Source organism: Paeniglutamicibacter kerguelensis (assembly GCF_017876535.1).
GTDB lineage: Bacteria > Actinomycetota > Actinomycetes > Actinomycetales > Micrococcaceae > Paeniglutamicibacter > Paeniglutamicibacter kerguelensis.
This window is the reverse complement of sequence record NZ_JAGIOF010000004.1, coordinates 171,557-402,242: the sequence shown is the minus strand read 5'-3', so window position 1 is coordinate 402,242 and position 230,686 is coordinate 171,557. Positions and strand designations below refer to the sequence as shown.

At 64.1% G+C, this 230,686-nt stretch carries 184 protein-coding genes, 1 tRNA gene, 1 other RNA gene, 2 pseudogenes and 6 riboswitches (2 of these 194 cut by a window edge); of the genes and pseudogenes, 104 read left to right on the top strand and 84 right to left on the bottom strand.

All coding sequences use genetic code 11. The features are described 5' to 3' along the window. The 7 genes and pseudogenes from JOF47_RS21145 to JOF47_RS21115 all read left to right on the top strand — a co-directional run. Positions 1–304: the 3' portion of a hypothetical protein gene (locus tag JOF47_RS21145; protein ID WP_210002618.1), read on the top strand. Its footprint begins 101 nt before the window's first position; only the last 304 of its 405 coding nucleotides appear in the window; its start codon lies off the left edge, out of view; it ends in the stop codon at positions 302–304. A gap of 184 nt (positions 305–488) precedes the next feature. Then, entirely contained in the window at positions 489–845 is a 357-nt protein-coding gene (locus tag JOF47_RS21140; protein WP_210002880.1) for a hypothetical protein, read from the top strand. 13 nt (positions 846–858) lie between these two features. Then, a pseudogene (gene ureA / locus JOF47_RS21135) lies at positions 859–1,240 on the top strand (urease subunit gamma). Then, positions 1,206–1,385, top strand: a complete 180-nt coding sequence (locus JOF47_RS22415) for an urease subunit beta (protein ID WP_342592889.1) — start codon at positions 1,206–1,208, stop codon at positions 1,383–1,385. Before ureA ends, JOF47_RS22415 begins: the two are co-directional and overlap by 35 nt. 177 nt (positions 1,386–1,562) lie before the next feature. Then, positions 1,563–1,877: an ArsR/SmtB family transcription factor gene (locus JOF47_RS21125; protein WP_245357097.1), complete on the top strand. Its 315-nt coding sequence runs from the start codon at positions 1,563–1,565 to the stop codon at positions 1,875–1,877. A 289-nt stretch (positions 1,878–2,166) separates the two neighbouring features. After that, positions 2,167–3,375, top strand: coding sequence for an amidohydrolase family protein (locus JOF47_RS21120; protein ID WP_210002616.1), 1,209 nt, complete (start codon positions 2,167–2,169; stop codon positions 3,373–3,375). A gap of 169 nt (positions 3,376–3,544) precedes the next feature. After that, complete coding sequence (locus JOF47_RS21115) at positions 3,545–4,099, top strand: sunset domain-containing protein (RefSeq protein WP_210002614.1); 555 nt, start codon at positions 3,545–3,547, stop codon at positions 4,097–4,099. A gap of 63 nt (positions 4,100–4,162) precedes the next feature. Here JOF47_RS21115 and JOF47_RS21110 read toward each other — a convergent pair whose 3' ends face one another. From JOF47_RS21110 to corA, 4 genes are all read right to left on the bottom strand, one after another. After that, positions 4,163–5,002, bottom strand: coding sequence for an IS3 family transposase (locus tag JOF47_RS21110; protein ID WP_342592888.1), 840 nt, complete (start codon positions 5,000–5,002; stop codon positions 4,163–4,165). A gap of 11 nt (positions 5,003–5,013) precedes the next feature. Next, the gene (locus JOF47_RS22110; RefSeq protein ID WP_245356220.1) at positions 5,014–5,505 is read right to left on the bottom strand and encodes a helix-turn-helix domain-containing protein; all 492 of its coding nucleotides are present in this window, start codon (positions 5,503–5,505) and stop codon (positions 5,014–5,016) included. A 115-nt stretch (positions 5,506–5,620) separates the two neighbouring features. Then, a complete protein-coding gene (locus JOF47_RS21105) occupies positions 5,621–6,415 on the bottom strand; it encodes an HAD-IIA family hydrolase (protein WP_210002864.1) in 795 nt (264 codons plus the stop codon). Between the two features lie 127 nt (positions 6,416–6,542). After that, entirely contained in the window at positions 6,543–7,550 is a 1,008-nt protein-coding gene (gene corA, locus JOF47_RS21100; RefSeq protein ID WP_210002613.1) for a magnesium/cobalt transporter CorA, read from the bottom strand. Between the two features lie 215 nt (positions 7,551–7,765). Between corA and JOF47_RS21095 the strand changes: the two genes are divergently transcribed. From JOF47_RS21095 to JOF47_RS22250, 5 genes are all read left to right on the top strand, one after another. Then, entirely contained in the window at positions 7,766–8,443 is a 678-nt protein-coding gene (locus JOF47_RS21095; protein WP_210002611.1) for a TrmH family RNA methyltransferase, read from the top strand. Positions 8,444–8,650: 207 nt separating this feature from the next. Next, positions 8,651–10,195 carry a M23 family metallopeptidase gene (locus JOF47_RS21090; RefSeq protein ID WP_210002609.1) on the top strand — a complete coding sequence of 515 codons (1,545 nt, stop codon included), beginning with the start codon at positions 8,651–8,653 and terminating at the stop codon, positions 10,193–10,195. 168 nt (positions 10,196–10,363) lie between these two features. Continuing rightward, positions 10,364–11,386 carry a class II fructose-bisphosphate aldolase gene (gene fbaA / locus JOF47_RS21085; protein WP_210002607.1) on the top strand — a complete coding sequence of 341 codons (1,023 nt, stop codon included), beginning with the start codon at positions 10,364–10,366 and terminating at the stop codon, positions 11,384–11,386. Positions 11,387–11,388: 2 nt separating this feature from the next. Beyond that, a complete protein-coding gene (locus tag JOF47_RS21080) occupies positions 11,389–11,808 on the top strand; it encodes a DUF3151 domain-containing protein (RefSeq protein WP_210002604.1) in 420 nt (139 codons plus the stop codon). 217 nt (positions 11,809–12,025) lie between these two features. Beyond that, entirely contained in the window at positions 12,026–13,996 is a 1,971-nt protein-coding gene (locus JOF47_RS22250) for a serine/threonine-protein kinase (RefSeq protein WP_210002602.1), read from the top strand. Positions 13,997–14,042: 46 nt separating this feature from the next. On the opposite strand, the gene JOF47_RS21070 is transcribed toward JOF47_RS22250, so the two are convergent. From JOF47_RS21070 to JOF47_RS21060, 3 genes are read right to left on the bottom strand one after another with little or no spacing between them, the layout of a single operon-like run. After that, entirely contained in the window at positions 14,043–18,359 is a 4,317-nt protein-coding gene (locus tag JOF47_RS21070) for a type VII secretion EssC family protein (protein WP_210002599.1), read from the bottom strand. Positions 18,360–18,414: 55 nt separating this feature from the next. Continuing rightward, a complete protein-coding gene (locus tag JOF47_RS21065) occupies positions 18,415–19,755 on the bottom strand; it encodes a type 1 periplasmic-binding domain-containing protein (RefSeq protein WP_210002597.1) in 1,341 nt (446 codons plus the stop codon). Further along, positions 19,752–22,385, bottom strand: a complete 2,634-nt coding sequence (locus JOF47_RS21060) for a hypothetical protein (RefSeq protein WP_342592887.1) — start codon at positions 22,383–22,385, stop codon at positions 19,752–19,754. The genes JOF47_RS21065 and JOF47_RS21060 overlap by 4 nt, the downstream gene beginning before the upstream one ends. Before the next feature lie 418 nt (positions 22,386–22,803). On the opposite strand from JOF47_RS21060, the gene JOF47_RS21055 reads away from it, so the two are divergent. The 5 genes from JOF47_RS21055 (at position 22,804) to JOF47_RS21035 (ending at position 30,743) form a co-directional block, all read left to right on the top strand. Next, positions 22,804–23,085 carry a pyrophosphorylase gene (locus JOF47_RS21055; protein WP_210002594.1) on the top strand — a complete coding sequence of 94 codons (282 nt, stop codon included), beginning with the start codon at positions 22,804–22,806 and terminating at the stop codon, positions 23,083–23,085. A 146-nt stretch (positions 23,086–23,231) separates the two neighbouring features. Then, entirely contained in the window at positions 23,232–28,733 is a 5,502-nt protein-coding gene (locus JOF47_RS22245; RefSeq protein ID WP_210002593.1) for a DUF6531 domain-containing protein, read from the top strand. A 28-nt stretch (positions 28,734–28,761) separates the two neighbouring features. Next, positions 28,762–29,544, top strand: a complete 783-nt coding sequence (locus JOF47_RS21045; RefSeq protein ID WP_210002591.1) for a hypothetical protein — start codon at positions 28,762–28,764, stop codon at positions 29,542–29,544. After that, positions 29,541–30,323, top strand: coding sequence for a hypothetical protein (locus tag JOF47_RS21040; RefSeq protein ID WP_210002589.1), 783 nt, complete (start codon positions 29,541–29,543; stop codon positions 30,321–30,323). Before JOF47_RS21045 ends, JOF47_RS21040 begins: the two co-directional genes overlap by 4 nt. A gap of 111 nt (positions 30,324–30,434) precedes the next feature. Then, positions 30,435–30,743, top strand: coding sequence for a DUF6966 domain-containing protein (locus tag JOF47_RS21035; protein WP_210002587.1), 309 nt, complete (start codon positions 30,435–30,437; stop codon positions 30,741–30,743). A gap of 490 nt (positions 30,744–31,233) precedes the next feature. Here JOF47_RS21035 and JOF47_RS21030 read toward each other — a convergent pair whose 3' ends face one another. Beyond that, on the bottom strand, positions 31,234–31,392 hold the full coding sequence (locus tag JOF47_RS21030; RefSeq protein ID WP_210002585.1) for a hypothetical protein: 159 nt from the start codon (positions 31,390–31,392) through the stop codon (positions 31,234–31,236). 484 nt (positions 31,393–31,876) lie between these two features. Here JOF47_RS21030 and JOF47_RS21025 point away from each other — a divergent pair, with 484 nt between their 5' ends. The 4 genes from JOF47_RS21025 to JOF47_RS21015 all read left to right on the top strand — a co-directional run bounded on the left by JOF47_RS21025 (position 31,877) and on the right by JOF47_RS21015 (position 34,156). Further along, entirely contained in the window at positions 31,877–32,593 is a 717-nt protein-coding gene (locus JOF47_RS21025) for a hypothetical protein (protein ID WP_210002583.1), read from the top strand. 34 nt (positions 32,594–32,627) lie between these two features. Beyond that, positions 32,628–32,984 carry a hypothetical protein gene (locus JOF47_RS21020; protein WP_210002581.1) on the top strand — a complete coding sequence of 119 codons (357 nt, stop codon included), beginning with the start codon at positions 32,628–32,630 and terminating at the stop codon, positions 32,982–32,984. 193 nt (positions 32,985–33,177) lie between these two features. Beyond that, a complete protein-coding gene (locus JOF47_RS22240) occupies positions 33,178–33,306 on the top strand; it encodes a hypothetical protein (RefSeq protein ID WP_281070325.1) in 129 nt (42 codons plus the stop codon). Between the two features lie 418 nt (positions 33,307–33,724). Continuing rightward, positions 33,725–34,156 carry an SRPBCC family protein gene (locus JOF47_RS21015; RefSeq protein ID WP_210002579.1) on the top strand — a complete coding sequence of 144 codons (432 nt, stop codon included), beginning with the start codon at positions 33,725–33,727 and terminating at the stop codon, positions 34,154–34,156. A 34-nt stretch (positions 34,157–34,190) separates the two neighbouring features. Here the strand turns inward: JOF47_RS21015 and JOF47_RS21010 are convergent, their stop codons facing one another. Further along, positions 34,191–34,826: an Lrp/AsnC family transcriptional regulator gene (locus JOF47_RS21010; protein WP_245357095.1), complete on the bottom strand. Its 636-nt coding sequence runs from the start codon at positions 34,824–34,826 to the stop codon at positions 34,191–34,193. On the opposite strand from JOF47_RS21010, the gene kynU reads away from it, so the two are divergent. From kynU to JOF47_RS20995, 3 genes are all read left to right on the top strand, one after another. After that, complete coding sequence (kynU, locus tag JOF47_RS21005) at positions 34,825–36,114, top strand: kynureninase (protein WP_210002578.1); 1,290 nt, start codon at positions 34,825–34,827, stop codon at positions 36,112–36,114. The two genes, JOF47_RS21010 and kynU, sit on opposite strands and share 2 nt — an antisense overlap. Before the next feature lie 200 nt (positions 36,115–36,314). Further along, complete coding sequence (locus JOF47_RS21000) at positions 36,315–37,691, top strand: amino acid permease (RefSeq protein WP_245357144.1); 1,377 nt, start codon at positions 36,315–36,317, stop codon at positions 37,689–37,691. A gap of 176 nt (positions 37,692–37,867) precedes the next feature. Continuing rightward, the gene (locus JOF47_RS20995; RefSeq protein ID WP_210002574.1) at positions 37,868–38,494 is read left to right on the top strand and encodes a thymidine kinase; all 627 of its coding nucleotides are present in this window, start codon (positions 37,868–37,870) and stop codon (positions 38,492–38,494) included. Here JOF47_RS20995 and JOF47_RS20990 read toward each other — a convergent pair. Next, on the bottom strand, positions 38,491–39,066 hold the full coding sequence (locus JOF47_RS20990) for a TetR family transcriptional regulator (protein ID WP_210002572.1): 576 nt from the start codon (positions 39,064–39,066) through the stop codon (positions 38,491–38,493). The genes JOF47_RS20995 and JOF47_RS20990 overlap by 4 nt on opposite strands. 142 nt (positions 39,067–39,208) lie before the next feature. On the opposite strand from JOF47_RS20990, the gene JOF47_RS20985 reads away from it, so the two are divergent. The 4 genes from JOF47_RS20985 (at position 39,209) to JOF47_RS20970 (ending at position 44,049) form a co-directional block, all read left to right on the top strand. Further along, positions 39,209–39,607: a hypothetical protein gene (locus tag JOF47_RS20985; protein ID WP_210002571.1), complete on the top strand. Its 399-nt coding sequence runs from the start codon at positions 39,209–39,211 to the stop codon at positions 39,605–39,607. A 178-nt stretch (positions 39,608–39,785) separates the two neighbouring features. Next, on the top strand, positions 39,786–41,075 hold the full coding sequence (locus JOF47_RS20980; RefSeq protein ID WP_210002569.1) for an adenylosuccinate synthase: 1,290 nt from the start codon (positions 39,786–39,788) through the stop codon (positions 41,073–41,075). Positions 41,076–41,122: 47 nt separating this feature from the next. Further along, positions 41,123–42,415: an AAA family ATPase gene (locus JOF47_RS20975; protein ID WP_210002567.1), complete on the top strand. Its 1,293-nt coding sequence runs from the start codon at positions 41,123–41,125 to the stop codon at positions 42,413–42,415. 14 nt (positions 42,416–42,429) lie between these two features. Next, entirely contained in the window at positions 42,430–44,049 is a 1,620-nt protein-coding gene (locus JOF47_RS20970; RefSeq protein WP_210002565.1) for a tetratricopeptide repeat protein, read from the top strand. Here JOF47_RS20970 and JOF47_RS20965 read toward each other — a convergent pair. Further along, entirely contained in the window at positions 44,046–45,704 is a 1,659-nt protein-coding gene (locus JOF47_RS20965) for a DHA2 family efflux MFS transporter permease subunit (RefSeq protein WP_210002563.1), read from the bottom strand. The genes JOF47_RS20970 and JOF47_RS20965 overlap by 4 nt on opposite strands. A gap of 99 nt (positions 45,705–45,803) precedes the next feature. Here JOF47_RS20965 and JOF47_RS20960 point away from each other — a divergent pair, with 99 nt between their 5' ends. Both JOF47_RS20960 and JOF47_RS20955 read left to right on the top strand, forming a co-directional pair. Beyond that, entirely contained in the window at positions 45,804–46,583 is a 780-nt protein-coding gene (locus JOF47_RS20960; RefSeq protein ID WP_210002562.1) for a carbon-nitrogen hydrolase family protein, read from the top strand. A gap of 189 nt (positions 46,584–46,772) precedes the next feature. Further along, positions 46,773–47,162, top strand: coding sequence for a hypothetical protein (locus tag JOF47_RS20955; RefSeq protein WP_210002560.1), 390 nt, complete (start codon positions 46,773–46,775; stop codon positions 47,160–47,162). 19 nt (positions 47,163–47,181) lie between these two features. On the opposite strand, the gene JOF47_RS20950 is transcribed toward JOF47_RS20955, so the two are convergent. Next, entirely contained in the window at positions 47,182–48,516 is a 1,335-nt protein-coding gene (locus JOF47_RS20950; RefSeq protein WP_210002558.1) for an MFS transporter, read from the bottom strand. A gap of 80 nt (positions 48,517–48,596) precedes the next feature. Here JOF47_RS20950 and JOF47_RS20945 point away from each other — a divergent pair, with 80 nt between their 5' ends. Next, the gene (locus tag JOF47_RS20945) at positions 48,597–49,220 is read left to right on the top strand and encodes an ArsR/SmtB family transcription factor (RefSeq protein ID WP_210002556.1); all 624 of its coding nucleotides are present in this window, start codon (positions 48,597–48,599) and stop codon (positions 49,218–49,220) included. A 56-nt stretch (positions 49,221–49,276) separates the two neighbouring features. Here the strand turns inward: JOF47_RS20945 and JOF47_RS20940 are convergent, their stop codons facing one another. Continuing rightward, a complete protein-coding gene (locus tag JOF47_RS20940; protein WP_210002554.1) occupies positions 49,277–49,774 on the bottom strand; it encodes a CoA-binding protein in 498 nt (165 codons plus the stop codon). Beyond that, on the bottom strand, positions 49,774–51,147 hold the full coding sequence (locus JOF47_RS20935) for an O-acetylhomoserine aminocarboxypropyltransferase/cysteine synthase family protein (protein ID WP_210002553.1): 1,374 nt from the start codon (positions 51,145–51,147) through the stop codon (positions 49,774–49,776). Before JOF47_RS20935 ends, JOF47_RS20940 begins: the two co-directional genes overlap by 1 nt. Before the next feature lie 171 nt (positions 51,148–51,318). Further along, a riboswitch (SAM riboswitch) is annotated at positions 51,319–51,414 on the bottom strand. A 130-nt stretch (positions 51,415–51,544) separates the two neighbouring features. On the opposite strand from JOF47_RS20935, the gene JOF47_RS20930 reads away from it, so the two are divergent. Both JOF47_RS20930 and JOF47_RS20925 read left to right on the top strand, forming a co-directional pair. Next, positions 51,545–52,096, top strand: coding sequence for a histidine phosphatase family protein (locus JOF47_RS20930; RefSeq protein ID WP_210002550.1), 552 nt, complete (start codon positions 51,545–51,547; stop codon positions 52,094–52,096). Between the two features lie 33 nt (positions 52,097–52,129). After that, positions 52,130–52,777: a class I SAM-dependent methyltransferase gene (locus tag JOF47_RS20925; protein WP_210002549.1), complete on the top strand. Its 648-nt coding sequence runs from the start codon at positions 52,130–52,132 to the stop codon at positions 52,775–52,777. Here the strand turns inward: JOF47_RS20925 and JOF47_RS20920 are convergent. From JOF47_RS20920 to JOF47_RS20885, 8 genes are all read right to left on the bottom strand, one after another. Further along, positions 52,774–53,247, bottom strand: coding sequence for a MarR family winged helix-turn-helix transcriptional regulator (locus JOF47_RS20920; protein ID WP_210002547.1), 474 nt, complete (start codon positions 53,245–53,247; stop codon positions 52,774–52,776). The two genes, JOF47_RS20925 and JOF47_RS20920, sit on opposite strands and share 4 nt — an antisense overlap. Before the next feature lie 4 nt (positions 53,248–53,251). Continuing rightward, a complete protein-coding gene (locus JOF47_RS20915; RefSeq protein ID WP_210002544.1) occupies positions 53,252–53,995 on the bottom strand; it encodes an SDR family NAD(P)-dependent oxidoreductase in 744 nt (247 codons plus the stop codon). A gap of 127 nt (positions 53,996–54,122) precedes the next feature. Continuing rightward, positions 54,123–56,111 (bottom strand): acetate--CoA ligase, encoded by a 1,989-nt coding sequence (gene acs, locus JOF47_RS20910; protein WP_210002542.1) that lies wholly within the window; start codon positions 56,109–56,111, stop codon positions 54,123–54,125. Then, a riboswitch (SAM riboswitch) is annotated at positions 56,105–56,206 on the bottom strand. Its footprint overlaps the gene before it by 7 nt. A gap of 29 nt (positions 56,207–56,235) precedes the next feature. Continuing rightward, entirely contained in the window at positions 56,236–57,897 is a 1,662-nt protein-coding gene (locus JOF47_RS20905; RefSeq protein WP_210002540.1) for a sodium:solute symporter family protein, read from the bottom strand. Next, positions 57,894–58,481 carry an OsmC family protein gene (locus JOF47_RS20900; RefSeq protein ID WP_210002538.1) on the bottom strand — a complete coding sequence of 196 codons (588 nt, stop codon included), beginning with the start codon at positions 58,479–58,481 and terminating at the stop codon, positions 57,894–57,896. Before JOF47_RS20900 ends, JOF47_RS20905 begins: the two co-directional genes overlap by 4 nt. 4 nt (positions 58,482–58,485) lie before the next feature. Further along, positions 58,486–58,575, bottom strand: a riboswitch (SAM riboswitch). Positions 58,576–58,767: 192 nt separating this feature from the next. Next, positions 58,768–60,024 carry a formamidase gene (gene fmdA / locus JOF47_RS20895; protein WP_210002536.1) on the bottom strand — a complete coding sequence of 419 codons (1,257 nt, stop codon included), beginning with the start codon at positions 60,022–60,024 and terminating at the stop codon, positions 58,768–58,770. Between the two features lie 51 nt (positions 60,025–60,075). Then, a complete protein-coding gene (locus JOF47_RS20890; RefSeq protein WP_210002534.1) occupies positions 60,076–60,360 on the bottom strand; it encodes an FmdB family zinc ribbon protein in 285 nt (94 codons plus the stop codon). Between the two features lie 27 nt (positions 60,361–60,387). Beyond that, positions 60,388–61,026, bottom strand: a complete 639-nt coding sequence (locus tag JOF47_RS20885) for an AmiS/UreI family transporter (protein ID WP_210002533.1) — start codon at positions 61,024–61,026, stop codon at positions 60,388–60,390. A 282-nt stretch (positions 61,027–61,308) separates the two neighbouring features. Between JOF47_RS20885 and JOF47_RS20880 the strand changes: the two genes are divergently transcribed. The 4 genes from JOF47_RS20880 (at position 61,309) to JOF47_RS20865 (ending at position 65,522) form a co-directional block, all read left to right on the top strand. Continuing rightward, positions 61,309–62,085: a hypothetical protein gene (locus tag JOF47_RS20880; protein WP_210002531.1), complete on the top strand. Its 777-nt coding sequence runs from the start codon at positions 61,309–61,311 to the stop codon at positions 62,083–62,085. Then, the gene (locus tag JOF47_RS20875; RefSeq protein ID WP_210002529.1) at positions 62,054–62,440 is read left to right on the top strand and encodes a hypothetical protein; all 387 of its coding nucleotides are present in this window, start codon (positions 62,054–62,056) and stop codon (positions 62,438–62,440) included. The genes JOF47_RS20880 and JOF47_RS20875 overlap by 32 nt, the downstream gene beginning before the upstream one ends. Positions 62,441–62,595: 155 nt before the next feature. Continuing rightward, a riboswitch (SAM riboswitch) is annotated at positions 62,596–62,692 on the top strand. 7 nt (positions 62,693–62,699) lie between these two features. Next, a complete protein-coding gene (locus JOF47_RS20870) occupies positions 62,700–64,037 on the top strand; it encodes an acyl-CoA dehydrogenase family protein (RefSeq protein ID WP_210002527.1) in 1,338 nt (445 codons plus the stop codon). Between the two features lie 81 nt (positions 64,038–64,118). Next, complete coding sequence (locus tag JOF47_RS20865) at positions 64,119–65,522, top strand: LLM class flavin-dependent oxidoreductase (protein WP_210002524.1); 1,404 nt, start codon at positions 64,119–64,121, stop codon at positions 65,520–65,522. Between the two features lie 144 nt (positions 65,523–65,666). Here the strand turns inward: JOF47_RS20865 and JOF47_RS20860 are convergent, their stop codons facing one another. After that, complete coding sequence (locus JOF47_RS20860) at positions 65,667–66,317, bottom strand: DUF1345 domain-containing protein (RefSeq protein ID WP_210002522.1); 651 nt, start codon at positions 66,315–66,317, stop codon at positions 65,667–65,669. Between the two features lie 319 nt (positions 66,318–66,636). Further along, positions 66,637–66,731: riboswitch (SAM riboswitch) on the top strand. Between the two features lie 99 nt (positions 66,732–66,830). On the opposite strand from JOF47_RS20860, the gene JOF47_RS20855 reads away from it, so the two are divergent. The 11 genes from JOF47_RS20855 (at position 66,831) to JOF47_RS20805 (ending at position 83,616) form a co-directional block, all read left to right on the top strand. Next, entirely contained in the window at positions 66,831–67,655 is an 825-nt protein-coding gene (locus tag JOF47_RS20855) for a methionine ABC transporter ATP-binding protein (RefSeq protein ID WP_210002520.1), read from the top strand. After that, positions 67,648–68,382 carry a methionine ABC transporter permease gene (locus tag JOF47_RS20850; protein WP_210002518.1) on the top strand — a complete coding sequence of 245 codons (735 nt, stop codon included), beginning with the start codon at positions 67,648–67,650 and terminating at the stop codon, positions 68,380–68,382. The genes JOF47_RS20855 and JOF47_RS20850 overlap by 8 nt, the downstream gene beginning before the upstream one ends. Before the next feature lie 37 nt (positions 68,383–68,419). Beyond that, complete coding sequence (locus JOF47_RS20845) at positions 68,420–69,838, top strand: NtaA/DmoA family FMN-dependent monooxygenase (RefSeq protein ID WP_210002516.1); 1,419 nt, start codon at positions 68,420–68,422, stop codon at positions 69,836–69,838. Positions 69,839–69,849: 11 nt separating this feature from the next. Then, a complete protein-coding gene (locus tag JOF47_RS20840; RefSeq protein ID WP_210002514.1) occupies positions 69,850–71,115 on the top strand; it encodes an acyl-CoA dehydrogenase family protein in 1,266 nt (421 codons plus the stop codon). 92 nt (positions 71,116–71,207) lie between these two features. Continuing rightward, positions 71,208–72,074 (top strand): MetQ/NlpA family ABC transporter substrate-binding protein, encoded by an 867-nt coding sequence (locus tag JOF47_RS20835; protein WP_210002512.1) that lies wholly within the window; start codon positions 71,208–71,210, stop codon positions 72,072–72,074. A 73-nt stretch (positions 72,075–72,147) separates the two neighbouring features. Further along, on the top strand, positions 72,148–73,023 hold the full coding sequence (locus tag JOF47_RS20830; RefSeq protein WP_210002510.1) for a MetQ/NlpA family ABC transporter substrate-binding protein: 876 nt from the start codon (positions 72,148–72,150) through the stop codon (positions 73,021–73,023). A 126-nt stretch (positions 73,024–73,149) separates the two neighbouring features. Then, positions 73,150–73,578, top strand: a complete 429-nt coding sequence (locus JOF47_RS20825; protein ID WP_210002507.1) for a CoA-binding protein — start codon at positions 73,150–73,152, stop codon at positions 73,576–73,578. A 345-nt stretch (positions 73,579–73,923) separates the two neighbouring features. Then, positions 73,924–81,282: a DUF7927 domain-containing protein gene (locus JOF47_RS20820; RefSeq protein ID WP_210002506.1), complete on the top strand. Its 7,359-nt coding sequence runs from the start codon at positions 73,924–73,926 to the stop codon at positions 81,280–81,282. A 185-nt stretch (positions 81,283–81,467) separates the two neighbouring features. Then, positions 81,468–81,854 carry an MmcQ/YjbR family DNA-binding protein gene (locus JOF47_RS20815; protein WP_342592886.1) on the top strand — a complete coding sequence of 129 codons (387 nt, stop codon included), beginning with the start codon at positions 81,468–81,470 and terminating at the stop codon, positions 81,852–81,854. A gap of 23 nt (positions 81,855–81,877) precedes the next feature. Next, on the top strand, positions 81,878–82,201 hold the full coding sequence (locus JOF47_RS20810; RefSeq protein ID WP_210002503.1) for a putative quinol monooxygenase: 324 nt from the start codon (positions 81,878–81,880) through the stop codon (positions 82,199–82,201). Between the two features lie 8 nt (positions 82,202–82,209). Next, positions 82,210–83,616: a DUF1990 family protein gene (locus tag JOF47_RS20805; protein WP_210002501.1), complete on the top strand. Its 1,407-nt coding sequence runs from the start codon at positions 82,210–82,212 to the stop codon at positions 83,614–83,616. A 7-nt stretch (positions 83,617–83,623) separates the two neighbouring features. Here the strand turns inward: JOF47_RS20805 and JOF47_RS20800 are convergent, their stop codons facing one another. Further along, positions 83,624–85,384, bottom strand: coding sequence for a lipase family protein (locus JOF47_RS20800; protein ID WP_210002499.1), 1,761 nt, complete (start codon positions 85,382–85,384; stop codon positions 83,624–83,626). A 295-nt stretch (positions 85,385–85,679) separates the two neighbouring features. On the opposite strand from JOF47_RS20800, the gene JOF47_RS20795 reads away from it, so the two are divergent. Further along, the gene (locus tag JOF47_RS20795) at positions 85,680–86,306 is read left to right on the top strand and encodes a dihydrofolate reductase family protein (protein ID WP_210002497.1); all 627 of its coding nucleotides are present in this window, start codon (positions 85,680–85,682) and stop codon (positions 86,304–86,306) included. An 85-nt stretch (positions 86,307–86,391) separates the two neighbouring features. Here JOF47_RS20795 and purL read toward each other — a convergent pair whose 3' ends face one another. From purL to purS, 3 genes are read right to left on the bottom strand one after another with little or no spacing between them, the layout of a single operon-like run. Continuing rightward, on the bottom strand, positions 86,392–88,677 hold the full coding sequence (gene purL / locus JOF47_RS20790; RefSeq protein WP_245357139.1) for a phosphoribosylformylglycinamidine synthase subunit PurL: 2,286 nt from the start codon (positions 88,675–88,677) through the stop codon (positions 86,392–86,394). Positions 88,678–88,703: 26 nt separating this feature from the next. After that, positions 88,704–89,459: a phosphoribosylformylglycinamidine synthase subunit PurQ gene (gene purQ / locus JOF47_RS20785; RefSeq protein WP_210002493.1), complete on the bottom strand. Its 756-nt coding sequence runs from the start codon at positions 89,457–89,459 to the stop codon at positions 88,704–88,706. Beyond that, a complete protein-coding gene (gene purS, locus JOF47_RS20780) occupies positions 89,459–89,710 on the bottom strand; it encodes a phosphoribosylformylglycinamidine synthase subunit PurS (RefSeq protein ID WP_210002491.1) in 252 nt (83 codons plus the stop codon). Before purS ends, purQ begins: the two co-directional genes overlap by 1 nt. Before the next feature lie 201 nt (positions 89,711–89,911). On the opposite strand from purS, the gene JOF47_RS20775 reads away from it, so the two are divergent. The 3 genes from JOF47_RS20775 (at position 89,912) to JOF47_RS20765 (ending at position 93,177) form a co-directional block, all read left to right on the top strand. Next, positions 89,912–90,313, top strand: coding sequence for a YchJ family protein (locus JOF47_RS20775; RefSeq protein ID WP_210002489.1), 402 nt, complete (start codon positions 89,912–89,914; stop codon positions 90,311–90,313). A 113-nt stretch (positions 90,314–90,426) separates the two neighbouring features. After that, positions 90,427–91,353, top strand: coding sequence for an NADP-dependent oxidoreductase (locus JOF47_RS20770; RefSeq protein ID WP_210002859.1), 927 nt, complete (start codon positions 90,427–90,429; stop codon positions 91,351–91,353). Positions 91,354–91,668: 315 nt separating this feature from the next. Further along, positions 91,669–93,177, top strand: a complete 1,509-nt coding sequence (locus JOF47_RS20765) for a bifunctional phosphatase PAP2/diacylglycerol kinase family protein (protein ID WP_210002487.1) — start codon at positions 91,669–91,671, stop codon at positions 93,175–93,177. On the opposite strand, the gene JOF47_RS20760 is transcribed toward JOF47_RS20765, so the two are convergent. The 3 genes from JOF47_RS20760 to JOF47_RS20750 form a co-directional block, all read right to left on the bottom strand. Then, a complete protein-coding gene (locus JOF47_RS20760; protein WP_210002486.1) occupies positions 93,174–94,268 on the bottom strand; it encodes a hypothetical protein in 1,095 nt (364 codons plus the stop codon). The genes JOF47_RS20765 and JOF47_RS20760 overlap by 4 nt on opposite strands. A gap of 312 nt (positions 94,269–94,580) precedes the next feature. Then, the gene (locus JOF47_RS20755; protein WP_210002484.1) at positions 94,581–94,808 is read right to left on the bottom strand and encodes a helix-turn-helix domain-containing protein; all 228 of its coding nucleotides are present in this window, start codon (positions 94,806–94,808) and stop codon (positions 94,581–94,583) included. Between the two features lie 562 nt (positions 94,809–95,370). Next, a complete protein-coding gene (locus tag JOF47_RS20750) occupies positions 95,371–96,885 on the bottom strand; it encodes an FAD-dependent oxidoreductase (RefSeq protein ID WP_210002482.1) in 1,515 nt (504 codons plus the stop codon). Between the two features lie 511 nt (positions 96,886–97,396). Between JOF47_RS20750 and JOF47_RS20745 the strand changes: the two genes are divergently transcribed. From JOF47_RS20745 to JOF47_RS20730, 4 genes are all read left to right on the top strand, one after another. Further along, a complete protein-coding gene (locus JOF47_RS20745) occupies positions 97,397–97,990 on the top strand; it encodes a TetR/AcrR family transcriptional regulator (RefSeq protein WP_210002480.1) in 594 nt (197 codons plus the stop codon). A gap of 394 nt (positions 97,991–98,384) precedes the next feature. After that, the gene (locus tag JOF47_RS20740) at positions 98,385–99,908 is read left to right on the top strand and encodes a purine-cytosine permease family protein (RefSeq protein ID WP_210002478.1); all 1,524 of its coding nucleotides are present in this window, start codon (positions 98,385–98,387) and stop codon (positions 99,906–99,908) included. Next, positions 99,905–100,939 (top strand): agmatine deiminase family protein, encoded by a 1,035-nt coding sequence (locus JOF47_RS20735; protein ID WP_210002476.1) that lies wholly within the window; start codon positions 99,905–99,907, stop codon positions 100,937–100,939. Before JOF47_RS20740 ends, JOF47_RS20735 begins: the two co-directional genes overlap by 4 nt. Then, entirely contained in the window at positions 100,936–102,648 is a 1,713-nt protein-coding gene (locus tag JOF47_RS20730; RefSeq protein WP_210002474.1) for an amidase, read from the top strand. Before JOF47_RS20735 ends, JOF47_RS20730 begins: the two co-directional genes overlap by 4 nt. Before the next feature lie 104 nt (positions 102,649–102,752). On the opposite strand, the gene JOF47_RS20725 is transcribed toward JOF47_RS20730, so the two are convergent. The 5 genes from JOF47_RS20725 to JOF47_RS20705 all read right to left on the bottom strand — a co-directional run bounded on the left by JOF47_RS20725 (position 102,753) and on the right by JOF47_RS20705 (position 107,061). Next, positions 102,753–103,799, bottom strand: a complete 1,047-nt coding sequence (locus JOF47_RS20725; protein ID WP_210002472.1) for a sulfate/molybdate ABC transporter ATP-binding protein — start codon at positions 103,797–103,799, stop codon at positions 102,753–102,755. After that, positions 103,796–104,647, bottom strand: a complete 852-nt coding sequence (locus JOF47_RS20720; RefSeq protein WP_210002470.1) for an ABC transporter permease — start codon at positions 104,645–104,647, stop codon at positions 103,796–103,798. Before JOF47_RS20720 ends, JOF47_RS20725 begins: the two co-directional genes overlap by 4 nt. Further along, positions 104,625–105,434, bottom strand: coding sequence for a molybdate ABC transporter substrate-binding protein (gene modA / locus JOF47_RS20715; RefSeq protein WP_210002468.1), 810 nt, complete (start codon positions 105,432–105,434; stop codon positions 104,625–104,627). The genes JOF47_RS20720 and modA overlap by 23 nt, the downstream gene beginning before the upstream one ends. Beyond that, entirely contained in the window at positions 105,431–105,841 is a 411-nt protein-coding gene (locus JOF47_RS20710; RefSeq protein WP_210002467.1) for a TOBE domain-containing protein, read from the bottom strand. Before JOF47_RS20710 ends, modA begins: the two co-directional genes overlap by 4 nt. Before the next feature lie 137 nt (positions 105,842–105,978). Further along, positions 105,979–107,061, bottom strand: a complete 1,083-nt coding sequence (locus JOF47_RS20705; RefSeq protein WP_210002466.1) for a carboxylate-amine ligase — start codon at positions 107,059–107,061, stop codon at positions 105,979–105,981. Positions 107,062–107,823: 762 nt separating this feature from the next. Here JOF47_RS20705 and JOF47_RS20700 point away from each other — a divergent pair. After that, on the top strand, positions 107,824–107,982 hold the full coding sequence (locus JOF47_RS20700) for a hypothetical protein (protein ID WP_210002878.1): 159 nt from the start codon (positions 107,824–107,826) through the stop codon (positions 107,980–107,982). Between the two features lie 174 nt (positions 107,983–108,156). Here the strand turns inward: JOF47_RS20700 and JOF47_RS20695 are convergent. The 5 genes and pseudogenes from JOF47_RS20695 to JOF47_RS20675 form a co-directional block, all read right to left on the bottom strand. Then, positions 108,157–108,393 (bottom strand): annotated as a pseudogene (locus tag JOF47_RS20695) (YetF domain-containing protein); the annotation flags it as partial. 15 nt (positions 108,394–108,408) lie between these two features. Continuing rightward, on the bottom strand, positions 108,409–108,645 hold the full coding sequence (locus tag JOF47_RS20690; protein WP_210002460.1) for a DUF421 domain-containing protein: 237 nt from the start codon (positions 108,643–108,645) through the stop codon (positions 108,409–108,411). Next, entirely contained in the window at positions 108,645–109,193 is a 549-nt protein-coding gene (locus tag JOF47_RS20685; RefSeq protein ID WP_210002458.1) for a hypothetical protein, read from the bottom strand. Before JOF47_RS20685 ends, JOF47_RS20690 begins: the two co-directional genes overlap by 1 nt. Positions 109,194–109,388: 195 nt before the next feature. Continuing rightward, positions 109,389–109,574 carry a CsbD family protein gene (locus JOF47_RS20680; protein ID WP_210002456.1) on the bottom strand — a complete coding sequence of 62 codons (186 nt, stop codon included), beginning with the start codon at positions 109,572–109,574 and terminating at the stop codon, positions 109,389–109,391. Positions 109,575–109,751: 177 nt separating this feature from the next. Next, positions 109,752–110,408, bottom strand: a complete 657-nt coding sequence (locus tag JOF47_RS20675) for a PRC-barrel domain-containing protein (protein ID WP_210002454.1) — start codon at positions 110,406–110,408, stop codon at positions 109,752–109,754. Positions 110,409–110,838: 430 nt separating this feature from the next. Between JOF47_RS20675 and JOF47_RS20670 the strand changes: the two genes are divergently transcribed. From JOF47_RS20670 to JOF47_RS20655, 4 genes are all read left to right on the top strand, one after another. Next, entirely contained in the window at positions 110,839–111,336 is a 498-nt protein-coding gene (locus JOF47_RS20670; protein ID WP_210002451.1) for a universal stress protein, read from the top strand. Between the two features lie 172 nt (positions 111,337–111,508). Further along, positions 111,509–111,970, top strand: a complete 462-nt coding sequence (locus JOF47_RS20665) for a hypothetical protein (RefSeq protein ID WP_210002449.1) — start codon at positions 111,509–111,511, stop codon at positions 111,968–111,970. Between the two features lie 187 nt (positions 111,971–112,157). Continuing rightward, entirely contained in the window at positions 112,158–112,424 is a 267-nt protein-coding gene (locus tag JOF47_RS20660; RefSeq protein ID WP_210002447.1) for a DUF7218 family protein, read from the top strand. Positions 112,425–113,053: 629 nt separating this feature from the next. After that, positions 113,054–113,263: a hypothetical protein gene (locus tag JOF47_RS20655; protein WP_210002445.1), complete on the top strand. Its 210-nt coding sequence runs from the start codon at positions 113,054–113,056 to the stop codon at positions 113,261–113,263. A gap of 302 nt (positions 113,264–113,565) precedes the next feature. Here JOF47_RS20655 and JOF47_RS20650 read toward each other — a convergent pair whose 3' ends face one another. Next, positions 113,566–113,772, bottom strand: a complete 207-nt coding sequence (locus tag JOF47_RS20650) for a hypothetical protein (protein ID WP_210002443.1) — start codon at positions 113,770–113,772, stop codon at positions 113,566–113,568. A gap of 402 nt (positions 113,773–114,174) precedes the next feature. On the opposite strand from JOF47_RS20650, the gene JOF47_RS20645 reads away from it, so the two are divergent. Next, positions 114,175–115,215: a zinc-binding dehydrogenase gene (locus JOF47_RS20645; RefSeq protein ID WP_210002441.1), complete on the top strand. Its 1,041-nt coding sequence runs from the start codon at positions 114,175–114,177 to the stop codon at positions 115,213–115,215. A gap of 145 nt (positions 115,216–115,360) precedes the next feature. Further along, positions 115,361–115,786, top strand: a complete 426-nt coding sequence (locus tag JOF47_RS20640; RefSeq protein ID WP_210002439.1) for a (R)-mandelonitrile lyase — start codon at positions 115,361–115,363, stop codon at positions 115,784–115,786. Between the two features lie 60 nt (positions 115,787–115,846). On the opposite strand, the gene JOF47_RS20635 is transcribed toward JOF47_RS20640, so the two are convergent. The 5 genes from JOF47_RS20635 to JOF47_RS20615 all read right to left on the bottom strand — a co-directional run bounded on the left by JOF47_RS20635 (position 115,847) and on the right by JOF47_RS20615 (position 121,966). Beyond that, positions 115,847–116,755: a helix-turn-helix transcriptional regulator gene (locus tag JOF47_RS20635; RefSeq protein WP_245357092.1), complete on the bottom strand. Its 909-nt coding sequence runs from the start codon at positions 116,753–116,755 to the stop codon at positions 115,847–115,849. Between the two features lie 48 nt (positions 116,756–116,803). Further along, entirely contained in the window at positions 116,804–117,820 is a 1,017-nt protein-coding gene (locus JOF47_RS20630; RefSeq protein WP_210002438.1) for a helix-turn-helix domain-containing protein, read from the bottom strand. Positions 117,821–117,887: 67 nt separating this feature from the next. Beyond that, entirely contained in the window at positions 117,888–118,850 is a 963-nt protein-coding gene (locus JOF47_RS20625; protein ID WP_210002436.1) for an alpha/beta hydrolase, read from the bottom strand. Positions 118,851–119,198: 348 nt separating this feature from the next. Beyond that, positions 119,199–120,212: a DUF389 domain-containing protein gene (locus tag JOF47_RS20620; protein WP_210002433.1), complete on the bottom strand. Its 1,014-nt coding sequence runs from the start codon at positions 120,210–120,212 to the stop codon at positions 119,199–119,201. Between the two features lie 182 nt (positions 120,213–120,394). Beyond that, complete coding sequence (locus tag JOF47_RS20615; RefSeq protein WP_210002431.1) at positions 120,395–121,966, bottom strand: Na+/H+ antiporter; 1,572 nt, start codon at positions 121,964–121,966, stop codon at positions 120,395–120,397. Positions 121,967–122,108: 142 nt separating this feature from the next. Between JOF47_RS20615 and JOF47_RS20610 the strand changes: the two genes are divergently transcribed. Continuing rightward, entirely contained in the window at positions 122,109–123,785 is a 1,677-nt protein-coding gene (locus tag JOF47_RS20610; protein WP_342592885.1) for an amidohydrolase, read from the top strand. Positions 123,786–123,929: 144 nt separating this feature from the next. Here the strand turns inward: JOF47_RS20610 and JOF47_RS20605 are convergent, their stop codons facing one another. Continuing rightward, the gene (locus JOF47_RS20605) at positions 123,930–125,366 is read right to left on the bottom strand and encodes a CitMHS family transporter (RefSeq protein ID WP_210002429.1); all 1,437 of its coding nucleotides are present in this window, start codon (positions 125,364–125,366) and stop codon (positions 123,930–123,932) included. A gap of 190 nt (positions 125,367–125,556) precedes the next feature. Between JOF47_RS20605 and JOF47_RS20600 the strand changes: the two genes are divergently transcribed. Next, a complete protein-coding gene (locus JOF47_RS20600; RefSeq protein ID WP_210002428.1) occupies positions 125,557–127,275 on the top strand; it encodes a sensor histidine kinase in 1,719 nt (572 codons plus the stop codon). Continuing rightward, the gene (locus tag JOF47_RS20595) at positions 127,272–127,946 is read left to right on the top strand and encodes a response regulator (RefSeq protein WP_425354922.1); all 675 of its coding nucleotides are present in this window, start codon (positions 127,272–127,274) and stop codon (positions 127,944–127,946) included. Before JOF47_RS20600 ends, JOF47_RS20595 begins: the two co-directional genes overlap by 4 nt. 28 nt (positions 127,947–127,974) lie before the next feature. On the opposite strand, the gene JOF47_RS20590 is transcribed toward JOF47_RS20595, so the two are convergent. From JOF47_RS20590 to JOF47_RS20580, 3 genes are all read right to left on the bottom strand, one after another. Further along, positions 127,975–128,439: a subtilase-type protease inhibitor gene (locus JOF47_RS20590; RefSeq protein WP_210002427.1), complete on the bottom strand. Its 465-nt coding sequence runs from the start codon at positions 128,437–128,439 to the stop codon at positions 127,975–127,977. Between the two features lie 50 nt (positions 128,440–128,489). Next, positions 128,490–129,395 carry a 3-methyladenine DNA glycosylase gene (locus JOF47_RS20585; RefSeq protein WP_210002425.1) on the bottom strand — a complete coding sequence of 302 codons (906 nt, stop codon included), beginning with the start codon at positions 129,393–129,395 and terminating at the stop codon, positions 128,490–128,492. A 105-nt stretch (positions 129,396–129,500) separates the two neighbouring features. After that, positions 129,501–130,787: an aspartate kinase gene (locus JOF47_RS20580; RefSeq protein ID WP_210002423.1), complete on the bottom strand. Its 1,287-nt coding sequence runs from the start codon at positions 130,785–130,787 to the stop codon at positions 129,501–129,503. 310 nt (positions 130,788–131,097) lie between these two features. Here JOF47_RS20580 and JOF47_RS20575 point away from each other — a divergent pair, with 310 nt between their 5' ends. From JOF47_RS20575 to JOF47_RS20565, 3 genes are all read left to right on the top strand, one after another. After that, a complete protein-coding gene (locus JOF47_RS20575) occupies positions 131,098–132,078 on the top strand; it encodes an ABC transporter ATP-binding protein (protein WP_210002422.1) in 981 nt (326 codons plus the stop codon). Next, positions 132,075–133,175, top strand: coding sequence for an ABC transporter permease (locus JOF47_RS20570; protein WP_210002420.1), 1,101 nt, complete (start codon positions 132,075–132,077; stop codon positions 133,173–133,175). The genes JOF47_RS20575 and JOF47_RS20570 overlap by 4 nt, the downstream gene beginning before the upstream one ends. Before the next feature lie 180 nt (positions 133,176–133,355). After that, positions 133,356–134,165 (top strand): IclR family transcriptional regulator, encoded by an 810-nt coding sequence (locus tag JOF47_RS20565; RefSeq protein ID WP_210002418.1) that lies wholly within the window; start codon positions 133,356–133,358, stop codon positions 134,163–134,165. A gap of 107 nt (positions 134,166–134,272) precedes the next feature. Here the strand turns inward: JOF47_RS20565 and JOF47_RS20560 are convergent, their stop codons facing one another. Continuing rightward, a complete protein-coding gene (locus tag JOF47_RS20560) occupies positions 134,273–135,688 on the bottom strand; it encodes a ferredoxin reductase (RefSeq protein WP_210002416.1) in 1,416 nt (471 codons plus the stop codon). Continuing rightward, positions 135,685–136,989 (bottom strand): aromatic ring-hydroxylating oxygenase subunit alpha, encoded by a 1,305-nt coding sequence (locus JOF47_RS20555; RefSeq protein WP_210002414.1) that lies wholly within the window; start codon positions 136,987–136,989, stop codon positions 135,685–135,687. Before JOF47_RS20555 ends, JOF47_RS20560 begins: the two co-directional genes overlap by 4 nt. Before the next feature lie 161 nt (positions 136,990–137,150). On the opposite strand from JOF47_RS20555, the gene JOF47_RS20550 reads away from it, so the two are divergent. The 4 genes from JOF47_RS20550 (at position 137,151) to JOF47_RS20535 (ending at position 144,437) form a co-directional block, all read left to right on the top strand. Continuing rightward, positions 137,151–138,083, top strand: a complete 933-nt coding sequence (locus JOF47_RS20550) for a LysR family transcriptional regulator (RefSeq protein WP_210002412.1) — start codon at positions 137,151–137,153, stop codon at positions 138,081–138,083. A gap of 978 nt (positions 138,084–139,061) precedes the next feature. After that, the gene (locus JOF47_RS20545; RefSeq protein ID WP_210002410.1) at positions 139,062–140,942 is read left to right on the top strand and encodes a BCCT family transporter; all 1,881 of its coding nucleotides are present in this window, start codon (positions 139,062–139,064) and stop codon (positions 140,940–140,942) included. Between the two features lie 83 nt (positions 140,943–141,025). Further along, positions 141,026–141,919 (top strand): formyltetrahydrofolate deformylase, encoded by an 894-nt coding sequence (purU, locus tag JOF47_RS20540; protein ID WP_210002851.1) that lies wholly within the window; start codon positions 141,026–141,028, stop codon positions 141,917–141,919. 25 nt (positions 141,920–141,944) lie between these two features. Next, complete coding sequence (locus tag JOF47_RS20535; protein WP_210002408.1) at positions 141,945–144,437, top strand: GcvT family protein; 2,493 nt, start codon at positions 141,945–141,947, stop codon at positions 144,435–144,437. 145 nt (positions 144,438–144,582) lie between these two features. Here JOF47_RS20535 and recR read toward each other — a convergent pair whose 3' ends face one another. The 5 genes from recR to JOF47_RS20510 form a co-directional block, all read right to left on the bottom strand. Continuing rightward, positions 144,583–145,308, bottom strand: coding sequence for a recombination mediator RecR (gene recR, locus JOF47_RS20530; RefSeq protein ID WP_210002406.1), 726 nt, complete (start codon positions 145,306–145,308; stop codon positions 144,583–144,585). Between the two features lie 96 nt (positions 145,309–145,404). Next, complete coding sequence (locus tag JOF47_RS20525; RefSeq protein ID WP_342592884.1) at positions 145,405–149,004, bottom strand: DNA polymerase III subunit gamma and tau; 3,600 nt, start codon at positions 149,002–149,004, stop codon at positions 145,405–145,407. A gap of 10 nt (positions 149,005–149,014) precedes the next feature. Then, a complete protein-coding gene (gene gluQRS, locus JOF47_RS20520; protein ID WP_210002402.1) occupies positions 149,015–149,935 on the bottom strand; it encodes a tRNA glutamyl-Q(34) synthetase GluQRS in 921 nt (306 codons plus the stop codon). A gap of 49 nt (positions 149,936–149,984) precedes the next feature. Beyond that, an RNA gene (gene ffs / locus JOF47_RS20515) (signal recognition particle sRNA small type) lies at positions 149,985–150,081 on the bottom strand. A gap of 40 nt (positions 150,082–150,121) precedes the next feature. Continuing rightward, entirely contained in the window at positions 150,122–151,672 is a 1,551-nt protein-coding gene (locus JOF47_RS20510) for an HNH endonuclease signature motif containing protein (RefSeq protein ID WP_210002400.1), read from the bottom strand. 196 nt (positions 151,673–151,868) lie between these two features. Here JOF47_RS20510 and JOF47_RS20505 point away from each other — a divergent pair. Then, positions 151,869–151,953, top strand: a tRNA-Ser gene (locus JOF47_RS20505). A gap of 138 nt (positions 151,954–152,091) precedes the next feature. Here JOF47_RS20505 and JOF47_RS20500 read toward each other — a convergent pair. Together JOF47_RS20500 and JOF47_RS20495 are read right to left on the bottom strand one after the other, a co-directional pair. Further along, the gene (locus tag JOF47_RS20500) at positions 152,092–152,958 is read right to left on the bottom strand and encodes a DUF4097 family beta strand repeat-containing protein (RefSeq protein ID WP_210002398.1); all 867 of its coding nucleotides are present in this window, start codon (positions 152,956–152,958) and stop codon (positions 152,092–152,094) included. A gap of 58 nt (positions 152,959–153,016) precedes the next feature. Beyond that, positions 153,017–153,541, bottom strand: a complete 525-nt coding sequence (locus JOF47_RS20495) for a hypothetical protein (protein ID WP_210002396.1) — start codon at positions 153,539–153,541, stop codon at positions 153,017–153,019. A gap of 314 nt (positions 153,542–153,855) precedes the next feature. Between JOF47_RS20495 and JOF47_RS20490 the strand changes: the two genes are divergently transcribed. Continuing rightward, a complete protein-coding gene (locus JOF47_RS20490; RefSeq protein WP_210002395.1) occupies positions 153,856–154,635 on the top strand; it encodes a response regulator transcription factor in 780 nt (259 codons plus the stop codon). A 30-nt stretch (positions 154,636–154,665) separates the two neighbouring features. On the opposite strand, the gene JOF47_RS20485 is transcribed toward JOF47_RS20490, so the two are convergent. The 3 genes from JOF47_RS20485 to JOF47_RS20475 all read right to left on the bottom strand — a co-directional run bounded on the left by JOF47_RS20485 (position 154,666) and on the right by JOF47_RS20475 (position 158,496). Then, the gene (locus JOF47_RS20485) at positions 154,666–155,043 is read right to left on the bottom strand and encodes an Hpt domain-containing protein (protein WP_210002393.1); all 378 of its coding nucleotides are present in this window, start codon (positions 155,041–155,043) and stop codon (positions 154,666–154,668) included. A gap of 301 nt (positions 155,044–155,344) precedes the next feature. Further along, positions 155,345–157,108, bottom strand: coding sequence for a sensor histidine kinase (locus tag JOF47_RS20480; RefSeq protein ID WP_210002391.1), 1,764 nt, complete (start codon positions 157,106–157,108; stop codon positions 155,345–155,347). Positions 157,109–157,470: 362 nt separating this feature from the next. Further along, positions 157,471–158,496 (bottom strand): isopenicillin N synthase family dioxygenase, encoded by a 1,026-nt coding sequence (locus JOF47_RS20475; RefSeq protein WP_210002389.1) that lies wholly within the window; start codon positions 158,494–158,496, stop codon positions 157,471–157,473. Between the two features lie 181 nt (positions 158,497–158,677). Between JOF47_RS20475 and JOF47_RS20470 the strand changes: the two genes are divergently transcribed. Together JOF47_RS20470 and JOF47_RS20465 are read left to right on the top strand one after the other, a co-directional pair. Further along, positions 158,678–158,977 (top strand): type II toxin-antitoxin system VapB family antitoxin, encoded by a 300-nt coding sequence (locus tag JOF47_RS20470; protein WP_210002387.1) that lies wholly within the window; start codon positions 158,678–158,680, stop codon positions 158,975–158,977. Positions 158,978–158,983: 6 nt separating this feature from the next. Further along, entirely contained in the window at positions 158,984–159,652 is a 669-nt protein-coding gene (locus JOF47_RS20465; protein ID WP_210002385.1) for a LytR C-terminal domain-containing protein, read from the top strand. A gap of 9 nt (positions 159,653–159,661) precedes the next feature. Here JOF47_RS20465 and JOF47_RS20460 read toward each other — a convergent pair whose 3' ends face one another. From JOF47_RS20460 to JOF47_RS20450, 3 genes are all read right to left on the bottom strand, one after another. Beyond that, positions 159,662–160,384, bottom strand: coding sequence for a DsbA family oxidoreductase (locus tag JOF47_RS20460; protein WP_210002383.1), 723 nt, complete (start codon positions 160,382–160,384; stop codon positions 159,662–159,664). Positions 160,385–160,588: 204 nt separating this feature from the next. Beyond that, positions 160,589–161,953 (bottom strand): amino acid permease, encoded by a 1,365-nt coding sequence (locus JOF47_RS20455; RefSeq protein WP_245357131.1) that lies wholly within the window; start codon positions 161,951–161,953, stop codon positions 160,589–160,591. A 317-nt stretch (positions 161,954–162,270) separates the two neighbouring features. Beyond that, positions 162,271–163,479 carry an MFS transporter gene (locus JOF47_RS20450; protein ID WP_342592883.1) on the bottom strand — a complete coding sequence of 403 codons (1,209 nt, stop codon included), beginning with the start codon at positions 163,477–163,479 and terminating at the stop codon, positions 162,271–162,273. Positions 163,480–164,036: 557 nt separating this feature from the next. On the opposite strand from JOF47_RS20450, the gene JOF47_RS20445 reads away from it, so the two are divergent. The 5 genes from JOF47_RS20445 to JOF47_RS20425 all read left to right on the top strand — a co-directional run bounded on the left by JOF47_RS20445 (position 164,037) and on the right by JOF47_RS20425 (position 174,275). Then, positions 164,037–169,535, top strand: coding sequence for an Ig-like domain-containing protein (locus tag JOF47_RS20445; RefSeq protein WP_342592882.1), 5,499 nt, complete (start codon positions 164,037–164,039; stop codon positions 169,533–169,535). An 873-nt stretch (positions 169,536–170,408) separates the two neighbouring features. Then, positions 170,409–171,296: an ABC transporter permease gene (locus JOF47_RS20440; protein ID WP_210002375.1), complete on the top strand. Its 888-nt coding sequence runs from the start codon at positions 170,409–170,411 to the stop codon at positions 171,294–171,296. 50 nt (positions 171,297–171,346) lie between these two features. Then, complete coding sequence (locus tag JOF47_RS20435; protein ID WP_210002373.1) at positions 171,347–172,408, top strand: taurine ABC transporter substrate-binding protein; 1,062 nt, start codon at positions 171,347–171,349, stop codon at positions 172,406–172,408. Beyond that, positions 172,405–173,253, top strand: a complete 849-nt coding sequence (locus JOF47_RS20430; RefSeq protein ID WP_210002371.1) for an ABC transporter ATP-binding protein — start codon at positions 172,405–172,407, stop codon at positions 173,251–173,253. The genes JOF47_RS20435 and JOF47_RS20430 overlap by 4 nt, the downstream gene beginning before the upstream one ends. A gap of 557 nt (positions 173,254–173,810) precedes the next feature. Beyond that, positions 173,811–174,275, top strand: a complete 465-nt coding sequence (locus JOF47_RS20425) for a hypothetical protein (RefSeq protein ID WP_210002368.1) — start codon at positions 173,811–173,813, stop codon at positions 174,273–174,275. A gap of 851 nt (positions 174,276–175,126) precedes the next feature. On the opposite strand, the gene aceB is transcribed toward JOF47_RS20425, so the two are convergent. From aceB to JOF47_RS20410, 3 genes are all read right to left on the bottom strand, one after another. Beyond that, positions 175,127–176,764 (bottom strand): malate synthase A, encoded by a 1,638-nt coding sequence (gene aceB, locus JOF47_RS20420; RefSeq protein ID WP_210002366.1) that lies wholly within the window; start codon positions 176,762–176,764, stop codon positions 175,127–175,129. 138 nt (positions 176,765–176,902) lie between these two features. Further along, positions 176,903–178,204 carry an isocitrate lyase gene (gene aceA / locus JOF47_RS20415; RefSeq protein ID WP_210002364.1) on the bottom strand — a complete coding sequence of 434 codons (1,302 nt, stop codon included), beginning with the start codon at positions 178,202–178,204 and terminating at the stop codon, positions 176,903–176,905. Positions 178,205–178,646: 442 nt separating this feature from the next. Further along, positions 178,647–179,309 carry a dTMP kinase gene (locus JOF47_RS20410; protein WP_245357090.1) on the bottom strand — a complete coding sequence of 221 codons (663 nt, stop codon included), beginning with the start codon at positions 179,307–179,309 and terminating at the stop codon, positions 178,647–178,649. A gap of 487 nt (positions 179,310–179,796) precedes the next feature. Next, positions 179,797–179,894, top strand: a riboswitch (glycine riboswitch). 416 nt (positions 179,895–180,310) lie between these two features. Here JOF47_RS20410 and cycA point away from each other — a divergent pair. Next, positions 180,311–181,795 carry a D-serine/D-alanine/glycine transporter gene (gene cycA / locus JOF47_RS20405; RefSeq protein WP_210002362.1) on the top strand — a complete coding sequence of 495 codons (1,485 nt, stop codon included), beginning with the start codon at positions 180,311–180,313 and terminating at the stop codon, positions 181,793–181,795. 278 nt (positions 181,796–182,073) lie between these two features. On the opposite strand, the gene JOF47_RS20400 is transcribed toward cycA, so the two are convergent. Further along, the gene (locus tag JOF47_RS20400; RefSeq protein WP_210002360.1) at positions 182,074–182,448 is read right to left on the bottom strand and encodes a PH domain-containing protein; all 375 of its coding nucleotides are present in this window, start codon (positions 182,446–182,448) and stop codon (positions 182,074–182,076) included. 541 nt (positions 182,449–182,989) lie between these two features. On the opposite strand from JOF47_RS20400, the gene JOF47_RS20395 reads away from it, so the two are divergent. From JOF47_RS20395 to JOF47_RS20360, 8 genes are all read left to right on the top strand, one after another. Beyond that, positions 182,990–184,516, top strand: coding sequence for a helix-turn-helix domain-containing protein (locus JOF47_RS20395; protein ID WP_210002847.1), 1,527 nt, complete (start codon positions 182,990–182,992; stop codon positions 184,514–184,516). A 121-nt stretch (positions 184,517–184,637) separates the two neighbouring features. Continuing rightward, positions 184,638–185,534 carry a universal stress protein gene (locus tag JOF47_RS20390; RefSeq protein ID WP_210002358.1) on the top strand — a complete coding sequence of 299 codons (897 nt, stop codon included), beginning with the start codon at positions 184,638–184,640 and terminating at the stop codon, positions 185,532–185,534. Between the two features lie 17 nt (positions 185,535–185,551). Continuing rightward, positions 185,552–187,060 carry a MocR-like pyridoxine biosynthesis transcription factor PdxR gene (gene pdxR, locus JOF47_RS20385; RefSeq protein WP_210002356.1) on the top strand — a complete coding sequence of 503 codons (1,509 nt, stop codon included), beginning with the start codon at positions 185,552–185,554 and terminating at the stop codon, positions 187,058–187,060. Positions 187,061–187,235: 175 nt separating this feature from the next. Next, the gene (gene alr / locus JOF47_RS20380; RefSeq protein WP_342592881.1) at positions 187,236–188,417 is read left to right on the top strand and encodes an alanine racemase; all 1,182 of its coding nucleotides are present in this window, start codon (positions 187,236–187,238) and stop codon (positions 188,415–188,417) included. Between the two features lie 160 nt (positions 188,418–188,577). Next, positions 188,578–189,969, top strand: coding sequence for an aspartate aminotransferase family protein (locus JOF47_RS20375; protein ID WP_210002354.1), 1,392 nt, complete (start codon positions 188,578–188,580; stop codon positions 189,967–189,969). A 25-nt stretch (positions 189,970–189,994) separates the two neighbouring features. Continuing rightward, the gene (locus JOF47_RS20370) at positions 189,995–191,008 is read left to right on the top strand and encodes a phosphotransacetylase (protein WP_245357088.1); all 1,014 of its coding nucleotides are present in this window, start codon (positions 189,995–189,997) and stop codon (positions 191,006–191,008) included. A gap of 73 nt (positions 191,009–191,081) precedes the next feature. Beyond that, a complete protein-coding gene (locus JOF47_RS20365) occupies positions 191,082–192,632 on the top strand; it encodes an APC family permease (RefSeq protein ID WP_210002353.1) in 1,551 nt (516 codons plus the stop codon). Positions 192,633–192,919: 287 nt separating this feature from the next. Next, positions 192,920–193,312 carry a hypothetical protein gene (locus tag JOF47_RS20360; protein ID WP_210002351.1) on the top strand — a complete coding sequence of 131 codons (393 nt, stop codon included), beginning with the start codon at positions 192,920–192,922 and terminating at the stop codon, positions 193,310–193,312. 50 nt (positions 193,313–193,362) lie between these two features. Here JOF47_RS20360 and JOF47_RS22410 read toward each other — a convergent pair whose 3' ends face one another. Genes JOF47_RS22410 through JOF47_RS20345 form a run of 3 tightly spaced genes read right to left on the bottom strand, consistent with a single transcriptional unit; the run spans position 193,363 to position 196,916 of the window. Continuing rightward, entirely contained in the window at positions 193,363–195,090 is a 1,728-nt protein-coding gene (locus JOF47_RS22410; protein WP_210002349.1) for a cobaltochelatase CobT-related protein, read from the bottom strand. Positions 195,091–195,094: 4 nt separating this feature from the next. After that, complete coding sequence (locus JOF47_RS20350) at positions 195,095–196,072, bottom strand: AAA family ATPase (RefSeq protein ID WP_210002348.1); 978 nt, start codon at positions 196,070–196,072, stop codon at positions 195,095–195,097. A gap of 4 nt (positions 196,073–196,076) precedes the next feature. Next, positions 196,077–196,916: an IclR family transcriptional regulator gene (locus JOF47_RS20345; RefSeq protein WP_210002346.1), complete on the bottom strand. Its 840-nt coding sequence runs from the start codon at positions 196,914–196,916 to the stop codon at positions 196,077–196,079. Positions 196,917–197,108: 192 nt separating this feature from the next. Between JOF47_RS20345 and xsc the strand changes: the two genes are divergently transcribed. Continuing rightward, positions 197,109–198,914 (top strand): sulfoacetaldehyde acetyltransferase, encoded by a 1,806-nt coding sequence (xsc, locus tag JOF47_RS20340; RefSeq protein ID WP_210002344.1) that lies wholly within the window; start codon positions 197,109–197,111, stop codon positions 198,912–198,914. Positions 198,915–199,067: 153 nt separating this feature from the next. Further along, a complete protein-coding gene (locus JOF47_RS20335; protein ID WP_210002342.1) occupies positions 199,068–200,408 on the top strand; it encodes an NAD(P)/FAD-dependent oxidoreductase in 1,341 nt (446 codons plus the stop codon). 473 nt (positions 200,409–200,881) lie between these two features. Here the strand turns inward: JOF47_RS20335 and JOF47_RS20330 are convergent, their stop codons facing one another. Together JOF47_RS20330 and JOF47_RS20325 are read right to left on the bottom strand one after the other, a co-directional pair. Beyond that, positions 200,882–202,096, bottom strand: a complete 1,215-nt coding sequence (locus JOF47_RS20330) for a M20 family metallopeptidase (protein WP_210002340.1) — start codon at positions 202,094–202,096, stop codon at positions 200,882–200,884. Beyond that, positions 202,093–203,514, bottom strand: a complete 1,422-nt coding sequence (locus JOF47_RS20325) for an MFS transporter (protein WP_210002337.1) — start codon at positions 203,512–203,514, stop codon at positions 202,093–202,095. Before JOF47_RS20325 ends, JOF47_RS20330 begins: the two co-directional genes overlap by 4 nt. Positions 203,515–203,641: 127 nt before the next feature. Between JOF47_RS20325 and JOF47_RS20320 the strand changes: the two genes are divergently transcribed. The 3 genes from JOF47_RS20320 (at position 203,642) to JOF47_RS20310 (ending at position 207,248) form a co-directional block, all read left to right on the top strand. Further along, a complete protein-coding gene (locus tag JOF47_RS20320; RefSeq protein WP_210002335.1) occupies positions 203,642–204,643 on the top strand; it encodes an Lrp/AsnC family transcriptional regulator in 1,002 nt (333 codons plus the stop codon). A gap of 395 nt (positions 204,644–205,038) precedes the next feature. Continuing rightward, positions 205,039–206,688 (top strand): sialidase family protein, encoded by a 1,650-nt coding sequence (locus JOF47_RS20315; protein WP_210002334.1) that lies wholly within the window; start codon positions 205,039–205,041, stop codon positions 206,686–206,688. Beyond that, positions 206,685–207,248 carry a histidine phosphatase family protein gene (locus JOF47_RS20310; RefSeq protein WP_210002332.1) on the top strand — a complete coding sequence of 188 codons (564 nt, stop codon included), beginning with the start codon at positions 206,685–206,687 and terminating at the stop codon, positions 207,246–207,248. Before JOF47_RS20315 ends, JOF47_RS20310 begins: the two co-directional genes overlap by 4 nt. An 81-nt stretch (positions 207,249–207,329) precedes the next feature. Here the strand turns inward: JOF47_RS20310 and JOF47_RS20305 are convergent, their stop codons facing one another. Continuing rightward, positions 207,330–209,741, bottom strand: coding sequence for a TOTE conflict system archaeo-eukaryotic primase domain-containing protein (locus tag JOF47_RS20305; RefSeq protein ID WP_342592880.1), 2,412 nt, complete (start codon positions 209,739–209,741; stop codon positions 207,330–207,332). A gap of 359 nt (positions 209,742–210,100) precedes the next feature. Here JOF47_RS20305 and JOF47_RS20300 point away from each other — a divergent pair, with 359 nt between their 5' ends. Then, entirely contained in the window at positions 210,101–211,789 is a 1,689-nt protein-coding gene (locus JOF47_RS20300; protein WP_210002327.1) for a long-chain-fatty-acid--CoA ligase, read from the top strand. 22 nt (positions 211,790–211,811) lie between these two features. Here JOF47_RS20300 and JOF47_RS20295 read toward each other — a convergent pair whose 3' ends face one another. The 4 genes from JOF47_RS20295 to JOF47_RS20280 form a co-directional block, all read right to left on the bottom strand. Beyond that, positions 211,812–212,477, bottom strand: a complete 666-nt coding sequence (locus JOF47_RS20295) for an alpha/beta hydrolase family protein (protein WP_210002325.1) — start codon at positions 212,475–212,477, stop codon at positions 211,812–211,814. A 133-nt stretch (positions 212,478–212,610) separates the two neighbouring features. Then, positions 212,611–214,137, bottom strand: coding sequence for a putative bifunctional diguanylate cyclase/phosphodiesterase (locus JOF47_RS20290; protein WP_210002323.1), 1,527 nt, complete (start codon positions 214,135–214,137; stop codon positions 212,611–212,613). Continuing rightward, complete coding sequence (locus JOF47_RS20285) at positions 214,130–214,603, bottom strand: hypothetical protein (RefSeq protein WP_210002322.1); 474 nt, start codon at positions 214,601–214,603, stop codon at positions 214,130–214,132. Before JOF47_RS20285 ends, JOF47_RS20290 begins: the two co-directional genes overlap by 8 nt. Beyond that, entirely contained in the window at positions 214,572–216,602 is a 2,031-nt protein-coding gene (locus tag JOF47_RS20280) for a glycosyltransferase family 2 protein (RefSeq protein WP_245357125.1), read from the bottom strand. The genes JOF47_RS20285 and JOF47_RS20280 overlap by 32 nt, the downstream gene beginning before the upstream one ends. Before the next feature lie 574 nt (positions 216,603–217,176). Here JOF47_RS20280 and JOF47_RS20275 point away from each other — a divergent pair. Further along, on the top strand, positions 217,177–218,742 hold the full coding sequence (locus JOF47_RS20275; protein WP_210002319.1) for a chitinase: 1,566 nt from the start codon (positions 217,177–217,179) through the stop codon (positions 218,740–218,742). A 9-nt stretch (positions 218,743–218,751) separates the two neighbouring features. On the opposite strand, the gene JOF47_RS20270 is transcribed toward JOF47_RS20275, so the two are convergent. Further along, positions 218,752–219,744: a hypothetical protein gene (locus JOF47_RS20270; RefSeq protein WP_210002317.1), complete on the bottom strand. Its 993-nt coding sequence runs from the start codon at positions 219,742–219,744 to the stop codon at positions 218,752–218,754. Positions 219,745–219,992: 248 nt separating this feature from the next. On the opposite strand from JOF47_RS20270, the gene JOF47_RS20265 reads away from it, so the two are divergent. After that, the gene (locus tag JOF47_RS20265) at positions 219,993–220,157 is read left to right on the top strand and encodes a hypothetical protein (protein WP_210002316.1); all 165 of its coding nucleotides are present in this window, start codon (positions 219,993–219,995) and stop codon (positions 220,155–220,157) included. A 124-nt stretch (positions 220,158–220,281) separates the two neighbouring features. Here the strand turns inward: JOF47_RS20265 and JOF47_RS20260 are convergent, their stop codons facing one another. From JOF47_RS20260 to JOF47_RS20245, 4 genes are all read right to left on the bottom strand, one after another. Next, a complete protein-coding gene (locus JOF47_RS20260) occupies positions 220,282–220,935 on the bottom strand; it encodes a response regulator (protein WP_210002314.1) in 654 nt (217 codons plus the stop codon). Between the two features lie 36 nt (positions 220,936–220,971). Beyond that, complete coding sequence (locus JOF47_RS20255; RefSeq protein WP_210002312.1) at positions 220,972–222,246, bottom strand: sensor histidine kinase; 1,275 nt, start codon at positions 222,244–222,246, stop codon at positions 220,972–220,974. Positions 222,247–222,384: 138 nt separating this feature from the next. Further along, positions 222,385–223,404 carry an alpha/beta hydrolase gene (locus JOF47_RS20250; RefSeq protein ID WP_210002310.1) on the bottom strand — a complete coding sequence of 340 codons (1,020 nt, stop codon included), beginning with the start codon at positions 223,402–223,404 and terminating at the stop codon, positions 222,385–222,387. Between the two features lie 235 nt (positions 223,405–223,639). Continuing rightward, a complete protein-coding gene (locus tag JOF47_RS20245; protein WP_210002308.1) occupies positions 223,640–224,872 on the bottom strand; it encodes a hypothetical protein in 1,233 nt (410 codons plus the stop codon). A gap of 466 nt (positions 224,873–225,338) precedes the next feature. Between JOF47_RS20245 and JOF47_RS20240 the strand changes: the two genes are divergently transcribed. From JOF47_RS20240 to JOF47_RS20220, 5 genes are all read left to right on the top strand, one after another. Continuing rightward, positions 225,339–226,253 (top strand): LysR family transcriptional regulator, encoded by a 915-nt coding sequence (locus tag JOF47_RS20240; protein WP_210002307.1) that lies wholly within the window; start codon positions 225,339–225,341, stop codon positions 226,251–226,253. Between the two features lie 165 nt (positions 226,254–226,418). Then, entirely contained in the window at positions 226,419–227,750 is a 1,332-nt protein-coding gene (locus JOF47_RS20235) for an MFS transporter (RefSeq protein ID WP_245357086.1), read from the top strand. Between the two features lie 56 nt (positions 227,751–227,806). Next, complete coding sequence (locus JOF47_RS20230; protein ID WP_210002305.1) at positions 227,807–229,084, top strand: M20 family metallo-hydrolase; 1,278 nt, start codon at positions 227,807–227,809, stop codon at positions 229,082–229,084. Next, the gene (locus JOF47_RS20225) at positions 229,081–230,541 is read left to right on the top strand and encodes an amidase (RefSeq protein ID WP_210002304.1); all 1,461 of its coding nucleotides are present in this window, start codon (positions 229,081–229,083) and stop codon (positions 230,539–230,541) included. The genes JOF47_RS20230 and JOF47_RS20225 overlap by 4 nt, the downstream gene beginning before the upstream one ends. A gap of 79 nt (positions 230,542–230,620) precedes the next feature. After that, positions 230,621–230,686, top strand: partial view of an APC family permease gene (locus JOF47_RS20220; protein ID WP_210002302.1) — the beginning only. The gene runs 1,215 nt beyond the window's last position; only the first 66 of its 1,281 coding nucleotides appear in the window; it begins with the start codon at positions 230,621–230,623; its stop codon lies beyond the right edge, outside the window.

Below are 230,686 nucleotides of genomic sequence, written 5' to 3'. Positions count from 1 at the left end.
TAAGCAGCAACTGGGCAAGCTATTCCGGCTGATTTCCGCGGCCCCATACGGGACGAGGCCGCCCGAAGGGCACTGGGGCGGGGAGATCAAGGAACACCACGAGGGCGCACTCTGCGCCCACACTGCATGCATAGGCGCCATGCGGGCCGCGGATCTCATTGCGATCCCTTGGAATGTCCTCAAGAACGCCTACCCCAGAATCTTTCCGACCGAGCTGCCTGAGATTATTGAACGGCTGGGGGAGAACTACCAACGCGCGCCAAAGAACTGGGATAAGACGATTCCCAACGGGGGTGATATTTGACGGGGGGGGTGGGCAAACGCCGGCACCCACGGGTGGCGGCACTGTAACCACTTGCTTTTCACCCTGCATTGGAGCAAGCTGCGCGAGCGGGCGGCGCTATTTGCGGCCGCGCCAGGGCTGGCAACAATCACCCTGCCTCGTCTGTTTGATGTGGAAGTCAGGCCCTCGCTCGGGGGCGGCGGCGATGGATTTCCAGATTGATCCGGGTAGTGAAGACCGCATTGATCGGCAGGTCTTGGCACCGGTTCGGAATTGCATCTGGACACCCGAATTCGTCGCGGATGGAATTGCCCGTTTCCTGGCGAACCACACCAGCGACTTCCGGTTGCGGCGGGTCACCCGGCTTGAATCATTGCTTGCGTGGAACCCGCCAAAACATGACGGCTTTCATCGTTGGTTCTTCCCCGTGCCGTTGCGGCAAAGATGGGCGAGCGAAAAGTCGGACGATGCGCGGGCCAATTCGTCGACTGCTGGAACTTTTCCTCTGCTATTTTTGCCGTGTTCAAGGGCCTCCCGGCTTGATTCGCCCGGTCGCAGGTAACGGATGGCACCCTATGCAACCGCTGTGTGGACCAAGGCCCCTCGATTCATTTGGCCCCGTTGAACACGAAAAAATCAGGGTGGTTGTCGCCGCAGATCTCGCGCGCAGAAGCCAGGCCAGTGGGTTGTTGGTCAACCACCCAGAAGCGGCAGCAATTCTTACTTACGAACCCATCGAAGGGGCACGGGACGGACTCACCGTCGCCGAACTGTTGAGCTTCGGCACGACTGTTCTCTTCTGGAAACACGTCATACGAGGGCATTCCGGCGGCGATCCGCGACGGTCGGGTCAATGCGATGTTTCCGGACGATACCAAGGTCGTCACATTCCACAGTCCACAGTCCCAATCGTTAACGAGGCGTGACCACAAGGCCCGGAGAATACCTCCTCCGTGACGAACCCGTTGTCTGCAATGAGGAGCTTGATACCCGGACCCTGAACCTGGTGAACCGGGATGACAGGTCCATGCAGGCCAATTCCCACTACCGTTTTGCCGAAATCAATCCGCAGCTGGAGCCGGACAGAGTGGTGGCCGGTTGATTCAGTCTGGGCATCATCCCGGCCCCGTCGTGCGCTTCGAACAAGACGACGCGCGGACCGTGCATCTGTCCGGCTGAACATATGACAGTGATTTCGTGCCGTACTGACGCATGCAGGAACTGCCAACGGGGTGGGAAAATACCCGAACCCGAACACAGCAAGATCGGGGCCAAGGCTATGGCCCAGTCCGAGGAATCGATGCCCGAGTGGATCGACGTCTTTGCCCTGTGTGCCGATGCGACCCGGATGAAGATCCTGATGGCGATGCATGCGGCACTGGATTCCTCGGTGAGCCAGTTGGCTGCGGCGACCTCACTGGGCGCGAACACCGTGACCCAGGCGCTGGCAACCCTCCACAAGGCCGGCGTCGTGGAGGTACGGGCCGACGGCCGCTACCGCCGCTGGACCCTCACTTACCCGGGAGTGCACCGGTTGCCGCACCAGATGAGCGCACCGCATTCACCGCTACACCCCGAACACTCGCAGCACTAAGGCCGTAGGGAGGAACGATTGTCGGCGGCCGGCGAGGCCGGCACGCGTTATCGTCGTACAGGCCGGCAAGCCGGCAGGCAGGCGAGTCCGGTCGGGACATGACAGACGATTGAAAAGGGCCGCAAAACCCGCTTTCTTATGCCATGTCAGCGTGGAAGAGTTGGGACTCAACGCGCGACAAGGGAGTGCGATCTCGCACCCGCGCGCTCCATGGGATCGCCCATCGAAGTGGCCGCGGTGTCAGGTCGCCACCAAACATGTGGTTGCAGACGAGACGAAGGAATGCATAGTGCGAATCACCAACGTACGGCCATGGGGCCAGTCCCCGGTGGACATCGAGATCACCGACGGCCTGATCAGCCACGTTGTTCCACACGTACCTGCGCTCGCCAGAATTGGCGACGTCGATGGCCGTGGACGCCTGGGGCTGCCCTCGTTCTCCGATGTACACGTCCACCTCGATTCCACCCGGATCGGACTGCCCTTTCGCGAACACACCGGCGCACCGGGCGTCTGGGGCATGATGCTCAATGACCGAAACAACTGGCGGGACGCCGAAACCTCGCTGCCGGACCGGGTGGTGGGGACGCTGGAGCGCATGATTGCCCATGGCACCACGCGGGTGCGCAGCTACGCCCAGATCGACGCGGACTGCAAACTTGAAAAGTTTGAGGCGGTGCTGGCAGCCAAGGAAAAATTCGCCGCAAGCGCCGACGTCCAGATCATGGCTTTCCCGCAGGCCGGGCTGCTGCTCGAACCTGGCACGGTGCAATACCTGGAAGAGTCGCTGAAGCTTGGCGCCACCGTCATGGGCGGCATCGATCCATGCCAGCTGGACCGGGACCCGGTCAGGCACCTGGACATCGTTTTTGGCCTGGCCGACAAGCACCAGGTGGATATCGACATCCACCTGCACGAGCCCGGCCACTTGGCGCATTTCAGCACCGAACTCATCATGGAACGCACCCGGGCGCTGGGGATGGAGGGGAGGGTCACGCTCTCGCACGCCTACGAACTGGGCAATGTCTCCGACGCCGCCACCGAGCGGGTCATGGACGGCATGAGCGCACTGGATATTTCGTGGGCGACGGTTGCCCCGGCGACCTCGGGGAAGCAGTTCAACCTCGCCGCCATGACCCAGGCGGGCATCCGTGTGGGTCTGGGCGAGGATGGCCAGCGCGATTACTGGAGCCCCTATGGGGATTGCGACCTCCTCTCGCGCACCTGGCAGCTGGCCTTCACCCACGGGCTGCGGCAGGACGAACTGATCGAACACGCCGCGGCCATTGCGACCTGGGGCGGTGCCACGATCATGAACCGCGGACTGACCCGACTGGGCTCCACCGGCGACCGCCCGGGATTGCGGGTGGGGGACCCCGCAGATCTGGTGCTGCTGGCGGGTGAGACCGTGACCAGCACGGTGATGGACCGCGGGAACGACCGGACCGTCATCCACGACGGCCTTGTGGTCGCGGACCAGCTGGAACTGGTGCTCTGAGCCGAGCCCTCCTGAACTTCACCGGAAGCGCCGACGCCCCAGTCACATAGCACGGCGGAGGTGCCAGTGATGATAGCTTGTAATTTCGCTATCAATTTTTCGAAATAGGAGAATTTTGAAGACTTCATGGGGGCGCGGCCTGGCCGCACTAATCGCAGCTTAATCACTGGTGCTGGGCGGCAGCGTTGCCGCAACCGCCTCACCGCTGCCAACGACCGTCGGCAGCGTGGCGGTCAGCGCCGCGAAGAAGGCGCCGGTCCTGGTCACGATCAGGAAGATCCCGACCAAGACCGTCAAGGCCGGAGCCAAGGCAACCATCAAGCCGCTGGTCACCAAAAAGAAGAGCACCAAGGTCACGTCTCAGGTGCTCACGGTCAAGCAGGGCAAGAAGACCATTGCCAAGAACAAGAAGTCGGTTGGGCTGAAGGCTGGCAAGTACAGGGTCACCACGACCGTCAAGTACACGGTGCTTGGAAATGAATCCACCAAGACCTTGGTCAAGAGCCAGGATTTGGTGGTCAAGACGAAGACGAAGACGAAGCCAAGCTGGGTCTACAGCAACGCAAGCTGGAAATGCCCTTCGGGCTACCCGATCAAGGGAAATGCCAGCAGCAAGATCTACCACGTGCCGGGTGGCGCCTTCTACGGCCGGACCAACCCTGAAGAATGCTTTGCAAGTGCCTCGGCAGCACGCGCCAAGGGTTACCGCGCTTCCAAACGCTAAATAAGTAAAATGAGTGGCGGGTCGTGAACTGGCCCCCGAAAGTTGGACTCGGTAAGCAAAAGTCTACGCAGCGAGTGCCTGGGCCCGATATTCCATCGGGCTCAGGCACTCGAGCGTTAACGAGATGCGCTCGGTGTTGTACCAGCGGATGTAGTCCTTCAGGTCGGTGGTGAACGCCTCGATGCCGGCGTGCTCGTGGTGGTGGAACATTTCTTCCTTCAGGTGCCCGAAGAAGTTCTCCATCACCGCGTTGTCCAGGCAGTTGCCCTTGCGCGACATGGACTGGGCCATCCCGGCGTCGCTGAGGAGCTTCTGCCAGCTGGAGTGCTGGTACTGGAATCCCTGGTCCGAGTGCACCATCGGGGCCTCGCCGGCGGCCAGGGTCTCGATGGCCCCGATGAGTGATTGGTTGGTGAAGGCGACGGTCGGCGACTCCGAAACCGAGTAGGAAACGATCGAACGGTCAAAGAGGTCCATGACGGGCGAGAGGTAGACCTTGCGGTCCGCGACCTTGAACTCGGTCACGTCGGTCACCCACTTCAGGTTCGGCGCCGCGGTGTCGAACTCGCGCTTGAGCTTGTTCTCGGCGATCTTGCCGACCTGGCCCTTGTCGGAGGAGTAGCGGCGGCGGCTGCGGACCGTGCAGGCCAGGTTTTCCTCGCGCATCAGTTTCAGCACGGTCTTGCGGGCCACGTGCCGTCCGTCGCGGGCCAGGGTGGCGTGGATGCGCCGGTGCCCGTAGCGGCCCTTGGCCTCGGTGAAGATCCCGTGGATCCGGGTGCGGAGTTCCGCGTGCCGGTCAGGGGTCTTGAGTGCTGCCTGGCGGTGGAAGAACGTGGAACGGGGCAGCCCTGCCGCGGCCAGGAGCAGGGGCAGGGGGTGGGATGCCTTGAGGGCGATCACCGCGCTGATCTTCAGCGCGGTGGGTGGTTCCTCAAGGCCCGCACTTTTTTTAGGTAGGCGTTCTCGGCCTGCAGGCGCTGGTTCTCGCGGCGCAGCTTCTCGAGCTCTGTGAGTTCGGTCGGCTCGGGACTGGATGCCGCCCTCGGTCGGCCCTTGGGCTTGGGGCGCAGTCCGTCCTCGCCCTGTTCCCGGTATATTTTCGCCCAGTTGCGGACCTGGGCCGGGGAATTCAGCTGGTGCTTGAGGGCAAGGTCCATCGCGGTCGCCTCGCCGGAGAGGTACCGGCGGACGAGCTCGAGCTTGAACTCGAAGGAATACACCTGCTTGGTCGGTTTGCCTTCCAACGCTGCCCTACCCCAAATCCTGAAACGTTCCCCGAGCTTCTCAACGGCACCGGCGCTGACTCCAAGTCTTGAGGATACCGCGACATGCCCGAATCCTTCCTCGAAGAGATCGACGGCGGCCAGCCGTTGCTCGGCGGTCAATGAACTATGTGGATACATGAAAAACTCCCCGGAAGTATGGAACTGAATTATTCAGTCCAACTTCCGGGGAGCAGTTCAGTCGGGGGATTCCCCGGCCCGCCACTCATTTGGAAACTGAACCCGGGGGGTTTCCCTAGTCTTCGTTGGATCCCTCGACGAAGCCGGATCCGTCTTCATTGGTGCCCTGGATCAGTTCAGCGTGAATTTCGGCCACGGACGGGTATTCCAGATCCGCGCGGAACGGGAATGACGCAACATCTTCCGGCTGGGTGATTCCGGTGTGCACCAAGATGGTCAGCAGTCCGGCCTCCATACCCGCGATGATATCGGTGTCCATGCGGTCGCCTATCATGGCGGTGGTTTCCGAATGCGCATCGATGCGGTTCAACGCTGAGCGGAACATCATCGGATTGGGCTTGCCCACCACATAGGGAACGCGTGAGGTCGCCTGCGTAATCAGTGCGGCCACGGCGCCGGTGGCCGGAAGCAACCCTTCGGGGGATGGCCCCGTGGCGTCCGGGTTGGTGGTGATAAACCGAGCTCCGTCGCTGATCAGACGAATCGCCTTGGTGATCGCTTCGAAGGAGTAGGTGCGGGTTTCACCCAGCACCACATAGTCGGGTTCCTGGTCGGTCAGGATGAAGCCCGCATCATGCAACGCGGTGGTCAGTCCGGCCTCGCCGATCACAAAGGCTCGGCCTCCCGGACGCTGGCGGCGCAGGAACTCCGCGGTCGCCATGGCAGAAGTCCAGATGTTCTTTTCCGGAACGTCCAGCCCCGAAGACAACAGCCGCGCCCGCAGGTCGCGCGGGGTGTAGATCGAATTATTGGTCAGCACCAGGAATCGCTTGCCTGTCGCGACCCAATGCCCGATCATTTCAGAGGCTCCCGGGATGGCCCGGTTTTCGTGTACCAGCACCCCATCCATATCCGTGAGCCAGCAGTTGATGTCATTCACGGTTCGTGGTTCATGCGTTGGCACGTTAGGGGTCCTTTCGGGGAATACCTGAGGTGATAAGTCTTTCAGGTTCAAACGGTGTGGTGAAGCGGGTAGGTCACAACCAGTTGTTTTTCTTGAAAACTATGTACAAGGTCAGGCTCAACGCCACCATGAGGCCCAGTGCGGCGGGATATCCCCACGAATAATGCAATTCCGGCATTTCGGAAAAGTTCATCCCGTATATGCTGCCGATCAAACTCGGTGCGAACAGGATCGCTGCCCAGGACGAGATCTTTTTCATTTGTTCGTTCTGCGTTACCCCGGCTTCCGTGGCCTGCTGGGACGCGAGGGTTGCGGAAAGCGAGAGCGCGTTGGCCAGCAGGGCCCTGAAGGATGCCACACGCTCGGCCAAACGAATGGCGTGGTCCTGCACGTCGATGAATTTCCTGTCCAGTTCCACGGCGTCTTCGGGGGCCAAATCCGTAAGTTTGATGTCCTTGCGCAGCCGCTCGATCACCGAATCGAGCGGGGCAACGGCCCGCTGGAATTCAATGACTTCCCGGGACAGTTCATAAATGCGCCGGGAAACATTGCTCTGGCCGGAAAACAACTGTTCCTCGATCTCGTCGATGTCGTTGCCCAGACCCGCTGCAACAGGTTCATATTCATCGACGACTTGGTCGATCACCGCATAGAGAACGGCTTCGGGCCCCATGGCCAGGAGCCCTTGTTCCTCTTCCATGCGTTTGCGGACTTCCCCGATCTTTGGTGATTCGGCGTGCCGAACAGTCACGACAAAATCGGCCCCGACATATACGTGAAGTTCCCCAAACTCCACTTTTTCAACGTCATCGAGGTAGCGTGCGGGACGCAATACGACAAAGAGGTGGTCCCCGTAGTGGTCAAGCTTCGGGCGTTGGTGGCCGGCAAGGGTGTCCTCGACCGCAAGTTCATGAAGGCCAAGCTCTTCGGAAACCTCATGCATCTCCTGGGCGTTCGGCCGGTAAAGCCCGAGCCAGCCCATTCCGCCGGTTTCCTTCATGGATTCAAAGGTTGAGCTCAAATCCGGTGGATGGATGACCCGTTTCCCATGCACGTAGATCGCGTTGTCAATGATGGGCATGGATCCTCCGGGTGCGGTGGCCGGATGGATGTCCGGCACAAAATTTGGTGCTGTCGTCAGTTTGCCACCATGGCGTCGAAAACTCCCACTGGCGGCATGACGCCCGGGTGTTGTCCGTGGACTTGGCATCACAGGGACGTGCGGCAGGAGGCACCCTGGCGTTCGTCTCACTTGGGCGATGCTGGGGGCGGCGTGTGAACGACTACCCTTGAGTGGTGACTTCTGCCCCTGAAACGAACGCATCCGTACCCGTCGAAACCGCTCCCGAATTCGAGGAGCGTCCCGAAGTTGGCGTCGGCCCGTGGGAAGGCGAGTGGCCGGCCGAAGAGCACTACGATCACGAACTTCTGGAGTCGGGAGACCGGCGAAACGTCGCCGACAAATATCGCTACTGGACCATGGACGCGATCATCGCCGACCTGGACGAGCGCCGCCACGACTTCCACATTGCCATCGAGAATTGGCAGCACGACATGAACATCGGCACCGTGGTGCGCACGGCCAACGCCTTCCTGGCCAAGGAAGTCCACATTATCGGTCGCCGCCGCTGGAACCGCCGAGGTGCCATGGTGACCGACCGCTACCAGCACGTCCGCCACCACCCCACTGTCGAAGATTTCGTGGCGTGGGCCAAGGAGGAAGGGCTGGCGATCATCGGGATCGATATCTTCCCGGATTCCGTGCAGCTTGAGACCTACGAATTGCCGCGCAACTGCGTGCTTGTCTTCGGGCAGGAAGGCCCGGGACTCAGCGAGGAAGTCCACCAGTCGGCCGAGGCCACGCTTTCCATTGAGCAGTTTGGCTCCACCCGTTCCATCAACGCGGCGTCTGCCGCGGGCATCGCCATGCACGCCTGGATCCGGCGCCACGTATTCAACCAAAAAGTCGGGTAGACCTTGGGAAAACCTTGTTCTTCCATCGAAGCGCAAAAGAGTTGCCTGCCAGCTATTCTCTCCATCTTGCACGTCGGCTACGGTGATGCCTAAGTGTTCAGTCCTTGGGGTAACTGGATCTAATGGCTGGTTCCGACCGGTGATCCATCCTCTGTATTCGCGTTGCAATTGAGCAAGTGGTTTCACATCAGGATGGGAGAGCTCGCCGTGAAGAAGCACCAAGTGAATCGTGCCCGTGGCGTTCGCCCGAAAAATCACCAACGAAACAGGCTCTCCAAGGTTTCAGTCCTGGGCATGGTCGTTGCCGCAGCGTTTACGCTTTCGGGCGTACCCGGGTTGGGCTTGGCTGATGAGCCGTTGGAAGCTGGGGCGTCGTCGAACAACGTAATTGCCCCGGCCATATTCGTTCAACCGGTAAGCGTTTCGCTACTTAGCGGTGTTGACGCCATCAGTTGGGATTCGCTGGAATTCACAAGCGCCCCGATGGATCGGGGACTGGCTGGAGTGCCAAATGCGGCCGCAGCCATCAACGGCTCAACGGAGAACCTGGGCCTCGGAACCGGTGGGCAAAGTGCCCTCATGCTGGCGGGACAACGCCTGGGTGTGCGGGGCGTACTGCCCGGACAGCTTCAATTGATCCACCCGGTCATTTCAAGGCACATCACCAGCCCGTACGGGTGGCGCCACAACCCGACGGGAGCCGGCACCCAGGTCCACATTGGCCAGGACTACGCGATCTCTTGCGGTTCCCCTGTTTACGCGACAGCGGACGGCACAGTGGTTCAATCCGCCTGGGCAGGCCATTCCGGCATGCGAGTGACCATCGACCACGGGAATTCCGTGAGGACCGGCTACAGCCACAACTCTCGGTTGATCGCCCAGGTTGGCGATCAAGTCAAGCAAGGCCAACTCATTGCGTTGAGCGGAACAACCGGGAACTCCACGGGTTGCCACGTGCACTTCGAAGTCATCATAAATGGCCAATGGAATGATCCCCGGAATTTCCTGCCCGGTATCCCGGGGCAACCCAACCCGTTATTTGATTCGCATGACACAAGGATCACGGCCGAGCCGATCCGCGATTCCGGTGCACCGCGTTTCGGTATCGAGAACGGCCACGACCTGGAAATTGATTTGCCTTCGGAACCCGTTGAGCACGAGCCGTCCAAGAAACCTCACAAGGCTTCACCAGACGCCGGGTCCAAGCCAAAACCGCCGGCAAAAGACCATGTGAAGTCCCCGGTCAAGAAGCCGGCCAAGAAGCCTGACGCCAAGCCGGCGCCCAAGCCCAGCACCAAGCCGACGGAAAGCCCCAAGCCCAGCACCAAGCCGACGGAAAGCCCCAAGCCCAGCACCAAGCCGACGGAAAGCCCCAAACCCAGCACCAAGCCGACGGAAAGCCCCAAACCCACGACGCCTTCGAAGCCGACGACAAGCCCGACCCCGCCACCGGCTTCACCCGCTCCGACGCAGCCGGGTGCCGACGCCAGTACCAAGCCGACGCCTCCATCCACGGAAGCCGCAGTGGAACCACCTGCCAAGCCAAAGCCGCCGGCAGACGAGAAACCGGCAGAAGTCGTTGTAGAACCCGATGCCAAACCAGCGGATCCGAACGACGCGGAAGCCGCCGAAATCGCCGCGCTTTCCGATGCGGAAATCGCCGCGCTCCTGGCAGCACGGGACAAGCTCTCGGCCGCGAAACTTGCCGCGCTCCTGGAGGAATCGGCCAGGCGCGCAGCCAAGTCCAACTAGCCGACGGCGGGCCGGGAACGGACCGAAGTCGCCTCGGGGCGACGGCTCTGCGCGACACCGACGGGGCCCAACCCGTCATGTCGCAGGCGATCAAGGTCACGTGTCGATAGGATGGGTGTAGCCAACGAGGTCTACTCCCCACAATTCCTTATCAACACAGGAGTCAGTATGCCCATCGCAACCCCGGAACAGTACAACGCCATGATTGACTCCGCCAAGGCTGGCGGATACGCCTTCCCGGCTGTCAACGTGACGTCGTCGCAGACCCTGAACGCCGCCATCCGCGGCTTCGCGGAAGCCGAATCCGACGGAATTATTCAGGTCTCCACCGGTGGCGCAGCCTACTGGTCGGGTGCCTCCATCAAGAACATGGTCACCGGTTCGCTGGCCTTCGCCGCCTTCGCGCGCGAAGTGGCCAAGAGCTACGGCGTGAACATCGCCCTGCACACGGACCACTGCCCTGCGGACAAGCTCGACGAGTTCGTGCTCCCGCTGCTTGCCGCATCCGAGGCAGAGGTCGCGGCCGGCCGCAACCCGTTCTTCAACTCCCACATGTGGGACGGCTCCGCCGAAACCCTTGAAGAGAACCTGCGCATCGCCGCAGAGCTGCTGCCGCGCACCGCTGCTGCCAAGCAGATCCTCGAAGTCGAAATCGGCGCGGTCGGCGGCGAAGAAGACGGCGTCGAGAACGCCATCAACGACAAGCTGTACTCGACCGTTGAAGATGCACTTGCCACTGTTGCCGCTCTCGGCTCCGGCGAGAACGGCCGGTACATCACCGCGCTGACCTTCGGAAACGTGCACGGCGTGTACAAGCCGGGCAACGTGAAGCTGCGCCCGGAGATCCTCAAGGACATCCAGGAGCAGGTCGGCGCCAAGCTTGGCAAGGCCAACCCGTTCGACCTGGTCTTCCACGGCGGCTCGGGTTCCAGCGACAAGGAAATCGCCGACGCGGTTGCCTATGGCGTCATCAAGATGAACATCGACACCGACACCCAGTACGCCTTCACCCGCCCGGTGGCCGGCCACATGCTCGCCAACTACGACGGTGTGCTGAAGGTCGACGGCGAAATCGGCAACAAGAAGACCTACGACCCGCGCGTCTGGGGTGCCAAGGCAGAAGAGTCGATGGCGTCCCGCATCGCAGCTGCCGCAGTGCAGCTCGGCTCGGCCGGAAAGAGCTTGAAGTAACCATGGCCGATCTTGGAGCAAACCTGCTGGGCATTCCGGAAACCCTGCTGCCCGAAGAGGTAGAGGTCAACGCACGCCTGGTCGCCGGCGACGAGGCAGTGGACATCGCTGCGGCCTTCCCGTCTTCTTCGCTGGGCTGGGCCCTGCTGGCCGACGAGGCACACGCGGAGGGCCGCTATGTCGAGTCCTACGCGTACTCGCGTGTTGGCTACCACCGCGGCCTCGACGCGCTGCGCAAGTCCGGATGGCGCGGCCAGGGTCCGGTGCCTTGGCGCCACGTACCCAACCGCGGCTTCCTGCGCTCGCTGTACGCCCTGCAGCGTGCGGCGGCCGCCATCGGCGAAACCGAGGAAGTCGACCGCATCGGCCGTTTCCTCAACGACTCGGATCCCTTGGCGGTTGCCGCCATCGAGGCCGAGTAACCCCGCAAGTCCTGGATTGACTTGATCGATGATTGTTCGTGCCGACCCCGGGTCGGCACGAACAATTTTCGTTTAACGGGCACCGCGGAGGCGGAACGGCGGCTGGGAGAAGCCAAACCCGCTCAACTAAACTGGTGGAGGTCCGTGCACCTCTTCGTCGCCCACGGAGGGACTCTGTCGACGGCCGTTTGTGGCGTCGCAGGAACAAAGGAAAACAATGGCACACGTGCAGTCCGGTGATGCGCTTGGCGCCTCCTACCGTCTTGAGGAACCCCTTGGTTCCGGTGCGGTCGGCGAGGTGTGGCGGGTCAGCTCCGCCTCCGGCGGGCCGGACCTCGCGGCGAAGCTGCTTCGCCCGGAACACGCGCAGGACCCCACCCTCGTCGAACGTTTCGTGAGGGAACGCTCGGTGTTGCTCGCCCTGCGGCATCCGAACATCGTTGCGGTCAGGGACCTCGTCGTCGAGGGCGACAGGCTCGCGATCGTCATGGACTACGTGACCGGCGGATCGGTGCGCGACCTGCTGGAATCCCGGCTGACGCTTCCCGCGGGCGAGGCGCTGGCGCTCTGCGCCGAGGTGCTCGACGCGCTGGCCAGTGCCCACGCCGGATCGGCCACGCACCGGGACATCAAGCCGGACAACGTGCTGCTGGCCGAATCGTGGCGCCCGGGCCTGCAGGGCGCGGTGAAGGTCTCCGACTTCGGGATCGCCTCCGTGATCGGGGAACGGACCAGGCACACCACGGGAATGGTGGGCACCCCGCAGTACATGCCGCCCGAACTGCTCAGCCAGGGCGAGATCGGCCCCGCGGCCGACATCTACGCCACGGGCATCATGCTTTACGAGCTGGTCGCCGGGCGGACGCCGTTTGCCGGAGCAGGCACCGACTTCACGCTTGCCTACCGCCACGTGACTACGCTTCCGCCCCGGCTGGACCTGCCCGAGGAGCTCTGGGCGGCGCTGGAAAAGACGCTGTCCAAGAACCCGCGGGAACGGCCCGGCGCCGCGCAGGCGGCCGCGCAATTCCGCAGGTTGGCCCGGGAATTCGCGGACCTTCCGGCGCTGTCGCGTTCCGTGGAGCCCGAGGACTTCCAGGCCGTGGACCGCCCGGCAACGGTGCTGCGCGGAGCCCCGGCGGAGCCGGAGGCCGGGCCGACGGTGGTTGCCCGGACGCCGGAATCGCCGCAACCCGAGCTGGGCCCGGCGGGCTCCCGCACCATCGTGAGGCCGATGCCCCGCCGCGACCCTGCCCGTCCCGTCGAACCCGTCGAGCCGGAAAACACCGCAAGCAAATGGTCGGCCTGGCTGACCAGGAAGGTCCTTGTGCTGGGTGCCGTGGGGTTGGTCCTGGTGGTCGGCCTGGTCTTCGGAATCGTCCTGACGCTTCCCCAAAGTTCCCCAGCCGTGGGGCCACGGGCGGCCGACGCCACCGCCACCCAACAGGACGTCCCGCTGCCCAGCGGCCTGTCGGTCAGCCGCGCGGCGAGCTACGACGCGGCGGCCGGCGAAGTGAAGCTCACCATCACGTACTCGGCCCAGAAGGCGCCCCTGCGCGGGCCGTTCCTCGAGGTGCTCCCCGGCGCCGCGGGTTCCCCGGCATGCCCGCCGGTGACCTGGGAGAACGCGGCTGCCACGCGCAACAAGCCCAGCCTTTCCGGCGTGTCTGCGAACTGCGGCTGGAGCGTCGACGGCGTCCGCATCCCGGCGCAGGGAAGCGTTGAGGTCGGCGCAACGATACCCGTGGCGCTGGCGGGGGAGAACGCCCTTGACGAATGGCTCGATGCCGCCGCCGCGGCGACGACCGAGGCCACCGCGGACGACAGCGTCGAGGGTTCCGCCTACCCTGTGCAGCGGCTGCGCGGGATCCAGGTCCAGACCCCGGCACGCACGGTGAGCCAGACGGCCCTGCCCGTCACGCTGGTTCCGGTCTGGCCCAGCGGGCCGGACGTGCTCGGCCCGCTCTACAAGAGCCCCGCGACCGGCAAGCCCTCCGAAATGCTGACCGCCATTGCCGGGGGCGAAAAGGGCGTCCGGTTCTCCGACGGGTGCTCCGGCGGCCTGGCCGTCTCGTCCGACGGGCTTGTGGTGACGGCCCTTGCCGTGGCCCCGAGCTGCGTCCTGCGCGCGGTGGTCGGCAACTTCACCGACCTGGCCAGCGAGCCGTTCGGCATCACCACCCGCGAGTAAGTGCGGTAGGGGCCAGAGCCAGGTCGGCGCCGGGCCCTGCAGTCAGCTACTTGTCGATCTCCGGGCTCATGGTCTGGACGAAGGCGCCCGCGCCGCCGACGCACAGGTAGCCGCGTCCCGGGGTGACAGCCACCGGCGCGCGGCGCGGCAGCGTGATGCCCAGCAGCTCCCCGTCGTAGTCGACGTCGGGCTGCAGCAGCACGCCGCAGCGGGACTTGCGCACGGTCTTGGTCCAGTGCGCGTACAGTCCGCGCAGGTCCGCCGAGCGACCCGCGGCGATGACGCGCAGCTGCCCGTTTCCGCTGGCCAGCAGGCCGGCCAGCGACTGGTCGGAGTCCTCGAAGCGTTCGGCGTCGTCGACCAGCAGCACCACCGGGCCGCGTTCCAGCCTGATGCCCGCCAGCAGTGCCGGCAGGTCCTCGGGGCCGACCGCCAACCGGTCGAGGTCCGCGCCGGCCAGCGGCGACCGCCTGTCGCAGGCGCCCCAGATGGCCACGGGGTTCCCCGCCGCCGAGGCCGCGCGCAGGGATTCGACCAGGGCCAGCAGCAGCGTCGACTTTCCGCTGCGGGCGGGCCCGGCGATGAGCACGTGTTCGCCCTCGTAGACCTCCAGCAGGGCCGGGGCCAGGTCCTCCTCGCGCAGGCCCACGGGAAGGTGCCACGGTTCGGCGCCCAGCGTGGCAACGGCGCCGACCTCGCCCACGCCGAGGTCCTCGGGAAGGCGTCCGATGGCTGCCGCCTTTTCGGCGCCCAGCGGCCAGCGCGCCGCGACGCGGCCCACCGCGGCGGGCAGGTCCGTGGCCGGGGAGGCGATGTGCATCTGGCGCAGTGTTCCGGCATCGACGCACCTGCCCGGCACGGGCGCGGGGATGTTCTGCCCGCGGACCCCCAGCGCCGAGTAGTCGTAGGGGTCGGCCAGCCGGTAGAGCCACTTCTGGGTGGTGACCTCGTCCATGGCAGAGGGCACCGCCTTGGCGCGGGTGGTGGACACGGCGAACCAGAGGTTCAGGGCCGGGCCGTCCGCGTAGGCCCGGTAGAGGGCATCGAGCAGGGCCAGACCGTCGTAGTCCTGGAACTCGTCGCGCAACGTGGCCAGGCCGTCGATCAATACCAGGGTCGGACGCCTGTCGGCCTGATCGGCGCGGCGCTTGTCCAGCTCGGTGCGCAGGTGCCGCAGGAACCTGGCTTGCTGTTCCGCCGCCCCGGGGCCGGAGCCGACGTAGGCGAGGGTGTGCGGCAGGTCCGCGAGCGGGGCGAGGGCGCGCGAGCCCAGGTCCAGCACCAGCAGGTCGAGCGCGTCCGGGCTGGTTTCCGCGGTGATGGCCAGCGCGATCGAGGCCAGCGTGGTGCTGGTGCCGCTTCCGGTGATGCCCAGCAGCATGAGGTTTCCCTGGGCCAGGTCCCAGCCGGCGGCGGATTGCCGCTGCAGCTCGGGCTCGTCGGCCAGCGCCACCCGGATGGTGCTGCCGTGCACGCCACCGACGCCCGGCCGGTTGGCGTCCGGCTGCCCGGCCGTCGCGGGGGTTTCCGCGTCGGCATCGGCCTCCGCGGCGAAGCCGGCGAGGTCCACGCGCGCACCGAGGGCCTCCGGCCAGATGCGCCGCGGGGCGCCGAAACCGGCGTCCGCGTGGGCCTCGCGGATGGCGTCGATGAGCAGGTCGAGGTCGCTGACGTCGGACTCGGGTCCGCGGGCCGCGCGGCGGCGCTGCACGGGCATGCCCAGCGGGCCGACCTCCAGCAACTCCAGCGCGCTGGCCTCCTGGTGGGAGGCGCGGCCCGTGACGAGGGCCGTCTGCACCGGGGTGATGTCGTCCTGGCCCAGCTTGATGAAGGCGCGACCGGTCTGGGCACGCCCGATCCCGGCCGCGGCAGGCACCCCGATCACGTTGGCGGAATCGTCGCGGCTCTGCACACGCAGTGCCACCCGCAGGTTGGTGTTGGCCAGGATGTCGTCGTTCACGACGCCGGCCGGGCGCTGGGTCGCCAGGATCATGTGCACGCCGAGCGTGCGGCCCACCGCGGCGACGGACACCAGCGAGGAGAGCACCTCGGGGAAGTCCTTGGCGAGCATCGCGAACTCGTCCACCACCAGCAACAGGCGCGGCATGGGTTCGGCCGGGTTGGTGGCCAGGTAGGCGTCGAGGTTGTCGATGTCCTCGCCCGCCGCGGCAAAGACCCGCTGGCGGCGCTGCATCTCCGCCTCGAGCGAGCGCAGCGCCCGGTCGGCCAGCTGTTCGTCGAGGTTGGAGATGGTGCCGATGGTGTGCGGCAGGCGTTCGCAAGCCTGGAACGCGGCGCCGCCCTTGAAGTCGATGAGGATGAAGTTCAGCCGGGTCGGGTCGTTGCGGGCCGCGAGGCCGGCGACCAGGGAACGCAGGAACTCGCTCTTGCCCGAGCCCGTGGTGCCTCCGACCAGGCCGTGCGGGCCGTCGGCCACCAGGTCCAGGGTCAGCGGGCCGGACTCGGAGGTGCCGATCGGGGTGGAGAAACCCCTGGCGGAGGACCACAGCGAGCGGATCGACGCACCGTCCGGCGTGCCCAGGCCCAGCAGGTCCGGGAGCCTGACCAGCGGCGGCAGGGCCGCGCCGGGCACGGTGAGCTCCGGGTCCTCGAAGCGGGCCAGGTCCATGGCGCAGCGTTCGGCAAGGCCCGGGCCGATGCCGGCAACCACCACGTCGTCGACGTGGGACAGGTCGCCCGGTTCGTGCACGGTTGCGGCTGCATCCTCGCCCAGGTGGATCACCGTGGTGCAGGAGGCCGGAAGCTGCTCCTCGGAGCCGGCGATGACGATGCCGGAGACTCCGACGCGCTGGATTGTTGCGTGTGCCGAGCTGCCCTCGGGGGTTCGTCCGTGGCCCAGCAGTGCACGGGCCGGTGCGTCGCGGCCCTCGGTGAGGACCTCCGAGTCGAGCACCAGCAGCACCGCGGGCGTCGGGTGCCCGTCGATGTTCTCGCGCAGGGTGCGCAGCATCGCGGAACTGCGTGTCCGGTCATCGGAGACCCAGCGTTCCCCGGTGCTCGAGCCCGGCTGCCGGGTGTGCGGCAGCCAGGAGGTCCACGCCCATTCGGCGGCTCGCCCGGCATCGCAGAAGACGCCCAGCGTGAGGTCGGCGGGTCCGGCGTGCACCGTCGCCTGGGCGACAAGGCTGCGGGCCACCGCCAGGGCGGCCTCCCGGTTGCCGACGATGCCCACCACGCCCGCATTGCCCAGGTCCACGAGCACGGGGGCCGCGGGCAGCACGCTCGCCTCGAGCACCTCGCGCACCCGGCCGTCGAGTGTGGTGCCGGCCCGGTCGTCCAGTTCCGGGCGCCACGGCACGTCCCCGACTCCCGCGTTGAGCGCCAAGAATCCCTCGGTGCCGGCCCGCCGCTGCCACAGCAGGGTGGTGGGCATCGCGGCCCGGCGCAGCACCGTGGCGGGGTCGGGGATCTCGGTGCGCCGGCGGTCGACCTCGGCCGCGGCGGCCTCCGCGACGTCGGCGGCGAAATCGTCGATCGCCGACTCGAAGCGGGCCTCCTCTTCCTTGAGGTTCCTGGCCCGCCGGTGTTTCTGCTCGAACCACATGCCGATCGCCATCACCGGGCTCAGCGCGGCAAACATGGCAAAGCGGGCGTCGCCCAGGATCATCACCATGGCGCCGGCGAGCACCAGCGGGGCCAGCACCGTGATGAAGCTGAACTTGGAGGCCGGCGGGACGTCCTTGCGGGTCGGGGCCCCCACCGGATCCGCGGCCGGCGGCCATCCGGGACGCGGCGGCCTGTTGAAGGGGGCGGTTCCCGCGGGCGTGAGGTTGTTCAGCGACCCGGGCTTAGGCGCCCGGCTCTCGGGCACGACCGGGCGCACCAGCAGCGTGGTCCCGCCGATCACCAGGGTGCCGGGGGCCGTGGCAAGGGTTCCGTCCATGTCGACAGGAACCCCGTCGAGCAGCGTGCCGTTGGTTGATTGGGCGTCGCGAATGCGGATGCCCTCGCCCTCCAGCTCGATGCTGGCATGGTTCCAGGAAGCGCTTTCGGTGCCCAGCACCACGTCCGCCTGGGGGGAACGGCCGATGACCAGCGGCCGGTGGGCCGGAATCGGGTGGACGGCCCCGGCCTCGAGGCCTCCGGAGACCGTGACGCTCCACTGCCGCAGCGCGTGAGGCGGCTCGACGGGGGACAGCGAAATGCTGCTTCCCTCCAGCAACAGCAGCTCGCCCAGCGGGGTGTCGGCATGCGCGGCGGTCTCGTCGACGTACAGGGTGGTTCCGGCCGCGGGCAGCGGGGCGCCGGCTGCGGCCAGCAGCTGGCCCAGCGTCGTGGCGGGAGCGTGGCTTTCGATCTCCCGGTCAAATCGCTGGTCGCCCAGCTGGATCAGCACGCGCACCGCGCGCTCCTTTCGTCGAAGTTCGCGCGGCGCGCGTGGCCAGTGAAGGCCAAGGTCAGCTGGACGGGTTTCCCGCGAACCAGGTGGCCGTTGTGGAGACGCTGGCCTTGTTTTCGGTGGCCGGTCGCAACCCGAGGTCCTGCAGCGAGCTGTTCAGCTGGACCGGCTCGCCGGTCAGCGCCTCGCGCCTGGAAAAGTCCAGCACGGGGCCGGCGATCCCGTCGGCGGGGCCGACCTTCAGGGTTTCGAGCGCGGCGCCCACCAGCTTCGGGTCGTTGCTGCCCGCCGCCGATGCGGCGCGCACCAGTGCAACTATTGCATCATGGCTGCGCGAATCGGCGGACCCTGCCACTGCCGCGAACTCCCTGTCGCCGGTGAGGTTCTGGGCCTGCGGATCGCTGGCGAGCACGCGGAGCCCGGCCAGGAAGGCCGACATTCCGCGGCCCGAGGCGTCCGAGCGCAGGGCCACCGCGTCGCCGGTGTCGGCTCCCACGGTGAGCAGCCGGCCCGAAAGCGTGCCGCCGGCCTTCTGCAGGGAAACGGCGAACACGGGGCTTGTCGCCCCGGGGGTCAACACGATCGGAACCGTGACGTTGGCCGATTGCAGGGCCTGGACCGCGATTCCCTGCTGCCAGGCGGTGCCGCTGAGCAGGATCGCGTCGGCGGGGTTCTTCACGGGCTTTGCCGGCTTGCCGTCCTTGCCGTCCTTGGTGGACGGCGTGCCGGTGAGGCGGGCGGCCTCCGCGGCAACCGCGGCGGCGTCGCCACCCGGGGCGACTTCCAAGGTTGAAGCGACGCGGACACCGTCGGGGGAGCCGCCGCCGGCATCGATCAACAGGGTCCGCTCCGACTGCGCAAGCGCGGTGGTGAGCGCGGCGGACATCTGGGCGGGGGTCGGCGCGATGCTCCAGGCCTTGGCCGAGGTCTCGAGATCCCCGGAGAGGTAGGGCAGGATCAGTGGCATGCCCGCGTCGGTTGCCGCCTCGAGGGCGCCACTGACGTGCTTGCCGTCGGTTGCCACGACGATTCCCGCGACGCCTTCCGCGATGAGTTCCTCCACGGCCGCGCGGGCACCGTCGACGGTGCCCTTGTCGTTGCGCGTGGCGATGGCGATCGGCGTGCCGCCCATGTCAAAGCGGCGTGCGGCGACGGCGGCTCCCTGCGCCGCGTCCTTCCATTGCGCGCCGTCACCGGTTTCCGCGCCGAGCGTCACCACGACCCCGATGAGCGTGTCGGCGGGAACGTCCTTGGCGGACAGTGCCACCGGGATGGTGGTTGCCACCGGATCGGCCGGCGTGGGCGCGCCGGGACGCACGACGAAGACGACCAGCGCAATGATTGCAGCGATCGCAACGACGGCACCCGCGCCCAGGGTCACGGCCTTGCGGCGGTTCACTTCTGGGCTCCGATCCGGAAGGCGTAGAGCGTCTGCGACGCGGCTCCGGAGGGGACCTCGAGGTGGAAGCTCGGCAGGGTGGTTGCGGCCTCGAGCGAGGCCTTGAACTGCGCCTGGCGCTGCAGGATCCCGGCAACGTCCTCGGCGCGGATGTTCGCGTAGCCCTGTGCGTTTTGGGTGGCCAGCGCCAGCTGGTAGTCGGCGGTGTCGGCCTTGGCGGCGCTGGTGGCCATCGAGCCGAGCAGGCCCGAACCGTTCACCGTGCGATCCCCGAGGTCGAGCATGACCTTGTTGAGGTCCGCCGCCAGAAGGGTCGAGGCGCCCTCGACATCGCGGGTCGAGGCGGAGGTGCTCTGCTCGATCCCCTCAAGGGAGGTCGCCGTCTGTGCGCTGATCGTGGTGGCCAGCGCGTCGCCCTCCTTGGCAAGTGCCTTGTGCTGGGCGTCCACGGTTTCCTTGGCGCCCTCCGCCACGTCCGCTGCCGTGGTGGCCAGGCCGGCGACGGAGCGGTCGAAGGAATCGACCACGGCTGTTGTGCCCTGGGCTGCCTGATCGGCTACCACCCGGATCTGGCTGTCGATGAGATCGGTGATGTCCGAAGCCGCCTCTGCGGTGGTGTTGCGCAGCGCATCCTTGATGCCGGTCTCGAGATCGTCCTGCTGCTTCTCGAGGGCCAGAAGTCCTTCACCCATCGCGTCGCGGTTCTCTTGTGCGGTCGCTGCCAGGGCCTTGAGTTCGGCGATGCCCTTCCCGACGTTGCCGTTGTCGCCCTTCACGGCATCTTCCAGGTCGTCGACCTTGCCACCGATAGTCTTCAGGCTCGCTTCGGCATCCGTGATGGCTGCGTGCACCGGGGCGTCGGGGATAGAGATGTCCGCCAGGGACGCGACCTCGTCCCAGACTGCCGCCTGATCCTGCAAGCGCTCGTCCATCGGAGCGGGGAATTCCCCAAGGGATGCGGGGACTCCGGCCGGCTCGGTTTCTTCGTCGATGGCGCACGGAACATCGGTCATGTAGCGAAGTACCTTTTCGGCGTCCTTGAGTTCAATTTTCTTGTCTTCAACGAGTTTGCACAGGTCGTCGGCAAGTTTGGCGTTTTGCTTGGCCAGTGATCCGCGGGTGCCCTTGTCGCCGATCGTCTTGCTGTTTTTGGCGGCGAGCCCGTGGATTGAATCGAAGTTGTCCTGCAGGTCTTCCAGGGTCTTGTCGATCTCTGTGCGCAGGCTTTTCAGCGGGGTCCTGGCTTCGCTGATCGATGTCCGGAGCGTGCCGATTGCCTTGTTGACGTCGTCCGCTGACGCAGTCTTGTCCAGCTCGTCCAGCTTGGCGGCCAACTCGTCGATGCCGGCGGAGACATCTTCGTGGCGTGCCAGTGCGCCCGCAAGGATTTCCGGTTTCAGGGCGGCGACCAGTTCGTCGCCCTGCTGGACGAGGCTGACGAGCGCTCCAACGACGGAAACCGAGGAGACGTAGAACGCGCAAGTCATCGAAGGTTCGGTGCAGGTTTCCGCAGTCGGCTTCTCGGGTCCGACTGTGCGTTTCAGCGAATCGGCGACCTCATCGCGGCAGCTTGCCGTCGACTGGGCAAACCCGTCGAGCTGGGCCGACATGAGCACCAGGCTCGAATAGACGGTGGAGGACTTGTCCGACGGGGCGACAACCGTGGAGCAGCCGCTGCCGTTGAGCACCGGACGCGGCGGGGCCGCCTTGGTGTCACCGAGCATGGCGTCGACGGTGCCGACGGTTTGGCTCAACTGCGCGATGGTGGTTGATTCGGTGCCCGATACCGTAGCGTCCAGGTCGGTCTTGAGCGACCCGAGCTGGTCCTTCAAGCCTGACATGGTTCCGGCGAGCGAGTCGGTGCTTTCCTTGAGGTGCGCTGCGGTGCTGACGCCGAGGGTCTTCGACGTGCTCTCGAGGTTGGTGCGTACGTCCGTGATGGTGGCGCCGGCGCGGCCGAGCACGTCGTTGACGTCCGCAATGAGGTCAATGGTCCGGCGCTGGAGCGCGAGCTCCGAGGTCGGGCTGCTGTTGAATGCCGAGTCCAGAACGCCGTCGACGGAGAGGTCGGTGGACATGCCGGGCTGCACCGCAAGGTCGATTCTCGGGGTGTCGAAGTCGGTGACGTCGGCGACGAGACGCAGCGTGGTGCTGGCAGCGGAGGTCGGGGGTGCCAGGAGCGTGGCCCACTGGATGATGGTCTCACCCTCGGGCGAGGCGCTGACAATGCCGTTGGTGCCTGCGGTTTCATCGTCCGATTCGCCGATGATCCGGCTGGGTGCAACGTTGGGGAGGACCGTGGAGGCGGCGATGCTCATGGGTGCGCCCACGAGGGTCGGCGCGGTCCGCGACTGCCCCGCCACGTCAAAGGTCAAGTCCTGCGAGGACACGGTGAGGTTTTCGACGGTCAGTTCGATTTCGACCCTGCCGTTGTAGCCGGCCAGATCATTGAGGTTCGAGCCGGTCTTCTCCGCCGTGCGGTACTGGGTGCTCACACGGACGGGGAGGTCGTTGGCCACCTTGTCCGGTTCATAGGCGGTGTCGACGCTGGAGGAGTTCCCCGTTGCATCATCAACAGAGATGGCAGTCCCGTTGACGGTGGCGATTGCACCGTCGGATGCAAGTGACACATTGACCGATTGAAGGACGCGCGAGGGCGCCCCGATTCCCTCGGGGTCATTCGTGCACGACGTTGTGAACGCCAGGGCTGCAACTGCGAGGATCACGCCTGCGGTGCGGGTTAAGTACGGACTCCGCGTCCGTCGAACTGCATTGTGCTGGCGTGAGCGCGTGCTGGCCACTGATTCCCCTGTCGTGTTCAAATATCCCTTTGAATAATAGGGGGAGCCGCGCGCGAATTGAAAAACAACCCTTGGTTTGGCACGATGAAGGCCACCCCCGCGCGTGATGCTGATCACCGACTGCGAGTTGAAATGGCCGTCATTGAATCTTTGTGTGGGCCTAGTCATGTTGTTAGGGTTATTCGGTTCGAGTCCCTCGGGAGTGCGTTAGCGCGGGGGCCATATCAAGATTCCTGGAGGATTTTTCATGTCTCGTGTTTTATCAACGGAGCAGGCGAAGACGGCTATTCAGCAGATGCAGGCGATCATCAACGGTGGTTTCACCGATCAGATCAGCCAGCTTGACGCCCAGGGCCGGGTCCTGTCCGACCCCAACGTTTGGGACGGCCCGCTGGCTGCCCAGTTCCGCGGTGCGACCTGGCCCGAGACGAAGGTTGCGCTGGACAAGGCGCGGACCGAGTTGGAGCAGCTGCGCACCCAGTTGAACCAGATTTCGCAGAACATCTTCTCCGCGGGCGGCGGAAACTAATCTTGTCCTGAATCGCCCCCGTTGTCGCCGGCGTGGCGTCGGTCTAACGACGGGGGCGGTTTTGTTTGTTCCGAGACCTTCTGGGTTCTCGGATGGCTTTTTGCGAGGATCGACAGGTCCTTGAGGTTGATGAGGGAGATACACGCGTGGCCGATCTGGGACCCTATAACGAGATTGTTAAGTTCGATTATGGGACTGCGGACGCCCTGATTTCGGCGTTCACTGCTGCGGCGGCGGCAATCGAGGCCCAGGCGGGTTCGCGGTCGTCATTCGTGGCGACGGCGGGAACCGAATTCAAGGGTCGTTTCTCGCAGCTGTTCGCGGACAACGCCCGGGTGGCTTCGGCCGACGCCATGGAGCTTTCGGACAGATTGCGCGAAGTGGCCACGGGTGCCCGCAGGCTGAAGGAAGAGGCCCACGCAGAAAGCGAACGGCGCCGGCTGGCCAGGGAATGGAAGCAGCGCCGGGACGAACGCGAAGCGAACTGGCTCGATAGCGCTGTTGACTGGTTCATCGGCGCCGAGGACCCACCGGTCGGACCGCCCGCAAACGAAATAAAGATCGTAACCGCCGCGCCGCGTTCAGGCGTGCGCCAGACCCCGGCCCCCGGCAACGGCGGCGGTGGCGGCGGTGGAGTGTCGGCTGCTCGTCCCAGCGATTTGAGGTCCTTCGCCACCGGCTCGGCGACCCTGAACGCGGAACTCTCCGGCAAACCCGGTGCCTTGCGCGGAAACCTCGCCGACTTCGCGGCACGCTGCACACACGGATCCCTCAGTGCCGACGGTGTGGTGACCGGATTCGAAAGATGGCTGACCGCCAACGACCAGGATGTCTCCTGGGCAAAAACCATCGCCGATGCCTTCGCTGCGGCGGGCGGCGAAGGGAACGTCTCCCAGGTCTCGGACGCGGCGCTGCTTGCGGCCCTGGCCTCGCAGGGAATCGGCGCGGAGCGCCAGGATCTCACGATCGACCTGCCGCAGACCCTTGGCGCGCCTCCAACCACCGGTTACTCAAACGACCCGGTGAACACCTCCACCGGAAACTTCCTGGAAACCGAGGTTGACCTTGGCTTTGCCGGCGCGGCGTCGTCGCTGTCGGCCGCCCGCACCTACAACTCCATGGACGAGCGCGTGGGCGTCTTCGGTCCGGGCTGGGCCTCGGTATTTGAAACCCGTCTGGAGCTCGACGACGAGGGCGCTTCCCTCGTCCTGGCCGACGGGCGCCATGTGCGGTTCCCGCGGCTCGGTGCCGGATGGGACCGCGCAGCCGGCGAAAGCTTCTGGCTGAACAGCGAGACCCCGGCCGGCTCCGGCCCAAGCGACGAGGCGGGCCAGAACGCTTCCGCTTTGTCCGAGGTCTTGGTGGCGAGCAACAACGCCGGATCACGCTGGGTGTTCACTCCGGCGGGAACCTGGCTCTCGGCTGACGCCGGGCCCGGCACCTCGGTATCCGTCCACCGGGATGCCGCTGGTGCCGTCGCCGAGCTGGTTCACGAACACGGCCGCCGGGTGCGTGCCGAATGGTCGGGGGAGCGGATCGTGGTCCTCGCGGCCTCGGATGGACGCCGCGTCGAGTTCGAGTACGACGAGCGCGGTCAGCTGGTTTCGGTCGCGGGACCCGGCGGTGTGCGCAGGTACGGCTGGAACTGCGACGGCCTGATCGATGTAGTCACCGACGCGGCCGGCGTCAACGAGGCGGTCAACACCTACGACGACCACCGCCGGGTGTACACGCAGGTCTCGGCCTTCGGCCGGGTCACCCGCTTCGCCTACCTTCCGAACCGCCTGACGGTCATCTCCGACCAGGACGGAACCCGGTCCAACACGTGGGTTGCCGACGCAAAGGGCCGGCTGGTCGGGATCGTCGACGCCGACGACAACCGGCAGAACATGAGCTACGACAGGCACGGCAACCTGGTCTCCGTCACGGAACGCGACGGCGCCGTCACGGTCCACGCCTACGACCAGCGCGGACGCAAGATCCGCACGGTGACCCCCGCCGGCGCGGACATCAGCTACGGATATGACGACGCCGACCGCCCGGTGACCGTGGTGACCGAGTCCGGCGGGGTCGTGCAGTACGAATACGCCGACGACGCATCGCGGAACCCCTCGCTCATCATCGACCCGGAGGGCGGGCGCACCGAACTCACCTGGCAGGATTGCCGGCTCACCGAGGTCGTCGACCCCGTCGGCGTGCGCGTGCGCTTCGGCTACGACGCCTTCGGCGACCTGGTCACCATCACCAACGCCCTGGGCAACACCGCGACCCTGGAGCGCGACGACGCCGGCCGGGTCACCGCGGCCGTGTCCCCGGGCGGGGCCCGCACCACCTACATCTACGACGGCGCCGGACAGCTGCGCTCCCGCCGGGATGCCGACGGCGCCCTGTGGAAATTCGAGTACGCGCCGGGCGGCGCCCTGGCCGTGGTCACCGACCCGCTGGGCGCGCGCACCGAGATGAACTACGGCTCCCACGGCCAGCTCGCCGGCACCGTCGACCCGCTGGGCCGCGCCGTGACACGCACGCTCGACGACTTCGGCAACCTGGCGGGAATCGAGCTTCCGGACGGTGCCCAATGGCGCTTCGCGCACGACGCGCTTTCGCGGCTGACCCGGATCACCGATCCGGCCGGGCACTCCTGGCAGCGCGAATACGGCAGCAACGGCGAGCTCACTGGGACGATGGACCCCACCGGCGTGCGTCAGGCCTACTCGGTCGACGCCGCGGCCGGAACCGCCACGGTGCAGGACGCCTTTGACCGCAGCAGCATGCGCTTCGACGAGTTCGGCCGCCCCGTGGCGACGGAGCGGGCCGACGGCAGCACCGAGCTGGTCACCTATGACAGGTGCGGCCGCCCGGTGGAAATGGTCGACGCCGAGGGCGGGTTGACCCTGCTGAGCCGCGATGCAGCGGGCCGGGTCATCGAACAGCGATCGCCGGGCGGGGCAAGCACGCACTTCGAGTTCGACGCCGCCGGCCGGCCGGCCGCAAGCACCGATCCTTCGGGGGCGCGCACCACGCTTGAATACGACGCCGAGTCCCGCGTCATTGCCCGCGTCTTCCCGGGCGGCGAAACCGAGCGCGTGCGGTACGACGCCGTCGGTCGGGTCGCCTCCCGGTACACCCCCGGGCGCGGCACCTCCAGCTACGAGTACGACCTGGCCGGTCGGATGGTGCGCGCCAAGGACCCGTCCTTCGGGCGGCGCAGCTTCCGCTACGACGCTGCGGGGCAGCTGGTCGAGGCCGTCAACGGCTTGGGCGGGAAGACCCGCTACGGCTACGACGCCCGCGGGCGGGTCAGGAGCATCACCGATCCGCTGGGCGCCACCACTCGCCGGGCCTACAACGACGCCGACCAGGTCATCGCGGAAACCGATCCGCTGGGCCGGACCACCACCGCGGGCTATGACGAGGCCGGGCGCCAGCTGTGGCAGTGCGACCCGGAGGGCCGCCGCAGCGAATGGACCTATGACGAGGCGGGCCGCCAGACCTCCCTGGTGGTCAACGGGCGTGTGCAGATGCGCATGTCCCGGGACGCCCGTTCGCGGACCATGCTGGTCGCGGACCACACGCGCGCCGACGGCGTCGAGGTCGCGCACCTTCTGCGCTTCAACCGCCGCGGCCAGATGGTGCAGCGGCTGCGCAACGGGGTCGGCCCGTCGTGGGAGTACGACGCGGACGGGAACCGCACCGCGATGGTCGATCCGTTGGGAGTGCGCACCGAATTCGGACGCGATGCCGCCGGACGGGTTGTCACCGTCGGCCACCCGGTCTTCGGGCGGATTGCCTACGAGCACGATGAAGCCGGACGCCTGGTGGGCGCCGTCGCCAGCGATACGGTGCAGGGCTGGGACTACGCAGAGGGGGCCCTGGTGCGCCACACGACGACGACCGTCGACGGCGTGGACGAGACGGTGATTCGTCGCGACGAGGACGGGCGCATTGCCGCGATCCTCGCCAACGGCACCGAGACCCGCTTTGCCTATGATTCGGCGTGCCAGCTGGAGCGCTCGCTGCGCGGCGACGCCGAGGCATCGCAGTGGCGCTATGACCTTGCGGGACGCCTGGTGGCCGAGTCCATCGAAGGCGTGGCAACCGAGTTTGCCTACGATGCTGCCGGCCAGTTGCGTTTGCGCACGAGCAATGCCGGGACCACCACCTATGACTATGACGGGTTGGGTCGCCGGACCGCCGTTGAGGAAGCCGATGGTTCGGCTCGGAACTTCGAATGGTCGGACCGGGGCTGGCTGAGCGCCGTCGCCTCGGAGGCTTCCGGTGGGGAAGTATCGCGCAGCGAGTTGTGGGTTGATGCCCTCGGCGAGCTGGGAGACGTCAACGGCACCGAGGTCTGGTGGGATTCGGCCGAGGCCGCCCCGCGCGTGGTGGCATTGGGTGGCAAGTCCGTGGCGGCGTTGCCCGGCGGCGTGACCGCCGTGGGCGAGACGGTGTTGAACGCCGGCTGGCGCAGCGGCCACGCGACTGATCCGGGTAGCCCGTGGGGCATGTCCGCCGGTGCCGTTGCGGGGTTGCCTGCCGGGTTGAGCGTTAGCGCTTCCGGAGGTGTGCAGGTTGCCGGGCTGGATTGGTTTGGGGCCCGCGCCTATGACCCGTTGACGCGTGGGTTCTTGTCGGTTGACCCCTTGGATCCGGTGATTGGTGCCGGTTGGGCGGGCAACCCGTATTCGTATGCCGGCAATGATCCGTTGCATGCGATTGATCCGTTGGGTTTGAGCGCTGTCTCCGAGGCGGATATGCAGGCCTACCGCGACGGCAACAACGGTGCGCTTGCCACAGCCGGGGACTGGATGGCTGACAACTGGGAGTACTTCGCCGGTGGCGCGATGGTTGTCGGCGGCGGCATCCTGATGGCGACCGGCGTCGGCGGGCCCCTGGGGATGGCGCTAATTGCCGGTGGCGCTGATGTCATTCTCCAGAAGGCGACGACTGGCAAAGTAAATTGGGCACAAGCTGCCGGGTCAACTGTTCTTGGTGCTGTCGGTGGGGCTGCGCCGCTTCTGTTGAAAGCCACGAGAGTTGGCGGAATGGCCGCACAGGCCTCCCTGCGCGTTGCTCCCACGGCGAATTTGGTCAAGTCGTTGGCAGCCAATATGGGCGTCAACGGCGGCGTTGGTGCTGTCACCTCTGTGGGATCCCATGTTTTGGGACAAACTATCGGAGGCGAGAAGATTAGTGCCCGAGGCGTAATAGCTTCTTCCATCGGCGGATTCGTTGGTGGCTCAATTGGTGGTTTGGCTGGACCAGCCGGAGGATCCATAGCTGAACACCTCGGGAAACCGGTTTCATCTTTGGCAGCGAAGACGTCCACGTCCCTGGTAGGCGCAGCGGGAAACATTAGCGGCGTAGCTTCGACTAATCTTGTTGCTGGAGAATCAACCGGCTGGGGGGACTTAGCCTTCGCTGGCGTCACCGGGGCGGGCGTACCTTTCATTCCAATGCCAGATCGAATTACACAGAGTAATTTCGACGCTCTTAGGAGAATTCCGCTTCAGCAGCCAAGAACGTTGGGTGGGACCTTCGTACGATTCGAACAACATAACACCACCGCACTATGGGGTTCTGCAGCAGCTGGCGCCGGTATTGGTGCGGGACTAGATCTAAGTTGGAGTTCCTTTGGTAGCGAATAAGCAGGCAAAAGCATGGCGGTATAAGCCGATGAGCCGATCGGATATCCTCTGGCGATGCGTCATCGTTTTTGTTTCCCTTGCTGTTGCTGTAGGTGGATCCTTGCTGAGTGGCCAATCAGATTTGGTGTTGCTGTTCGGAACCATTTTGGGTGCATTGATCTTGGCCGGCATTTTGGGATTCGTATCCTACGGGGCCCCTTTTACTTTGCTGGCTGCGCTACTTCTTGCCCCATTAGCAGTTTCGCGGTTCGTGCCGGGGTTCGGCAGTGTTCTCGCATCGTGGTTCCTCAGCATTTGGTCGGGTTGGACCATTGGTGCGATGCTGCGTTCGGAATGGGATCGGCGACGTGGTTGTGTAGCCCCGAATTCAAAAGCTCTGAAGAACCACGATGGTGATTCGCTGGAGTGGCGCGTTGAGCGAAAAGCCTTTCGCGAGGCCGGGTACTCGGAGGCAGCGCTGGTTGCCAAGATCCGGTCGCTGGACGGCGACCGGCGCACGCTGGTGAGCGCAACGCGTGGTGAGGCATGCTTGACCGTCGCCGGAAATGCGCAGGGCGCGCTGGTCGTCTGCTTCTCTCCCGAGACCTCGAAAGAAGACCAATGGAGCATGCTGACTTCTCCGGGAAGCGATCCCGGCCAGGTCGACGTGAAGATCGGACCAATGGTCATTTCGCATGCGTCCTGGGAGACCACGACGCTGGAGAAGGCGTTGGTTGCGGCGCACTACTTCCATCTCAAGGGCCGGGCTGACCCGCAGTTGACGTGGTTTAGCTCGCCGACGATTGCTGACTGGAGGACGTTGTCCGCATGAAAACCGGAGAGCGTCGATTGACGCCGGTTGCACGTGTGGCGGCACCTACCCCGCTACGTTATTTTCTTGCTTTCTCTGCGGCCGTGGTTGGCCTGGCGATTCCGCTTTTGGCGGGGTCTCTGCCGGTTCTCGTGGTCCTTTTCTCCGCAATAGTCCTACTGCTCTCGTTAATTTCCGGTGCGCGGCAGGACCCCTACAAGCGCATGATGACCTATCCGCTGGTCATCGGTCTCTCCCTGGTGTTGTTGATCAATTTCGGAACGATCACCTGGACGATTACGGCCTTGGTAGGTTTCGCCGTTCTCGGAATGATCCTCGGGCGTGCACGCCGGGCGGCGAGGCAGGGGCCCGAGGTTCTTCCCGAGCCGAAGACGGACCCGATGGCGGTGCCGGCGACGACGGTGGCGACGTGGGCCATCGGCAAGGACCGTTTCGAGGAGCTTGGCCCCAGCGGGGAAAAGATCGATGAGTTGCTTGGGCGGCTCGACGGTCAGTTCTCGGCCCTTACCCTGCGACGTGGCGCGGCCCGGATGGATGCCGTAGGTATCGCACCGGACGCCGTTGAAGTATACGAGACGGATGACCTTGAATCTCCCGCGTGGAACACCCTGGTTGCTTCGGGACGAACGATGTTGGGCAACGAGATGTCCGCTGCCGGTTCGCCGGACCAGACGGACGGTGAATCGTTGCGTCGAGCGCGGGCGGCGGCACGCCACTTTGCGATGACCGGTTCACGTTCGCGTGATCTTGCTTGGTCTGCGAGCCACCGGGACGGCTGACTCAAGCATGCATCGGAGGTCAGTAAGCCCATAAACTACCGTTTGGCAGGATACTGGTGAGCACATGTTGGCGCAGGCGAAGAATGAGAGATTGAAGTCAAGGACGCTGGTTTGAACATCGAGAAAATGGTCGAAATGCTCGAGGAGTTCTCCGAAATCCTTGCGAAGCACGGTCGGCCCGGTTGGTCCAACGTATTCCGGAACAAGACCGAAGCGCTCAGAACTGCGTCAAATTCGCCGGAGATACGCGAAATCTATGCGGGACTCATTCAATCCTTCGCGGGAGGCCCAGGGAGCTTAACCGATCTGGTCCTTCACCGAAACGGGAAGCCATTGAAGACGGAGAACAACCATTTTGATTTCCTGATGCGGTCCATTCTCGATGCTGCGCATCAAGGCTTGGAAGAACTCGACCAGTGAGCGGATCATCGACGGTTTCGAAGTGTTCTCCCCTGTCGGTTCCTCGATACAGGGTTCGTCGGGTCAACAACGGTCTCTCCAATCTGATGAGGGGTCGTATTTACGATGTGGAAGCCACTCCCGCCGGTGCGACGATTCCGGCATTCCGTGTTCGTGAGCAGAGCCCGATCGGGCTTATGAGCGAAACATCGTGGCCTTCGGTTTTGCTGACGAACGAGCCGCGAATGGACGCCCAGGAGGCACGCCGGCTGGTCGCTCGCGCCGATCGTGCGCGCTGGGCCAGAAATGGCGAAGGCCCGCGAGTTGGTGGGTGGGTGGCATCCACGCCAAATGACGATGGACAGCACTGGCCGGTCGAGGGCACCGAAGCCCGGCGTGCCCTGATGGATGTCCAGTGGCTTGCCGAACGGTTTCGGGAAATAGTTCCGGGTCCACCCTGATTCAGGTTTATGCGTTGATCGGTGCGGGTGACCCCCGTTCCGCGTTGGATTCATTGGCTCGAGCGGTTTGTCTCGAGGAAGTCGCGGTACCTCGGAGGCATGCATTTACCCTCGAGCGTCTGGGTAGCCTGCATGGCGTTGACGCCAACGTTCTGGAAGCCGCCTATGAGTGGGTCCCAGAAGACGATCATGCGTGGGCGTGGGCGCATACCCTTAACCTGCCGAAGATCCGTCAGCGATGGCTTACGAAGCAGCAAGGCGAGGGGCATCGGTTCATGGAGGTTGAATGCACGCCTCCGGGGCAGCGATGGCCGGAGTGGACGAAGCGCGTGAACAACAGCCGGGAACTCATTGAGCCGCTCTTGGGAGCAGAGTTTCAGGGTGATCTCAAACGGACGGTTCTCAGGGATTACGACGGAGGCCTGTACAAGTGGCAGTCGCTGTTCACTGAGGACGTCATTTAGCTCATCGGTTCTGCATCGGGGCCGTTCAACGACTGGCGGGCACGCGCGTCGTATAGACCAACTGAAAGCCACCGCAATCGGGGGCTTTGCCGCTTCCGGCGACGGTAAATGGGTGTGCAACTAGATCTAGGTTGGAGTTTTTTTGGTAGCCAACAAGCAGGAAAAGGCATGGCAATATCCGCCATTAAGCCGGTCAGATGTTATCGCGAGGTGCATACTCGTTCCGGTTGTGCTTGCCATCGCAATCGGTGGATCTCTTGTTGGTGGCCAGCAGGACATGATGCTTCTGTTTGGAACCGTTCTTGGATCCATGTTCCTTGCCGCGACCTTGGCATTCATCGCCATCGGCGCACCGTTTACATTGTTTGCAGCCCTTCTTCTGGCGCCTTATGTCGTTTCCATGTTCGTACCCAATTTTTCCCCGGTCTTTCTGACGCGGTTCCTCTGCACGTTTGTTGGATGGGTTTTAGGTTCGATGCTGCGCTCTGAATGGGATCGGCAGCGGGGGCGTGGAGAGCCGGCGTTGAAGCGTTCCTGTCAGGAAGCGGGCGATTCCTTGGAATGGCGCGTTGGCCGAAAGATCTTTCGCGAGGCGGGGTTTTCGGAGCAGGCTCTGGTCGCCAAGATCCGGTCGCTGGTGAGTGCAACGCGTGGTGAGGCCTGTTTGACCGTCGCCGGAAATGCGCAGGGCGCGCTGGTCGTCTGGTTCTCGCCCGAGCCCTCGAAAGAGGACCGATGGGGCATGTTGACGACTCCTGGAAGTGATCTCGGGCAGGTCGACGTGAAGATCGGGCACATGGTTATTTCGCATGCGTCCTGGGAGACCACGACGCTGGAACAGGCGTTGATTGCGGCGCGTTACTTCCATCGGATGGGCCGGGCTGATCCGCAGTTGACGTGGTTTAACTCTCCGACGATTGCTGACTGGAGGACGTTGTCCGCATGAAATCCGTTCCGCCTAGAGAAGTGACACTGGACGAATGACGCCTCAAGTAGATAGAAATTTGCCCGAGGATATTTCCACCAAGATGCTCTCGTTTGCGAACCATCTTTATCAGATAGGTCTACCTGAGGCCGCCGCTGCCTATGAGGATTTTGCGCGCGAGCTTGATGAAGGCGTCACCCGTGACCGGTTGGGGGAGATTTCCGCAGAAGTGTCGATGTCGCTCAGGGCAGGTCCAATGAGTATCAGTGACCGATATGTAACTAACCTTGATGGATCTCCCGATGAATCCGCTAATGAGAGCTACTTCGGCCTCATTCAGGATCTTCGAAAGTTCGCTCGTTCGAATCTTCGTGGAAAAGGTATTTCTCGGTTCTTTGGCGGTTTCCACTGATGAAACATCAGACTGACGCCGTTCGTTGCCTGGTAGCGAGACTGCCGTGGGCGAGCTGGCGCTGAATGCAGGGGGTTGCGGCGCTCACCCGACGGAGAGGAACAGGCCGCGGGGCGTGGCTGCTGGTGTCATCGCCGGTTTGCCTGCAAATTTACGTACCTGAGTCATGGAAGCTAGGCGAGATTAAAGCAAAATGGCCGATCAAGCAGGCAGCAAATCGTTCAAGAACACGGCCCGGCAGATGCGCAGGTTTGCGCAGTACGTCGACGGAATGCGCCAACGTCAAATGGCACAGATGTACGAGGAAACCGCGCAGGCTTGAGAACGGTGTTACGCAGGAGCACCTATACAGAATTTGCAAGGCCGTGTTGGATTCATTCACTGCGCATGCGGACGGACTTCTCGTCATCTATGTGCAAAAGCCCGAGGGGTCCCCGGATCACGATGAAACCGAAAAGTACTATTCCTTGCTCAAGGAATTCCGGGCGTTTGCCCGTCGGAATCTATGGAAGGCGAGGCTCTCGTGGATACTCGGCGGGTTTCGATGGCGACTAGGTCGCTAGTGGCACAAACCGGTGGCGATTGTTCGTCCGTAAAGCCAGCTGGGTTGCTCCTGATTGACAAGCAGAGTGAATCGTTGACGATGGATCCTGTCGACTGATCCATCGCGTGTGCATGAGGCTGAATTCTCGTTTCCCCTAAGCGTTTCATTCCCGGCCGCTTCGTGGCACGATTCGGCCATGACACGATTTCAGGCTTTGGACGTTCAGGAGTCGATTCACGTTCCCGCCACACGGGTTTGGTTCTTGCTCACGGATTGGGTCGCCGCACCGAAATGGATGCCCGGTGTCGACTCGATGGAGGCTGAACAGCTCACGACGATCCCTGGTACGGTACTTGATTACCGCTCCGGAGAGCATGAACGCCAACTCGTCATCACCGAGCTGCAGGATGGGCAATCCATCACGCTGGCGACCGGCAGCGGGGACATCAGAGTTCTTTACAGCTACGAACTTTCGGAGGGATCGGGGCAAACCACGGTTCGTCTCTTGGTGAGTGTTGAAGCAGCGGCCGAACTCGAGGACGAGGTCGGCGAGCTGCTCGCCGCGATTGCCGATTCGGAATCCGGAACACTGAAGGCTCTGAGAATCTACGCGGAGGCCGCGCCGTAAGACTGAGGAGTTTCTGCTTCCCTCTGTGGAACCGTCACCCTTCCGGAGAAAGGTGCTCGAAAACGAGGTTGGTTTGGGTTGAGGCGAATGCAGCCTTGGCCCCGAGATGCTGGGCCACGAAATCCCGCAAGGCTTCGACCGACTGGCAGATGACATGTACAAGGATGTCGGGCGTTCCGCCCAGAACAAAAACGTCCTGCACTTCCGGCAACGCCTGCAAGGCCCGGGCAGCTTCCAGCATTTCGTTCCGAGCATCGGGCCGAACCATGACCGACACCATCGCGGTTACCTGCAATCCCAGTAACCGGGGATTTATGTCCGCATGGAACCCTCGAATGACACCGGCGTCCTGGAGCGCCCGCACCCGACCCAGACACGTCGACGCGGCGATCCCTGCCCGGGAAGCCAACAGGTTGTTTGGGGTCCGTGCGTCCTTGCTGAGTTCCTGAAGGATGATCAGATCGGCGTCGTCGAGCCGAACAGTATTCTGTTGCCGGTGATGGTTCTTGATACTTCCCGAATTCAACACGAAATTCTCCTTGGAATTTGAGCACTTATTCACCACACTACCAATGGTTTGGTGAATAATTCTATGATTAGCCAACAGCATTGAGGGGTTGCGGTTTGAGCCAAGGCCTTTCGATACGTCAAGAAAGGCAACAATCTCCATGAGCACCCCCACCCTTCGAACCGACCGTGCAAGCTTGCAGGCGGCCGACAACAACGACAGCTTGGCTCGTTTCCGCGAGCGATTCTCGCTGCCCGAGGGGTTGATCTACCTTGACGGCAACTCACTGGGCCCGCTGCCGCTGGGGGCCGCCGAGCGTGCAGCCGATGTCATCAACAACGAATGGGCGCACGGACTGATCCGCTCCTGGAACACCGCCGGTTGGTTCGATCTGCCGTCCCGCCTGGGCGACAAGCTGTCGAAGCTCATTGGCGGCAACGACGGCGAAACCGTCGTCACCGACACCACGAGCCTGAACCTCTTCAAGGCACTTGCTTCCGCCGTGCGCATCCAGCAGCAGGATGCCCCGGGACGCCGCGTCATCCTCACCGAACGCGACAACTTCCCGACCGACATCTACATTGCCGAGGGCATCAGCGATTTCCTGAACTCGGTCAAGGCCGAAACCGGCGAACACTATGAAGTTCGCCTGATCGACGAAAACCTCAGCCTCGCAGAGGCACTCGACGATTCGGTTGCCGTCTTGGCGCTTTCCCACGTGAACTACCGCACCGGTGCCATGTGGAACATGAACGAAGTGACCGCCGCGGCCCACGCTGCAGGAGCCTTGGTCATCTGGGACCTCGCACACGCGGCCGGAGCAGTTCCGGTGGACCTCAACGGCGCCAACGCCGACTATGCGGTGGGTTGCACCTACAAGTACCTCAATGGCGGCCCGGGTTCCCCGGCGTTTATCTGGGTCAACGCCCGCCACCAGGGGCGCTTCTGGCAGCCGCTGACCGGCTGGTGGTCCCACGCCGCCCCGTTCGAGATGTCCGACAGCTACACTGCCGCCAACGACGTGCGCCGCTTCCTCTGCGGAACCCAGCCGATCACGTCCATGGCCATGGTCGAATGCGGGCTCGATGTCTCGCTCGAGGCCGACATGGACCAGGTTCGTGCGAAGTCGCTGGCATTGACCGACCTCTTCATTGAGCTGGTCCGGGAACGTTGCGGCGAATTCGGCCTAGAACTGATCACCCCGGAAAACCACGCGGAACGCGGCAGCCACGTCAGCTTCCGCCACCCCGAGGGCTATGCCATCATCCAGGCGCTGATCGGGCGCGGCGTCATCGGCGACTACCGCGAGCCGGAGGTCCTGCGCTTCGGCATCACCCCGCTCTACCTCTCCTACACCGACGTCTGGGACGCGGTGGAGATCCTGCGCGACATTCTTGAAACACGCGCCTGGGATGTCCCGGCCTACAAGTCCCGCAACGCCGTCACCTAGGACCCCTTAGGCCCCTCAGCAACAAATCATTGGATGGCCGCCGGCAACGACCGGCGGCCATCCAAAGGAATCGCCATACCCAAAACCGTTCTGCAACACCCCATACCCACCATCCGAGGTCACCCATGAGTTCGTCACTGGATCGCATTCAAAAAAGAGAAGCAGGCCTTTCTCGGCAGCTGACATCCCGCCAATTGAGCATGATCGCCCTGGGCGGGGCCATCGGCACGGGCCTCTTCCTGGGCAGCAAGTTTGCCATCTCCTTCGCGGGCCCAAGCGTCATCCTCAGCTATGCCATTGGCGGACTCATTGCCGTACTGCTGATGGGAGCCCTGTCTGAAATGACGGTCGCCCACGCGACCACGGGTTCCTTCGGCGCCTTCGCGGAGCACTACATCAACCCCTTCGCCGGGTTCATGATCAAGTACCTGTACTGGTCCTGCATCGTGCTGGCCGTCGGCACCGAGGTCACGGCCGTCGGCGACTACATGCAGATGTGGTTCCCGGCGGTTCCTCCAATCGTCTGGGTCCTGGGTTTCTCGGCGCTTCTCATCGGCGTGAACATGTTCAACGTGAAGGCCTTCGGCACCCTCGAATACTGGTTCTCCGCCACCAAGGTCTTTGCCATCGTCGCGTTCATCCTCGTCGCGGCCGTGCTGATCTTCGGCGGAACCAACCCCGACTTCGGATTCCACAACTACCAGGCGGAGGGCGGATTCTTCATGGGAGGCGCCAAGGGCGTCTGGTTCGCGGTCATCCTGGCGATCTTCTCCTACCTGAGCATCGAAATGATCGCGGTGGCGGCCGGCGAGGCCAAGGACCCCGAGGTCGCGGTCAAGAAGGCCTTCAAGGTCACCCTGGTGCGCCTCTTCCTCTTCTACATCCTGACCCTGTCGTTGATCCTGGCCATCGCCCCGGTGAGCAAGATCCTCGAGGGCGGCAGCCCGTTCGTCACGGTCATGCAGGTCATCGGCATCCCGTACGCCGACTCCATCCTGAACTTCGTGGTCATCATCGCGGCACTGTCCGCCATGAACTCCCAGCTCTACATCTCCACCCGGATGATGTTCTCGCTCTCCCGCGGCGGCCAGGCCCCGCGCATCTTCGGCAAGGTCCGGAAGAACGGCGCCCCCGTGAACGCGCTGCTGCTTTCCGCCGGCGGAATCGCCATCGCCACGCTGATCTACGCGGCCAACCCGGAAACCGGATTCACCGTGATGATGGCACTGTCGATGTTCGGTGCCATGGCCACCTGGATGCTGATCTTCGTCACGCACCTGTTCTTCCGCCGCGCCCACAAGCGCAACGGCGAAAAGCTGAAATACAAGCTGCCGTTCTACCCGCTGGGCTCGCTGATCGGTGCCCTGCTGATGGCGGCCCTGCTCATCACCACCCTGTTCACCAAGGAATTCACCATGACGATGATCTTCGGGGTTCCCTTCGCTCTGGTCGTTGCGGTGCTGTACTTCGTGATGCGCAAGCGCATGGTCCCGGCCGACGAGACCGATGAGGTCGACGAGACCAACGAGGCGGGCGATCGCAGGGGCGACCCGGAGTTGGTCGGCGAATCGGTCTAGCGGCGCAGTCCTTCGGCGGCGAAGCAACCGGGTGATGCCCGGCGGGTGGGCGGAAAACATGCCAAGGCATTTCCCTTCCCCGCCGGGCATTGCCGTGCCTGCAGGCGGTTGCCCGGAACCCTGCCCGGGCGCCAGCGCATAGAATCGTGCACGATGCCCAACACGAAAGGAACGATGTGGCGAAGCTGTATTTCCGCTATGGTGCAATGAATTCGGGCAAGTCGACCGGCTTGTTGCAGACCGCGTTCAACTACGAGGAGCGCGGCCAGCGCGTGCTGTTGGCCAAGCCGGGCATCGACACCAAGGGTGATTCCGGCATCGTTTCGCGACTGGGCATGGACAGGAACGTCGATTTCCTGATTCCGCCGGAGGCCGACGTGCGCGGGCTTTTCGCCTCCCACGCCGCGGGGGACGACCCCGATGCGATCCTGCAGCACGTGGATGCCCCGCCGGTGGCCTGCCTGCTGGTCGACGAAGCGCAGTTCCTGACGGCCAGCCAGGTCGACGACCTGTTCCGCATCGCCGTCATCGACAACGTCCCGGTGCTTGCCTACGGCATACGCTCGGACTTCCGAACCCATGCGTTCCCCGGCTCGCGGCGCCTGCTGGAAATCGCGCACTCGCTCGAGGAACTCAAGACCATCTGCCGTTGCGGGCGCAAGGCGGTGTTCAACACGCGCAGGGTCGGCGACAAGATCATCTTCGATGGTGACCAGGTGGCGATCGACGGGGACGACGTCTGGTACGAATCGCTGTGCGGGGCTTGCTACCTGGAAGCCTCAGGGGGCCGGCTGGGGGACTAGGCCCCGACGGCCGCGTGCTCGAGGGACAACCCCTGCAGGATCACGCGGACACCGTATTCGAAGGCCTCCAGGCCCAGCTCCGCAGTGTTTCCCTCGGCTTCCGGCGTGCCGGCAAGCGCCTGGGATTCCTGATGCGCGGCAATGGATCCGAGCAGGTGGTTGAGCAGCAAGTGCCTGGCGAAGAGCGCCTGCTCCCGGGGGATCCCGGCCAGCTGCAGGAACTCCAGCAGCCAACCCAGCGGGGCCAGCGCATCCGGACGCATGGACTGTGCCAGCTGGATCACCTCGGCCGAGTCCGGAACCGTGATCAGCGCGGTGCGCAATTGCTGCAGCAACGAGGCGATGGCCAACGGAGCCATTGCCGGAACCGGGGTCGCCGGTCGCGGCACGGACCCGAGCAATTTCGCCGCCACATCCACCAGCAGTTCCTGCTTGGATTTCACGTGCCAGTACAGGGCCCCGACCTGCACGTCGAGTTCCCGGGCGAGCCGGCGCATCGAGAGGTCGGCCAGGCCGAACCTGGAAAGCACGTCCACGGCGGTGTCGATGAGTTGTTCACGGGTCAGGGCCATGGGATCCAGTCTAGGGCGGCACCGGAAATAACTCGTTTCCGTCCTGCTGCCGATTTCGTGGCTGCGGGAGAAACGCAAGGCGCTCATCGTCGTACGTGACGCGTAGGGAAACCCCGGGCAAAACACCGTCGAGGAAAAGACCATGTCTCGATCCCTCGACGAAACGACCAAAGGGGGGTTTGATGGGGTCATGAGTATGCAATTTCCTACACCCGAGGCCATGGCAGAGTACCAGCGGATCTCCCGCACGCTGCTCGGCGAAGGGGTGAAGCCCGGAAAAATGTTCGGCAAGGACGCCTTGAAGTTCGAGTCCAAGGCCATTGCATGTCTGCTGGAGGACCGCATGGCGTTCAAGGTCGGCCGCGACAGCAAAGCCATGTCACAGGGGATGGAGTGTCCCGGGGCGGCGCTTTTCGACCCCTCGGGCCAGGGCCGGCCGTTCCGTGATTGGGTGGCGGTTCCCGAAAGTTCGATGGAGCGATGGGAACAGCTGGCCCAGGCCGCATTATCTGCGGCGCTCGAGCCGGAAACCGACTCCTAGGCGCCATAAATCCACTCGACGTTCGTTCTTCGGGTAAACTCGTGACGTAAGAGCCCCTTACTGTTCTTCCTGATCCATGCGTGGACAGTGGAAGAGCGAGGGGCATTTCTGCGCCCGGCACCGCCGGGACCCGGCATAATGTGCCGGCCGCGCTGAATCGAGCAAGGGGGAGGATCCCATGCCAGCAATCGTGATCGTCGGAGCCCAGTGGGGCGACGAAGGCAAGGGTAAGGCCACAGACCTTTTGGGTGGCCAGGTTGACTACGTTGTGAAGCCAAACGGCGGCAACAACGCCGGCCATACGGTCGTCGTCGGCGGTGAAAAGTATGAGCTCAAGCTCCTGCCCGCCGGCATTCTTTCGCCAAACGCCATCCCGATTATCGGTAACGGCTGTGTTGTAAACCTCGAGGCGCTCTTCGAGGAGATCGAGGGACTGCAGGCCCGCGGGGCCGACACCTCGAAACTGCGTGTTTCCGCAAATGCACACCTAGTGGCCCCGTACCACCAGACCATGGACAAGGTCACCGAACGCTTCCTGGGCAAGCGTGCCATCGGCACCACCGGTCGCGGCATCGGCCCGGCCTACATGGACAAGATCGGACGCCTGGGCATCCGCGTGCAGGATGTCTTCGACGAGTCCATCCTGCGCCAGAAGGTCGAGGGGTCGCTGCTCCAGAAGAACCAGCTGCTGGTCAAGGTCTACAACCGCCGCGGCGTCGAGGTCGACGAGATCGTCGAGTACTTCCTGTCCTTCGCCGAGCGCCTGCGCCCGATGGTCATCGACGCCACGCTGGAACTGAACAATGCGTTGGACGCCGGCAAGGTGGTTCTCATGGAGGGCGGCCAGGCCACGTTCCTGGACGTCGACCACGGCACCTACCCGTTCGTCACCTCGTCGAACCCGACCGCCGGCGGCGCGTCGGTGGGCTCGGGCATCGGCCCGACCCGCATCACGCGTTCCGTGGGCATCATCAAGGCCTACACCACCCGCGTGGGCGCAGGCCCGTTCCCGACCGAGCTCTTTGACGAGATGGGCATGTACCTGCAGAAGACCGGTGGTGAATTCGGTGTCAACACCGGCCGTCCGCGCCGCTGCGGCTGGTACGACGCGGTCCTGGCCCGCCACGCCTCGCGCGTGAACGGCTTCACCGACTACTTCGTCACCAAGCTCGACGTGCTCACCAACATCGAGAAGATCCCGGTGTGCGTGGCCTACGAGGTCGACGGTGTGCGCCACGACGAAATGCCGATGACGCAGACCGACTTCCACCACGCCAAGCCGATCTTCGAGTACTTCGACGGCTGGACCGAGGACATCTCCACGGCACGCACCATGGAAGACCTTCCGGAAAATGCACGCAACTACGTGCTGGCGCTTGAAGCCATGAGCGGGACCCGCTTCTCAGCCATCGGCGTTGGACCGGATCGCGAGCAGACCATCGTCCGCCACGATCTGATCAACGACTAACAGTCGAACCCCCGCGCGAGGGCGTGGCACGGGAATGGATGAAGAGCATGAATGAACAACTTCTGACCAGCCTGCGCCACGCCCTTGCGGCGTCTCCGGGCGACAGCGCGCTGCGTCTGCACGTGGCGGAAATGCTGCATGCCGCGGGTCGCAACCCCGAGGCGCTGGCCGAGGTCAACACCGTGATCCAGAAAGAGCCGTCCAACGTGGCGGCACTGGGCATGCTGGGGAAGATCGTCAGCGGGCTCTCGGCCCCGGCGATCCCGGTAGCCCCGGTTGCTGCCGATCCCGTGGGGGTGCCCCCGGCGGCACCCGAGGCGGTGGCTGCCGCGCCGGCCCCGGATCGGGTGCCGGCCGACGGCGGTTTTGACTGGGACAGGGCCAGCAGCGAACTTGGCGAGCAACTGCCCGCCCCCTTCGCCGTCGGCATGGACCAGGAGGAATCGGGGGTTGCGCCGATCGAACCCGAGGCGCCGGTCATCACGCTGGCCGATGTCGGCGGGCTGGATGCCGTCAAGGCGCGGCTGAACGAATCGTTCCTGGCGCCGATGCGCCACAGCGAAATCGCCAAGGCCTTCGGGAAATCCCTGCGCGGCGGCCTGTTGCTGTACGGGCCTCCGGGCTGCGGCAAGACCTTCCTGGCCCGAGCGGTTGCCGGCGAGCTTGGTGCCCGGTTCATGTCCGTGGTCATGACGGACGTGCTTTCCTCCTACATCGGGCAAACCGAAAAGAACCTCAAGGCGGTCTTTGACTCCGCGCGCGCCGAAACACCCACCGTGCTCTTCCTCGACGAGGTCGACGCACTGGGCATGCGCCGCGGATCGCTCACCGGATCCGCCTCCTGGCTGCGCCAGATGGTCAACCAGCTGCTGCTGGAAATGGACTCGATGGCCGGGGACAACGACGGGCTCTACATCCTGGCCGCGACCAACCACCCCTGGGACCTGGACGAGGCGCTGCTGCGCCCCGGACGCCTGGACCGCACGGTGCTTGTCACCCCGCCCGACGCGGCGGCGCGCACGGCGATCCTGCACTACCACCTGAAAAAGCGGCCGATCGCTGGCATCGACCTGCCGGCGCTGACCCGCCGCACCGAAAACCTTTCCGGGGCGGACCTGGAACACCTGTGCGTCACGGCGGCGGAGAAGGCCATGATGGAATCCATCGCGGCCAACGAGATCGTCCCGCTGAACATGGGGCACATGGAACTTGCGCTGGCCGAGGTCAAGGCCTCGACCCTGCCGTGGCTCGAATCGGCGCGCAACGTGGTGCGTTTCAGCAACGACCACGGGCGCTACGACGAGCTTGCCAGCTACCTGCGTTCGCGCAAGATGCTCTGACGGCGCCGACCTCCATGTCCAACCGCATTGATGTCGAGCTTCTGCAGGCCCGGGTCCAGGCGCTGGCAGCCTCGAAGCGGCTGGAGGAGGCCCTTGACCTGGTCGCCGGACAGCTGGAACACCACGGCGAGGACCCCCGATTTTGGGTGGTTTACGGCATGGTGCTGCTCGCAAACGACCGGCAGGAAGCGGCCGAAGCCGCGGGGCGCCGGGCCCTGGAACTGGAGCACGACTCCCTGGGGGCATTGGACCTGCTGATCATGTGCGCCCACCACGCGGGGCAGCGTGAGAAGGCGCTGGCCCTGGCCAGGGTCATGGTCATGGCTGCACCGAACCTGGCCAAGGGACATTTCTGGGTCGGCCTGCTCCTGGTCGGCAACTCGACAAACCGCACCGAACTCGACGAGGCTGCCGCGGCCATGGGCCGGGCGCTGGAGATCGACCCGGAGGACCCCGACCATTTCCGGGTGGCCGCGCTCATCGCCGACCTGGGCGGGAACACCCCCAAGGCGCTGGAATACCTTCGCGCCGGGCTGAACACCGCCCCCAACGACCACGGCTTGCTGCTGGCCTCCGGCGTCATCGACGGCGCGGACGCCGTGGTGGGCGACCGCGGAACGCTGCTGCGTGGAATGCTCGCGGTCAACCCGCTCGATGACACGGTCCAAGCGGACTTTGCCCAACTCTTCCTGGAAAGGCTACGGCCGCTGGGCAGGCTGCCCTGGGTGCATGGCATGTTGGGTGCGCTGGTCGTCGAACGGGGGAGCGGGCTGCCCGGGATCCTTGCCGCGGTGCTGCTGCTCGGCCTGCTGGCGGGGGCCGGCTGGTTGCGGTATCGGCGGGCCGCCAAGCCGCTGCCCGCCGGATACGTGGAAGAGATCTTCAACAGGTTCCCCTCCGCGCGCACCGGCCTGCGGCTTCTCGCGGCCGCCGGGGCGACGGGCCTGGCCGGAACCGTGCTGGGAATCCTGGCCCCGGACCAACGCCCGGGGTTGCTCTTGGTGGGGGGCGGAGCGGTGCTGGGCTTCATCGGCGGAACGCTGCTGGACAAGGCCTCGTGCGCACCGCCGGAAGCCGGGGCGCCGCGCACGGCACTCATTGCGCATTGGCACCGGCGGATCGGGGCGCTGCTCGAGGCCCACTGGGCCCGGTTCCGCATGGGCTGCCTGGGCATTCTTGCCTTGGTGCTCACGCTGCCCGGGATGGGGCCGGCTGCGGGCATGATCGTCCTGATCGGCGCCGGATGGCTGCTGGCCGTCGGCGCGCAGCTGGCGATCCTCGTCCTGCGGCTGGGGCCCGGGGAAAACCCGTGGGTGAAGGGCCGCACGCTGCGCTCGAGCGCCAAGCGTTCCGGGCTTGCCGGCATCGGCGGCCGGATGCAGTCGGTCTTCTACATTGGCTACCACCTGTTCCTGCCCCTGATGTTCCTGTCCCTGGGTGCCTCCATGTTCGCCGGGGGCATTGGACCGGGCGACGGAACCGGGACTCCCGCCACGAAAGACGGAAAGCAACCGCAGATCGACTCGCCTTACCTGCGGCCGACCCCGATTCCGGCTCCGTCCATCACCTTTGAGGTGCCGAGCTTTGCGCCGGTGGAGATCCCGGATTTCTCCAAGGAGGCGGGGTCGGACTAGCCCCGTTCGGCATCCGGTTCCGGCGTCAGTGACTGAGCTGTATCCGGGATCGAGACGGCCCGGGCTGCGCGGCTGACTTGCAGCGAACCGATCCAGCCGATGGCCAGGCAGACCACGGCGGCAACCATGGCCGCCTGGACGCCGCTGGTGAAGGCATCGCCCATAACCCCGGCGACCTGCGCCGCGTGCTCTCCGAAGGCCGCCCCGGCGTTGCCGTGCAGAACCTGCGGAATGAGGCCGCCCGCCGAGTCGCTCAGTCGCTGGGCCCAAGCCGCCGCGTCGAGGCCCGGAAGGCCCAGGGCAGCCAGGGACGTGGTTGCCGCGCGGGTGGTCACCACCGCCAACACGCTGCCGGCGATGGCCGTGCCCAACCCGGATCCGAGCTGGCGCAGGGTGCTTTGCGTTGCCGACCCCTGCCCGGAGGCCTCCGGGGGGATGTCGCGCAGGACCGCGCTGGTCAGCTGCGCCGAGGCCAGCCCCAAACCCAACCCGTAGAGCACCAGAAGCAGGACCAGCGGGAGCAACGGGGCGCCGGCACCGATGACCCAGGCCAGGGCCGCAACGCCCGCGACCTCCAGACCCAGCCCCAGGACCACCACCCGGTCCGCTCCCATGGATGCGGCCAGGTGCCTCGCCATGGCCCCGGACAGGAAGGCGCCGGCCGCCATGGCCGCCAGGATGAGACCGGCGCCCATGGCATCGGCGGCCAGGACGTTGATCAAGTACAGCGGCAGCACCAGAAGCAGCCCGAACTCGCCCATGGCCACCATCGTGGCGGTGGCGTTGCCCCAGGAGAACGTCGCGTGGGAGAAGAGTGAAACGTCCAGCAGGGTGCTCTTGAGCTGCCGGGCGCGCCGCAACTCCCACCGGATGAAGGCAACCAGCGCACCCACGGCGATCGCCCCGAGGATCGGTATCAGCGAAACGGGGGCGTCCGCGCCCCACATCAGCGGCCCCAGGTCGACTGCGGTCCGCGGGGTGAGCCAACCCCAGCTGGGTCCCTCGATCAGGACAAAGACCAGCAGGCCGAACCCGAGCGCGCTGAGCAGGATGCCGACGATGTCCGTCCCGTTCTCCCGGTGTTCGGTGGTGGTTTCGGGGACAAACCGCCGGATCCCGACGAGAACCAACAGGCCCAGAGGCAGGTTGACCCAGAAGATCCAGCGCCAGTCCAGGTAGGTGGTGAATGCGCCGCCCAACAGCGGGCCCAGGGCCGCGGCTCCGGACATGACGGCCCCCCACACTCCGAATGCGGCGGCACGTTCCTTGCCCCGGAAGAGGGAATTGACGCTGGACAGCGTCGCGGGCAGGACCGCGGCCCCGCCGACACCCTGCAGGGCGCGGGCGGCGATGAGCGTCGTCGCGTCGGTGGCAAGGGCCGCGCAGAGGCTGCCGACCACGAAGATGGCCACGCCGATGGCCAGGAGCCTGCGCCGTCCGACCCTGTCGCCAAGGCGCCCCGCCGTCATCAGCAGCGCGGCAAGCACCACCGAGTAGAGCGAGTTCACCCATTGGGCGGAGGCCAGGTCCATGTTGAGGTCCTGGATCATGCTGGGCAGCGAAACCCCGACGATCGTGCCGTCGAGCACGATCATTGCCAACGCGCCGGCCAAAACGACCAGGGCCAACCACTTGTTCTCCCGTTTTATCGTCATATTCCATACGGTACGGCTGACAAGGCGGATCGGGAATCCACCAAAGGGACGATAGTCGCTAGGCTGGTTTTCGGAACGTTGGCAATGAAGGGAATCGTCATGAAGGTCAGTGTCGGACAGTTTGCTCCCACGGGGTCGATCACCGAGAATTTGGGGATCATGGCGCGGCTCGCCGCGCGGGCCAAGGACGAGGGGGCAAGCTTGGTGCTTTTCCCCGAGGAAGCAATGCTTGCCGTGTCCAAGGTGGAAGGCGCCCTGGGCGAGGCCGTTGCCGGGCACTGGGCCGCGTTTGTGCAGCAGCTTTCCTTCATCGCCGCCGAGCACAAGATTGCCATTGTGGCCGGAGGGTACGAGGAAAGCGGCGATGCGCGCCCCTACAACACCCTCGCCGCCGTTGCCGAGGACGGCAGGATCCTTGGCACCTATCGCAAGATCCATCTTTACGATGCCTTCTCCTACCAGGAATCCACCGCCATCACCGCCGGCGCGGTGGAAGCGCTGCCGATCTTTGAGATCGGCGGACTCAAGGTCGGCGTACTGACCTGCTACGACCTTCGCTTCCCCGAGTTGTCCCGCCGACTGGCCGTCAACGGGGCCGACGTCCTGCTGGTGGCGGCCGCGTGGTTCAAGGGCGACCACAAGGTAGAGCACTGGGAAACCCTGCTCAAGGCCCGTGCCATCGAAAACACCGTTTGGGTCGCTGCCGCGGGAACCAGCTCAAGCCACACGATCGGGCACTCTGCGATCCTGGATCCGATGGGCGTGCCCGTGGTTTTCCTGGACGATGACGCCGAGGGATTAGTGACAACCGAGGTCACGCGCCGCCGCATCGACGAGGTGCGTGAGTTCCTGCCGGTGCTGGCCAACCGCCGCCTGTAGGCCAGGGCAGCGGCGCCGGCCGTTCGGGGTGACCCGAAGTGGCCGGCCCCTTCCCGTTTTTCTTGCCGCAGCGGTGGTTTTTGCCGGCGCGTGGGCGGTCCAAATTCACACCCATGGGACATGTACGGTTTGTGCCGTTCACACTATTATTGTTGCGCGAAGAGTCGTCAAACAGGCAAGGTAAAAAGCGTGAGTAATTCCGAAACACAAATGACTGAAGAGATCGTCGAGGAGTGGGCCGAGGCGACCAGCCGTGCCTACAACGATTCGCTAACCGGGTTGGATCTTGCCCGGGTTCCGGCCGCAGTCGAGGCTTTCATCGACCTGTACGGCCAGAGCAAGACGCTGACTTTCAACGCTGATTTTTCCCCGGTGGATTACTTCGAGGAGCACCCCGCCACCGCGATCGCCAGCATCCTGGACTCGCGAGACGCCTTGGAGCTCTTGGACGGCGACCAGGAAGAAGCCCTGGAAGACATCCTGGAATTCACCGAAGCCTGGGCCCAGTTCGATGATAACCAGCAGCCCGACCTCGGGGTCTCCGAAGCCGACGATGACGACGAAATGCCCGAGTGGTAGGCCTGGCCGTTCGCTTCGATTAGCTTGACTGGGATTCCCCCGGATACACGTAAGCCGCTGCGCGCGCTGCCCACCCCTCGGGGCCGGGGAGCGTGCGCAGCGGCTTGTTTGCCAGTGCGATGATCCCCGCCAGCGTGGCGATGGCCGCGCAGAATGCCAGCAGCCCGGTCCAGCCCCAGAGCGGGAAACCGAATCCCGCGATCAGCGGCGCGAGCGGCAGCGCTGCCATGCTCATCAGGGAGGAGGCGCTGGTGGCGCGGCCCAAAAGCTCGGTGGGAACGGCGGCCATGAAATAGCCGCCGATGCCGGCGTTGATTGCCGGTGCCCCAAAAAGTGCAACGGCCAGGACCACGCAAAGTGCCACAACCTGTTCTGTGAACGGCAAGATCCAGAGGGCCGCAATTGCCAGCAGCAGCCCGGCGCAGGTGAGTGCACCGCTGGGAACCCGCTTGATGAGTGCTGGGGCGGCCATGCTGCCCAAGAGCATGCCGGCACCGATCGACGCCGACACCAGGCCGATGGTTGCCGCCGATTCGCCGCGCTGTTGCAGCGCGAAAATGACCGACGTAATGGAGGCGTTGGTTCCAAGGTTGATGATGATGGAAACCAGGAGAACCGCACGCAGGTCCTTCCGCCGCCATAACCACTTAAGGCCTTCGCCGCTCTCCTTGAAGAAGCCGTGCACCCATCCGGTGCGCCCGGCAGGTTCCTGCCGCTTCGTTGCGACTGCGTCTTCTCCCCGGATGTGTGACGGCAGGACCATGAATTTGGCGAACAGCGTTGCTGCTGCGTGAATCATTGCGACGGCTGCCATGGCCACGGTTTGCGAGACCGCGAGCAGGATGCCGCCGAGCGGGCCGCCGGCCAAGGAAACCACGGCGTCGCGGCCCTGGTTTGCGGCAAGAGCCGAACCGAGCTGGGTTTCCGGCAGCAGGTCCTTGAGCGCCGCATCGGACGTCGAGCCGAACAGTCCGTTGCGCACGGACATCAGCAGGTGAAGGGCGAGCAAGCTCCAAAAGGTCAGGTATCCGGTTGCCGCGGCGGCAACCAGGCCGAGCCCGATAACCGTGCCGGCCATGCCGCCGATCATCATGAGCCGTCGGCGGTTGTGCCGGTCTGCCAAGACGCCGCCGGGCAACGTGACGAGCATTCGGCCGAGCATTCCAACTGCGCCGATGATGCCGGCCTGTACCGGGGAATTGGTTGCGATCAAGGCGATGAGGGGGACCGCAAAGGAATGCAAGGCGATTCCGAGGGCCGAGCCGGTGTCTGAACCGAGCCAGAGCAGGTAGTTCCGGTTGCGCCACAGTGCGGGTGCCGGGGTTGCGGCCTTGGCGCTGGTTTTGGTGGTCATGCATCCAAGGCTAGACCCGCAAATTTAGTTGCGCAATAGAATTTGCGCAACTAAATTTGTGGAATCGGTACACTGGTGGCATGGATCCAAAGGAACGGAATTCCACCGAAGAAACAACCATCACCATGACCTCCTCGATGCTTAAGGCCATGGCGAATCCGCTGCGCCGCCGCATTGTCTCGACGCTCTCGGCGATGGACTCCGCACGCGCCACCGATTTGGCCGAACGACTGGATATCCCGGCCAATTCCCTGAGTTTCCACCTCCGGGTGCTGGCCTCGGCAGGGATCGTCGAAGAGGCTCCGGAGCTGGCGCGCGACCGGCGAGATCGAGTCTGGCGAGCGGTGCGGGGGCGATTCAGCGTTGGAAGCCCGGAGGCACCCAGCGCGGCCGATGATGCCCTCGTATTGAAGTCGTATGTGGGGCAGCAGGGCCAGGAGCTGGTGCGCCAACTTCAAGCGGTCTTGGACTGGGGCAATGCGTATGCAACCGGGAGTGAGCCGGATATGCGGGGAGTACTTGACCTTTCAAACCTGATGCTCAATGCCGATGAGGTGAAGGTCCTTGAGAACCGGATCATGGACGTCGTTGGAGAAATCAAGCGGGAAAGCCTGCGAAACTCCGCCGATGGGAGCGACCGCAGGTTGTGGCACCTCACCACCATGATGGCCCGCGAGGATCTTCCGGGGCTTACCGGGGCATAAAAAACCCTCGGGTGTTCACCACAAACGGTGAACACCCGAGGGCAAAGCCAAACGGCCTAGGCCAGAAGCTGGCGCTTGGAGGAAATGACGCCGGTGTTGAATCCGGCCAGGCGCAGGCCGCCGTGGAAGCGGGCGTGCTCGATCTTCACGCAGCGGTCCATGACCACGTCCAGGCCGTTGGCCTCGGCCTTGGCCGCGACTTCCTCGTGCCAGGAACCGAGCTGCAGCCACAGGGTCTTCGCGCCGACGGCGATCGACTCGTCAAGCACACCGGGCAGGTCGTCGTGCTTGCGGAAGACCTCGACCATGTCCGGGGTCTCCGGCAGGTCGGCGAGCGACTTGTAGACGGGCTGGCCCAGGATCTCGTCGAGCACCGGGTTCACGAAATAGACCTTGTACTTGGAGCTCGACAGCAGGTAGGTCGCGACGAAGTAGGAGGCGCGCGAGGGCTTGTTGGAAGCTCCGACGATCGCAATCGACTTCGTGTTCCGCAGGATGTCCAGGCGTTCGGCGGCGTTCGGGCCGACCCAGGTGCGGATATCGGTGGCGGTCATTACTTGGCTCCCGTCGTGGCTGCGGCGCGTGCTGCTTCGATGGAGCATGCGGCCCCGTCGTAGACTTCCTCGGCCGGTGCGTTCAGCACCTGCTGCGAGGCGGTCAAGGCCTGGTCCAGGTCCCAGAGGATGTCTTCGAGGTCCTCGAGTCCCACGGAGAAACGGATCAGGTCCTCCGGTACACCCGCCGCGACCAGCTGGTCAGCGGTGAGCTGCTGGTGGGTGGTGGAGGCCGGGTGCAGCACCAGGGTGCGCACATCGCCGATGTTGGCCAGGTGGCTGGCAAGCTGCAGCGCTTCGATGAAGGCAGTGCCCGCGGCGCGGCCGCCGTTGATGCCGAAGCTGAAGACCGAGCCGACACCCAGCGGCAGCAGTTCCTTGGCGCGCTCGTGGTGCGGGTGGGACGGCAGGCCGGCGTAGTTCACGTAGGAAATGCGCGGGTCGTTTTCCAGCCATTCGGCCACGGCCTTGGCGTTGGAAAGGTGCGAATCCATGCGCTGCGGCAGTGTCTCGACGCCCTGCAGGAGCTGGAACGCGGACTGCGCCGGAAGCGCCGGTCCGATGTCACGCAACTGTTCGCTGCGCAGCTTGGTCAGGAAGCCGTACTCGCCGAAGTTGTCCCACCAGGAGACGTTGCCGTAGGACGCGACGGGTTCGGTCATCGACGGGAACCTGCCGTTGCCCCAGTTGAAGGTGCCGGCTTCCACGACGACGCCGCCGAGGGTGGTGCCGTGCCCGCCGAGGAACTTGGTGGCCGAGTGGATCACGATGTCGGCGCCGTGCTCGATGGGGCGCAGCAGGTACGGGGGAGTCAGCGTGGAGTCCACGACCAGCGGCAGGCCGGCGGCGTGGGCGACCTCGGCCAGGCCCTTGAGGTCGGCGATGTCGCCCGAGGGGTTGGCCACGACCTCGGTGTAGACGGCCTTGGTGTTCTCGCGGATGGCCGCGGCGAATTCGGCCGGATCGGTGGAGTCGACGAACGTCGTCTCGACACCGAAGCGGCGCAGGGTCACGTCGAGCTGGGTGATGGTTCCGCCGTAGAGCTTGGAGGACGCAACAATGTGGTCGCCCGCGCCGGCCAGAGCCGCGAAGGTGATGAACTCGGCTGCCATGCCGGAGCCGGTGGCGACGGCGCCGATGCCGCCCTCGAGCGAGGCGATGCGTTCCTCGAAGGCCGCAACGGTCGGGTTGCCGATGCGCGAGTAGATGTTGCCGTACTTCTGCAGGGCAAAGAGGTTCGCGGCATCGTCGGAGTCCTTGAAGACAAATGACGTGGTCTGGTAGATCGGCACGGCACGGGAACCGTGCTCGGCATCCGGGGTGCCGCCGGCATGCAGTGCGCGCGTGCGGAATCCAAATTGATGTTCGGCCATGAGGGTGGCTGACTCCTTGCGTATGTGGCAACGGCCATCCGGGGTGCGGACGGCCCCCGCCTGTGGGGCTTGGGGTGGTGCTTCTCCCGGGTCAATGCGGCGCTGGGCGCCCCGGGACGGGGCCCGCATGGGGTCCCCTCAGGGGTTCAGCACCGAAGATTGCTTACGCGCTCTCCATCGTTTCTGGCGGTAGCACCTTGTCCACCGGAGTGTGGAAGGTTGCTGCGGCGTCATGGAACCAGATCTCTCGGCCGCTCGGGATGGGGTTTTGCTCCATTGTGGCAAGAAATCGCCCGACAGCCAAAGAATGTGAGCTTAGGTTGCGTATGTTGAGACGAAAATCGAAGAATCTGCACCGCCTCCATGGCCGGGATTTTGCCGGGCTAGGCTTGTGGGCATGAGTGCAACGTTGGTTTTGGTCCGTCACGGGGAAACAGCCTGGAATGCCGAAGGCCGTCTTCAGGGCCAAACGGACATTCCGTTGAACGATGCGGGGCGCGAACAGGCCCATGCTGCCGGCCAGGAATTGGACGGCTCGTGTTGGGATGTCCTTGCGTCGTCGACGCTTGGCCGCGCAGTTGAAACCGCGGAACTCATCGGGCAAAACCTGGGCCTGGCCCTGACCGAAAAAATGGACGGGCTCCGGGAGCGCCACTACGGAAACGCCGAGGGCCGCGTGGTCTACGACCTGCCGCGCGAGGAAATCGACATCTTGCTGCGCTCGGCCGAGCCCGAGGAAGCCGTGGCCGCACGCGGCATCCGGGCACTCTGCGAGCTGCTGGAGCGTCACGAGGGCAAGCGCATCGTCGTGGTGGCCCATGGAACCCTGATCAGGCTGACCCTCGACGCACTGGTTCCGGGACGCAAGACACCCATCATGCGCAACGGGCAGATGCTCGAGGTCGACACCGCCTTGCTGCGGCGCCATGCCGCCGCCCCCACGCACTAGCGCAACCTCCACGCCCGGCCGCACGATGGTGGGATGAGCGAAACCTTCTTTGGGGACCCCGGGTTCTATGCACGCCGGGCCAAGGCCTATGACGCCATGCTTGGTTCCCCGACCTACAACAGGGTCTTCTGGGGGACCCGCCCCGACCAATACGCTGCCTTCGCCGCGCGGGCCCTCGGTGCGGGCGATGGCCCGCTGCTCGAGGTGGCGGTGGGGACGGCCAGGGCCACGGCGCTTTTGCATGTTGCCGGCCGGCGCTCCACGACGCTGGTGGACCTGAGCGCGCCGATGCTTGAGGTGGCCCGCGAGTCAATTCGCCGGGCCGCCGGCGGGGAGGTGCCCGGGCGCATCACCCTTGAGTGCCGGGACATGCTTTCCCCTGTCGACGGGCGGCGCTACGAAACCATTTTGGGTTTGGGCCTGCTGCACCTGGTCCCGGACGTGGGAGCTGTGATTTCCGGATTGGGCAGCCAGCTCCAGGACCACGGGTCGCTGCATCTGGCCTCGCTCATCCGCGGTTCGGCCCGGTCCAACGCCTACCTGAAGCTGCTCAAGGCCCACGGCGACATCGCCGGCATCCGCACGGCCGTCGACCTCTACGATCTGGCGGTTGAGGCAAACGTAGGCAACGTCTCCGTGAGCCATGAAGGTGCCATGGCCTATGTGACCATTTCGCGCTAGGAGTGATCTTGCCTGAATTCCGCGGCCATGCGCTTCGTCTCGACCTCAAAACGGGTCAGCAGGCGCAGTAGGTCGTCGCGATCCCCGGCCGACCATTCGCCGACCAAATCGGAAGCCAGGGAATTTCCCGAACGCACCAACGCGGCGGCAATCTCCGTGCCGGCAACGGTCAGGGCAATCCGTGACGCCCTGGAATCCTTGGGATCCGCCAGTTTTTCCACCAGACCAGCATCCTGCAGGCGCCCGGCGATCTTGGAGATATTTGACGCCCCGGTGACCATGCGGGTGGCCAGCACAGATGGGCGCTGCGGCCCGTGGGAACCTAGGATGGTCACGGCGACAAGCGAGGCGGGATCCAGGCGGATACCCTCCCGGGCGGCGACGGCCGTCATGAAATCGGGAGATGTCCACTGGGACATGATGCTTTGCAGCATGTTGATGAGCGCGGAATTTTCTGAGGCGTTTTCCATGGACCTAGGCCTCGGTCCCGCCATCGACAGGCAATACGACACCGGTGATGAAACTTGCCTGGTCCGAAAGCAAGAATGCGGTCGCGTTGGCTATTTCCTCGGGCTGGCCCAGACGCTTCAACGGGATCTCTGCGGCGTAACCCGCCTTGGCTTCGTCCGGGAGCGAGGCCAGAGCGGCGGTTTCGATCGCGCCTGGAGCGACGGCGTTGACACGGATGCCCAGGGCGGCGTTTTCCTTGGCAACGCTACGGGTCAGTGAAACGACCCCGTGCTTGGCGGCGCCGTAGGGTGTGAGCTGCGGGGTGGCGCTGATCCCGGCCAGCGAGGCGATGTTCACGATCGACCCGCTGCCCTGGGCGGTGAAATGCGCAACCTGGGACTGCAAGGCCAGAAAGGTGCCGCGCAGTGTCACGTTAATGACGCGATCCCATTCGGCCACGGCGACGTCCTGGACCGGCTTGGGCATAGCCCCGACGCCCGCATTGTTGACGGCCAGGTCCAGCCGGCCGAACGATTCCAGGGCGAAGGGGACAAGGGATCCGACCTCGGACACGTCGGCGACGTTGGCATGTTTGTACGCCGCGCGTCCGCCTGCGGCCTCGATGAGCGCAACGGTTTCCGCGCCGGCCTCGTCGTTGACGTCCGAGACGATGATAGCGGCACCGTCTGCCGCGAGGCGCAGGGCGATAGCCCTGCCGATTCCGGCACCTGCCGCCGTCACCAGGGCAACTTGGTCTTCAAAAAGCATGGGCAGTTCTCCTTGTGCTCACTATACTGTCGTAAGGACAGTATATGCCTATGGGCTGCCCGGCAGGAGAAAGGTTGGCTGGATTCCCTGCGGTCCCAGCCAACCTTGTCCCAGCCAACCCCGCGCGCTAGGCCTCGCAGATTTCCTTGATCTGCGCGATGCACGGTTCGTTTTGCAGGCTGGTGGTGTCACCCAGCGCGCTTCCCTCGAAGAGCTGGGTGAGCAGGCGGCGCATGATCTTGCCCGAGCGGGTCTTGGGCACATCGGGCACAAAGACGATGTCGCGCGGCTTGGCGATCGGGCTGATCTGCACGGCGACGTGGTGGCGGAGCTCGGCAAGCAGGGCCTGCTGCCGGGCCAGCGCCTCGTAGGGCAACGAGGTTCCCACGATGCTCTTGTCGAAGGGCACCACGAAGGCGGTGGCCGCGTGCCCGGTTTTCGCGTCGACCGTGGGGCACACCCCCGCCTCCACCACGGCCGGGTGGGTGACAAGCGCGGACTCGATCTCGATGGTGGAAAGCCGGTGCCCGGAAATGTTGATCACGTCGTCGGTGCGCCCCAGGATCCAGATGTCCCCGTCGTCGTCGAAGCGTGCGCCGTCCCCGGCCAGGAACCAGCCCTGCTCGGCGTACTTTTCCCAGTAGGAAGTGTAGTAGCGCTCCGGGTTGCCCCACACGGTGCGGGCCATCGACGGGCCGGTCTTGGTCAGCACGATGAAGCCCTGCACGTTCTTTTCCACGCGCCGCGCCTCGTCGTCGACGATGTCGACCGAAACCCCGGGCAGCGCGCGGGTGCCGCAACCGGGCTTGAACGCAGTGTCGTCCTGGCGCGGGGAAAGGATCGTCGAGCCGGTTTCCGACTGCCACCAGGTGTCGACCATCGGGATGCCGGCGGGGGTGTCGCGGCCGACCTGGCTGCGCAGCCAGCGCCAGGCCTCCGGGTTCACGGCCTCGCCGACGGTTCCGGCCAAGCGGATGGAGGAGAGGTCGTAGTCTGCCGGGACGCCGTCCGGGAACCAGCCCATCAGCGAGCGCACCAGCGTGGGCGCCGTGTAGTAGCTGGTGACCCCGTAGCGCTCGATGATCTCGAAATGACGCCCGGGATGCGGTGCGTTGGGGACACCCTCGTAGATTACCTGGGTGGCGCCGTTGGACAGCGGCCCGTAGATCTCATAGGTGTGCGCGGTGACCCAGGCCAGGTCGGCGGTGCACCAGTGGACGTCGGCGTCGCGCTGCGCCGGGTCCGGGTGGGAGAAGAGGAACTCGTGGCTCCAGGACGCCTGGGTCAGGTAGCCCCCGGTGGTGTGGACCAGGCCCTTGGGCTGTCCGGTGGTGCCGGAGGTGTACATGATGAACAGCGGGGTTTCCGCGTCGAAGGCCTCGGGGGAGTGCTCGGTGCTCGCCGTGTCGACGGTCTCGTGCCACCACACGTCCCGACCCTCCGTCCAGGCGATCCCGGACCCGGTGCGGCGCAGCACCAGCACGTGCTCGATGCTGTCCACCCCGGACACCGCGGCGTCTGCATTGCCCTTCACGGGCACCGCCTTGCCGCGGCGGAACTGCCCGTCGGTGGTGACCAGCAGCTTGGCGCCGGTGTCCTCAACCCGGAACCGCAACGCCTCGGAGGAGAAACCGCCGAAGACCAGCGAGTGCACGGCGCCGATGCGGGCGCAGGCCAGGGTGATGACGACGGTCTCGACGAGGACCGGCAGGTAGATGACCACGCGGTCGCCCTTGCCGATGCCCAGCGCAACCAGGGCGTTGGCCGCCTGCGAGACCCGGTCCTGCAGGTCCTTGTAGGTGATCGTCGCGGTGTCGCCCGGCTCGCCCTCGAAATGCAGGGCAACCTTGTCCCCTCGCCCGGCCTCGACGTGGCGGTCCACGCAGTTGTAGGCCGCGTTGAGCTTGCCGCCGTCGAACCACCGGAGTTTGGGGCCGCGCCGGGCGTCCCGGTCAACACCGGTGTTGCTGTGGATGGTGTGCCATTCCTCGGCCCAGTTCAGGCGCCGGGCTGCGGTGTCCCAGAAGGCCAGGCGCTCGTCCTCGGTCCACTCGTTTTCGTTGAGCAGATCGGGATTGAGCAGGCCGGGGGTTGCGGGGGAAAGCGTTACAGTCATTTTCTTCTCCACTGATTCTGGCTGTAGCACCGGTCCCCGCGGGGTGGTTGCTGCGGCGTCACAGAGCCAGGTCTCTCGGCCGCTCGTAATGGGTGGATGGTTTCTTGCAGGAACCGGCCGCTGCCTAGGCTGCGTGCTCGGGCGTACGTTCGGCCGGCGAAGGCTCCGCGGCCGTGTCCGGTTCGGTGGTGTCCGGGGCCGTTTCGCGGGATTCGGTGCCGAAGAACACCGCCATGGCGGAGCACAGGACGACGATGAACAGGGCCATGGCAATCAGTCCGTAGCCCGCCAGCCATCCTGCACTGAGCGTCAAGAATGCAAGCGCCACAAGTGCGCCAAGGCCGAACTTGACCGCCCTGCGAAGCCGCACCGGGTCGGTGCTCATGCGCCAACGCGCGGTCGCCAGGGTGACCAGGACCAGGGTCGTCACGTTCACGAGCATGCCGACCCATACCGGGTGGGTGCCGAGGAAGAACGACGTGGCGGACCAACCCGCCAGCTGGTTCCACACGATGCCCGCGCCGAAGCCGGCGACCATCGAGGAGTACACCGCGGCGCGGGTCGCCAGCGGCCAGAAGAAGACGGCAAGGACCGGGGCGAGGGTTGCACCGTTGCGCAGCGTCCAGGCGAGGATGTTCCACCAGGCGGACTGCTCGGTGCGCAGGATACTGAAGGTGATCATCAGCGCAGTCAACCCCACCAGCGACCACTGGGTGTATCGGACCAATTGCGCCTCGGTCGCCTTGGGGTTGATGGCGCTACCGACATCGCGGCCCAGGGACGTGGAGCCAGAGAACTGGCACGGACCGGCCCAGCCCATGGCGCATGCCCAGACGCCCAGGAAGAAGACTCCGACCAGCGGGGCCGGCAGGACCTGCTCGATGTAGTGCGGGATCGCGACCAGGGCCAGCTTCTGCGAGGGGACCACGATCGCCGCCGAAGTGCCGATGAGGGCGCCAATGATGATGAACGGAATGCCGAATGCGGCCGCCGTGTAGAGGCCCTTCTGCCCGTCCGCTGGGGTACGGCAGGACATGGTCATCTGGAATGCCGCCTGTGCCAGCGGGACGTTGACGATGAAGGTGCCGAACCAGGCGACGATGAGCGAGATCCCGGCATTTCCCGGGTCAAACATCTGAGGGTTCGATTCGGCGAAGTCCTGCAGTCCGGAGAGCCCCGGCTTCGCCAGGATCGCGTAGGCGCCCACCGCCAGCATGCCGACGAAAACGATGCAGTTCATGGTCTGGTTGAAGGCAACGGATCGCATGCCTCCGCTCCAGAGGAAGGTCAGGAGCAGCAGGGCGGTGACGATGACGGCCAGGTGCAGGCTCAGCCCGGTGAAGGCGGTCAGTGCCGAGGCAAATGCGATCGTCGTGGCCACCGACCACATGGGGAACGTGAATGCTGTGATGACGCCAGCGATGCCCTTGGCAAGGCGCCCGAACCGGTCGCCGATGATTCCGGTGACCGTCACGACCAGCTTCTCGCGCAGCGGCTTGACCAGCAGCAGGGCGATGAGCAGGATCTGTACGGTTTCCGCCACGCCGTACCAGAGTGCAGAAATGCCGGTGCGGTAGCTCAGCTCCATGATGGCGATGTAGGAGGAACCGGAGAAGAGCCCGGTGATGCAGAAGGCAACCGTCCACGGGCTGAAGGTGCGACCGCCGACAAAGAAGCCGCTGGTTTTGCCCACGGCGCTGCGCCGTTGGGACAGCCGTCCCCCAACGATCAGCAGGACCGTATAGGACAAGGCGAGTCCGACGGTCCAGTATCCTGCGGCGCTCATGCGGAGGCTCCTTCAAGTGGCTTGGCGGTGGACGTGCGCGGGGTGTACCCCAAGGCAATGTTGCCGGCGTTGTCGGCGGCGTCAGGGGAAACCTGGCTTGAGAAGACCCAGTTGATGTCGAGGTCGACTCCGGCCGCCTGCACCAGGTTGATGGCCGGGCAGCGGCGGTGGACCTGGGCCGACCACTCTTGTTGAGTGTTCGCATCGTCCAGCGCCGTTTCGACGTGGATCTCCAGTCGGTAGGAGTGGAAGAACGGGGAAACGTCGGCGGTGCCGGCGAATCCGCGGGTGTCTTGGGTGGCGATCGAGTAGGTTTCCAGGGCGGTGAATTCAATGCCCAGTTCCTTGGCGACCTGCTCGACGACCACGCTCACGCAGCCGTTGACCGCGCCGGCAACGAATTCCATGGGGGTCGGCGCGGTGTCGGTGCCGCCGACGCGAACGGGCTCGTCGATGTCGAACGAGAACTCGCGGATGTCGATGGCGGTGCGCATCTGTCCTTGCCAGGATCCCTTGGCGCGGATTCGTTTGTCATGCGTCCCGTTGTTTTCGGGCGCGGTTGGGACAGCAGGGATTGAAGTCATGATCTCTCCATCGGTCCTGGCGGTAGCACCGGCCTCAAGGAGGTGGTTGCTGCGGCGTCATGGAGCCAGATCTCTCAGCCGCTCGGGATGGTTACTGATTCAATGAAAGACGATCGGACGACACATGGCCAAACCGGACGTAACGTGACGGAACGTTCGAAGTAACCTGACAAGTGAGAGGCTGCATCGAATAATCTGCATCAATTGTCCGGTTCTCGCGCAATGCAGAAGGGCGCCCGCGCGAAAGCGTGGGCGCCCTTCTGCATTTGAGCAACTGCGGAGTTATCTACTTGTTTGAGGCCTTGGGTGCTCCCATGCCCGGGTCGATCTGGTGCGGCCCGCTCGCCGACGGCCGGACGTCGAAGTTGAACATTGCCGTGGGCAGGTAGACCGTCGAGCAGGAGTTCGGGATGTCAACGACGCCCGAGAGCCGGCCCTCGATCGGGGCCGCGCCCAGAAGCAGGTAGGCCTGCTCGCGGGAGTACCCGAACTTCGTCAGGTAGTCGATCGCGTGGAGGCACGCGCGCTGGTAGGACAGGTGCGAATCCAGGTAGCGCTGCTCCCCGTCGAGGGTGACCGAGGTACCGGAGAACGCGATCCATTCGCTGAACTGCGGATCGACGCGGCCCGGCATGAAGATGGCATTCTCCGATACGCCGTACGTGTCCATGCCGCCGCGGATGATGTCCACCCGCAGGTCGATGAAGCCGCCCATTTCGATCGCGCCACAGAACGTGATTTCGCCGTCGCCCTGGGAGAAGTGCAGATCGCCCAGGGACAGGTTCGCGCCGTCAACGAACACCGGATAGAAGATCCGCGAACCCTTGGAAAGATTCTTGATGTCCTGGTTTCCGCCGTTTTCACGCGGCGGTGCGGTGCGGGCCGCTTCGGAGCCAACCCGGCCCCATTCGCTGGCCGGAACTCCGCCGAGCACGGCGTGCTCGGCCTCCGGCGGAAGTGCCAGCGGCGGGACTCGGTGGGGATCGGTGGCGATGAGATCGCCCTCCCGCTTGTTCCACTTGGCCAAAAGCGCCGCCGACGGGGCGGTGCCCATCAGGCCCGGGTGGATGAGGCCTTCGAAGGATACTTCCGGAACGTGCCGAGAGGTCGCGACCTGTCCCGTGAAGTCCCAAATTGCCTTGTAGGCGTCGGGGAACTGGTCCGTCAGGAAGCCGCCGCCGTTGTTCTTGGAGAAGATGCCGGTGTAGCCCCACCCTTGGCCGGCCAGCGGTCCGCTGTCCTCCTGTGGAATGGGTCCCACGTCAAGGATGTCGACAATCAAGAGGTCGCCCGGCTTGGCCCCCTCCACGGCGAACGGGCCGGACAGCTTGTGCACGGTCAACAGCGGTGCATCGAGAATGTCCTGGGCGGAGTCATCGTTTTTGATGGCCCCGTCAAACCACTCGCGGCAATCGACGCGGAACACGTCGCCGGCCTTGACGGTGGCCACCGGGGGAATTTCCGGGTGCCAACGGTTGTGGCCGAGTTTTTCCTGATCCTCGAACTTCTTGGTCGAATCGAGCGGAAATATCACTTCTGGCATGGTGCTTCTCCTTAAACGATGTCGTACTTGGGCGGGGGATCCGGCATCCGGTCAGGGGCGCGGAAGCTTTTGGTGCAGGGGATTGTGGGTGTAACGGGTTGCCTGTTTTGTCGCCCCTGTGCGGCCCGTGACCACTTCCGGTTCGTGCGCGCTGCGTTTCGTCGAATCAATGAGTTTGAATTCGGCGGTGTTGGCGATTGAAAGGCGGGGCGAACTCATCTGGCGCCGTGCCTGTTGCCGGCACTCGGGACACGTCGTGGAATCCGGCACCGTTGTCATGGGGAATGCGGATTCAAATACTGTTCCTTCGGGGCAACGGAAGTCGTACAGCGGCATGAAAAGTCCTCTCGATGGGTACCGGAACTAGTGGCCTGCGGAGGTTGCAGGCGCGACCGAACTGTTGGTGCCGTCAGGCATCTTGCGGCGGGATAGTGCGTAGGAGGCCAGGATTGCCAGAACGCCGATCACGGCAAGGCCCACGGCTTCGCCCGGCCCGGTGGTGTAATTCCCGGTCAGCAATAGCAAGGCCGGAATGGTGCCGGTGATATGCGCGACGATAATCGTGAACCAGCCGGTAAAGTCGTTCAGCGAATCCTTTCCCAGGGCCAGAAGCAAGAAGAAAAGGGTCCACAAGATGGCCCAAATAAACCAGATCACTCCGAACAAAGGATCCTCGACCTGGATGAATTGCAAGACTCCAAAGACAACGGCAACGAAGGCGACAAACAGAGAAAACCAGCCCAGCCCCTCGCCGGGAAGGCCAAAGACCTGGTTGAGCCCGACGTATAGATAGGTGAAGCCGAAGAGATACAGGCCCGAGGCTCCGAGGATGACGGCCGGGTCGCCGTTGGCCTGCGACAGGATGATTGTGGGGAAAACGACCTGCATGGCCCCCACGAAGAAGTTCATGACTGCGGCCGATTTGCCGGGGATCTTTCCCAGCAGCATGAGTCCGTTAATGAAGAGAACTGCACCAACGTAGAGCAAGCCAACACTACCCATCGGGTGTCCTTTCGGCGTGGATGAAAAGTGGAGGATCAGGAGGGGAGCAGGGTGAAATACAGCTTGGTGACCTGCTCGTTTCGCTCAGGCTATCTGTGAACCCGGGGTGATTCAAGGGGGCGCGTTGAATCACTGTTCATGCTCGCGAAAACTCTGGCCATCGGTGCGGGCAGCACGGTGGGCTGCGGTGATTAAACAGGGGCTGTTGATGGAAACCCGGCAACAGGTCGTTGGTGGCTTTACCGTCGAGTACGCGAAGGGAACCAAAGCCAGAAGGGGGTGATGCTTTACTACCTGTGCGCGTCGACCGGATCGTCCCGGGCCAACGCCCGCCGACGCCTGGCCGCCGAAGTGCGGAAGCCGGGACGTGCCGCTCCGGTGTCCATTTCCAAGCGGCGGCCCCGAAAATACGGGCCCTCCGCCATCACGCTGCTGGGCCGGATCTGGACGTTCCGCGGGGAACCCTGCGGCAAATACCTGGCACCCATCATGGCCGAGGAACTCGAGCGGCTGGAGCGCTTCGGGGAACTCGGGACGCAGTCCGAGTTGTTCACCGACGAGGTCCGTCGCGATCTGCTGTTCATGTCAGCGGCGAGCATTGACCGGTATCTGAAGCCGCTGCGCGAGCCCCGGTACCCCTCGGTACTGTCCTCCACCCGGCCCGGGGCGCTGCTGCGTTCGGAGATCCCGGTGCGCTGGTCGGGCAAGCCCATGGAGCAGGAACCGGAGTTCTCCGAAATCGACACCGTCGCCCACTGCGGACACAGCCTCAAGGGCGAGTTCCTGTATTCAACCACTCTCACCGATGTGTTCACCGGGTGGACCGTCAACACGTACGTGAAGAACCGCGCGCACCGCAATATCGTGACCGGGATCGACCTGCTGGCCCGGTCGCTGCCCTACCCGATCCGCGGATTGGATGTACAACGGCAGCGAATTCATCATCCGCGAACTGAAAAACTCCTGCGACGAACGCCGGGTCACGTTCACCCGTTCGCGCTCCGGGAACAAGAGCGACGACGCCCACGTGGAGCAGAAGACCTGGTCCCGGGTCCGTGAGCAGGTCGGCTACCTCCGCTATGACATACCGGCCGAATCGGAACTGCTCAACGAGGTCTGGGAACTGGATCGGATCTTCGCCGCCTACCTGCTGCCCCAGCAGAAACTGGTCGAGAAGACGCTCGCCGGCGCGAAGGCCACCCAAGTCCATGACAAACCGGCCACACCGCACAAGTGCGAGATCAGTCATCCCAGGGTGAAGAAGATGCCGGCGATCCGCATGAATGCCACCTTCAAGAGGATCCGGGTCATGGCGCTCTCACGCCAGATCATGGTCCTGACCGGCCGACTGGAAACCCTGTCCGCGGCCAATGGTGGCACCGCAACCAATCACCTCACCCAGACCCGATCATGAAGCAGTCATTTTCCGGAAGTTTTCCTCTGAGGCAACGTATTGATCTTCCCGGAGGTTTTTACATGAAGCAACAATGAGCCCAGGGGTCGATCAAAGTACAAATGTGACGCCATTCATTTGCGCAGTGCTACGCAACCTTGTAGAAATATGAACAACAACCATCCAGAGCGGCCGAGAGATCTGGCTCAATGACGCCGCAGCAACCCCTCCCCTTAATTGGGCGGTAGGTGCTCACGCCAGAGTCGATGGAGAACCAATCATGGTCGCTGAGTCACACCTGCACACCTTCGATGTTGATACTGACCCAAATATTTTTGGGCCCGTTTCACTGGAAGCCCTCGCAAGCAATGCGCCGGCTCGACACCTGCTCAAGCTGACGCCGGGTGTTCCGCGAAGCGGGCACTACGATGAGCTGGCCGCGGTTTTCCGACCGGTGTTTGCCCGGATTGCGGAAGGCGCCAGCGAGCGCGATGCCACTCGGACGCTCCCTTTCGAGCAGGTCGGTTGGCTCAACCGCGAGCGTTTCGGTGCCCTGCGGATTCCGGTCAGCGAGGGCGGCTATGGCGCAAGCCTGAGCGACCTTTTCCGCCTGCTCATCGAACTTGCCGAGGCGGATTCGCAAGTGGCGCACCTATGGCGTGCACACATCGCTTTCGTCGAATCGGCGCTCATGCTGCAGGACGCCGCCGTGCGCAGCCGCTGGACCGAAAGAATCGCCGCGGGCCAGATCGTCGGCAACGCCTACACCGAACGCGGCGGAAACACCTTGGGCTCGCTCAACACCACGCTGGAGCAGCGCGGGGAACGATGGTTCGTGACCGGTGAAAAATACTATTGCACCGGCACCATCTATGCGGACTGGGTTGCAGTGGCAGCCTCCCACCCGAATCTTGCCGGCCGCCAGATTGCCCTGGTTTCCACGCAGCGCTCCGGCGTCAAGATCTACGACGACTGGGACGGGTTCGGCCAACAGCTCACCGGGACGGGCTCCACGACATTCCAGGATGTTCCGGTCGACACATTGTTGCCGGAGGAACAGCAAATCAACGACCCGGAATCCGCGATCTTCCAGCTGGTGCTGCTTGCCGTGCAGGCCGGAATCACGCGTGCGGCGCTGAACGACGTGCGATCGGCGGTGCAGGCGCGGACCCGAACGTTCAGCACCGGAACGGGTGTCCCGATCCGAAACGAACCGCAGGTCCTGCAGCTGGTCGGCGAAATTTCGGCTGCCGCCTTCGCCACGGATTCCATTGTCTTGGCCGCCGTCGCGGAAATTGAAATCGCCCTCGGCGATGATTCGCTCAGCCCGGCCGAGCGCTTCGCGGTGTGCGAACTGGCCGCTGATCGAGCGCAAACGATCGTCCAGCCGATGGCGCTCGCGGCAGCGACCAAACTCTTTGACGGACTTGGGGCCTCGGCAACGGCCAAGGGCTGCAACATGGACCGTCATTGGCGAAACGCACGCACGGTTGCCACCCACAATCCCGCAATCTACAAGGCACGCATCGTTGGCGACTACGAGGTCAACGGAACCGCTCCCAAGCGCCTCAACGCCGTCGGCGACCTCGGCTCAACCACCGGAACAGCCGGCTACTAAGGCCTTTCTGTTTCGACAACCTTCCTTGAATTGGATCGCTTTGGCGACCCGCGATTCCCCCTACCCCTGCAAAGGAACATCATGAGCACGACTTCCGCACAACGCCAGATCCGTTTCAATGCCTTCGACATGAACTGCGTCGGTCACCAATCTCCCGGGCTGTGGAAGCACCCGAAGGACCAGTCCGCACGCTACAAGGACCTGTCCTACTGGACCGATCTTGCCAAGACCCTGGAAAAGGGAAAGTTCGACGGCATCTTCATCGCCGATGTGCTGGGCACCTACGATGTCTTCGGCGGTTCCAACGAGGTGCCGTTGCGTGCCGGAACCCAGGTTCCCGTCAACGATCCAATGATGCTCGTCTCCGCCATGGCCGCCGTGACCGAACACCTGGGATTCGGCGTCACCGCCGGCACCGCCTACGAGCACCCGTACCCGTTTGCCCGTCGCCTGGCCACGCTTGACCACCTCACCAAGGGACGCGTCGGCTGGAACGTCGTCACCGGATACCTGCCCTCCGCGGCACGGAACATGGGCCAGGAAGACCAGCTGGAACACGACGAGCGTTACAACCACGCCGATGAATACATGGAAGTCATCTACAAGCTTCTTGAGGGTTCGTGGGAAGAGGACGCGGTGGTGCGCGACGTCGAACGCGGCATCTTCACCGACCCGACCAAGGTCCATGAGATCAAGCACGAGGGCAAGTACTTCAAGGTCCCCGGCATCGCGATCACCGAGCCGAGCCCGCAGCGCACACCCGTGGTGTTCCAAGCCGGCGCCTCTCCGCGTGGCCTGAAGTTCGCCTCGGAAAACGCTGAGGCAGTCTTCGTGACCTCGCCGACCAAGGAAATCCTCAAGGAAACCGTCACCAAGATCCGCGATGCCGCAGAGGCCGCGGGCCGTGGCCGCTACGACGTGCGCATCTACGCCATGCAGACCATCGTCACCGGCCCCGACAGCGCCAGCGCCGAAGCGAAGTTCGAGGACTACAAGTCCTACGCCGACATAGACGGCGCCCTGGCGCTGATTTCCGGCTGGATGGGTGTCGACCTGTCCACGTACGGTCCCGACGACGTCATCGGCGACAACGTGAAATCAAACGCCATCCAGTCCTCCGTTGCAACGTTCCAGAAGGCCAGCGGCGATGACGGCAACCCCTGGACGATTCGCCAGCTTGCCGAATGGGTGGGCGTCGGCGGCTTCGGCCCGATCACCGTTGGTTCCGGGGCCGAGGTGGCGGAAAAGCTCATCGACTGGGTCGCGGAAACCGACGTCGACGGCTTCAACCTCGCCTATGCCATCACTCCCGGCACGTTCGAGGACGTCGTTGAGTTCGTTGTTCCGGAGCTCCAGGCCCGCGGCGCATACCAGAGCGAATATGTCGAGGGCACGCTGCGCAACAAGCTCTTCGGCAAGGGCGACCGCGTCCAGGAATCGCACAAGGCCGCCAACTACCGGCTCTCCGCCGCAAAGGTCGGCTAGCGGGCACTGCCCCACTGGTTGCCCAGCGCCCGAAGTCCAGCGCAACCAACTGCGTTTCCGACGGGGATCCCAGCCATGCCGGGATCCCCGTCCCGCCAAGTCAAGCGGGATCTTTCAAGGCCCGGACTCGAACCGGGGCACCCGTTACGGGGCCAGGCTGACGACCAGGTTGATGGTGGTGGCCAGGATTCCCGTGCCAAACACAAACGCCAGCAGGCTGTGGCGCAGCGCTGCCGATCGCATCACACGTGAGGTGATGTTTGTGTCCGACACCTGATAAGTCATGCCCATGCTGAACGCCATGTAGGCAAAATCGGTGTATTGCGGCGGTTCCTTCTGGTTGAAGTCGATGCCACCGGGCGCTCCGTCGTAGTAAATCACCGCATAGCGCAGCGTAAACAACGTGTGCACGAGCAGCCACGACATCCCCGTGCAGGTCAAGGCCAGCAGTGCCAGCAGGAACCGTGCATTTCCATCGGCGTTCTTGCTGCCCAACATCACCAGGACGACGGCGGCCAGCGACCCCAGTGCCGCCAAGAGGATCAGAAGGTCCGAGGTGCTGCGGCCGGGGTCCTCTTCCTGGGCATGGGCGGCCGTGCGGACATGATCCATCGGGGTGATGCTCGACCACACCCAGAGGTTGTAGATCAGCGCGGCGAGGCCCCAACCCACTGCCGGCGCATACACCCAGGCGCCAAGAAGCCCTGTCAGCGCGGCTGCGAAACCACCGCCGACAACCATGCCGATGATGCGCAACCGGCGGTGCCGAGTGCGTTCTGAGCGTGCGATCTTCATGTGGCGATCATGCCACGGCCCGCCATCGCGGCGCGGGATGATCAATCGAAACGTTGCATCATGTCAGCGGGCACTTCGCGCTCGAGATCTGGCGAAGCGAGGTTTTCGGCGGATTATCAACATGACGCTGCTATGAAGCAAGCCGATATGAAATTCGCGCGTCACAATCGGTCTTGTGACATTTCTTGAAGAAAAAACGGGCTAAAGACGGAGCTTTTCGAGCGTTTGTTTCATGAGGTGGTCATATTTGTTGGTGCTGTCGAAGAATCTGCGACACACTTGAGTTGTTCCGTCCCGGTGAAATGCCTGGAACGGTACGACACCATCCAGAGCGGCTGAGAGACCTGGCTCGTTGACGCCGCAGCAACCACCCCTATGCGTAGGGGCCGGTGCTACCGCCAGGACCGATGGAGATAGCCAACTCTGTTCCGGTCCACTGGTCGACCCCTAGCGGGAGGCCGGCCGATCGGTCGTGCTGTTGGCGTCCCTCGGGTAAACCGAGAGGAGTTGGACATGATCAACATCAAAGACGTGTCCACAGTTTTCCCGTCAGCGGATAATCCCTTTGTTGCCGTGGACAACGTTTCGCTGGAGATCCCGCGAGGCTCAATCCAAGGAATCATTGGTTTTTCCGGCGCAGGCAAGTCGACCCTGCTGCGCAACATCAACCTGCTTGAGCGACCAACCAGCGGGCAAATCATCGTCGACGGCACGGACCTTACCGCGCTGAACGATGAAGAACTGCGTCGGGCGCGCCACCACATCGGCATGATCTTTCAGCACTTCAACCTCTTGAACAACCGCAATGCCGTTGAGAATGTCGAACTCAGCCTCAAGTTTGCCGGTGTCCCCAAAAAGGACCGCCGGCGCCGGGCACTGGAAGCCCTAGCGATCGTGGACCTGGCGGACAAGACAACTGCTTACCCCGGCCAGCTCTCCGGCGGCCAAAAGCAGCGCGTTGCGATTGCCCGCGCACTGGCCACAGAGCCGAAGGTGCTTCTGTGCGACGAACCGACTTCCGCCGTTGACCCGCGGACCACTGCCTCGGTCCTCCAGTACCTTTCCGACATCAACGCCCAATTGGGTATCACCACGGTCATCGTGACGCACGAAATGAATGTCGTAAAGGCCATTGCGGACAACGTCGCGGTCATGGAGGACGGGGCGGTTGTCGAGCAATTCGACATTGCCTCACTGAAGAACCCGGCGTTCACCCCCGCCACCGCAATCGGCCGATACCTGATCTCAGATGAAATTTCGCTGGATCGAAAGCCAACCACGGCCCCGGCACCCGCGTCGGCTGCAACCGAATCCTTGAAGGAGGAGTCTTATGTCTAATCTTGCATTTGGCATCAACGTCCTGGCGTCCTCCACCAACGGAAGCGGAGCCGCGGCCTTTGACCTCAACCGCATCATCGAATTGTGGCCCGAAATCGCCTTGGCCATCGGCCAGACCCTGGCCATGCTCCTGGTGTCGATTCCGATCGCGATCCTCATTGGAACCCCACTGGGCATCTGGCTCTACTCGATGTCGCCGAACGGCCTGCGCCCGCGCCCGCGCATCCACCGGATCGTTGACGGGCTCGTGAACACCATGCGTTCGTTCCCGTTCCTGATCCTGCTGATTGCCATCATTCCGTTCACGCGATTCGTTGTGGGAACAACCATCGGCACGGCCGCGGTGATCGTCCCGCTGACGATCAACGCCATCCCGTACTTCGCCCGATTCGTTGAGCAGAACCTGACCCAGCTGGGCAGTGGCGTGGTCGAAGCCGCCCGCGCCATGGGTGCCACCCGCGGACAAATTGTCAGGGATGTGCTGCTGGTCGAAGGGCGCCCGGCACTCATCGGCTCGATCACCATCATGACGGTGAGCTTCATCAGCTACTCGGCCATGGCCGGGTTGGTCGGTGGCGGCGGAATCGGCGACTTCGCCATCCGTTACGGCTATTACAGGTATGAAACGGGCATGATGATCGTCGCCATCGTCCTGATGATCCTGATGGTCCAACTGGTCCAGATCTCCGGCACCAGGCTCGCCGCACGCCTGGACAAGCGCCACTAACCCCACCCACCCCGGATACACCCTCTGGAGCCCCCTCATGAGCAATTCCAAACGTCCGCGCCTGCTGTTGAGCGCATTCCTGATGAACACCACCAGCCACATCCTTGGTGGGCAATGGCGTCATCCCGAGGCCCAGCAGCACCGCTTCAACGAGCTCAAGCTCTGGACCGAGCTGGCCAAGGAGCTTGAGGCCGCACGCTTCGACACGATCTTCCTTGCCGACGTCGTCGGACTCTACGGCGACCACGACGGGGGATGGGCATCGCACATCAAGCGCGGCCTGCAGGTTCCGTCCAACGACCCTCTGGTCCTTGCCTCGGCGCTCGCCGCGGTGACCGACGAAATCGGGTTGGCGTTCACCTCCTCGGTGATCCAGTCCGACCCGTTCCAGCTGGCACGCCAGCTCTCCACGCTCGACCACTTGAGCAACGGGCGCGTGGCCTGGAACATCGTCACCAGCGTGCTGGAAAATTCGCACCGCAACTTCGGCGCCGACGGGCTGACCGCGCACGCCGACCGCTATGACTGGGCCGAGGAATACGTCGAGGCCGCCTTCAAGCTCTGGGAAGGTTCCTGGGAAGATGGTGCCCTGCTTGCCGACAAGATCCGCGGCATCCATGCCGATCCGGCGCTGGTGAACAAGATCTACCACCGCGGGGAACGCTACTCGATCGACGGCCCGCACCTGTCCTCGCCAAGCCCGCAACGCACACCGTTCCTCTTCCAAGCCGGAAGCTCCCCGCGGGGCAAGGCCTTTGCCGCCGCCAACGCCGAAGCCACCTTCCTGTTTGCGCCGAACCCGGAAAACGTTCGCAAGAACTCGGGGATCATCCGGCAGCTGGCGGTCGACGCCGGCCGTGAAGCCGGCGACGTGAAGATCTTTGCCGGGCTTTCCTTTGTGGTGGGCAGCACCGAGGCCGAGGTCGCCCGCAAGCAGGCCGAGTACGACGAGTACCTCGACCTGGATGCCGTGGTCGCACACATCGGCGGCGGGCTGGGCATCGACCTGGGCGGGGTTCCACTGGACACCCCGCTGGGCGACGTCGACACCGAGGGCGGCAAGGGAGTCCTCGATGCGATTCGGGCCTCGGTTCCGGGTGGCAATCCGACCATCGGAGACCTGGCCCGTTACCGCGCCAAGGCGATGCAGATCGCCGGAACCCCGGAACAGATCGTTGACCAGCTTGAAATCTGGCAGGATGCCGGAACGGACGGCATCAACATCATCAACCAGATCCTTCCGGGCTCTTACACCGACTTCATCCAGGGTGTGATTCCGGAGCTGCGGGCCCGCGGGCTGGCGCAGAGCGAGTACGCCCCGGGGACGCTGCGCGAAAAGGTGTTCGGCCGTTCGGCAACCCTGGAACCCTCGCACCCCGCAGCCGCATTCCGTGGGGCGTTCGCCGAGCATTCGGCCGCCAACGAAAACCACTCAGCCATCTCCACGCTTTCCTGAAAGACAGAACCATGACGCTGATTCAAGACATCCCCTCGACGGTTGCCTCCGATTACGCGAGCCTGCACGAGCACTTCGCCGAAATCTTCGCACGCATTGCGGAGGGTTCCCGCGAACGCGATTTCGCACGGATCCTCCCTTTCGAACAGGTTGCCTGGCTCAACGAGGCTGGGTTCAGCGCCCTGCGCGTGCCGGTGGAGTTTGGCGGGGCGGGCGTCAGCGTCGAGACCTTCACCCGGTTGCTCATCGACTTGGCGGCAGCGGATTCCAACGTCGCCCACCTGTACCGCTCCCACTTCGGGTTCATCGAGTCCCTCCAGTGGCAGGAAGAACCGGTCGCCCGGCGCTGGTACGAGCTTGCGGCCGCGGGAAAGACCGTCGGAAACGCCTCGACCGAACGCGGGGGCAACGCTCTGGGGAGGCTGAACACCGTCCTGGCCAGGAACGGTGAGGACTGGGTGCTCAACGGCGAAAAGTACTACACCACCGGCACCATCTTCTCCGATTACACCCGTGTTTCGGCCGGGCTGGCCGGTGAAGACGGACGCTTCTTTGCCGTGGTGGACACCAAGGCCGCGGGAGTGAACATCGTCGATGACTGGGACGGCTTCGGGCAGCGGTTGACCGGCACCGGGACCACCACATTCGAGAGCGTGCGGGTCCCCAACGAAGACATCTTTGACCGCATCGCCGGCGGGGCCGAGGCCACCCACGAAGCGGCATTCTTCCAGCTGGTGCTGCTCTCCGTGCTGGCCGGCATCGCTCGGGCCGCGCGCGATGACGCGGCGCAGTCCGTGGCCAAGCGTGCGCGCACCTTCAACACGGGTTCGGGCCTGCCGTTCCGCGAGGATCCGTTGATCCAGGAGACCGTCGGCCGGATCGCGACCAAGGCATTTTCCGCCGAGGCAATTGTCCTGGCCGCCGCCCGCTCGCTGGATGGCGCATTGGAGAAGAGCCTGGCGCAGGAGGTTGACGTTGACGGAAACAGGGCGACAACCCTTGAGGGTCACCTCGCCGAACTTGCCGTCGAGCAGGCCCAGGTCGCCGTCCCCGAACTGGCCATTTCCGCGGCGCAGCAACTCTTTGAGACCGGTGGCGCCTCGGCGACCAGCACCTCCAAGGGCCTGGACCGGCACTGGCGCAATGCTCAGACCGTGGCCACCCACAACCCGATTTCATTCCGTGCGCGTTCAATCGGCGACTACTTCATCAATGGCACCCTGCCCGAGGGATTGAACGCCATCGGGGATGCCACGGCAAAGGCCACGGCCAACTAGTAGCCCGACATCCGTCCGGTCGGACGGCTGCCCAAATACAACACATCACGCAGGGTGCCTTGGTACTTCGCGCCCATTTTCAGGAGATAAACATGCAACGCCGCAAATTCATTGCCGGAGTCGTCAGTCTGGCCGCCATCGTCTCTTTGACGGCCTGCGGCCTGATCGGGGGCGCCGCCGGCGCCGCGGACGACAAGACCATCAAACTGATCGTCACCGAATCCGCACCCACCCAGGAACCGACAAAGATCGCCCAGAAGATCCTCGAGGGGCAGGGCTGGAAGGTAGACGTCAAGTACGTCACCGACATCGTGCAGCCGAACTTCGCCGTGGCCAACGGCGAGTTCGATGCCAACTACTTCCAGCACGCCGCATACCTCGAGCAGTTCACCACCGACAAGGACCTGGACGTGGAAACGGCGTTCTACATGTACGGGTCGCCGGCGGGTGTTTACTCGGCCAAGTACAAGGACATCAACGACTTGCCGGATGGCGCAAAGATCGCGATTCCCGTGGATCCCTCCAACAACGGCCGAGCCCTGGCGTTGCTGCAGACTGCCGGACTGCTCAAGCTCACCGAGGGCAAGAGCCTGATCCACCTTTCGCAGGCCGACATCATCGAGAACCCAAAGAACTTCAGCTTCGTCGAGGTCGACCAGCAGTCGCTGTCCAAGACCCTGCCGGATGTTGACGCAGGCTTCCTGTTCGTTCGTCTCGGTGCCGAAATCGGGTTGAAGCCATCCGACGCGTTGCTCTTCGAAAAGGACGAGGACGCGCTGCCGTTCATCAACCTCGTTGCCGCCAAGCCAGGCTTTGCCGAGACTGAGAAGGGCAAGGCCCTTGAGGCCGCCTACCACTCGGACGAGGTCAAGGAATGGTTCAAGGGATACCTTGACGGTGCCTTGCCCACGCCGTGGGACCGCGACCCGGCAGCCGACCTCAAGGCTTGGAACATCTAAGAGATCCACCGCAGCAACAACACTCATTTTCGCGGGGCAGGAAACGGCCCCGTCTAGCTAGGGAGCACGAAGCATGGAACGTCGTACCTTTATCAGGGGATCGCTGGGTCTCGGTACCCTGGCCGGGCTGGCAGCACTGACCGGTTGCGGTCTGACCGGCCAGGCAACCGCCAGCGGAAATGACAAGACCATCAAGTTGATCGTCACGGAGTCGGCCCCCTACCAGGAGCCGACAAAGCTTGCGCAGAAGGCCCTGGAAGCCGACGGCTGGAAGGTCGAGGTCAAGTACGTCACCGACATCGTGCAGCCAAACTTTGCCGTTGCGAATGGCGAGTTCGACGCCAACTACTTCCAGCATGCGTCTTACCTTGCGCAGTTCACCAAGGACAAGAACCTTGCCGTTGAGCCGGCGTTCTACATGTACGGTTCCCCGGGTGGCATCTATTCGCAGAAGCACAAGTCGATCGACGGTTTGCCGACAGGTGCCAAGATCGCGATTCCGGTCGACCCGTCCAACAACGGACGGGCCCTCGCGATGCTGGCCAAGGCCGGGGTGATTAAGGTCGCCGAAGGTAAGAGCGTCATTCACCTGTCGCAAAACGACATCCTCGAGAACCCCAAGAAGGTCACCTTCGTGGAGGTCGACCAGCAGTCGCTGTCAAAGACGCTTCCGGACGTCGACGCCGGATTCCTCTTTGTACGTCTGGGCGCCGAGTTGGGTCTCACTCCCGAGGACGCACTGCTCTTCGAGGACAACGCCGATGCGTTGCCATTCATCTGCTTGGTTGCTGCCAAGCCTGGCTTTGCCGAAACCGAGAAAGGGAAGGCCCTGGAGAAGGCGTACCATTCGGATGAGGTTCGCAACTGGTTCAAGAACTACATCGGGGGCGTCTTGCCCACTCCATGGGACCGTGATCCTGCCGCCGACCGCAAGGTCTGGGATAGCTAAGCCCTGTTGCCCCCGAAAGTGACCCTCAGCAGTCCGAGTCGAGTCTCGCACTCGCCTCGGACTGCTGTTTAAGCTGCCAGGCGGTTTTTGCGCCTAGGCCCGGATGGCAGTTGTAATGTATCTCGTATGAGCAGCATCGGCAGTCCACGGCATGAGAATGATCCCGAAGTAATCCGTCGGCTGTTGACCACGCCCGCACGCTGGGCCGTTGTCGGGTTGAGTAACAATCCGTTGCGGGTGGCGCCGCGCGTTGCACATTTCCTGCAAACACGTTTGGGCATGGAAATCATCCCGGTTTCACTGCGTGGCGACAGCGTTTTAGGGGAGCCCGGGTACAAGACCCTGGGGGAGATCCCGGGACACGTTGATGTGGTTGATTGCTTCGTGAACTCCCAGAAGGTCGGGGCCGTTGTCGACCAGGCCATTGCCATCGGTGCATCGGCGGTCTGGCTGCAGTTGGGTGTCATCGACGAGGAAGCACTGGCCAGAGCCAAGTCGGCCGGCCTGGACGTCGTCATGGACACCTGCCCCATCATCGAATATGAATACCTTTGAGTGCACTGTTTTAGCGCGACTCCTCAAAGTAATGCAATGTAAGGTATTTGGATTTTCCGGCTATGCTGTCAGCTGCACATGAAACATTGATTGGGTGCTGGGGACCAAATGAATACTGGGGGACGTCCGGACTTGGGGTTTGGGCGGAACTAGGCGGGCTGGATGGGACCGGTCCGCTAGAACAGTGCTTGTTGAGTGTTTGCCGCGCCCCTTGGGGTAATTGGGGTATAAATCGTGTTCGCCAAATCTGGGGATCAAGCCACACGTAGACAAAGGGACCGCCGCGATTCGCGGCGAAGCTCACTCTTGGGCACCATGTGGAGGAACGGCATTGTCCGTTCGACCGTGGGCGCCACCGCAACGACTGCGCTCGTTGCGACCATGATGTTCGGCGGCGGTGGATTCAATCCCGCCGTCGCGGCCCCGGTCGACAACCAGGACTCCGGCGTTGAGCGGCAGCTGCGCGACGCCGTCGAGGGGCCCGAAACAAGCACCGGTTCGAAGGGCACCAAGACCGGCGCCGAGACGGTAGCACCGGAGTCGAAGCCTGAAGAAACGTCCAAGCAGAACACGGCCAAGTCTTCCGACGAACCGGTCACTTTGGCTGTCCCCCCGACGGCGGGCGAAACGGCTGTCATCAACGTAAAGGTTCGAGCTGTACGAGGGGCAAACGGCACGGCGGCAAAGCCGGCCACAGGCAGCGTCAAGCTCGAGCTGCGCAATGGCACGAGCGCTTCCCCGGATAGCCCCGGTTCCCTGGTGGGCAAGCCCTGGAGTGTCTGTACCGTTGATGCCGATGGCGATTGTTCCTTCACCGTTCCGAAAGACGGACTGAGCAAGAGCTACTGGGTAATCCCCAGTTGGACGTCAGACGCCTACTACATCAATGACACGTTGATCACGGGTAACAACACCAACTCCGGTGATGACCGTTTTGCGCAGACTCCCTACGTGTTCCGCACTCCCCAGCTAAAGGCGAAACAGACGGTCCAGTTGCCTTCAACGGCCGGAATGCCCGCGAAATCAAATGTAGGCAACCCGACTCTGAACAACCCTGCGAGCCGCAATACAGCCAATCGCTGGAAGACGAACGGTTTCTTCCCCGTATCCATCAAGAACCCGCGCTTCCAGCCGACTTGCAAGCCGGGTCTCTCCGTCGCCCTGGTGATCGACCTTTCAACATCCATGACCAGTTCCGGCTCCGCCGGACTCAACGGCGCCAAGAAGGCCGCCAATGCGATGTTCAATGCCTTGGCCTCTTCAGGGTCGAACGCAAACGTCAACCTTTTCACCTTCGGTAACGATGCTCCGGTGACCGGGCAGGGCTCCACAAGAACGAACTCGTTCGTAGCGACGCCCGGCAACATCGATGCTTTCGCGGAAAGGATCAAGGCTCTTTCCGTGAGCGGGACTCAATACACGAACTGGGATGCCGGACTCGATTACGTAGCGAAAAACGCGGCCAAAGCGGACGTTGCCATCGTCTTGACCGACGGTAACCCCACGCGCAGCCGTGCGGGCAGCAACAGCACCTGGACGTATTTCGGACAGATGGAAGAAGCAATATTCTCCGCCAATGCGATCAAGGACAATGGCACGCAAATTCTTGCCTTCGGCGTCGGCAGCGGTATTTCTGACACCGTTGGCGGCAACAATTTGGCTGCCGTTTCGGGACAGAAGCAGTGGACCGGCAAGGGCAAGATTGGCGACTCCGACTACGCGATCACCAGCGACTGGGACCTGGTTTCCCAGCAGCTGGCTGCCATGGCCAACGGGTTGGGTTGCGCCGCGTCGATCGCCGTTGAAAAGACGGTGATCGACGCCGAGGGAAACTCGAGCGTAGGCAATGGCTGGGAGTTCGGTGCCACGAAGACCACGTCCGCTGGAACGTTGTCGCCCACCGAAAAGCAGTCGACGGTCAACGGCAAGGCCACCTGGAACGTTTCCTTCCCGGCACCGGGGGACACCGCGAACATCTCCATCAAGGAGACAGCCAAGCCCGACTGGACCATGAAGAGCGCAAGCTGCACCATCAACAACGACCCCATGAGCGCCGGGGTTGACCTGGCCAAGGGCCAGCTCGACCTCACCGGCATCGGCATCGGTGACGACGTGATTTGCAAGGTTGTCAACCAGATCGAGCCCACCTCGTTGACCGTCCAGAAGACGTGGATGATCAACGGAAAGCCAGCCACGGCCGCCGAGGCAAAGGCCTACGGCGCCAGCGCGGCACCAAAGCTGACCCCTGCGCCGAAGGCCGGGCAGCCGTCCTTCGGGCAAGCCGTCGGTGGATACGCACCCGGCACCAAGGTCAACGTCAACGAAACCTTCACCACCGGCGACCGATGCGTGGCTACGTCCCAGACCATCGCCGTGGGCGACGGGGCATCAGTGCCCCTGACTGACAAGGGCCTGGATGTCGTGCTGGCTCGTGGCGGCAACACCGCCACCATCACCAACAAGATCAACTGCGATGCCACGTTGACCCTCGTCAAGACGGTCGACAACAAGGGCGGCAGCGGCGCCACCGCCACGGACTGGAAGCTCTCCGCCATCAAGGCCGGCGGAACCACCAACCTGGAGAACGTAGCAACCGGAACATCCAAGTCTGTGGTTTCGGGTACCTACAAACTCTCCGAGTCCGCGGGCCCGGCGGGCTACGACCTGACCAACCTCGCCTGTGTCAACGGGTCAACCCCGGTTGCCGGCGTTGACCTGAAGAACCCCACCGTTGCCCTTAACCTTGGCGACAACGTCACCTGTACGTTCACCAATACAAAGACCTCATATCTAGACCTCGTGGTCTCCAAGACCGTGGATGCGTCATTCGACCGCGACTATAACTGGACCATCAACAAGAGCGTCGATCCCTCGCAGAAGACTGTTAATTCCGCGACCGGAAACGTCGAGTTCAACTACGGCGTTGAGGTAAGTGCAGGGAAGCCTGCCGACAGCAACTTCAAGGTTTCCGGTTCCATCACGGTAGAGAACCGAAACGCGATCGCATTCAAGGACGTAGCGCTTTCCGACAACCTGCCGGACGCGGTCTGCGCCATCAAGACCACCACCGGCGCGGCCGTCAGCGGTCCTGTGTTGATTCAACCCGGCACCACGACGTTCAACTACACGTGTGCAATGCCTTCGAAGACCACCGCGGCAACCGCGGGAACCAACGTTGCAACCGCAACATGGAATTCGGGCACCTACTTCGGTACCACGGGCAAGGCCAATGGCTCCAAGGCTTTCGACTTCGCCAAGGTTTCGCCGAAGGTGACCGACGGATCGGTAACCGTCACTGATGACCACTTCGACTTGGCTGGTGTTGAAGGCGGAAACGTCGTCACCGTCGGTCAGGCTCCGAAGAAGTTCGAGTATGCCGCGAACTGGCCGGGTGAAACCGGAAAGTGCATTGACTACAAGAACACTGCGAAGTTCATCTCCACCGATGGCGAAAAGGGCCAGGACAGCGAAACCGTCACGCTTTGTGTCGAGAAGCCGCTGACCCTCGATCTGGACGCCAAGGCTGCCTTCGACAGGGACCACGACTGGAAGATCGAGAAGAAGGCCGACAAGTCTTCCTTCAACGTCGACGGTGACGGAAACATCACCGCCGGCTACAAGGTCACTGCCACCGAGGCCGGCCACGCCGATTCGAATTGGAAGCTCGGTGGAACGATCACCGTGAAGAACCCCAACTCCTTCGGTGAGATCACCGCAAGGATCGGCAAGACCCTGAGCCTTAAGGGAGTGGCCTGCACGATCAAGGGAACGGACGCCGACAAGGCCGAAGGCTTCCAGGTCCTGGTTCCTGCCGGTGCGAGCCAGGTCCTCGACTACGACTGCGACGTGGCATCGGGTGTTGACGAGGCAGACTACAAGAACCAGACCAACGTGGCCACCGCCACCTGGGGCAACGGCCGCACCGCAAGCAGCCCGGTGAAGTCGTTTGGCTTCGCGCTGGCCGCCGAGACCGACACCGAGATCACCGTGACCGATGACAAGTACACGGACAACAACCACGTGCTTGGCACGGTGAAGCTGGCAGAATCGCCCAAGGTCTTCTCCTACGACGTTGAGTGGGAAGGAACCGCAGGCAAATGCACCACCTTCACCAACACCGCAACGATCGACGGTGACACCAACCACCCGGCGGGCAACGAATCCTCGGCCGCCATCGACGTCTGCGTCGAAAAGGGCTTGACCGCGGTCAAGACCGTTGATGCGGGCTTCACCCGCGACTACGACTGGAAGATCGCCAAGGAAGCTGAAAAGACTTCCTTCACCGTCGATGAAAACGGCAAGGCAATTGCCAACTACACGGTGAGCGCCACGCAGGAAGGCCACAACGACCGGGACTGGACCATGTCCGGCTCGATCGACGTGTTCAACCCGAACCAGCAGGGAGAGATGAAGGTCGGCGTTGCCGACGTAGCCGGCATCCCCGGCGCAGTGTGCACCGTGGCCGGCGACGGACAGGACGTAACCGTTCCGGCGGCCACGGTGGTTGACGGCAAGGTCCTTCCGGGCAAGGCCACCGTCGCCTACGACTGCGAACTGCCGGACGGCGTCGACGCCTCGAACTACGAGGGCAAGAAGAACACAGCCACCATCACGTGGACCGGGGTGGAGGGCAAGCCGCGCACCGCGGACTTCGCCGCCGACATCGAGTTCACGCAGGCCAAGGGCATCGACGACACCGTAACGATCGTCGATGACAAGACGGTTCCGGGCGACGCCAAGGTGCTCGGCACCGCCACCCGCGGCGAAATCCCCACCGAGTTCACCTACCCGGTCGAGCTCCAGGGTGTCGCCGGCAAGTGCACCACCTTCACCAACACCGCAGTGCTTCAGGAAGAGGCTGGCGCCGATGACAACAACACGGCAACCGCCGACGTCGAGGTCTGCGCCAAGGCCGGCCTGGGAATTTCCAAGACCGCCGAGGCGTCCTTCGACCGCGAATACCTGTGGAAGCTGGCCAAGAAGGCCAACGACCCCACCACGGTCGGGATCGGCCTGGACGGCGAAGCCGCATTCGACTACACGGTCACCGCGACCCCCAACGGCTACAAGGACTCCAACCACGCGTTGGCCGGCGGCATCACGCTGACCAACCCGAACGAGTTCGCTGACGGCGGCATCACCGCCACCGTCACCGACAGCATCGACATCAAGGGGACCACCTGCGACATCGACGCCAAGGACAGCGACCCGGACACCGAGGGCCTGCAGGTCATGGTTCCGGCAGGCTCCGTTGGAGACGAGGCAGTTGTCCTGCCCTACACCTGCACCGGTGTCCCCGAAAACGAGGACTACGAGGGTGTAAACACGGCGACGGCCAGCTGGAAGAACGTTGCCGGCACCACGGTCGACGCAACGGCAACCGCCGCAGTCACGTACGAACAGCAGGGTTCGAAGAACCACGAAGTCCGGGTCCTCGACGACAAGGCCGGAACGGTTGAAGACCCCGAGCTCTTGGGCACCGCCACCTGGAACGCGGAGCGCACCCCCACCGAGTTCACCTACTCGTTGACGTTCAAGAACGACGACGAATTGGCGGCCGACGGAACTTGCAAGGCCTACACCAACACCGCGACGATTCCGGATGCCAAGAAGTCGGCCTCCGAGACCGTCAAGGTCTGCATCCAGGTCGGTGCCCCCACGGTTGAAAAGACCGTCACGGGAACCTCGCAGGGTGCCGACGGCAGCTGGAACATCACCTACAACGTCGTGGTGACGGGCGATGCCTCGCTGCTGGGCCGATACTCCCTGGAAGACACACTGCGCTTCGGCGAAGGAATCAAGGTCAACTCCGCCGCGTGGACCGGACCGGTCAACGGGCACTGGGACGAATTGGATGGTGGATCCCCGAATTACACCGAGGAGCTGGCATCCAACCAGCTGATCGGCGCCATGGCCGTTGACACCTACACCGTGAGTGTCAATGCGACGGTTGCCGCGGATGTCATTGGCTCGGGAGCGGGCAACTGCAAACTGGCCGAGGGCGAGGACGGGACCGGGTTCCTGAACTCGGCGACCATCGCCGCCAACGGCAAGAAGACCGACGTCGAAGCATGCGCCACCCCGGTTGCGCCTGAATTCGACAAGCGGGCCAAGGAATTGGTGCAGCACACCGACGCCGACGGAAACTGGGACGGCACCTGGGACGCAAGCTACGACCTGGTCGTCACCAACCCGGGCACCAAGGGCCAGGCCATGAACTACTCGCTGACCGACACCCCGCAGTTCGCCGCGGGCGTGGTGATCAACGACCGCGTTGTCACTTCCGAAACCGGAACGGCCAACACCGGCTGGAACGGCAAGGATTCGCAGACCGACAAGGTCGCCAACCAGGTGGCACTGGAGGCCGGGACAAAGCACACCTACTCGGTGACGGTCAACGTGTCATTCGGCGCCGACATCGCCAAGGGCGAGCGCGTGTGCGCTGCCGACGGAACCGAAGGCGGCAAGGGCCTGCTGAACTCGGGCACGCTGACAAGCGGCAACGAGTCCATCACCGACCAGGCGTGCCTGGATATCCCGGCGCCCGAGGCCAACGTCGTCAAGACGGCAACCGGCGCCACGGAGAACCCGGACGGCACCTGGGCTATCGGCTACACCGTCGTGGTGAACAACAACTCGGACGTGGCAACCCGCTACGACCTCACCGACACCCTGCGCTTCGGCAAGGGCCTGAACGTCACCGGGGCTTCCTGGGAGCTGAAGGGCACCGAGACGAAGGGTGCCTGGGAAACCCCGGGCACCGAGAAGTCCGAGGCCATGGCGGAGGGGCGCGCCCTTGAGGCACGCTCCAGCGAGACCTACACGGTCACCGTGAACGTCACCCCGGAGGACGGCGCCATCGGTTCGGCCGCCGCCACCTGCGAGACCGAGGTAACCCCTCACGACCGCGGATTCCTCAACGAGGCAACGCTGAAGCACAACGGTTCAACCACCGCGTCGCGCGACTGCACGACCCCGGTCAAGAACCCGCGCAGCTACTCGATGGTGAAGACCTCCGACCCGGCCAGCGGAGAAACCGTGTGGCCCGGCGAGGAGATCAACTACACCGTCACGGTGAAGAACACCGGCGAGTTTGTCTACACTGGCGCCGTGGTCACCGATGAGATGTCCGGCTGGCAGCAGTCCGCGACCCTCAAGGAGGGAAGCCTGAAGGCCTCCGGCGGCGAGACCGCCATCGAGGGCAGCAAGCTGGTCTGGACCGTGGGCGACCTGGCCGTCGGCGAGAGCAAGACCCTCACCTACACCATCACCGTCAACGCCGAGGCCTGGGACCGGATCCTGGTGAATGTGGCCAGCGGCAACGGTGACGTGCCGCCGTCGGTCACCACGCACCCGACCCCGGAGTACCACAAGCTGCCGGAACCGCCGGTTGTCATCGAGCCGCCTGTGGTGGTTCCGCCGGTCGTCGAGCCTCCCATAGTGGTTCCGCCAGTGGTGGAAGAGCCGGCACCGGAGCTGCCGGGCCAGGAAGTCGAGATCCCGGAGACGCCGGGTACGGCGACCGAGGATCCGAGGCTTCCGGGCACGGAGACACAGGTTCCGCCACGCAAGCCGGTGGTGCCGCTGGCCGAGACCGGCGCCTCCAACGCCACGCTGTGGATCGTTGGCAGCGGTGCGCTGGCCATGCTCCTCGGGGCTGGCCTCATGGTTGTCGCCCGTCGACGCAAGGCCGGGGGGAACTAACCACCAACAAAGCCCGTCCGCGGCCGGCCGCCCCTTAGATCTTGGCCGCGGACTTCCGCCCAACCGGCATGAGCCTCACCCCCTCGAGGCGCATGCCGGTTGTTGGTTTAACACCCGGGCCCGGTGCGCTGCTTCGGCACGTGGTTTTGGTGTTTGGAGCCCGATCGCGTGGCTAGGATGGAAACGTGGAATACGAACTGTGGCGCACCCTTTGCCTGGACATGCCGGGGGCCTATGAGGACTTCCCCTTCGGCGAGGAAGCGGCGGTTTACAAGGTCGCGGGCAGGGACCGTTCCAAGTCCAAGATGTTCGGGCTGCTCATGCTTCGGTCCGGTGTCGTGTCGTTGAACCTCAAGTGCGACCCCGCGCTTGCCGAGCAGTTGCGCGCCGCAAACCCGCAGATCAACCCGGGTTACCACATGAACAAAAAGCACTGGAACACCGTGACCCCGGGACTGGACGCGGAGATGATGCGCGACTTGATCGAGGACTCATACGACCTGGTGGTCGCCTCGCTGCCGCGAACCGAACGCGAGGCGCTGGGCTGGAAGGGGCTCGTCGAGCGCGGATAGCGCGGGATCGGTAGGCTTGGGTCATGTACTTCATCGTCGTGAAATTCAAGACCAAGCCCGAATACACCGAGCAGTTCATCGAACTGACTACCCCGTTCACCCAGGCCACCCGCGCCGAGGCCGGAAACCTCTGGTTCGACTGGTCCCGCAGTGTCGAGGATCCCAGCGAGTTTGTCCTCGTCGAGGCGTTCCTGGACGACGACGCGGCCGGAACCCACGTGAACTCCGACCACTTCAAGGCCGGGCTGGAAGCCATGCGCCCCGCACTCGTGTCCACCCCGAAGATCGTCTCCCGCAAGGTCGAGGGTGATTCCTGGGGCGACATGGGCGAACTGCAGATCGACTAGCAGCCGGCATGTTCGAGCCACTCCGGCACAAGCTGCACCAGACCTTTTCCGCCCAGGAAACCTACGATCCCGTCTGGGAGCGTGAGCTGGACCGCGGCGATGACGCCGGCTACTTTGCCCACGATTCGGCGGTCTGGGTGGTCCATGGCGGCATGAGCCCCATGGCTGCGGGCATCCGTGCCCTGCTGACCCAGGCGCTGCACCCCGGGGCGCTGGCCGGAGTGGCCGAACACTCGAACTACCAAAGCGATCCGCTGGCCAGGTTGGCCGGCACCATCCGCTGGATCTTCACGCTCACCTACGGCGACACCCAGGCCGCGCGGGCCGCCTGCCGGTGGGTGCAGCGGCGGCACGTCCCGGTGGCCGGCAGCTACACCTCCGGTGCGGGCGACGAGAAAAGCTATTCGGCCAACGACCCGGATCTGGCCGCCTGGGTCCACATCGCCTTTGCCGACGCGTTCCTGCGCAGCCACGAGGCGTTTTCCGGGCCGGTCCCGCAGGGTGCCGATGCGTATGTGCGCGAGTGGGCCGTCGCCGGTGAACTCATGGGCGTGAAAAACCCTCCACGGAGCGAAGCCGAGCTCAAGGCCGCCATCGCCGGGTACGAACAGCGCGGCGAACTTGCCGGCGGACCCCGGGTGGCCGAGGTCGTTTCCTTCCTGACGAACCCGCCGCTGGACCCGCTGATCCTGCCCGGCTACAAGCTGCTTTTTGCCGCGGTGGTCGGCACCCTGCCCGAAAGCCACCGCAGGATGCTGGGGCTCGAACGCGCCGCGATCGGCCCCGTCCCGCTGCCCAGCCGTTTGGGCGGCAAGGCTGCCCTGGGACTCGCGGGCATCACGCTGGCCAAGAAGGGGCCCGCCGAGCTTGCCGCACGGCGTCGCCTGTTCAGGCTGGGTGTGCTCAACGACCTGAGCTATCCCGAACCCGGCATGACCGAACACGACGAGGTGCCCGGGGGCTACGGCCTCCTGCAGCTGCGCGAACGGGTGGGGGAAGGCCAAGCCGCCTTCGACGCGCTTGCCGAAGGCTTGCTGACCTGGGAACTGCATAGGCGTTCGGGCCTGCGCACGCGGCCCGACACCCCGCGTGTCCAGCTCGGTAGCCGCGTCGAGTTGGGCTTCGGATTCGGTCCGGCACGCATCACCGCACCCTGCCGCGTGGTGCGGCTGATCGAGGAGGTCAGCCGATCCGGCTTTGCCTATGGAACGCTGGCCGGGCACCCCGAAACGGGGGAGGAGTCCTTTGCCGCGGTGCTGGGCCAGGACGGATCGGTGTACCTGGAAATCAGGGCCGTCTCCAAGCACTCCAACCGGTTCTACCGGCTGGTCTCCCCGGCGGCGGAAGCCGCCCAACGGTTCGCCACCAAGCACTACGTCGAGGCGGCGCGCCGGATCGCTGGATCCAGGCCTTGATCCACGGCTAGCGGCACGTGTTGACCGGTGCCTTGCCGTCGAGCCGGTCGTTGGCCCACCGGACCAGCTCCGGGATCAGTGGCGAATCGTCTTCCACCAACGGCATGTGGTCCCTACCTTCGTATTCGCGGTATTCCATGTGCTGCCCGGCGGCACAGCGTTCGGCAACCCAACCGCGCTGCATCCCGGGAAGCACCAGCTGGTCGTCCAGCCCCTGGCCCACAAAGAGCGGGTAGTTGATGTTTTGGTTCACCGAGTTTTCCCGGAGCTTCCCGCCCAGCGGGCCGTTCAAGGCGGAGTCGGGAATCACCGCGTCGAATAGCTGGGTGCCGCCGATGACCGCGGCCAGTGCATCGCGCCCGTCGAAGCAGAGCTCGCCGATGCGCTGGGCGGATCTGGCGTAGCCCGGCGTGATCTGGCTTTCCACGTTGAGCTCCGGGAAGACGTCGTTCCACGACTCGGCGATGTAGGAGGAGACCACCTTGCCGGCGGCCGCGTCCTTCACCCCGAGCGCCAGGTCCACCAGGTTGGTGGCGGGCGCCAGCGCCGCCACGCCAAGGACCTTGATCTCCGGGGCGTAGTCCTTGGCGATGGCCGCGCTCCACAACGCCCCGTGGCCGCCCTGGGAATGGCCCCAGATGAGGGTGTCGTCGCGCAATGAGAATTCCTCGAGCTGGCTGGCCGCGCGAAACGCATCCAGGACGTTCCTGGCCTCGGCCTGGCCCACCAGGTAGGGGTGCGGCCCCTTGGTGCCCAGCCCGACGTAGTCGGTCATGACCCCGGCCCAGCCCTGGCCGATGAGCTCGCGCAGGGCTGCGGCGGGTCCGTCGGAATACGGCACGGAGGACAACGACGGTGCGCAACCCGGAACGATGCCCTTGGTGCCGTGGGCCATGGATACCACCGGAAGTGCCTCTGTTCCGTGATTGGCGGGCACCACCACGGAACCGGAAGCCACCGCGGGGGAACCGTCGGGATGGGTGGTGGTGTAGAGGATCCGCCAAGCGGCTGCATTCTCCGGCACGCCCTGGGACAACGGCTCGACGCGCAGCAGCTGGCCCGGTCCGGCCGGAATGTCGGTGGGCGGGGTGTAGAACGCATCTGGAACCTGGCGTGGATCGCCGGCGTGGATCAAGGGGGTCACCAGGACCATCACAACCGCCGCAAGCAGGGCCACCGCGGAACCGGCGACCTTGCCGAATCCGGCCAGCCTGCGCTTGGCCGGGGTGGACGGATTTTTCCTGCCCCGGGCAAAGAAGTCAATGATCAAGCGCAGGCCAGTGAAGACCAGCCAGCCGCCGAAGAACACCCCGAAGGCCCATACCGTCAGCTTGGGCCAGACCAGCACCAAGGTGCCGGTGGCGATCGAGGCCAGCCCGCCGAGCAAGGAATAGGTTCGGTTGGTGTTCGAGGACCTGAATAGCGAGACCAGAGAGGCCACCCCGGAGAGAAGCAGGAGCAGCGCGACGGCCAGGGCCAACACGGGAAGGGTGGCTCCGCGCCAAACCATTGCGGCGATGCCCATTCCTGCGAGGAGAGTGCCGCTGATGCCGGTGATCCACCGGACTACCGAGCCGTGGTCGGAGCCGTGATCCGCATCCTCGCCGAACGCCTCGATGATCCGGGCGATTCCCACGGCGACCAGCCCCACGGACACCGCGAGCACGAACGCCTGGATCGAAGCCGAAGAGTTCAGCGCCAGGACGGCGCCAAGAACCACCATGGCCAAGCCCAGGAAAGGGCGTACCCACAATGGGATCTTCTTCATGGCTTCGAACATGCATGCTCCCTTGTTCTGCAGGCGTTTCGCCTACACAAGTAAACATTCTGCCGTATGCCCTGCCGTATGCCCTGCCGTAGGTAAGGGCATGCCCCGCGATGAACAGGAACGTCGGCATGGTCGAGGCCACCCACGTACCCACGGTGCGCTTAGTGACGGAATTTTCCGTCGGCCCGCATTCCGTTGCGTCGACGGTTGCATGCTGGCGGTTCCCTTGAGCAGGGTTCCAAGGTCGGGTAGCTTGGCCGCAGGACGTGCCAACCCGACGAGGAAGATCAACCCCATGAAGCTGACATTGACGGAGTTCGTGAGCCTTGACGGCGTATCGCAGGGTCCGGGATCCCCGGATGAAGACACCAGTGGCGGCTTCACCCAGGGCGGGTGGCTGGTTCCGCACATGGATGCGGCATTCATCGACCAGGCGGCGCAGTGGCTGGGTCAGGCCGATGGACTTCTGCTCGGCCGCCGCACCTATGAGGCCTTTGCGCGTGACTGGCCGCAGATCACCGATGCCGACGATCCCTTCACCGCGCTGATGAACAGTCTTCCGAAGTATGTCGCCTCACACACCCTGGAGCGGGGCAGCTGGAACCCGACCACCATTTTGTCCGGGGATGTTGCCGCGCAGGTCGCGGAACTCAAGTCGAGGCCCGGCCGGGAACTCCAGATCCATGGAAGTGCCAGGCTCGCCGGATCGTTGCTGGCCGCGGGGTTGATCGACGAGATGAGGCTCGTCGTTGCGCCCGTCGTCTTGGGCCACGGCCGCCGGTTGTTCCCGGAGGGTGGATCCGCCGCCGGGCTGCGACTGACGGGCAGCACCACCACCCCGGGCGGGCTCGCCCTGCTGACCTATGAGCGGACCGGGGACGCCAGCTACGCAACCTACACGGGCGTGTCCGACGTCCGCTGAGCCGGTTTCGCACGGCCACCTGAACCGTTAACGAAAGCGGGGCCCGGAAGGAAAATCCTTCCGGGCCCCGATTTCTTAGACGTGCTTAGCCGAAGTACTTCGGCAGGGTTGCCTCGTGCGCTTCGCGCAGCTCGGCGAGGTCCAGGTCGAACTGACCCTGGATTTCCAGCGAGGTGGCCGCGGCGTCAACGACACCGAGGCGGACCACGGGGAAGTTGCGTGCGGTGGCCATGTCGTTGAAGCGAACCTCTTCGGAGCGCGGGACCGCAACGATGGCGCGGGCCTGCGACTCGGAGAACAGTGCGGTGAAGGCGTCGAGGCCGTCACGTGCGCACAGGTCGTCCAGGGCCACTCGGGCGCCGACGTTGTAGCGCAGGGCCATTTCGGCCAGTGCCGCGCCGATGCCGCCCTCGGAGATGTCGTGGGCTGAGTCGATCATGCCATCGCGCGAGGCGTTGATCAGGATCGCACCCAGGGTCTTCTCCGCTGCGAGGTCGACCTTCGGCGGCAGGCCGCCGAGGTGTCCGCGGATGTTCGCGAATTCCGAACCGTCGAGCTCGTCGAACGTGGTGCCCAGCAGGTAGATGGCCTGGCCATCTGCATCCGCGCGCCATCCCGAAGGGGTGCGGCGGGCCACGTCGTCCAGCTTGCCGAGCATCGCGACCACGGGGGTCGGGTGGATCGGGGTGTCGCCGGTCTGGTTGTACAGGGACACGTTGCCGCCGGTGACCGGGACGCCGAGTTCCATGCAGGCGTCGGAGAGGCCGCGAATGGCCTCCGCCAGCTGCCACATGACATCGGAATCCTCGGGGGAGCCGAAGTTCAGGCAGTCGGAGACGGCCATCGGCACGGCGCCGGAGGTGGCGACGTTGCGGTAGGCCTCGGAGAGGGCCAGCTGCGCGCCGTGGTACGGATCCAGGAAGGTGTAGCGGCCGTTGGCGTCGGTGGCCAGGGCAACGCCCAGGCCGGTCTTCTCGTCAACGCGGATCACGCCGGCGTCGTCCGGGGCTGCCAGGGCGGTGTTGCCGCCCACGTAGCGGTCGTACTGGTTGGTGATCCAGGACTTGTCGCACATGTTCGGGGAAGCCATCAGCTCAACCAGGGCGGCCTTCAGCTCTTCGCCGGTGGCCGGCAGGTTGGCGCCGGCCTCCGAGGACTTGAAGGTGTCCGCCTGCAGGGCGTCCTGCCATTCCGGGCGGGCGTACGGACGGTCGTAGAGCGGGCCGTCGTGTGCCACGGTGCGCGGGTCGACGTCGACGATGACTTCGCCGTCCCACTTAATGATCAGGCGGCCGGTGTCGGTGACCTCGCCCAGCCAGGAGTACTCCACGGCCCACTTGTCCATGGTCGCCTCGAAGGCTTCGATGTTCTCCGGGGAGACAACGGCCATCATGCGTTCCTGGGACTCGGACATCAGGATCTCGCCCGGGGTCAGCGAGGGATCGCGCAGCAGGACGGAGGTCAGTTCGACCTCCATGCCGCCGTCGCCGTTGGAGGCAAGCTCCGAGGTGGCGCAGGAGATGCCGGCGGCTCCGAGGTCCTGGATGCCCTCGACGAGGGAACCCTTGAACAGCTCGAGGCAGCACTCGATGAGCACCTTTTCCGCGAACGGGTCGCCCACCTGGACGGCCGGGCGCTTGGAGGGCTTGGTGTCGTCGAAGGTCTCCGAGGACAGGATGGAGGCGCCGCCGATGCCGTCGCCGCCGGTGCGTGCGCCGAAGAGCACGACCTTGTTGCCCTTGCCCGACGCGTTGGCCAGGCGGATGTCCTCGTGGCGCATGACGCCAACTGCAAGCGCGTTCACCAGCGGGTTGCCTTGGTAGACGGAGTCGAAGACCATTTCGCCGCCGATGTTCGGCAGGCCCAGCGAGTTGCCGTAGCCGCCGATGCCGGCGACGGCACCGTGGATGACGCGTGCGGTGTCCGGGTGGTCGATCGCGCCGAAGCGCAACGGGTCCATCACGGCGACCGGGCGGGCGCCCATGGAGATGATGTCGCGCACGATGCCGCCGATGCCGGTGGCCGCACCCTGGTACGGTTCGATCATCGTGGGGGAGTTGTGCGATTCGATCTTGAAGGTCACGGCCCAGCCGTCGCCCAGGTTGGTCACGCCGGCGTTTTCGCCGATGCCAACGAGCATGTCCTTCTTCATTTCCTCGGTCACCTTGTCGCCGAACTGGCGCAGGTGGTTCTTCGAGGACTTGTAGGAGCAGTGCTCGGACCACATGACCGAGTACATGGCGAGTTCCGCCGCGGTCGGGCGGCGGCCCAGGACCTTGACGACCTCTTCGAATTCGTTCTGCTTCAGGCCGAGCTCGGCCCACGGAAGTTCGGTGTCGGGAGTCGCGGCGGCATTGGCCACGGTGTCCATGTTGAACTTCTTCTGCTCTTCGACGCTCACTTCTGGCCTCCAACAAGGTGGGTCAGGACGGAGGTGAAGAACCCAAGTCCGTCGGTTCCGGTGTGGTCGGGGCCGAATCCGGCCTCCACTGCGTGCTCCGGGTGCGGCATGAGGCCCACCACGTTGCCCGCGGCATTGGTGATGCCGGCGATGTTGCGGCGGGAACCGTTCGGGTTCCAGCCGACGTAGCTGAAGGCCACGCGGCCCTCGGCCTCGAGGGCGTCAAGGGTCTTCTCGTCGGCGACGTACTGGCCGTCCTGGTTCTTCAGCACGATGGTGATTTCCTCACCCTTGGCGTACTGGTTGGTCCAGGCGGTGGTGTTGTTTTCCACACGCAGGACCTGGTCGCGGCAGAGGAACTTCAGGTGGTCGTTCTTCACCATGGAGCCCGGCAGCAGGTGCGATTCGGTCAGGATCTGGAAGCCGTTGCAAATGCCCAGAACGGGCAGCTTGGCATCGGAGTTCGCGGCGTCGATGATGTTGCCCATCATCGGTGCGAAGCGGGCGATGGCGCCGGCGCGCAGGTAGTCCCCGTAGGAGAAGCCACCCGGGATGACGACTGCGTCGACGTTCTGCAGGTCGTGGTCGGCGTGCCACAGGGACACGGCCTCGGCCCCGGTCAACCGGATGGCGCGAGCTGCGTCGCGGTCATCGAGGGTTCCGGGGAACGTGACGACGCCGATGCGGGCGCCGTTCAGCTCGGTGCTCGGCGTCGAGTAGTCGCCGATCAAGGGGAGTTCGGTTGCACTCATTAGTCTGCGACAACCTCGACGTTGACAACGTCTTCGATGACCGGGTTCGAGAGGAGGGTTTCGGCCGCGGTGCGGGCCTGTGCCAAGATTTCCTCGGTCACCTCGCCGTCGACGGTCAGTTCGAACCGCTTGCCCTGACGGACTTCGCTAAAGGCGGTGAAACCAAGACGGGGCAGTGCTCCGACGATGGCCTTGCCCTGCGGGTCAAGAATCTCGGGCTTGGGCATAACATCAACAACGATCCGGGGCATCCGGGTTCTCCTGTGCGCGAAGGGTGGTTATACGCTTGCGGAGGTGCCGTCTCACGCCAAGGTGTCGGCGCTCCGCGAGCTTGCTCACCAAGTCTACCGGCAAGCCTTGGGTCCGCTGATTCGGGGCGTCAACCCGGTGATGTTTCCCTGTGATAGCTACCGGTGGGTATCTGCGGATCGGCGTGCGCTTAAGCTGTTTAAATGGATAAAGATGAACGCTGCCCATGCAATACAGGGGAAATCTACGGTTCCTGCTGTGGTCGATTTCACACCGGCTATTCCGATCCGCAGGCACCGGCGTGGCCCGCAACTGCAGTTGAGTTGATGCGTTCGCGCTACAGCGCCTTCGCCCTGATGCTTCCCGGCTACCTGCTTGCCACCTGGCATCCGAGCACCCGCCCCACGGAGCTCGATCTTGACGAGACGATCGTGTGGAAGAACCTGGAGATTGTCCGCACCGAGGCCGGTGGCCCCTTCGACCAGACCGGCATCGTCGAGTTTGTCGCACGCTACGGGCTGCTTGGCCAGCGCGAATACCAGCACGAGGTCAGCGAATTCGTGCGCGAGGACGGCCGCTGGTACTACCTGGACGCTGTGGAATAGGACTCATTCGCGAATAATTTGGGTTGTGTACTGGTTGGTACAAATGGAGCAGGTGCTGCTCCGCCCAAAAACTTCCACCACCGAAAGAGGTCGCCACGATGAGTGAACAGACGATGAAAGCCATGGCCTACGCGAGCTACGGAGGCGTCGACAAGCTGGAACAGCTTGAGCTTCCCCGTCCCAAGGTCGGGCCAGGAAGCGTGCTGATCCGCGTCAAGGCTGCGGGCGTGAACCCGGTGGACTGGAAGGTCATGGGCGGTTACCTCGACCCGATCATGGACGTCACCTTCCCCGTCATTCCGGGATGGGACGTTGCGGGCGTGGTGGAAGCCGTCGGCTTCGACACCCCCGAGTTCAAGGTGGGCGACGAGGTCTACGCCTACGGCCGGCGCGACAGCGTGCACTTCGGCTCCTTCGCGGAGTACATGGTGCTTCCCGCCGCCACGGTTGCGCACAAGCCAAACTCCTTGTCATGGGAAGAGGCCGCATCGCTTCCGCTGACCGGCGGCACCGCCCAGCGCACTTTGGACGCGTTGGACCTGAAGCCGGGCCAAACCTTGCTGATTCACAACGGCTCCGGCGGCGTGGGTCAAGCGGCCATCCAGTTGGCGGTCGTTGCGGGCGTACGCGTCCTGGCCACCGGTTCTGAAAAGAACCACGAAACCCTGGCCGCGCTCGGCGCCGAGCCCGTGACCTACGGCGACGGCCTGGTTGAGCGCGTGCGTGCGCTGGCGCCCGAGGGGGTCGACGCCGTCGCGGACTTCCACGGCGGCGCACTCGAATCCACCCTTGCGGTGCTGAAGGATTCCGGAACCCACGCGTCCATCGCCGACGGTTCGGTCATGGGCCACGGCGGCCACTTCATCTGGGTGCGCCCCGACGGCAAGGAACTGGACCGACTCAGCGCACTGGTGGATGACGGCAAGCTCAAGATCAACGTCGTCTCCACGTACCCGATGCAGGAAGCTGCTGCGGCGTTCGGCGAAAGCATGGCGGGACATGCCGGCGGCAAGATCGTGCTGACGGGGTTCACCAACTAGCCTCCACCACTCGGCTTTGCTGCATCGTCCCTAACGGGCGCCGTGCAAGTTGGTTTGATTCGGCCCGGGACCCGCGAAATGTCGCGGGTCCCGGGCCGAACGTTTCTTTGCTGGTTGTTCGGTGATTCATGTTGTTTACAGAAACGGAACCTGCCCTCTGACCGGTTCGCACCTGCTTCGGTGTTCTAGCCGTCGGCGATCAGCACGAACGGGATCTTGCTCTTGCGGCCGGCGCGGATCTTCTGCGGGAAGATGCCGCAGGAAAAGTCGTCCTCAGTGCAGACGCACACCGGATAATTGCCCTACGGTGGTTGAATGCGAGGCATGCTGGGCAAAGGCACGGGGCAGGTGGCGGCAATCGACCGCTTCATTGTCCGCGCCGTCTCGCGGCTGCCGTCCGGTCCGCAGGATACGTTCTTCAGCACCCTCTCCGCGGCAGCCACGAAGGGCAAACTCTGGTTCGCCATCGCCGGCGGCTTCGCCGTGGTTTCCGGCAATCCGCGCAGGGCCGCCGTGCACGGGGTCCTGGCGCTCGGGGTTGCCTCGGTCGTCACCAACCTGATCTTCAAGACCGTGCTTCCCCGGGCCCGGCCCCTACCGGCGGATCTCCCGGTCTTCCGTTTTGTGCATCCGCAGCCCACCAGCTCGTCCCTGCCTTCGGGGCATTCGGCCTCCGCGGCGGCCTTCACGCTGGGTGTCGGGATGGTGTCACCGGCACTGGGTATCGCTCTTGTCCCGGTCGCTGCAGGAGTGGCCTATTCCCGGGTCCATACGGGGGCCCATTGGCCTTCGGATGTGTTGTTGGGCTCCGCTATCGGCGTCGGAGCGGCCATTCTGACGCGGAAGTGGTGGCCTGAGCGGCAGATGGCCCCGCCCGCCTGCCGCGCGTCGGCCGAGGCACCCGCCATCGACGACGGCGAGGGGTTGAGCATCGCGGTCAATGTACTGGGCGGTTCCTACTTGCCAGAGACGGTTGCTCTGATTCGAGAAACCTTCCCCAAAGCGCATATTCACGAAATCAAGGAGGGTGGGGACATCGCCGCCGAGATCCAGGAGGCCGCCGCCCGGACCGGAACCAAGGCCTTGGGTGTGTGGGGCGGCGACGGTACGGTGGGGACCGCCGGCGCGGCCGCTGTCCGGCACTCCCTGCCACTGCTGGTCCTGCCCGGTGGAACGCTTAACCACTTCGCACGTGACGTCGGTGTAGCTACCCTTGGGGAGGCCGCGGCGGCTGCCTCGGCGGGGTCGGCTGTCTCGTCGGATTTCGGGTTTATCTCCGTGGGGCGCGGCATCGAGGGCGCCGACGAAACACTCGAGCTCACCATGCTGAACACGGCAAGCATCGGGGTCTATCCCAACCTGGTCCGGCGCCGCGAACGGCTCCAGCCGGCGCTGGGGAAACCGCTGGCCGGGCTCGTGGCGGGCCTGCGCACCTTCGCCTTGGACTCGCCCACCACACTGAAAATCGACGGAGTGCGGCACAAACTGTGGATCCTGTACCTGGGCCGGGGCCGCTACTACCCGCGTGACATGGCGCCCCTGACGCGGCCGGTGCTCGATGACGGTGTGCTGGACATCCGCATGGTTACCGCCGATGATCCCTTCGCCCGGCTTCGGCTGCTCTGGGCCGTGGTCACGGGAACGGTGGCCTCCGCCAAGGTCACGCACCTAAGCGAGGCGTCCCGGCTCAGCCTCGAGGCGGACGGAGAACCCCTGGTCCTGGCCGTGGACGGCGAACCGTTGACGGGTGTTCGGACGGCGGAGTTCACAGTGCAGCGCGGGAAGCTACGCGTGTACTCGCCCTTGGACGGCGGGAAGAGCTAGGACCCGCAAGCTTGGCGGGCCGTAAACATGGAGCCTCCGACCGTGTGCTTGATTTTCTTGATGTCGGAGGCGGTAGCCTCGCGCCATCCTTGCCCAAGCCGGTCGGTGTCGAACCTCGGATTGGCGGACGTGTCCTTCATCCCCGCCTTGAACTTGGTGTTGTTGCCCCCCGCCTGACTGAGCATGGCGCTTTTGCCGGAGCGGACGCCGTGGAGGCAGACGCCGTCGCTGTTGAGCAACGAATCGAACACCGTCACCTTGCGGCCCTGAACGGAGGTCATGATGACTGAACCCCAGTACGTGTCATATTCCTTGTCGAAGGTGAGGTTGTTGACGTAGGTGCGGTTCTTGACCGCACCTTGCATTTCCTTGGCCGTGCCGACCTCGGACCACGGCAGCAGCACGACGGGGATCCCGCAAGCAGCAGGCCCGATGGAGCGCTTCCCGTAGTGGAACCGGATGCCCTTGGTCGAAACGTCCCAGGCAACTGGTTGTGGGAACTTGCTGGCGGCTGGATCCAGTTGCCTGATGCAGGTGTTTTTGGCGGCCCTGAAATTGTTGGCCACCGCCATCTTGGTGGTGATGTCGTTCAGTGAGACGAAGGCGGACATGCTGACTTTTTTGCCGGTCTTGAGGTCCACCGTGAAGGATCGCGCTTTGCTTGTTGCTGCGGCACCGCACTGGCGTAGCGAGTAGCTCATGGTGACCGAGGCGTAGCGGCCCATGTAGATTCCGGTCCGGCCGGGCCAAGCATCGAAGGCGGCAGTGGCGTCGCCCCGACAGGTGCCCCTGCGTCCGGCATTGAAGGACTTCAGCTCGGCCGCGACGGCTTCGTTCGCGTATTTCGCGACGTTCTTGCGGTTCTTGGCGCTTGAATAGTGCAGAACCGGAAGCTTGACCGTTTGAATCGATTTGTTCGGTTTGTTGGTTCTGGTGGTCTTTTTTGCGCCAACGGCGATCCCTGGCGACTTGGCCCTTGCGGCGGCCACGGAGGCCGGGGCTGTAGCCTGCGGCCGAGCCGCCGGCGGGGCGGCGATTGCTGGTGGTGCCAGAGCCAACGTCGCGAAGACCAAGGCACTTGATGCGAACACGGAGACGATTTTTTTCACGATTCCCCCAAAGCGATTGTGTTTCGGGCAATGCGGCTTGTCATCCGACAATGGATCTCGTGGTCACGCAATGGCGCAAGTCAGTCGGATGAATAATGCCCGGTGAAGAACCCGCCCGATGACACAGGCGGATCCATTAAACGTGCGCTCAAGCCACATCGAGCCCCTCGTTCTCGCGGATCGTGGACGTTCGCCGTGCTGGCCGTGGGTCCACGCATCCACCGGGATGCAGGTGCCCGGGTCTCCGCCGGCCCATCCGGGCCAACGGATCCGGTTGTGGCTAGGCCTTGCCCGTCAGGTGGTCGCGGGGTACTGGGTCGGCGACGTGGCCGCGTGCTGCTCGGCAACCAGGTATTCCTCCACCGCCAGTTCGGGCACGCGGTAGGACCTGCCGAAACGCACGGCGGGCAGCTCCCCGGCATGCACCAACCGGTAGACGGTCATTTTCGACACCCTCATCGACAGGGCCACCTCGGCCACCGTGAGATAGTGCGCGTTCTCGAACCTCTGCAGGTCAACCATTGCATCCCCATCCGTATGTCCGTCGTCCCCACGACGGAGCGGTTAGCATGTGCACCTTCAACCACAGGTGCAACGTTGAGCACATCGTAAACACAAACATCCCGCGGGCACCAGAGTACTTCCCGGAGGTTTAAATCTGAGGCAATGCATTGACTTTTCCGGGGGTATCGACATGCATGGACAGGGAATACTTGCTGGTGTTTTTGTTCTCGGCAGAGCTAGCGGACCTGACTAGGCACCATGCAAATTATCCTCGTGGGCGCCCTCCGAAGTGCCGGCGCACCTGCGCCGCCGGTGGTGGGTGGCACACGGAGGCTACTGGCTGCCGGTGTCTCCGTGGATCTGAACGGGATGACGCTGAGACCGAGGTGTGACCCGGCAGCCAAGAGGGCGCAACCCGATTCCCATGCTTTTGCAGGCTCAGCTATCGTCGGCCGGGCTGTTTCCGGCCCACCTCAGGGCATCATGAAAGGCCGGCTGGGCCGCGCTGATGGCGGGCACCAACCAGTGCGGTCCAGCCAGCTACATGGCCGGCGCGACCGCACCCCTCTTCATCGCCAGTTCAAGGCATCGGCCTGGGCGGGAGGGCGGCGACAGCGGGCCCTTGGATGACGTTGCCGTCGGTGGCGAAGCGGGAGCCGTGGCAGGGGCAGTCCCAGGTGACGTCGGCGGGGTTGAAGTCCACGATGCAGCCCAGGTGCGTGCAGACGGCCGAGACGGCGTGGACCTGCCCTTCCGGGTCTCTGTAAACGGCCGTGCTCTCGCCGCCAACCTCAATGACGGTCCCCTCGCCGGGGGTCAAATCCGCGCGTGCGGGCTGCCCTGCCGGTTTGCCGGTGGCGTCGGGATTCTCCTCATCCGGCCGTTTCGCGCTGTCTGCCGGGGCGCTGCGGTTGCTGTTGAACACCGCGGCCCACTGGTTTTCCCGGCCGGTGAGCGTGGCGGTAAGGATCAGGGCGGCGGCGGTTCCGTTGGTCAGTCCCCATTTGCGCAGGCCCGTGATCACGTACACGTGCTTGGCATCGGGGGACATGAGCCCGACGTATGGCAGGCCGTCGAGCGGGATGCCATCCTGCGTCGACCACCGGTAGGCGACCTCATCCACGCCGAGGCGGTCGCGGGCAAAGGCCGCCAGCCTGCGGTAATGCGCGGCGGTGTCGGTGGCCTCGGATGCGGGGTGGCCTTCGCCCCCGGCGAGCATGTAGCTCTTGCCGTCAATGCCGACCGTCAAGACGGAGCGCATCGGTTCGTCGACGCTGATGAACGTGGCATCCAGCGGCGGGGTGTCCACCCGGCCCGCGACGAGGTAGGAACGGTGCGCGCGGGACCGGGCCTCGAACAGGCCGTGGTCGCCGAACGGAACATTCGTGGCGACGATGACATCGCGCGCCCGGACGCTGCCGTCCTCGAGGCTGACAACGCACGGCGAGCCCTCCTGGATATCCTGTGCACGCGCCCCCTCAAAGACGAAGCTGCCATCCCCATCGACCGCCCGGGCGAGGCCCTGGAGGTACTTCACGGCATGCAGCTGTGCCTGCCCGTCGAACCGGACCGCACCCTTGACCGGAAAGGGCAACGGGACCTCGGTGGTGAACGTTGCGGGAAGGCCAAATTCCGCGGCAAGGTCGGCCTCGGCACGCACACGTGCAAGTGCGTCATCGGATTCGGCGTAGGTGTAGTTCGCGACGCGGCGGAAGTCGCAGTCGATGCCTTCCGTGGCCACCGTGTCCGCGATGTGGCCGAGCGCGGCCTCGTTGGCCTGCCCGTAGGCTCGGGCGGTTTCGGTGCCGTGTCTGTCGCGGAGTTCCGTGTAGGCGAGTCGTTGCAGGGAGGTGACCTTGCCGGTGGTGTGGCCGGTGACGCCGGTTCCCACGCGGGCCGTCTCGACCACCGCAACGGTCCGGCCTGCGCGCTTCAGCGCCAACGCGGCGGTCAGCCCGGCGATGCCGCCGCCGATCACCGCGACGTCCACCTCCACGTCCCCGCGCAGGCCGGGGTATTCGGTGGTTCCGCCGGTGGCAACCCAGAGGGATACGGGTTCACCTGCGAGCCGTTCATTGTTGGATGCGGCACTCATTGCTTCTCCTCCGGATTGCCCAGCACTTTTCGATCGCTTCCAGGCGGCGTCGGGAACGGCTGAACGCAGGGTCGAGCCACAAGGCAACGCGAAATTGGCCATGGGATCGGTCCCTCGCAAAACGGGTAAGGCACCGGGAATTTCGGCTTGGCTTGAAGGTGTGCGGTCGGACGTCGGCACCTCAGTGACAGCTCTGACGAAGAGCTCCAATCGCTCGTGACCATGTGTCGATCATCGCGTTTCGCCCGGGGTTTATCAATGGCACGCGTTACCCGTTCGGCGGGCATCCGGACGTGAGGCTCTGACGTGGTCCGTTGTTTCAATGAAGTGCTTCCAGCGCGGAACTGCTGGTTGGCTTGGTTGCAAAGGACTTCGAAAAAATGAAACCGTTTTCCGCCTGGCATGGTCGCGTCTTCTGTCTGGTCACAGCGTTATTGGATAGTGGATTAACAGAGTTATACCTATAATCACAGGCATGTCCTTGTCTCGACCGGTCGGTCCTCGAATCCGAATGTCGCCCGAAGACAGGCGACGATCCATTGTTGATGCTGCCCGTGAAGTGGCGATCGAGAGCGGCTTGGTGGCGCTGACCCTCAAGTCGGTGGGCCAGCAAGCCAATGCGGCGTCTTCGCTCGTGGCTCACTATTTCCCCGTCATGAACGACCTTGTCATCGAAACTTTCAGCTCCCTCGTGGGGGAAGAACTATCGACGCTTCAGGGAATCCAGGACAGCCAATCGTCCGAACTCGAAAGAATGCAGACGCTGGTCAATTGGCTGCTCGGCGAAGCGCGTCTCGAAGTCACTGCGGTATGGCTCGATGCGCTGGTGCTGGGGCGCAGAAATGAAGACCTTGCGGCAGAGGTCAGGTTGCAGCTCGACAACTGGCAGGTGGCGGTGAGCGCCTCCATCCGGCACGGAATCGCGTCGGGGGAGTTCGAATGTCAAAACCCGGACGCAGTTGCCGCCCATATCCTGAGCCTCATCGACGGGCTCAATGCCCATTCCCTCGTCAACTACGAGGATTCGTCGGGGCTCGGAAACTTCTTGCGGCAGCTCGTGGAGAGCGAGCTTTCCCTGCCGGCAGGCGCGCTGTCTGGTTCATAAATCTATCCGCCGAACCTTCCCGGGAGGGATTGAATGTGGCTGCCCTCGGAGCGCGTTGAGTCGGTGAATTTGATCCATTGCCTCGGGGGGGTGCCCCAGTCGTGCCCGCTTGTGCGACCGGAGATGACGGGCAGCCGGCGATTCCATTCCGGAATGAGAGCAATGTCTTTGGCGTGCGCGGCGCACTCCCAAGTTCGGCAAGCATCCGAAGAATCGGGCCCGTGATTCCGCTGTTCGAGGGGTGCAGTTTAAGTATCCCCGACGGCTTCTGGCGGCCCTGAACGGGCCATTTGAAGACGTCCACATGTTGACAGAGTGACCCGTCCCACATAACGTTGCACATCGTATTGATCGAACGATCAATAAGGTCCGTCTCTCAACGAAGAGGTGCAACATGAATCGGGAATCCGAGGCGTTCGCCCATTCCTCCGCCACGGGCGAAGCCCTTGAAGACACCAACAGGGCCGGCCACATCGAGACCCGGGGGCTGGACTTCATTCCGGGGCCGGAGCGCCTTGGACGCCCGTTCGAGCTGTTCTGGGTCTGGATGGGCGGTAGCGTCAACTACCTGTCGTTTGCCTTTGGCGGTCTGCTGATACTCATCGGCCTTTCGGTGTGGGAAGCCGTCGTCGTCACGATCATCGGGAACCTGTGGTGGATTGCCGTCGGCTGGCTTTCCGTCAGTGGACCGGCCTCCGGAACACCGAGCGTCACCGTCATGCGGGCGATGTTCGGGATCCGAGGCAACAGGGTGTTCGGTGCGGGCCAGGGCTTGGTCATCGGATTGTTTTACGAGGTGATCAACATCGTGGTCGCAACCTTCGCATCGCTGGCGCTACTCGACGTGCTGGGCCTGCCCGTGCCCGCGGGAATCGAGTGGGTCGTGCTTCTGGTTGTTGCGTTCCTTAGCTTCGTGTTGAGCATCTACGGCCACGCCACGATCGTGACGGCCTCGCCGTACTTCTCGGCCGCGCTCGCCGTCGCCTTCGTGGCGCTCGCCGTGTTTGTCATGCAGGCGGCCGATTTCTCCTACGAGCCGACCGAGCTTGCGGCCGCCGAGCGCTGGCCGACGCTCCTCCTGGGCTACGCCATAGTGTCCTCCGGGCCGCTGTCCTGGGGGACCGGCGCCGACTACTCGCGGTACCTTCCGGAAAACGCCTCCAAGCATGGCGTTCTCTGGTGGACCGCGCTTGGCGGCTTCATCCCAACCGTATTCATAAGCCTGATCGGGATTTTCGCGGCGACGGCCATCGATATGACGGACCCCCAGCTGGCCATCGGCCAGATCGTTCCGGGCTGGTTCACCCCGGTTTTCCTCTGCATCGTTGTGGTTGGAAGCATCACCAACAACGCGCTGGTCTCGTATTCCGCTGGCCTGTCGGCGCAAGGGATCGGGGTGCGCGTCCATCGCGTCACCACGGTCATCGTCACCGGCCTCATCGCAACGCTTGCCTCGTTCTGGCTGGCATTCATGTCTCCCGGCTTCCTGGAGACCATGGAGTACGCGCTCGAGCTGACCGTGACGATACTCGGCCCCCTCATTGCGATCTACGCGGTGGACATCCTGCTCCGGCGCAACAACTACAACGGCCTGGCGCTGAACGACGAACGGCGCGGAAGCCCGTTCTGGTACTCGCACGGGGTGTTCTGGCCCGGCGTCTCCGCCCAGGTCATCGGCACCGTGATTGCCATCATGATGTCGAACACCACCCTGTACACGGGTCCCATTGCCGCAGCCATGGGAGGCGCCGACCTTTCCGCAATCCTTGGGCCCGTTATTGGCGGTGCCATCTACGCCTTGCTGTGGTTCACCACGAAACCATTCAAGAACCCCCGACTGCGTCCCGGCGCGGTGCACGACATCCAAATGACGGACGCAACCGCGTCCGCCGACAACACCATGGAGGTAAACCGATGACCTGGCGCATGCCCAGTGAAACCGACCCGCACGAACGCACCTGGATGGCGTTCCCCTGCGAGGGTCCCGCACTCGGCGGAGACGCCGCCAGCCGGGAACTCACCTACGCGACGTGGGCGGCGGTCGCCCACGCCACCGCCGAATTCGAGACGGTCTCGATGCTCGTGGACCCGACCGAAATGGCTCGGGCCCGGCGCATGCTCGGCTCCGAGATCGAGCTGTTCGAAACACCCATCGACGAGTGCTGGATGCGCGACCACGGGCCGACGTTTGTCATCGACGACGACCGCCCGGGCGTGCTCGGCGCGGTGGACTGGGTGTTCAACGGGTGGGGCGCACCGAGCTGGGCCCGCTGGGAGAAATCCGGAAAAAACGCACGCTTCGTGGCCGAGGCGGCCGGCGCGGAACTGGTGAGTTCCATGATGGTCAACGAGGGCGGCGGCATCCACGTCGACGGCGAGGGCACGGTGCTGTTGACCGAGACGGTGCAGCTTGACCCGCGCCGCAATCCCTACGCCGACAAGGAACGCGTCGAAGCCGAGATGGCGCGCACCCTGGGTGCCGCGAAGGCGGTCTGGCTACCGCGCGGACTGACCCGCGACTACGAGGACTACGGGACCAGCGGGCACGTGGACATCGTCGCGACGATCACGGCGCCGGGCAAGCTCCTGCTGCACAGCCAGCTCAATCCCGAACACCCCGACCACCAGGTGACCCGGGACCTGCACGCGCTGCTCTCGGCGGCGACGGATGCCGCGGGCCGCCGCTTCGAGATCACCGAGCTTCCGGCCCCGGAGGTCCTGCGGGACGAGGAAGGCTTCGTGGACTACAGCTACGTCAACCACCTCGTGGTCAACGGCGGCATCATCGCCTGCGGCTTCGGCGAGAAGGAAGCCGACGCCCGCGCCCGCGAGATCCTGGAGGCTGCATACCCGGGCCGCCGCGCAGTGACGGTCGACGCGCGCCCGATCTACGCCGACGGCGGCGGGATCCACTGCATCACCCAACAGCAGCCGAAGGTCACCGCATGAGCCGCTTCGACGTCGTTGAGGCGTCCATCGCCCAGCTCCGTGCCGCCCTCGAATCGGGCGAGGCCACGGCCGTCGAACTCCTGGAGAGCTACCTCGACCGCATCGAGACCTACGATCTCCCCGGCACCGCGACCGCGCTGAATTCCCTGGTGGTCATGAACCCGCGGGCCCGCGCGGACGCCGAGGCCTCGGACGCCCGCCGGGCGAGCGGCCGGGTTCTCGGGCCCTTTGACGGCATTCCCTACACGGCCAAGGACAGCTACCTGGCGCAGGGCCTGACTGGGGCTGCGGGATCGCCCGCGTTTGAGCACCTGGTGGCCCAGCGCGACGCGTTCACCATCGAACGACTGCGGGCCGGCGGGGCCATCCTGATCGGGCTGACCAACATGCCGCCCATGGCCAACGGCGGCATGCAACGAGGGGTCTACGGCCGCGCCGAGAGTCCCTACAACCCCGAATGGCTGACCTCGGCTTTCGGCTCCGGGTCGTCGAACGGCTCGGGCACCGCCACCGCCGCATCATTCGGCGCCTTCGGCCTGGGTGAGGAGACCTGGTCGAGCGGCCGCGCTCCGGCGTCGAACAACGCGCTGTGCGCCTACACGCCCAGCCGCGGCGTGATTTCAACGCGCGGCAACTGGCCGCTGGTGCCGACGATGGACGTCGTCGTTCCGCACACCCGAACCATGGCCGACCTCCTGGAACTGCTGGAACTGATCGTCGTGGATGACGTGGAACCCCGCGGAGACTTCTGGCGTGTCCAGCCCTGGCTCAAGCTGCCCAGAGCATCCGAGCACCGCCCGGAGTCGTACCGGGCGCTGGCCCCGGGACAGGCCGCGGGCATCGAGCTGGAGGGCAAGCGGTTCGGGGTTCCCCGCATGTACATCAACGCCGATGCGGAGGCCGGCGCCGGCAGCGGTCGCGGCATTGGCGGGCCGACCGGACAGCGCATCGATACTCGTGCCTCGGTCATCGAGCTCTGGGAAGCGGCCCGCCGCGACCTGGAGGCCGCCGGCGCCGAGGTTGTGGAGGTCGACTTCCCGATCGTCTCGAACTACGAATCCGACCGTCCCGGCGCCCCGACGATCGGCACCCGCGGACTCGTGAGCCGGGAATTCCTGGACAAGGAACTGGTCGACCTTGCGGCGTGGGCCTGGGAAGACTTCCTGCAGGCAAACAACGATCCGGCGTTCAACACGCTCACGGATGTCGACGGGAACCTGATCTTCCCGGAGCCCGAGGGTGCGCTGCCCGACGCGTACGAGGGGTTCGAGGACAATATCAGCGGCTTCCCGGAACAGGTGCGCACTCATCCGTACGCCTCGCTGACGGAAATCCCCCATCTCGAGTCGGGCCTGCACGGGCTTGAGGAGACCCGCACGCTGGACTTCGACCAGTGGATGAACGAGCTCGGACTCGACGCCGTGCTGTTCCCGGCCGTCGCGGACGTCGGCCCCGCAGACATGGACGTCGACGAGGTATCCGCCGAACTGGGATGGCGCAACGGGGTCTGGGTTGCCAACGGCAACCTCGTCATCCGCCACTTCGGCATCCCGACGGTCACGGTGCCCATGGGCACGATGGCCGACATCGGCATGCCTGTCGGGCTCACTTTCGCCGGGAAACCATACGACGATCCCGCCTTGCTCGCCCTGGCTGCGTCCTTCGAGGCCACGGGGTTGCGTCGCACCCCGCCGCCGCTGACAAGTTAGAAGCCACGGTGTAGCGAAACGCTGGTTGTCGCCGGGAGCCGGGGCTCCCGGCGACAACCAGTTGGAAAATGAGCATCCAACCTTTGAAGTGGCAGCAGCCTTGTTCAGGCAGCGTAGATGGTGACGGCGGTGGCCTTGACCAAGAAATATGCCTTGGTGCCGGGTTCGAGTGCGAGGTCGGCCAGGGCTGCCGGCGTGATGTCGGCAGACAGGTCGCCGGCCCGGATGCGGATGTGGTCGCCGTGGGGCTCAAGGTCGGTGATGGTTGCCTCGAAGGTGTTTCGCGGGCTGCCGTGCGGGGGAGACAGGAACACGGAGACGGCAGACGGCGGGAACACGGCGGTGGCCGATTCCTCCGGGATGAGCTGACCCTCGCTGGTGCCCGAGACATCTCCGTAGGGAGTGGTGATTCCCTCTGCGGTGACCGTTCCGGTGATGAGGTTCAGGCCGGCGAGCCCCGCTGCAAACCGGCTGCGGGGCCGGTTGAGGACCTCCCTGGTCGGGCCGGCCTCTGTGACGTGGCCGTTCTCCATGATGAGCACGTGATCGGCGAGCATGAGGGCGTCAAGGATGTCGTGGGTGATGATGATGGCGTTGCGGCCTTCCAACACGCGCTTGAGCAGCCGGCGCATCTGCGGGGCGGCGTGGATGTCCAAGGCCGCCATGGGCTCATCCAAAAGCAGCAGGTCGGGTCCCGCGGCGAGGGCCCTGGCGACGGCAACCCGCTGTGCCTGGCCGCCGGAGAGCTGGCCGGGACGTCGTGAGGCAAGTTCGCCGGTGTTGGTTGCCGCCAACCAGGTGGATGCCACCTTTCTGGATTCGGCGGGCTTTTCGCCCTTGCTACGGGGGCCGAATGCCACGTTCTCGAGGACGCTGAGGTGGGGGAACAAGAGGGGCTCTTGTGCCAGAAGTGCGGTTCCCCGGGAATGCGGCGCCTCCCAGACGGGCTTGTGCGAGCTGAGGTCGAACAGGGTCCGGTCCCCGATGACTGCCCTTCCGGAATCCGGGCGGAGCAGGCCGGCGATGATGGAAAGGAGCGATGACTTGCCGGCGCCGTTGGGACCCAGCACGGCCAGGGTCTCCCCGGGACCGAGGGCCAGCGAGACGTTGAAGTTTCGGGCATCGAGCGTGGCTTCGAACTGGAACGTCACTGCGCCACCTGCATTGATGCCACGTTCCTTCGCGGGCTGCCGTAGACAAGGCCTACGACCGCGGCCGCCACCGCAACCAGGACCAGGGACAGCGCAACTGCGGCATCGGCATCGGTCTCGCGCTGGAGGTAGATTTCCAGCGGCAGGGTCCGGGTGACACCCTGCAGGCTGCCTGCGAAGGTCAGCGTCGCCCCGAATTCACCCAGGCTGCGGGCGAAGGAGAGCACGGCTCCGGAGGCAAGGCCGGGGAGGACAAGCGGGAGCGTCACCCTGCGCAGGACCGTCGTGGGGCGTGCGCCCAAGGTTGCGGCAACGGCCTCGTATTGGCTGCCCGCGGTGCGCAGGGCGCCTTCCAGACTCACTACAAGAAAGGGAAGCGCGACGAAGGTCTGGGCCATGATGACGGCCGTGGTGGAAAATGCGATCTGGATGCCGGCCAGTTCAAGGCTCTTGCCGAGCAGCCCCTGGCGGCCGAAGGTGTAGAGCAACGCGATGCCGCCGACCACGGGCGGAAGGACCAGCGGCAGCAGGATGAAGGCACGCAACAGCCGCTGGCCCGGGAAATTCCCGCGGGCCAGCACCAGCGCCAGCGGAACACCGAGGACGATGCACAGGGCGGTGCTGACCGTCGAGGTGCGCAAGCTCAGCCCGAGGGCCGTCATGGATGACTCCGAGGTGATCAGCGGGATGAACTGGGACCAATTGACCTTGGCCACCATCGCGACGAGCGGGAGCATGACAAACAAGGCCCCCGCCGTCGCAATGGCATAAACCCATGGCGGCACCGCGGTGTATCCGGTGCCGCCGCGTCGGTGGACGAGGCCCTTACGGAGTGCCGAATCCGGCATCGGTCAGGACCTTCTTTCCTTCGCTGCCCGTCACCGTGTCGATGAATGCCGCGGCGAGTTCTTTGTTCTTGCTGGTCTCAACGGTGGCGATCGGGTAGGTGTTCACGGCCTTGGCCGATTCCTGGAACGGGATTCCCTTGACCTTGTCGCCCGCGCCCTTGACGTCGGTGACGTAGACCAGACCGGCATCGGCCTCGCCGGAAGTCACCTTCCCCAACACGTCGGTGACGGACGCTTCTTCACTGACCGGCTTCAACGTCGTGCCGGAGGCTTCCTCGACGGTTTTCGTCGCTGCACCACAGGGAACCTGCGGGGCGCAGATGACGACCTTGACGCCCGGCTTGGCCAGATCGGCGAAGGATGCGATCGAGGCGGGGTTGGAAGGAGGAACGGCGATCTCAAGGACGTTCGTTGCGAAGTCGACTGGGGTGCCGTCGACCAGTTTCGCGTCGGCGAGTTTGGTCATGTTCTTCGTGTCTGCCGAGGCAAAGACATCGGCCGGGGCGCCCTGGGTGATTTGGGTGACCAGGTCAGAGGATCCTGCGAAGCTCAAGGTGACCTTGGTGCCGGGGTTCTTGGATTCGAAGTCGCTGGCCAACTCGGTAAACGTCGACTTCAGTGAGGCTGCGGCGAACACGGTGATCGATCCGGACAAACCGGTGGACGCACTTGCTCCCGAACCGCTGGGCGAGGGGCTTTCCGTGGTGGTCGTCGAGCAGCCGGCGAGGCCGGCAGCAAAGGCGCCGGCAACGAAGACGGCCGCGATGTTCTTGCGAAGATTTCTCATATGATGCCCTTTCCCTGAGGGGTTTCGATGATGACAGTGGTTGCCTTCACGACGGCCGTGGCGATGGAGCCGAGTTCAAGATTCAGCTCCCGTACGGCCTCGCTGCTCATCAGCGAAACGACCCGGAACGGACCGCATTGAAGCTCGACCTGTGCCATGACGGTGTCGGCGGTGATGCCGGTGACCAGGCCGACAAAGCGGTTGCGGGCCGATGAGACCACCTGCGCCGGGTCGTCCGGGTGCTGGGCTTGCTTGCGTGCAAGGTGCGCCAGTTCCAAGCCGTCGACGGCAAGCCGGCCGGAGCTGTCCTTGTGGGGTTCAAGGGTTCCGTTCTCCGTCCACCGGCGGATGGTGTCGTCACTGACGCCCAGGAAGCGTGCTGCTTCGGAAACTCGAATTTTTGGCATAGCCCAATACTCTCCCAAATGCGGAGAAATATGGTATCAAACTCCGTAAATCGGGATAAATGTTTCTTTGAGATGCGCACGTGCGAGCGCTCGCTCGGCATTCGGCTCGCAGGCGATGTGGGTCCAGAGCGTGTCGGCTAGTTTGCGATGGCAGCGGCTGCTTCGTCCAGCACGGCGTTGAATCCTCCCCGGTGGAAACGGTCCCGCTGGATGCCGGCGCCGGTTCCATGCTCCAGCAGCCGTGCCAGGCCCGCGGCGACGTAGTCGGAGTCCCCGTTCTGCTTCAGGGCGTGCTGGATGTAGCCCATCAGGCTGCGCAGCATCCCGGCGGCGGAGGTCCTTGTCCCGTCGAGGGGATCGAGGTGGTTGCCGTGCAGGCCGAACTTGGCCGCCTGCCACTGGGCCAGGTCCAGGGCCTCGGCCAAGGGCGGAAGGCCGGGCGGTGCACCGTTGATGCTCGTGTCCACCAGCGCCCTGGCGATCAGCGCCAGCAGGACGGTGTTGGAGGCGTTCATCTGGGTGTCGGCCACCCGCACCTCCACGGTGGGGTAGTGCGTGGAAAGCCGCGCACCCCAGCTGATGTGCCCGGGATCCAGCACGACGTCGGAGTCGAGCATGTACTGCATCCGGCGTTCGTAGTCCTGCAGGCCGGCGAAGTGGGGCGGGATTCCCTGGACCGACCACCTGCGGTAGTGGATGTTCCGCCAGGACGCGAAGCCGCTGTCGTTTCCGCGCCAGTAGGGCGAGTTGGAGCCGCAGGCGGTCAGGACCGGGAGCCAGCGGCGCAGTTCGTTCAGCGCGATGATGCCGGATTCCGGGTCCTCGATGCATACGTGCACGTGCAGGCCGGAGACGTAGTGCTCGGTGGCGATCCCTTCGCACAGGGACGTGATGGCCCGGTACCGGTCGGTCGGCGTCACGACGGCCGGGGCGTTGGGGATGCGCGGGGGGGTGCCCAGCGCAACCACCTGGAAGCCCAGGTCGGTCGCCGCCCGCGACAAGGCCGCCCGGTAGCTGCGCACCGTGTCGAGGGCCTCGGCTCGGTCCGTGCAGATCGGGCTGTTGCTTTCCACCTGGCACGCGAGGAATTCACCGACGGTGGTGGTTCCGCCCACCGTGAGTGCCAGCAGCGCGGCCCGCGCCGCTGCCGGAGGTGCACAGGGCAACCCGGTGAGCGGGCTGACGATGAAAAACTCTTCCTCCATGCCAAACGTACGCATGGGACGTACCTGCTTTCGCTCGGCGAGTTCGGGTTCTTTGGAGGCGGCTTGGCTCGGGTGCCTTCGAGCACAGCCGCGTTGCCAAGAGACGCTTGAGGCATCGGGCGACCGCGAACGACGATTTCACAGTGACCGCGTGGGGCTCGGGCGTCTAGAGGCGATGGATCGGCTTTGTGCCGCCGGGAGGGCTCATTCTCGCCAGCACAACTTGGGGATCCTTGGGTGGGCGGATTGTCCGGAAACCATAGAACGTTTCGCACTTGCCGCACCAACAGTCAACATCCCACAAGGTCGGCACACCATCGGCAGGATTTCTCACGGCACGGACGCGCTCATAGACCAAGTACTCGTCCGTCTGGCAGAGATCACAGGTCGGATACGCTCCGTGCATTTGGACGACGGCGCTTGGACGATCGATTAGAGGTGACGCTAGCAGGCCTGGACTGTGTCTAGCCGCGGTGACATGTGAAGCGTTCATGGGCTTGTTCTCGGAGGATTCCTTCGAAAAGAAGAAGTTTTCGGGTGGCGCGAGTATTGCGCATATCAATGATGCGCCATGAATACAGGGGTGTTCAATAGCTAATGGGTGGGCCCGGGGATCCATGCATCCAGCGTCAGACCAGTGTTGGTAAAAGCGCTACATGACCGGGTCTAGGGAGCAAGATTCTTCCAAAAGTCGGGAACGAACAACAGACACCTACTGACAACGGATCTACCATGAGGGTGACGATTTTTTCCGCATTCACCAGAAAGGTGTCCGTCATGTTACCAATCATTATTGCGGTTGTGGCCGTCATTTTGTTGTTCACCGGCGGCTTCGTGCAGTCCCTCCAGTTCTTGCTCTGGGTGGGCATTGTGTGCCTCATCGTCGCGGCGGTCATGTTCATCATGCGATCGATGTCAGGCCACCGGAGCGCTTAGGCTTGAAGATTCCCGGCCGGCACGTGGGCCCGCGTTCCGAGGACGCGCGGCCATCGTGTCGTTGCCGGTCAGAATGGTGTTGCCATTGATGCGTCGTCGGCTCGACTTGAAGAATTCCGCAGGTGTGGTCGCTGACTCCCAAGACATGATTTAGGGGGCTGGCTCTGCGCCGTTTCAGGAGGTGAACCCGCCTGTCGCATCCTCTTGCGCCGATGATGAACCTTCATCCTTGGCGAAGAAGCAAATCTTTCCGTTTGGTTCCAACACCGCAAGGTCGATATCGGAGAAGTTGCGAAAACCCTGACCTCGGGCTGCCGTCATCAGGTCATCGATTCCCATTCGCTCGGAGCGCAGTGCCTTGATGTCTGGCTTTCCCCCATGCAGGATCACGACAGGGGACCCATGGACGAAGCGGCCGAGGCGGGGTCAACGCACATTGACGTAGCCGAGCATGACCGTCAGGAGTGCCATCGTCCCGACCGCGATCAGGCCGCCGGTCACCGAGTGATCTTCCTGCGTCACGCCCTGCTGCACCAGATCACCCATGGTGATAAAGAGCAACAACTCAAAGGAGCTAAGTTCGCCGAGCGTTGAGCGCCCGACGGCTCGGGTGATCAGCCATAGCAGGAAAAAGGTGATGGCTGCGCGGAGAACGATTTCCACTAGGAGGCCTTCCAGGTTTCGAGTTCGACAGTTGAAACCAGCTCGTCCCCGATGTAGACCTTCAACATCCCCGAAGCGTGTATGGAGCTGTCCTCGGCAGAGGTTCCGGCGATGTTCAAGCGGAATTGCTGCGTCTTGGGAGGATCGAATTCCAACAACAGGAACTTCCCGTCGCTGGATTCGGAGGCTGCGGCGGGGGACGCCCCGAATGTCGTGAATGAGCTCAGATAGCTGTGTTCCACGGCGATGGTGATCGGCGCCGTCATGATGCGTGCGGAACTGATCGCCACTTCCACGTTTGCATCCATGCCGGCACGGACTGCCGCCGGTGCCGTGACAGTGACCGAATTGCCGGACTGCCCGGTTGAACTGGTCGACTCGCGTCCGAAAGCCCCGGCCAGAGCCGACACAATGAATAGCGTCAGCACCGCCAAGAACACGCGGCGTCCGGCTCTTGCGGGCCGATCGCGATCGGGGCCCACAACATCCACGAGCGTTGAATCGGAAACCGGGGGATTCACGTCCACTGCCGGAGGATCCTTGTCCATGATTCATCGTAGGACGCTGCGCCGAGGAAGTAAGCTCTTGGAACATCAGCCCAGTTGACTAGACAGCCCAGTTCAGGTGCGCCGGCCGGATGCTGGCCCAGACAGAAAACCGGGGACCACGCCGCGATACGCGAAGGGGCCCCCGGTTCCGTGGGCTTGGTGGGGCCGGGTGATGCCGCGCCCGGTCCATCCGGCCTACTTGCCTGTCACGTCCTTGGCCGCGTCCTTGAGGTGCTCGCCGGCCTGCTTGGCCTTCGCCACGGCCTGGTCCTTGAGCCCCTCGGCCTGCAGGCTCTCGTTGTCGGTGGCGTCCCCGACCTTCTCCTTCACCTTGCCCGTGGCTTCCTTGGCCTTGTTGCCGATCTTGTCTCCGGCGCCCATGGGAATACTCCTTTGATTCGTTGTGCGGGAATGCTTGCCGGTCCATCGACCGCCATGTTGATCAGACACGGCGTGGCAGCCGGGGCCGGCGGGTCGGCAACGGCGTTGCCAACGTCTGAAGGCAGGAGGCTGCGGCGCATGGGGTCCCCCGCCAAGATGTTCATGCCCACGTGCCCACTAGGGGCCCAAATGATCGGTGCGGCCGGATCGCTTGGGCGTGTCTTCCGGATGCTCTTCGATGTCTTCGCCGGGTTCGGGATGCAGGCGTGGAAGCATCGCGTCGTCCACCGAACCGGGTGGGTGTTCCCCCGGCCCGGGGAAGGCGTCCTTCCGCAGGCGCGGGTGCCCGGGGGCAAAGTCGTCGTGGACCACACCGGCAACCCGGATCACATGGCGTTCCCGAACCACGTGGACGGTGTGTTCCCCCGCAGCGGTGGCACCCGGGTCCCCCTGCAGGCCGGGTTCATCTTTTGCTTGCCGGGGGGCAGGATCGGCCATGTCGTGCAGGCCTCCCACGCCGGCCCTGAAGTAGTAGTCGTAGAGGCGCTCCTCGTCCTCTGCGCTCAGGCCGCCGGCGGGGTCGATGTTCGGTGCGTCCTTCACGAAATCCTTGGGGAATTTCACGTAGAGCTGCCCGTTGGATATTTCCGCTTCGTTGAGCGGCACGTAGTTCTCGGTGCTTCCAAGGAATCCCGTATGCACGGCGACGAAGTCGGGGATGCCGGTTCGACCATCGAGATAGATATGGCCGAGGGTTCCGATCTTCTCGCCGTCGGAACCGAAGACCTTGGCGTTGGAATCCAGCAGGCCCTTGAGCTCTTCATGGCTCAGCATGATGGTGCCTTTCGAGAAAATCCCTGGGCGCGCCGATCCATCGGATGGGAGCAGGGAACCGGCACGGGATTACCCTTCCATGACACCACCGGGTCACACACCGATCAAGGGAACCCGGTGGTTTGACCCGATTCTTGCGAACGAGCGATTCCTTGGCAATGCGATTTTCCCAATACTTCATTTCCCTCCATTCATCCGATGCGCCCAAGGGCAACTACAGAGGTATCGACCCGCTTTTCAGCAAATGGCTTGGTGCTTGGTCTGGGTTGGGTGCGAAGCACTCGTGCCATGGCATCCTGGATGCGATTGCTGACAAGGCGCACGGCATGGTCCCTGCCATGTTGCAGACAGGGGGGACTTCCGTCGGTTCGAGTTTTCCGTCATCCTGAAGCTGGAACGGCCAGGGTTGTTCGGTGAAGGAAGGGTAGCCATGTCATTGAATGAGATGGAGCTGCGGGGGCCGCTGATCGTCGGGGTCATCCCCCGGCAACATCCAGAGGTTGTTGCCCAAGCTGCCTTCCTGGCCGAACAGTTAGAAAGGACAATAATTTTCGCCTACGTGGAGCCCAAGAGCTATCTGACGGAAATGAACCTTACGGTCAGGATGACGGATCTGCCGGTTCCCCCGCGGGAGATCGAAGAAGACATGAGTGCCGATGCAGCGGGGATCTTTGCTGCTATCGGGGCCCTGATGGTTGACAGCTCGGCGACGTGGATCTTGCGCATCATGGGCGGGGAACCTTGGGTGGCGCTGGTTCGTCTGGCGGATGAGGCCCGGGGTTCAATGTTTGTCGTGGGGACACGGGAAGCAAATTTTGGGGCCTATGTATCCGAATTCCTGAAAGGCGCCGTTGCCGCCCGGCTGACCGCACACCAGCACCGACCGGTGTTGGTGGTCCCTGCGGCTGCCAGGGTCAGGAATCCTTGATCGAAGATCGTGTGCTGTCCGGCTTCCGACGTGATGGCCAGCTACCTTGAGGCCATTGAATGGAATCATTCCGCTGTAGTGTACGGCCGTAGGCGTTGATGTAGTATCCGTTCTGGTTTTGCGCTTTACTGGTTCTATCCCCGTTATTGCCATCGAAAAGAGGCCAGTAATTATGGATTCGGGCCAGCTAGCATGGACCATCACGATCATCGTTGTCGTTCTTCTGATCCTCGGCTTGGTATTTTTTTTCGGCCGCCGATGGAAGCAGAAGAAGAACCACGAGCGAGCGGAGAATCTCCGCCAGTCGGCGGCTGCCGACGAACTCGATGCCCGGGAACGTGAAGCCAAAGCTGCACGGTCGGCGGCGGAAGCGCAGCAAGCGGAAATTGATGCGGAGCGCCTCCGTGAAGAGGCCCGCAACCAAGTCGAAGAGGCGCAGTCAGCCCGATCGCGGGCCCAGGATCAAGCAACGAAGGCCGAGTCGCTTGATCCGGAAGGCGAAATCAGTGACCGTCAACCCGCCGACGCATCCGACGCACGGCAGGAACACACCACTGATCCCAATCAGCCGGAACAACCCCGCAAAACCGAGGACGAAAGAGGTCCTCGGGATGGTGGGGCTACACAATATTGAATCCGTTGCAGCCATTGAAACCAGTCCACTGGAAGGGTGACGTTCTCCTGAGAGAACACTTACCCTGCTCAAAGCGCTCGGAAGGGTTGGCACATGTCCAGGTTGGCCGCCTCGGGCTAAACGGGCATTCGAAACGGTGGAGCCGAAAGGACACCCTAGGTCGAAGCGAATGTTGGGAGGATCCCGGATGCCAAGGCAAGGAAATTCGCCGATCAAGGACGAAGAGCTCTACGAGACGCTGCAGGATGAGGGAAACTCGAAGCAAAAATCGGCCCGTATCGCCAACACGGCAGCCCGCGGCGGCCGCAAGGCCGTGGCAAAGCGAGGCGGCGAATCCGGAAACTACGAGGACTGGACAGTGCCCGAACTCAAGGAGCGCGCCAAGGAAATCGGCCTGACCGGTTACTCGAAACAACGCAAGACCGAACTGATCCGATCCCTACGCAACTCATAGCGGATTCTCCTACCGGTTGTGGTCTGCACCTAAAACCTCCGACCAGCAGCCTATCTACTCGAGGAAAGGCATATGAGGTCAAGTCCGGGCCTCTGGGGCCGGGATGAGGCACCGGGGAGGGAATTGTCAATGGACCCGGCGATGGTGGATAAGGAGGGTTAGGAGCCAGACCCGGCGGTGGAGCTGGAATGAATAAAAGGGATCCGGCACCGACTCTTGTGCGGGCAGGGTCTCGTCTTCGAGAGTGAATGAGTCGCTTGAATCCTGGGAATACTTCAGTAACACACAGGTACTCCTCGGAGTTGAGAGTTGAGAGTTGAGAGTTGAGAGTTGAGAGTTGAGAGTTGAGAGTTGAGAGTTGGGAGCTAAGCCAGCTTGGTCCGAAATCTAGGGGGGCAGCGGGAGACCACTCCGAGATGCCCCGTGGCCATAGTTACACGTTGCCGCGCAGAAAGGTCTAGACGTATTCCTGAGCACCAGAATTTGACGGTGGCGCAGTAATCCCGAGGTGATCTTCTACTGAAGCCGTTGTCGGGTATGAAGCCAAGCCACGCGCTGGGAGCCGTATCAGGCCAACGGAGGGTGCATCGTTGCCCACGAAGCTTCGATGCCAATGAAAGGGGAGAACGATGAACCAGCTGGATCTGATCCGAGCAGCAGCTGAAGATGTGGCCTCGGCTCGGGTGCTGCTCCGGGAACGAGTAGAGACGCTGGACTCGATCGTGAAGAGCGCTTTGGAACACGGGGTGCCTATCGACCAAATCGACGAAGCGAAAAGCCCATCCTGGAACGCGACCTCCCAGACCTCGGATGAGCATCGAGCGCTGACCTCTTCATAGGCGAAGTGTGCCCCGCCGGAACCCTCGTGGGATTTGGTCGTGGGCGGGCATTCACTTGTACCGTTCGGGGAAATGGGCCCTCCGAATGTGCGGGCAGGCACTTGTGTCCTGTCCCGAGCAATCATCACCGTACCGGCTTTCTCGGGGCCCGGCGAAAATCCGCAGCGCACATGCCGCTGACAGCGGTTTGAATCATGGGCAGGAAGACTCGGAATAGACGTGATGCTTGTATTCAAAGCTCTTTTTGAAGTGGCCTCTCCAACTTTGGCCAGGCTTCTTCATGACTTCACATAGAAGACGTCCTAAATTGCTGAAGCGATCCAGATCACCAAAGCAATGGCCAAAAGAACGCCAACGATTGTCCACACAAGGTTGCTTCCACGCATGAGACTTACTTCCGTTCTCTTCGTTGATACTTCTTCATCATCGGCTGGCGAAACCCCCAGTTCAAGACTGACTGTTCTAAAAACTGCCCCAAACGGTGCGGCTGGGATGGCTTGTTGAATCATGAGCTGGAACGTCCAAAGTCATCGTCTTGAGACGGCTACTGGCAGTGGGCCAGCATCGGCCCACTGCCAAGGAACCGAGCAGACCGATATCCATTGGAGAAAATGACATTTCAACTGTCAGATTTTTGGTGTGGGGTGACTTGCTGGTGGGGGATAGTCAAATGGCCGAACCCATCCTTTGCGACGATGCCGTATTTTCCTCTGTTGGTTCCTTCGCCGTCGAACCAGAGGGCGCATTTGCCGCAGTTGATTTTGTCGACTTGTCTCGACGCACGGACCGAAAGGGGGGTCTGGGAATACCGGTTTCGATAGTCACTGCCTCCCGTGCGCTAAAACGGATGTAATGGGAAATGCCGCGGGGAAAATCGTCCGCGGCTGACCAACCCGGAATCCGAGGACCCCATGAAAGCCACCTATATGTACGGCGCGGGCGACGTGCGCATCGAGAACGTGCCCGACCCGGTCATCCAGCAACCGACCGACGCGATCGTGAGGGTGGTTCGTTCCTGCGTGTGCGGATCCGACCTCCACCCATACCATTCCATGCAGCATTCCGGCGCCGGTAGGCCGATGGGCCACGAGATGATCGGCATCGTCGAGGACCTGGGATCCGCCGTCTCGACGCTGAAACGGGGCGACTTCGTGATCGCCCCGTTCGCGTTCCAGGACAACACGTGCGTGTTCTGCCGCGAGGGGTTCCAGACCTCCTGCATCCACGGCGGTTGGTACGGCAACACCGAGGTCGGGGGACTGCAGGCCGAACTGGCCCGCATCCCGCAGGCCGACGGAAGCCTTGTGTCGGTTCCGGGGATCGACGAGAGAAACGAGCTGCTCCCGTCGCTGCTCACGCTCTCCGACGTTTACCTGACCGGTTTCCACGCGGCCCACATGGGCCAGGTGTCGGCGGGGAAGACCGTCACGGTGATCGGCGACGGGGCAGTGGGCCTCTCCGCAGTCCTCGCATCCCGGCAGCTCGGCGCCGAGCGCATCATCCTGATGGGCCGCCACCGGAGCCGCACGGACCTGGGCATAGAGTTCGGGGCCACCGACGTCGTCGCCGAACGCGGTGAGGGGGGCATCGCAAAGGTCATGGAACTGACCCGCGGCGAGGGCAGCCACGTGGTGCTCGAGGCCGTGGGACACATGCCGGCCTACGAGCAGGCCTATGGCGTGGTGCGGCCCGGCGGCGTGATCTCCCGCGTGGGAGTGCCGCAGTATGAGGAAGCCCCCGTCGGGTTCGGATCGCTGTTCGGCAAGAACGCCACCCTGACCGGTGGACCGGCTCCGGTGCGCGCCTACATGGAACCGGCGATCCAGCAGGTGCTCAACGGTCAGATCAACCCCGGCAGGGTCTTTGACCGCTCCGTGACGATCGATGGCGTGCCGGCCGGCTACCGGGCCATGAACAACCGCGATGCGCTGAAAGTGCTCGTGACCTTCTGATGGGTGCGCTGCGGCAGGTCCTTGAAACCGAGACGGACGCACCGCCCCGCAGGACCGCGATCCTGGCCATGGTCCTGTCCGCCGAACGCCCGGGGCACCCGCGCGGTCGCGCAAAAATACAAGAGTCAAACATTGGAGAGCAACCATGAGCACGCACAAGCGACCCAAGCCCCCGACCGTCAAGGGTCCCGGTGAGTGGTTCACAGGGGACGTCTACTTCAACGCCTATTACGCAGGCCAGACACCCTCCCGGACCCGGCTCAACCTGGTGCGCTTCACCCCGGGCGCGCACACCGCGTGGCACAAGCACGCGGTCGGCCAAACGCTGCACGTCACGGAGGGCCTGGGCTACGTGCAGTCGCGCGGCGAGGAATTGATCGAAATGCACCCGGGCGACACCGTCTACACCCCGCCCGGGGAATGGCACTGGCACGGGGCCACCGCCGACAACTTCATGTGCCACCTGGCCCTGTGGGAAGCGCCGGCGGATGCAGACGAACCCGAAACTGTGTGGGGCGCCAAGCTCACCGATGAAGAATACCCCGACGGCGAGCACCCCGCGGGGCAGTAGCGCACTCGTCGAGCAGACACGAGTACCCGGCACCGATCCATCAGGACCGGTGCCGGGTACTTACTGGTTTCGGCCGCGCCCGACCATCGACGGGTCGGCAAGGGCCGGATTGTCGTGGGTGGCGGCCCAAGAGGCCAGCATCCGCAGGGCGTCGGCCGTGGGCGAGCCCTCCGGCGCCGTGTACACGTTCATGACCAGCCCGGGTTCGCTGGGCAGCTCCATCGACTGGTAGTTCAAGTCGAGGTCGCCGACGACGGGGTGGTGCAGCCGCTTCAGCCCGCTGCGGTGGAAGACGACATCGCGGGAGGCCCAGCGTTCCCTGAACAACTCGCTCTGCGTCGACAGCTCACCGACAAGCCGTATCAACTGTGGATCGTGCGGGTTGCGGCCGGCCTCGAGGCGCAGCATCGCGGCCGCGTCGTTGGCGATTTGGTCGTAGTCGCGCCAAAACTCGCGGGCCGCGGGATTGAGGTAGGTGAACCGGGTGGTGTTCACGGGGCGGCGCGGGTCCTCGAAAACCGGAAGGTAGAGGGCCCTGCCCATCCGGTTGGCGGCCAGGATGTCGTGGCGGCCGTTGCGCACCCAGGCCGGGGCATCGGTCATGGCGTCGAGCACCTGCTGCACCTCGGGGCGCACCACCAGCGCGGGGCTGCGCCTGGTGCGGGCCGGCCCGGCCGCGCGGGCCAGATCGAAGAGGTATTCGCGCTCGGCCTCGTCGAGCCGCAGGGTCCGAGCAATGGCGTCCAAGACGCTCTCGGAGGCGCCAGCCAGGTTGCCGCGCTCCAAGCGCACGTAGTAGTCGACGGAGACGCCGGCAAGCATGGCGACCTCCTCGCGCCGCAGCCCTGGCACGCGGCGGTTGCCGCCGTACGCGGGCAGGCCGGCCTGTTCCGGGGTGACCCGGGCACGCCGGGAACCGAGGAACTCACGAATGTCGGCACGCACGTCATCTCCCATGTTTTCAACCATAGGCTTTCCGTGGCGCGGGCGGGAGGCCCTGTCAGTACCCGTCGCCGGCTATCGTTCGTCGTCGAAACGTACGTGTGCCAGGCGGTGCAGCATGAGCGCGACATCAAGGCGGGTGCGACCCGCCGAAGTCGACGGGTCGTAGCCAAGACTGCCTGGCAGCTTGAGCAGGCGGGCACACATCGTTGAGTGGTGCACCCCCGCCTCTGCCGCGAGAGCGCGTTGGCTGGCGCCGTCAACGAGGGCACGCAGCATTCGCACGGTCCACGGACCCGTGGCCAGATCCTCAATCGCCTGGGCATCGGGGTGTGCCGTGGCACGTTGGTCCTCCGTCTCGGCTAGGGAAAGGAGTGCGCCGAGGTCGGCGGCCCGCATCACGGGGCGTTCGTCGTCGGCGAGCCGCAACGCGATGAGCGCGGAGCGCCACGACTCGCGCAGGTCGCCGGCGGACCGGGCCGCGATGCCGATGCCTGCCCGCGAAGCTGGGGCGCCGTCATCCGGCGCGAGCACGGCGCGGACGATCCCGAACCGCGTCCCGACCATCGCATGCGGCAACGCCCGGTAGAGGGTAGTCGATGCCGGAATCGCCATCGCGTGGGTTCTCGCATGGGCGCCGAAGGAAAGCCGGGCGGCCGCCTCTGCGCGCTCATCGTCCGCCGCATCGCCGGCCAGCAGCACCTCGACCGCGCGCCGGGTGGGTGCCAGGGTGTCGAGCCGCCTCGAGAGGATCGACAACGCAATCGCGACCCGCTCGAGCACCAACGCGTCGTTGGCGTGCGCCGCGTCCCCGCGTTCGAGCCACACGACGGATCCCTCGCCGGCCGGCGCCGACGGCCAGCCGTCGGGCGGTCCGGCATGCAGTTCGGTGCCGTCCGCGGCGAAGCGCCGGCCCGATTCCTGGCCTGCCCGGCGGTGGCCGATCGGCGCCCCGCAGAGCACCGCGGCTCCGCGCAACATGCCCTCGGCCCCGACCCGGCCGTCGATGAGCTTGTCGAAGTAGGTGATGACCTTCAGCGACTCGCTCGCCTCCGGATCGAGGGCGCTGAGCCTGCCCGAAAGTTCCTTCATCGCCCATTCCCCCTTGCGTCGCCGGTGCACCCCATCCTACGTGGACGGGGTGCACCAGGTGCGTGGTTCAGGCCTCGAGCATGCGCGTGAGCCAGCGGTTGCGGGTGTCGACCATCGCGATCGACACCTGGGCCTGCGGGGCAAGGCCGTCGAATCCGTGGAACCCGCCGGGCCAGACGTGCAATTCGGCGGTGCCGCCCGCCGCCCAGATCTGGGAGGCGTACGCGACGCACTCGTCGCGGAACACCTCCGCGCTGCCGACGTCGATGAAGGTCGGCGGCAGGCCGGAGAGGTCCTCGGCACGCGCCGGAGCCGCATAGATCGACACCTCGTCGGTGCCCCGGCGGTCGCCGAGGAGCGCGTTCCACCCGGTGAAGTTGCTGGCGCGGTCCCAGACGCCGATGCCCTGGAACTGGTGGGAGGAGACGGTCTCGTTGCGGTCGTCGAGCATCGGGTAGATGAGCAGTGAGGCACGCAGGGCCGGCCCCTGCCGGTCGCGGGCCAGCAGGGTGACGCCGGCGGACAGGCCGCCGCCGGCGGAGGCGCCGCCGACGATGATCCTGGTCGGATCGATGCCCAGCTCCGCGGCGTTTTCGGCGGTCCAGACGAGCCCCGCGTAGCAGTCCTCCACCGGCACGGGGTCGGGGAACTCGGGGGCGAGCCGGTACTCGACGCTCACGATCACGGCGCCGTGGCTGGCGACGAAGGGGAGGAATGACTGCACGCCCGCGAAGCGGTTGCCGATCACCATGCCGCCGCCGTGGATGTGGTAGATCCCGGGGCCAGCGGTGTCCTGGCCGGGACGGCGGTAGATCGAGACGACGATCTCATCGCCGTTGCAACCGGGGATCGTGCGCTCCTCGTGCACGGCCCCGACGCTGGCGACCAGCTCGTCGAATGCGGGATCGAACGGCATCTCCCGCATGAGCGGGATCATCTCCGGGGTGAACGTGGGCGGGATGATCCCGGCGACGAGGTCAAGGGCGGCGCCGAGCTCGGGATCGAACGGCGGCGCGGTGTAGGTGGGCATGGTGGACCTCCATTGGTTGGATCACCGCGACAGTGCGGCCTGGTTCAATGCTCGCAAAGCCGGCCGAATGCCGCGACCGCCACTCGCGGCCGATTGCGGCATCGGCATCCGCCACGTGGCGGGTCACCGGGCCGTCTGCCTGTCGCTCGTCGAGGATCGGACGCACCAATGGAACGGGAGCAGCGGAGGGCCTTGAGTCTGCGGATTCGCTGGTCTTGCAGGAAATTTGCAACGGAAATCCTTCAAAAATCGGAATGATAGTGTTCCCTCCAATGGTCTCCATGGCGTTGCCGGTTCGCGTGGGTGACGCCCGGTGTCGGGCCTGCTTCGAGGCCGCCGGCGGCGTGCTCAGGGGCCCTCGAGATTTTCCTTGTAGGAAGGGACTAGTTCCAGGTCGATGTTGGAGGTGTCGATTCCGGCCGCCCTGAGCATCTTCTTGAGGGAGGCGGCATCGGGAAGCGGCAGCGGGCCGGTGGCCCGCACTGTCACGCCGTCCAAGCCGGTGTTGACCTGGAGCAGGTCCCATCCGCCGGACTCTGCCCAGGTTTCGGCCACCGATTGAATGGCGCTTTCCTCCAGTGCGTTGCGGCTGTTGCTGATGCTCGAAAGCGTGAGCGGGATTCCGACGATCAACAACATGGCGACGATGGCAAGAGTTGCGTGCCGCCGGTTGACAGGTTTCCCGCCGGCTTGTTTTCCCCCTGCTTGGCCGACGGCCGGAAGGCCCCGGCCAACACCGTAGAAGGCCATCACGGCAATTCCGGTTACAAGGATCGCGGCGACGTTGGTGGTGAACAGCAGCAGCGCCCCGAGCGATTGGGAGTAGGCCCCCGATTCGAGGGTGAGGCCCGCGACGGCCAGGGGCGGGACGAGGGAGATTGCTATGGCGACGCCCGGGAGGGTATCGGAAATGTCGCGGCGGATGAGTGCGATCGACCCGACGACACCTGTTCCGAGTGCCGCGAGCAGATCCATAAGATCGGGGTTCACCCGGCTGGCGACTTGCGAATTGTTGGCGGCCACGACCTCGCTCGCCACGCTCAGGCCGATCAGGTAGCCGATGGTGACCGATGCGGCGGCTCCCGCGATGACAAGCGCGATCGATCGAATCAGGTTTGTTCGATCGCCCAACACCGTCGAGAGCATGATTCCCTGGATGGGCAGCAGCATGGGTGCGACAATCATCGCCCCGATCACCGTCGCCGTTGAGTCCGCGACGACACCTGCGGAAGCGATGATCGTGGAAAGGATGAGCAGGATCCAGAACCGGTCGAGTCGTTGTCTGCGCTCGGGCGGCTCGAACAGGACGGCGTCTCGCATGCTCGCGACACTGTTCCGGATCGACGTGGCGTCGTTGTCCATCGGGCCTCCTGGGAACCTTGGCGCGCTCGCGCAGACGCAACATCGGGGTTCGGGCCCAGATGCGCCTTGCGAGTACCCTAATACGGGTTCACGGCCATCCGGTAGCATCCGGAGCCATCGATTCCCCGACGCGGATCGCGGTGGCCTCCATCAGGAGCATCCCGAACCCCGAATCACCGTGCCTAGTGGTCCAGGGTGACGGTGCGCAGGTCCAGCCGGCGCAACACGCGGTCCACCAGTTCGGGGTCGTTGCCCGGCTCGTTGCGGGCCTTGAGCATTTCCTCGCGGGCCGCATCCAGCGCCTCGCGCTGCACGTCGTCCATGATGGTGAGGATCTGCTTCAGGCGCAGCATCTTTTCCGGGTCCTGCTCGAAGTCGGCTTCCAGGATGGTGTGCAGCGATGACATGCGGCGTGCCAGCGCGTCGCGGCGCTTCTGCGGCAGCGCCGCCGCGGCCGTCGAGCGCTTCATGGTTTCCAGGGCGACCTTTTCCGCGCGGCGGGCCAGCGAGCGCTGCTTGCGTTCCTCCGCGGCATGGTCGTTGGGAAGCTTGAGCGCACGCATCAGCGCCGGCAGCGTCAGGCCGGGAACCACCAGGGTCACGATCAATACGGCGCAGGCCGTGGCGATCACAAAGTTGCGGCCTTCCAGCGGCTCCCCGTTGGCCAGGGTCGTCGGGAGCGCCAGCGCCAGGGCAAGCGTCGCCAGCCCGCGCATGCCGCACCAGGTGAGGACCAGGACCTCCTTGAGCGAGCCCGGCGTGTGGTTCTTGCGCTCGGTTCCGCCCATCTTGAACATCGCCATCATCCACAGGAACCGCACCAGGACAACGGCGATGCAGATCGCTGCGATGCCGGGGATGAACGTGAACAGGTTCCGGCCCTCGTCCTCGATGATGTAACGCATCTCGATGCCCACCAGGCCAAAGGCAACACCTGTGGTCAGCAGCTCCACGACATCCCAGAAAGCGGTCCGGGTCAGGCGTTCCTCGGAGTCCTGCGGACGCGCGCGGCGCCCCAGTTCCAGGGCCGTGACAACCACGGCGACAACGCCGGAGAAATGGACCTCTTCGGCCAGGAGGTAAACGGCGTAGGGCGCCACCAGCGTCGCGGCCGAACGGGCCACCAGGTTGGGTACAAAGCGGTTGAGCGTTCCGACAACCCAGGCCATGGACAGGCCCAGCACCACGGCGCCCGCGGCACCCACCAGGAACTTCGGGACGACTTCCCAGCCGACCTCGCCGCCGCTGAGGGCCGCCGCGACCGCGGCCTGGAAGATCACGATGGCCATCGCGTCGTTGAACAGGCCCTCGGTCTGCAGCACGGTGATCAGCCTGCGCCGCATCTTGACCTTGCTGGCGATGGCCTCAACGGCCACCGGGTCCGGCGGGGCAACGATCGCGCCCAGCGCGATGGCCACCGGGAGGCTCAGCGCCGGGGCAATGAACCAGGCCGCGCCGGCAGCCACGGCGGTTGTGGCAACCACCAGCAAGACCGCCAGCAGCACCAGCGAACGCCAGCGCAGGCGGAAGATCGACCAGGAACTTCGCTGGGCGGCCGCGTAAAGCAAGGGCGGCAGGAAAAGCGGAAGGATGAGCTCGGGGTTGATGTGGACTTCCGGAATGAAGGGCAGGAACGCCGCCCCGGCGGAAAACACGAGCATCAGGATCGGGTAGGGCAGCCGTATTCGCTCGCCAAGGCCCGCAACGAGCACCGTTCCGAACAACAAGCCAACCAACAACAGCAAAAATTCCACGTCTTAACCCCTATCCCGTCAGGCAATTTTTTCATACGCATGTGTCAACGAGGTAAATAGAAGTCGTTTTCTTCCATGGGCGCACCGGCCCGGAGCTGTAGCGTGTCATCCAGACGGCCCCGCGAATGCCCAGGAGTGAAACGTGAACCAGCAAACCGTCATCTACCCGGCCAGGCTTGTCAGGACCATGGATCCGGCCCGGCCGGTGGCCACGGCGATCGCCGTGCGCGACGGACTGGTCCGCGCCGTCGGATCGGTCGAGGAACTCTGCCGGTACCCCGACACGATGATTGACGGGCGCCATGCGGACAAGGTCCTGCTTCCGGGTTTTGTCGAGGCGCACGCCCACGCCGGTTCCGCAAGCGTCTGGGAAGGCCAGGTCTATGTGGGGTATTTCGGCCGCACCGACCCCGACGGCAAGCACTGGCCGGGGTGCACGAACACCAAGGCGGTGCTGGAGCGGTTGCGCGAGGCCGAGGCCGTGCTTGCCGATCCCGGCACGCCGCTGCTGGCCTGGGGCCTGGACAACATCTACTTCCCCGATTCCCGCCTGCTGTCCCGCGAACTCGACGCCATCTCCGCGACCCGCCCGATCAAGGTCGGCCACGCCAACGGCCACGTGGCCGTCGTGAATTCCGCCGTCCTGGCGGCCGCCGGGATCGATACCGCGAGCCGCGTCGAGGGCGTCGAAAGGTACCCGGACGGCACGCCCAACGGAGAATTGCGCGAATTCGCCGCAATGGGCCTGGTGGCGCACCTCTTCGGCGACCACGCCTCCGCCATCACCCCGAGGACCCTGAACCAATTTGCGCAGGACGCCGTCAACCGCGGCGTCACCACCATCACCGACCTCGGATCCACGGGCCTGGACACTGCCGAAGGCCGTGCGCCCTTTGCCGACGTGATCGGCGAAGACTTCCCGGTCCGGCTCTCGGTGTTCCAGCTCGGGGTGGGTCTGGGAACCGGCCCGGCCGCGGCCCGGCTGGCCGAAGAACTGGCGGAGGCCCGCAGACACAACACCGCCAAGCTGCGCTTCGGGCACGTCAAGCTGATGCTCGACGGGTCAATCCAGGGGTTCACCGCCCGGCTGCTGGCCCCGGGATACCTGGGCGGCCAGCCCAACGGCATGTGGAACACCACCCCGGAGGAATTCGAGACCGCTTTCACCGCCTTCCATCGTGCGGGGCTGCTCATCCACGTGCACTGCAACGGCGACGAGGCCAGCGAGCTGTTCCTGGACACGCTCGAGAAGGTGCTCACCAAACACCCTCGCCCCGACCACCGGCACACCATCACCCATTCGCAGCTGACCACCCAGGCCCAATACCGTCGGGCGGCCGCGCTGGGGGCCTGCGCCAACATCTTCTCCAACCACCTGTGGACCTGGGGCGACCAGCACGCCGATGCGATCCTCGGCTGGGACAGGGCCGCGCGCATGAACGCCGCCAGGTCGGCGCTGCGGGCCGGTGTTCCCATCTCGCTGCACTGCGACGTCCCGGTCACCGAGCTGCACCCGTTGAAGACCATGAAGCACGCCGTCACCCGGCTGGCCCCGTCCGGGCGGGTGTTGGGGGAGTTCGAACGCATCACCGCCGAAGAAGCCCTGCACGCCGTGACCCTCGGGGCCGCCTACATGCTGAAGATGGACGGCGAGGTCGGTTCCCTCGAGGCCGGCAAGCGCGCCGACGTGGCGATCCTTGAGCGAGACCCCCTGACGGTCGATCCCGAGGCCCTGGGGGAGATCCGCGTTGCCGGGACCATGGTCGGCGGCCGGCACCATGCCGCCAAGCGAGGCGCTATGGAAAACGAGGCACTGTAGAAAACGAGGCACTGTAGAAAACGAGGCACCGTAGGCGCTGCCCATTCCTGAGCAGGTGCCGCGACACAGGAAAGGCCCGCATCCCGGGAGCCGCCCACCATGGTGGGCGGCTCCCGGGATGCGGGCCGTTGCCTCGGGCGGTCCCTAGCCGATGCCGATGGCTCCGGTCAGCACGCCCACGGCGAGCATCACCAGGGAGACCACGAGTGCGCGCCACAACACCTTCTTGTGGTGTTCGCCCAGGTCGACCTTGGACAGCGAGACCAGCAGCAGGATGGCCGGGACCAGCGGGGACTGCATGTGCACCGGCTGGCCGGTGATCGAGGCGCGGGCCATGTCCACCGGGTCGATACCGTAGTGGGCGCCGGCCTCGGTGAGCACCGGCAGGATGCCGAAGTAGAACGCGTCGTTGCTCATGAAGAACGTCGCCGGGATGGAGATCAACCCGGTGAGCACGGCTAGCAGCGGGCCCATGGAGGACGGGATCACGTCGACCAGCCAGGCGCTCATGGCCTCGACCATGCCGGTGCCGGAGAGCACGCCGGTGAGCACCGCCGCGGCCAGGACCATGGAGACCACGGCGATCACCGAGGATGCGTGGGATGAGATCATCTTGGCCTGGTCGGAGATCTTCGGGAAGTTCACCAGCAGGGCCACGGCGGTGCCGACCATGAACAGGTAGGACAGCGGGACCAGGTCCAGGATCAGCAGCACCATGATGGCCACCGTCATCGACAGGTTGAAGATGAACAGCTTGGGGCGCAGGGTCTCGCGGTTCGGGTCCAGCACGGTGCCGTTCATGGTGGCGGTTTCGGTGCCGTCGCCCAGCACCGCCACCTGTTCCATCAGCGCGGTGCCGCGGCCGCCGACGGACGGGGTGCCGTTGGGAATGCGCGATGCCGGGGGCTTGGGAGTGCCGCCGGAGATGTTCAGGGTCGAACCCACGCCCCAACGCAGGGGATCCTCGCGCTGCAGGCGCTTGCGCTCGGAAATGCCCATGGCCCAGGCGAAGGCGAAGACCGCGATGAGGCCGGCGCCCAGCGCCGGAAGCATCGGAACGAACACCTCGGAGGCGTCAACGTGAAGCGCCGCGGCGGCGCGGGCGGTCGGGCCGCCCCACGGGACGATGTTCAGCGTGCCGTTGGTCAGGCCGGCCACACAGGTCAGCACCACCGGGCTCATGCCCAGGCGCTGGTAGATCGGCAGCAAGGCAGCTGTGACCACGATGAACGTGGTCGACCCATCGCCGTCCAGGGAGATCAGGCCGGTCAACAGGGCGGTGCCGATGACAACCTTGGCCGGGTCGTTGCCGACCAGCTTCAGGATGCCGTCGACCAGCTTGTCGAAGAGGCCCACGTCGATCATGATGCCGAAGTACATGATGGCGAACATGAGCAGCGCCGCGGTTCCGGACATCGACTTCACCGCGTCCATCACCATGTCGCCGATGCCGAGCCCGGCCCCGGCGAAGAGGCCGAAGACCGTGGGCACGATGATCAGCGCCAGCAACGGGGTCATGCGCTTGGTCATGATGAGCGCCATGAAGGTGGCGACCATCAGGAACCCGAGTGCTACCAGCATGGGGGATCTCCTTTGGGTGAAGTGTGTTGGTTGGAGCCGTGCCGGGTGCAGTGCTGCGAACGGTGACAGGCTGTGAGCCACAACGCTACGTGTGCCAGGTCACGTTGGTGCCGTTGTGCGCACAAAGCGGTCTTCTTCCCCTAAAAACCTTTTTGCTCATAAAACTCACCACTGGTTCTAGACTTGGTGCATGTCCCCAGCAACAAAACCAGGCCGCGGTTTTGCAGCCCGCATCATGACCCTGCAGTTCGCGGTGCTCGGCCTGCTGATCGTGGTGGTCACGATCGCGACGATCATTGCGAGCTACAACAGGGTGTTTGAACGGGCGGAGAACACCTCGTTGGCCATCGCCCGCACCGTCGCTGCCACCGGGCAGGTGCGCGAGGAGGTCGCGCGCCACTCGGCACTGGAGACCCTGGACCTGAACGAATTGCGCACCGGGCCGCTGCAGCAACTCGCCGACGACGTGCGCGGCCGGGCCGCGGCCGACTTCGTGTCGATTCTCGAGGACCGCGGGCTGCGCCTGGCCCACCCGAACCCCGATGAAATCGGCAAGCCGGCGTCGACCGAGCCGGTGGCGCTGAGCGGCATCGAAGCCGTCTTGCGTGAACGCGGCTCGTTGGGCGACTCGGTGCGCGCCAAGGTCCCGGTCTATGCGCCCGGTTCCGGCCAGGTCGTCGGCCAGGTCTCGGTGGGGGTGGTCACCGACTCGCTGACCGGGGCGCTGATGGCCTCCATCTCCTGGATCCTGCTCTTTGCGGCACTTGCCGCCGCGGTGGCGATCGTTGCCGGGCGGGTGACGGTGCGCCGGCTCAAGGCCCAGACCCTGGGGCTGGAACCGGCGGAAATGGCGCAACTGCTCCGGGACCAGGATGCGGTGCTTTACGGCGTGGAGGACGGGGTGATCGGCATCGGCAGGGACGGTCGCATCAGCGTGCGCAACAAGGCGGCACGCCTCATGCTGGGCCTTCCGCACCGCCACGAGTCCGCCGACATCGTGGGCCAGCCCTACGCGGAGGCGGGACTGCCCCCGGCGCTGGTCAGCGCCATCGACGCGGGGGAGCCCGGTACGCTCCGCCTGGAAACCGACAAGTCGGCGCTTGTGGCAACCGTGCATCCGGTCCTCCGCGAGAACCACGACCTGGGCAAGGTGGTGCTGCTGCGCGACGTCACCACCATCGAGACCCTCGGTTCCCGGCTGGACGCCGTGGAAACCATGGCCGGCGCCCTGCGCGCCCAGCGCCACGAGTTCGCCAATCGCCTGCACACGATTTCCGGGTTGCTGCGCAACGGGGATGTGGCCGAGGCCCAGGAGTACCTGGGCGAGGTCATTGAATCGGGCCCGGTGCGTGAACCGGTGCAGAACCTCGGGGCCATCGACGACACCTACCTGCGTGCCTTTCTGGGCGCCAAGGGCGTCAGCGCCTACGAGCTTGGCGTGGTGCTGCGCGTCGGCGAGGAAAGCGCGCTCTACGGGCGGCTCAACGACGCCCAGGATGCCACGGCGGTGCTCGGCAACCTCATCGACAACGCGCTGGCCGCCGCCGTCGAAGGCCCCGACCCGCGTTGGGTGGAAGTGGACCTGTTGGGGGAGGGGAACACCCTGCACGTTGCCGTCGCCGATTCCGGGACGGGGGTGCCGGCCGGCATGGACGTCTTCGCCGAGGGCGCGAGCACCGGGGCGGGGATCCCCGCCCAGGAACACGGCCACGGCGTGGGCCTGCCACTGATCCGCCGGTTGGCCAGGACCCGCGGCGGCGACGTATGGATTGCCGATGCTGGCGGAACGCACCCGGATCGCGGCGACCACTCGGCGTCCGGCGACGAATCATCAATCGCCGGCGCGGTGTTTGCCGCCCGCCTGCCCGGGGTGCTCACCCCCGAATCCACGACCACCGAAAGGCCATGATCTCCATGAATCCGACCAACGACCTGCGGGTCCTGGTGGTTGACGACGATTTCAGGGTGGCGGCCCTGCACGCCCGCTACGTGGACGAGGTCCCGGGCTTCACCGCCCTGCCGCCGGTCCACGACGCCCGCATGGTTCCGCGGGCCGTGGCCGAGGAAAAACCCGACCTGCTGCTCCTGGACGTGTACCTGCCGCAGGGCTCGGGCCTGGACCTGCTGGCCACGCTGGATGTCGACGCGTTTGTGCTCTCCGCGGCCACCGAGGTCGATGCCGTGCGCACCGCCATCCGCCGCGGCGCGCTGGGCTACCTGGTCAAGCCGTTCGACCCCAAGGTGCTTGCCACGAGGCTGCGTTCCTACGCCCGCTACCGCAGGCAGCTGGATTCGGCGACGGTGCTGGACCAGGGGGCGATCGACCGGGCGCAGCGCACCCTCCTGGCCGGAGACGAGGGCGGTGCCGTGGCCGCAACGCCCACCGAACAGGCGGTGCTTGCCGCGGTGGCCGCCACCGGGGAACCGGCAACGGTCATGCAGGTGGCCTCGGCCGTGGGCATCTCCCGGGCCACGGCCCAACGCTATCTGGCGACACTCGTCCAGGCGGGTTCGCTGCGCCTGGAACTGACCTACGGCAGCCGGGGCCGGCCCGAACACCGCTACCTGGTCCAGCACTAGCGGCCGGACGCAGTCCCGGGGCGGCCTGTCAGTTTCCGGTGGTCAGTTCCACCAGCAGGGGAAGGGCGTCGTTCCACGCGGAAATGCCGCAACCGTTTTTCAGGTCGAAGTCCCGCTCCACCGACTTGCCGTCAACGGTTCCGGTGATGCTTGCCGTGGCGGGGCCGCCGTATTGCTCGGTGCACATTTGGGTGCCCGGTGCCGGCGCGGGGTCCAGGATCTGCGGGTGCATGGCCAAAAGCGCGCAGGCCTCGTCCGCGCGCGGGTGGTTGCTGGTTTCAAGCGCCGTCGCCCCTGCGCACCGCAGGGAATATACGGCGCTCTGGTTCTGGCCGTCGGCGCGGATGACGATGTCCAGCTCAACCATTGTTTCCTGGCCGGTCGGCGGGGCGGAAGATTGGCCGGGACCCTCGTCGCCGCCGCCGCAGCCTGACAACAGCACCAGGGCCGCGAACAGCGCACCAACTACGGGGAACCGCATGCGGGGACTCATTCTGGTTTCTCGCTCTCCGTCGGGGCAGCCGGGACGTTGGGCCCCGTGCACTAAGTCTGTTCCAGGGGCAGTGCCTGGGCAAGGGCCAGCAATTTGCCCCGCAGGTCCTGCGCCCGGTCCGCGAAGTCCTTCTGCCGGCGCACGTACTCGGCCTTGCCGGCGGGAGTCTCGATGCGGATCGGCTCGTGCCCCCATTCCAGGAGGTCGTACGGGGAGGCCTGCATGTCCATGGTGCGGATGTCCCATGCGAGCTCGAAGCAATCCATCACCAGCTCGCTCGGCACCGCCGGGGCGAGCTTGTACGCCCACTTGTACAGGTCCATGTTGGCGTGCAGGCAGCCGGGCTGTTCCAGGTTGCGCTGGGTCTCGCGGGTTGGCCGCAGCTCGTTCAGCGGTGCGGCCTCGGGGGTGTAGAAGCGATACGCGTCAAAGTGGGTGCAGCGGATCTTGTGTTCCTCCACCACCGCATCGGTGCCCTCGGCGCCCAGGCGCAGCGGCAGGTATTCGTGCCGGATGCCGTTCTGCTCCGACTTGTAGGCCATGGCCCACTCGTGCAGGCCGAAGCAGGCAAAGTTCCCGGGGCGCTGCACGGTGCCGGCAAGGATGATCCGCGCAAAACGGATCGCTTCGAGGCGTGCCGCGGCAAACGCCTCGACGTCCACGGTGTACCCGCGCTCGCCGGTGTCCTCGTTGAGTAGCTCGCGGTAGAACTTCCACTCGGCACGCTCCCGTGCCTGCGCCCCGCCAAGCACCACGCCGGGCCCCGGATGCCAACGGTAGAGCTGTCCGGGCTTCTGCGTGTAGTAGGTGAAGAGGAAGTCCTCAATGGGGTGCTTCTCGCGATTCATGCGCCGCGCGGTGAACGGTTCCCCGAATCGCTTGGAACGTTCCGCGTGGGCGGTCGCCAAGGGCAGCCACTGCTCTTCGGACAGCCAAACCAAGGTGGGGGAATGCATCCTCCCATTATCGCCGGGCGGGACCCAAAGCCTTAAATGCAGTGGTCGGCGGCTTGCGAACCAACGGTCCACAAGCCGCCGACCACTGCGGCGATACTGTTCGGCCTAGCGGCCGGTGCCGCCGTACACGGTTGCTTCGTCATCGGAGTCAAGGTCGAATGCCGCATGGATGGCGCGCACCGCGGTGTCCAGCTTGTTGGCATCCGTGACGATCGAGATGCGGATTTCCGAGGTGGAGATCATGTCGACGTTCACGCCGGCCTGGTGCAGGGCCTCGAAGAAGGTGAAGGAAACGCCCGGGTTGGAGCGCATGCCGGCGCCGATCAGCGACAGCTTGCCAACATTCTCGTTGTAGGAGATGTCCTCGAAGCCGATATCTTCCTGCGCGCCGCCCAGGGCATCCAGCACGACCTTGCCGTCGACCATCGGAAGGGTGAAGGAAATGTCCGTGCGGCCCGACCCCGAGGTCGAAACGTTCTGCACGATCATGTCGATGTTGGCATGGGCGCCGGCAATCACGCCGAAAATCTGGGCTGCCTTGCCCGGAATGTCCGGAACGCCAACGATGGTGACCTTGGCTTCGGAGCGGTCGTGGGCGACACCGGAGATGATGGGCTGTTCCAAGGGTTCTCCTTCTTGAATCTTGATTTGGTCGTCGGGGCTGGGCAGGACCCAGGTTCCTTCATTGCTGCTGAAGGACGAGCGTACATGCAATGGAACCCCAAAGCGGCGTGCATATTCAACGCAGCGCAGGTGCAGGATCTTGGCGCCGGAGGCTGCCATCTCCAGCATTTCCTCGCTGGAAATCGTGTCGATCTTGCGTGCGGTCGGCACCACGCGCGGATCCGCCGTGTAGATGCCGTCCACGTCCGTGTAGATTTCGCAGACATCGGCACCCAGTGCCGCGGCCAGCGCCACCGCGGTGGTGTCGGATCCGCCGCGACCCATGGTGGTGATGTCGTTGGATTCCTTGCTCATGCCCTGGAAGCCGGCGACGATCGCCACGTAGCCGCGCTCGATGGCGCGGCGCACGCGCTGCGGGGAAACCTCGATGACGCGTGCCTTGCCGTGGATTGCGTCGGTCATCACGCCCGCCTGGGAGCCGGTGAATGAAGCCGCCTTGGCGCCCAGGCCGTCGATGGCCATTGCCAGCAACGCCATGGAAATGCGTTCTCCGGCGGAGAGCAGCATGTCCATTTCGCGGGCCGGCGCCTCGTCGGTCAGTTGGTTGGCAAGGTCGAGCAGCTCATCGGTGGTGTCACCCATGGCGGAGACGACGACAACAACTTCGTGGCCGGCGGACTTGGTGTCAATAATCCGACGGGCAACACGTTTGATGCCTTCGGCATCCGAAACGGACGATCCGCCGAATTTCTGGACAATCAGGCTCATGCGTCAGCACACTCCATGGGTGGGGGATTCTCAAATCTGGGTTGAACGCCGCAAGGGCGGCGCGGCTTTAATTTTAGCCATTGTGGTGCACGGACCCGGCATTAGATGACCACGATGGGTCATATTCGACCTGCGAGCTGGTCTGATTGCTTGGTCGAATGTCGCGCGGGTCACCTTTTTGGCGTCGCGGACCCGGTCGGGAACCAATACGTCAATTCGATAACGAAAACCCGACAAGCGCGACGTGACTGGGCCAACTGCGTAGGGTTGGGGACAATGTTCGCGTCTTGAATCGGGGAAGTAGCAACCCATGGAATCCGAAGTCCCAAGCCCCGGCGGGGTGCTGGAAAGCAAACACACCCGAGGAGGCGGCATTGTCGCCACGGGCCTGGCCCGCTCGTTCGGGCCGGTGAAGGCCGTCGAGAACATCGATTTCCGGGCGGCCCCCGGCGAAGTCACGGCCCTGATCGGCCCCAACGGGTCCGGCAAGACCACGCTCCTGCTGATGCTCGCTTCGCTGCTGCGCCCCGATCGCGGCTCGATCTCCGTTGCCGGCGTGGACCCGGCGACGAACCCGCGCGCGGTGCGCGCGGTGCTCGGCTGGATGCCGGACACCCTGGGCGTCTGGGAATCGCTGACCGGCCGGGAAATCCTCACCACCGTGGCGGCGCTCTACGGCATGGACAAGAAGCGTGGGGCGGTGCGCGCGGCGGAATTGCTGGAACTGGTAAGCCTGGGAGACCTGGCCGACACCCCGGCCCGGGTGTTCTCGCGCGGCCAGGCACAAAGGCTGTCGCTGGCCCGCGCGCTGATCAACGACCCCGCCGTGTTGTTGCTCGACGAGCCGGCAAGCGGCCTGGACCCGGGAGCCCGGGTCCAGCTGAGGTTGCTGCTCAGGCAGCTGGCCGACGGCGGGAAGACCGTGGTGATCAGTTCCCACGTGCTGGCGGAGCTTGATGAAATGGCGGACGCCGCGGTGTTCATCTCCAAGGGACACACAGTTCGCAGCCAAACCCTGGCCGAGGCCGGGGCACAAACCCGCGGCTACACCATTGCAACGCTCGATGTCCCGGCACTGCGCCGGGTCCTCGACGAAAACCAGGTCCAGGCGACCTACCAGCACGACCTCGACTCGCCGCGCGGCAACGCCAAGACCCGGCTCGCCGGCGAGGCGGAGGCGGCGGCGCTGCTGAACACGCTCGTCGCGGCCGGCGTTCCCGTCACCGCCTTCGCCCCGTCCTCCGGACTTCTCGAAGAGACCTACCTGAGCCTTGAGGAAGGATCGCCATGAGCGCCCCCGTCACGCAGCGCCCGCCCGAAGCGTCCCCGACCCTGGGTTACCTTGCCGGGATCGGAACGATCTTCAAGCTGGAGATCCTCCAGCGCGTGAGGAGCCGCGGTTGGTACATCATGCTCGCGATCTGGTTCGTGGTGATTGCCGCCGTCGTGGCACTGGCGGCAGCCACCGTCGGGTCCGAGGGATTCGGTGCGGGCCAGGTGATGTTCGAGCTGGTCATCGCGTTCGTCCTGTTCTTCGGAATGCTCATTGCCCCGGCCCTGAGCTCGAACTCCATCACCGGCGACAGAGCAAACGGCACCCTCGCCATCCTGCAAAACACCTTGCTCACGCCGGGGCAATTGCTGATCGGCAAGTGGCTTGCCGCATGGGTTGCCTCCCTGGGGTTCCTGGTGGTGACGATTCCGCTGATCGGCTGGGCCATGACCTATGGGGACGTGTACCTGCCGGGAGTTCCCGTGCTCCTGGGCATGCTGGCCCTGGAACTGGCGATTGTCTGCGCTATCGGCGTCGGCGTTTCGGCCTTGGCCAACCGGACCCTTTTCGCGGTGCTCATCTCCTACCTCTTGGTGGCAATGCTGGGCCTTGGAACGCTGATCGGCTTTGGCCTGAGCATGGAACTGGTCAAGACCGAAGTCATGGTGTCCGAACAAATCTGGCCCGATGAGTACATGAACGGCGACGGAACCGTCGAATGGGACGAGAACAACTACACCTGTGGGACGGCGCTCTACCCCATGACGGCTTACGCGACCGAGCGAAACACCTGGCTGCTGGCGGCCAACCCGTTTGTGGTGGTGGCCGACGCCGTGCCGCGCCCGGCAGTGGATCCAAGCAACCAGTCCTTGGACACGATGGGGCCGATGGGCGGAATCAGCGAGGCCGTGCGCCAGTCGCAGGCCGGGCAGATGGATTTCACCCCGTGCATCAACGGGGTCAAGAATGTCGAGGTGGCGCCCGCAAACGCGACCGCGTTGTGGCCGCTGGGCCTGGGCCTGCAGCTGCTTTTGGCCGCCGTGCTGCTGGTGGCGGGTCGGCGCAAGCTGCATACCCCGGCCGGAAGGCTGGCGACGGGAACCCGCATCGCCTGACATCGATCTTCTTGTGAAATGTTCCTAGCTGCGGGACAGGGCCGGTCGACCGCCCGGCAGTCATGCTCCGGTCCTGCGTGGCAACTGGTGAAAGACCGGGGCGGCAGGAGCGTTGCCGACCAACGCATAAGCCGGCCGGCGTGTAGCTTACTGTAAGGATCATTCGAAGGGACGGAAGCCATGGCAACGGAAGAACCACCGGATCCGGAGGCGGATTACGAGGATGCGGCCCCCGGCGGTGTCCAGTCGGTGGACCGAGCCCTCGCGATCCTGGAAATCCTTGGCCGGGACGGCAGCTCCGGAGTCGGGGAAGTGGCGGAGGAACTGGGCATCCACAAGTCGACGGCGTCCAGGTTGCTCGGTTCGCTGCTGGCCCGGGGAATGGTCCAGCAAAACACGAACCGCGGCAAGTACGAGCTCGGCTTCACCATCCTGCGCCTGGCCAGCACCATCCCGGGCAGGCTCTCGCTGGTGGGGCAAGCGCGCCCGGTCATCGAGGCGCTCGCCGAGGAATACAGGGAAACGGTCAACCTGGCCGTCTTGCGCGAGAAGTACGCGGTGAACGTGGACCAGGCCATGGGCCCCTCGAACCTTGCGACCCACGACTGGCTCGGGAGCCTGACGCCGCTGCATGCCACCTCCAGCGGCAAGGTCCTGTTGGCGGCCCTGGGCGCCGACGAGCGGGGCCGGATCTTGAAGCTCGCGGGGCTTCCGCAGCGCACCATCAACACCATACGAACCCGTGCGGCGCTGGAAAAGGAGCTCCTGCAGGTCGCGAAGAACGGCTATGCGCAGGCCCGTGAGGAGTTCGAGCTGGGCATCAACTCGGTGGCGGTGCCGGTGCGCAACCATCTTGCTGTTGTTGTCGGGGCCATCAGCATCTCCGGACCGACGTTCCGCTTCGATCCCGAAACGATGCCCGGCCTGATTGAGGGGCTCAAACAGGCCGGGCAGCAAGTCAGTGCTTCATTGGGTTACACCGCGGGTTAAAGCCAATGCCGATTGCTTTGGGTGGGCCCGAATCCAGCCTTTAATCGCAATACCGTTTGCTTAGGTCGTTGTTGCGAAGATGCCGAAACCTTCCCGGTCTGCCTCGGTCATGCATCGATCATCAGGTCGGTCCGCGCGGTAGAGCAGCACGGCAGGAACTTGCCGGCCTCGATCTCCCGTGCCCGGATCCCGCCCTGGTGGTTCATTTCCACGTCCCCGGAGAGCTTGACGATCTTGCATGAGCCGCACATGCCTTCCTGGCAGTTCGCGCCGATCCTGACCCCTGCCCGCTTGGCTACGCCGAGGATCTGTTCCTCGGGGTTGATGCGTACGTTGAGGCCGGTGCGCATGAAGGACAGGGTGAGGCTTCCGGTGCCCACGGTGTCGAACGTCGAGGCGTCGGGGGAACCGGCCTCCGGAACCGTGCCCGATCCGTCGCCGGGTGCCTCGGTGCCGGGAGAGCTCGGGTCGGCCGTCTCGAGTGGCAGTCCCGTGGCCTCCAGGGTTCCGTCGGCATCGTAGCCCGGTTCGTAGAGTCCAAGCGTCGCGGGCTGGCTCTCGTAGTACTCCTCGGCGGAAACCGCGATTTCCTCGGCGATCTCTTCGGCGATTTCCCCGGCCAGCGCGATCTCGGCCTCGTACTCCAGGATCGTCTGGCGGTCTCCGGAGAAAAACTCCATGTGGATGGAGGTGTCGTCGACGCCGCCCTCGTTCAGGAGCCCGGTCGCTGTGTTCAGGTAGCCCTCGGGGCCGCAGGCATAGACCTGGCGTCCGTTGGCATCGGGTGCCACCTCATCGAGCATTGCTGCGCTCAGACGCCCGAAAAGACCCTCCCAATCCCCAGGCGCGCTGCGGTCTCCGAGCGAGTAGAAGACCTTGACGCGCGAATCAACGGCGGCAATGTATTCCAGCTCCCGGAAGAAGGCGAAGCCCCCGGGTTCGGCGCCGTGGTAAAGCACCACGACATCGGCATGCCCGGGCAGCGAATGGATGGTCCGCAACATCGACATGATGGGGGTGATGCCGGCGCCCGCGGCGAGTAGGAGGAAGCGCGCCCGCCGGTCGGCATCGGGCAGGTGGAAGGCGCCGACCGGTCCGAGCATGTCCAGCACCATGCCGGGCCTGACGTTTTCGTGCACCCACGGCGAGACCAGACCGGCAGGATCGCGCTTGACAGTGACGCTGAATGTCCACGGTTCGGTGGGCGAACTGGACAGCGAATAGCTGCGGTCCACCGGGTCGCGGTCCTCGCCGTTCACCGGAAAGGCGATGTTGAGGTACTGGCCCGGCCTGAATGCCAGGGGCGCGCCGTCGGCGCGGCGGAACACGAAGGTCATCATGCCGCCGGCCTCGGGAACGGTCTCAACGCACTCGGCCATGAACTCCTGCGGATGCCAGGGACCCAGGGCGCGGGCGGCACCGGCGGGTCCCTCGGTGCTGCCCAGCACCCTGTTCCACGGCATTTCCAGGCCGCGGATGCGCTGCGCCTCCGGAATTGCGGTGGTCGTCATGCTCTCGATCATGCCAAGTGCTCCTGCACGCGCTGCACGTACCAATTGATGAAGGCCTCGACCTGGTATTCGCTCTTCATGTAGGGGCCGGGTTCGTAGGCCGGGCTGTTCGCGCCGGTCTGGCAGAGCTCTACGAACGCCTTGTCCTGCAGGTTGGTTTGCTTCCAGGTGTGGGTGAGCTTCTCAAGGTCGTAGTCGTCGCCTTCTACGGCGTCGTCCGCCACCAGCCAGGTGGTGCGCACGAGGGTCTGGTGCTCATTGATGGGGAATACGGCGAACGTGATGACGTGGTCGCCGAGGAAATGGAACCAGCTGTTGGGCTGCAGGTGCATGGAGCAGCGGCCGAGCCGGAAATCGCGCAAGTCCCCGAGCAACTTCTTGGAGAGCCTGTGTCCGTTGGCCGAGAACGATTCGCCCTCGCCGTCGAGGGGCTCGCGGGAGATGCGGATGCCCGCCACGCGGGTGTCGAGTTCCTCGACGACTTCATAGGGAAGTCCGTAGCGCCGGCAACGCTCTTCGAGCGAAGCCTCGGCTTCCTTGTTGCGGTCCCACACCTCTTCGAGATGTGGTGGGATGAGGCCCTCCGTCAGGCCCCAGGTGGGAAAGAGGGAGCAGGCGAGCTCCGGGTGGCCGTCGCAGTGGTAGCACTCGCGGTTGTTTTCCATGACGAGCTTCCAGTTGCCCTCCTCGATGATGTTCTGCTGGTAGGCGATCTTCGTCTTCGACAGGTCATGGGGTGCGAGGTAGGGCTCGAAGATCTTTGCGGTTTCGTCGAAATCGGCCGGCGGTTCGTCCGCAACGCAGACAAAGACGAGTCCGGCGTAGACGCGGCTGTGGGCGCGCTTGAGGCCGAAGCAGCTCTTGTCGAATTTGGTTTCGCCGGGTGCGGACGCGTGGATCAGGTCGCCGTTGGGCGAGTAGGTCCAGGAGTGGTAGCCGCAGACCAGGTTGCCAGTGGTTCCGGTGGATTCGGTCAAGACCCGCGCGCCGCGGTGGCGGCACACGTTGTGCAAGACGTTGACGCCGCCATCGTCATTGCGCAAGACGATCAAGGAATAGGGGCCGTAGTCGACGGTCACGTAGTCGCCTGGTTCAGGAAGTTCTGCAACGCTTGCTGCGAAGACCCAATGCTGGCCGAAAATGGCCTGCATGTCGATCTTGAAGATCGCCGGATCCGTATAAAACGGCGCGTCGAGGGAATGGCCTTCGAGCCGGTACTCGAACAACTCGGTGATCTCGGCCAGCTGCTCTGCGGGCAATGACGAAGCGAGCTTGCCGCGTGAAGACAGGGGCACGTTCACTGAAGCAGACATGTGTTTACTCCTCGGAGGAATGGGTGGGCATGCGGGGCCGGGGACTACGGAGGGTGATCGCCGTCACTGCAGCTGTCGAAATCGTCGTACTCATGAGGTTAGGGATCCGCGCTCTGCAATAAAAGCGCAAGATTTTGGTGATAATAGTGCAGAATAGGCGCATGATCGATCCACGTCTTACGACGCTTAGGGTGTTTGCGCGATGCGGTACCGTCGGAGCAACTGCGGAGCTCACAGGTTATTCACCATCGGCTGTCTCTGCGCAGCTGCGGGAACTGCAGCGAGCTCTTGGGATGCAGCTGCTGGCGAAGGACGGTCGGGGCGTGCGCTTGACGGCAACCGGCCGATATCTCGTGACGGGCTCGGACACGTTGTTTACGGAATGGGAGCGACTGCGTGCCGCTGCGCTGGAGGCCGGTGACCAGGTGCAATCCCATTTTGGGCTCGGAGGCTTTTCCACCGCGGCCGCACAGCTGCTCGCGCCACTGGCCGCGGCCCTGCGTTCGTCGCGCCCCTTGTTGGAAGTGCAGGTGCTCGAGGCAAATCCGGCCCGATGCTTCGACCTGTTGGTTGCCGAGCGAATCGACCTGGCGGTCATTGTGGCAATGCAGTCCGAGACCCTTGTGGACGAAGATCCGCGTTTTGAGCAGACAACGCTGCTGAACGACCCCCTGGACGTGATCCTTCCGTCCGATCACCGCTTGGCATCGCGTGAAACGGTGACGCTCGAGGAGCTGGCGACGGAACCATGGATCACCGAAGCTCCCGGGTCGACCTATCATGCCCTGTTCACGGCGGCGTTCACGGCGGTCGGTGTGACCCCGCGAATTGCCCATGAGGCCATCGAGTGGGAAACCCAGATCGCCTTCGTCGGCGCGGGAATGGGGGTGGGCCTGCTACCGCGACTGGCGCCTCTGGGAAGCGCGGAAAACGTGACTCGATTGCGCATATCTGGCCAAGGGAAGCCCTCGCGCAGAATCGTCGCTGCCGTACGCCGTGGCAGCATGGATTCGCTGCTTGTCAAGGAATCTCTCGATATCCTGCAGGCCAAGTCCAAGCGAATCCTCATCGACCGGCTGGAAGGCGATCTATGACACCGGGTAAGCATGGACTCGGAGTTTTGGTGGCAATGCGACGCGGCGGCACTGCGTAACCGAGTTCTGCAAGCCTCGGAGGGCGCCATGCCAGCGTTCTGCGACATCCGGTGCAGCTTCCTCCGCGGAAGGAGCAGGGCCTGAATCCGCGTACCTCGGCAGCGGGAATGCCGAACGGGTCTTTGGTCAACCCGCCACTGGTTTCGTCCTCCGAATCCGGTCACGTCCGGTAATGAAGGTGGGGTCAACGGAGCCAATCCGATCTGGTTCACCGGCGTTGATGCCGGAGATTTCTGGGCCCGGATTCCCTCGGTGTCAACCTTCCCCAGCGTGCCTGCCTCAGCCGGGGCCGCGAAAAATATCCGCGCAAATGCTCCGCCCGGCATGGCCTCGGCCTGTGCCCGGTATCTAGTGGGAGCCGCTGGATTGATGCGTCGGTCTCACGTGTTGCCACCGAGCCGGCCGGTATCTTCGCGGGCATTTCTTCATGAGGCACTTGACTCAATCAGCGAGAACCTCCCAATTGGTCGGGTAATACCTCCTTGACTTTCGAATGTGAGGTACGCCACGATTGTTGCTCGAGACGCTTGCTGTTGATCAATGAGAAACATCGTCTCCCCTTTCGTGGCCGGACCAAACCAGAGAAAAGGACTTGACGAGTGAAGCGCAAAGGCTGCACGCACCAGGGTGCCTCACTGGCAGAAGGTGGAACGGAGAGCTGCGAGATCGAATGCCGAAACATGCCTCGACGTTTGATTTGTGGACCGTAGAGGCGGCCCGCAACTAAGTTCCTTGCGCTCGTCCACGCTGTCACCCTCGCCTACTGAATCATCGAGATTGAAGCATCCATTCAGCTGCTAGACCTTCCAGCCGGCATCCACCCCGGATAGCGTCCCCGCAAAGGACGCACCGACTCGTCCCACGGTTCCACCTGGCTCCAAAGACGCAAGTCGCATCCCCCAGTCAAAGGAAACCCTCATGGCAGTGAACACCGACGAAACCACGTCCGAAGAGCCGGACGTACCTGATGCAAACCTGGACGAGGAAATGGAGTCGGCGCCCCAACCGCCGGTTGACACCGTGATCCTGCAGGAGCTGAAGGACAGCGAATCGGAGCGGAATGCGATACGGATGGTTCCGCGCCTGCCCGAGGGGCTGGACAAGGTCACCTTCGGCGTTGCCGGGGCCTTCGCGCTGGCCTTCGTCATCTGGGGGCTGGTCAACACCGCCTCGCTCTCAGCGGCCTCCAACGTGGCGCTGTCCTGGGTCACGGAGAACACCGGCTGGTTTTTTGTCTCGCTGGCCTCGTTCTTCGTGATCTTCGTGCTCTGGCTGGCCCTGGGCCGGTTCGGGAACATCCCGCTGGGACGGGACGGTGAAAAACCGGAGTTCCGCACCATTTCCTGGATCTCCATGATGTTCAGCGCCGGCATGGGAATTGGGCTCGTTTTCTACGGTGTGGCGGAACCTCTCTACCACTACGTGTCCCCGCCCCCGGGAACCGTTGACGGGAGCACCCCCGAAGCCATCCAGACGGCCATGGCCACGTCCATCTTCCACTGGAGCATCCACCCCTGGGCCATGTTTGCGGTGGTCGGTATCGCGATGGCCTACTCGACCTTCCGGTTGGGGCGCCGCCAACTGATCTCCTCCGCATTCACCTCCCTGTTCGGCCCGCGGGTCGAGGGGCCGGCCGGCAAGATCGTGAACATCCTGGCCATCTTCGCCACGCTCTTTGGGACTGCCGCCTCGCTGGGGCTCGGGGCCATGCAGATCGCCAGCGGAATCGAGTTCAACGGCTGGGTCGGCAAGGTCGGCTCCCCGGTGCTGGTCGCTGTCATCACGGTGCTGACCGTCTGCTTCGTGCTCTCCGCCGTCTCAGGGATCTCCCGGGGCATCCAGTGGCTCTCCAACATCAACATGGTCCTGGCCCTGCTGCTGGCGGTACTCGTCTTCGTGCTGGGTCCCACCTTGCTGATCCTGAACCTAGTGCCCTCGGCCATCGGCGACTTCGTCCGCGACCTGCCTTCGATGGCCTCGCGCACCGAGTCGGCCGGTGACGAGTCGGTGCGGGCCTGGATGTCGGGATGGACCATCTTCTACTGGGCCTGGTGGGTCTCCTGGGCGCCGTTCGTGGGCATGTTCATCGCCCGGATCAGCCGCGGTCGCACCATCCGCCAGTTCGTCACCGGCGTACTGCTGGTCCCGTCCCTGGTGTCCGTCATCTGGTTCTCGATCTTCGGCGGTGCAGCCTTCGACGTCCAGCTCAAGGCCGAGGCCTCCAACGGCGCAACCGACTCGATGGTGAGCATGGTCGACGGGGAACCGTCCATCGACTTCCAGGGCGCCATGTTCGACCTGGTCCACCACCTGGGCACGTCCCCGGGAATCACCCTGGCCTTGGCCATTCTTACCATGGTCCTGGTCGGCATCTTCTTCGTCACCGGGGCCGACTCCGCCTCGATCGTGATGGGCTCGCTGAGCACCAACGGGCGTCTGGAACCCTCCAAGCGCGTGATCGTGTTCTGGGGGGTGCTCACCGGGGCAGTTGCCGCCATCATGCTGCTGGCCGGCGGGGACGACCCCGGGCAAGCGCTAAACGGCCTGAAAAACATCACCATCGTCTCCGCACTGCCCTTCGCGGTCGTCATGTTCATCCTGTGCATCGCCCTGGTGAAGGACCTGCGCCGAGACCCGCTGGCGCTGCGCAAGAAACTGGCCGACTCGGTGGTCGAACGGGCCATCCGCAGCGGCGTGGACGAACACGGCGGGGTGCCCTTCGAGCTGGTGACCAGGCACGACTGCACCGACGCCTGTGCCTCCACGGACCGTTGTCCGGGCCGGGGTGCCGACGCCTGATGAACCTCCGCGATCCACACACCACCATCAACCAATATCCATCCACCTTTCAGCGAGCCAAGGGAGCAACCAACGTGACCACCATGACCCACGAGCCGGTACCGACCGCCGATGCCACGCACCCGCGCAGCGTCCGCTTCGTCCTCACACTCTCCTGCCCGGACAAGCCGGGGATCGTGCGGGCCGTGACCGGGTTCCTCGACGATGCCGGCTTCGATATCGCCGAGCACCAGCAATTCGACGACCACGTCGGCGGCCGGCTCTTCCTGCGCACGGCACTGGCCGGCGGGGACCCACGGGAAACCGTCGAGCAGCTGGAAGCTGCGTTCGCAGAGCTGGCGGGGGAGTTCGACATGGACTTCGCGTTCCACGACGGACGGGCCCAGCGGGTGCTGGTCATGGTCTCGAAGTTCGGGCACTGCCTCAACGACCTGATCTACCGCTGGCGGACCGGAACGCTCGGCGCCGAGCTGGTCGGAGTCGTCTCCAACCACGAGGACCTGCGCCCCATGGCCGAGGCCGCCGGGCTGCCGTTCATCCACATCCCGGTCACCGCCGACACCAAGCCCGCCGCCGAGGCCCGGCTCCAGGAGGTCATCGCCGGACACCGGGCGGACGTGGTGGTACTGGCCCGCTACATGCAGGTGCTCTCAAACGAGCTGACCGCCGCGCTGCACGGGCGGGCCATCAACATCCACCACTCGTTCCTGCCCGGGTTCAAGGGCGCCAAGCCCTACCACCAGGCCTACGCCCGCGGCGTGAAGATGGTCGGGGCCACCGCGCACTACGTCACCGAGTCCCTGGACGAGGGACCGATCATCGAACAGGAAGTGTTCCGGGTCGACCACGTCCCGGATGCCGACGCCCTGGCGCGGATCGGCCGAGACGCCGAGGCCCAGGCCTTGGCCCGGGCCATCACCTGGCATTGCCAGCACCGCATCCTGCTGAACAACACCCGCACCGTCGTCTTCCGCTAAACACCCCCCGAAAAGGAGCATTTCCATGAACCAAGCACCCCGCGTCGTCATCATCGGGGCCGGCATCGTCGGCGCGAACCTGGCCGACGAGCTGGCCGTCCGCGGCTGGACCAACACCACCGTCATCGAGCAGGGACCCCTGCACCTGGCCGGCGGATCCACCTCCCATGCCCCGGGACTGGTCTTCCAGACCAACGCCTCGAAGTCGATGACCGAGTTCGCCAGCTACACCGTCGAAAAGCTGCTGTCCCTGACGAAGGACGGCACCTCCTGCTTCAACCAGGTTGGCGGGCTGGAAATAGCCACCACCCCCGAACGCCTGGAAGAGCTCAAGCGCCGGCACGGATTCGCCACCTCCTGGGGGCTCGAATCGCGGCTGATCGACCCCGCCGAATGCAAGCGGCTCTACCCGTTGCTGGAACAGGACACGGTGCTGGGCGGCTTCCTGGTTCCCTCCGACGGGTTGGCGTCCGCGGCGCGGGCGGTGCAGCTGCTCATTGAGAAGTCCACCGCGGCCGGGGTGCGGTTCCTGGGGGACACGACCGTCACCGGGATCGAGCAGGAGGGCGGGAAGGTCACCGGGGTGCGGATCGGGGACGATACGGTCATCGAGGCGGACATCGTGGTTTCCTGCGCCGGGTTCTGGGGACCTGCCATCGGGGACATGATCGGGATGCGCGTGCCGCTGCTGCCGCTGGCCCACCAATACGTCACCAGCGATGCGCTGCCGGAGCTCGCCGGGCGCAACCCCGGGCCCAACGGGGCCTCCCTGCCGATCCTGCGCCACCAGGACAAGGACCTGTACTACCGCGAGCACGGGGATCGGATCGGCATCGGCTCCTACGCCCACCGCCCGATGCCGGTGGACTTGGACTCCCTGGCGAAGGTGCCGGCCGAGCGCATGTCCGAGCACGAGATGCCCTCGCGGCTGGATTTCACCGAAGAGGACTTCCTGCCATCCTGGGAGGATTCGAAGAAGCTGCTCCCTGCTTTGGGCGGCAGGTCGATCGAGGACGGCTTCAACGGGATCTTCTCCTTCACCCCCGACGGCGGCCCGCTGGTGGGTCAGGCCCCCCAGCTGGAGGGCTTCTACGTCGCCGAGGCCGTCTGGGTGACCCACTCGGCCGGCATCGCCCGGGCCGTGGCCGAGCTGCTCATCGACGGACAGCCATCCATCTCCCTGCACGAGGGCGAGGTGACCCGCTTCGAGGCGGTGCAAACCACCAAGGAGTACGTCAGCGAGACGTCCCAGCAGAACTTCGTGGAGATCTACGACATCCGCCACCCGCTGGAGCCGCGCACCTCGCCCCGGGACCTGCGTTCCAGCCCGTTCCGTCGTCGGCAGGACGAGCTCGGTGCCGTCTACCTGGAGTCCGCTGCGTGGGAGCGCCCGCACTGGTTTGAGGCCAACCGGGACCTGCTCGACGAGCTGCCAGAAGCATGGCGGTCCCCGGGACGAGACGAATGGTCAAGCAAGTTCCATTCCCCGATCTCGGCGGCCGAAGCCTGGAAGACGCGCACCGCGGTGGCCATGTACGACATGACCCCGCTCAAGCGCCTCGAGGTCTCCGGGCCCGGGGCCTTGGCCCTGCTGCAGCGGCTGAGCACCGGCAACATCGCCAAGAAGCCGGGCGCGGTGACCTACTGCCTGCTGCTGAATCCCGACGGGGGCATCCGCAGCGACGTGACCATTGCGCGGCTGGGTGAAGAACGCTTCCAGCTGGGCGTGAACTCCAACATCGACCTCGACTACTTCACGGTCCAGGCCCGCCGCCAGGCCGAGGCCGACCCGGCAGCGTGGGCGCACGTCAGTGACATCACCGGTGCCACCTGCTGCATCGGGCTGTGGGGGCCGCTGGCCCGCGAGGTCATGGCCAAGGTCAGCGAGGACGACTTCTCCAACGAGTCGCTGAAGTACTTCCGCAGTGCCGAGGTGGTCATCGGAGGGATCCCGGTCACCGCGATGCGCCTGTCCTACGTGGGAGAGCTCGGATGGGAACTGTACGCCAGCGCCGAGACCGGACAGAAGCTTTGGGACGTGCTCTTCGAGGCCGGGCGCGAGAGCGGGATCATTGCCGCCGGCCGCGGGGCGTTCAATTCCCTGCGCCTGGAAAAAGGCTACCGGCTCTGGGGCACCGATGTGACGCCCGAGCACCACCCGTTCGAATCGGGTCTGGGCTTCTCCATCGCCAAGGACAAGACGGGGTTTGTGGGGGCCGACGCGGTGGATGTGCTGCGCACCAAGCCCTCGGATCGGGCCCTGCGCTGCCTGACCGTCAACGACGGGACCTCCATGGTGCTGGGCAAGGAACCGGTGTTCATCGACGGGAGCCCCGCCGGGTATGTCACGTCCGCCGCCTACGGCTACACGGTCCGCACGCCGCTGGCCTATGCGTGGCTGCCTGCCGCGACTGTGGAGGGCGACCAGGTGGAGATCGAGTACTTCGGCCGCCGGATTCCCGCGACGGTTGCCGCGGATCCGCTCTTCGACCCGAAGATGGAGCGCCTGCGCGGGTAGCTTACGCCCACGTCATCCGGCATGGCACGCGGGGTTTGGACCCGGGTGACATGCCGGGCGGCGCAAGCTGCATACCCCCGCCGGGAAGCTGGCGTCGGGAACCCGCATCGCCTGGCTTCCTGAAGCCGAGAAGCCCGGCGGTGGTCTAGCTGGCGGAGACGGTGTCCGGGGCCTGGGTTTCGGCGGCCGGCGTCTCGGAAACCGGCGCGGTTGTGGGTGCCGGGGCCGGTGCTGCGGCGGGTGCCGAGCGAACCAAGGGGGCCGCCGGAGCGCTCACGGCGGTGGAGCGGCGTCCCTCGATGGCCCGTGCGAGGGTGACCTCGTCCGCGTATTCCAGGTCCCCGCCCACCGGCAGGCCGGAGGCCAGTCGGGTGATCTCGATGCCCAGCGGGCGCAGCGTGCGGGTCAGGAACGTGGCCGTGGCCTCGCCCTCCAGGTTGGGGTCCGTTGCCAGGATGATCTCGGTGATGCGCTCGTCGCCCAGCCGGGCAATGAGCTCGCGGATGTGCAGCTGCTCGGGGCCGACCCCGTTGATGGGATTGATGGCGCCGCCGAGCACGTGGTAGCGGCCGGTGAAGGCACGGGTGCGTTCGATCGCCATGACGTCCTTGGACTCCTCGACCACGCAGATCACCGAGTCGCTGCGGCGTTCGTCGCGGCAGATCCCGCAGGTCTCGGATTCGGAGACGTTGAAGCAGATGCTGCAGAACTTCACACGTTCCTTGACCACGCGAATGGCCTCGGAAAGCCGCTTCATGTCCTCCGGGTCCGCCTCAAGGATGTGGAAGGCGATGCGCTGGGCCGACTTCGGACCGATCCCCGGAAGCCTGCCCAACTCATCAATGAGTTCCTGGACTGCGCCTTCGTACACTTGCGTTCACACTGCCTAATTTTGCTGTTCCCGATAACTGACCGTGGGTGAGACTACACGTCCAACGCGACACTTTATCGAAAGTGCCCGTGAAGACTAGCGAATCCTGTCCGGGCGTTCGATCACATTGCCCTGGGGATCGCGTTCCTCGATAACCCGGCCCTTGAGAATGCGCTCAATGGCCGGCACGCCGAGCAGGGACGAGTCCTCGATGGCGATGTCGTCGTCACTGGGGACGAATTCCGTATCATCCGATTCTACCGGCGTCGGCTGTGCGGGGGCCTGTTGGCTCGGCTCCGGAGTTGGCCGCGGCCGCGCGAAATCTGGCGCATCCGCGGGGTTGCCCCAGGCTCCCGCAGTTGGATCCGTGGGAACCTGCTGCGCGACGACCCTGGCGCCGCCGCCGTCGGTCACGCCCGCGGCGCGGTTCATCAGCCGCTGGTAGCGGCTGAGTTTCCCGTCCGCTGCCGGTGCGTTGGATACCGGGGCTGCGCCGGCGCTTGGAGCAGGTGCGGCGGGTGCAGGCACCGGCATGCCCCACGTGGCAGCCGAGGCGCCGGGTGGCGGGGCGACCGGACGGTCGGCAGCACCCAGTGAGGGGGCGGGCGCGACATAGCCCTTAGGGGTTGCCGGTGGCGGAACCGGGGGGAGCGAGGCGGCTGCCGCGCGGGGTGCCGGGGCCGCGGAATCCGTGCCCCAGGCGGGTTCGGCCGAACCCGTTGCCGTGCTGAGCTCCGCATCCCAATCGGGTACCGGAACGGAGGAAGCGTCCCAGTCCCCGCCTGCGTCGTCCCATGGTTCGGAATCATAGGTGGGTTCCGGTCCGAAGCCCGGGTCGTCATCGCCGAAGGGCGGCGAAGCCTGCTCGGGTGCGGACGCGGGCGACGGCGCGGATGCTGCCGTACGGGGTGCCGGAGCAGCAGACACAGGTGCCGGCGCAGCAAGCGCTGGTGCGACTGGTGCCTGCGCCGCGGGTCCTTGCACGGACGACGGAGCGGCGGAGGCGGCAACCTGCGGTTGGGCCGATTCCTGCGGAGCCGGAGCCTGGGCAGGACGGGGTGCGGCTGGCTGGACAGGCGCAAGTGCTGCTGCCTGCGCTGCTGGCTGAGGGGTTCCCCATCCCGATGAAGCGGGTGCGGGTGCACCGGGGGAGGGAGTGGCGGTGTGCTGCTGTGGTGCGGATTCAGCTGGACTCGAGGTCACCGCCGGCTCGGGCCGGCGATCAACTTTTGGGCCAGAACCACCCGCCGGTGCGGACCCTCCCGCGACGATGGCCAACTCGACCTGAACGCCCAGCACCTTCTGGATGCTCTGGCCAAGGATCGAGATGTGCTCCGGGCGAGCCGTGAACGCGGTCAATGCGCCCGGGTGCGCGAAGCTGACGGTCAGCGTGCGGCCGTCGAAGCCCGTCACCGAGGCATTGGGTGCAACCGTCATCCAGAGGAACCTCTTGGTGCTCTTCAGCTCCTCAAGGATGTCCGGCCATGCGCGGCGGAACATCTCCACGGATCCGGCGCCTCCTGCATGCGCGGGTGCGCCCTGTGCCTGGGGTGCCTGCATTGCGGGAGGCTGTTGGGCCTGTCCCGGATGCTGCTGCGAAGACCCGGCCTGCTGGGCCGGCGCCTGCTGCGAAGGAACGGGCTGCTGTCCAGGGCGCTGCTGCGACGGCGCGGCCTGCTGCGTTGGCGCCTGTTGCCGCTGGAACTGCGGAGCCTGCTGTTGCTGGACCGGCGGCGCCTGCTGCTGGCGTTGCTGCTGCTGCGCGGCGCGCTGCTGGGCCGCACGTTCCTGTTCGGCGGCTTCCTGGGCGGCACGCTGTTCCCGGGCTGCTGCTTCCTGGGCCGCGCGTTCCTGCGCGGCGCGCTGTTCGGCGGCGGCCTTTTCCCGGGAGGCTTGCTCCTGGGCTTCGCGTTCCTTCGCGGCCTTTTCTTCCATGGCGCGCTTGGTGAACTCGGCCATGGCCTGGTTTTGCTGGATCGGTGCGGGCTCCGTGGCGGGCGTAGGGGCGCCTTCCTCGGACTCGGGTTCGCGATCGGGCAGGATGCTGAACGGCGGCACGTCTGCAGGCGGGTTCACCGGGGTGCTCTGCGCGGGCGCCACCGGTTGGGTCACGGGGTTTGCCGGCGCGTCGGGAACGGGTCCCCAGGTGCCTCCCCAGTCGGCGGAGTTTTCCGAATCGTTTGCCGGTGCTGCCGGTGCTGGCGCGGCCGGAGCCGAACCAGCGGGTGCCGAGGAAGCCTGCGCTGGCGTCACAGGTGCAACCGGGGCAGCGGCAGGTGCCTCGGCGGAATCCTGTGCTGCCTGCGGTACGGGGGCCGCCTGCGGTGCGGGCTGCTGCTCGGGTTCAGGGGTCGCCGCAGGAGCCGGGGCGGCGGCGGGGCCGCCCTCCTTTTGGGCTCGTGCGGCGCGAAGTGCTTCACGCACCGCGGCCGCACCCTGGCCCTGGTTTTCCGACTCGTAGCCGGAGGAGGAGTCCGAAGGCTGGCCGGAGTGGCCCGCGTCCGAAGCAGCCGCTGCGGGAATGTCGTCTCCGGCGTAGGCCAGTCGGCGTTCGACCCGGTCCATGCGCGCGTTGAAGCCGCGCTCGCTGGCATCGGAGGCCGGCAGTAGCAAGCGGGCGCACAAAAGCTCAAGGTGCAGGCGCGGCGAGGTGGCGCCGGACATCTCGGTCAGCCCGGCGTTCGTGACGTCGGCCCAGCGGCTGAGCTCGGCCTGGCCAAGCCCCGCGGCCTGGGTCTGCATGCGGTGCAGCTGGTCCTCGGGCAAGCCGCGGATGATTTGCGAGGCGTTCTCGGGGACGGCGCGCACGATGATCAAGTCGCGGAAGCGCTCCAGCAGGTCCTCAACGAAGCGGCGTGGGTCGTGGCCGGTCTGCACCACGCGGTCCACGGCACCGAACACGGTCCCCGCGTCCCCGGCGCCCAGGGCGTCCACGACGTCGTCAAGCAGCGAAGCATGGGTGTAGCCGAGCAGCGACACCGCCAGCTCGTAGTCAAGGCCGTCGGGTCCCGCGCCCGCGATCAGCTGGTCCAACACGGACAGCGAGTCGCGGACCGAGCCGCCGCCGGCGCGGATGACCAGCGAAAGCACGCCCGGGGCCACCGCAACGCCCTCGGCGGTGCACAGGTACTCGAGGTACTTGATCAGGGGCTCGGGCGGAACCAGCCGGAACGGGTAGTGGTGGGTGCGCGAACGGATCGTGCCGATGACCTTGTCCGGCTCGGTCGTCGCGAAGATGAATTTGATGTGCTCCGGCGGCTCCTCGACGATCTTCAGCAGGGCGTTGAAGCCCGCCGAGGTGACCATGTGGGCCTCGTCGATGATGAAGATCTTGTAGCGGTCGCGCACCGGGGCGAACGTGGCACGTTCGCGGAGGTCGCGGGCGTCGTCGACGCCACCGTGGGACGCCGCGTCGATCTCGATGACGTCAAGGGAACCCGGGCCTCCGCTGGCCAGCTCGATGCAGCTGGGGCAGGTGCCGCACGGGGTCGGCGTTGGGCCCTGGGCACAGTTAAGGCAGCGGGCCAGGATGCGGGCGGACGTGGTCTTGCCACAACCGCGCGGACCGGAGAAGAGGTAGGCATGATTGACCCGGTTCTTTTCCAGGGCCGTCATCAGCGGTGTGGTGACATGTTCCTGCCCGATCACGTCCCCGAAATTGTCGGGACGGTAGCGACGGTAAAGAGCTGTACTCACGAGGGCCACCCTATCGGTTTTCCGGTGCCAAGCGCATCCCGCGCTTCTCACCCGGATCGGTTGTGAAGACCCACGGATCCGTGGGTAGAAGTGTTGGGTCAAAGGCCGCCAACGCGGCATCAAGAGACGTGGTCGGCAGTTCCAGGGACGCAAGCATCATGGATCTTGCTTCGCCGGGGCCGACGCCGTGCCCGGCGAGCTGGCCCAGTGTGACGGACCCGTCGCGTTTGGCCAGCCGTTTGCCCTCGGCGTTCAATGCCAGCGGGACGTGCGCGTAGCCCGGCGCGGTGTACCCCAGCAACCCCGCCAGGTACGCCTGCCGGGGTGCCGAGGAGAGCAGATCGTCCCCGCGCACCACTTGGTCGATGCCCTGAATGCCGTCGTCAACTACGACCGCCAGGTTGTAGGCCGGAACTCCGTCGTTGCGCAGCACCACAAAGTCGTCGACGACTCCGGTGAATGGTCCGTGCAGCGCATCCGTGACGGAGAACTCGGTGGTTTCGCTGCGCAGGCGCAGGGCCGCGGGACGCATCGCCCGCTTCGCTTCCCGCTCGGATTCGCTGAGATCGCGGCAGGTGCCGGGATAGGTCCCGGGAGCGGCGTGTGGTGCGCTTCCGGCCTCGGCAATGTCGCGCCGGGTGCAGTAGCACTCAAAGAGCAGGTTGCGTGAACGCAGGTCGTCTATTGCCGCGGAGTACAGGGGCATGCGATCGCTTTGGCGGACGGTCGGCCCGTCCCAGTCAAGGCCGATGGCCCGCAGGTCTGCGAGTTGGAGTTCCTCGGCGCCGGCCCGGGCGCGATCCAGGTCTTCGACGCGCATCAGGAATTCGCGTTGCGTGGAACGGGCGAAAAGCCACGCCAGGATTGCGGTGCGCAGGTTTCCAAGGTGTAGTTCCCCTGAAGGGCTGGGAGCGAATCGTCCGGCACCCATGACTACTCCTTTTCAATCCCTTGAGCAGCAAACGCAACTACGGGCAGACAGTAAAAGCCCCTCATGCACCTGCCAGAGCCCATCTACCCTTGCTACCTTCCGGTCCTGGGGGAGTTCAACAGGATGACACCACATGAGGGGCCGTTAAAAAGTCTACCCGAGGATTGCCCGTGGTCGTAAATCGGCTCAGGAATCCGGCTCGTTTTCGGGGAAACCGGGGATCGGTTCGGTTTCGTCCCAGCACAGGAGGTGCCTGGTCTGCTGGTCAAGGAGGACCATGGGAAGCATGGGTTGCTGCGGCTGGGGGGCTGGGTTCAGCGGGCGCGGGTGGATCAGGCCATCGGGCAATTCCAGCTGGGTGATTCCGTGGGGTGTCCTCCATTGGATCGACCCGTTGCCAAGGTGTACGGCTTCCCAGCCCAGTACGTGCTTGTAGATTTGGTGCCGCTTGCAGAGGTATTCGGCGTTTTGTTCGGAGGTTTCGCCTCCCTTGGCCCAGGCGTCGATGTGGTCGACTTCCGAAAGCAGGGGCGCACGGCGGCATCCGGGAAAACGGCAATGCCCGTCACGAATCCGAAGGAAATCACGGAGGGCCTTGGACGGCTTGTAGCGCTTGCGTCCCAAATCCAGGATCGAACCGGTCCACGGATCGGTCAGGATTAGCTTCAGCGAAGGGGCCTTTGCCGCAAGTTTCAGCGCGACACCCAGTGGGACGGGGCCGTAGCCTTCGAGGTCGGCTATGCCTCGTTCGGGGTTCGTCAGCAGCTCGAGGGCAGGAATCGTCAAGCCCACAAACAGCGCCGATTTCTTTTGCTTGTTCCCCGGCCAGCCGTCGATCAGGCTGTCGCGGAACACATCGGCACGCAGTTGCCCGACGTGGCGCTCTTCCTCGGCCTCCATGAGTCGGCTGGCATGGGTGTTCACGGTGTTGTAGATCGCGAGGACGTCTTCGGCGGGCAAGTATGCCTGGAGAACCGCCATGCCGTCTGCTTCCGGCCACCACATCAATGAACGGCCGCCTTCTGCCCGAGAGCGTCGGTGGAATGCTGGTTCGGGGTGCAAGCGCTCGCGCTGGCGTTTGATGCGCAATGCCATGGAGGAATCCGAGGCGGTCAATGCCGTGGGCAGCACCGATGTTTCAATTTGCTTGGCGGTGCTCGTCGGGATTCCCTGGGTTTGCTTGACCAAGGTGCCGGCCGTGCGGCCGGTGATGCTCCCGCGGCATAGCTCGAAGAGGGTTTGTTCATGGATGTAGCGCAGGCCCTCGGCCGTGGCGAGGCGGTTGAACGTGGATCTTTCGGAGCTCCTGGTGACCATGGCGGCCTCGGCCACAAAGGACGAGCGGTTCAGGTCTTGGTCCATCCGGGACATTGGGTAGCCGTGGTCTTCGATATCCCGTTTGTAGTCAAAGAGTGTCGGGTTTTCTTCCGATAGGGGAGTGGCCAGCCCGCGCTGGACCATCTCACTGGTGTCTGCCAACAGCATCGCCTCAAGCCCGTCGAGCATTGAACGTATCCGGCTGATTTGCCGCAGCTGTTCCAGGCCTTCGGCGGGCGTGCTCGGGCAGGATGTGGATGTGACCTTGGTAACTGCAATTTGCAGCGGTTCCGTGGCGAGGAGCCGTTCGACGCCTGCGGTCCATGTGCCGTCGCTGCCGCAGAATAGGCGCGACCCGGCCGGTGGTATCCCGGCCCTCTCCGGCTCCATGTTCATCTGGTGAGCGGCGAGTTTTCCCATGTTTCATTGCAACATGGCACGTAGGCCAAGGGTCGTTGAATTCCGGGGTTGTGGAAAACGTTGGTGACCCTGCCCGAGGGTTGTCCGGGGCGCGATCCCCGCCCCGGAATCGATGCCCGCGAGGTGGTCGGGGAATCTCGATTCGTCGTCTCCGGAAATGTCCGCTATGCTGGAACCTGCCCGATTAGGGCAAGCTGGAGGATTCGCCTAGCGGCCTATGGCGCACGCCTGGAACGCGTGTTGGGTTCACGCCCTCGGGGGTTCAAATCCCCCATCCTCCGCGGATACGGTATCGGTCTTGACTTGAGAAATCAGGTCAAGGCCGATTTCGTTTTAACCTCTGGTTGCCGAAAGCGGGGCCCGGATATTGGATCAGGCCGTCCAGTCAGGTTTCTTTGGCTTCGTTGTTGTCGTTTCTTTTAAGTATTTGCCGGGGTGCTGCGTTCGATGTAGATGTCGCCCCAAGTGGTGCGGGCATGGACCCTGACCGGGTCGGGCGCCGAACTTGCATCGGGTGATTGGGGCAGCGCGCTCCTGACGCGACCGTGCTGGGAATTCAGGTTGATCCATGCTGCGGTGCCCGTGGGAACCCCCACGCTGATGCCTCCGGTGGCCGTTTGAAGGGTGAGCGTTCCGGAGACCGCCTCCTCGACGCGGATGCTGCCGTGCGAGTTCTTGATTGCAACGTCATCCCTGGATTGTTTGATGTTGACGTCGCCGTTGGCGGTCTTGACGCGCAGCGGCCCGCCGGCCCGGTCGATCGAAATATTTCCGTTGGAACAGGAGACCTCGGCATGGGCGCCCATGGTGCCCAGCCGGATGGTTCCGGAGCTGCTGGTAACGGAGGTGGCACCCGCCACCGATGCGGCGGTGATGTCTCCGAAGGAGGTCTTGAGATCGGCATGACGGGCTGATTCCAGCCGGATGGACCCCATGGCGGTCTTGACGCTGCAATTTCCGACGGGGCCGGAGACCGTGACGTCGCCGAGCGGGGAAGCTGATTCAAAATGGGAGCCGGAGGGAACCAGGATTTCAACTTCGGCCGCACCCGAAGTGCCGAAGAGGGACATGGATCGGCGGCGGCTTGGTGAAGACAGCGTCAGCTTCCCGTCTTCGAAGTCGACGGTGATTGCCTCGGCTGTTTTCTGGTCGCCGGACTTGGCTGCATCGCGCGGGCGGACTGTCACGACCGTGTCGGTTCGTTCGCTGGCGACCAGGTGGACATCGGAAATGACGCTCAGGCCGCTGCGAACGGTGATGGCTGTGGGGGTTGGGAAGGTCGGCATTGGACGTCCTTGGATATGAAGTGCTGTGGGTTTCGGGCAAAATCCGGAGGCGGCGGGCTTATTGAACCCAGCCGGTCAGGCTTTGCCCGGCAGGCGAGTCGCGACGTGAGTTTCGCCGTGGTTGGGGTTCGAGCGCCGCGGAGACAGCCTTGATGAGCCACGAATTGACGGAAACTCCTTCGTTGTTTGCGGCCGCCTCCATGCGTAGTTTCAACGGCTCCGGCAGACGCAGTGTCGTCCGGGCAACCCCGCCGTCATCGGACGCTGCCTGTAGGGGAGCGTCGTAACCCTGTGCCGGTCGATGATCTTGCGTTGTCGATTCGGTGAACGGAGACTCGTGCTCGGGCAGGGTCACAACAAACTCGGGGTCCTGCCCGCGCAGTCTGATGTCAACGCCACCGGGAGCCATCTCGCGGGTGATCTCGTTGGCCGCCGCGGACAGGGACTCAAGAAGTACTAGCCGTGTCGCCGCATTCAACGGTGCCAAGAGGCGAGAAGCGAGTTCTTGGGCCTCAGGACCGCCTGCCGCGGCGGCGATCTCGAGATGCTGCTGTAAGTCGTTCACAAATCGGGTCAAATCCATGACACCAGCATGATGTCAGAGTGGTGTCACATCAATGGTTTTTGGTGTCAATTGTTGTCCCAATCTTCCCGAAAATCACGGATTCCAGACATGTCGCATGGGTCCGCCCGGCGTGAGCGGATTGGAAAAGTGTTGCGAAGGCGTCGTCTCGCCCTCATTAAATACCTTGTGAAGAAGCGGTTTCATGGATCTTCCAGTGAGATCTACGACTCACAATCGTTCGGTTTTGTGTTCATGGGGGCAACTATCAATAGACTTGCGGAAAGCTTGCACCGTCCATGTTCGGTGCATCGACTCCGGGAAAGGTGCATGTGATGAGCGATCGCCGTGTTGCAGTCGTCGTTGAGGATGACGAAGACATTCGAGGGCTTCTCGAAGTGGTCCTGCTGCAGTCGGGATTTGACGTTCACTCCACGGACTCTGGTGTCAAAGGTGTCGAACTGGTGGAATCCCGCCAACCTGATCTGGTGACGCTTGACCTGGGCCTTCCGGATATTGATGGGTTCGAAACGGCGCGCAGGATTCGGACTATTTCCGACGCCCACATCGTCATGTTGACCGCCCGAACCGACGAGATCGATACGATCCTGGGGCTGGAAGCCGGCGCAGACGAGTACGTAACCAAGCCATTCAAGCCACGCGAGCTCCGTGCACGCGTCGATGCCATCATGCGTCGACGCAATAGCCAGACGCAGGCCAAGAACGAAGCCCCTGCGGTTCTCGCGGAAACCCCATCAACAATGCAGCGGGGCCAAGCAGAGGGCGATCATGTACATTCACTGAACGGGCTGATGCTCAATCCATCGACCTACACGGTTGAAGTGGATGGCGAAGCAAAAAACGTTACGCCCACGGAGTTCACGCTGCTGGATGTGCTCTTGGGTTCCAACGGTCACATCCGCACCAAGACGGAGCTGGTTCGGCGGTTGCGTGACGAGGCTTCGGATTCGGGAACCTTTGTGTCGTCGGCTGACGAACGATCCGTTGAGGTTCACATGGGAAATCTGCGCCGTAAATTGGGTGACTCGACCCAGGATCCACGTTGGATTGAAACGGTTCGAGGCGTTGGCTACCGAGCGGCCGCGAAGCGTTAACCGCTTCTGCGGTTTCAATGGTTTGGTGTGCTAGCCAATTTTCATTGTAGAAAGCACTTGAATTGAGCGGAGACCGACTTCGCGAATCATGGCTATCAATTTGCGCTGCACGTCTACAAGCTTGTCCCGAAATGCGCCATGCAACCATTCGGCAAGCTCTGCCAGTTCTCTGGCGCCTACCATTGAGGCCCCTGATTTCAGTGACAATGCTGCATCCTCCCCGGCATCGCTGTTGCAGCTGCGCAAGGCCTCTTCAAGGCGTTTGAGCCGTGTAGGCCACATGGAACAGAACTGCACAACAAATCTCGATGTGTAGTCGGGGCCCAGATCTTCAGAGAGCTTATCTAGGGTCTGTGTACACACCACAGAATCTAGTGAACTCAATGGCATTGTCATGGTCTCAATCATGGATGCTCAAGCTCATGATCCTCCCCTAGATTCCCTCAAGACAACCTCAAGAATTGCCTTATTGAACCTGCGTCATCATTGCGGAAAAGTTGTCCGCACTCTGGTGGAGAACTTGATACTGACACGGAATAGTCGTAGCTAAGCCAGTACAGCGGGAAACCGACTGCATGGGGGAGTCGGACACAATGAGTGAACCGATATGAGCCGAAAAACATTCGCTAGCGTCTTGGGGGCGAGAGCGAATGACGGTTTATAGCGATGCGGGTTAAGGATCTTGGGGATCATTAACCCGCTTCGCTAGTTAACTATGGGTTCCGGTTGTCGACTGGCGCGGGTCAGCGGTGGAAGAAGCATCAAGCTCCACGGCCTTGCGTGGCATGCCTACGGTCATCTTTGTCCCTCGGCCGACTTCGCTTTCCGCGGTGATGGTTCCGCCGTGAGCCATCACCAGTTCGCGCGTGATAGCCAATCCCAATCCGACTCCGGGCAAACCGGACAGCTGTGCGTCGTCGCTTCGGAAGAACCTGACAAATAATTGGCTGAGGTCTGCCTCGGAGATCCCGCGCCCCGTATCGATGATGTGAAGACGAATTTCATCTTCGGTGCAATCCATTTCCACGGTCACTGACCCGCCCCGATCGGTGTACTTGATTGAATTGGAAACAAGGTTGTCCACGACCTGCCCCAGGCGCAACGCGTCACCGAGAACCTGTTCATGGCACAACACCCCTTGGTTCAGTTCGATTCCGGCTGCGGCTGCGCGCGGTGCCATCGATTCAAGGCGAGCCTGGACAACGGCACCGAAATCCATTTCGGAAACACTGATCTGGTGGCGGCCGGCCGCCACGGTCAGTAGATCGTTGACCATGCTCAGGAGCCGGTTGGTATTCCTTGAAATGACATCCAACGATTTCACGGCCCGGGGGGTCATCTGCACATCGTCCTCAAGCAGTTCGAGGTAACCCAGAATTGACGTCAACGGCGTCCGCAACTCGTGGCTGACATTTGCCAGGAACCGGTCCTTGGTTTTCGAGGCCTCGATCATGGGAGTGACGTTCTTGAACATGATCACGGCACCGTCGTAGGCACCCGAATCGTCAAAAAGTGCCCGTGCGGAGGTGGAATGGTAGATCGGATCATGAAGCGGTCCCAGCGCAATCAATTCATCGGTGAATTCTTCTTGGCGAATGGCTCGCAGTACCGGTCGTCGATCACTCGGCATGAGCTCAGGGCTCGCTTCAAAACTCGGGGATACCGACCGCACGAGGAGCTTGTCCTCGGTGGGATCCGGATATTCCGGGGGAATTGCATGGCGATGCTGGAACCGTTGAATATCGTTCATCAACAGGTCGTTTCCGTCGCGGTCGACAACCACGACGCCCACATTCGCGGCGTTGAGGACGGCGTTGAGCAGGTTTGTCTGGCGCCGGCTATTGGCCAACGACTCGCGAAGCATCCGGCTCTTGAGCGATGTGTTGTATTCGACGATCACGGTGGTGCTGGCAAGTGCCAAGATCACCAACGGTATGAGCAAGGGGCGAACCACATTGACCACGGTGAACGGTATGCCGTTGTGCCAGAGCTGCAGCAATGTTGTTGCCAGCGGGAGCACAAAGGAAAGCAGCAATGTCAGCCGGGGCATGGCGCCGGACCAGGCAAACCAAAAAATGGGAAAGGCGATGAGTAGCGTCAGCCCGCTGAGCCAGGAATATGCACCCACTGCTATGAGCGATGCTGCGATCATTCCTGCGGCGGGGATTGCCAGATAGGTGAATTCCCGCCGGAACTTCTGCCATGGCACTACAAATGCAGCGACAGTGTTCAGAAGTACGAGGATGACGCCGATAGTGAAAAGGCTGTCTCCGTAGATTGCCTGTGCATTGGAGAACAACGCAAAGGTGCACGCAAAGAGCACTGCAAAGAACATTGGCAGTTGCGAAATGGCGACCTTGCGCCGTCTGGGCAAGTCCGAGAACGGTTTGCCGCCAGTGACCTTCAGTCCGATGTGATTTAGCAGACCGGTTGATTTCTGGTGCTGTCGATCGACTGGTTGCGTAGCGGTCATGGTCTAAATCATAGTGATTGAAATGCGGAGCGGTTGGCCACGGTCGGTGCAGCAGGCCTGATGGTGCTCGGATTTCTCGAATGGAGGGCATCGTTTGTGGCTTTCCGACGACCCCTGGTTCTTGGCTTTGCACAACATTGCCTTCACGGGTGGAGCGTCCAACCCGGCAGTCGCCTGGCTGGACGGGATGCTGCGAATCGCGTTTGCGCAGATGCCGTGGCCAGGCGGACATTGCTGCCCGAACCGCTCCGCACAAGAGTTTATCCCTGGCCTACGGCCTCCCGGTCAAGGGCGAGATTACCGGTCGTGGTGGCTTGGGTGCCCCGGTGAATTCGCCGGGGCACCCAAGCCATGTGCAGTAGCTACTTCACCAGATTCGGGTAGTGAGCCTTCGCCGTCTGTGGATGCGCGCGCAGCCAGCCCTTGAGCACGTTGGCACCGTACGAAGCCAGCATTGGATTTTCCGGGTCGTCGGAGACTCCGCGGGCCTGTGCCGCGAGTTGGGGCTGCAACGGAACGGCATCGATGACTGAATCCAAACGCGGCGAATAGAAGAAGGGAACAGAGTAACGATCGACTCCGGCCGGTGGCGCAGTGACGCGGTGGATGGTGGCCATCAAGTAGCCGTTGGTTGCGACCTCCAGCATCTCGCCCAGGTTCACCACAAGTGCTCCATCGAGCGGTTTGACGGAGATCCATTCATCGTGGCCGTAGGGCTGGACCTCAAGGCCTCCCACGGAGTCCTGTAGCAGCAGCGTGATGAATCCATAGTCGGCGTGGGCTCCGACCCCTTGGTTGCCTGCAGCGGGAACGATGCCGCCACCGACATAGTGCACAAGCTTGCCCATCCATGCGGGGTTCGGGGTAAAAGCCTGCGCAAAGTAGTCCTCGGGCAACCCCAACCCCACGGAGAGGGCGGCCAGCAATTCGGCGCCCACCTTTTGCATCAGTTCAGACCATTCCATGGCAACCGTCTCGAGCTGGGGGAACGCGACTGGCCACTGGTTAGGGCCCTGCAAGTTCAGGTAGGGCTTGCCGGCGGGCACCTCCGACAGCGGTTCCAGTTCCGGCCCGAAATCGATTTGTTCTCGGGAATCCGCGCGACCGCGGGTGATTTCTGCTCCCAGTCGCGTGTAACCGCGGAACTGCGCCGAAGAACGGTTGTCCAACTCCAACTTTTCTTCGACCGGCCGCGCAAAGAATTCAGCAATTGTGTCAAGCAACTTTTGGGAAGTGCCCGGAGCCGCACCATATCCGGTGATCTGGAAGAAGCCAACATTGTGTGCGGCGTCGCGCAGAGCTTCAATGAAATCTTCATTGAAACTCCCGTCGGTGTGACGAGCAGATGACATATCCAGGACCGGAACCGAGGTAAGAACTGTACTCATGACACAAGAATGCACCCGATTTACTTGGATGTGACAGCTTGCGTTACCTCAGGTTCCGTAGTGTGAATTCATGCGTCGAATCCCTTGACGGGAGCATCAAACATACGTAGAAAACGAACGACTCGAATTATTGTTGGCCGAATCTCGCCACATATCTGAAGAAGTTTCCTAAGCTGGTCAAGTGATCTTCAAATCTGTCGGTGATTCTCGCCCGTACCCGGACCATGGCTACGTGACGCCCAAAGACTGGGCAGTCGTACCTCCCATGCAAGTCCGCCTGGATGAATTGGTGACCACCAAAAGCACATTGGATTTGGCTGCGCTGCTGGCCGAGGACTCAACGTTCTTTGGTGATCTCTTTCCGCACGTTGTTCAATGGCGGGGCACCAGGTATCTCGAGGACGGGCTCCACCGTGCGGTGCGAACCGCGCTGCACCAGCGTTCAATCCTGCACGCCCGCGTACTGGTGATCGAGGACTAAACGACAATGGCGCGCGACTCGAATCCGAATGAATGGCATGGACACCACATCGTCACTGAAGACGAGTTGGCCAGTCTAGAGTTCAGCGCCGATGCCAAGATAAAACGGCATCGAACAATACGCCACGGCATAATTCTTACCCTGGCAGTCTTGTTGCTGGCCGCAGCATTGGTTCTTGCCTACTTGGTAAACACCCGGGCCATTGTCATTGATGCCCTTGAACCCAAACCGGTGGCTGAAGCCCCCGTAGCACCCAAATCCGTATGCCCAAGCGAGCAATTCGACTACGTTGATCCTTCCAAAATGACGGTCAACGTCATGAACGGGACGCAGATTCCCGGGCTTGCCGGAGCCTCCGCCAAGAAACTTGAGAAGCGTGGGTTCAAGATAGGCGATGTGGGCAACGTCCGGCTGTCCAAGGTCAATGTTGTTGGCGCGGTGACCTCGGGCCCCGACGGATATGCGCAGGCGATGACAATACAGCGCCACGTTTCCGGCTTGACCTATGTGTTCGATCCGAAGCGGCCGGGCAAGACGGTAGATCTGGTTATCGGCACCAAATACAAAAACCTGGTCAAGGAAGCGAAGGTAAACACCAAGCCCGGCAAGCTTGGATGCAGCAGCAAAAAGAAAACGACGGCCCCGGCCAAGCCGGAACCGTCGAAGTCATCCTAGAATTCGGAGTTAGTTGCAGCCTTCGGGGCCGCAGACCTCTCCGTCGGCCGTCGGTGCGGCCATCATCTTCAATTCGTTGCCGCCGATTTCTTTCCACACCTGGCTCAGTGCCTGTTCAAATACCTCGGACGACTGGGCGCCGGAAATTCCGTACTTGTTGTCCAGCACGAAGAACGGAACACCGCTGACACCCATTTCGCGTGCACGGGTTCCGTCGGCGCGAACCTCAGCTGCATACTTGTCGCCAGCCAGGACTTCTGCCGTTTCCGCGGCGTTGAGTCCCACTTGTTCGGCGATGCGCTGCAGGGTTTCCTTGTCGCCGGTGTCCAGCCCCTTTTCAAAGTGGGCCGAAAGTAAGGCTTCCTTCATGGCGTCACCCAGGTTGCGGTCCTTGGCCAATGCGAGCAGGCGAAGGGCGGTGAAGGAGTTCGCAGGACGCAGAGTGCCGAAGTCGTACTTCAAGCCTTCTTCCGCGGCCAGGCCGGTCACGTGCTCAAGCATTCCCGCGACCTGGTCTTCGGGCATTCCCTTGGCCTTGACCAGGTAGTCGAGTTCGCTTCCCTCGAAGTGATCCGGCAGGGAGGGGTCCAACTGGAATGCATGCCATTTCACATCGATCTTCTCGCCGAAGGGCAATGCTTGCACCGCTTTTTCAAAGCGGCGCTTGCCAATGAAGCACCATGGGCAGGCGATGTCGGAAAAAATGTCAACGCTGAGGCGGGTTTCAGTCATATTCTGGTCAACAGCCCATGGCTCTAGCGTATTCCCACCTGTTGGAGAGGCAACAATCCGTGCGGGTGCCGGTTCACGCCGTCCTGCCAAAACCATATATTCCGCAGCGGGACTATTTGGCGGAAGGCCGAAAACGCCCACGAGAAAGCGATACCGCCACCGTCGAAAGGCGGTGGCGGCATCGCCGTCGTCATGGTTCGGTGCTTAGCGCAGTTCTTCCAGAACGTACTCGCGTCCGGTTTCATCAACCAGCTCGGCACGTTCGTGGCCCTTGCCGCGGACCCACAGCTTATAGGTCACAAACAGCAACCCGATCCATACCGTTCCCACGATCAAGGCGACCCGGGTTTCCGGCATGATGCCAAGCAGTACGATCACAAAGCCCATGAAGGCCAACGCCGCATAGGAAGCGGCGGGCCACAACGGGGACGGGAACTCGGAGGCCTGCATGTTCTCGCGGGCGATGGCCCGCTTCATCGCAATATGCGACAGCAGGATCATGACCCATACCCACACGGTTGCGAAGGTTGCGATCGAGGCGATGATCAGGAAGAGCGACTCGGGCATGACCGCATTGAGCAACACACCAACCAGCAATACGACGCCCATGACCAGCACCGTCATCCACGGCACGCCGTTGCGGGAGATCTTGGAGAAGGAAGCCGGGGCATGACCCTGCTGGGCCAGGCCGAACATCATGCGGCCAGCGCCGAAGATGTCGGAGTTGATCGCGGAGATGGCGGCCGTGATGACGACGGCATTGAGGATATGTGCCGCTGCCGGAATGCCCAGGTTGTCGAAGATCTGCACGAAGGGGCTGCCCTCGGTGCCGATCTCGTTCCACGGGTAGATCATCATGAGGATGCCGAGCGTGCACACGTAGAAGAGCAGGATGCGCACCGGGACGGTGTTGATTGCCGCGGGGACTACCTTCTTCGGGTTCTCCGCTTCACCCGCGGTGATGCCGATGGTTTCAATGCCGCCGAAGGCGAACATCACGATCGAGAAGGAAGCCAGCAGCCCCCAGAAGCCGTTGGGGAAGAACCCGCCGGCGGCAAGCATCGTGCCGATGCCCGGGTTGGCTTCGGCGGGCAGGCCAAAGCCGAAGATCACGATCATGATGCCGCCGGCGATCATGGCAATGATCGCCGAAACCTTGATCAGGGAAAGCCAGAATTCGGTTTCGCCGAAGACCTTGACCTTCATGGTGTTCAATGCGGCGATGAAGAAGATGATCGCCAGGATCCAGATCCACCGGGGCACATCGGGGAACCAGAACCCCATGTAGATGCCGAACGCAGTGACGTCCGCGATGGCGACGATTGCCATCTCGAAGGCGAAGGTCCAGCCGGTGATGAATCCCGCAAACGGGCCAAGGTACTTCGAGGCGTACTGGCCGAATGAACCGGAGACCGGATGGCGCACGGCCATCTCGCCCAGGGCGCGCATCACCATGAAGACGGCTGCGCCGCCGATCATGTAGGCCAAGAGTACTGCTGGTCCGGCGGCCTGGATGGCCGATGCCGAACCGTAGAACAGGCCGGTTCCGATCGCCGAACCGAGGGCCATGAATCGGACGTGGCGGACGTTGAGTCCGCGGGCTAGCGCCTGGGCAAATTGGGGCACGAAAATAAACCTTTGGGTGGAAGGGGCTTATCCCATGGTAAGTGTGTGGCCCGACTCAAACATTATTCGGTGGCGTGGATCACTTTTTGCATCATTGGTGGTTTCTGGCGCAATTCCACGTGGAATCCGTGGGGACTTGGGCGAAGCGTGCAATCTTGTCGTTTGACCGCCGGTCGATCCGCAGGCCAAGGCATGGGCGGTGTGAGGGGCCTCCGGAACGGCGGACCGTACCCGGAGCCGAGGACTCCCCGCGGGAGCCGTTAGGCAGCAGCGGCCACGGTGCCGGAGCGCCGGCCGTGGACAAGGAAATACAGCCCGATCCCGAGTGCGGCAAGTGCGGCAAGAATGCCGAACATTCCGGTGTATCCCAGAAGCGGAATGACCAGGCCTAGGGCGACCGGGCCGAAGCCGACACCCAGGTCGAGCATGAGGAAAAACGTGGAGGTGGCCACGCCCATGTCGGCCGGGGACACCGCGGAAACCGCAATTGCCTGGGCACAGGGCATTAGTGCACCGAAGCCCAAACCGGTGAGCAATGCCGCCAGGGCCACCGTGAGGGTGCTCGGTTCAAACGCCAACATGGCCATGCCGAGGGCAAAGACCGCCAGTAGGGGGTACATGATCGCGTTGTCTCCGTGGCGGTCCTGGATCCGCCCGGCAAAGAGCCGGGACAGCAGCACCGTGGCCGCATAGAGCAGGAAGAACCAACTGGCGGCCGCGGGCATTGAGCGGGACAGCAGGAACGGTGCCAAGAACGAGATGATGCCCGAATAGGCAACGCCGCACACCAGAATCACCAGCGAGATGGGCAGCGCGGCAGGACTGATGATCGAACGCAGGAAACTTCCGCGGCGTGCGCCGCCTGCCGGGTGTCCGGCGGCTTTGGCGGGTTCGGGCAGGCGCAGCAGGATCCCGATCAGCAACGCCACCGCCGAGGACAGCGCGCAGAAGAGGAATACGGCGGAGTAGTTGCCGCTGGAGGCCAAGACCACGGCAAGCAGCGGTCCGGCGGCAGTAGACAGCGTGCTGGAAAGACTGAAGTATCCGGTGCCTTCGCTGCGCCGTGCGGGAGGTATGAGCGCCTGGATGGCCGTGGCCAGGGCCGTATTGCCCGCGCCGAAGGCCATGCCGTGGACAAAGCGCAACAGCAGTAGCAGCCAGAGTGAGTCGGCCGGTATGTACAGCACTGAAACCAGTACGAATACGGCGAGGGAGACGATCAGCAGTGGCTTGCGCCCGCAGAGAGCCAACAATTTTCCGGCGATGAGCCGTGCCGCGACAGAACCGATGATGAATGCGCTGGAGGCAAGTCCGGCCGCGCTGTCGGAGGCCTGAAAACGGTCAACGGCATAGAGCGCCATCGAGGTCATCAGCAGGTAGAAGACCATGGAGATGAAGAGGTTGGCGACGGCGGCAAGCACAAAATCCCGGGTGAAAAGCTTCGTTGGCGGGTTGTGTTGGCTGCTCACCTGACTCCTTGCGTTACTTCTGCTCGTGCGGGATCCCCGGCGGAGAGCCCGCTTTCCATTATTGACCTGCGCCGCAGCAGGGCTGCCGAAAACGGGACCGAAGCGGCTGTGCGATTGGCGACAGCGGGGTGCTGTTTGCATCACTCGTCTCTGTGCTGCCTGTTCGGACGCCTGCCTCAAAGATTCCATGGCCAAGTGCCACGTTCGTCGATGATGCCCGCCTGCACACGATCCGCTTCCGGTTCCGCGAGCGCAGGATCCTGGCGGTTGAGACGTCCACCCCGGGACTGCGAATGACTGTTGGCCGAGCCATCCGTGCCCGTCCACGGGCAAACCGGAGCCGGCTCCTGCGGGGAATGGCGAAACCTGGAACGGCAGGTGCTCGGGCAAGGTTTTCCCAAGGTATTTGGCAGAGGCTGTGGTCACTCACGCAATTACGCAATTTAATTTATGGGGGAGACGCCATGTCTACACATGCTGTGCATCGCAATCGCCATGACGGGACAAGAAGGGCGAAAAGGGGACACCCGTCCCCGCCTCGCAAGCTTGTCGCGGGAGTGACCGCAATCTTGTTGGGGGCCGGCTTCTTGCCGGTTGTGGGGGCGCCGGCTGCAAGCGCCGCACCCGTCGGCCAGGGCCTGACGCTCAACGCAGGGGACATGCGGTTTATTCTCAAGCAGATCAAGATCGCTGAGAACCACGCCACCAAGGAAGATGCCCAGGGCAACCCCGTGGCCGGCCAGCCGTTGGTGGGATCCGGGCCGAACCAAATCGCAAACGCGCTGCTGCCCTACGGGTTGCGCGCGGTTGACGGATCCGAGAACAACCTCGTTCCCGACCAGGGTCACTTCGGGGCCGCCAGCCTAGCCATGCCGCGCCTTGCGCCGGCACAGTGGCGGACGGCGGAAAAGATCAACCCCGACGGTTCGTCCGCTGGAGAAGGTACTTACGAATCGGTAAATACCAGCTTGAGCGATGCCGAACCGAGGTTCATCAGCAACGTCATCGTGGACCAGACCCCGTCAAACCCCGCGGCAATTGCCGCCGCCGGCAAGGCCCACCGCACCGTCAACGACGGCCCCACGGCTGTTCCCTGCGTCTCCGACAACAATCCGGCGAACTGCGTGCCCGAGGGTGAAACTCTCGACATCCCGAACGTCACCACAGACTTCGGCCTCTCGCCACCGTACAACGGCATGTTCGCGTTGTTCGGCCAGTTCTTCGACCACGGCGTCGATTTCACGAAGAAGACCAAGAACATCGTCATGGTCCCGTTGGCCGCGGACGATCCGCTTGTGGTCGACGGATCCGCCGGCCGGGCGCCGTTCATGATCCTCAACCGGGCCGAGAACCAGCCCGGCCCCGACGGAATCCTGGGCACCGACGACGATGTGCAGGATGCCACGAACACCGACTCGCCATGGGTCGACCAGAGCCAAACCTACGGTTCGCATTCCTCGCAGCAGGTATTCCTGCGCGAGTACGAGGTCGTTGCCGACAAGCCACTTGCCACCGGCGGGCTGATCGAGGGCGCGACCGGCGGCATGGCAACCTGGGCCGACATCAAGACCCAGGCTGCAACGGAGCTTGGCCTGCGGCTGTCCGACGCCGACGTCGCCGACATCCCGATGCTCGCCACCGACCAGTACGGCAGGTTCCTGCGCGGCCCCAACGGGCTGCCCCAGTACCTGACAACCGACCGGACACTTGTTGAAGGCAACCTGGAGAGCCCCGTTGCCCCACCGGCAAACGTCCAGCGCATCGGCATCGCTTTCCTCGACGACATCGCCCACAACGCGAATCCGTTCAACGGACAGACCGGCGCGGCGTTGACCGCCGACACGAACACATCGGCATCGACACCCACCGACGCCCAGCCGGCGGGAACCTATGATGACGAGATGCTCGCCCTGCACTTCATTGCGGGCGACGGCCGAGTCAACGAGAACATCGGTTTGACCGCGATCCACCAGGTATTCCACTCGGAACACAACAGGCTAACCGGATACATGAAGGACCTGTTGACCTCACTGAACCTGGACCTGAACGAATGGAAGCTGGCGTCGGGCGCCTGGAACGGTGAACGCCTCTTCCAGGCGGCACGGTTCGTGACCGAGATGGAATACCAGCACATTGTTTTCGAGGATTTCGCCCGCAAGATCCAGCCGGGCATCAATCCCTTCAACGTGTTCACCCAGTCGGACACAGGCATCAACCCGGCCATCAAGGCAGAGTTCGCACACGCGACCTACCGCTTCGGACACTCGATGCTGACCGACACCGTGGACAGAAAGACCAACGGGGGAACCGACATCGGGCTTCCGCTGCTTGACGCGTTCCTGAACCCGGCCGCCTACTACTCCAGCAGCGCGGGAACCCTGACCCCGGAAAAGGCCGCAGGCGCCATCGCCATGGGCATGTCCGACCAGGTCGGCGCGGAACTCGACGAGTTCGTCACCGACACCCTGCGCAACAACGTGTTGGGTCTCCCACTCGACCTGGCCACGCTGAACATCACCCGTGGCCGTGACACCGGCGTCCCGTCGCTCAACAACTTCCGCAAGGAGATCTACCGCGCCAGCGGCGAGGCCTCGCTGAAGCCGTACGGCAGCTGGGTCGACTTCGGCCAGGCCATGAAGCACCCCGACTCGGTGGTCAACTTCATGGCAGCCTACGGTGCCCACCCCACGATCAAGGACGCCACAAACATCGACGGCAAGCGCGCCGCGGCACAGGTGCTCTTCGACATGAATCCGGCCGATGCGACCACACCTGCCGACGCCTACGACTTCGTCAACAGCTCAGGCACTTGGGCAACCGTGGACGGCGCGTCGAAGACCGGTGTCGACGGAATCGACCTGTGGGTCGGTGGCCTGGCGGAATCGCAGAACCTCTTCGGCGGCCTGCTCGGTTCCACCTTCAACTACATCTTCGAACGCCAGATGACGGACCTGCAGGACGGGGACCGGTTGTACTACCTTTCCCGCACCTCGGGCCTGAACCTGCGCACCCAGCTTGAAGGCAACTCCATGGCCGAGCTGATCATGCGCAACACCGACGCAGCGGCACTGAAGGCAGACGTCTTCGCGGTCGCCGACTGCGAGTTCGAGCTCGGCAACCTCACGTCCGCCGCCGGCAGCAACGCCGTCGCCGACGACCCGACCTCGGTCTGTGACGAGGGTGCGCTGCTGATGCGCATGGCCGACGGCACCATCCGCTACCGCGTCTCGAACACCGTTGACCGCGCGGGCCTCAACGCCCAGTCGACCTACAACGGCACCGCCGTACGCGACAGGGTCTGGGGCGGCATCGACAACGACACCGTCTGGGGCAACGAGGGCGACGACATCATCGAAGGCAACGACGGTGCTGACACCGTCCTTGGCGGCGACGGCAACGACATCATCACCGACTCGTTCGGCGACGACGTGCTCAAGGGCGGTCCCGGCAACGACGCAGTCGACGCCGGCCCGGGCCTGGACATCACCATGACGGGCGACGGCGACGACTTTGCCAACGGCGGCCTGAACGGCAACGAGCACTTCCTCGGTGAAGGAAACGACCTGGTGCTCTCCGGCGACGGACCTGACACGGTCTTCGGCGGCGGCGGCGACGACTGGCAGGAAGGCGGCAACTCCAACGACCTGCTCCAGGGCGATTCCGGCGCACCGTTCTTCGATGACATCAACAACCCGGGCCACGACGTCCTGATTGGCGACAGCGGAGAGGACGACTACGACGCAGAGGGCGGCGACGACATCATGGTCGGCGGCCCCGGCATCGAACGCAACCACGGCGTCTATGGCTTCGACTGGGTCACCCACGCCCGGTCTGCCGAAGCAGGCGACTCCGACATGCGCATGCTGGTCGTGGAGGGCCCCAACGCCCTCCGTGACAGGTTCCTGCTGGTTGAAGGTCTCTCCGGCTGGGACAAGAACGACGTCCTGCGCGGCGAGGACTCCGCACCGTCCAACCCGGGCGAGGACGAGGTGGGCGTACCCGGCCTGACGAACGTGCTTGATGCCGACGGCATCAAGCGCATCAACGGACTGGCCGCCCTGCTGCCGGCAGGCGCTACGGAGTTCGGCGCCGGCGACATCATCATCGGCGGTTCCGGGTCGGACCAGATCTGGGGCAACGGCGCCGATGACATCATCGACGGCGACAAATGGCTCAACGTCAGGTTGAGCGTCCGCACGGATGTCAACAACCCGGCAACCGAGACCAGGTCCGTGAACACGCTCAAGGACCTGCAGGCCGACATCATGGCCGGCAAGGTCGATCCGGGCAAGGTTGCAATCGTGAGGGAGATCCTTTCGACCCCGGGTGCAACCGACGTTGACACCGCGAACTTCTCCGGTGCCAGGTCCGAGTACACCATCACCACGGCGCCCGACGGGGTCACCACCGTGACCCACAACGCCGGCACCGGGGATGACGGAACCGACCGCATCACCAACGTGGAACGCCTGAAGTTCTCGGACGAGACCGTCGAGCTCAATGATACTGTGGCGCCAACGGTGACGGGACGAACGCCGGCCGCGAACGCCGTGAATGTCGCGATCGGCAGCAATGTCACTGCAACCTTCAGTGAGGCGGTGACGGGAGTCAGCGTCGGCACCATGACGCTGACCAATCCCGCCGGCGGCACCATTGCCGCGGCAGTCACCTACGCCAACGGGACAGCAACGCTGAACCCGAATGCCGATCTGGCCAACAATACCCGCTACACAGTGAAGCTGACCAACGGCATCGGAGTTGCCGGTGGAACTGCGCTGGTTGCCACCGAGTGGTCCTTCACCACGGCTGCGGCAACTGTTGATCCGGCCCCGACCGTCACCGGTCGGACGCCGGCCGCCAATGCGACGAACGTCGCGGTCGGCACCAACGTCATGGCGACGTTCACCGAAGCGGTGACGGGAATCAACGGCACCACCGTGCGGTTGACCAGCCCGAGCGGTGCGAATGTGTCTGCCGCGGTGACCTACAACACGGGCACCCGGACGGCAACGCTGAACCCGAATGCCGCCCTGGCTGCGGGCACCCGTTACACGGTGTCGTTGACCAGCGGCATCAGGGACAACGGCGGAACCGCACTGACCGCCACGAGCTGGAGCTTCACCACCGATGCCGCACCAACGGTGACGGGACGGACGCCGGCGTCCAACGCCACGAACGTTTCGCGGAGCGGCAACGTCACGGCGACGTTCAACGAAGCGGTGACGGGAATCAACGGCACCACCGTGCGGTTGACCAGCCCGAGCGGTGCGAATGTGTCTGCCGCGGTGACCTACAACACGGGCACCCGGACGGCAACGCTGAACCCGAATGCCACCCTGGCTGCGGGCACCCGTTACACGGTGCGGCTGTCCAGCGGCATCAGGGACAACGGCGGAAACGCGTTGACCACCACGAGCTGGAGCTTCACCACCGATGCCGCACCAACGGTGACGGGACGGACGCCGGCGTCCAACGCCACGAACGTTTCGCGGAGCGGCAACGTCACGGCGACGTTCAACGAAGCGGTGACGGGAATCAACGGCACCACCGTGCGGTTGACCAGCCCGAGCGGCGCGAACGTATCGGCATCGGTCAGCTATAGCACCTCCTCGCGGACTGCGACGTTGAATCCATCGTCAACCCTGGCTGCAAACACCCGTTACACGGTGCGGCTGTCCAGCGGCATCAGGGACAACGGCGGGAACGCGTTGACCGCCACGTCGTGGAGTTTCACCACCGACGCCGTGCCCACGGTAGCGCAACTGACACCGGGATCCAACGCCACGAACTTCTCGCGGAGCGGCAACGTCACGGTGAAGTTCAGTGAGGCGGTCTCGGGTGTCAACGGAACCAGCGTCCGGTTGACCACCTCGACCGGTGCCAACGTGTCAGCAGTGGTGAGCTATAAGGCCAGCACGCGGATGGCAACCATCAATCCGAAGTCAAAGCTGAAGGCCAACACCCGCTACACGGTGAAGGTGTCCAGCAGCATCAAGGATTCCGGATCCAACAAGCTGTCTTCCAAGTCCTGGAACTTCAGGACGGGAGCCCGCTAACCATCAAGTAGGGGCAAGGGCCTGGCTGCAATCCATGCAGCCAGGCCCCTGCTTTTTGTGTCCCGGACTGTGGGAGTAGTTTGTTGCCTGCCTCCGACTTCGGGAGCCTATGAGTGCTTCGGAAAGATTGCCCCTGCCGAAATCCGGTACCGACGAATCCTGGAGGTAGCCTGCCAAGACCATCGTCCCCCGGTCCTCCATGTGTTCGTTGTCGAAATCTTGGATGCCTGTTTGCCAGCGGGCAGACCAGGGTGCGGTGTTGCAGACCTGAGCGGGTGGAAGAAATGGCCCAGAGTCTTCCCAGCCTGGTCCCTTCCGAGGACGGGGCTGCTATCCGGGATCTCCCCGAACCCTCATGCGCCCTGGGGCAGTCAGTGACTGGGTGGCGCCCATGTAGAGGATTACAGATACCGGTGTTCAAACCTCCTGCGACTGCATTCCCCGTAGCGGCAGAGCCGGCCTCCCACTTGGGTTTGGTCCATCGCAGATGCGGAATTTTTCAAGTCAAGCGGTGCCACGCTGAGTCAGACAGCCGTTAGGTCGCCGCTTTTCGGTGATTTCTTTTGGTTGGTTGATCCATGCCGGCACGGCGAGGGCCAGGATCCTGGGGTCCGTGGTGGTGCTGAACCGGTGCGGATGCTTGCCCCATACCGCTTTCAGCTCTGCCGTCTGTGCAGCTGGCACTTGTAGCCTAAGCGCGGCCAGTGGGCTGGACCCCTTTTTTTGCCTGTCATCTGGGTCTAGGCGCGCTTCGAAGCACTGGCTACGTTTATCCAAACCACCGAAACGTGAGCTTGTTCACATTCGATGCGGTGTGGAGATCTCTGCCACTTCTGTTGTGCCGCTCGAGACGTCAAACTTAGAAGGGTTGCCATGGCTACCGCCACTATCAACGCATCCGATAATCAGCAGCGCATTTCCACCTCCGGCAAGAAGCCGAAGAATCATGCACGGACCGCACGGAGGCGACGGACGGCAATCCGCCTCGTGGTCTTTGCAGCCTTCCTGCTGCTGTGGTGGGGCGTAACGGCTGCAGGCCTGGTAAAACCATTGTTCCTGCCTTCACCCGGGGCCGTCTGGAATGCCGCCGTCCAGGCGAACTCGTGCCGTCCCGTAGCTGCTGGAGCCGAACGCCTCGTCTGCGGCGAGCAGAACTACTTCATGTGGGAGCATTTGATCGCCAGCCTGCAGCGGATCGGTGCCGGCGTGGGCATGGCCATAGCGTTTGGCGTGGCACTGGGCTTCATCATGGGCACGATAAAACCCGTCAACACGGTCATTGAGCCGTATCTGAACTTCCTTCGCTCGCTGCCACCACTGGGCTACATTGGCCTGCTGATCGTCTGGTTCGGCATTGGAGACGTTTCGAAAATCTGGCTGTTGTTCCTCGCCGCGTTCCCGCCGATTGCGATGGCCACCATTTCCGGGGTGGGCGGAATCCGGCAGGACCGGATTCACGCAGCCCAGTCCCTCGGCGCGTCCCGGTGGCAAGTCATGACAAACGTCATCCTCCCTTCCAGTCTGTCGGAAATCTTCAGCGGCATCCGTATCGCCGTCGGCTTTGCGTGGACCACGGTGGTGGCGGCCGAGCTAAACAACGGCATCCCCGGTATCGGCGGTCTGGCGTATATTTCTGGCACCCAGCTGCAGACACCTCTGACCATCGCGTGCATCATCGTCATCGGCATCTCTGCCATCGCCCTGGACGCCCTCATCAAGAACCTCGGGCGCATCCTCGTTCCGTGGCACGGCAAGGCATGACCGTCCCATTCCGTACTTGAACCATCCGCACCTCAAAAGAAAGAGCCATCATGACGAAGCTTCCTTCCGGAACACGTAGCGCCGCCGTCGTTGTCGCCCTACTGGCCATGACCCTGTCCGGCTGCGCCAGCGCGTCGGAGCGCACCGCCGAAACCTCATCCTGCCCGTTTGCACCGGACGAATCCATTACTGCCACAGCACGCATTGCCTATCAGCACATTCCAAACGGGGATCTGATCGTCAAGGACCAGGGCCTGCTCGAAGCCTGCATGCCTAATGCGAAAATTACGTGGAACAAGTATGACTCGGGCGGAGACGTGGTGCAGGCTTTCGGTTCCAACTCCGCGGATTTGGGGCTGATCGGCTCCAGCCCCGCTACGAAGGCACTCTCCGCTCCATTGAACATCGATATGAAGGTGGTTTGGCTCCATGATGTCATTGGAGCCGCAGAGTCCCTCATCGCCAAGGACACCTCCGTCAAATCGATTGCGGATCTAAAAGGCCGGACGATCGCTGTTCCCTTTAGCTCCACAGCCCACTACAGTCTGCTCAACGCTCTGAGGGAAGCGGGACTGGACGCCGCCAAGGATGTCAAAGTCATCAATTTGTCGCCCGACAAGGTGATCGGCGCGTGGCAAAGCGGAGAGGTTGATGCCGCCTGGGTCTGGGATCCGACGCTGACTCAGCTCAAGGCGGAAGGTGCCGTCGTAACAGGCAGCGGTGAGACTGCCGAAGCCGGGTTCCCGACGTTCGATGCAGCGGGCGCCACCAATGCTTTCATAGCAGCGAATCCTGGCTTCATGGACGTGTGGACCAGGAGCCAGAACTACGCTGTGGAACTTATCAACGAGGATCCGAAGGCAGCCGCGGTCTCCGTGGCAGTCGAGTTGGGAATCGCCCCTGAGGAGGTCGAAGAACAGTTCACCGGGTACAAATATTTGACGGCTAAAGAGCAAGGCGGGGCCGAGTACTTCGGCGGTAAGCTCGCAGCTGACTTCCATAAAACAGCTGGGTTCCTCCACGGTGAAGGTGAAATCTCGGCCGTGGGCAACGAACAGGACTATATCGACGGGCTCTACGGCGCTTCGATCTCCAATGTGGGCACCAAATGACAGCGGTGAACGACGGGCCCATTGCGGGCCCTGTACCCGCCGGACGTCGGGTGGTCCTCGACAATATCTCCCAACGCTACACAACCGACAGCGGGGATACGGTGCACGCGGTCTCGGACACCTCCATCACTGTCGAGTCCGGCGAGTTTGTATGCATTGTTGGTCCGTCCGGCTGTGGCAAAAGCACTCTCATGGACATGCTTGCAGGGTTTCTCACCCCTACCCAGGGCACCGTCACCATCGGCGGGGAGAAAGTCTTAGGGCCCGGGCAGGATCGCGGCGTCGTCTTCCAACAGCCAAACTTGTATCCCTGGCTCAGCGTCCGAAAGAACGTGGAACTTGGGTCAAAGTTCCGGAAGATTCCGGCCTCCGTTCGCCATGACGAAGCGAAGCGCTACCTGAAAATGGTAGGGCTGGAGCAGTTCATGGACCGCAAGCCCTATGAGCTCTCCGGCGGCATGCAGCAACGCTGCCAGATTGCGCGCGTTCTCGCCAATGACCCCGAGATCATCCTCATGGATGAGCCGTTCGGCGCCCTGGACGCGCTGACACGTGAGCGTATGCAGGTTGAACTGCTGCAGATCTGGCGAAAAAGTAAGAAGACCGTCTTCTTCATTACGCACAGTGTCGAGGAGGCAATTTTCCTCGGGACTCGGGTACTGGTGATGAGTGCACGTCCAGGACGTATCATCCTCGACGAGGCGATCAACATCAGTGACGAGAACGGTTCCCCTCTAGGCGCAGAGCTGAGATCCGCACCCGAATTTGTCCGCCTCCGGGACAAGGTATCCACCGCCATCTACGAAGCGCAGGGCGTAACAGGGGTTTCTCCCGCTCAGCATTGAAGTCAGTGACCCATCGCAGGCCCGGAAAATCGACTCTTTGCCGACCGTTTTCCTCAGGACAACAACGGTCCACCGGATGGCTGCGGAGGCACGGCCAGGATATTCCCTTCTCGGCCGGCTTGTTACGCTGGCGTGTCTGGCGTTTGGCTTATCACAGCGTTGGCTTGGCGGTCGACGACTTGTGTGAACAGTTGTAGAGATGCCAAGACGAATAGCCCGAGTTGGTACGGGTGTTCCACGTAGGTGGTACCGCTTTTTCACGGACCTGGAACTGGCCGGGAGTTGCCGTTGGCGATTCCCGGCCAGTTCTCTGTGCCTTTGCGGGCGTGCATTCCCAGAACAGTCGGCGGTTGCCCTGGCCTCCTGGCTGCGGAGCCCCCTCTCAGCCAGACTCGTTGGAGACCGCTTCTTGAACGAGAATGGAGGTTGATCCAGGGGGCACTGCGAAGCGTGCCCCCTGCGCCACCCACCAGACTGTTACGACTTAGTGATAAGCCAAGTCAGGGGCAGGGCCTGCGGCTTAGAGGAGATTTTCAGATGAGACATAGGCTGTACCCATGGCTTCTCTTCCCGCGCAGAATCTTGGCAGGCTGTTCTTCCCGCTGCTTGGCATAGCCGTGCTGATAGGCACTGTAGCGGGGACTCTCACGATGACGCTTTTACTGGTGCCCGATGGCTGGAGCGCGGACACTACTCCCTTCGTCCTCTTTTTGGCTGCGGTCTTTGGTGCCTTGGCGTCGATTCCTCCCGTAGTAGGTGCAGCGGTGGCCGTGGGTATCCAAGGAAAAAGGCACCTTCCCTCTTCGGGAAACCGCCAATCACTCGTCGCTGCTCTCGGAGCCACCGTCGGCGCAATTGTCCCGGCACTGACCTGCGTAGCCATCACTTTCAACCAGCCAAACGAAGTCGAAACAAGCCTATGGATCGGCGCGAGCTTCATCCTGGTCTGCTTCTGTTTAGCCCTGGCAACTTTTAGAGGAATGCTGTCCTTCGTCAGTAAAAGGCAGAAGCAACCCGCGTGATCTTAGTCCGTCATCGTGTTAGCCCGGTACCCAACGGAACCAGGCTGGGAGCGGTCGGGCGAGCGAGGACTGATCCCTTGGAACTTGAGCGGGAGGATCCATTTGGGTGGAAACATCTGACTTGGTTTACGCCCTATTTGTAACACGCCGGGAAATTCACGCTTGCGCTTAGCAAGCGTGAATGGTCTGTCTCTACTCATGTTCCCGGTGGGGTTGCCGTTTCCCTGTCTCGCCGTGGTGGTCTTCCAGCACCAGCGAACCCCGGTCGCGGACACTGCATTTGAAGGCTCGGGAAGTGGGAGGGCAGGGGCTTGCCTTGCTGCTCCAACTGTTTGGGTTGGAGACTTCAGGGCAAGAACGACACTGCACCCGTTAGGACGGTGTAGCGGTCGGTTGGCAGTTTTCACTGCTGAATCAAGGGCCAGGTTACTGGAGCTGGTCAGTGGCGGCATGTGCACATGAGTCCGGTCAACGGGTTGTTGGCTGTAGGTGCTGGCACTCCTTCGATCCTGGGGATTGCTCAACCCGGTGAAACACCATGCTCATGCGCTCGACAAGTGGACTGCATCCAACGCAGGGTGCGGGGCCTGTCGACCCCTGTGTCCTTGTTTGGGTTGCCGCGCATACGCGACACGTGGGAGACGATACCGAGCTAGAGCTATCACCCAAGTTGACGTCCTACTTGGGTTCTAGCGTCGAAACCGCATAGCGCATTAAAAACGAAAGTCCCCGCATAAAGCAGCTCTGCCAGTGGGGACCATCGAAGTTTGTGAAGTTTTCTCCTGGTGGCGGGATCGGAGGGGTGGCCGCGTCATTGCGCTTGCCCCTCCACCCCGCCACCAAAGATCTAGTTAGGCGCTTACCTTCTCAAGTGCCTTGGCCTCGCGCAGGTAGCGGTTGTAGGCCTGGACTGTGAGGAAGGTCGGGAAGTCCTCACGCAGGGCGCATGCCTCGAAGATTTCACGTGCATCCTCGAAACGGTCGCCCTCGAAGCGTGCGAGCTTGTCGAATTCCTCTTCGGTCAGGTCTTCCACCCAGCTGCGGGAGATCAGTTCGCCCTCGTCGGTGATGGCTGCCTGCTGGATCCACTGCCAGATCTGCGAACGCGAGATCTCGGCGGTGGCGGCATCCTCCATGAGGTTGTGGATGGCAACGGCGCCATTGCCGCGCAGCCAGGCCTCCATGTAGCGGATGCCCACCTCGATGTTGTTGCGGATGCCGGCCTCGGTGATCTTGCCTTCGGTGCCTGCAACGTTCAGCAGTTCCTTGTCGTCCGGGGTGACATCTTCACGGGTGCGGTCGCGCTGGTTCGGCTTGTCTCCCAGGACTGCGTCGAAGACTTCGCGGGCCACCGGAACCAGATCCGGGTGGGCAACCCAGGAACCGTCGAAGCCGTCGTTGGCTTCGCGGGTCTTGTCGGCGCGGACCTTCTCGAAGGCCACGGTGTTGATGGCCTGGTCCTTGCGGTTGGGGATGAATGCGGCCATGCCGCCGATGGCCATTGCTCCGCGCCGGTGGCATGCCCGGACCAGCTGCTCGGTGTAGGAGCGCATGAACGGTGCGGTCATGGTCACCAGGGCGCGGTCCGGAAGGACGAAGCGCGGGCCGCGGGAACGGAAGTTCTTGATGATGGAGAAGATGTAGTCCCAACGGCCGGCGTTCAGGCCGGCTGCGTGGTCGCGCAGTTCGTAGAGGATTTCCTCCATCTCGAAGGCGGCGGTGATGGTTTCGATCAGCACGGTGGCGCGGATGGTGCCCTGCGGGATGCCAACCAGGTCCTGAGCCAAGACGAAGACGTCGTTCCAGAGGCGGGCCTCGAGGTGGTTTTCGATCTTCGGCAGATAGAAGTACGGGCCGCGGCCCTGCGAGATCAGGCGCTGGGCGTTGTGGTAGAAGTACAGGCCGAAGTCGACCAATGCGCCGGACATCGGCTTGCCGGAAACCAACAGGTTCTTTTCCGGCAGGTGCCAGCCGCGGGGGCGGACAACGATGGTCGGCAGGTCGGTGAGCTTCTCGCCGGTGAGCTTGTATTCTTTGCCCTCCGGGGAGGTGAAGTCGATGTTGCGGTCCAGCACGGAGCGCAGGTTCAGCTGCCCGTTGATGACGTTGGACCAGCTCGGGGTGGAGGAATCCTCCATGTCGGCGAGCCAGACCTTGGCGCCGGAGTTCAGGGCGTTGATGGCCATCTTGCGGTCGGTCGGACCGGTGATCTCAACGCGGCGGTCCTCCAGGCCCGGTGCTACGGGGGCGACCTTCCATGTGCTGTCCTCGCGGATGGACCGGGTCTCCGGGCGGAACTTCGGGTCGGAGCCGTTGGCGATCCGGGCCCGGTTCAGCTGGCGGGTCTGCATCAGTTCGGCGCGACGTCCGTCGAATGCCTTGTGAAGCTGGGCCAAGAAGTCCAGCGCCTGAGGGGTGAGGATCTCCTCCTGCCGGCGAACCGGCGCAGCGACCAAAGTAATACCGTTCAGGGTGATGGGATCGTTCATGGCTGGACTCCTTCGAAAATCAAGAAATTTGTGGGTGGCGGTTTGCCTGGGTACTGAGGGAAAAGCGTGTAACCCCGTGGGGCCGGCTGTGTTCAACCGGCCCCACAGGACACTGAAGCGGAAACCGCCGCGGTGTGTTTAGTGGAACTGGCCGGCTTCGGTGGATCCCACCAAAGCCAGGGTGGATGCGTTCGGGTTGAGAACGGTGGCGATGTCGTCGAAGTAGCCGGTGCCCACTTCGCGCTGGTGCTTGGTTGCGGTGTAGCCGCGGGACTCGGAAGCGAACTCCGCTTCCTGGAGCTCGACGTATGCGCTCATGCCTTCACGGGCGTAGCCGTGGGCCAGGTCGAACATCGAGTGGTTCAGGGCGTGGAAGCCGGCGAGGGTGATGAACTGGAAGGTGAAGCCCATGGCGCCGAGTTCGCGCTGGAACTTGGCGATGGTTGCATCGTCCAGGTGCTTCTTCCAGTTGAAGGAAGGGGAGCAGTTGTAAGAGAGCATCTGGTCCGGGAAGTCCTTCTTGACTGCCTCGGCGAACTTGCGGGCAAGCTCCAGGTCCGGGGTTCCGGTCTCCATCCAGATGAGGTCGGAGTACGGGGCGTATGCCTTGGCGCGGGCGATGCATGGCTCGATGCCGTTGCGGACCTTGTAGAAGCCTTCGGCGGTGCGCTCGCCGGTGATGAACGGCTTGTCGCGGTCATCGACGTCCGAGGTGATCAGGGTTGCTGCCTCGGCGTCCGTGCGTGCGATGACGACGGACGGGGTGCCCGCGACGTCCGCTGCCAGGCGGGCTGCGTTCAGGGTGCGAACGTGCTGCTGGGTCGGGATGAGGACCTTGCCGCCGAGGTGGCCGCACTTCTTTTCCGAAGCGAGCTGGTCTTCCCAGTGAACGCCCGAGGCGCCGGAGGAGATCATCGACTTCATCAGTTCGTAGGCGTTCAACGGGCCACCGAAGCCGGCTTCCGCGTCGGCCACGATCGGAACGAGCCAATCCTCAACTGACTTGATGCCTTCTGCGTGCTCGATCTGGTCGGCGCGAAGCAATGCGTTGTTGATGCGGCGGACAACCTGCGGAACCGAGTTGGCTGGGTAAAGCGACTGGTCCGGGTAGGTCTGGCCGGAGAGGTTTGCATCGGCGGCGACCTGCCAGCCGGAGAGGTAGATGGCGCGGAGGCCGGCCTTGACTTGCTGTACTGCTTGGTTGCCGGTCAGGGCGCCCAATGCGTTGGTGTAGCCGCCGGTCGGGGCTTCCTCGGTGAGCTGCTTCCAGAGCTTTTCGGAGCCGCGCCTTGCCAGGGTGTGCTCTTCCTGAACCGAGCCCTGGAGCTTCACAACATCAGCTGCCGAGTAATCACGAGTAACGCCGTTCCAGCGGGGGTTGGTTGCCCAATCCTGTTCGATTGCTGCGATACGGTTCTCGGTCGAGTTCTGCTCGGTCATTGCCTTCTCCTTGCTTGATTGCCGGTGCCGGTCCGGGGTCATCTTCTTTGGTGAACCTGGTGGGTTGTTCCGGCGTTCTTTCTGCGTGAGAACTACATTTCCGCACTTTGCCAGCGCTTTCTAGAGTCATTTAGCGGAAAGATTTGCAGTTCTTCGCGTATTCGAAAAATGCAGTCACTCCGGCACGGAATCGGTGGGCAAAACCGAAAATAGGTGGATCGGGCCCGGGATCGGCCGAAGAAGTGGGGGATATTTCTCAGGACTGAAGAATCCCCGATCTGCCTATGGCCAAGTCGGAGGGGCGCACATCATCGACGGCGGGTGGATTTGCAGTTGGCGCTGAAGTTGCCTCCAGCGGCCGGGTCTCTGCCCGTTTCGCTGACGCGCCGGTCAGAGGGTATTGGTCGTGGTCGGGAGAGTTGGGCATCAGCCGTTTCACGGCTCAGGCATTGTGCGATGCGGCCCGAAGGGTGTCGACGGCGACGTTTTCCGGGATGCCGGAGCTGTCAACGACGTGCCAGCCCTTGGCCGCGGCAATCTCCAGATATGCCTCTCGTGCCGAGACCAGGTAGGACATCGTCTCGCTGTCTTCGCCGCGCGCAAGGATCCGGGCATGTGCAACTTCGGCGGGGACGTCGATCAAGATGACGGCATCGGGCTGGGGAAGTCGGTCCATGATCCAGGGCAGAAGACGGCCGCGCGGCAATCCGCGGACCGAACGCAGTACCAGTTGGCACGCCAAGTGCCGGTCCATGACGGTGGTTCCGGGAAATACGGAGGCCCGGGTATGGGCGACGAAGACGTTCACGCATCGCACCACGGACTCCAGCCGGTTGGCCCAGGTCGGTGGCAACGCGGTGCCGAACCGTGCTGCCACCCGGGACATCCAGCGCCGCCCGGCCGGGTTGCGGAGCAATTGGGCCCGAATGCCGGTGTCGCGGATTCCCGCAACGAGGGCGGTCGCGGCCGTGGTCTTGCCTGCCCCGTCGATGCCCAGCAGCACAATGGTCCGGTGGCGCAACGGAACACCCGATCGAGCATCAGTGTGCTCGGGCTGGGGGGTCGTGGTGACCTCCGAGGAGGGTGCCGCATGGAATGAAGGCAAGGGGCTCCGTTGGTCGATTCGTTGGCTTCTCTATTAGGTCCAACGAACAAGCGAGCCGATTCGATGCAGGAGCGCCACTTTGTGTTTGCCGTGAATCAGGCCGAAAGCGCCCCCGACCCTCCACTGGCAACGCCCGTAATTTGAAATGTCCTGACGAAATACCGGTGTGACTATCGTGAGAAAACTCAAAACGTGCCCGATTCACAACGAGGTGCGCGTCCTGGTCGCCGACGATGTGCCGTGGTGGAAGGCAGGGCATTTGGGCAGGGGCGCGTTGCGTCGGGGGTTTGTCGGCGCGTGGGCGTTCATCTGCTCGGCCCACGCGGCTTAGTGTCCCGCCTGGCAAATATGACGCAACTGCGTATCCCATTCCATCCCATGTCAGCGTGATGTTTTTCCTGGCCATCGCGGCAGGCGGGGGTTTCGTGAGTTGCGTCATGAGCACGCCAAGCGTAAATTGTGACTGCAATCACAAACATATCGCTGTCGACACGTGGCGGGAGAGTCCCGTCCAAGCCATGGTCGGGCGCCGTAGGAGCAATTCCTCCCCAGGAAACTCTCAGGCCCCCGCACCGCCACGAAGAGGCGAATCTGGAAAGCAGTACGGTCGAATCCGTACTCACCGAAGGAGCAAGTCCCACCCTGTTCGGGTCGGGATGGAAACTCTCAGGTAAGTAAACAGATTGGGGAGGATCCAAAGAACAGCGCGGCATCGCCCGCGCGCTATTCGGGAGTTCCTCCAAGTTGCTACCCACCCATGCCACTGCCCGGCTGCCCATTGGCGCGCCCGCCGGCCTGCTCCGCGATCCCGCTTTGCTGGATCCGGAGTTCGCCGCGCGCCGCCACTGGGCACTCCTGCAAGTGCGTCGGCATGGGAATGGTTGCCTCGGAGAACAATGCGGCGGACGCGAGTCAGAACCTCGCCCGCGCAGGCAAATGCTGCTGGGGAATCGTCCACGGCATGCCACCGAAGCACCAGCACCCATCTGGAAGGCAACAGCATGAGCAACAACAGTTCCGCGCCCCACCTCGAGCGCGGGCTCTCCAACCGCCACATCCAACTGATCGCGATCGGCGGGGCCATTGGCACCGGCCTGTTCATGGGCTCGGGCAAGACCATCTCGGTCGCCGGGCCTTCAGTGATCTTCGTATACATGATTATCGGCTTCATGCTCTTCTTCGTGATGCGCGCGATGGGCGAATTGCTGCTGAGCAACACCAACTACAAGAACTTTTCCGACTTCGCCGGGGACATTCTTGGTCCGTGGGCGGCATTCTTCACCGGCTGGACTTATTGGTTCTGCTGGGTGGTAACGGGCATCGCCGACGTTGTGGCGATCTCCCACTATGTGGCGTACTGGTGGAAGGACTTGCCGCTGTGGATCCCGGCCGTGGCCTGCATCCTGTTGCTGGTGGCACTTAACCTGCCGAGCGTGAAGAACTTCGGCGAAACCGAGTTCTGGTTTGCCTTGGTCAAGATCGTCGCCATCGGCGCGCTGATCGTCATTGGCCTGGTCATGGTCATCACGGGCTTCGAGCACAACGGCGTCACAGCCTCCTTCACGAACCTCTGGAGCGACGGCGGGATGTTCCCGACCGGCTTCATGGGCTTCGTCGCCGGCTTCCAGATCGCCGTGTTCGCGTTCGTCGGCATCGAGCTGGTCGGTACCACCGCCGCCGAGACGAAGGACCCTGAGACGACCCTGCCGCGTGCGATCAACTCCATCCCGATCCGCATCCTGTTCTTCTACGTCGGCGCATTGGTCATCCTCATGGCGGTCCAGCCGTGGAACCTGTTCAGCGCCGAGGAGTCACCGTTTGTGGGCATGTTCGCCCTGGCAGGCCTTGCCGGTGCCGCCGGCATTGTGAACTTTGTGGTGCTCACCTCGGCAACCTCCAGTGCAAACTCCGGTATCTACTCGACTTCCCGCATGATCCACGGACTGGCCGAGGAGGGCGACGCTCCCAAGGTCTTCGCGAAGCTCTCCCGGACCAAGGTTCCGCGCAACGCACTGCTGTTCTCCTGCATGTTCCTGCTTGCCGGCGTGGCATTGCTCTACGCCGAGGGTTCGGTGGCTGAGGCCTTCACCTTGGTCACCACTGTCTCGGCGCTGTGCTTCATGTTCGTGTGGTCGATCATCCTGGTCAGCTACATCGTCTACCGCGGTCGCCGTCCGCAGCTGCACGAGGAGAGCAAGTTCAAGATGCCCGGTGGAACGTTCATGCCCTATGTGGTGCTCGCGTTCTTCGGCTTCATCATCTGGGCACTGACCACCCAGGCCGACACCTTGATGGCACTGCTCTTCACCCCGATCTGGTTCGTTGCACTGGGCATCGGCTACATGCTGCTTCGCCGCAGCCCGCAGCATGCGGCGTTGCGTGCCTTGCACGGGGCCAAGGTCATTGAGGAGCACAAGAGCGCGGCGGCATTCAACGCCGGCCTCGGTGCAGAGGAGCCGAAGCTCCGGGAGCCGGCCGCAAAGTAGCCGCCGGCACGAACCAACGCGACAAGACGCCGGGGCCGCACCCAAAGGTGTGGCCCCGGCGTCTTGCCACTGGGAAGTTCATCGTGGTCCTCGCAGGCATCCACACAACCACGGTGCTGCTGCTGTTGGTGCGGCGTCAGGGGCCGCGGGTCTTCACACGGAAGGCCCGGAAGTTCGAGCGCGGACATGACTGGAATCCCGGTACGTCTTTGAACTTGAGAACCTCTTCTCCGTGAACATAGCAGGAGACTGCTCCCGTCACGCCGCGATCTGAAGCGTCAGAGGATGTAGGAGGCGATGAGCTGCGAGAGAGCTCGTACATCGACCCTTCCCTTGAATTCAAGGCGCACCTTGCCCAGGCCGCTGAACCACAGGTCCAGCTCGGCATCGAGGTCGAAGGTTCCGGCGGTCTCCACGGAGAACGACTGGACCTTGGAGTAGGGCAACGACGTGTAGTCGCGCTTCTTGCCCGTGATGCCCTGGATATTCACCGCAATAAGCCGCCTATTCGTGAAGACCACGTAGTCGCGCACGCCCTTGAACGCCGCGAGTAGCTCCTCGCCCTGCACAAACAAGGGCGTGATTTCACCTGCCACGTCATTGGGGTTGCACGGGCTGAGCTTGAAAACGGAGGAATTGTTGAAATCGATCATGCCTCGACCCTACCGAGCCGGGGCGACAACAAGGCTTGGGCAAGGCCCTCCGCCCGGCCGCGGCCAAGGGCAATGAGCCGGTTTCAATGAGGTCCTATCCTGAATCTCTCAGCGCCCAAACATCCGATCGAGGAAACGGTGAATCGCACCGCGGTCGCCTAGATGCCCCTCGAGCTCCCATGGACCCGCCGCGGCGTCGGGCAACCGACCGTCTTCGCCGTATAGCAAGTGCCCTGTACCTGGTCCTGGATTTTGGGCGCCGGCCAGATTTGGAAGGCCCGGGCTGGACGCGGATCCATGCAGCGCGGTCGGCCCCACCCGGGAGATGTTTCTTGCGGGGTTTTCTGTGTGGGAATGAACGTGTTTCATGGTCGTCACCGGTCCTTCTTGCCGTACCACAATTCTAGATTCGCTAGCTCAAACGGGGCATTGAATTCGGCCAGCGATTTTGGGACGGAGCGAGGAGAATGCGGGTTCTTTTCCCGGAAACGCATACTGCGCACTTCTGCGGACGAGAAGCAAAGTCACATGCTGGAAAGTAATTTGGTTCTTCGCGTACCCTGAAAAAGTGAGCACCCCCACATGGAACCGCCCGGCAGGTCCGCAGAAGGCCGCGCTCTCGGTCGAAGACGCCGAAGAGCTGGACGTCATTTCTCTTGGGCGCCGGATCCGCCACCTGCGCAAGGCCAAGGGGATGACCTTGGATGATCTTTCCGAGGCTGTCGGAACGGCACCTAGCCAGCTGTCCCTCATGGAGAACGGCAAGCGAGAGCCCAAGCTCAGTATGCTCAAAACGCTGGCCGGCATCTTTGGAGTCGGCCTGGACGAATTGCTAGGGGCCGAACCGCCGACCAAGCGGGCCGCACTGGAGATCGAACTCGAGCGGGCCCAGCGAGGGCCGCTCTACCAATCGCTCGGACTGCCCAAGGTGCGCATTTCCTCCCGGCTGCCCATGGATGTGCTTGAGTCCTTGGTCGGGTTGCAGGGAGAGCTTGAGCGGCGGCTCAATGAGCAGTCGGCAACGCCGGAGGAAGCACGCCGCGCCAACGTTGAGCTGCGCGGGGAAATGCGGGAGCGCAACAACTACTACCCGGACATCGAAAAGGAAGCGGCCAAGGTGCTCAAGTCCATCGGCCACACCTCCGGACCGCTTTCCCACCACCAGATCGCCGATATTGCCGGACACTTGGGCTTCTCGCTGCACAACGTCTCGGATCTGCCGCACTCCACGCGGTCGGTGACCGACCTCAAGAACATGCGCGTCTACCTGACCCAGTCCCAGCGCTCCGAACATTCAACCCGTTCGGTGCTGCTGCAGGCCTTTGGCCACCACGTCCTGGGTCATGCGGCGCCGCAGGATTACTCTGATTTCCTGCGCCAGCGCGTCGCGACCAACTACTTCGCGGCCTCGTTGATGATGCCGGAAAAGGCAACCGTCGACTTCTTGCAGAAGGCCAAGAGCGCCCGCGAGCTGGCCGTGGAGGACATCCGCGATGCCTTCGCCGTCTCCTATGAAACGGCCGCGCACAGGTTCACCAACCTGGCGACCGAGCACCTTGGTATTTCCGTGCACTTCCAGAAGGTCCACGAATCGGGCATCATCCACAAGGCCTACGAGAACGACGGCGTCAATTTCCCCATGGACCACATCGGGGCCATTGAGGGGCAGTCCGTGTGCCGTTACTGGACCAGCCGCGAAGTTTTTGAGGTGGCGGACCAGTTCAGCGCGTACAACCAGTACACCGACACCACCGCCGGCACCTTCTGGTGCACCGCGCGCACCGAGCGGTCCACCGCCGGAAAGTTCTCGCTAAGCATCGGCGTTCCCTACGTGCATGTGAAATGGTTCCGCGGGAGGGACACCACCGAGCGTTCGAGCTCGACGTGCCCGGATGAATCGTGCTGCCGCCGTCCGCCGCTGGATCTGCAGAAGGAGTGGGCCGGATACGCCTGGCCGAGCGCCAGGGCACAAACCCACCTGCTCGCGGCCATGCCGCAGGGCGCCTTCCCCGGCGTGGATGAGACCGAAGTCTATTCATTCCTTTCCGCGCACGCCCAAGAGCGCTAGTGCTCCGCGTCACATGATGGTTTCCTTTCCTGTGTAGCCTTGAATGACTGATAGGTATGGTGGGTAGCTCGTTTCGTCCGGCCGGACAACGGCAGCCACTTTCCCCAGAAAGGCCCACTGAATGAAGTATGTAGTCGGGTGCACCGAGGACAAGCGCGGGCGCGAAGCCATTTCCCTGGCACTTGTCCTCGCCAAGTCGTTGGCTGCCCCCGTACATGCCGAAATCGAACTGGTCCACATCATTCGCGGGGCCGCGCCCGGGGATGCGCTCTCCGGCTCCGAGCGCGCCTACCAGGATTTCCAGTTGCACTCCGCGCAGAAGTGGATGGACCGCGCACTGGCGCTGGTTCCCTCCGCTACGACGGGTCGAACGCATATCCGGTTCGCGGATTCGATGGCCGAAGGGCTGCTCGGGGCGGTGAGCGAGTTCAAAGCGGACCTGGTGGTCGTCGGGGCGGCCAGCACCGGCCCGTTCCGGCGTTTCACCGTGGGAAGCACGGCAAACGCCCTGCTGCATGTTTCTCCCGTGCCGGTGGCACTGGCGCCGTCCGGATACCTTCCCCCGCGGGAAATCACCCGCATCACCTGTGCGCTGGGCACCCGCACCGGTGCCGAATCCGTGCTTGAAGTCGCCGTGGATTCCGCGGCGATCCGCCATGTGCCGTTGCGGCTGGTTTCCCTGGTGGCGTTGGACTCCGAAGCTCACAAGGACAAAGGCACGGATTGGGCGCGAACCCACGCGCGGCAGGCCCTGGACCGGGCCGTGGAGGGCGTGGCAAGCCGGACCATCGTGACTGCGGATGTCGCCCAGGGCCGTTCCATCGAGGCAGCGATCGAGGGCCTGGAGTGGGACGAGTCCGAGATCGTCATGATCGGCTCCAGCCGCCTGGCGGCCCGCAGCCGGATTTTCCTGGGTTCCACGGCCAACAAGATGCTTCGGGTACTGCCCGTGCCCATGGTGGTTGTTCCCCGATTCCACGTGCCGGTGCCGGCCGCCGCCAGCCTGGCCCACATCTAGAGTCTGCGACCCGATCCATGACACCAGAGGCCCAGCACTTCCCGCCTGCGTTCTACGCGGAGGTCAAGACACCCATTGCCGTTTCCTCCGACTCGGCGGATCCGCTCTACAGGCAGCTGCGCCAGGCCTTGGAGCACCAGATCCTCTCGGGCGGCCTGGTTCCGAACCTGCCGCTGCCCTCGTCCAGGGAGCTGGCCCGGGAATTGGGCCTGTCCCGGAACACCGTGAACGCCGCCTACCAGGAGCTCCTGGCCTCCGGAATGATCGAGTCCCATTCGCGGCGCGGCTACTTCATCAACACCCAAATGATCGGCAAGCGGCAACCCCGCGGGGAGGCGACGCCCGCGGTCGGGTCGGCGGTGGACTGGTCCCGGCACATCCGCCCGCGGCTTGATGAAACGATGCCGGAAATCACCAAGGTGCGGGACTGGGCCGGCTACCCCTACCCGTTTGTGGCGGGCCAGGTCGACGAGCGCGATTTCCCCCGTTTGGGCTGGTCGCGTGCGTTGCGCGATGCGCTGGATCCGCCGCACCTCTTCTATTCGGTGCGCGACTCGGTGGACGAGGACGACCCGTACCTGGTCGAGACGCTGTGCAAGCGGGTGCTTCCGACGCGCGGAATCCACGCGAAACCCGAAAACATCCTCATCACCGCCGGGTCGCAACAGGGCTTGGACCTGTTGGCCCAGACCATGATGGGCGCCGATACGTGCGTCGGGGTCGAAAACCCCGGGTACGTCGATGCCCGGCACACCTTTGTCAGGGCGGGTGCAACGCTTCGCCCGCTGCCGGTGGACGAGAACGGCTTGGTGCCGCCGGAGCGCCTTGACGGGATCGACCTGCTCTACCTGACGCCCAGCCACCACAGCCCGACCAATGTCACGCTCTCGGGAGCGCGCCGGCGGCAGATCCTTGCAGGTGCCCGGGATGCCGGGGCGTTGGTCATCGAGGACGACTACGACAGCGAATTCAGGTACCGCGGAAAGCCGACGCCGGCGCTGAAGGCCCTGCCCGATTCGGAACACGTGATCTACCTGGGCTCCTTCACCAAGTTCCTGGCCCCGGGCCTGCGCATGGGCTACATGGTCGCCGAGGCCGAGCTCATTGCCGAGTTGCGGAACCAGCGGCGGTACAAGATCCGCCACATTCCCGGCCACCCGCAACGTGCCATGGCTCTGCTCATCGAATCGGGCCAGTACCAGCGCACCATTTCCCGCCGACGGACCCAATTGCAGCGCAAGTGGCAGGTGCTCACCGAGGCGCTCGAGGAATTCGTGCCATGGGAAATCCATTGCCCGCCCGGCGGCGTGAGCATTTGGGTCCGCGGCCCCGAGGAACTGGACTGCGTCCAGCTGGCGGCCGAGGCACTCAAGGCCGGGGTCGTCATCGAGCGTGGGGATGTTTTCTTTGACGATCCGGAGTCGAACCGGAATTACTTCCGCCTGGGTTTCGCCGCGATCAAGCTCGAAGCAATCCGGCCCGGCATCAGGGAACTGGGCCGAGTGATTGCCGGGCTTCCCTCATAAAGGGGCGGGCGTCGCCCTGGACCCGAATAACCGGGTCCCATCTGGACCTGTGCCTCGGCGCACCTGCTGGAGAACAGTTGTAACAGCGGGCGGAGGGCCGTCCTGCTGCCTGGTTCCGTTTTAACAAATCGCAATCGACAAAAATCGACAAGACAAAACCGACAAAGGAGTCGTCATGAATCAGTCCGGATCAGCCCCAGGCACCCTTGGCCGTCCGATGGACTCGGCAACCGCGCCGGTGCCCCAGCGGGCGGCGCTCATCGACACCTCGGCCATCACCGCCAATGTCCGGGCGCTTCGCGAGGTTGCCGGCGGGGCCAAGCTTCTGGCGGTGCTCAAGGCAGACGGCTACGGCCACGGAATCGTCCAGGCCGCACGGGCCGCATTGGACGGGGGAGCGGACTACCTGGGGACAGCGGTCCTCGAGGAGGCTTTCGCCGTGCGCGAGGCGGGAATCACCGCCCCGCTCTTCTCCTGGCTGGCGGCACCGGGTTCGCCCTACGCCAAGGCCATTGGGCAGGACATCGACCTTGCCGCATACTCGGTGGCCCAGCTGGAGGAAATCGCGGCGGCGGGAGATGCCGCCGGAAGGATTCCGCGCGTCCACCTGAAAATCGACACGGGCATGTGGCGGGGAGGCTCCACCCTGGAGGACTGGCCCGGGCTTTGCGCCGCGGCGCTGGCGCTCGAGCGGGCCGGCGGGATCCGCGGCGTGGGCATCTGGTCCCACCTGGCCTGCGCCGATGAGCCCGACCACCCCTCGGTGGCGGCGCAGCTCGAGATGTTCACCGAGGCCATCGGCATCGCCCGGGACATGGGGCTGGATCCGGAGCTGTGCCACATCGCCAACTCAGCCGCCACACTGGCCACTCCCGCGGCGCACTTCGACATGGTCCGCACCGGCATCGCCGTGTACGGGGTGAACCCGCTGCCCGAGGATCTGCGTGGCGGCTCCCCGACGCTGCGCCCGGCCATGACGTTGTGTGCGGCGATCGTGCAAACCAAGCGCGCACCGGCCGGCGCCGGGATCTCCTACGGGCACACCGAACTCACCGAAACCGAGACGACGCTTGCCGTGGTCCCGCTCGGCTACGCGGACGGCGTCTTCCGCAGTGCCAGTTCGCGCGGACCCGTGCAGCTCGCCGGGGGCCGGTACCGGGTGCTCGGCCGCGTCTGCATGGACCAATTTGTCATCGACGTTGCGGACGACGACGTGGTCCCGGGCGACAGGGCGGTGCTTTTCGGCCCGGGAGACGGCGGGGAGCCGCACGTGGAGGCGTGGGCGGAGGCCTCGGGAACCATCCCATACGAGATCCTGACGCGGGTTGGGTCCAGGGTGCCAAGGATCTACCTGTAGGTAGGTATCTGGTACCTAAAAACCCGTGCCAAATTGGGTCTGTATTAGGACCCAGGCAGCGGGCAAAGTGATATGCACCACACCGATTGATCGGGTTGGCGAGGACCTTGGCCACGGAGGCCGAAGGACCTGTCTGGAAAACTTTGAATGGAGGGGTCTCGTGACCAACTCAGATATCCGCAATCGCGCACAACGGCATCTCTACCCACACTTCACTACCGGTCAGGTGTGGAACGACCCGAACCTGCCGATCATCGTCAGGGGCGAGGGAAGCTACCTCTTCGACGAAGACGGCAACAAGTTCCTCGATGGCCTGGCCGGACTCTTCTGCGCCAACATCGGCCACGGTCGCCAGGACATCCCGAAGGCCGCGTACGAGCAGATGTCCAAGCTGGCCTACTGGACCAACTGGGGTTCGGCCCACCCGGCGGCCGTCGACGCGGCCACCGCGATCGCCGACCTGGCCCCGGGCGACCTGGACGTCGTCTTCTTCGTGAACTCCGGTTCCGAGGCCGTGGAATCCGCCATCAAGTTCGCCCGCCAGTACCACCGCGGCGAAGGCCAGCCGGAGCGCACCAAGATCATCGCCCGCAACATGGCCTACCACGGCACCACCCTCGGGGCCCTGGCAGTGACCGGCATCCCGGCCTACAAGGAAGCCTTCGGCACCTTGATGCCAGGGGTCTTCCACGTGCCGAACACCCTGGGCGAGGTCATCCCGGAGGGCGGCTCCGCGGCCGACCTTCCCTCGATCAAGGCGATCCGCGAGGTCATCGCCCGCGAGGGCGCGCACACCATTGCCGCGCTCTTCGCCGAGCCGGTGCAGAACTCCCGCGGCGCCCTGGTGCCGCCGGCCGGCTACTGGCAGGAACTGCGTTCGATCTGCGACGAGCACGGCATCCTGCTGGTCGCCGACGAGGTCATCACCGGATTCGGCCGCCTGGGCGAATGGTTCGGCAGCATCAAGTACGACGTGGTCCCCGACCTGATCACCTTCGCCAAGGGCTCCACCTCCGGCTACGCGCCGCTGGGCGGCGTGATCATCCGCAAGCCGCTGGCCGATGCCATGCTTGCCTCCCCGCAGGCCGGCATCTTCACCCACGGCGCCACCTGGGGCGGGCACCCGGTCTCCACCGCGGTGGCCGTCGCCAACCTCACGGCGCTGAAGGAGGAGAACGTGGTGGGCAATGTCCGCAGCCTCGAGCCGTACTTCCAGAACGGCCTCGACGCGATCGTTGCGGCGCACCCGAGCATCAAGGAATACCGCGGTGCCGGCTTCTTCTACGCCATCGAGCTCATGGGGGACCGCGAGTCCGGCCGCGAGCTGACCCCCGAGCAATCCAAGGCCCTGCTCACCAAGGTCATGCCGAAGGCGATGCGCGAGGTTAACCTCATCACCCGCCCGGACAACCGCGGCGCCACCATGCTGGTGCTCTCGCCGCCGCTGGTCGCCGACCAGGATGTTCTGGACGACCTGCTGAACAAGGTCGACCACGTGATGAGCGCGGCCGACAGCTTCCTCGAGGCCCCCGCAGCCCTGGCGTCGGTCTAAGGCACGGGGATAGGGAAAAAATCCGATGACCATTGCACCGGTGCGGCCCTCGGGCGTCGACGAAAACATGCTGGCACGCTTTCTTGCCGGCACCGCGCACGGCGCCCGGGGCCGCATCGTGCTGGCCGACGGCGAAGACCGCCGGGCAGTGGAAGCGGCGGCCATCCTGAACGGGTTCGGGGTGGAAACCATCCTTGTGGGTGAGGGCGATGCAGTGTCGGCCATTGCGCGGCAACAAGGCATCGCACTCACCGGGGACACCACCGTGATGGGAGCGGCCGAACTCCGCGCCGGCCCCGCCGGCGTTCACCTGGCCAAGAAGTGCGAGGCGCTCGGGGCGGCCAGGACGGCCGGCTGGATGGATGACCCGCTGTTCCTGGCCGTCGCCGCGGTCCCGTCCGGACTGGCCGACGCGGCGGTGGCCGGGGCAACCCGGCCCACCGCGGACGTGTTGCGGGCCGCCCTGCGCCTGGTGGGCACGGCGCCGGGGGCCGGCACGGTGTCCTCGTCCTTCCTGATGCGGCTGTCCGACGGCCGCTACCTGGGATACGGGGACTGCGCGGTCATCCCCGAACCCGATGCCGGGCAGCTGGCGGACATCGCCGCCGCGACGGCCAAGACCTTCGCCGCACTCACCGGCGAGGAACCGGCAGTGGCCATGCTGTCCTTCTCCACCGCTGGAAGCGCCGAGCACGAAACCATTTCAGCGGTTCGCGAGGCAACGGCTCTGGCCCGCACCCGGCACCCGGCCCTTCAGATCGACGGCGAACTCCAATTCGACGCCGCCCTTCTTGAATCGGTCGCCGCGTCCAAGGCCCCGCAGTCGGCGGTGGCCGGGCACGCCAACGTGTTCATCTTCCCGAACCTGGCCGCGGGCAACATCGGGTACAAAATCACCCAGCGCTTGGCGGGGGCGGAAGCCTACGGCCCGATCCTGCAGGGCTTGGCCGCACCGATCAACGACCTGTCCCGCGGCGCGTGCGTCGCGGACATCGTCAACGTTTCACTTATCAGCATGATGCAGTCCCAGAAATCGTGACCCTGTACGGTTCCCCAAGGACCGGTCATCACTTGCGATGGCACTCTAGCCATCCATCAAGAACGAGGTTCCAATGAAAGCGACAACAGATAAGCCGGTGGCGAACCCCATGGCCACGAGCCTGTCCGGTGCCGGAGACGACCAGCCCGAACGCATGCAAAAAACTCTCAAGGCCCGCTGGGTCTGGGCCATTGCCCTGGGCTCCGCAGTGGGCTGGGGCGCGTTCATTCTCCCCACCGACTGGTTGGCCATGGGCGGACCTCTCGGAGCGGTCTCAGGTTTCATGATCGGCGGTGCGCTCATGGTGCTCATTGCCGTCAGCTACGGATTCCTCATCAAGTCGTTCCCGGTGTCCGGCGGCGAATTGGCCTTTGCCTTAGTCGGCTTCGGGCGAACCCACGCCTTCTTCTGTGGTTGGTACCTGACCCTGGGCTACACCTGCATCGTGGCGCTGAATGCCTCGGCGCTGGCGCTGCTTTTCAGGAAGCTCATGCCGGACGTGGTCCAGCAGGGTTACCTGTACTCGGTGGCCGGCTGGGACGTGTATCTGGTGGAGGTCATCATTTCCATGGTTGCCCTGGCGGTCTTCGCCTACCTGAACATCCGCGGCACCGCACTGTCGGGCCAGATCCAGTTCATCGCCTGCGTCATCATGCTCGTTGCCGTCGCATGCATCCTGGTGGCAGTCATTGCCAGCCCGCAGGTCGTCTTCTCCAACGCGATGCCAGCCTTCCCCCAGGGAGTGAACCCGATTGCGGCCATTGCGGCGATCGTCGCAATCGCCCCGTGGGCCTTCATCGGCTTCGACAACGTGCCGCAGGCGGCCGAAGAATTCGATTTCCCGCCGTCCAAGGCCATGCGGCTGATCGTCCTGGCACTGCTCGCCGCGGCGCTGCTGTACGCGGCCATGATTGCCGCGGTGGCGATGGCCGCACCATGGGAAGCCCTGGTCGCCGGTGAATCTGCCTGGGGCACCGCGGACGCGCTGACCGGCGTGATGGGCGGAAGCGGTATGCTGCTGCTGACCATCGGCATCACCATGGGCGTGAGCACCGGACTGAACGGTTTCTACGTGTCGGCCAGCCGCATCCTGTTGGGCATGGGCCGCGCCCAAATGGTTCCGAAGATGTTTGCCCGACTGCACCCGAAGTACAAGACCCCCTACATCGGCATCATCTTCGTCGGCGCCGTATGCCTGATCAGTCCGTGGTTTGGCCGTGCGGCACTGACCTGGGTGGTTGACATGTCGGCCGTCGGTGTCACCGTCGCCTACCTCTACACCTGTCTGTGCGCGTTCCGCCTCTTCCGCACCACCGGGGCCCCGGTGCGCGAGGGTACCCTGGAAGGCACCAACTCGACGTCAAAGAAGGTGCTCAGCGCGCTTGGCGCGGTGACATCCATGGTCTTCATGGGTCTGTTGCTGATCCCCGGTTCCCCGGGCGCGCTGGGCAAGGAATCCATGCTGGCACTGGCTGTCTGGTCGCTGCTGGGCGTCGTTTTCTTCCTGATGCGCCGCAAGCACAACAAAACGCTGACCGACGACCAGGTCGACATCCTGGTGCTGGGAGCTCCGCGCCCCGAAGGCAGCGAACTCAAGTCCGCGAGCCGCCGGGCAACGGCCTAGAGCCCCAGGCAAAACCTACGGTGTGGTGTGCCGGGACAGCGACGGATGTCGCCGCCCCGGCACACCATACTTATGTGTTTGGGCGGCCGGCTCATAGCGCACCGCAGGAGGGACTATAGGAAACCGACCCCCCCCGCTGCTTGGGTTTTTCGGCGGAATGCGTTGTTAGGCTTTCGCCACAACACGCCGCAGGGGCCAGGGCTCCGGCCTGAGATCCCGGACAACGGCTGGATTGGGTGCGAGTAGTCTGGGGCGTGGATTGCTTGGGCACGCGTGAAAGGGATTCCATGATGAGGGCAGTTCCGGCGGTCATCGCATTCCTGGCCCTTGCCTGTGGATTGTTGCTTCCGCGTGTTGATGAGCTGTACATATCGGGCCACGTGGCGGCCCTGGTGCTGGCCTTTGCCGTGCCGGCCGCTCATGGCTGGATTGAACGGAATCGGGGCCGTAGCGGTGACGGTGCCCGGCGTTTCCTGTTCCCCGGAATGATGGTCCTCGCGGTGCTTTCCGCCGTTGCCAGTTCCATGTTGCTCGCCCTGGGCAGCGTGGAGGGGTCGGCCGGCGACATCGGCTGTTTCGCACTGTGGATCCTCTCCACCGCCGGCCTGCTCGGGCTGTCCCTTGCGGTGATCGACTTCGGGGATCGGCGCGCGGCGAAACCGCCCACCCGCGGCGCCTGACCGGTCGTTGGCCCGCGGTCGGAGTCCGACCCGGAGCGGCAGCGGTCCGTTCAGTGCGCCAAGCGAAGCGATCGTTCGAGCAGCCCCAGCAAGTCGCGGACGGATTCGGAGCCGCCTAAGCGTTCGGCGTCGAGGATCAGGTTGCGCCTGAAGTACGGGCTCATGTCCAGGCCCAGGCCGAGTCCTGCGATGCCGATTTCCCCCGCGGACTCGATCCCGCGCACCACCTGCGTGAGGTCGTGCTGCAGGTAGTTTTCGTCGTTTGCGTTGGCTGTGGCCCCGTCTGCGGGGCTGCCGTCGGAAATGACAATAAGGATCCTGCGTTCCTCCTCGCGCTTGGCCAGCCGGGAAGCGGCCCAGCGCACGGCCTCCCCGTCGACCCCCTCCCGGTACAGGGTCTGTTTCAGCATGGCGGCCAGGCCGTCACGTCCGGTGCGCCAGGAGGTTTCGGCGTCCTTGAAAATCAGGTGGTTCAGCTCGTTGAGGCGACCGGGGTTTCCCTGTGCGCCGGCCCGCCGCCAATCCTTCAGCGCCCGTCCGCCGTTCCATGCCCCGGTGGTGTAGCCGAGGACCTCGCAGGGAACCTCGATGCGCTCGAGCGCGCGCACCAGGACGTCGAGGAAGGCGGCGAGCCCCTCGGTGTGTTGTTTCATAGAGCCCGAGCAATCGACAAGGAACGTGAGTGTTGTGGCGGCCCGGGGTTCGAGGCGTTGGGTCTTGAAGAGCCTGCGTTCGACGGGGGAGGCCACCAATTGGGTCAGCCGCGAGCCGTCCAGCACCCCTTCCTCCTTGCCCGAGTCGAAACCGGATTCCTCCGGCACGCAGAGCAACGCCTGCAGGCGTTTGGCAAGGAGCTGCACGTTCACGGCCTCGGTGTGCACGCGGGCGGCAACACGTTCGCGGTATCCCTGAAGCAATTCCTTGCGCACCAACGACGCGGCCCGGAGTTCCTTGTCGTAGGCCCGGGTGAAAACCGTGTATCCCTGCGTGGAACCGGACAGCGCGGCGCTGGTGCCGGATGCCGCCGTGCCGATCTGCGTGGCCTCATGTTCCACGTCCAACAGCAGGGCGAACGCCGATTCCCTGGCCCTCCCGTCTTTCGCCTTGGGCTTGGGTTTCTGCCGGGCCTCGAGGGCGTCGACGTTTTCGGCCACCAGCTCGGCAATCTTCAGGGCGGCTGTAGCGAAGGCGCATTGGTCTTCCCGGTGCCGGCGCAGGGCCGGAAGCAGGTGGCCCAGCGAGCCGGCGAGGTTGGCCCGGGTGGATTCGATCATGTCCTCGGATTCCTCGACGACGGGTTCGCCGGTGATCCTTGAGCGGGTGACCTGGAAGATTGTGTACAGCAAGATGCCGAGGGCGGTTTCGGTGAACCCCGAGGCCAGGTATTCCTTTGACCAGGTCTCGTGGCTCAGGCGGAGGTTGGCGAGCACCCCGGGAAGGTCCGCGAGGGATTCGCAGCGGAATTGTTCGAGGACCTCGAACACCAGTCTGGCACTGGGGGATTCGGGTAGGGCCGCGCGGTGCATTGCCGCGTCCGAATGCAGCACACGCAATGCCATGCCGTCGCTGGCGCCCCTGAAAGATTCGAAGGATGCCGTCTCGGGGGGTGGATAGAGGTGCGGGGCGTTCAATGCCAGGATGTTGGTCCCGCGGTAGACATGCCGTCCGAGCAGGTCCAGCGCCGGGTCCCGGGCCAGGGCGCGCAGGCTGGCCGCGCACAGCTGCCGGATTTCCTGGGTCCGGCGTTCTGAGGCAAGCTGCGCGCCCGCGGCACCCACGTCCCTAGACTCCGGCCGGGACGAGCGCGAACGACTCGTCGAGTTCGGAGGCGAAGCACCGCTGGTAGTACTCGGAGATGGTGAAGCGTTCGGCCTCGTCGCACTTGTTGACGAAGGAAAGCCGGAAGGCCAGGCCCGGGTCGCGGAAGATCGAGATGTTCTCCGCCCAGGTGATCACCGTGCGCGGGGACATGAGCGTGGAGATGTCGCCGGCGGCAAAGCCGTCGCGGGTCAGCGTGGCGACCTGCACCATGGAGCGGATTAGTTCCATGCCGTTGGCGTCGGCAAGCGCCGGGACACGGGCCGCGACGATCTGCGCCTCGTCCTCGAGGGGCAGGTAGTTCAGCGCCGCCACGATGTTCCAGCGGTCCAGCTGCGCATGGTTCAGCCGCTGCACCCCGTGGTACATGCCGTTGAGGTTGCCCAGTCCCACGGTGTTGGACGTGGCAAAAAGCCTGAAGTGCGGGTGCGGGTGGATGACCCGGTTCTGGTCGGTCAGCGTGAAGCTGCCCTCGCGCTCCAGCAGGCGCTGGATCACGAACATCACGTCCGGGCGCCCGGCGTCGTATTCGTCGAAGATCAAGGCCATGGGCTGGACCATCGCCCAGGGCACCACGCCCTCCTGGAACTGGGTGGCGGGTTGGCCGTCCCGGACGACCACGGTGTCCTTGCCGACCAGGTCCAGCCGGCTGATGTGCCCGTCCAGGTTCACGCGCATGGCGGGCCAGTTCAGCCGGGCGGCGACTTGTTCGATGTGGGTGGATTTCCCGGTGCCGTGCAATCCCTGGACCATGACGCGGCTGTTGTGCGTGAAGCCGGCCAGGATGGCCAGGGTGGTGTCGCGGTTGAAACGGTAGGCGGGATCGATCTGCGGTACGTGTTCGGTGCGTTCGGCGAACTTGGCGACGCGCAGGTCGCTGTCGATGCCGAAGACCTCGCGCACCGACACGGGGGACTGGCCGGGCGCCTGGATCTCGTTCATTTCCTCACCACCCGACCACAAGCGGTTCGGATTCCGGGGAACCCAGGTCCGCGTGGTCCTCGATGCGGGCGATGCTTTCCGCGGCCAGCCGCAGGGCCGGCAGCAGCTTGATCAGGTCGTCGGTGCTCTTGCGCATCATCGGCGCCTGCACCGCCACGCAAAGGTTCGAGCGCCCGGAGGAGTTCGGGACCAGGACGGCCAAGCAGACCAGCCCGTCGAGGAACTCCTGGCGGTCCAGCGCGTAACCGTGGAGGCGGATCTGGTCGAGTTCGGCCTCTATCTCGGCCGTGTCGGTGAGGGTGTGGGCGGTGAAGCGCTGCAGGGCCCCGGTGGCAAGCACGCGTTCGCGCTGCGTGGGGCCGAACTGGGAAAGGATCATCTTTCCGCTGGCCGAGCAGTGCACCGGTACGCGCGAGCCCGGACCCAGATGGACGCGAATAGGTTCGTTGGTTTCCACTCGGTCAAGGTAGATGACCTCGTTGCCGGACAGTGCCGTGATGTTGCAGCTTTCGCCGATCTCGTCGACCAGGCGGCGCAGGATCGCGTGGCGGGTCCCGTAGCGGGTGTCGTTCAGCAGCACGTCCTCGGCCATGCGCCGCATGCGAGAGCCCGTCCCGTAATGCCGGCCGTCGCTCTGCCGGGTCAGCAGGTTAGCGCCTTCCAACTGCTGCAGCATGCGGTGCAGCGTCGGCTTGGGCAGGCCCGTCTGGTCAACCAATGACTGCAGCGTAAAGAGCTGGTCGCGGGTGGTGATCAGCTCGAGCAACGCGAACAGCCGAAGGGCCGGGGTTTCCCCCTGGACGGCACCCGCGGGTCCGAGTTCCGGTTCCGTGAGGTTTTCCATGATTGGTCCGATCTGCCGATATGCGAAGTTTCATTAAATCGTATCAGTGAGAAGAATAAATGGAACAGGGGGTTGACGGATGTGATTTGGATCGCATAGTTTTGTCATTAATCCCGCTTTTGGGAACAAAACGAACCATTTTTTGGAACTTTGCCCGATGGTGAGGTTTCGATACCCCGAAGGAGAGTAGTTATGACCGAAAAGGCCACTTCCCGCGAAGTAACCAAGGGCGCCCAGAAGATGACGTCGTCGGAAGCCTTCGTTGAGACCCTGGTGTCCAACGACGTCACCGACATCTTCGGCATCATGGGCTCCGCGTTCATGGATGCCATGGACATCTTCGCCCCGGCCGGCATCCGCCTGGTCCCCGTGGTCCACGAGCAGGGCGCGGCACACATGGCCGACGGCTATGCACGGGCCTCCGGCCGCCACGGCGTGGTCATCGGCCAGAATGGCCCCGGCATCTCCAACTGCGTCACCGGCATCGCCGCGGCCTACTGGGCACACAGCCCGGTCGTCATCATCACCCCGGAGGCCGGAACCAACACCATCGGCCTGGGCGGCTTCCAGGAAGCAAACCAGCTCCCGATGTTCCAGGAGTTCACCAAGTACCAGGGCCACGTGACCCACCCGAACCGCATGGCGGAATTCACCGCACGCTGCTTCGACCGCGCCATGAGCGAAAACGGCCCGACCCAGCTGAACATCCCGCGCGACTACTTCTACGGCGAATCGATCACCGAGATCCCGGCCCCGCGCCGCGTGGACCGCGGCGCCGGCGGCACCAAGTCCCTCGACGAGGCCATCGATCTGCTGTCGACCGCCAAGTTCCCCGTCATCGTTTCCGGCGGCGGCGTGGTCATGGCCGACGGCGTGGAGGAATGCAAGGCGCTGGCCGAGCGCCTCGGCGCACCGGTGGTCAACAGCTACCAGCACAACGACTCCTTCCCGGCCAGCCACCCGCTCTGGGCGGGCCCGCTGGGCTACCAGGGATCCAAGGCCGGCATGAAGCTGATCTCGCAGGCCGACGTCGTGATCGCCCTCGGCACCCGGCTTGGCCCGTTCGGCACCCTGCCGCAGTACGGCCAGGCCTACTGGCCCACCGAGGCCAAGATCATCCAGATCGACGCGGACCACACCAAGCTCGGTCTGGTCAAGAAGATCGCCGTAGGCATCACCGGCGACGCCAAGGCCGTGGCCATCGAACTGGCCAAACGACTCGAGGGCAAGACCCTGGCCTCCGACAGCACCAAGGACGAGCGCGCGGCAACCATCAAGGCCGAGAAGGAAGCCTGGGAGCAGGAGCTCTCCGAGTGGACCCATGAGCAGGACGAATACTCGCTCGACGTCATCGCCGAGGCCGAAGGCGAGGAAGGCAACTGGCTGCACCCGCGCCAGGTGCTTCGCGAACTGGAAAAGGCGATGCCGGAAGACGTCATGGTCTCCACCGACATCGGAAACATTAACTCGGTTGCCCACAGCTACCTGCGCTTCGAGAAGCCGCGCAGCTTCTTCGCCCCGATGTCCTTCGGCAACTGCGGCTATGCGCTGCCGACCATGATCGGTGCCAAGGCCGCGGCCCCGCACCGTCCGGCCATCGCCTACGCCGGTGACGGCGCCTGGGCCATGAGCATGGGCGAGGTCCTCACCGCGGTCCGCCACGACATCCCGGTCACCGCGATCGTCTTCCGCAACCGCCAGTGGGGCGCCGAGAAGAAGAACCAGGTCGAGTTCTACAACCGCCGCTTCATCGCCGGCGAGCTGGACAACGGCGAGTCCTTCGCCGAAATGGCCCGCAGCATGGGCGCCGAGGGCATCGTCGTGGACAAGCTGGAGAACGTCGGTTCCGCTCTCAAGGAGGCGCTGAACAACCAGATGGTCGACGGCAAGACCACCGTCATCGAGATCATGTGCACCCGCGAACTGGGCGACCCGTTCCGCCGCGACGCACTCTCCACCCCGGTCCGCCACTTGGAAAAGTACAAGGACTACGTCTAAACCGACGCGGTTTTCCTTCAAGACTCGTGACGGGGCCGGCCGGGCAAGTGGGACCCGGCCGGCCCCGCCACGGAACACCAGGATTTTCCCGGCTGCAGGCGCACAGAGAGGTGCTGGTGCGGCCGCAACCATGAACTCAGATTGGAGCCAGAGATGGTCAATACGCAGACCCCGGAGCATGTTGTTGTCGTCGGTGCGGGCATGGTGGGGCTTTCCACCGCCTGGTACCTCCAGGAGCGTGGCGTCAAGGTCACCATCGTGGACCGCAAAGGTGTGGCCGCGGGTTCCTCCTGGGGCAACGCCGGCTGGCTCACCCCGGCCCTTACGCTTCCGCTGAGCGAGCCATCGGTGCTGACCTACGGGCTGAAGACGATGTTCGACCCGGCCTCGCCGCTTTACATCCCGCTCTCGGCAAAGCCCTCGCTGATCCGCTTCCTGCTCGGGTTCGCCCGGCATTGCACGCCGGGAAAGTGGCGCGAGGCCATGGCCGTCTTCAGCGAGATCGGCGCCACCGGCCTTGATGCCTTCGACGAGATTTCCGACGGCAGCTCCATTACCAAGATCGCCCGCAACGACTCGAGCGCGCATGCAGGCGGCGCGGGGTCCGACGCGGGGTCGGTGGCGCTCTCCGCGGGCATGCACGAAAAAGCCAAGCCCGCCGAACCGTTCCTCACCGGTTTCAAGAACCTCAAGGACCGCGACGCCCTGCTGCACGAGTTCGAGGGCATCCGCGCCTCCGGAGGCAAGGTCGAATTCGACTTGATGAGCGCCGAGGAAATCCGCGCCATGGAACCGACCCTGGGCGACGGGGTCAAGGCTGGCGTCCAGATCCACCACCAGCGTTTCATCAACCCGCCCAAGTTCATGGACTCGCTCGCCGACTCGGTGCTGGCGCGCGGCGCGGAAATCGTCACCGACTTCGACGTGGCCGACATCCGCGAACACGCCAACGGTGTAGAGGTGGTGGACGCGCAGGGCCGGAGCCAGAACGCCGACTCGGTGGTCATCGCCTCCGGTGCCTGGCTGGGCCAGCTCGCTCGGAAGTTCGGCGTCAAGCGCGTGGTCCAGGCCGGCCGCGGCTACTCCTTCACGGTGGTTCCCGAGGTCATGCCGACCCACCCGATCTATTTCCCGGCACAACGCGTGGCCTGCACCCCGCTGGGGGACCGCTTCCGGGTTGCCGGGACCATGGAGTTCCGCGACGCCGACCACCCGCTGGAACCCAAGCGGATCGAGGCGATCGTTGCGGCCGCCTCCCCGCTGTTCAAGGGCATCAACTGGGAGGACCGCCAGGAGGAATGGGTCGGATCGCGCCCCTGCACCACCGACGGCCTGCCGCTGATCGGCGCCACCCGTTCCTCCCGCGTGCACGTTGCAGGCGGGCACGGCATGTGGGGCGTGGCGCTGGGTCCGCTGACCGGCAAGATGCTTGCCGCATCGATCACCGGGGAATCGGTCCCGGCCGTGATGCGGCACTTCAACCCGTTGCGCTAGATCGCCGTCCGGCGCAACGGCGACGGGGGCGTGGCCGCGGATTCGCAACAACGGATCCGCGGCCACGCCCCTCGGTCTTTAATCGGATGGCTACGGCGGCGAGCGCATCGTGGCCATGGTTCCGGTTGCTGCCTACGTATGTGTGCCGGCGGCCCTGCCCGTGGAAACCTGGTCCGCGGCGACCCGATGGGGCCGGGTGCCTGAGCGAGGCAGTCAGCGCCAAACCGGTGTACATAGTGCCGGCCATCATCAAGGACAACTTCGTGACCGAGTGAGAAACGTTCCTCAAGATGTTTCCCGAACTCATCAACGAAAACCTCAAGACCGGCAACGTGGTCTATGAAGGCCTGCCGGGGTAGAAGAAGTGGCCTCCGTACGCAAAAAACGCCGCTGGCGGTTGCCCGTATTCAATACGGGAAACCGCCAACGGCGTTTAGTCCAGACACCCGGTTTCGATCCGGATGGTGGGCAGATCATCCGTGGGGGTTGCTGAGCAGCCGTTCTCGTTGCCGGGGGTCGGCTGCCGCCGCGCTGGCTGCCATGGCCAGGCCGAAGGCGCCGTCGAGCACCGCCCTGTCTGCGGAGACCGACACCCCGTGGCTGGCAAACTCTGCCGTGTGATGGACGGCGCCACCCACGTCGTACCCCAGCAACGGGTGAATGCTTGGCACCAGGTGGGAGACGTTGCCCATGTCGGTGGACGCCACCGGCTCCGTGCTGAAACGGACGTCCCGCCCCCGGACAGCCATCGACTTGCAGTAGGCCTCGGACAGGAAGAGATCCTGCCGCAGCTCCACGAAGGGGTGGCCTGTGGGAGTGATCGTGAGGGAGCTGCCGCTGGCATGTGCACCGGCCTCCAGGCAACGCCGAACCCGTCCCTCGATGATGCCCAAGCTGGCCATGCTGGGCGATCGCATTTCCACGCTGGCCCGGGCGCGTTCTGGGATGACGTTGACCGCGTTCCCGCCCTCCGTAACAATCAGCGACACAACGGACCCCGGAGGAAGCTGTTGCCTTGCCAGGGCGACGGCGGTTTGCGCGACAACCAATGCGTCCAGGGCATTGATGCCCTCCTCTGGTGCTGCTGCGGCGTGCGCGGGACGGCCCTCGTAGAGCACGTCCCACATGCACACGGCCAGCGAGGTGCCACCAACCACGTCCTCGGAACCGGCATGGGCCATCATGGCCATTGAAACATCGGCGAAGAAGCCTTCGTTGATCAGGTCCACCTTGCCGCCCGTGGTCTCCTCGGCCGGCGTGCCCAACACCTTGACGGTGACGCCAAGCTCCCCGGCCACGGCAGCCAGGCCCAGGGCGGAACCCACGGCGGAAGCCGCGTTCACATTGTGCCCACAGGCGTGTCCAATGAACGGCAGGGCATCGTATTCGACGCAGAGCGCCACCACCAGTTCTCCGGAACCGAACCGCGCACTGAAAGAAGTCGACAATTCGGGCTGGACGGCATCGAAAGTGAAGCCGGCCTTTTTCAGCAGCTTGGAGACCCGGTCCGCGGCACGAAACTCTTCCCCGCTGGGCTCGGGATCGGCATGAATTGCATGGCTCAGGCCAAGAACATCGGATTGCCAGCGCTCCAAGGCTGCTGCCACTCTGCCCTCGATCCCGGCGTCCAAGGCCGGGATCGCTTCCGGCGCCTGGAGAAAATCGGTTGGCTGGACAGGTGCGCTCATGCCAGGACCCCGGAGGCCTTGCGCTTGGGGTAGCTGGCGGAGGCTGCCGCTGCGACCAGTGCGGCAACGGCCAATGCTCCCCAGATTGCGATGAGGCCACCCTCGCTAATGTGACCAGAGACGGCGAACGTCGATGAAATCATTTTCACCACGGCCGCACCAACCGCAATGCCCACTGAGAGCGCCAGCTCATTGAGGCCGGCCGCGGTAGAGGTCTCCTCCAGCGGCACACCCTCAACGGAGAGCGCTCGAGTCCCCGCCTGGTACATCCCCAAGCTGAGGTTGAACATCGCAAACCCGACACAGTACGCCACAAAGGAACCATGCGCTACGGCCATGACCACGAAACCGCCCGCCAGCAGGAGGCCGGCGAAGACCAGGGTCGCACGCTCGCCGAATATCCTCAGCAGCGGTGCGGTCGACAACGAGGAGACCAGCGAGAACACCGATGCCACGGCAAGGACAATGGCAATCATGAGCGGACCAAGAGCGAATCCGTAGCCCGCCTTGTCCGGGTTCGCGTGCAAGAAGATCCCGTTCGTGCCGAAGTAGCTGATGGACGCGAAGCCGAAGAAGAACGTGGCCAGCGATACGGCGCGGATCCGCGGGTTCGCGAGCATGCGCAGGTCCATGAACCTCTTTCCGCCGCCCGGGTTCCGGATGTCAAGCACGGCCCAGGCCGCCAGCAACGCCAGCCCCAGCAATCCGGAACCGATGGTCCGGATATCCCACCAGCCCCAATCCGGGCCCATCGAAAGTGCAACCACAAAGCCAATCAGTCCCAATGAACAAGCCAGGAGCGGTGTGAAGGCGAGTCCCTCCCTCGTGGGCGTCCCGGCATCTGGCAGCAGGAAGGAGCAAACCAGTGCCACTACAGCAAACGGGACCGCTACCCAGAACCCCAGGGTGGGGTCGGTGACGCCGACGATTCCGGCCAGCAGACCGCCCGCGCCAACCATGATCATCAGCATGCCGATCATTACGCTGACTCCCGTGCGGGTATGTCCCGGGCTGGTGACTCTCAGTATGCCCATCATGAGCGGGATGAACCCAACGACGCAGGTGAGCATTACAACGCCCACCGTCACTGTCCACAGTGACGGCCAGAGGGCCATCATGAGCACCCCGAGCGTGACAACGCCTGTCGACCAGCGAAGCACGAGCCGGTATCCATAGCTGTCGCCGAGCCGCGAGATAATCGGCGTGAGCACGGCAAAGCTGACATTCGAGATCAGGAAGATGCCGTTGATCGTCGGATCGTCGATCGAAAAGACGGGCCCGAGTGCGGGCAGGATGGGATTCAAGTATCCCTGGGTGACGCCGCTGAGCGATTCGATCAGGGCCATCGCCACGATCATGCCCAGGATGGTTCGTCGCGCAATGGCCGCCGTGGCCGGTGGCGCTGTCTTGTTTACCATGTGATTCCTTATGGTTTGAGGCGCTTGCGCCCGAGTGGCGCGAGTCACAACGCTATCTTTGTGTCCGTGTGGCGCATCTAAACTGTTTGAAATCACCAGAGAAATGATTGATATGTAAGAATCAACCATGATCTCCGAACTGGACCTTGAAATCGTCAATGCGTTGCAGGTCAATCCCCGTGCTGACTGGGCCAGGGTCGCTGATGCACTTGGTCTTTCCGCGCCCACCGTTGCCCGTCACTGGAACGTCCTCGCGGAGCAGGGGCTGGCCTGGATCACTCCCGCTCCGGGACCGCGCTACCCCAGCGTGGGGTGGTCGGCGTTCATTTATGTGTCCTCCGTGCCCGCTGAGCTCGACGCCATTGTCAGCCGCCTCTGCGCAGAACCGGCTTTCGGCACGGTATCCCTGGTGTCGGGGTCGCACGATCTGTTCATCGACTGCTTTGCCTCGAGTCATGAAGCCTTGATGGATATTCTCTCGGGCGCATTTGCTGATTTGCCGGGGGTGATCCAAAGAGAGATCGTCTTCATCACCAAGCTATACAGGCAGGCCGCCGAGTGGCGTAGCGGCACCTTGGAACCGGGGCGCGCGCAGCTCGTTGCCGCCAGCCGCCAGCCGCCACAACCCGAGTTTCAACCGGACGGGCTCGATGCGCTCTTGTTGGAGGAACTCGCCCGCGATGGGAGGGCTACTTGGGCGGAAATGGGTGCCGCTTGCATGGTCTCGCCCCAGACGGCCAAGCGGAGACTGGAACGCTTTCTCGCCGCGGGCTACATGGCGCTCAGGTGCGATACGTCAATGGACTTTCAGCAAGGCATGCGGGAGGTGACGCTTGTCCTCAACGTTCCCGCAACACATGTGGATGCAGTGGGCCGGTATTTCTCGGAACTGCCAAATTGCCGCCTCAGTGCACAGGTTTTGGGTGCCCAAAACCTCGTGGTGACGTTGTGGGTCCGCGACTATCTGGAAGTCCAAGGCCACGAGCGGGAGCTGGCAACTCGCGCTCCGGGAAGCACCGTAATCTCTCGGCAGGCGGTAATCCGCTACTACAAGCGGCTCGGTCACCTTCTGGACGAGGCGGGAAGGAACCGTGGATTGGTTCCCCTGCCTTTGTGGCGCGGAGAATAGTTAGCGGCACGGCACTAGGCCACGTCCTTTGCCGGGGCGAACCACACGTCAATGGCCCGACATCCAAAACCCTGCGCACGGCAGGCTGGGCACAGGCCGGAACGTTCCCCAGTGTCGGTGCGCAGGTGCACTTTCGTGAATGTTTTCAGCGTGGTTCCCAAGCCGTTGGCGCCCGCATCGATTTTGTGCCAGCGAGCACAAAGCCAAGCCCAACGTCATTGTGTCGGCCCGGAATCGGCAAGGCATCATTGCGGTGGCCGATCCGGCTCAATCCGATGGCAGCGACGATCGGGGCTGGCTCGTGGGATCGCAACTTGGTTCAGGTACGGCTTCCGATTCCCGTAACCAAGCCGAACCAACTTGGTCCGCCGTGCCAATACGGGTAGATCTGAAGGATGCCCAATGCTTCCCAAGGATTCTCGCACCAGGTTCTCGCCGCCCGCGGCATCGATGGACACCGCCAATACCGGATTCCCGCGCTGGCGGTTTCCGCCCGGGGGACCGTCCTGGCCGCCTATGACGGGCGGCCGAACCTCGACGACCTGCCCAACACCATTGACCTCCTGCTGCGGCGCAGCCTAGACAACGGACTGAACTGGGAAGCGCAGCGGGAGATCCGCAGCGGCACCGGGCTGCAGGGTTTCGGGGATCCCAGCCTGCTGGTGGACCGGGGCACCGGGCGGATCTTCTGCTTCCACGCGGCGGGCACCCATGCCGGCTTCTTCGAGGCCGTCGAAGGCCTCGAGCCCGAGGACGCGGTGCAGCACGTTGACATCTCCTTTTCGGACGACGACGGACTGAGCTGGACGCACCGCCGCATCACCGGGCAGCTCAAGCGCGCCGGCATCACCGGCCTCTTTGCGGCCGCCGGGTCCGGGATCCAGCTGCAAGAGGGGCCGTGGGCAGGGCGACTGATCCAGCAAATGGTGATCCTGCTGCATGGCGAAATCCGCGCCGTCTCCGCCTACTCGGATGACCATGGCGAAAGCTGGACGCTCGGGGAGGCCGCGGCCGGCGAGGCGAACGAAAACAAGGTCGTCGAGCTTTCCGGCGGACGCGTGCTGTTGAATTCGCGCGCCCGCGGCACCAGGTTGCAGGCGCTGTCCACGGACGGCGGACACAGCTACGGGCCGCTGGTGCCGGTGCCGAGCCTTCCGGACCCCAGCGACAACGGAAGCATCTTCGGGCTTCCGGGACAGGGCACCGGCCCCGGTGTGCTGCTGGCCACCAACAACAGGGACGCCGACCTGCGGCGCAACACAGTGCTCAGCATCTCCCGCGACGAGGGTGCCAGCTGGCGGCCGGTGGCGGCGATCTGCCCCGGTTCCAGCGCGTACTCCACCGGCGCCGTGCTCGCGGACGGTTCGCTCGGCGTGCTCTACGAGGCCAACGGCTATAGCGAAATCGTCTTTGCACGGCTGGACGCGGCAGCCTTGGCCCTGGAGGAGCTGCAGGCCCAAAACGAAGCGTATATCGATGACGACGGCGGGGCCTTTTCCATGGTGCTGCGTTCCATCACCCCCGGCCGCCCCGAGACCTGGATAAGCGTCGGGGAATCCCATGCCATTTCCGCGGCACCGTCCCAGTGGGGCGTGCACACGTGGAAGGAAATCGGGCAGGGATACGGGGACGGGGACCAGGTCCTTGGCTCCCGCGAGGCCCAGGACGTGAACTACGGCCCCGCCGCGCCGGGGCTTCGGGCCGGTGACATCCTGGCCTTCACCGGGCGCTTCAGGAACCACGGCAGCGAAACGGTTGAGGCGGAGCTGGCGGGGAACTTTGATGGTGACTTGGCTGCCGACTTCCCCGCCGCAAAGGTGGAACCCGGGGGACATGTCCTGTACTTCACGCCCACCTACACGATCACGGAGGACGACGTGGACCGCGGCGAGGCGATTGTCCGGTGCTTGGTGGAAGCCGGGGGTCGCCGGTGGGAACGCTGTTTCCGGGCGGACACCGCAACAGGTTTGGTCATGGACATGGAAAATGCCCTGCCGGCGGGACATGGCCCGCAGGGCTCGCAGGGGAAGAGAATGGAAGCATGAAATTAGGATTCATCCGCCACGGCCAAACCGACTGGAACGCGCAGGATTTCCTGCAGGGATCCACAGACATTCCGCTGAACGACGTCGGGCGCCGGCAGGCCCTCGACGCTGTCACCGTCCTCGGGCGCGGCGGCTGGGACGTGATCGTCAGCTCCCCGCTGTCCCGTGCGCGGGAGACGGCACAAATCATGGCCGCGGACCTGGGCATTGAACTGGGCCGAAGCTACGACGAGCTCATTGAGCGGGACTACGGGCAGGCCGAGGGAATGACCCTTGAGGAGTCTGAAAAGCACTGGCCCAACAGGACCGGCGGCGGCATCGAACCGCTCGAATCAGTGGTTGCCCGGGGCCGGAATGCGATTGGCCTGATTGCGGCGGAATTCCCCGGGAAGAACGTTGCCATCGTCTGCCACGGAACCATCATTCGCTACACCCTCTCGTCGTTCGCCGGATACAAGCTGGATCAAATCCGTAACGGTTCGGTGGCACTAATGGATGATTCCGATGGATCGTGGAAGGTGCGCAGCGTCAACGACGAACCACTGGTACTTCCCTCGTGACCCAAATTGCTGTCGTGTCGACGGCAATGACAAAGGCGTCGTTGCTGCAGGGAAGGACCGGACTTTAGGTGACGATGCCACTCAAGTCCTGGGCAGCGTGAACCCCATGTCCGCATAGCCCGCCCGGCGCTTGAACCACGAGGATGCAAGGACCGGGGTGAGCACGTCGTGGTAGTCGTGCACCACCGCAACGTCCTTGCCCGGATGGCTGCGCGTCACCCGGCCCACGTACTGGACCAGCCTTCCCTTGAAGGATATGGGTGCGGCCAGGAACAACGTGTCCAGCGCCGGGGCGTCGAACCCCTCGCCGATGAGCGACCCGGTCCCCAGCACCACGATGGGCGACTCCGTGGCCGTGGCCTCGATTTCGGCAATCGCGGCAGTCCGTTCCCTGCCCTTCAATTCACCGGTCAGGATCACCGGTTCGATGCCGCGTTCCCGCAGGCCTGTGGCCAGCAAGTCCAGGTGGCGTTTCCAGGTGGAAAGCACCAACGCCTTGGCCCCGCCGGCATAGGCGGTGCACACGTCGTCAACGATTTGCGCCAGGCGCCCGGAATCCTCCATGAGGTCCCTGTAGATTTCATGCAGCCCGCCGGGATCCCCAGCGACGGCGTCCCCCGAATAGTCGTAGGCGGTTTCGTGGAGCCGCAGCTCCAGGGACGGCGCTGGAACTTGTTCAACGGCATCGGGTAGCTGGCCCGGCAGGACCTTGGTGAATTCATGGGTATTGGTGCCCAGCTGGTGGAAGATCAGTTCCTCCAGCCCGTCCCGGCGGTACGGCGTGGCGGTCAGGCCGAGCCAGCGGGCGGCGGGGATCTGGTTCATGACCTGAGTGAATGCGGCGGCCGGGACGTGGTGGCATTCATCGACGATGACCTGGCCGTAGCCGGAGCACAGCTTGGCGACGTCCTTCTTGCGCGCCAGCGTGGGCAGCAGCGCCACATCGATGGCACCGCGCAGCTTGGTGCGCCCTCCTCCCAGCTGGCCGGCCTTGACGCCCAACAGGGCAAGCACCTGGGCGCGCCACTGGTCGGCCAGTGCCTTGCGGTCCACCAGGATCAGCGTGCTGGTGTTACGGGCGGCGGCCACGGCCAGCGCCATGACGGTTTTCCCGGAACCCGGGGCGGCGACAATGAGCGACAGATCGTGTTCCAGTGCGTGTGCGACCGCCTGGCGCTGGCCTTCGCGCAGTTCCCCGAAGAACGAGAACTCCTGGGCAGTGCCCTTGTCCCGGTGATCCTCAAGCTGCAGCGTGCTGCCCGCGCTGTGCACCAGCTCCTCCAGCAGGGGACGCACCCCGCGCGGCAGGATCAGGTCGCCTTCGAGGGTCTCGTCGTAGCTGGTGAGGAAGCGCGGGGTGTCCCAGGTGGAACGGCCTTGTCGTTGCCTCTCGTAGAACATCGGGTTGGGCAGGGATGCCGCGTGTTTCAACGCGCTGACCATGGCCGGGCCCAGGTCGTCGGCGCGCACCGTAATGCGGGAGCCGATCTCCGCATGGACCAGCGCGGCGGTCCGCGGCACGATTTTCGTCGCGATGGGTGCCCGGAAGCGGGTTTTCGCCCCGGTGACGGGTGCAGGAAGCCTGCGGATCATCCGGACGAGGTCGGCCGGGCTCAACTTCCCCAGCGTCGAGAGGTACGCCCACTGGTCGGCGTAGGGTTCCAGCGTGCCGGTGTCCAGGAAGAGCGTGGCCCCGTGCTGCCGGCGCTTGCCGTTGAGCGGGGCTGCAATGAGGTTGCCCATTCCCTTGCCGGTGTGACGGTCCTGGGACGGGAAAAGCCTGTCGTAGGATTTCAGCGACATCGACCCGCGGATGTTCATGGCCTCGGTGAGCAGCCCGCTGGCGAGCGCCCGGGCGTCGGCGGCCTGAACCTCCCCGGTGAAGAAGATCCAGACGTGGGCTCCGCGCCCGGACTGGGAAATTTCCAGGGCCGCGGGGATCTGGAAATGGCGGGCCGCCTTGGTGTAGGCCAGGGCATCGAGCAGGGCCGCGGCGCCGTCGAAGTCTGCCGCGACAAAGTAGCAACCGTCGTTGTTGGTCAGCGGGTACAGGCCAAGGTGTTCGGAACCGCGCAGGTGCGCTTCGACGGCGGCGGGGGTCAGGTGCAGGTAGTTCGCGTTCTCCCGGTCCATCCACTTGCGCCAGCCTCCGGCGACGGCAGGTACCCAACCGGAGCTTCCGGCCTTGGTGTTTTCCCAGCGCAGGGCATAGATGTCGGTGCGGGCACGGAAAAGCGACTGGTAGAAGGCGACCTTCGTTTCGGCGGGGGAGCGGCTGGTCACCGGGCCGTCTGCGTGAAGCGCCAGTTCTGGTTGCGCCTCGCGCGTTGCCCTCGACTCTTGCTCGCTGATTTCCAGCAGCCGCCGGAGCCTGGCGTTCTCGGCACGCAGTTCATCCAGCTCCCGTCCCGGAAGCGCATGCCCTTCGCTGGGGGCGTCCGCATCCGAAAGTGGCAGCTGATCTTGGATGGGACCGGCCTTGTGCGTCGTCACGTTCCCATTGTCCATGATTTAGGCCGTAGTGGTTCGAAAATATGGACTAATTGTTGCCGTTTGGCCCCGAATTTCCGCGTATGTGTGGAAACCGGGGACGAATCTAGCAAACAGAACCCGTGTCTCCCGGGGTGCGATCCATTGCCGGCATGGGGCCGCTGGCGATGGATCGGGCGCCAAACGTGCGTTGTCGATCCCCGCCGTGTTGCCGTGCCGAATGGATACGCTGGCCGGCCGGAGCGCATTCGGCAGGGGCCATGGATTCGCCTCAAAACGCAGGTGCCCCGCCGGACGCGGGCCGAGAGTGAAACCGCAACTGGGGGCGAGGTTGCCGTCTGGAACAGTGGAATGATTGGGGGATGGAGAACAATGAGATGCAGCCCTGGGTGAAGAACTACCAGCCGGGTGTCCCAGCGCAGATTGATCTCCCCACCGAATCGTTGACAAGGATGTTTGAGCACGCCGTCGCGGAGGCCGGCGACAGCCCGGCCACCGAATTCTTCGGTCGCCGCACCAGCTACTCGGAGTTGGGCAGGCAAGTATCCCGGGCCGCGGAAGGTCTGCGCCGTCTCGGCGTCAAGGCCGGGGACAGGGTCGCTCTGATCTTGCCGAATTGCCCCCAGCACGTCGTTGCCTTCTATGCGATCCTGCGCCTCGGCGCGGTGGTCGTCGAACATAACCCGCTTTACACGTCCCGAGAACTGGCCGGCCAATTCGAGGACCACCAGGCGCGGGTGGCAATCGTCTGGGACAAGACAGCGGCAGCGATCAAGGAATTCCCTGAGGAAATCCGGCCCGGCCACGTGATCTCCGTAAACCTGCTGGAAGCCTTCCCCTCCGTCAAGCGCCTGGCCCTGAACCTGCCCGTGAAGTCATTGCGCACCACCAAGGACGCGCTGACCGCACCGGCTCCGGGAACCACACCGTGGAAAGAACTGTTGGGGCGCGAGACACTCGATGTCGGCCACCCCCACCCCGACGTCCAGGACCTGGCCGTCATCCAGTACACCTCGGGAACCACCGGGCGTCCCAAGGGTGCGATGCTCAGCCACTTCAACCTCCACTCGAATGCCCTGCAGGGTGAAGCGTGGATGCCGGGTGCCCAGCCGCGCAAGGAAATCTTCTATGCGGTCCTGCCGATGTTCCATGCCTTTGGCATGACCATGTACCTGACATTCGGTGTGCGAAAACAGGGACTGCTCGTGCTCTTCCCGAAGTTCGACCCGGACCTGATCCTGGCAGCCATGAAGAAGTCCCCCGTGACGATCTTCAGCGCTGTGCCGCCGATCTACGAGCGCACGGTTCATGCCGCCCGGGAAAAGGGCATTTCACTGCGCTCGGCAAAGTACTGCATTTCCGGCGCCATGAACCTGCCGGTCGATGTTGCGCAGTTGTGGGAATCGGTCGCCGGGGGACCGTTGGTGGAAGGCTACGGGATGACCGAAACCTCTCCCGTGGCCCTGGGCAACCCGCTGCACAGCACGCGGAAGGCCGGAACCATCGGCCTGCCGTTCCCGTCAACCTTCATCAAGGTCGTGGAGCTGGGCAACCCGGAAATCGATGCCGCCCAGGGCGAGCCCGGCGAGCTGTTGGTCAAGGGGCCGCAGGTGTTCGTGGGTTACTGGAACAACCCCGCCGAAACCGACGCGGTGTTGCTTCCCGGCGGATGGCTGCGCACCGGGGACGTGGTCACGGTGGATGCCGACGGATTTGCGACGATCGTGGACCGGGCCAAGGAGCTGATCATCACCGGCGGATTCAATGTCTCGCCGACCGAGGTCGAATCGGTGCTGCGCCAGCACCCGGACGTCAAGGACGTGGCAGCGGTGGGCCTGCCCCTGGAAAACGGCGGGGAAACGGTGGTCGCCGCGGTGGAGCTTGAGCCCGGCGCAACCTTGGACGAAGCCGCCCTGCGTGAACACTGCCGCGGCGCGCTCGCCGGCTACAAGGTTCCCAAACGGATCGTGGCCATCGATGACCTGCCGCGCTCGATGCTCGGAAAGATCTTGCGCAAGCAGGTCCGGGACCTGGTCTTGCCGATGCTCTAGAACGGGACGCCTCGCCGACCGCTCAGCTGTTGGCGAGGACGAACTCCGCCACGGAGCCGGCAAGCGCCGCTCCGTCCTGCTCGGGCATGCGCTTTGACCGGGCCACCTTGAAGGAATGGTCCCCGCCCTCAAACCACTTCAGGACGGCGTTTGGTCCGAGGCGTTCAACTACCGGTTCCAACTCGTCCGGCGAGGCAAACGGATCCCGGGTTCCCTGCAGGAAGAGCATGGGTACGTCGAGTCCGTAAAGATGCCCGTCGCGGAGCTTTTCTGGCTTGCCCGGCTCGTGCAATGGGTAGCCCAGGAAAATGAGTCCGGCGGTTTCCATGCCTTCGGCCACAGCCATAGAGGCCATGCGCCCGCCGAATGATTTGCCGGCCGTGAAAATCGGTTGGCCGGCGGACCGCTTCCTCGCGGCGGCCATGGCGGCATTCCAGGTGGCAATGGCAACCGGCGGCCGATCGGGGAATTTCCTTCCCGCCTCGCTGTAGGGAAAGTTGAAGCGCATCGTGGCAATGTCGCGTTCGTTCAGTGCTTCGGTGAACCCGGTCAGGAAGGGATGGTCCATCCCGGCGCCCGCTCCGTGTGCCACGACGACGGTTGCCACGGATCCGGCAGGGTTGGCGAAAACGGCCGAAACCCCTGTGTCATTGACTGCCATGGAAAACGATTCCTTGATTGCGCTCATGAACCCAATCTACGACAGAAAGTTGCAGAACCAAGGTGTCGACCGCCGGGCAACCGAGACGCGGCTGTTTGTCGTGGTCAACCACTTATTTTGGCCTCATGCACGTCGCGGGTATGAGGCACCTGCCAGGTGGTCAGGCGGACAGCGAGGCCGTGAAATCCCCACTGCCCATCGGCTTGCCGAAGAGGTATCCCTGGGCACATTCAAAGCCCATGGACCGAAGTTTGTCAGCTTGCCCGCGGGTTTCCACGCCTTCCACAACGCACGCCAGCTCACACGCCTCGATCAGGTAGGAGACCGCCATCAGCAGCTTTTCCTGTTGGGGGTCGGTGTCTGCATCGTCGACGAGCGACTTGTCGATCTTCACTCCGGCAACCGGCAACTGGCGCAGGTAGCTGATGGAGGAATAGCCTGTCCCGAAATCGTCGATGTACACCTCTACACCCATCTGCCGCAGGGCCAGCAGGGTGTATCGATGAAGGCTGTCGCCCGTCATCAGCTTGTCTTCGGTGATTTCCAGGGCCAAGGTGGAGGCGGGCAATCCGTGGCGGCGAAGTGCGTCGCGAATGATGTCCGGGAAGCCCAAGAGGTGCAGTTCCCTGGAGTTCACATTGAGATGGACCGTGAAATCACCATCGACCAATCCGAGCGTCCGCCAGCGGCTGATGTCTTTCAACGCCGCGTCCAACATCTGTTCCGTGATGGCACCCATCATGCCGGCTTCCTCCGCGACCGCGAGGAATTCGCCGGGGGGAATCAGCCCGTAGTCGGGGCGTTCCCAACGAACCAGCAGCTCGGCGCCGATGGTGCTCTCGTCATCCAGCGATACCAATGCCTGGTAGTACGGAAGGATTTGGTCGGTGCCCAGGGCCATGCGCAGGTCCGCGACCATGGCGGCTTTCTGCTGCCGCTCAAAGAGCATGTAGGGTTCGAATTCGTGGACCTTGGACGTGCGGGACTGTTTGGCGGTATACATGGCCGTGTCCGCCTCGAGCAGGAGCCGGTCGGCATCATGCCCGGCGGTTGCCACAGCAATGCCCAAACTCGCACCGGGCGAAAGGCTGATGCCCTCCACAACCATTTGCTCGTTCACGGTGCTGACGATCCGTTGCCCCAGTTCGAAGGCCCCGTGGTCCTGGGAACGAAGAAGTATGGCGAATTCGTCGCCTCCCAACCGGGCGATCAGGTCTTGGGAGCGGACACCGGCACGAAGCCTGGCGGAAAGCTGGCGCAGCACCTGGTCTCCGACGGCATGGCCGTGGGTGTCGTTGATGCTCTTGAAGGCGTCCAGGTCGAGGAGTAGCAAGATCGGTGCGGGTTCGCCGTCCTCCAACCCCTTCAGCGCGACGTCGATGTCGCGCATCAACGCTGAACGATTCGCCAGTTGGGTCAGCGGGTCGGTGTAAGCCAGCAACTCCATCTGGTCGCGGGCCTTTTCCAGCATGATCGTCCGCTCCGCCACGCGGCGGTCAAGGGTCGTGTAGGTCAGCTTGAGTTCGGTGGCCATGGCGTTGATTCCCATGATGATGGCATCGATCTCATCGCGACGGGTGCCGGGGCGCAGGCCGGTGTCGAAGTTCATGTCGGCGATCTTCAAGATGGCCTCCACGATCTGTTCAATGCGAGGATCAATGCCCGCCGTCGGAAACTGGTTAGGCATTTCGCAACACGAATTCCACGGCGTCGCTCCGCCGCTCGAAATAGGCACAGGTGCGGTCGCCATCCAGCTTGCGCATGAAGAAACGGGCCAATACCTGGTCGGCAGGCCCGGATCCAAGCATTGCCGCCCGCAAGTTTCGGATCAGGCGGTTGAAGCGTGGTGGAACGTCTGCCTCGACATCGTCAAGGCCCGAGATGTCGATGACGAGGTGCGCCCTCAAGCCACTGGCCTGCCTTTCGAAGTAGTCGAGCATTTCCATCATGGTTGAGAGGCTCAGGGTGGTTCCGGCCTTAAAACGGATCTCGAGGAGGTCGTCCGCGAAGAACGCCATCCTGGCCTGTGCGCCAGACCAGATCCAGAGACACAACGCCACGCCTTGCGGGTCGTTGGTTTCGTCGGCCACACGCTCGTCGGCCACCGCCCACGTTGAAAGATTACCTGACACCGATACGCCTCCGTCGGTCATCACTGCCGCGAAGGTCGCGGTCCAGCCGGCGGTCGCCCTGGTACAGCAAGGTTGACCAGTCGGTGTTTTCCGGGGTTGCCACGGGATAGGGCACCGGTTTGGTTTTTGGCTTGCGCGGTTCAACATACAGCCAGTTGACGACGCCCAGCACCATGTCGACGATCGAGTTCTTGACCCCGATGTAGGCGCGGATAGCAAAACCAGCCAGGACCGCGTTGAGAGCGGCGAACGCGGCGTTGCCCCAGTTGTGTTCCTGTAAATCACGCCACAGGGTGATCAGGGCGAAGGCCACGATGAAATAGGGGATGGCGACGTAGAGCCCGGGCGCCGCAGTCCGGTCGCGGACCTTCGGCGTCCTGACGAAGGGGATTTTTTCTCCGGTGAACGCCTGCTCCACCGATTTCAGGACCCCGGCAACGTTGACCGGAAGCAGGACCAGGTTGAAGCCGTAGATGCGGAAGATGTCGGTGAAACGGTGACCGCACGCTCGAAGGTCGCTTCCCATGGCCAAGAAGTAGGGAAGGGCCGCGATGAAGATCAACGGGCTGAGCAGTCGCCCGTCGTAGGGGTAAGCCAAAAGGAAGATCAGGCCAAGGCTTGCCCAGGAGATCGACGCCATGTAGTTGACCCGGAGGAGGACCTCGCGCAGGCTGATCCGTTCTCGGCGGTGGCGGCGTTCGCTGAGCTGGTGCCAGAACTTCGGCAGGATCAGCAGCCCGCCATTGGCCCAGCGTCGGCGCTGGACGACCAATGAACCGAAATCCGGGGGAGTGGCGCTGTAGCTCAGGCGTTCGGGGTAGTTTGACAGGCCCCATCCGTGTGCTCCGAGGTCGATGCTGGATTCCGTGTCCTCGATGACGGTGCGGTCCTGGATGTATGTGTGGATTTCGTAGCCACCGACTGTCTGCGTCTCACGGATGTCCAGCAGCGCACGCTTGCGGATGATGGCGTTGGCGCCGACCCAGAACGTCGCGCCGTATCGGGTCATGCCCTGATGGAGGATGTGTTGGATGTCGGTGGTGGCTCCGGCCACGCGCTCGATGCGGGTGGGTGCTCCGCGGAAGGAGGAATAGGGCGTTTGGGTGACCGCGACGCGAGAGTTCTCATCCGATTCGAGGAAATAGACCAGCCGCAGGCAGTAGTCCCTCAGGAGCAGTGAATCCGCGTCAAGGGTCAGCAGGTACTCGGAGTCCGGAATATACAGGACCGAGGCATCCTGCAACGGGTCCGCGCCGGTGTCGACCGGCCGCAGGACAGTTGCATCTCCGCGTTGGTCCGGTATCCAGCTCGTGCCCATGAGCGAGATGAAGGAGTTGAGGTTCATCGCCTTGTTCGCCTCCTGTGAGAGGTTTGCATAGCGCTTGCGTTCAAAATTGCTGAGCCGGGTGGTGAAAATCCGCACCAGGCGCACGTGCAGTTCCGTGAGTCGCTCGGGTTCCAGTTCCGCGTTCTGCGCCTGCGCTGCGCTGAGTGCGATCAACGTCAGACGCAATTCGCGGGCCAGCCCCATGAGGACAGAGTCAACGAAGAACTCGTCCACGTGGTCATTGATGGGTTCGGCCTCGCTCATGGCCTCAATCCACAAAGCCGCCTCGCGATAGGCGGAGGCCGTACCCGGGAGCAGTTCGGCCGGTGTTGCGCCGTCGGCCAGATGCGCCTCGAAGAGACGCTGGGCCGCTTCGGCTGCGGCACGCGGTGTTTCCAGGGCGTCGCCGATTTCTCCGACGAGGCGCCGCGTTGTTTCCAGCCTTGCCAGGACAACGGGGTCGGTCGGGTTCGGGTTGTCGTCGATCAGTAGGACCACACGCAGGTCCGCGAACTCCTGCAGTGCGGCGGACCAAAGGGTCTGTCTCACGACGCCGGGTTCCTCGGCATAGCTGGGAACCAGCGTGGTGATGGAGCGGTCGTAGACCCGGAAATGGCGATCCAGCTCGCCGCGGGGCACCCGGCGGTGCGCGGCAAAGCGATGCAGCGCAGCTTGCCGTGCGGTGAGATACATGAGTGCGGAAAACGTCAGGAACGAGACCACCGTCAGGTACATGACGGCCTCGAACTGAAAGCGGAAACCGGCTTCCGGGTTGTTTGCCAATTGGCGGAAAATTGTCGATACCACGTAGGTCACCCAGGCCAGGACGGTCACCACGATGCCGACACGGCCCCATGCGATTTTTTGTCGGGACGGTGCCGGATGGACGATCGACAGCGGTTCGGATCGTTTCTCCGAACCCCATTGCCGTTTCCGGATTGGTTCGGGGACCTCTAAGGCTTCAGGGGCGGGGCATGGCGCGTCCGTGGCGACGACAACCAAATCCTCGTCGTTTACCGTCAAAATTTTCCTGCCCCCCGGTAGTGAATGATGGGCCAAGTGTAGTCAACGCCACATTTTTGCCGAATTTATTGATTCTATAGTAGTGCCCTATGCTTGCAAGGCAGGTCACATTTCGACTCGTCATGTGGCGCGTATCTGCCGAGTTCTTGGCCGCCGTTCCCATGTCTTTGCAAGGTCATTGGCGGCCGGCGGTGGGCACCATTCGTTCGAGACGCCGTTCGTTGTTGCGGCTTTGGAGGCACAGTTGAGTCGTATCGATGGGCGACGCCTTTCCTGGGGCCGCGTGTTGTTTGTTGCCGCGGTTATTGGGGCAACAATATGGGCCGGACTGCACTATTGGACGTCGAACCGCGATGCGGCGCGGGCCGCGGAATCCGGGCATTGGTTCGGGGCATACATTGACGCCACGTCCACCCCGTTTTATCCGATCGCGGAGGACGTAGGGAAACATGAACGCGTCGTGCTTGGCTTCGCGGTTGCCAACCCCAAGCACCCGTGCGCGCCGTCCTGGGGAGGTTACTACTCCATGGATGCCGCCAACGAGACTTTCGACCTGGATCGCCAGGTCGCCCGCGTGCGTGAGCAGGGAGGCGAGGTGGTTATTTCCACCGGTGGATTGCTGAACGACGAATTGGCGACAGCGTGCACGGACAGGAAAAAAGTGGTTGCCGGCTACGAGGGCCTGTTGAAGCGCTACCAATCCACCACGCTGGATTTGGACGTCGAGGGAAACGACCTCGAGGATATTGCTTCCGGCCTGCGACGTGCGTCTGCCGTGGCCGCAGTGCAACAACGCGCCGCGGCCGATGGGCGCCGGGTTGAAGTTTGGGTCACGCTGCCGGTGGACACTGGGGGGCTTACGGCCAGCGGGCTTGGCGAAGTGCACAGGTTGCTTGACGGAGGGGTCGACCTGGCTGGAATCAACTTGATGACAATGAACTTCGGAGAGACCAGGGGAGCCAACCAATCCATGGCTGCGGCATCCGAGCAGGCCGCCAAGAGCGCACACGGACAATTGCTGGATCTCTACAAGGGCTTGGGCAAGGTAACCGGCGAGCAAACGATGTGGTCGAAAATAGGGTTGACCCCGATGATCGGACAAAATGATCTGCGGGGAGAAATTTTCACCGTCGAGGATGCTGTCTCGCTGCACGCCTTTGCCATGGCCAACGGGGTGGGACGGATTTCAATGTGGTCAGCCAACCGTGATGCGGGCTGCGGACCGAACATGCCGGAAAGCGAGCGCGTTTCAAACAACTGCAGCGGAACCGATCAAGCCAAGGGGGAGTTCGGGATGCTGCTCTCCAGCGGGGTGGGATCTGCTTCCTGGTCGACGGAACCCCGGCCCTCCGCGGTGCCGGTGCCGGAAGAGACTGCGATCGTCGACGACCCGGCAAAAAGCCCTTTCCCGGTCTGGAATCCGGATGCCGCGTACCCGGAATCCGAGCGCGTTGTCTGGCGTGGAAATGTCTACGAGGCCAAATGGTGGACGCAGGGCGACACCCCGGACCAGCCAGTGGCCGATGTCGTGGCCACCCCGTGGCTGCTGATCGGACCCGTGTTGCCCGGTGACAAGCCGGCACCGGTGCCGACTGTGCCGACGGGCCTTTATCCGAAGTGGTCGGCCTCGACGGTGTACAACAAATCGGATCGGATCATCTTTGACGGGCGCGTCTTCGAATCCAAGTGGTGGAACCAGGGCGAAAGCCCTGAGGCTGCGCTGCAGGGAGCGGTCAATTCGCCGTGGTTGCGCTTGTCGAACGCCCAGCTAAAGAAACTGCTGGACGCGCCTGTCTCAAAGTACCCATAAGGGGCCTGACTAGTTCCGGCCCTGCTCTGCCAGGGTCTGAAGTCGAATGACCTTGTCCCGTTCGCGCTGCGCTTCGTCATCTCGGCCCAGTTCGGTGAGGATCTGTGCCCAGAGCAGATGAACCGAGACATGTTCGGAATCGTCGCTGTAAGAAGCCGAGCCCAGGGCTTCCTGCAAGATATCGGAGGCTTTCTGCAGTTCGCCCACGACCATGTTCCAGCGTGCCCGTGTGGTGGCCAAGCCAACCAGTTCAGACTCGCTGCCCCCGATGATGCCATAGGCCAGTTGGGCTCGGTCAATGCAGTGGAGGGTTTGATCGTTGGCAATCCCGGCTTGTAATTGCACGTCGGCGATCGCCTTGTTGAAACGTGCCCACGCATGCATATCGTTGGTCGGTGCAAGGAGTTCGCCGGCGCGGTCGTGGTAGTCCAGTCCCTCTACGTGCTGTCCGTGGGCCAGAGCAAGATTGCCCAACGTCCAGTATCCACTGCTGGCGACTTTGGAGTTGCTGATGCGATCGAGGATCGCTTTCAGATCTTCCCTAAGGCTCCACGCATCATCGATCATCCCGGCTTCCACGAGGCTGGCGATGAGCCCCTGGTAAGCCTCCGCACGGAGGCCAAGATGGCCGTCGAGCGTGTTTAGCGCGGTCAGCGCTTCACGGGCGGCGGCGATCGCGGGAACATGCTGGGATTTGTTGCGCAGCGCGGATGCTCGAATGAGCAGCGCCTTGGCCGTCAACTCGGGGTTCAATGCTGAAATGGGCGAACCCAAGAGGAGTTCGGAGGTTCGCAAAGCCGCGCTGTATGACCCGGTTAGAATCTCGGATTGACCGATTATGTGGATGAAATCCCATTCTTTTGACGACTCGCCCATCGCCGCATAGGCGCGGGCGCAGGCTTCGGCGGCATCGGAAATCAGGTGCTGGTCCTCGGCTAGCCGGGCCTTGCGGAGGAGCGCCTCACAACGGAACGCTTCGGCTTCTAGTGAGCGGGAATGCATAGTTCAATTATGGTCCATGTGAGGGTCTTGCGGTGCTGCAAGTGGAACGGTTACGTCAAGCCTCGACCCTTTCTGCGGGATAGGGGTGTGCGCAACTTCAGAGAAATCTTGATTCATTTTTGCGATTAACACCCCATACGCTCAGGTCGGAGCTAGAATCTGAATTTGGGGTGGCCGACCTTATGAAGTGTCGGTGGAACGGGCGAAGCCTCGAAGGTGCCCACAATATCGACAGAGATGGAGTTCCCTTGAAGAAGCTCATAGGCGCAGCGCTTGCAACGTTGGTTCTGGCAGGCGGCGTGTTCCTCGGCGGCGCAACAGCCAACCAGCAGGATGACGCCAGCCAGGCCGGTGGCTTCGGCCAGACCGGCGGCATCAGCCAGCTCTCCGGAAACAACAACTGGCCTTTCTAGAGCCGGATACATCGGGGCAGTGCCGTTCAATGGACGGCACTGCCCCGTATTGCGGCACCGTAGGGGCGCTGCAGAGTGAATGCCGACGATTACAGGTTGCCATCAGGACCCAGCGGTCAGTGGCTTAAACCTTCATCCAGGCCAGAACCACCAGTACACGACGGTGATCGTCCTGGCTGGGCGCCAGACCCATCTTGGTGAAAATCGAGGATATGTTCTTTTCCACGGCACCGGCTGACAGGAACAAGGTGGCCGCGATGGCGGCATTCGTGCGTCCCTCGGCCATGAGTTCGAGGACCTCGCGTTCCCGCTGCGTGAGCGTGGCCATCGGGTCGGTTCGTGGCTTGCTGAAGGCCGCAGAGACAACCTCCGGATCCAGTACGACGCCGCCGGCCTGGATACGTTCCAAGGCATCCATCATTTCCTCGAGCCGGGCAATGCGGTCCTTGAGCAGGTAACCAAGCCCGCCGGCTCCGGGCGCCGAGGCGCTGGCCAACAAGTCGGTGGCGTAGGTGAGCTCGACGTATTGGGAGAGCACCAGAATGCCGATGTGCGGGTATTTACCGCGGATCTGTTGTGCGGCACGCAGGCCCTCGTCGCTGAAACCGGGCGGCATGCGCACGTCGGTCAGCACCACGTCGGGGGAAAACTCCTCGACCGCATCAAGCAATTCGTCCTTGTTCGCGACTGCGGCGAGGACCTCGGCGCCGCCTTCGCGGAGCAATCGCACCAAACCTTCACGGAGCAGGACTGAATCTTCGGCTATGACGATGCGCACGGAATCCAGCTTATCGGCATTGCCCGCGAAGACAGCTTAGCCATCTGTTCCCAAGGGAATGGAAACGGAGATGACGGTTCCCGCGTTCTCGGGGGAATCCACGGTGAGCGTACCGTCAACACCGGCCAAGCGATCGGCCAGTCCCGCCAAACCGGTGCCCTTGCCGAGGTGGGCTCCGCCGACGCCGTCGTCGCGGACCTGAAGGGCCAGATGTCCGTCGGCGACGTCCAGCAGTAGCCGGCACCCCGTGGCCCTGGAGTGCTTTGCGGCGTTGGTCAGGGATTCGACGCCGGCAAAATAGGCTGCCTGTTCGATGGCCACCGCAAACCTGCCGTGAGCCGGCTCCGTGGCCTCGACGATCACCGGGATCGGGGATCTGGCCGCCGACGCCTCAAGGGCGGGCACGAGCCCGCGGTCAACCAACACCGGGGGAGCGATGCCGCGGGACAATGCCCGCAATTCGGCCAATGCGCCCCGGGATTGCTCGAGGGCGGAGTCGAGCAACTCCTTGGTTGCGGAATCCTGCGGGTCGAGCCGGCGCTTGGCGGCCTCGAGGTCCATGTTCATGCGGACCATGCGTTGCTGCGGGCCGTCGTGGATATCGCGTTCGATCTTGCGCAACGTGTCGGCCTCGGCTGCAATCACCGAACTGCGGGAGTTGGTCAGGCGATCGGCTTCCTCGCGCATCGCCTGCCGTTCGTTGGTCAACAAACCGACGGCCAGGGCGCGCTGCAACAGGGCCAAGCCGCGGGAGATCGGAGGCAGCGTGAACAGGAAGGCCAAGCCCAGTCCGATCTGGATCCATACGTGGTAGGCGGGGTCAACGCGGAGGATGTCCAACAGGCTGACGTTCGACTCGGGCAGATAGCGTTCCCAAATCCATTGGGTGATTCCGCCCAGGGCCGCGGCGATCCAGCTGATGGTCACCGAAAATGCAAGCACCCGCACGGGGAAGGAGACCACGGCATGGATCAGGTCCTTCCAGCGTTGGCCGTCGCGCAGCGGGTCGAGCATGCGGCGCATGGTCGAGTCCGCGGTGGAACGCCTGTAGTAGGTCGGCGGCAGCTGGCCCGTCGCCCACGTGGCAATCCGCCGCTCGGCCCCGGCGAAGAAGGTGGCGGTGAACAGCGCGCCGAGCAGGATGAATATGCCGATGTAAATGATGACGGTGGCGATGCCCAGCGAGAACAGGGTGACGGCCAGCGTGAAGGCAATGGTGCCGGTGAAAAATGCCGACAGGTTGTAGGCGAGATCGCGCCCGAGCCGACGGCCGGGTACGTTCCGGGCTGGGGCGGATGCTGGTTGAGTCATGGCTTGTGTCTTTCGCTGGACCGCATTGTCTTGCCCTAATTCTTTCGCGGCCGGAGCGCCGGCGTCTGCCGGGCACGCCATCGATTGCCGCAGGGATTCCCCGACGCGGCGGGTGGGGTTAACCCCACCGTTGTCGGTTCAGCCCCCGGCTTTCTGGGAGATGGACAAATCGCTCCACAAATCGCGGCGTGTTGCATCCAGCGTGTCTTGCGCCCACCTGCCCATGGTTGAGTAGGCAACGTCGCGAATGCCCTGCGGGGAGAGGAAGATGTCGTGGAAGGCACCGTCAATGCGACGGATGCAGACTTCCGGGCCGAGGTCCACGGCGCGCGCCGCGACCGCCTGAACGTTCAACGCCACGTCGGCGGCCTTGGCGTTCTCGCTCCAGCGCGGCTGGAGGTAGCTCTTTTGCGAGAGCATCACCAGCGCCGGGCAATCCAGGTTCAGGCCCCGTGCCACGCGGGCCTGCGCGGTGAAGACGGCATGCAAGAAACCCGGGGTCAACGTGAACCCCTGTTCTGGGCGCCAGGAAAGGTCATAGTCCCATTCGCCGTCGAATGCGGTCGAGACGGCACGGGTATAGATCCCCGGATCGATGGTCGGCAACGGGCGTGCCGGGTTGATCCGGGAACCGGCTGCCAGCCACGGGGCTACAGCGGAGCGCACGACCCCGCTGGCCTGGAACTCGAGCCAGGGGCTGTTCAGTACCAAGGCGCTGACGCGTCCCGGGTTGTTCCCCGCCCAAAGGCTTGCAGTTAGTCCGCCGGTTGAATGTCCCAGCAGGACAAGCTCCCGGTTGCTTTCCCCGCGGCCGGCACCCTGCCCCATGAGGTGCAATGCCGCATCGATTTCCACCCCGTAGTCGGCGAGGTCGGTGATGAATCCGGGGATCTGGCCGGGGCGCAGGCTGCGCCCATAGCGCCGCAGGTCAAGCGCGAAGAACCTGGCCCCGCGTGACGTCCAGAACCTGGCAAGGTCTTTTTGGAAGAAATAGTCCGACCAACCATGGATGTAAAGCACATCGATGTTCTGGAATTGAGGAACCGGCCCCGTCGGGGCATCGGTGCAACGAACCAACGTTGCCTCGTCGCCGCCGGGCAGAAGCAGTGTGTGCTGTTCGAACCCGGGGCCGAGCACATCGGCTATCCACTGAACCATGTTCCCTACCCTATGGCACTGTTGGCCGCATTGCCCGAAAACCTTTTTTCCATAGCACCGATGACATGGACCTATTCGATGGAACGTGACGGGGGATGCCACAGCCCGCGGCGCGCCGGGCCCTGCCACCGGATGGGCGCACTCCGGATGGCACGGTTGCGCAACGTCTCTTCTTCCGAGACCTGGTCGGCGCAATCCCCGAACATGTGCCGGAAAACCACCTGAAAATCCAGATTTAGTCGTCTTCCTTGTCGCCGGGAGCATCAAATTCGAACGCCACGGCCGATGCTTTGGCCAGTTCGAGCACCAGCGGTTTGAGCAAGACGGGTGGAATCGAAAGCATGTTCCCGATGGCAACCAAACCTTCGTCGCGGAGGCTCTCCAGCCGCTGCCAAGCTTGGGCAATGACCTGGGGGTCTCCACGCGGATCCGCGTCGGCGAGGCCTCGTACCGGATGCCTGAGTATCTCGACGCTCAGGGGTTCGACGCTGGCCTCGAGCAGGAAATAGCGGGTGAGGTAACCCAACTCCAAGGTGGTGTCGCGGTCGCTGGTTTCCTCCGCCACTGACCGGTACATGTGCCGAGCCACCGCCCGTACGGCGGAGACGACATCATCGGGGTTTCCCGCAAGGAACCTTTCAGCACGTCCAGCGAGATAGGCCCGTGTCGGTGACAAACGGATGAGCTCTGCGTCCACCAGCGCATCCCAATACAGTTTGAGCCGCAACACATGGCTCGCGTTCTTGAATACGACCGGTCCATTTTGGGGGCGCGGCCAGATGAACGGTGTCTCGGCATCGTCCACGGCAACGACATCCAGACTCGCGGCGGCCTCGTGAACGAGTTTGCGGTGTAGGACCTTGGTGGAGGTTGTCTCTCGTTTGTCGCCAAACCACGTCAAGAACGACCTCATCCGCGACGTGAGATTGAGTTCCTCGACCGCTGACAAGGCTTCTTGCCCGCTGAGCCTGGGAATCTTGATCAGTGCAGCCTGGAGTTCCGGGATGTCGGAATAACGCGGGCCAGGCTCGGGAATCAGAAGGCGGTCGAAATAGCTCTTGATCCGGCGAAATTCTTCGCGCGTTCCACTCCATGTGCCCGTGGTGCTGAGAAAACGAAGATAGGCTCCGATGACACTGGCCATGTCCCGAAAATCACCGGATTTTTTCGAGAACATGAAGTCGTCCAGGGCGGTGGCAAACGGGTACAGGCTCAGTGCAGTGAGCTTTCGATCGCCGTTGATGGCTGCATAGCGCCGAAGAAAGTTCGTTATCGATGACCTGAGTAGATCTCCCTGGAAAGCCAGCTGCTCTTGGGCGCACCATTGCTCAAATGCACCGAGAACTCGGGGAAGCTCATGCCGGATGCGGATGTCATCGATCGAAATGACAACATCGGATAGGTGCCCGCTCGACAAATGCTCTCGGGCTTTTTGGTTTTTTGCGGATTCGGGATCTTTGTCCGACATTGGCATCCCACGGGTTGAACGTAGCGGGCCAGCCCGTCGCTGAAGCGCGGCCGGTGTTGCCTAGAGCGTACTGGTGCAAGGTTGCAGATGGAACAGGGAGGTGGACTTTCACGCTTTTGGACGAAACTGCCGAGAACGCCGTCTTGGCGCTTTGTCCTTGGCGCCCTTCGAATCCGATCGACCCCACCTCGGTCCATCAATTGCCTGGAGCGAACCGTGCCGGGGCCGATAACGTGACAGCCATGATTCCGACCTGCAAGGGACTGCCGGGAATCCATCGGGCGCGGTGGGAGCGAACTTCCGACTGAGGCTTGGGAACCCGTGACCATTGCCTGATTGACCAGCCGCGGTGCAGGATTTACCGGTCCGCGGATGGCGTGGTGACCCATTTGCCGCCGTGGCAAGGCCGATGCTCCGATGCCCCGGAGCAAACGGCGAGTAGCGCGGGACAGGCAATAATGCACTCATGACCAAATCGTTCACGCTGGTGCAGCTGAGGTATTTCGGGGCCGTGGCCAAGTTGGAGAACATGACGGCGGCCGCCGCCGAGCTTAATGTCACCCAGTCCACACTCTCTTCGGCACTGAGCCGACTCGAACAGGAGTTGGGCGCCTCGCTCTTTACCCGTCTCTCCAGCAAGGGGTTGCGGCTGACGCCTGCTGGCAAGCGGTTGCTTCTGGGGTCGCAGGCGTTCCTTGAGGATGCCGAGCTGCTCTACCAGTCGGTGCGGGACGAAGGGGAAGCCCTGGCCGGTGAGCTCGTGGTGGGCATCTACTTGCCGCTGGCTCCCTTCAAGGCCCCCGTGATCCTGCAGGCATTCGAGACCGCCTATCCGAATGTGAAAGTCAGCTTCCACGAGGGGGACCAGGAGTCGCTGCGCCAGGCACTGCTGGACGGCGTCTGCGAGCTGGCCCTGATGTATGACCTCGGGGTGGGTCCCGAGTTCGAGCGTCGCGTTCTGGAACGGATCCCTCCTCACGTACTGGTGTCGGCGGAGCACCCTCGGGCGGCCGCGCCCGAGGAGCCTGTCAGCCTGCTGGATTTTGCCAGCGAGCCGTTCATCCTGCTGGACATGAAGCACACGCGGGAGTATTACCTCGACATGTTCAAACGTGTCGGCATCAGCCCGTTGGTCCGGCACAAGGTTTCCGGCTATGAGACGGTTCGTTCGTATGTGGCCCGCGGCCAAGGGTTTTCGCTGCTGAACCAGCGGTTGCTCCACGATTCCACGTATGCCGGCGGTGCGGTGGTGCCGTTGCGCATCATTGAGGACCTTCCGCCGATCGAGGTGTCGCTGGTTCGTCCGCTGGGGGCCAAGCCCACCAAAAAATCAATGGCCTTTGAACAAATCTGCGAAAAGCTCTACGGGCACGAAAGCTGAGCCGGGCCGGGCGCCGCATCCATTTCCGATCGATTTTATCGATTGGGGTAACCGAAATTCTCCGTTGGAACAATGTGACTGCGGTCACGAAGATTGATGCAGGAACCTTAGATATCGCACCGGAGGTCACCCACCCCTTCCGGTACCGCAGATCCAGGAGCGACGATGCAAACCACGACCGAACAGCAAGGCGCGCAACCAACGACGATTGAAGTCCACAAGCCCGCCTCGGGCATGCAGAAGCGGGTCCTGGCCGGCGGCAGCATCGGCCAGTTCATCGAATTTTACGACTTCACCCTGTACGGGCTCTCCGCGGTCGTCTTGTCCCAGCTTTTCTTCCCCGGCACCAGCGCCCTCGCCGGCCTGCTGGCCACGTTCGCCACGTTCGGCGTGGCGTTCCTGGTTCGCCCGCTGGGCGGACTGTTCTTCGGCGCCTTGGGCGACAAGATCGGGCGCCGCAAGGTCCTGTTCATCACCCTGCTTTCCATCGGTGCCGCCACCGCGACGATCGGGTTGCTGCCCACCCATGCGACCATCGGTGCGATGGCGCCGGTGCTGCTGGTGCTCTGCCGCATGGTCCAGGGATTCTCCGCCGGCGGGGAATCCGTCGGTGCCCCGGCATTTGTCTTTGAGCACGCGCCGATCAACAAGCGCGGCTTCTGGCTGAACATCACCCTGGCGGCAACCGCGCTGCCCTCGGTCTTCGGCGGTGCGCTGATCCTGGTGCTCTCGAGCTCAATGTCCTCCGAGGCGTTCATGTCCTGGGGCTGGCGCATCCCGTTCCTCATCGCGCTGCCCATGGCCCTCTTCGGGCTCTGGATCCGCGCCAAGACCGAGGAATCCGATGCCTTCAAGGCGGTGCTGGCCAAGGAACAGGCCAAGGAATACAGCCCGATCCGCGAAGCGTTCGCCGAGAACAAGGTCCGCATGCTGCAGGTCATCTTCGTGATGGGGCTGACCGCCATGGGCTTCTACTTCCTCTCCGGATACTTCGTCTCCTATGTCCAGACCACCGGCAAGCTCAGCCGCGAGCACTCGCTGCTCGCCAACGCGGCCGCCATGCTGCTCTACGCGTTGCTGCTGCCCATCGGCGGAATGATCGGCGACAAGGTCGGGCGCAAGCCGATGCTCGTCGCCGGTTCCGCGGCCCTTGCCCTGCTTGCCATACCCTGCTTCATGCTCGTCACCAGCGGGTCGCTGCCGCTGGCGATCGCCGGCCAGCTGCTCTTTGTCATCCCGATGTGCATCTACGGCGGCGGCGCGTACACGTTCTTCGTGGAAATCTTCACCACCCGCACACGATTCACCTCCGCCGCCATCAGCTACAACGTCGCCTATGCGATCTTCGGCGGATCCGCCCCGTTCATCGGCACCTTCCTGGTGTCGCAAACCGGCCTGAGCGCGGCTCCCGGATACTACATGGCGGCCGCCGCGGTGATTGTCTTCCTGCTGCTGACCCTCACCAAGGTCCCCGAAACCCGCCGCCGCGTCGGCTAGCCAAACCCGCCCCACCCGCACAATCCCCCTGAACCACCGCTAGGAGCACCACCCCCATGAGTGACACAACATTCCTCGCCGACTTCCACCACGTAGCCACCTTCGGGGCCACCGGCAACAACGGCGTAGAGCGCCAGGCCGCCACCCCCGAGGACAAACTCAGCCGCGACTGGTTCGCCGGATTCGCCGCGGAACGCGGCTGGGAGGTGCGCGTCGACGGGATCGGGAACATGTTCGCGCTGATCGACCTGGTCCCCGGCGCCCCCTACATCCTGCTGGGCTCCCACCTGGATTCCCAGCCGCTGGGCGGGCGCTTCGACGGGGCCTACGGGGTGCTGGCGGGGCTGCACGCTGCCGAACGCGTGGCCGAACGCTTGGCCGCCGAAGGCGCCGTACCGGAGTTCAACCTTGCGGTGGTGAACTGGTTCAACGAGGAAGGCGGGCGCTTCGCCCCCTCCATCATGGGCTCCTCGGTCTTCGCCGGGCTCATGGACCAGGACAAGATGCTCGCGGTCAAGGACCTGGCCGGCACCACCGTCGCCGAGGCGCTGGGTGCCATCGGCTACCTGGGCACCGACGAACGCCCGGAACTCGCCGGCTACGCCGAGATCCACATCGAGCAGGGCCGGATCCTGGAACGCGAGGGCATCACGCTCGGGGCCGTCGACTACTCCTGGTACACCCAGAAGCTGGACATCGAAGTCCTGGGCGAACAGTCCCACACCGGGGCCACGGCCATGGCCGACCGCCACGATGCACTGGTGGCGGCCTCCAAGGTGGTTCTGCTGGTCCACGGCGTCACGGCGAAGTTCGACGACGAGGCACTGGTTTCCTCGGTGGGCCAGCTGACCCTGGAACCCAACTCGCCGATCGTGGTGGCCCGCCGCGTGCACCTGGTGGCCGACCTGCGCGCGGCATCGCCGCAGATCGTCGCCGAGGCGAGGGCCTCGCTGCTGGCCGACATCGCGCAGATCGCCAAGGACCACGACATCCGCATCAACGTCAACGATTTCGACGTCCGCGGGATCCAGTACTACCCGGAAGAGGGGCTGGAGCTGACCGAAAAGGTCGCGGCCAACCTGGGCCTGGGCGTGCGCCGGATCCGCACCATGGCGGGACACGACTCGGTGGCGATGAACAGGATTGTACCCACCGTCATGATGTTCATCCCGTCGGTGGACGGGGTCAGCCACTGCGAACGCGAATTCACGACCGATGAGGACATGTTGGCGGGCGTCCGGGCGCTGGGCGAGGTGGCCTGGGAGATGGTCAACGGGGCACTGGCCGCCGCACCTGTCGACGGGCAGGAACCTGCAAAGGCGGGCGCGGCATGAGCCCGGGCGCAACCACGGCGGTGGACTCGCTGGCCCACCTGTCCGCGACCGAGGCATTGGGGGGATTCCGCTCCCTGGAGATCTCTCCGGTGGAGGTCCTGGAAGCCCAGATCGAACGCATCGAGGCCCACAACGGGGACCGGGACACCGGGATCAACGCCTTCACCGAGACGCTCTTCGACACCGCTCGCCACCGGGCGGCCGTGGCGGCCGACGAGTACGTGCGCCTGGCCAGGGACGGTGGGCCGGTTCCCGCGCTGCTGGGCCTCACCGTGGCCACCAAGGAAAAACACGGCATTGCCGGGCTAAGGCTCGAACAGGGGCTTGCGGCCCACCGCGGACGCATTGCGGCGGCCGACCACCCGGTGGTGGAAAGGCTGAATATGGCAGGCGGGATCATCCACGCCCGCACCACCAGCCCCGAATTCAGCTGCGCCACCACCACGCATTCGCCCATGTGGGGGACCACCCGAAACCCGTGGAACCTGCAGGCCTCTCCGGGCGGCTCCTCCGGCGGGGCCGGTGCCGCGCTGGTCGCCGGATTCACCACCCTGGCCACCGCCTCCGACATTGCCGGTTCCACCCGCATCCCCGCGGGATTCACCGGGACCGTGGGCTACAAGGCGCCCTACGGCCGGATCCCCGGATTCTCGGCGCTTGCCGCGGACTGGTACCGCGGGGACGGGCCGATGGGCCGAACCGTTGCCGACACCGCGCTGCTGGCCTCGGTCATGTCTGGCCGCCACGCCGCGGACCACGGCTCCTGGGGAGGGAACGGGATAAACCCGTTGGCCGGCGGATCCGTCGAGGGGCTGCGCATCGGGCTGTCGCTCACCCTGGGCGATTACCCGGTGGCCCCCGAGATCCGTGAGAACACCCTGGCCGTGGCCCGCGCGCTTGAAGCGGCCGGGGCGACCGTCGTCCCCGTCGACCTGCCCTGGACCACGGGCCGGATCACGGAGACGATCTTCGCCCACTTCGGGCACATCCTGGGCCCGGCCATGGCCGTGGAGACCGCCGGGACCGAGGACCGGCTGGCCGCCTACACTGCGCGCTTCATTGCGGATGCCGCTGCCGCCGCAAGGCGGAACACGCTGGTGGAGTCCCTCGGCATGGATGCGGCACTGCAAGGCGAACTGGCCGCCGCCATGGCGGGCCTCGATGCCCTGCTCTGCCCGACCTCCGCCGTGGCGTCGCTCGCCGCGGACGGGGACTACCTCAACGGGATCGACACTGCCGAGCGCCACCTGGGCCACTACTGGGAAGCACACATGACCAGCCCCTTCAACGTGGCCAACCGCTGCCCCGTGCTCTCCGTTCCCAGCGGCATGTCCGCCGACGGGGTGCCCACGGGGGTGCAGGTCGTCGGGCACCCGTTTGCCGAAACCATGGCCTTCCGGGTGGCGGCGGCCGTCGAGTCGCTGGTTCCGTCCCTGGGTAGCCCGGTGCTCGCCTAGGTACCGCCTTATGTGGATTGCCGTTCATGCAGCGGCACCGCAGCGGCAGAATCCACCGGCCGTTAACCTCCCGGTGGTTATGATTGTGGATGCAAAATCTGGTGGAGGAAAAGTGAGTTCCGGGCTGCAGCGAAGGCTGGGGACC

What these genes read in the sequence shown, in the direction of transcription:
- JOF47_RS21140 (WP_210002880.1), top strand. Translation starts at nt 489, where the DNA reads ATGGATTTCCAGATTGATCCGGGTAGTGAAGACCGCATTGATCGGCAG.
- JOF47_RS21125 (WP_245357097.1), top strand. Translation starts at nt 1,563, where the DNA reads ATGGCCCAGTCCGAGGAATCGATGCCCGAGTGGATCGACGTCTTTGCC.
- JOF47_RS22110 (WP_245356220.1), bottom strand. Translation starts at nt 5,505, where the DNA reads ATGTATCCACATAGTTCATTGACCGCCGAGCAACGGCTGGCCGCCGTC.
- JOF47_RS21105 (WP_210002864.1), bottom strand. Translation starts at nt 6,415, where the DNA reads ATGGATGGGGTGCTGGTACACGAAAACCGGGCCATCCCGGGAGCCTCT.
- corA (WP_210002613.1), bottom strand. Translation starts at nt 7,550, where the DNA reads ATGCCCATCATTGACAACGCGATCTACGTGCATGGGAAACGGGTCATC.
- fbaA (WP_210002607.1), top strand. Translation starts at nt 10,364, where the DNA reads ATGCCCATCGCAACCCCGGAACAGTACAACGCCATGATTGACTCCGCC.
- JOF47_RS21080 (WP_210002604.1), top strand. Translation starts at nt 11,389, where the DNA reads ATGGCCGATCTTGGAGCAAACCTGCTGGGCATTCCGGAAACCCTGCTG.
- JOF47_RS22250 (WP_210002602.1), top strand. Translation starts at nt 12,026, where the DNA reads ATGGCACACGTGCAGTCCGGTGATGCGCTTGGCGCCTCCTACCGTCTT.
- JOF47_RS21055 (WP_210002594.1), top strand. Translation starts at nt 22,804, where the DNA reads ATGTCTCGTGTTTTATCAACGGAGCAGGCGAAGACGGCTATTCAGCAG.
- JOF47_RS21045 (WP_210002591.1), top strand. Translation starts at nt 28,762, where the DNA reads ATGAGCCGATCGGATATCCTCTGGCGATGCGTCATCGTTTTTGTTTCC.
- JOF47_RS21040 (WP_210002589.1), top strand. Translation starts at nt 29,541, where the DNA reads ATGAAAACCGGAGAGCGTCGATTGACGCCGGTTGCACGTGTGGCGGCA.
- JOF47_RS21030 (WP_210002585.1), bottom strand. Translation starts at nt 31,392, where the DNA reads ATGCGCCCACGCCCACGCATGATCGTCTTCTGGGACCCACTCATAGGC.
- JOF47_RS21020 (WP_210002581.1), top strand. Translation starts at nt 32,628, where the DNA reads ATGACGCCTCAAGTAGATAGAAATTTGCCCGAGGATATTTCCACCAAG.
- JOF47_RS22240 (WP_281070325.1), top strand. Translation starts at nt 33,178, where the DNA reads ATGGCCGATCAAGCAGGCAGCAAATCGTTCAAGAACACGGCCCGGCAG.
- JOF47_RS21015 (WP_210002579.1), top strand. Translation starts at nt 33,725, where the DNA reads ATGACACGATTTCAGGCTTTGGACGTTCAGGAGTCGATTCACGTTCCC.
- kynU (WP_210002578.1), top strand. Translation starts at nt 34,825, where the DNA reads ATGAGCACCCCCACCCTTCGAACCGACCGTGCAAGCTTGCAGGCGGCC.
- JOF47_RS21010 (WP_245357095.1), bottom strand. Translation starts at nt 34,826, where the DNA reads ATGGAGATTGTTGCCTTTCTTGACGTATCGAAAGGCCTTGGCTCAAAC.
- JOF47_RS21000 (WP_245357144.1), top strand. Translation starts at nt 36,315, where the DNA reads ATGATCGCCCTGGGCGGGGCCATCGGCACGGGCCTCTTCCTGGGCAGC.
- JOF47_RS20990 (WP_210002572.1), bottom strand. Translation starts at nt 39,066, where the DNA reads ATGGCCCTGACCCGTGAACAACTCATCGACACCGCCGTGGACGTGCTT.
- JOF47_RS20985 (WP_210002571.1), top strand. Translation starts at nt 39,209, where the DNA reads ATGTCTCGATCCCTCGACGAAACGACCAAAGGGGGGTTTGATGGGGTC.
- JOF47_RS20980 (WP_210002569.1), top strand. Translation starts at nt 39,786, where the DNA reads ATGCCAGCAATCGTGATCGTCGGAGCCCAGTGGGGCGACGAAGGCAAG.
- JOF47_RS20975 (WP_210002567.1), top strand. Translation starts at nt 41,123, where the DNA reads ATGAATGAACAACTTCTGACCAGCCTGCGCCACGCCCTTGCGGCGTCT.
- JOF47_RS20970 (WP_210002565.1), top strand. Translation starts at nt 42,430, where the DNA reads ATGTCCAACCGCATTGATGTCGAGCTTCTGCAGGCCCGGGTCCAGGCG.
- JOF47_RS20965 (WP_210002563.1), bottom strand. Translation starts at nt 45,704, where the DNA reads ATGACGATAAAACGGGAGAACAAGTGGTTGGCCCTGGTCGTTTTGGCC.
- JOF47_RS20960 (WP_210002562.1), top strand. Translation starts at nt 45,804, where the DNA reads ATGAAGGTCAGTGTCGGACAGTTTGCTCCCACGGGGTCGATCACCGAG.
- JOF47_RS20950 (WP_210002558.1), bottom strand. Translation starts at nt 48,516, where the DNA reads ATGACCACCAAAACCAGCGCCAAGGCCGCAACCCCGGCACCCGCACTG.
- JOF47_RS20945 (WP_210002556.1), top strand. Translation starts at nt 48,597, where the DNA reads ATGGATCCAAAGGAACGGAATTCCACCGAAGAAACAACCATCACCATG.
- JOF47_RS20940 (WP_210002554.1), bottom strand. Translation starts at nt 49,774, where the DNA reads ATGACCGCCACCGATATCCGCACCTGGGTCGGCCCGAACGCCGCCGAA.
- JOF47_RS20935 (WP_210002553.1), bottom strand. Translation starts at nt 51,147, where the DNA reads ATGGCCGAACATCAATTTGGATTCCGCACGCGCGCACTGCATGCCGGC.
- JOF47_RS20930 (WP_210002550.1), top strand. Translation starts at nt 51,545, where the DNA reads ATGAGTGCAACGTTGGTTTTGGTCCGTCACGGGGAAACAGCCTGGAAT.
- JOF47_RS20925 (WP_210002549.1), top strand. Translation starts at nt 52,130, where the DNA reads ATGAGCGAAACCTTCTTTGGGGACCCCGGGTTCTATGCACGCCGGGCC.
- JOF47_RS20920 (WP_210002547.1), bottom strand. Translation starts at nt 53,247, where the DNA reads ATGGAAAACGCCTCAGAAAATTCCGCGCTCATCAACATGCTGCAAAGC.
- JOF47_RS20915 (WP_210002544.1), bottom strand. Translation starts at nt 53,995, where the DNA reads ATGCTTTTTGAAGACCAAGTTGCCCTGGTGACGGCGGCAGGTGCCGGA.
- acs (WP_210002542.1), bottom strand. Translation starts at nt 56,111, where the DNA reads ATGACTGTAACGCTTTCCCCCGCAACCCCCGGCCTGCTCAATCCCGAT.
- JOF47_RS20905 (WP_210002540.1), bottom strand. Translation starts at nt 57,897, where the DNA reads ATGAGCGCCGCAGGATACTGGACCGTCGGACTCGCCTTGTCCTATACG.
- JOF47_RS20900 (WP_210002538.1), bottom strand. Translation starts at nt 58,481, where the DNA reads ATGACTTCAATCCCTGCTGTCCCAACCGCGCCCGAAAACAACGGGACG.
- fmdA (WP_210002536.1), bottom strand. Translation starts at nt 60,024, where the DNA reads ATGCCAGAAGTGATATTTCCGCTCGATTCGACCAAGAAGTTCGAGGAT.
- JOF47_RS20890 (WP_210002534.1), bottom strand. Translation starts at nt 60,360, where the DNA reads ATGCCGCTGTACGACTTCCGTTGCCCCGAAGGAACAGTATTTGAATCC.
- JOF47_RS20885 (WP_210002533.1), bottom strand. Translation starts at nt 61,026, where the DNA reads ATGGGTAGTGTTGGCTTGCTCTACGTTGGTGCAGTTCTCTTCATTAAC.
- JOF47_RS20880 (WP_210002531.1), top strand. Translation starts at nt 61,309, where the DNA reads ATGCTTTACTACCTGTGCGCGTCGACCGGATCGTCCCGGGCCAACGCC.
- JOF47_RS20870 (WP_210002527.1), top strand. Translation starts at nt 62,700, where the DNA reads ATGGTCGCTGAGTCACACCTGCACACCTTCGATGTTGATACTGACCCA.
- JOF47_RS20865 (WP_210002524.1), top strand. Translation starts at nt 64,119, where the DNA reads ATGAGCACGACTTCCGCACAACGCCAGATCCGTTTCAATGCCTTCGAC.
- JOF47_RS20860 (WP_210002522.1), bottom strand. Translation starts at nt 66,317, where the DNA reads ATGAAGATCGCACGCTCAGAACGCACTCGGCACCGCCGGTTGCGCATC.
- JOF47_RS20855 (WP_210002520.1), top strand. Translation starts at nt 66,831, where the DNA reads ATGATCAACATCAAAGACGTGTCCACAGTTTTCCCGTCAGCGGATAAT.
- JOF47_RS20850 (WP_210002518.1), top strand. Translation starts at nt 67,648, where the DNA reads ATGTCTAATCTTGCATTTGGCATCAACGTCCTGGCGTCCTCCACCAAC.
- JOF47_RS20845 (WP_210002516.1), top strand. Translation starts at nt 68,420, where the DNA reads ATGAGCAATTCCAAACGTCCGCGCCTGCTGTTGAGCGCATTCCTGATG.
- JOF47_RS20840 (WP_210002514.1), top strand. Translation starts at nt 69,850, where the DNA reads ATGACGCTGATTCAAGACATCCCCTCGACGGTTGCCTCCGATTACGCG.
- JOF47_RS20835 (WP_210002512.1), top strand. Translation starts at nt 71,208, where the DNA reads ATGCAACGCCGCAAATTCATTGCCGGAGTCGTCAGTCTGGCCGCCATC.
- JOF47_RS20830 (WP_210002510.1), top strand. Translation starts at nt 72,148, where the DNA reads ATGGAACGTCGTACCTTTATCAGGGGATCGCTGGGTCTCGGTACCCTG.
- JOF47_RS20825 (WP_210002507.1), top strand. Translation starts at nt 73,150, where the DNA reads ATGAGCAGCATCGGCAGTCCACGGCATGAGAATGATCCCGAAGTAATC.
- JOF47_RS20810 (WP_210002503.1), top strand. Translation starts at nt 81,878, where the DNA reads ATGTACTTCATCGTCGTGAAATTCAAGACCAAGCCCGAATACACCGAG.
- JOF47_RS20805 (WP_210002501.1), top strand. Translation starts at nt 82,210, where the DNA reads ATGTTCGAGCCACTCCGGCACAAGCTGCACCAGACCTTTTCCGCCCAG.
- JOF47_RS20800 (WP_210002499.1), bottom strand. Translation starts at nt 85,384, where the DNA reads ATGAAGAAGATCCCATTGTGGGTACGCCCTTTCCTGGGCTTGGCCATG.
- JOF47_RS20795 (WP_210002497.1), top strand. Translation starts at nt 85,680, where the DNA reads ATGAAGCTGACATTGACGGAGTTCGTGAGCCTTGACGGCGTATCGCAG.
- purL (WP_245357139.1), bottom strand. Translation starts at nt 88,677, where the DNA reads ATGGACACCGTGGCCAATGCCGCCGCGACTCCCGACACCGAACTTCCG.
- purQ (WP_210002493.1), bottom strand. Translation starts at nt 89,459, where the DNA reads ATGAGTGCAACCGAACTCCCCTTGATCGGCGACTACTCGACGCCGAGC.
- purS (WP_210002491.1), bottom strand. Translation starts at nt 89,710, where the DNA reads ATGCCCCGGATCGTTGTTGATGTTATGCCCAAGCCCGAGATTCTTGAC.
- JOF47_RS20775 (WP_210002489.1), top strand. Translation starts at nt 89,912, where the DNA reads ATGGATAAAGATGAACGCTGCCCATGCAATACAGGGGAAATCTACGGT.
- JOF47_RS20770 (WP_210002859.1), top strand. Translation starts at nt 90,427, where the DNA reads ATGAAAGCCATGGCCTACGCGAGCTACGGAGGCGTCGACAAGCTGGAA.
- JOF47_RS20765 (WP_210002487.1), top strand. Translation starts at nt 91,669, where the DNA reads ATGCGAGGCATGCTGGGCAAAGGCACGGGGCAGGTGGCGGCAATCGAC.
- JOF47_RS20755 (WP_210002484.1), bottom strand. Translation starts at nt 94,808, where the DNA reads ATGGTTGACCTGCAGAGGTTCGAGAACGCGCACTATCTCACGGTGGCC.
- JOF47_RS20750 (WP_210002482.1), bottom strand. Translation starts at nt 96,885, where the DNA reads ATGAGTGCCGCATCCAACAATGAACGGCTCGCAGGTGAACCCGTATCC.
- JOF47_RS20745 (WP_210002480.1), top strand. Translation starts at nt 97,397, where the DNA reads ATGTCGCCCGAAGACAGGCGACGATCCATTGTTGATGCTGCCCGTGAA.
- JOF47_RS20740 (WP_210002478.1), top strand. Translation starts at nt 98,385, where the DNA reads ATGAATCGGGAATCCGAGGCGTTCGCCCATTCCTCCGCCACGGGCGAA.
- JOF47_RS20735 (WP_210002476.1), top strand. Translation starts at nt 99,905, where the DNA reads ATGACCTGGCGCATGCCCAGTGAAACCGACCCGCACGAACGCACCTGG.
- JOF47_RS20730 (WP_210002474.1), top strand. Translation starts at nt 100,936, where the DNA reads ATGAGCCGCTTCGACGTCGTTGAGGCGTCCATCGCCCAGCTCCGTGCC.
- JOF47_RS20720 (WP_210002470.1), bottom strand. Translation starts at nt 104,647, where the DNA reads ATGCCGGATTCGGCACTCCGTAAGGGCCTCGTCCACCGACGCGGCGGC.
- modA (WP_210002468.1), bottom strand. Translation starts at nt 105,434, where the DNA reads ATGAGAAATCTTCGCAAGAACATCGCGGCCGTCTTCGTTGCCGGCGCC.
- JOF47_RS20710 (WP_210002467.1), bottom strand. Translation starts at nt 105,841, where the DNA reads ATGCCAAAAATTCGAGTTTCCGAAGCAGCACGCTTCCTGGGCGTCAGT.
- JOF47_RS20705 (WP_210002466.1), bottom strand. Translation starts at nt 107,061, where the DNA reads ATGCGTACGTTTGGCATGGAGGAAGAGTTTTTCATCGTCAGCCCGCTC.
- JOF47_RS20700 (WP_210002878.1), top strand. Translation starts at nt 107,824, where the DNA reads ATGTTACCAATCATTATTGCGGTTGTGGCCGTCATTTTGTTGTTCACC.
- JOF47_RS20685 (WP_210002458.1), bottom strand. Translation starts at nt 109,193, where the DNA reads ATGGACAAGGATCCTCCGGCAGTGGACGTGAATCCCCCGGTTTCCGAT.
- JOF47_RS20680 (WP_210002456.1), bottom strand. Translation starts at nt 109,574, where the DNA reads ATGGGCGCCGGAGACAAGATCGGCAACAAGGCCAAGGAAGCCACGGGC.
- JOF47_RS20675 (WP_210002454.1), bottom strand. Translation starts at nt 110,408, where the DNA reads ATGCTGAGCCATGAAGAGCTCAAGGGCCTGCTGGATTCCAACGCCAAG.
- JOF47_RS20670 (WP_210002451.1), top strand. Translation starts at nt 110,839, where the DNA reads ATGTCATTGAATGAGATGGAGCTGCGGGGGCCGCTGATCGTCGGGGTC.
- JOF47_RS20665 (WP_210002449.1), top strand. Translation starts at nt 111,509, where the DNA reads ATGGATTCGGGCCAGCTAGCATGGACCATCACGATCATCGTTGTCGTT.
- JOF47_RS20660 (WP_210002447.1), top strand. Translation starts at nt 112,158, where the DNA reads ATGCCAAGGCAAGGAAATTCGCCGATCAAGGACGAAGAGCTCTACGAG.
- JOF47_RS20655 (WP_210002445.1), top strand. Translation starts at nt 113,054, where the DNA reads ATGAACCAGCTGGATCTGATCCGAGCAGCAGCTGAAGATGTGGCCTCG.
- JOF47_RS20650 (WP_210002443.1), bottom strand. Translation starts at nt 113,772, where the DNA reads ATGATTCAACAAGCCATCCCAGCCGCACCGTTTGGGGCAGTTTTTAGA.
- JOF47_RS20645 (WP_210002441.1), top strand. Translation starts at nt 114,175, where the DNA reads ATGAAAGCCACCTATATGTACGGCGCGGGCGACGTGCGCATCGAGAAC.
- JOF47_RS20640 (WP_210002439.1), top strand. Translation starts at nt 115,361, where the DNA reads ATGAGCACGCACAAGCGACCCAAGCCCCCGACCGTCAAGGGTCCCGGT.
- JOF47_RS20635 (WP_245357092.1), bottom strand. Translation starts at nt 116,755, where the DNA reads ATGGTTGAAAACATGGGAGATGACGTGCGTGCCGACATTCGTGAGTTC.
- JOF47_RS20630 (WP_210002438.1), bottom strand. Translation starts at nt 117,820, where the DNA reads ATGAAGGAACTTTCGGGCAGGCTCAGCGCCCTCGATCCGGAGGCGAGC.
- JOF47_RS20625 (WP_210002436.1), bottom strand. Translation starts at nt 118,850, where the DNA reads ATGCCCACCTACACCGCGCCGCCGTTCGATCCCGAGCTCGGCGCCGCC.
- JOF47_RS20620 (WP_210002433.1), bottom strand. Translation starts at nt 120,212, where the DNA reads ATGGACAACGACGCCACGTCGATCCGGAACAGTGTCGCGAGCATGCGA.
- JOF47_RS20605 (WP_210002429.1), bottom strand. Translation starts at nt 125,366, where the DNA reads ATGCTGGTAGCACTCGGGTTCCTGATGGTCGCCACCTTCATGGCGCTC.
- JOF47_RS20600 (WP_210002428.1), top strand. Translation starts at nt 125,557, where the DNA reads ATGTCCCCAGCAACAAAACCAGGCCGCGGTTTTGCAGCCCGCATCATG.
- JOF47_RS20595 (WP_425354922.1), top strand. Translation starts at nt 127,272, where the DNA reads ATGATCTCCATGAATCCGACCAACGACCTGCGGGTCCTGGTGGTTGAC.
- JOF47_RS20590 (WP_210002427.1), bottom strand. Translation starts at nt 128,439, where the DNA reads ATGAGTCCCCGCATGCGGTTCCCCGTAGTTGGTGCGCTGTTCGCGGCC.
- JOF47_RS20585 (WP_210002425.1), bottom strand. Translation starts at nt 129,395, where the DNA reads ATGCATTCCCCCACCTTGGTTTGGCTGTCCGAAGAGCAGTGGCTGCCC.
- JOF47_RS20580 (WP_210002423.1), bottom strand. Translation starts at nt 130,787, where the DNA reads ATGAGCCTGATTGTCCAGAAATTCGGCGGATCGTCCGTTTCGGATGCC.
- JOF47_RS20575 (WP_210002422.1), top strand. Translation starts at nt 131,098, where the DNA reads ATGGAATCCGAAGTCCCAAGCCCCGGCGGGGTGCTGGAAAGCAAACAC.
- JOF47_RS20570 (WP_210002420.1), top strand. Translation starts at nt 132,075, where the DNA reads ATGAGCGCCCCCGTCACGCAGCGCCCGCCCGAAGCGTCCCCGACCCTG.
- JOF47_RS20565 (WP_210002418.1), top strand. Translation starts at nt 133,356, where the DNA reads ATGGCAACGGAAGAACCACCGGATCCGGAGGCGGATTACGAGGATGCG.
- JOF47_RS20560 (WP_210002416.1), bottom strand. Translation starts at nt 135,688, where the DNA reads ATGATCGAGAGCATGACGACCACCGCAATTCCGGAGGCGCAGCGCATC.
- JOF47_RS20555 (WP_210002414.1), bottom strand. Translation starts at nt 136,989, where the DNA reads ATGTCTGCTTCAGTGAACGTGCCCCTGTCTTCACGCGGCAAGCTCGCT.
- JOF47_RS20550 (WP_210002412.1), top strand. Translation starts at nt 137,151, where the DNA reads ATGATCGATCCACGTCTTACGACGCTTAGGGTGTTTGCGCGATGCGGT.
- JOF47_RS20545 (WP_210002410.1), top strand. Translation starts at nt 139,062, where the DNA reads ATGGCAGTGAACACCGACGAAACCACGTCCGAAGAGCCGGACGTACCT.
- purU (WP_210002851.1), top strand. Translation starts at nt 141,026, where the DNA reads ATGACCCACGAGCCGGTACCGACCGCCGATGCCACGCACCCGCGCAGC.
- JOF47_RS20535 (WP_210002408.1), top strand. Translation starts at nt 141,945, where the DNA reads ATGAACCAAGCACCCCGCGTCGTCATCATCGGGGCCGGCATCGTCGGC.
- gluQRS (WP_210002402.1), bottom strand. Translation starts at nt 149,935, where the DNA reads ATGGGTGCCGGACGATTCGCTCCCAGCCCTTCAGGGGAACTACACCTT.
- JOF47_RS20510 (WP_210002400.1), bottom strand. Translation starts at nt 151,672, where the DNA reads ATGGGAAAACTCGCCGCTCACCAGATGAACATGGAGCCGGAGAGGGCC.
- JOF47_RS20500 (WP_210002398.1), bottom strand. Translation starts at nt 152,958, where the DNA reads ATGCCGACCTTCCCAACCCCCACAGCCATCACCGTTCGCAGCGGCCTG.
- JOF47_RS20495 (WP_210002396.1), bottom strand. Translation starts at nt 153,541, where the DNA reads ATGGATTTGACCCGATTTGTGAACGACTTACAGCAGCATCTCGAGATC.
- JOF47_RS20490 (WP_210002395.1), top strand. Translation starts at nt 153,856, where the DNA reads ATGAGCGATCGCCGTGTTGCAGTCGTCGTTGAGGATGACGAAGACATT.
- JOF47_RS20485 (WP_210002393.1), bottom strand. Translation starts at nt 155,043, where the DNA reads ATGATTGAGACCATGACAATGCCATTGAGTTCACTAGATTCTGTGGTG.
- JOF47_RS20480 (WP_210002391.1), bottom strand. Translation starts at nt 157,108, where the DNA reads ATGACCGCTACGCAACCAGTCGATCGACAGCACCAGAAATCAACCGGT.
- JOF47_RS20475 (WP_210002389.1), bottom strand. Translation starts at nt 158,496, where the DNA reads ATGAGTACAGTTCTTACCTCGGTTCCGGTCCTGGATATGTCATCTGCT.
- JOF47_RS20465 (WP_210002385.1), top strand. Translation starts at nt 158,984, where the DNA reads ATGGCGCGCGACTCGAATCCGAATGAATGGCATGGACACCACATCGTC.
- JOF47_RS20460 (WP_210002383.1), bottom strand. Translation starts at nt 160,384, where the DNA reads ATGACTGAAACCCGCCTCAGCGTTGACATTTTTTCCGACATCGCCTGC.
- JOF47_RS20455 (WP_245357131.1), bottom strand. Translation starts at nt 161,953, where the DNA reads ATGGCCCTCGGTTCGGCGATCGGAACCGGCCTGTTCTACGGTTCGGCA.
- JOF47_RS20440 (WP_210002375.1), top strand. Translation starts at nt 170,409, where the DNA reads ATGGCTACCGCCACTATCAACGCATCCGATAATCAGCAGCGCATTTCC.
- JOF47_RS20435 (WP_210002373.1), top strand. Translation starts at nt 171,347, where the DNA reads ATGACGAAGCTTCCTTCCGGAACACGTAGCGCCGCCGTCGTTGTCGCC.
- JOF47_RS20430 (WP_210002371.1), top strand. Translation starts at nt 172,405, where the DNA reads ATGACAGCGGTGAACGACGGGCCCATTGCGGGCCCTGTACCCGCCGGA.
- JOF47_RS20425 (WP_210002368.1), top strand. Translation starts at nt 173,811, where the DNA reads ATGGCTTCTCTTCCCGCGCAGAATCTTGGCAGGCTGTTCTTCCCGCTG.
- aceB (WP_210002366.1), bottom strand. Translation starts at nt 176,764, where the DNA reads ATGAACGATCCCATCACCCTGAACGGTATTACTTTGGTCGCTGCGCCG.
- aceA (WP_210002364.1), bottom strand. Translation starts at nt 178,204, where the DNA reads ATGACCGAGCAGAACTCGACCGAGAACCGTATCGCAGCAATCGAACAG.
- cycA (WP_210002362.1), top strand. Translation starts at nt 180,311, where the DNA reads ATGAGCAACAACAGTTCCGCGCCCCACCTCGAGCGCGGGCTCTCCAAC.
- JOF47_RS20400 (WP_210002360.1), bottom strand. Translation starts at nt 182,448, where the DNA reads ATGATCGATTTCAACAATTCCTCCGTTTTCAAGCTCAGCCCGTGCAAC.
- JOF47_RS20390 (WP_210002358.1), top strand. Translation starts at nt 184,638, where the DNA reads ATGAAGTATGTAGTCGGGTGCACCGAGGACAAGCGCGGGCGCGAAGCC.
- pdxR (WP_210002356.1), top strand. Translation starts at nt 185,552, where the DNA reads ATGACACCAGAGGCCCAGCACTTCCCGCCTGCGTTCTACGCGGAGGTC.
- alr (WP_342592881.1), top strand. Translation starts at nt 187,236, where the DNA reads ATGAATCAGTCCGGATCAGCCCCAGGCACCCTTGGCCGTCCGATGGAC.
- JOF47_RS20370 (WP_245357088.1), top strand. Translation starts at nt 189,995, where the DNA reads ATGACCATTGCACCGGTGCGGCCCTCGGGCGTCGACGAAAACATGCTG.
- JOF47_RS20365 (WP_210002353.1), top strand. Translation starts at nt 191,082, where the DNA reads ATGAAAGCGACAACAGATAAGCCGGTGGCGAACCCCATGGCCACGAGC.
- JOF47_RS20360 (WP_210002351.1), top strand. Translation starts at nt 192,920, where the DNA reads ATGATGAGGGCAGTTCCGGCGGTCATCGCATTCCTGGCCCTTGCCTGT.
- JOF47_RS20350 (WP_210002348.1), bottom strand. Translation starts at nt 196,072, where the DNA reads ATGAACGAGATCCAGGCGCCCGGCCAGTCCCCCGTGTCGGTGCGCGAG.
- JOF47_RS20345 (WP_210002346.1), bottom strand. Translation starts at nt 196,916, where the DNA reads ATGGAAAACCTCACGGAACCGGAACTCGGACCCGCGGGTGCCGTCCAG.
- xsc (WP_210002344.1), top strand. Translation starts at nt 197,109, where the DNA reads ATGACCGAAAAGGCCACTTCCCGCGAAGTAACCAAGGGCGCCCAGAAG.
- JOF47_RS20335 (WP_210002342.1), top strand. Translation starts at nt 199,068, where the DNA reads ATGGTCAATACGCAGACCCCGGAGCATGTTGTTGTCGTCGGTGCGGGC.
- JOF47_RS20330 (WP_210002340.1), bottom strand. Translation starts at nt 202,096, where the DNA reads ATGAGCGCACCTGTCCAGCCAACCGATTTTCTCCAGGCGCCGGAAGCG.
- JOF47_RS20325 (WP_210002337.1), bottom strand. Translation starts at nt 203,514, where the DNA reads ATGGTAAACAAGACAGCGCCACCGGCCACGGCGGCCATTGCGCGACGA.
- JOF47_RS20320 (WP_210002335.1), top strand. Translation starts at nt 203,642, where the DNA reads ATGATCTCCGAACTGGACCTTGAAATCGTCAATGCGTTGCAGGTCAAT.
- JOF47_RS20315 (WP_210002334.1), top strand. Translation starts at nt 205,039, where the DNA reads ATGCCCAATGCTTCCCAAGGATTCTCGCACCAGGTTCTCGCCGCCCGC.
- JOF47_RS20310 (WP_210002332.1), top strand. Translation starts at nt 206,685, where the DNA reads ATGAAATTAGGATTCATCCGCCACGGCCAAACCGACTGGAACGCGCAG.
- JOF47_RS20300 (WP_210002327.1), top strand. Translation starts at nt 210,101, where the DNA reads ATGGAGAACAATGAGATGCAGCCCTGGGTGAAGAACTACCAGCCGGGT.
- JOF47_RS20295 (WP_210002325.1), bottom strand. Translation starts at nt 212,477, where the DNA reads ATGAGCGCAATCAAGGAATCGTTTTCCATGGCAGTCAATGACACAGGG.
- JOF47_RS20290 (WP_210002323.1), bottom strand. Translation starts at nt 214,137, where the DNA reads ATGCCTAACCAGTTTCCGACGGCGGGCATTGATCCTCGCATTGAACAG.
- JOF47_RS20285 (WP_210002322.1), bottom strand. Translation starts at nt 214,603, where the DNA reads ATGACCGACGGAGGCGTATCGGTGTCAGGTAATCTTTCAACGTGGGCG.
- JOF47_RS20280 (WP_245357125.1), bottom strand. Translation starts at nt 216,602, where the DNA reads ATGTATCTCACCGCACGGCAAGCTGCGCTGCATCGCTTTGCCGCGCAC.
- JOF47_RS20270 (WP_210002317.1), bottom strand. Translation starts at nt 219,744, where the DNA reads ATGCATTCCCGCTCACTAGAAGCCGAAGCGTTCCGTTGTGAGGCGCTC.
- JOF47_RS20255 (WP_210002312.1), bottom strand. Translation starts at nt 222,246, where the DNA reads ATGACTCAACCAGCATCCGCCCCAGCCCGGAACGTACCCGGCCGTCGG.
- JOF47_RS20250 (WP_210002310.1), bottom strand. Translation starts at nt 223,404, where the DNA reads ATGGTTCAGTGGATAGCCGATGTGCTCGGCCCCGGGTTCGAACAGCAC.
- JOF47_RS20245 (WP_210002308.1), bottom strand. Translation starts at nt 224,872, where the DNA reads ATGTCGGACAAAGATCCCGAATCCGCAAAAAACCAAAAAGCCCGAGAG.
- JOF47_RS20240 (WP_210002307.1), top strand. Translation starts at nt 225,339, where the DNA reads ATGACCAAATCGTTCACGCTGGTGCAGCTGAGGTATTTCGGGGCCGTG.
- JOF47_RS20235 (WP_245357086.1), top strand. Translation starts at nt 226,419, where the DNA reads ATGCAAACCACGACCGAACAGCAAGGCGCGCAACCAACGACGATTGAA.
- JOF47_RS20230 (WP_210002305.1), top strand. Translation starts at nt 227,807, where the DNA reads ATGAGTGACACAACATTCCTCGCCGACTTCCACCACGTAGCCACCTTC.
- JOF47_RS20225 (WP_210002304.1), top strand. Translation starts at nt 229,081, where the DNA reads ATGAGCCCGGGCGCAACCACGGCGGTGGACTCGCTGGCCCACCTGTCC.